Genomic DNA, 227,620 nt, shown 5'->3' with positions numbered 1-227,620 from the left:
ACCTTGTCACCACTCATCGGCAAGCGCTCACACGAATTACCTGATCAAATTTTTAAAGAGCGTCGCTGTTAAGCGAGGAGGCATATTCTATCCGGAACGCTTGAGAAGTCAAGCACTTGATGATGAGTCAATCGACTGCCTCTAAGCATCATCCAGCGGTGAGGAGCGTTGCCCGATCACCTGTTCCGTAAGGAGTGCGGCGTATTCTAGCGAATCGCCCGGGATTGTCAATCGATGATTTGGAAGCGGACTTCACAAACATCAAATAAAACAATCACCTGCAAACCTCTTTCACCGCTGGTAACGCCATGCGTCGCCGGCAGCGGATGCGTACTTTACGCATTCACCGGCCTGATTTCAAGGCCCTGTGGATAAAAGATTCATCCACATGCCCTCCAGGACGACTCCCCTTCTGACCCCGTGACAAGACTGGCCACCTTGCAGCCGCCTCGGCGCGGCTGATCTTGTCAGGCGACACGCGCTTCGCGCTCTGAGGAATGTGCCATGGCCGCAGCCATCACGAGGTCTCGCCCCGCTGCCATCTCGCATACGCTGCCCACGATGATCAGGCAGGGTGTCGGCAGCGGGCGTTCTGCCAGACGAGCCACCATGTCACCCAGGGTGCCGTGCAAGGCCTGCTGCTCGGGGAGGCTCGCATTGGCCACCAGCATCATCGGCCAGTCTGACGGCAGACCATGGCGCTGCAGCTCATCACAGATGGTGTCGAGGCGATTCAGCCCCATATAGAAGAGCAACGTTTCATCCCGGCGTGCCAGCTGCTGCCATTCGGGCTGGTCATTCCGACTGCACAGCTGGGCGGTCACGAATCGCAGCCGCTGAGCATGAGCCCTGTCGGTGAGCGGCATGCCCAGCGAAGCTGCCGCACCGGCGGCCGCGGTGATGCCAGGAACGACATGACGGGTGATGCCAGCCTCATCAAGTGCCGCCAGCTCTTCTCCCATGCGCCCGAAGATACCGGGATCCCCGCCCTTGAGCCTGACCACACGCATGCCCTCCTTGGCTAGACGCACCATCAGCGCGCCGATCTCGTCCTGGGGTACGCTGTGATTGCCGCAGGCCTTGCCGACGTAATAGCGCTCACAGTGCATCGGGAGCTGAGCCAGAATCTCGTCACCGACCAGGCGATCATAGACCACAGCATCCGCTGCATTGAGCATTCTCCAGGCCTTGAGCGTCATCAGATCCGGATCCCCCGGCCCGGCTCCGACCAACGCGACCTGTCCCGGAAGAAGCCCGTGCCAGGCAGGCGTGATGGCCCCGGCATCAGCCCGTGATCGTGCCTGTCCGCCAATGGCACGCCACTCGCGACGCGACAGCAAGCCTTCCGTCAGCCGTGCCATGGAGATACCGAGGGTTGCTGAATTGATGCTCGACGCCATCAGGTCACGCCATTTCCAACGAATCAGTCCGCTCATCGGATCGCTCCTCTTCCACAAGACGTTTGAGTTCAGGCAGGCAGGAGCCACAGCGAGTGCCGCAGGCCAATCGCGCCCCCAATGCTTCCACGCAACGGTCACCCGACTGGATGGCCTGCCGAATCGTGAGTTCGCCGACCTGATGGCAGGCGCATACCATCGTCCCGACATCCGCCTGACCAGAGAGGCGTCCGGCGAGGAGACTGCGACGCTCAAGTGCAGAAAGCTGGTCAGAGGCGAAACATTCCCCCAGCCAGGCAATGTTGGGCTGTCGGTCGGAGCGTGCCGCGCCAGCGGTGACCCTCAACCACCAGATCAGCCGTCCCTCACGAAAACCTGCGGCACTGATGCCTCCCTGTGCCACATCCTGTGCCCAGAGCCCCGCCTGAACACTCAGATGCCTTTCACACCAGAGCGCCCAATCCGGCTGCCCTTCTCCTGCCAGCTGACAGCGCACCAATGTCGCCTGCGGGATGCGCGCCCAATAGCATCCCTCGAGCTCTGTCATCGCGCCTGCAAGATCTTCATGCCCACCCCATACGCCAGGGGCGATCAGCAAGGTGGCCTGCCATTCACAGGGCAATGGCATGACATCGACCGCGCCATGCTTGGATTCCGGCTGACCGGAGAGAGGATCGACCAGGCCGGCCAGCAACGCCCCGGCGCGCCCGTGACTGGCGAAGTGATCATTCCAGTGCATGGGGATGAACACCTCACCCTGACGCTGGCCATGACTGATACGCACACGCGCACGATAGTCGCCACGCACGCTCCCCTGCTCATCACGCCCTGCAAGCTGCGCCAGAGCCCCGTCCTGCAGGCCGCGAGCCGCGGCATCCTGCGGGTGAAGCTCCACGAAGGGTTCGGCGCGATGATTCATCAGGCGCGCGCTGCGTGCAGTCCGTGTCATGGTGTGCCACTGATCACGAATGCGACCGGTATTGAGGCGCAGCGGTGTCGCATCACTCAGCGCCTGATGCGGCAATTGCGGGGTCACGGGCACCAGCCGCGCGCGACCATTGGGCGTATTGAAGGTGGCATCCTCGAACAGCCGCAATGTGCCGATGAGCTCCCCCTTCTCACCACGCCGTACCGGCCATTGAATCGGTCTGAGCGCGTCATAGCCCTCGCGATCCAGCTCGGCCAGCGGCGCGATGTTGAACAGCCGCCTGATCGAGGAAGCCGCCAGAGGCTTGCTGCCCGCCTTGTGACGTGGCGCGACGTTGCGGAAGCCGGACAACCTGGCGTGCTCACGGAAGATCGCGTGGGGCCCCGAGTAGCCAAATGCCGCCTGGTACCCCATACGCTTGCCGACCTCCGCCAGCTGCCACCAGTCGTGACGTGCCTCGCCCGGCGGTGCGAGCAACCCACGCTGACGCGAGATGCAGCGCTCGGAATTGGTGACGGTGCCATCCTTCTCGCTCCAGCTGCTGGCCGGCAACACCACATCGGCATACGCCAGGGTGTCGCTGTCCGCCATGCACTCGGAGACGATCACCAGCGGACAGGCCGCCAGCGCCGCACGTACGCGCGTACTGTCCGGCAGACTGACCGCCGGATTGGTCGCCATGATCCATAGCGCCTGTATCTCTCCACGCTCGATCGCCGCGAACAGTTCGACCGCCTTGTGCCCCGGCCCCTGAGGGATATTCGGGGCGTTCCAGAATTCACCGACCAGCTCCCGCGCGCCCGGCGTCTCGTAGTCCATGTGTGCCGCCAGCTGATTGGCCAGTCCACCGACTTCCCGGCCGCCCATCGCGTTGGGCTGTCCGGTGATCGAGAACGGTCCCGCCCCCGGCAGCCCGAGCTTGCCCCCGGCCAGATGGCAATTGATGATCGCATTGCCCTTGTCGGTACCGCTGGTCGATTGGTTCACACCCTGGGAGAACAGCGTCACCACATGCAACTGGGTCGCGAACCAGTAATAGAAAGTCTCGAGACGCTCCACATCGACATCACAGTCACGCGCGATTGCCGCCAGCGAACAGTCTTCCCGCCTTGCCGCCTTGAGCGCCGCATCGAAGCCCTGGGTGTGCGCCTTCAGATAGAGGCGATCCAGGCGTCCGCGATCTGCCATGTAGGCCAGCAGACCATTGAAGAGACGCGCATCACTGCCGGGACGCAGGCCAAGATAGAGATCGGCGATCTCGCAGCTGTCGGTCACCCGGGGGTCGATCACCACGATTCGCAGCAATGGATTGTCGATACGCGCCTGCTTGAGCCGCTGAAACAGCACCGGATGGTTCCAGGCCAGATTGCTGCCGACCAGCACGACCAGCTCGGCACGCTCGAGGTCCTCGTAACTGCAGGGCACGGCGTCCGCTCCGAAGGCACGCTTGTGAGCCACGACGGCCGAGGCCATGCACAGTCGCGAATTGGTATCCAGATGAGGAGTACCGATGAAGCCCTTGAACAGCTTGTTGGCGACGTAATAGTCCTCGGTCAGCAGCTGCCCCGAGAGATAGGCGGCGATGCTTTCTCCGCCATGCGTCCTGCTCAAATCAGCAAAGCGTGCGGCGATCAGGTCCAGCGCCGTCTCCCAGCTCACCTCTCGCAATACCCCGGCCTCATCACGCACCTGCGGCATCGTCAGACGCCCATCGGCCGACAGCGTCTCGGCAAGCGCGGAGCCCTTGACGCAGAGCCGGCCATGATTGGCCGGATGCGCGACATCACCACTCAACGACACGATGCGCACACTGTCCTGGTCCTGCTCAAGCTCGACCGCCACACCACATCCGACACCGCAATACGGGCAGGTGGTAGTGGCACGACATCTAGCAGGTTGCGGGGCGTCTGGGGGATTCCTGACTTGCATCGACATCACTCCCTGGTGCATTGAGCACAGAACGTTGACCACGAAAAAGGCGCCTGACGACCGAGCACGAAGCGTGCGGTCATCAGGCGCCTTTGCCTGTTGCTGATATCTGTTCACTGACTAGGTATCTGACCCGGTTCGGGTCATCGCGCGGACTGACTGATCAAGCCGCCATTGGCCGGATGTAATGCCCGACGTCATTGCTGACGCGAACATGGATCCCTCAGTCATGTCTGCACATGAATACGGTAAAAGAGGCAGATACCAGACCAATCATTTCTCTTTCTCTTTGATAACAGCAACTTGCACCATTCAGTCTCACCAGTCTGTCGACAGAAGCCGCAAGACCCTGCCGCTCACTCCGCCTTGTCGCACCAGCCCTGTGCATCCTTGAGACTTCCTGCACCATTCCCTCACGACAGGCGACTCCCATGGCGCCTCCAGCCACTCGAAAACACCTGACCCTCGACATCGAAATACTCACAAACCAATGAAAGTTGGTGGTTTTTCGTCAGGCGGCACCAAATTCGCTGTATTCCTGACAGGTTGGGTCAATGACGACCCCGAATCGCAGGTCTCGCCGCGCATCCATGTGGATGCACGGCAGCCAACGGTCCGTCAGACCTGCCGCAGTCCCGAGTGACAGCCGTATCGTCGCGCAGCACTGCAACTCGCTATCCAATGCTTAGCCCTCATCTTCCAGGCAAAGGCGCCTGCTTGACGTCGTGAACTTCACGGCGGCAAGCAGGCGCTTTTTTTTGCACTCGATATCCCAACGCAAGGAGGCAGCATGCATCCGTCATCTTCCACCGGCGACACGACCCCGTCCCTGATCATCATCGGTCATGGCATGGCGGCGCAGAAGCTGCTGGAGCAACTGGTCGCGCTGTCACCTGATCGCCAGCTCCCCTGGGCAGTCACGGTGATCGGTGAAGAGCCTCACCTGCCCTACAACCGCATTCAGCTCTCCCCACTATTGGCGGGCGAGACGCAAGCCGATGACCTGATCAGCCAGCAGGCCGACTGGTTCTCGCTGCATGGCATCACACGGATCAGCGGTGATCCCGCCTGTCAGACCGACCGCGCCGCCCGCTGTGTCGAGACCGCCAGCGGTCGCCGCATTCCCTATCAGCGTCTGGTGATCGCCACGGGGTCACGCCCGGCGCTGCCACTGCCGCTCCCCGCTCACCTGCCTCAGGCACTCGATGCCAACGACTGGCCACCGGGACTGATGGGCTTTCGTGACCTCAGGGATGTCGAGCAGATGCAGGCCGCCTGTCGCACCAGAGCCGGTCACGACGGCAATGCCCTGGTGATCGGCGGCGGCCTGCTGGGGCTCGAAGCCGCCGAGGGCCTGCGCAAGGGTGGCCTTGAGGTGACGCTACTACAGCGCAGCGAGCGCCTGATGAACCGTCAGCTGGATGACGTGGCCGCTGGCTTGCTGGAGCAGGAGCTGAGCGAGCGCGGTCTCGAGATCATCACCGACGCGCATCTTGAGCAATGGCTCGAGACGCCGGAGGGCCGCATCACTGGCGTGCGTCTCAAGGATGGCCGTGAACTGCACGCCGGACTGACCATCGCCGCCACTGGCATCCGCCCCGAGATCACGCTTGCGCGTGCTGCCGGCCTGGCCTGCCAGCGCGCTGTCCAGGTCGATGGCCACCTGCTCACGAGCGATCCGCACATTCACGCGCTGGGCGAATGCTGTGAGGTGGAGGGCGAGACCTTCGGCCTGATCGAGCCCATCTGGGCGCAGATCGAGGTGCTCGCACGCCATCTTCTTGAGCAAGCTACTCCGCCCTATCGCAATGCCCCCTTGGCGACCCGCCTCAAGGTCAGCGGTATCGACCTCTACAGCTGCGGCGAGCTGATGCCACATCCCACTGACGAGGTGCTGGTCTATCAGGACCACGCCCTGGGTGACTACCGCCGACTGCTGCTGCGCGATGAGCGTCTGGTCGGCGTGGTGCTCTACGGCGATGTCAGTGCCGGCAACGCGCTGTTCGAAGCCCTCAAGGCAGGCACGCCACTGACAGCGATTCGTGACGACCTGCTGCTCATGCCCGCACAAGCGCTGGCACAACTGGACGAGACACCCTCTGGCCCACCGAATGACCCCGGCGGCAGAGCGACCCACCAGAACACTGCATCTCAACATCCTGATCGCGACACCACCCCTGACACCTTCGAGGAGGCCGCATGAAACACCTGATCATCATCGGCAATGGCATGGTAGGCCATCATTGCGTCGAGCAACTGATCGCGCTGGGCGCCACCGCGCACTACCAGATTCATGTCTTCGGCGAAGAGCGCCACATCGCCTACGACCGCGTACATCTCTCGGAGTACTTCACCGGACGCGATGCCGAATCTCTCGCGCTCGGCAGCGTGGAGGATTACGCCAGCGCCGGCATCACGCTGCACCTCGACGAGTGCGTCACGGCGATCGATCGCGACGGCGGCCATGTCATCACTCCCCAAGGGCGCTATCCCTACGACAGCCTGGTGCTGGCCACCGGCTCCACGCCTTTCGTGCCGCCCATCCAGGGCCTTGGCGAGCCAGGCAGCGAGGCTGCCGCCAGCAATCGGCTGGTCTACCGCACCCTGGAAGACCTCGACCAGATACGCGCCGCTGCCGACGGCAAGACGCGTGGCGTGGTGGTCGGTGGCGGCCTGCTGGGACTTGAGGCCGCCAACGCCCTCAAGTCACTCGGCCTGGAGGCGCATGTGGTCGAATTCGCGCCGCGCCTGATGCCGGTGCAGCTGGATGAGGATGGCGGCCTGGCACTCAAGCAACACATCACTGCGCTGGGCGTGGGAGTGCACCTCAATCGCGCCACCACCGACATCGTGCCCGGCGAGGAGTACCAGTGGCGGATGAACTTCGCTGACGGTGTGCATCTGGAAGCGGATCTGATCGTGTTTTCCGCCGGCATCCGTCCTCAGGATGCACTGGCACGCAGCGCCAGCCTCGAGATCGGCGAGCGCGGCGGCATCATCATCGATGACGAATGCCGCACCTCGGACCCGGAAATCTTTGCCATCGGCGAGTGCGCCCTGTGGCAATCGCGCATCTTCGGGCTGGTCGCGCCCGGCTATCAGATGGCACGCGGCGTGGCGTCCCTGCTGGCCGCCAGCACAGGCGATGCCACAAGCGATGCGCAGGAGCGCTTCCGCTTCCAGGGCGCCGACATGTCCACCAAGCTCAAGCTGCTGGGGGTGGATGTCGGCTCCATCGGTGACGCCCACGGCAAGAGCGAAGGCGCGATCAGCTATCGTTACTGCGATGAAGCCGAAGGTGTCTATCGACGCCTTGTCGTCTCACAGGATCGCAAGCAGGTACTGGGCGCGGTGCTGATCGGTGACAACTCGCGCTACGACACCCTGCTGCAGTACGTCACCAATGGCATCGCGGCGCCCAAGGACCCGGCGGCACTCATCCTGCCGGATGCCAGTGGCGAGTCCATCACCCTGGGCGCGGATGCCCTGCCTGACAGCGCCACCCTGTGCTCCTGCCACAACGTTTCCAAGGGAGATGTGTGCAGCGCCATCGACGCCGGCAACAGCGATCTGGGCGCCATCAAGGCCTGCACCAAGGCCAGTACCGGCTGCGGGGGCTGTGCGGCGCTGCTCAAGAAGGTGGTGGATGCCGAGCTGGAAAGTCGTGGCGTCGAGGTCGATCGCTCGCTGTGCGAGCACTTCGCGCATACCCGTCAGGAGCTCTACTCGCTGGTGCGCGTCGAAGGCATCCAGACCTTCGCCGAGCTGATGGCCAGCCACGGTCGCCATCCCGATGCCCTGGGCTGCGAGGTCTGCAAGCCCGCGGTGGGCTCGATTCTGGCCTCGTGCTGGAATGCGCCGATCACCGAGGCCTCGCACATTCCGCTGCAGGACACCAATGACACCTTCATGGCCAACATGCAGAAGAACGGCACCTACTCCGTGGTGCCACGCATTCCCGGCGGCGAGATCACGCCGGACAAGCTGATCGCCATCGGCGAGATCGGCAAGCGCTACAACCTCTATACCAAGATCACCGGCGGGCAACGCATTGACCTCTTCGGCGCCCAGCTGCATGAACTGCCGGATATCTGGGGTGAATTGATCGCCGCCGGCTTCGAGACCGGCCACGCCTACGGCAAGTCCACCCGTACGGTGAAATCCTGCATCGGCAGCACCTGGTGTCGCTATGGCGTGCAGGACAGCATGGAGATGGCGCTGACGCTGGAAGACCGCTACAAGGGCCTGCGTTCACCGCACAAGCTCAAGTTCGCCGTCTCCGGCTGTACCCGCGAATGCGCCGAGGCCCAGAGCAAGGATGTCGGCGTGATCGCCACCGAGAACGGCTGGAACCTCTACGTCTGCGGCAACGGCGGCATGCGCCCGCGTCACGCGGAGCTGTTCGCGACCGATCTGGATGACGAGACACTGATCCGCACCATCGACCGCTTCCTGATGTTCTACATTCGCACCGCCGATCGCCTGCAGCGCACCTCTGTCTGGCGCGAGGGCCTCGAAGGCGGGCTCGACTATCTGAAGGAGGTGATTCTCGAGGACAGTCTGGGGCTTGGCGAGACCCTCGAGGAGCAGATGCAACAGGTGGTGGACCGCTACGAGTGCGAATGGGCCAATGCCCTCAAGAGTCCCGAGAAGCTCAAGCGCTTCCGCCACTACGTGAATGACCAGCGACCCGACCCGGCCGTGGTCAACATCATCGAGCGTGACCAGATACGCCCGGCAAGCCGCGGCGAGCTGATCACCAGTGACGGCGGCTCTCTCGATGAGGGAACGGACTCAGGCATCAGCCTGGCAACAGAACTGACGGCCAACCTGGCCACGGAGGTGCGCTCATGACATCGCCTGCACTCGCTTCCACACCGCTCTCCACAGCGTGCCACACGGCACAGGACACGGCACCTGACACCTCAACCAAGGAGGAGTCGCCACTTCGCTGGGTGACACTCTGTCAGCGCGGGGACCTGGTGCCGGGCTCCGGGGTGGCCGCCTGGCTGGAACAGGCCGGCCAGGACTTCCAGATCGCGCTGTTCACGCTACCCTCCAGCGCGGACAGCGACGCCCTCACGCTGTTCGCCATCGACCATCATGATCCGGTATCCGGCGCCAACGTGATCGCCCGCGGTCTGCTGGGCGATCATGCCGGTGAGCCACTGGTGATCTCGCCGCTCTACAAGCAGCGCTATCGACTCAAGGATGGCCAATGCCTGGATGACGAGACGCTCTCGCTTCAGGTGTGGCCGGTTCGCCTCGAGGGGGATGCCGTGCAGATACAGTGTTAGCGGACAGGCCGATGCCTGAAAAGCACATAAGCTATTGATGACGTACGGATATGCTCGAAAAATGGCACATATTTGGTGCACAACCATGCTGCAACGCACCATGATCCGCCCGGCAATGCGCACGCCTCGACTCGCCTGACCGCCAACTGGCAGGCATCTGGCGAAGAGAAAACACTCAAGCTATTGATTTTGAATGACTTGCTAGAAAGCTGGCACCAGGTATGCAATCTATAAAGCGAGATGGCAAATGGCGGCTATCTCGCATGGCGTGCTCATTGCTGAGTCGAGGATCCGGGACCGGCGTATCCCCCTCGATATACAATGGCATTTAAGTCCACCCACTTGGGTGGACTTTTTTTATGCCTGAAGTCATCGGCAAGCCATTGATTTTCTTTGCTTAAGAGCAGTACGCGCCACCCGCACCTTCTTGCTGACCATGCTTCTCATCCCTACCCTCGCCGCTCATTTTTCTTCCCGCTGCTGATGACGCGCGATCCAGCGTTGGCATTCACCGATGATGCCGCTGCGGAAGCTGAGCACGCAGACCACGAAGATGGCGCCCAGTATCACGCTGACCCAATCCCCCAGCGCGGACTGCGCCAGCTGATGCTGCAGCCCGATGACCAGCCCGGAACCCACCAGTGGCCCGAGCAGCGTGCCGACGCCGCCCAGCAGTGTCATCAGGATCACCTCCCCCGACATGTGCCAGCTGGCATCGCCCAGCGAGGCGAGCTGGAACACCAGCGTCTTGGTCGCTCCCGCAAGGCCCGCCAGCCCCGCCGACAGCACGAAGGCGACCAGCTTGTAGGCATCGGTGTGATAGCCCAGCGAGATGGCACGCGGCTCGTTCTCGCGAATCGCCTTCAGCACCTGACCGAAGGGGGAATGCACCACACGGCGGATCAGGGCAAAGGCCGCCACGAAGATCGCGAACACGACGTAATAGAGCGTGTGGTTGTCCGCCAGATCGAACACGCCGAACAGCTCACCGCGCGGCACACCATGCAAACCATCTTCCCCATGGGTGAACGGCGCCTGGATGAAGAAGAAGAACATCATCTGTGCCAGGGCCAGCGTGATCATCGCGAAGTAGATGCCCTGCCGCCGGATGGCCAGCGCGCCGAACAGCGTGCCGAGCACCACGGCCCCCAAGGTGCCGGCCACGATGCCCAGCGCGGGGCTCAGGCCCGGATACTCCGCGAGCAAGAAGCCGGTGATGTAGGCGCCCGTGGCCAGGAAGGCGGCATGCCCGAAGGACAGCAGCCCCACGAAGCCGAGCAGCAGATTGAAGGCGCTCGCGAACAGCGCGAAGCACAGAATCTTCATCAGAAAGACGGGATAGGCGACCCAGGGCGCCAGCAACCCGAGCAGGAACAGCACGAGATACAGCATGCCCAGCGGGGTGATTCTGCGCGGCGCGCTGCCTGCACGCACGGCCTGGTGGTCCTGTTGCAGTACGGCCATGTCAGGCCTCCTTTCCGAACAGCCCGGCGGGGCGAAGCATCAAGACCATCACCATCACCACGAAGATCACGGTATTGGCGGCCTCGGGATAGAACACCTTGGTCAGCCCCTCGATCAGCCCCATCGCGAGCCCGGTGAGGATGGCACCGAGAATCGAGCCCATTCCGCCGATGACCACCACCGCGAACACCACGATCAGCAAGCTCGAGCCCATGGTCGGCGAGACAGGATACAAGGGCGCGGCCAGCACGCCGGCGAAGGCGGCCAGCGCCACGCCCAGTCCGTAGGTCAGTGACACCATCAAGGGCACATTGATGCCGAAGGCCTGCACCAGCTCAGGATTCTCGGTCCCCGCGCGCAGATAGGCACCGAGACGCGTGCGCTCGATCAGGAACCAGACTCCGAAGCAGACCACCAGTGCCGCCACCAGCACCCAGGCGCGATAGGTGGGCAGGAACATGAAGCTCAGCTTGAAGCCGCCACTCAGCGCCTCGGGAATCGGGTAGCTCGACCCCGAGACACCGAACAGATTCACCAGCGTGCCCTCGAGGATCAGCGCCAGCCCGAAGGTCAGCAGCAGGCCATAGAGGTGATCAAGATGCTGGATGCGGCGCAGCAGGAAGCGCTCGACAAGAATGCCCAGCGCCCCCACCACCAGCGGCACCACGATCAGCGCCGCCCAGTAATTGAGCCCCAGATACTGCGCCCCCAGCAGCGCCGCGAAGGCCCCCAGCATGTACTGGGCACCATGCGCGAAGTTGATGATGCGCAACAGACCGAAGATCACCGCCAGCCCCAGACTCAGCAATGCATAGAAGGCACCATTGATCAGCCCCAGCATCAGCTGGCCGAACAGTACCATCAGGGGTATTCCAAGAATCATCGTCATCCGCTCAGTCCTTTTCAGCGCCCACTTGCGTCAGCCGTTCGGCGCTGCCGATCCCGTGATCAGCAGCGCCATGCCATACGTCTCAGCGACTCGACTGACGTTCGCCTTCAGCCCTTGACCAACTCGCACTGGCTGTCCGCCAGCGGTCGGTAGGCCTCAGCGCCGGGAATGGTGCGGATCACGTCATAGACATCCCACTCGCCTCGGGATTCGGAGGGCGCCTTGACCTTGACCAGGTACATGTCGTGCACCATGCGCCCATCGGCACGGATGGTGCCGTTGTTGGCGAACATGTCATTGACCGGCGTCTCGCCCATCTTCGCCCGCACGGTGGCGGTGTCATCACTGCCGGTGGCTGCCACCGCATTCAGGTAATGCAGGGTGCTTGAGTAGATGCCGGCCTGGACCATGGTCGGCATGCGCGCATTGCGCTCGTGATAGCGCTGGGACCAGGCACGCGTCTCGTCATTGAGGTCCCAGTACCAGCCGGTGGTGAGCTGCAGCCCCTGCGCGACCTCAAGCCCCAGCGCGTGCACGTCGTTGAGGAAGATCAACAGCCCCGCCAGCGACTGCCCCGACTGCACCACGCCGAACTGACTCGCCGTGGTCAACGCATTGACGGTGTCCGCCCCGGCGTTGGCCAGCCCGACGATCTTGGCGCCGGAACCCTGCGCCTGCAGGATGTAGGAGGAGAAATCACTGGTCGGGAACGGATGACGCACCTTGCCGACGATGCTCCCGCCGTTCTCGTTCACCACCTTTTCCACATCCCCTTCCAGGGCATGACCGAAGGCATAATCCGCAGTCAGCAGGAACCAGCTGTCGCCGCCTTCATCGACGATGGCCTTGGCCGTGCCATGCGCCAGCGGATAAGTGTCATACACCCAGTGGACATGATTGGGCGTGCAATGCTCATTGGTGATGCTGGAGGCCGCCGAGCCGGAGACGATTCCCAGCGTGTCCTGTTCGGCGAGAATCCGCGTCACCGCGATGCTCACCGATGAGGCCACCAGGCCTGCGACCATGTCGACATTCTGCTGATCGATCCAGCCGCGCACCGTATTGGCACCGACATCGGCGCTGTTGCGGTCATCGGCACTCAATACCTCGATCGGCATGCCGTTGACGCTGCCGCCGAAGTCCTCGACCGCCATCTTGAGCGCATCCAGGCCGCCCGGGCCTGCCAGGTCACGATAGGTACCCGACATGTCGGCCAGATAGCCGATCTTGATCACGCCGTCACTGATATCGGCCTGCGCGATTCCCGCCGACAGCAGTGACCCCATCATGAGCGCGGACAGCGGCCACAGGCGCCGGCGTGTGGCCGCCGTGATGCGGCGTGACAACGGTGATGCGACAGGGGTGGCGTTGGATGAAACGGTGGCGTGCATGACATCTCCAGACCGGTTTACCCGGCAATATTGTGATTGTTGTGGTGAGACGTACGGACTTCAGATTGGCGAATGCAACGGCGGTGCATGGCGGCAAGCGCGGTGCAGCTCACCCCGACCGGGAGTTCAGACCCCCAGTACCTTGTGCAGATATTCGTGGCGTGCCGGCAGTTCAGCGGCGGTGATCTCCTCAAGAATGGTGCCGTGCTCCATCAGGTAATGGCGGTCGGCCAGCGGTGCGGCAAAGCGGAAGTTCTGCTCGACCAGCACGATGGTCATGCCGCGCGCCTTCAGCAGCATCAGCACCTCCCCCAGCTTCTGATTGATGACCGGCGCGAGGCCCTCGGTGATCTCATCCAGCAACAGCAGGTCGGCCCCGGTTCTCAGGATGCGCGCCAGCGCCAGCATCTGCTGCTCGCCACCGGAGAGGCGAGTGCCCTGGCTGTTGCGCCGCTCATGCAGATTGGGAAACAGCGCGTAGAGCTCATCCAGCGACATGCCCTGATTCTGATTCTGACCCTGACCCTGACGCTGGCTCTGGCCATGCCCTGCGCCCTTGACCATCGGTGGCAACAGCAGGTTTTCCTCGACGCTCAGACTCGAGAAGATGCCACGCTCCTCGGGGCAGTAGCCCACACCGAGATGGGCAATGTGATGCGGTGCCAGCTTCATGGTGTCGCGACCCTTGAGAAAGATCCCGCCACTGCGCCGGCCGACCATGTTCATGATCGCGCGCAGCGTGCTGCTGCGGCCGGCACCATTGCGACCCAGCAAGGTCACCAGCTCGCCGCGCCGCACCGTCATGTTGACGCCATGCAGCACATGGGACTCGCCATACCAGGCGTTCAGCTCGCGCAGGCAGAGCTGCTCTTGCGGCGTGGCGGAGTCACTCGCAGGGGTCTGACGCTTGGCCGGGCTTTCCAGGATCTGGGTCATGAAACTTCCTCGTGCTGATCCGCTGTGACATCGGTCACCTCGCTGCCCAGATACGCCTCGCGCACCTCGGGGTCGGCCGATACGCTGGCGTAGTCGCCTTCCGCCAGCACGCGTCCGCGCGCCAGCACACTGATGCGGTCACACAGACGACTGACCACGCTCAGGTTGTGCTCGACCATCAGCACCGTGCGCCCACGTGCCGCGACGCGAATCAGCTCGACCACACGGTCTACATCCTCGGCGCCCATGCCCTGGGTCGGCTCATCCAGCAGCATCACCGTCGGCTCCAGTGCCAGCGTGGTGGCGAGCTCCAGCGCACGCTTGCGGCCATAGGGCAGACTGGCCGTCACTCGGTTGGCGTCCTCGCGCAGCCCCACCTCTTCCAGCAGATGCAGCGCCTGCTCATTGAGGCTGTCGAGGCTGCGCTCGGACTTCCAGAAGTGAAACGAGGTGCCCTGTGAGCGCTGCAGTGCCACCCGCACATTCTCGAGCACCGTCATCTGCGCGAAGACCGCGGATATCTGGAAGGAACGCACCAGCCCGAGACGCGCGATCTCATGCGAGCGCATGCGGGTGATCGACTTGCCACGATAGAGAATCTCGCCACGGGTCGCGGGCAGGAACCGGGTCAGCAGGTTGAAGACCGTGGTCTTGCCTGCGCCATTCGGTCCGATGAGCGCATGGATGTGGCCTTCCTGAATCTGCAGATCGACATCATCGACGGCGGTGAAACCACGAAAATCCTTGCTCAGGCCACGTGTCTCGAGAATGGGCGCCGTGGCAGAGGCACCTCCACTGGCGCGCGGTCCCTGAATGGGAGGTGATGGCATGTCGGGTCTCCGTCCCTGTCCGGCAAGCCGGCAGTGTCTGTGCGACAAGGCTGAGTGAAGAGGCGCTGGCGCCGCCCGACAGGGGCGTTGCACTCAGCGCAATTAACGTTAACGTAAACTAGAACACTGCCACTCACGCTGCCAGCCTCATCCCACGTCACTCGACCAATAGCCGATATATCAGTTTCTGCTTGATCATCGACAGGCGCGAAATATCGGGCATGGCGATGCCAGCGGCAGGTGATTGCCGCCAGGGCACGCGCAAGGGGACGATTCCTTGCCAGATATCAGGCGTCGGGTGGTGACGGTCGGTGAAAGAGACGCACAAAAAAGACGCCATCCCGGTCACGGAAATCCGTGCCGAGAGGCGTCAATGAGGGTTGCCGAGCACATGATCTCTGGCCGGAGACCATGCGTTAGCCTCCGAAGATGGCAAGACTTCAGAAGAGAAAAGAGAGCGTCGGAACAGGGAGCCGCATCAGCACTCGATGGCGTTGACGGCGAGCCCGCCCTTGGAGGTTTCCTTGTACTTGTCCTGCATGTCGCGGCCGGTGTCGCGCATGGTGCGGATCGCCTTGTCCAGCGAGACGAAATGATCCCCATCGCCACACATCGCCATCTGGGCGGCGTTGATCGCCTTGACCGAGGCAATCGCATTGCGCTCGATGCAGGGAATCTGCACCAGGCCGCCAATCGGGTCACAGGTCAGCCCCAGGTTGTGCTCGAGACCGATTTCCGCGGCGTTCTCGACCTGCTCCGGCGTCGCGCCCATCAGCTCGGCAAGGCCGGCCGCCGCCATCGCGCAGGCGGAGCCCACCTCGCCCTGACAGCCGACTTCCGCCCCGGAGATGGACGCGTTCTTCTTGCACAGGATGCCCACCGAGGCCGCCGTGAGCAGGAAGTCGACCACATCCTCCTCGCGCGCATCCTCCTGGAATTTCATGTAATAGCTGAGCACCGCCGGAATGATGCCCGCCGCGCCATTGGTCGGCGCGGTGACCATGCGCCCACCAGCGGCATTCTCTTCATTGACCGCCAGCGCGAACAGGTTGACCCAATCCATCGCCGAGAAGGTCGAGGTGATGATCGACTTGCTGGACTCCACATCCAGAAGGCGCGCGTGCAGCCGCTTGGCACGCCGCTTGACGTTGAGCCCGCCGGGCAGAATGCCCTCATGGCTGAGGCCGTTGTCGATGCATTCGTTCATCACCTCCCAGATGCGCCACAGACCGCGACGCACCTGAGCTTCGCTGCGCAACGAGCACTCATTGGCCATCATCAGCTCACTGATGCGCATCTTGTGCATGCGACACAGCGCCAGCAGCTCATTGGCGGTATTGAACTCATAGGGAAGGCGCAGGGTTTCGTCTTCCAGCAACGGATCACGCGCCGCTTCCACCTCATCGACCACGAAGCCGCCGCCTACCGAGTAGTAGACATTGCGGTACAGCTCCTCACGGTAGCCATGCGCCACCAGACGCATGGCATTCGGGTGATAGGGCAAGGGCTCGTCGTGCCACTGCATGTCGCGCACCCACACGAAGGGCACCGCGATGCGGTTGTCGAGCAGCAGCGTCTGGGATTCCAGCAGCTCCTCGACGCAGGGCTCGATGATGGTCGGGTCGATGGTCTCGGGCAGCTCGCCCATCAACCCGAGGATGGCAGCCTTGTCGGTGCCATGCCCGACACCGGTCGCGGACAGCGAGCCATGCAACTGCACCTCGATGCGCGCCACACGCTCGAGCAGATCCCTTGCGCGCAGCGTTTCCACGAATTGTGCGGCAGCGCGCATCGGGCCGACGGTATGCGAGCTGGACGGACCGACACCGACCTTGAAGAGATCAAATACGCTGATGGACATGACGACACCTCATCTCGAGTTCCCGCCGAGCCAGTGGCCGTGCGAGTGAATGACGCCATGATGAGGGAGGGGCACCACAGTCACAAACCATAAAAATTGCCCATGGCTTTAGTTTTACTAAACTATACGAGACAAAAACGGCGTAGACTGTGTCATAAGCGTCACCCCTGTTCAGTCAGCATCCATCTGTCGTTTCTTGCCAGCACGAGTTCCAGCATGCCCAAGCCCTCCGACTCGCCACTCGCCACGCCTCACCCCATCAGCCCACGCCATCTCAATGGCCAGACCCACGCCTGGCTTCAGGTATTCGCCTGTGCGGCGCGCCACGCTTCCTTCACGCGTGCCGCCGAGGAACTGCATGTCACCACCGGTGCAGTCAGCCAGCAGATCAAGCAGCTGGAGGAGCGGCTGGGCTTCAAGCTGTTTCTACGCCGTTCACGCGGGCTGGAACTGACGGGGGAAGGTGCGCGTCTGGCACGCGTGGTGGAGCAGTCCTACGGCGCAGTGGGGCTGGAGGTCAAGCGGCTGCGCAGCGGCCTGATGAGCGGCGTGCTGCGCTTGCGCTCGGTGCCGTCTTTCCTCTCGAAATGGCTGGCACCACGCCTGCCCCGCCTGCAGGCACGCTTCCCGGACATCGAGCTGCACGTACGTGCCGAGGACAGTGACTCACCCTTGCGCGAGGGGGATTTCGAGCTGGCGGTCGACCTCAACGATGGCCACTACCCCGGCATGCAGGTCACGGAGCTGATGGAAGAAGAGATCTTCCCCGTCTGCCACCCCGGCCTGATGCGCGGCCGCCCCCCACTGCGCAATGCTCAGGATCTCGCCTGGTACCCCCTCCTGCATGACGTCACTGCGTGGCGCGGCAGCCACGACCATGCCGAATGGGAATTCTACCTGGCGAGCATCGGCGCACCGGAGGTCAACGTTCAGCGTGGCTATACCTTCAATCGCAATCATCTCTCGATGGAAGCGGCCATCGCCGGCATGGGCGTCGCCATGGCAAGACGCACCCTGATCACCCATGAACTGAACAGCGGCATCCTGATTGCCCCGTTCGCGGAGCGCGTGCTGACCGGCAAGCGTTACGTCATCGTCCATCCCCACGGCACTCTGGACGATGGCCGTATCCAGGCCGTGCATGACTGGATCGTCGAAGAGGCCGAGCGCGACCGCCTGAGACAGGGATGAGTGATTGATGACGCGACATCGATGCTCAAATGGCACCTCACAGTTTTCTTAAGGCAATATTAACCCGCCACCTTTGCATCGTTATAATGAGCAGGCAAACGACACCCTCACCCTGACAGGCAGTCCATGGACTGTCCGGAGAGTCCCTTGTCTCGCCTGACCTCACAGACACGACACCACCATACCGTCCCGCTGCCCATCAGCGCCGAACAGCCTCTTTATGGTCGCAAGCCGACCTCGCTGTTCATGCAGGCCTGCCTGCGCCTGGCCATCTATGCCCCCGTGGTGGCAGCGATGATGTCGCTGGTAATGCATGATGCCCATCACTTCGGCGATGTCGGCTTCAGCGAAGCCAGCTGGACGGAACACATGCAGAGCACCCTGCTGGCGCTGAGTGCCGCCACCATGTGGCTGGTACATTCACGCCTGCCGGATCTGCGCACCGTCAGCCTGCTGCTGTTCGGCCTGTTCGCAGCGTCATTGATCCGTGAACAGGACGCCATGCTCGATGGCATGCTCGGTGATGGCAGCTGGCAGATCCTGGTCAGCGTGGTCGCGATTCCGGTCATCATCGGCGTATGGCGCCATCGCACCCGCTTCGTGGCCGAGTTCGAACACTTCGGTCGCAGCTTCGCCTTCGGATTGTTTGGCGCCGGCTTCCTGGCCACCTATGTCTTCTCGCGCCTCTATGGTCGCTCGGAGTTCTGGGAAACCCTGATGGGCAGCGCCTACCTGCGCTCGGTCAAGAATGCTGCCGAGGAAGTCACCGAACTGTTCGGCTACACCTTGATGGCGATCGCCGTGGCCGAAATCGTGCTGCTGGCCATTCGCATGGGTCGCCAGCGCCGTGCCCGACTGCGCGAACTCGACGCCGCACTCTGACGCACATCGCTTGAGTCCCTCTCCAGCGCCGCTGGAACCCCGAGAATCCCGCACGTTCGTGATACCGAAGAAGCCGCTGCTCACCACGAGCCGCGGCTTTTTTTCGGCCCTTGCCCGGCACCATCCCTTCGTCCGGGGATGAGAATGCCTGGACATCAAATGAGAATGATTATATTTTACCAAGCAGTGGATACCCTACAACTATCACCACTGCTCAGGAAAGACACCGACAAGACCCCGACCGTGTCATGCCCTCACCTTCAAGGAGCCTCACATGCGCTGGTTCAACAGCTACCGCCTGCACGGTCATAGTCTTGCCCCCCGCCTCCCGCAGCACAGTCTGGTCATCAGCATGCGCTGGCCTGGACACTGGCCCCTGGCACCGGGTACCACCATCGTGGTGGAACACCCGACGCTGGGACGGCTGATCAAGCATGTAGATCGCATCGATCACCACGGCCGCCTCTGGCTGTACGGAGAGCACCCCGATGGCTTGAGCAGTGAGCAGATGGGCCCGGTGTCCCGCCAGTGCGTCAAGGGACGCGTCATCTTCAGCGTGGCCGCGACCTCATCCTCGCATCAGCTGGGGCATGGAGCCTGACGGCACCACCACTCAGCGCATCGCAAGACGATCATGTCCGCCTGATATCCACGCCACTCACTCGCCGTCCAGAAACGACAACGCCCGCCTCCCATTCGCATGGGGGCGGGCGTTGTGCTGTCAGCGGGACCAGCGGCTGAACCGTGGCTCCGAACGCTTCAGATCACTCTTCCATGAAGGAACGCAGTGACTCGGAGCGTGACGGGTGACGCAGCTTGCGCAGCGCCTTGGCCTCGATCTGACGGATACGCTCACGGGTGACATCGAACTGCTTGCCGACTTCCTCGAGGGTGTGGTCGGTGTTCATGTCGATACCGAAACGCATGCGCAGCACCTTGGCTTCACGTGCGGTCAGGCCGGACAGGATGCCGCGGGTCGCTTCGATCAGACCTTCGCCGGTGGCGGAGTCGATCGGCGAGACCATGGTGCCGTCCTCGATGAAGTCACCCAGGTGCGAATCATCGTCGTCACCGATCGGCGTCTCCATGGAGATGGGCTCCTTGGCGATCTTGAGCACGCGACGCACCTTGTCTTCCGGCATCTCGAGGCGTTCACCCAGTTCTTCCGGCGTCGGCTCGCGACCCATTTCCTGCAGCATCTGACGCGAGACACGGTTCAGCTTGTTGATGGTCTCGATCATGTGCACCGGAATACGGATGGTGCGCGCCTGATCCGCGATGGAGCGCGTGATCGCCTGACGGATCCACCAGGTGGCGTAGGTCGAGAACTTGTAACCACGACGGTACTCGAACTTGTCCACGGCCTTCATCAGGCCGATGTTGCCTTCCTGGATAAGATCCAGGAACTGCAGGCCACGATTGGTGTACTTCTTGGCGATGGAGATGACCAGACGCAGGTTGGCCTCGACCATTTCCTTCTTGGCACGCCGCGCCTTGGCTTCACCGATCGACAGGCGACGATTGACTTCCTTGAGCTCGCTGACCGGCAGCTGGACCATGTCCTGCTCGAAGGCGATCTTGCGCTGGGCACGCAGCACGTCGGCACGGAACGGCTCGAGCTTGTCGGCGTACTTCTTGCTGCCGCCGATGAAGCCGTCGAACCAGTCCATGTCGGACTCGTGGCCCGGGAATGCCTTGATGAAGCTCTTGCGAGGCACCTTGCCGCGCTTGACGAAGATCTGCAGGATGACCTTTTCCTGCTCGCGCACCTGCTCGACGGACACGCGAACCTGACCGACCAGGCGCTCGAAGTGCTTGGGCACCAGCTTGATCGGCGAGAACAGCTCGGCAAGACGCTCCTGCTCGGCCTTGGCCTCAGGAGAACCTGAACCGTACTTCTCGATGGCGGCCTTGGTCAGATCATTCTGCTCGCGAATCTGTTCGAAGCGCACGCGTGCAAGCTCAGGATCCGGACCACCCTCGGAAGCGGAGTCGTCCTCGTCGTCGTCCTCGCCTTCAGACTCCTCGCCTTCCTCGACTTCCTCAACTTCCTCGACCTCGACTTCAGCGACACCCGGTACGCCTTCATCCGGATCGATGAAACCGGAGAACAGGTCGGACAGACGTCCGCCGTCCTCGCCGAGCGTGCCATCGTAGGCTTCGAGAATGGAGTCGACCGCTCCCGGCAGGAAGGCCAGAGACGACATGACCTCACGCGTGCCTTCCTCGATCCGCTTGGCGATCTTGATCTCGCCTTCACGGGTCAGGAGTTCGACGGTACCCATTTCACGCATGTACATGCGGACCGGGTCGGTCGTGCGTCCCACATCGCTTTCCACCGCGGCGAGAGCAGCGACGGCTTCTTCGGCGGCGGACTCGTCAGTGGAGGAATCAGACATCATCAAGGTATCGGCATCAGGCGCTTCTTCAGCGACCTTGATGCCCATATCGTTGATCATGCTGATGATGTCTTCCACCTGTTCTGGATCAGCGATATCCTCGGGCAGGTGATCGTTGACCTCGGCATAGGTCAGGTAACCCTGTTCCTTGCCGCGCGCGATCAACTCCTTGAGACGCGACTGCTGCTGCGCATTACCAGCCATAGAACCCCTAATCTCGACGAAGAAGAATGAAGCACCTGGACGCGACGCTGCTCAGCGAGTAAGCGCCGGTTAGGGACGAAGAGAGCATCAAGCGCACCAGTATAGCGTGCCATCGGGAGATGCTGCCAGCGGCGTATTTGCCGGACCATCCAGGTGTGTTAGCGTTATCGGTTACGTTGCGGCAGTCCGCATCGGGAACTACCCCATTAGATAGTGTGTGTGAGAGCGTCTTTCAAGGTCAGCCAACGCTTTTTCATCCGCGAGGACGGCCCATCTCCCACATGCGGTCACCGAAAGGCTCCGTGAGCTTCAGCGCCGCGTTGCCAGCTGCATCAGCAGGGCCATCAGCCGCTGCTTCTCCTCAGCCGACAGCTTCTCGCCCTGCTTTTCCTTGGCCAGCAAGGCCTGGTATTCCGCCTCGGGTGACGTGCGCGCCAGCTGATGCTGGCAATGCTCCACCAGCCCCTTCAGCTCCTCGCTGCGCACTTCACGCGGGATGAGCAGCTCACGCGCGGCCAACTGCTCGAGGCGCGGCCCCTGAGCAGTGCCCAGAAAGTGCGCCAGCAGCACCTGAGGCGAACGATACTGGCCAGCCTTGAGCAATCTCACCACCTCGACCAGCAGACGGACATCCTCACTGTCTGCCGGCTCGCCGGCGCCTTCGATCCATTCATCGCTGGCCGGCAGCTCCGCCACCAGCTGCGGCTCATGCACCAGAAGGTGCAGCAGGCGCGTCAGCATGCTGACCGAGTGACGCGGTGACGTCTTGCGAGCCGCGCCATTCGAGGCAGCAGCCGGACGAGACCGCCCACCCGAGGCACCACCAGCCTCCGGGGGTGGCGCCCAGTCCTCCGGCTGCCAGCCCTCTGCATCCTGCTCACCGAAGCCGGCATCTGCCATCGCATCCAGCGATGACCAGTCGCCACCCTGCGGTTCATTCAGACTGCCACCTTCCAGGCGATTCCCCGCCGGAGCGGCGGAGTGCGACTGGCGCAGCTGCTGATGCTGCCGGAGACGCGCCTGCTGGGCATCACGCGCCGCGGCACGCTCCACCAGCATGGCATCCAGCCGCTCACGCTCCAGGCCACTGCGGCGCTCCAGCTCCTTGAGCAGCAGTGAACGCAGCACCCCCTCGGGCACCCGGGAGATCCATTCCAGCGCCTGGGTCACGAAGCGCTCCAGCTGCTCCATGCGCTTGAGGTCGCGCCCTTCCGCCGCCTGCTCGAACAGGAATTCGGAGAGCCCCGAGGCGCAGGTCACCCGCTTCTCGAAGGCTTCCTGCCCTTCACTGCGCACCAGCGAATCCGGGTCTTCACCCTCAGGCAGGAACAGGAAACGTGCCTGGCGGCCATCGATCATGACGTCCAGCACCGTCTCCAGTGCCCGGCGCGCGGCCTGACGGCCAGCCTTGTCACCGTCGAAGCAGAACACCACTTCATCGACCAGCCGATAGAGGCGCTTGAGGTGCTCCTCACTGGTCGCGGTGCCCAGGGTGGCGCAGGCATTGCGAATGCCATACTGCGCCAGCGCCACGACGTCCATGTAGCCCTCGACGATCAGCATGCGCTCAAGCTTGCGATTCGCCTCGCGGGCCTCATACAGGCCGTAGAGCTCACGCCCCTTGTGGAAGACAGGCGTCTCGGGGGAATTCAGGTATTTGGGTTTCGCATCGCCCATCACGCGACCACCGAAGGCGATGGTGCGCCCCTTCCAGTCACGGATCGGGAACATCACGCGATCGCGGAAGCGGTCATAGCGCCGCCCACTCTCCTCGTGATGGATCAGCAGGCCGTACTCGATCTGCACCTCTTCGCTGACACCCAGCTTGCTCAGATGGTGCTTGAGATGTTCCCAGCCCTGGGGCGCAAAGCCGATACCGAAATCGCGCATCACCTCACGCGACAGCCCACGCCCCTCAAGATACTCACGGGCGGGCTGTGCGGCAGGTTCCGTCAGGCGCTGGCGATAGAAGTCAGCCGCCGCCTCAAGCAGATTGACACCCTCTTCACGGGCCTGCTCGCGGCGCTGGCGCTCACGACGTTCATGGGGGCTCTGATTGCCGCCTTCACGGGGCACCTCGAGCGCCAGACGCGAGGCGAGCTGCTCGACCGCTTCCGGAAACGGCAGACGATCGAATTCCATCAGAAACTTGAGGGCACTGCCGCTCGCCCCGCACCCGAAGCAGTGATAGAACTGCTTGTCCGGAATGACGTTGAACGAGGGAGAGTTTTCCTGATGGAAGGGGCACAGGCCGACATAGCTCTTGCCAGCCTTCTTCAACTGGACACGCTCACCTACCACCTCGACCACATCGGTACGGGCCAGCAGATCGTCTATGAAGCCTTGCGGGATGAGACCAGCCATGGTTCGCCAGAAGTCATGGAAAAACGGACTGACCCCAACGCAGTGAGTCGACATCACGCCAACGGGCGATCACATCGACGACAGCGCTCGGGTCAGGCCATCCCTCGAGAAACAGCAACGTGTGCAGTGAACTGACACACGACTCGGGAACAAACGGATCACCAGAGACAAAAACAAGCGGCCACCGTGAGGCAGCCGCTTGGTGTCCTTCCAGAGAGCAGTGGATCACTCCCCAAAAGTACGGATCAGTAGAGACGCTCGAAACGCTTGCGCTCACGCTGAACCTTCTTGGCGTGGCGCTTTACAGCGGCCGCCTGCTGACGCTTGCGAACAGCGGTCGGCTTCTCGTAGTGCTCACGACGACGCACTTCGGAAAGAACACCGGCTTTTTCGCAGGAGCGCTTGAAACGGCGCAGGGCGACGTCGAACGGCTCGTTGTCACGTACTTTAACTGAAGGCATTAAACACTCACCTACCTTGAGATCATGAGTTCGGTTTGAACGCACATCCGGTGCAGCCACTCCTCAGGAGCCACCAGCCAGCGACGGTAAACCGCCACCTGCAGGTCGATCCAGCATCAATCAGTCGCCTGCGACACCACCGGTGAGGGTAGCCGTCGCTGGCTGGAATCATGATTCGGGGAGCTTTTGCGGGGTGGTCGGATGCACGACCCAGTCTTGCAGAGTGCCATATTCTAGACACCCGTCTCCGCCTTTGCAAACGCGGAAACCGGAAATCGTCTCTCGCATAACGCCAGCTGGCGCGACACCCGTGCTCACAGCCAGTAGAATATCGCGCATTCACGGCACCCTCGCCTCTCGGGCTCGCTCAGGCAGCCTCGCTGGCCGTGCCGCCCTCTACTTCTGATATTTCCTGAGAGTCAGCCATGCGTGTGCTCGGCATCGAGACTTCCTGCGACGAGACCGGCGTCGCCATCTACGACACGGACCAGGGCCTGCTTGCAGACGCCCTCTACAGCCAGATCGCCATGCACGCCGAATTCGGCGGTGTGGTGCCGGAGCTGGCCTCTCGCGATCATACCCGCAAGTTGCTGCCGTTGATCCAGCAGGTGATGGACGAGGCGAATCTGAAAGCCGCTGACATCGATGCCATCACCTATACCGCAGGCCCGGGGCTGGTGGGCGCCTTGATGGTCGGCGCCTCGACGGCCCATGGCCTGGCCAGAGCCTGGCAGATTCCGGTGCTCGGGGTGCATCACATGGAAGGCCATCTGCTGGCCCCGATGCTGGAAGACGACGCACCGGAATTCCCCTTCGTGGCGCTGCTGGTCTCCGGTGGCCACACACAGCTGGTGGCGGTACGCGGGCTGGGCGAGTACGAGCTGCTGGGCGAGTCCGTGGATGATGCCGCAGGCGAGGCCTTCGACAAGGCCGCCAAGATGCTGGAACTGCCCTACCCCGGCGGCCCGCAGGTTGCCAAGCTGGCCGAGCAGGGCGATCCGAAGCGCTACCGCTTCCCGCGCCCGATGACGGATCGCCCCGGACTGGATTTCAGCTTCTCGGGCCTCAAGACCCACACCATGGTCACCCTCAAGAAGGCAAAGGCCAGTGGCGAGCCGGACGAACAGCATCGCGCCGACATCGCGCGCGCCTTCGAGGAAGCCGTGGTCGACACCCTGGTCATCAAGTGCCGCCGCGCGCTGGATCAGACCGGTCTCAAGCGTCTGGTCGTGGCGGGCGGCGTCAGTGCCAATACCCGCCTGCGCGAGCGCCTGAGCCATGAACTGGCCAAGCGCAACGCCCGCGCCTACTATCCGCGCGGTCGCTTCTGTACCGACAATGGCGCCATGATCGCCTACGTGGGTGCACAACGACTGAACGCCGGTGAGCAGGACACTGGCCCGATGAAGGCCGTACCACGCTGGCCTCTCGATAGCCTGTCCGCGCCGCAGGGGCATCACGACTGATCACTGCCGCTCCCGGCGCGTCTCGGCGGCCGTGAAAAGGCGTAGCTGCGATGAAACGGCTACGATGAAAACGGTTCCGATGAAAACAGCAACGCCCTGCCGGGCTACCCGGCAGGGCGTTCGTGCTTCATGTGGCGCAGGTCATGGCTCGAGCGTCATTCAGCGCCGTGATCAGACCGCGCAGAGTGCCGCCTCATCACGGCGCGACGCCGGTGCGGGAGATCCTCCGACAACGCCAGCTGAACTCCACCGGCCACAAGGGCTGCGACTCGGCATGCCCATGCTCGACGAATGACTGCCACAGGCTGGCATAGTCGACCCCACGCACCGGGTGGCGCTGCTCGGCGAAGGCTTCCGCCAGTGGCAGCAGCACGAAGGCATTGCGATCCACTTCCTCGCGCGGCAGCAGGACACCGTCGATCTCGCCGGTCAGCTCACCGACCGTCAGGATGTCGATATCCAACGTACGCGGACTGAACTTGGGGCTGCCCTCGAGGCGTCCGTTGGCGAACTCGACCTGCTTGCACCAGGCTTGCAGCTCACCGACGCTCCAGTCACTGTGGAATCCCGCCACCAGATTGTAGAAATTGCGCCCGTCGACGAACCCCACCGGCTCGCTTTCGTAGACGGAAGACAGCGTGAGCTCCCCGAAGGTCGCCTCCAGGGCATCCAGGCAGACTCGCACGTGATGATCACGCTCGATGTTGCTGCCGATGGAGACAAGCACCAGAGTCATGCGCTGACATCCACGAGCGTGCCACGCTCGATGCGCACGCCCACCGCTTGCGCCTCCGGGACCGCCCCCGGCTTGCGCACCGTCATCCTGAGCCAGGGAATCCCGAATTCTTCCCGCAGCAGCGCGGCGAGACGCTCCGCGAAGGTCTCCACCAGCTCGAACTGGCTGTCGTCTGCGTAGGTCTGGATACGAGCGCTGATGGCAGCATAATCAAGGGTATGCGTCAGATCATCCCCCACCGCGGCAGGACGGATATCCGTCGCCATCTCCAGATCGATCACCAGACGCTGGCGAATGGTACGCTCCCAGTCATAGACTCCTATCACGGTCTCAACTGCCAGAGCCTCGATCAGCACACGATCCATGGCGTTACCTCTATGCTTGTCGGATGAACCAGTAAAACGACGCCGCCAAAGGCCCCGCCATCATGCCCGAGATTCTACTGCACCCAGCCCCTGCTTGGCCAAACCGAGCCGCGCGATGCGCCTGTCCGCAAGCGACATGGCTGACGGCGCGCAGCGGGTCATGTGCGGGGGAGGCATGCTGAGCGACATCATCGGCTGGGTGGCCACGCTGGCACACTGGCAGCAGCTGAGCCTGCTGCTGGCACTGGCCTATGGGGGAGGGTCGGTTCTGGGAGCGGTGTGGATCTGCCAGCGCCTGGGCCTGACCGACCCGCGGCTGGCCGGCTCCTTCAATCCGGGCTTCTCGAATGTACTGCGACTGCACGGTGCCATGCCTGCCGCGCTGGTCCTGGCCTTCGATGCCACCAAGGGCATGCCCGCCCTGTGGCTGGGTGGCGAGATCGCCCTGCCCGCCTGGGCACTAGGACTGATCGGGCTGGCGGTGCTGATCGGCCACAGCCTGCCGCTATGGCATCGTGGACATCGAGGCGGCAAGGCTGTCGCTGCCGCCTTCGGCGTGCTGTTGATGCTGGCACCGGGCGTGGCCCTGAGCTGTGCTGCCCTGTGGATCGGACTGGCGTGGCGCCTGCGCACCGCCGCCATTGCCTCACTCGTCTCAGGGCTTGCCGCCCCGCTCTTCAGCCTGTGGCTGGCGCCGGAAATGAGCGGCGTGATACTCGTCTTCGCCAGTCTGATCGTGGTGCGTCACGCGCTCAATCTGCGCCGCCTGAGCGATGGCAGCGAACCGCGCCTGTAGACCCTCACTCCGCAGCCAGGCCCTTGCCTCTGCGTGCATCGTCCTCTCAGTGAGCGTGGCCACAACCACAGTGCGGCGCATGGACCTCTGGCGTGGCTCGCCACTCATCCAACGCCTCGGCAATCGCCTGCTGACGCTGCTCGCCCATCGCCCGCCCGATCTCGGCACCCTTGAGCCCCTGAGCGACCAGGGATTGCGGCGAGACCGCCGTCGCGGCCTGCCAGGCGGCATTGCCCAGCCGTGCCAGCCCCTTGTCTTCCACCGCCAGCAAGGCCACCAGCACCGACTGGCGCTCACCACGACGCCACGCATCGACGCCATCCAGCCAGACCTTGAGATCTTCCGCCTGCACGCCACCCTCACGATGCGACGCATCATTCAGCTCTCGGCACAGACGCGCCTGCTGAGCCGCATCGCGCACGGCACTGGGCAGACGCAGCTCCTGCGCCAGGGTATCGATCTCCTCACGCGACAGGTGCTCCACCAGCCGTGCCATGCGCCAGCAGACCATCTCCGCCTCATCGACCAGCTGTCGCGGCAGTCGATCCAGCCGCTCCAGCGCTGACTCAAGCGCACGGGCCTCCCTCGCCAGTGCCGGCATCAGCACGCTCAGGGCACCCAGCTCATCCAGCAGCTGGAAGTAGGCCTCAGGACTGGCTTCCCCCAGCGCCTTCTCGGTTTCCTTCCAGACACGCTCAGCGACCAGATGCGAGACTTCGCCGCTCTCGACCATCCCCTGCATCAACGCGCGAGTCTCCTCGGCGACCGTGAAACCCAGCCCCTGATAACGTGCCAGGAAGCGTGCCACGCGCAGCACGCGTAGCGGGTCTTCACTGAAGGCGTCGGAGACGTGGCGCAACAGTCGTGCCTCGAGATCCGCAAGTCCGCCGTAGGGGTCCACCAGTTCGCCCTCGCCGGGCGGACTGTCCAGCGGCTCGGCCATGGCATTGATGGTCAGATCACGACGCACGAGATCCTCTTCCAGGGTCACGTCGGGGCTGGCATGCACGGTGAAGCCAACGTAGCCATGTCCGGACTTGCGCTCGGTGCGTGCCAGCGCATATTCCTCCTGCGTCTGAGGGTGCAGGAAGACCGGAAAGTCGCGCCCCACCGGGCGGAAACCACGCGCCTGCATGTCCTCGACCGTCGCGCCCACCACTACGAAATCGCACTCATGCCATGGCCAGTCCAGGCGCGCATCGCGCACGGCGCCCCCTACCCGATAGACCTCGAGCCCTTGCAGCAGGCGGTCCGATGACGCATCAAGTCGATGAGGGGCACTACGAGTCATGGGGACTCCTTGGCAGAAGGGAGATGAGACAATCAGGCAAAGGTGGGATCAGCTACCGCTTTCGACATCGTCGCCATGGGTGAGCTGATACTGGGTGAAACCGCCATCGAGAGAGTAGACCTTCTCGAAGCCCTGCCCGGCAAGCCAGGCCGCAGCCTGCTGACTGGAGTGGCCGTGATAGCACACCACTACCAGCGGTGTGTCGCGAGGTGTCTCTTCCAGGATCGCCCCTGCACTGGCGTTGTCCAGATGCCGGCTGCCGGGAATGCGCCCCTGGGTGAAGCTGAGCGGATCACGGATGTCCAGCAGCACGAAGGGTTGTTCGCCGTCGCGCCATTGCGCCAGTGACGCCAGATCAAGATGTTCGAAACTCATGGGAACTCCGCTGAAGATAGGGACAGGAAAATGGACGTGCGCCGCGCAGGGGAGGCACCTTGCAGAGTCAGTCGCGCGATGTCACCGCCGGTTCGAACACGCGCTGCCCCGTCTCGAGATCGAGCGCTGTCAGCCCGCCACCCCATACACAGCCGGTATCCAGTGCCGCGACATCCTGGCGCGCCGCTGGAGTCTCGCCTTCCAGCGCCGCCCAATGGCCGAACAGCAGGCGCGGAGAGTCATCCCAGGCCCCCTCGGGACGCGGAAACTGGAACCAGGGACGATAGCCCTCGGGCGCGGAATCCAGCCCCTCCTTGGCCGCAAAGTCCATGCGACCCTCGCGGTCCACGAAACGCATGCGGGTGAAGACATTCACGATGCAACGCAGCCGCGCGATGCCGCTGAGATCCTCCCGCCAGAGATCGGGCGTGTCGCCATACATCTCGCCGAGAAACTCGCGATAGGCGTCCCCCGCCAGTGCAGCTTCCGCCTCGCGGGCCAGCGCTGCCGCCTGATTCAAGGTCCAGCCGGGCAGAACGCCGGCATGCGTCATCACCGTGCGCCGCGCATCGATGGTCTCTTCCACCATCAACGGCTGGCGACGCAGCCAGTCAAGCAGCTCGTCGCGATCCGGCGCGTCCAGAATGGGCTGAAGCGTATCGGAACGCTTGAGGCGCCCGAAGCCATGCGCGACCGCCAGCAGATGCAGATCATGGTTGCCCAGCACGATGCGCGCACTGTCCCCGAGAGCCTTGGCATGGCGCAGGCATTCAAGCGAGCCCGGCCCGCGATTGACCAGATCTCCGGCCAACCACATCACATCACGTCCGGGCGTGAACTCCAGACGCTGCAACAGGCGTTCGAACTCAACGTGACATCCCTGCAGATCGCCAATCGCCCACTGCGTCATGCTGCTCCCCCGGCCGCTTGGCGGCCTGCTACGTGAATGACTTGCTGATAATTTCGTTCAGGACGGCGACAGACCGATGGGCCATGTCCCGACCTGGCCCGAGACTCGGCAGGCATCAATGCACCTGATGCGGCCCGGCCAGACGAAATGGCGCGATGGCGACTTCGAAGGTGCGCGCATGGGTGGCATCGGAGAAGGTATAGGCCCCCTGCATCACGCCGACCGGCATGTCGAGGACGGCCCGCGAGGTATAGCGGAAGCTTTCCCCCGGGGCGATCAGCGGCTGCTTGCCGACCACCCCCTTGCCGCGGACTTCCTGCTCGTTGCCGCTTCCCTGGGTGATCTTCCAGTAACGCGCCAGCAGCTGGATCGTCTCGTCGCTGCCATTGTGCACCGTGATGGTGTAGCGGAACACGAAGCGGTTCTCGCTCGGACGACTCTCGTCGGCGCAGTACTCCGGTACGGCGTCGACATGAATGTCCGCCACGCCGCTCATGCGTCGTGATCGCTGTCAGTGGCGGCCTGCGAGGTCGTGACCTCACCGTGACCGACATTGCTGCGGGGGCGCTTGCGGGGCGCGCTGTCCGCCTGACTGGCGGTCATGCCCTGGGCGCTCAGATGGTTGGTGATCATCACCAGCTCCGCGACCGTCAGCGTCTGCGGGCGACGCGAGGGATCAATGCCCAGCGCCGTCAGCTGTTCGGCATCGATACGCCCCTTGAAGTTGTTGCGCAGGGTCTTGCGACGCTGAGAGAAGGCTTCCCGCACGATGATGGCCAGCAGCTTCTCGTCAGTCGCCGGATGCGGCAGCTCGGCATGCGGCACCAGACGCACGATGGCCGAGTCCACCTTTGGCGCCGGGAAGAAGGCACTGGGCGGCACCAGGAAGAGGTTCTCGACCGCACAGTAATACTGGGTCATCACCGACAGACGGCCCCAGTCCGTACCACCCGGCTCAGCCGCCAGACGCTCGACCACTTCCTTCTGCAGCATGAAGTGCATGTCGGCAATCGCGCCACGCGCTTCCAGCAGGTGGAAGATCAGTGGCGTGGAGATGTTGTACGGCAGGTTGCCGACCACGCGCAGTGCCGGACCATCGCCCACCAGCGCCGGAAAATCGAAGCGCAGGGCATCGCCCTCGTGGATGACGAAATCGGGATAGTTGAAGAACTGCACGCGCAGCCCGGGGATCAGGTCACGGTCCAGCTCGATGACCTCCAGCTTGCCCGCCGCTTCCAGCAACGGACCGGTCAGCGCCCCCTGCCCCGGACCGATCTCGACCAGCCGCTCCCCCTCTGCCGGACGAATGGCCCTGACGATGCGGGAGATGACGCCAAGATCCTGCAGGAAGTTCTGGCCGAAACGCTTGCGCGCACGATGCGCCGGGAAATGTTGGGACATGGGACTGACTTTCCTCCGGGGAGCCCTGTGGACTCCCGACAACAAGACGCCATCCTTCACCTGTGGAATCGATGCAGAGGCATCGAGGGACATGGAAAGGACGGCGAGACCATCCTGGATGGTCGAATGACTGGGGTAGCGGCGACGCCTGCTTGAGGTGCGCGCTCGGCGTGCCGCATGGACGGTCACGCCAGATGATGGGGGATTATCTCAGGCTCGCGCGGCGGCTGCCATCTCGATGGCCACCTGCACGGCCTGCACGAGACTTCCGACATCGGCCCGACCCGTGCCCGCGAGATCCAGCGCGGTACCGTGATCGACCGAGGTACGCACGATGGGCAGGCCCAGCGTGATGTTGGCCGCCTGACCGAATCCGGCGTACTTGAGCACCGGCAGCCCCTGATCGTGATACATCGCCAGCACGGCATCCGCGCCATCGAGATGACGTGGCGTGAACAGGGTGTCCGCCGGCAGCGGCCCCGCCAGATGCATGCCCGTGGCGCGCAGTGCCTCGAGCGTCGGTGAGATCACCTCGATCTCCTCGACGCCGAGATGCCCACCTTCGCCGGCATGGGGGTTGAGTCCGCACACCGCGATGCGCGGCGTCTCACGCCCGAAGTAGCGTTTGAGATCTTCCGCCAGGATAGTGAGCACTCGTGTCAGCCCCTGCGGCGTGATGGCGTCGGCCACCTCACGCAGCGGCAGATGGGTGGTGGCCAGCGCGACACGCAGTCCCGGGCACGCCAGCATCATGACCACGTCCTCGACACCGCAGACGTCGCGCAGATACTCGGTATGCCCCGTGAAACCGGCGTGGCCGGCCTCGATCACGGCCGCCTTGGACAGCGGCGCCGTCACCATGGCACTGGCGTGTCCGGCCTGACAGGCGGCGATGGCCACGTCGAGCATCTGCAGGACATGATCACCGTTGCGCGCATCGATCACACCCGGCTCACTGGGCACCGCCAGCGGCACCGGCCATACGGCCAGATGACCATTGCGGGCCGGTGGCAGGGGGTCGCCGGGGCTCAGCTCATGCAATTCAAGCGAAAGCCCCAGCAGGCGGGCACGACTGGCCAGCAGGTCGGGATCGGCGACCGCGACCAGCTGCGCCGGGAAGTCCTCGGCCTGAGCCGCCAGCATCACCAGCAGCTCGGGACCGATGCCCGCCGGCTCCCCGGCGGTCAGCGCGATCACCTCGGACGACATGGCGCGCTCACTGCTCATCAAGGCGGTTGTCGACATAGGCCTCGGCGCGGATCTGCTGCTGCCAGGCTTCCAGTTCGTCATTGAGCTTGCGCTGGAACAGGGTCTTGCGGACCTTGTCGCGCTGGCTGGAATTGGTGACATCCTGCTGACGACGATTCTCGACCTCGATGATGTGATAGCCGAAGCGCGTCTTGATGGGCTGGCTGACCTCACCCACCTTCAGGGCGTTCATGGCAGTCTCGAAGGACGACACCGTCTGCCCCGGGCTGACCCACCCCAGCTCGCCACCCTTGAGAGAGCTGCCCTTGTCGTCGCTGAACTCCTGGGCCAGCGCGGCGAAGTCCTCGCCTCCCAGCACGCGACGGCGGATGGACTCGGCACGCTCAAGCGCCTGCTGATCACTCATGTTCGGGTTGGGCTGGATCAGGATGTGACGCGCCTGAGTCTGGGAAATCAATGACTTGCCCGCGCCACGCTTCTCGATCAGCTTGACCAGGTGATAGCCGCTGGCACTGCGCAACGGCTGGGACACCTCACCTGCCTGCATGTCCGGCACCACATCGGCGAATACGCTCGGCAGCTCACCGCCGGCGCGCCAGCCGAGATCCCCGCCACTCAGCGCCTGGCTGCCAGCGGATTCCGCCGCTGCCACCTGGGCGAAGTCCGTCCCATCGGCGATCTGCTGACGCAGACCATCGGCACGCTCGCGCGCCGCCTTGACCTGAGCCGGTGTCGGCTCCTGCGGCAGGGCGACCAGCAGGTGCGCCAGGTGATACTGGATATCACTGCCGACGTCCTGCTGGTTGAGATACCGGTCGATCTCGCGATCGGAGATGCGCACCTTGCTGGCCACGCGACGCTGCTGGATCTGTTGCACCAGCAGTTCACGACGCACCTGATCACGCACATCGGCCAGCGACATGCCATCCTGCTCGAGCTTGTCGGCAAAGGCCTCCAGGCTCAGACCATTGTCCTTGGCGATTCCCCGCAGGGTGGCATTGAGCTGGGTGTCATCGATGCTCAGATTGGCCTGCTCCGCCATCTGCAGCTGAATCTGCTCATTGACCATGCGGTCGAGCACCTGGCGCTCCAGCACATTGCGCGGCGGCAGGTTGATACCGCGACTCTGCAGCTGTTGGCTGGCCTGGGAGACACGCCGCTCCATGTCGCTTTGCATGATGGCGTCCTTGTTGACCACGGCAACCACACGGTCGAGCAACTCGGCGGCACTCACCGGCAGGCTTGCCAGCGCGAATGCCAGCCCCAGCGGGGCAATCAGGGTCTTGCGCATCGGGTGTTCTCTCGACGTAAAAATGTTGATGGCGCCGCCTTGCAGCGGCGCCCTGTCGTCAGCGTGCGTGACGCATCCCGGGGGTCAGAAACCGGCGTTGCGATAGCCCGGCACCGCCTGCTCCAGATAGCTGTCCGCGCTCTGGCCGACGCCACCCAGTCCCTTGAACTCGAAGGTCAGGAAGATACCGTTCTTCTCTTCATCATCCGAGATGGTATTGGCGGTGTCGTTGTCATCCTGCCATTCCCGCCAGGTGACCTGGACGCCATAGCAGCAGTCGTTGTACTGGACACCCAGCACCTTCTCCAGCGAGCGGGAATTGGTGCTGTCGTACTGATAGCGGCCCAGCAGCGACCAGCTTGCGCTGACCGGCGTCGCGAACGAGAAATCCCACTCGTTGCGGGTATAGCCCAGCACGTCTTCATCGTCCTCATCATCGTAAGGCACGAACCCTTCGATCTCACGATTGAAGCCAAAGTTCAGTACCGTGCCCTGTTTGGCGCGATAACGCAGTGATGTCTGGGCGCTTTCGGTGACACCGCGATCGAAGTCCTGGAACACGGCCTGGGTCGCGGTCCACTGGTCGTTGAGGACCACATCGGCCTGGAAGACCACCGGCGAGCGGTCACGCGTCGCCCGATAGTAATCGGAGTAGCTGTCGAAGTCGGAGCGCGACGTCTTGTCCGGGTCCCCATCCATGTCGATGTTGCGGTCCGACAGGTAGCTGGACTGGCCAACGCCCAGCTTGAGGCGTTCGCGACCGCTCTCGTCACTGATGAAGCGCGAGGAGACGCCGTAGGAAATCTTGTTGGTGTCGCCCACTCGGTCGCCACCGCTGAAGCGGTAGGGAGACCACAGCTGATTCCAGCTGAAGGCATCCTCGGAGGTGTCGAAGTCCGGGAAGTCGGACTGATCGACCTCAGGGACATAGGCGTAGTACAGACGCGGCTCCAGCGTCTGCTTGTAACCTTCGCCGAACCACTCGGTATCACGGTCGAAGATCAAGCCGCTGTCCAGTGACAGCACCGGAATGGTCGCCGAGGTACTGCTGTCACGATCGGTCTCGCGATCCCCGTAGTCCAGGTCGTAGCTCAGACTGATCAGCTGGGCACGCGGCTCGATGAAGCTCCAGCTCTGATCGCTGCGCCAGCCCACGGCCGGTGCCAGACGCAGACGGGTGCCGTTGGCGGCTTCATCGTCGTCGATGTCCGTGTCGGTCTCGTCCACATCACGCCAGAAGTAGGTGGCGTTGGAATTCCATTCTTCATAGAAGCCGCCGGTCTGGCTCCAGCGCGCGTTGGCAGTCAGGCTCGGCAGGCGATAGAACGGCTTGTCCTCGTCATCCAGCGGAAAGTCCATCCGCTGATACCCCTGCGCCTTGAACTCGAGATCCCAGACGTCGCCACGGTAATTCAGTCGCGCGAGACGCTCGAGGCTGTCCGTCTCGGTCTCGCCGAAGTTGCGCCCGAAGTCATCGAAGTAATTGCCGTCGGATGCCGCGCCGTACTTGAGCTGATAGGCCGTGCGCGCGTCATAGCGACCAGAGTGCTGGTAATTGATGTACCAGCGATCCTCGCCGATGAGATCCTCTTCATCGTCATCCGGATCACTGCCGCCATCGTCATCGGCCAACCAGGCGCCTTCCAGCGTGCCTTCGTCGCCACGCGGCAGCAGGTAACGGAACTCACCTTCCAGCATCTCACCGCGCTCTGAAATGTAGCGAGGCGTGATGGTGGCATCGTAATTCGGGGCCAGGTTCAGATAGATGGGCTGGGCATAATCGAAGCCGCTGGAGCTGGTGTAGCTGAGCTGCGGCCACAGCAACCCGGTGTGGCGGCGGTCATCGACCGGGAAACGCACATAGGGCCAATAGAAGACCGGCACGCCGCCCATTTCCATGCGCGCGTGGGTCGCCTCCCCCCAACCGGACTCCCGGTCGATGGTGATATCGCTGCCGACCAGACGCCACAGGCTGTTGCCCGGCTCACAGGAGGTGAAGCTGGCATCCTTCAGGCGATATCGGCCATCTTCCAGACGCGCCAACTGCACCGCATCCCCCCGGATACGCTGCTTGTGGAAGACGTAGTGACCATTGTCGACGCTGGCCGCGTCGCTGTTGAGCGAGACGCGGGCATCATCTCCGCGCAGCAGCACGCCGGGCTGACGGTAGGTCACCGGGCCCTTGGCCGTCGCGGTGTCTCGCGCCTCGTTGACGCTGACCTCAGGCGATTCCAGCTGGGAATCACCCCGTCTGAGCACTACCTCGCCCATCAGGGTCGCGACGCCGTCATTGCCATAATTGGCCTTGTCGGCGGAGGTCGCGACCTGCTCGGGCGTGTCACCCGCATCGATCCGGTAGGCCGGTGTCACGTAGCGACCGCTGCACAGCTGCCCCTGCGGCACCTCATCATAAGGCTGCCAGTCGAGCTGGCTTGCCGACAGCGGCTCCGGCGGGGCGGCTTGCGCCATCAGCGGCGCGCCAGCGGCCAGCGGGGCCAGCGTCCACAGGAGACGCAGCACCAGCGGCTTGAGCCGCCATGTCGCCGGCTGGCTGACGGGGAGACGCGTCGCCGTCGTGGAAGACGCAAGACGACGATGCGGCCGCCCGAGGGCGGACACCGGCTTGCCCGTGTGTATTGAATGGCTGCGCTGGGCCATGGCTGCTCTGTGTCCTTGGCTGGGGGAATCGGTATTATACAGGCCCAGCAACCGGCCTTCCTGCTTGCCGGTTCCGCCTGTCCTGTGGTCACCACACCCCAGCATGCGGGGCCGCGGCACAGGCGTCAACTGACAGCCGGCCCCCGTATCCGCCGACAGGAGCCCCGCCCCATGACATCCGACGCCCGCCGTCAGGCCCTCCACGCCTGGGCTGCCGCACGCCACGACCTCACCCCCGACACCGTCCGCATGAGCGCGGTGGCCGACGACGCCAGCTTTCGTCGCTACTTCCGCCTGCATCTCGATGAGAGCGCCCCCGGCATGTCGCCCCGCATCCTGATGGATGCACCGCCGGAAAAGGAGGACAGCCATGGCTTCGTCGCCATCGCTCGCCAGTGGCGGGAAGCCGGCCTGCCCCTGCCCGAGGTCTTCGCCTTCGATGACGCCCGAGGCTTTCTGGAGCTTGAGGATCTCGGTGATACGCCACTGATGACGGCCCTGACCAGCACCGAACACGCTGACCACTACTATGGCGAGGCCATCGGCCTGCTCGAGCAGTTGCATGAACTGCCGCTGGCCGACCTGCCCGCCTATGACGATGCGCGTCTCAAGGCCGAGATGGACCTCTTCCCCGAATGGTGTCTGGGGCAGCTGCTCGACATGCCGCATGACCGCCGCTACGCCGCCTGGGAAACGCTCTGCGGACAGCTGCTGACGGCCGCGCGCGCGCAACCTCTCGTCACCGTGCACCGCGACTTCCATGCCCAGAACCTGTTCCTGCATGCCGATGCCGGCCAGTCGCGCGAGACGCTGTGGATCATCGATTTCCAGGATGCCGTCATCGGTCCCGAGAACTACGACCTGATCTCGCTGCTGCGTGACCGCCACTGGCGCTGGCCGGAGCCCGCCATGGCGCGCTGGATCGAACAGGCCCGCCTTGCCGCCCTGCCACGCTATGCCGCCGCTGGCCTGCCGGCCCCCAGCCCGCTCGCGTATCGTCAGAGCGTCGAGCGCATGGGGGTGCAGCGCAATCTCAAGATTCTCGGCATCTTCGCGCGCCTGACCCTGCGCGACGCCAAGCCACGCTATCTGACGCTGATGCCACGCTTCCTCGGCCATCTGCGTGAAGGTCTGGCCTTCTGCCCCGAACTGATCTCCTTCACCCACTGGCTGGATGAGGTGCTGACCCCGGCGCTGTCACTGCGCCTGGCCTCCGAGTGCGAGGCACGAGGCCTGCGACTGGCCAATGGCGAGACGCCGGAGATCAACCTCGACGACTACGATGAGCTGGCCGCTCTGGCCGATCGCGCGGCACGCCTGATGCGCAACGCCGAGGCACGTCAGACAGATGTCACGCAGGAGAAAGGCTGATGCGCGCGATGATTCTGGCCGCGGGCTTCGGGACTCGCATGCGTCCATTGACTGACCACACGCCCAAGCCGCTGCTGAACGTCGCAGGACGCCCGCTGCTGGAGCATCACCTGCTCAGGCTGGAAGCCGCAGGCGTGGATGACATCGTCATCAACGTCGGCCATCTTGCGCAGAAGATCCTGGAGCATTTCGCCGCTGCTCGCTCTCCCTGCGGCTTGCTGCAGGCGCGCTGGCAGGGCCGCAGGCGCGAACTGACACTGACGTTCTCCCATGAGACGACGCCACTGGAGACCGGTGGCGGCATCGCACGCGCGCTGACACTGCCCGGCGCTCTGACGGCCGATGACGCCGACGAGACGCCCTTCCTGCTGATCAATGGCGATGTCTGGTGCGATGTGGATCTCGGGGCGCTGATGGCCCAGGCACTGGCCAGCCAGACTCAGTGCCTGCCGCCAAGGCCGTTGGCGGGCCTGGTACTGGTGGACAACCCGCCACACCATCCGAGCGGCGACTTCCTGCTGATGCAGGATGGCGAAGTGTGCGACGGCCCCGTGAATGAAGCGGACGAGCGCATGGACAACGCAGACCGCCTGACCTTCTCCGGCGTGTCATGGCTGTCCCCACGCCTGATCCGGCGCGCCCTGCACGAGACGCCGGCTCTGCGAGAGGGTGATGGCGTGTTCAAGCTGGCACCGCTGCTGCGCGATGCCATGCAGCGCGGGGAGGCACGCGGACTGCATCACCGTGGCGAATGGATCGACGTCGGAACCCCGGCAAGACTGGACGAGCTGGACAGGCTGCTCAGCGATCGCCAGGCACATCCAAAGGCATGAGCTCGCAGGCATAAGCTCAGCGCCGGACGTTCCTCCGGCCGCGGGCGCGGCAATGCTATTCTGTGCGCCTTCGTGCGGTCCCGCCTGCGCACCGGTGCACCTCACTGACTCATTGATTCACCGAAGGGAGAGAATTCGTCATGGCAATGAACACCAGCATCAAGTGGACCGATGGTCGCCAGTTCCTCGCGGAATCCGGCAGCGGCCACAGCGTCGTCATGGATGGCAATCCGGAAAATGGCGGACGCAACACCGGCCCGCGCCCGATGGAGATGCTGCTGATGGGGCTGGGCGGCTGCACCAGCTTTGACGTCATCCAGATTCTCGAGAAGGCCCGCCAGCAGGTCACGGACTGCCGCGCAGACCTCACGGCCGAGCGCGCCGATGGCGTGCCCAGCGTCTTCACCAGCATTCACGTCAACTTCGTGGTCACGGGCTACAACCTCAAGGAAGCACAGGTAAAACGCGCCGTGGAGCTGTCCGCCGAAAAGTACTGCAGCGCGTCATTGATGCTCAGCGCCGGTGGCGTCGAGATCACCCACTCCTACGAAGTCATCGACAGCGCCGCCTGATCATCTCACGGCACTCCCCCTCTGCTACCCGCCGCCATGAGCGATCTGACGGCGGGTGGCAGAGGGGGGCTCACGCCAGCGAGCGACGCTCGACGGGAATTGACGCTGGCGTGTCAGCCCTGCCTGTGCATAATACGCCCCTCAAACCGGTTGTCTTCCCGGTCGCTCCTCGGCCATCGGCCACGAAACGAGCGCCGCAGGACACCTTCTTCGGCCCGATGTTCACCCCTGGATGGCAACGCCACACGGGCGTGATAGAGGCATCGGATGTCATACCACCCTCCCATCTCAAGGAGGCCTGGACGTGAGCGATCAACTCCGCCTTCACGGGTTCAACAACCTCACCAGTTCGTTGAGCTTCAATATCTACGACATCTGCTACGCGCAGACCGAAGAACAGCGTACGGCGTATATCGATTATATCGATGAACTCTACAACGCCGAGCGCCTGACCCAGATACTCAAGGATGTCACCAACATCATCGGTGCCCACGTGCTGAACATCGCACGTCAGGACTACGAGCCGCATGGTGCCAGCGTGACCATCCTGATCGCCGAGCATGAGCTGGAAGAGACGGACCCCGCCCAGACGGAGCCGGGCCCGGGCCCGCTGCCCGAGACGGTCGTCGGCCATCTGGACAAGTCACACGTCACGGTGCACACCTACCCTGAGTCCCACCCGGACAACGGCATCAGCACCTTCCGTCTGGATATCGATGTCTCGACCTGTGGCATGATCAGCCCGCTGAAGGCGCTGAACTACCTGATCCACAGTTTCGACTCCGACATCGTGACCATGGATTACCGCGTGCGCGGCTTCACCCGCGACGTGGATGGCAAGAAGCTGTTCATCGATCACGACATCACCTCGATCCAGGATTACCTGGCGGAAGACACCAAGTGTGCCTACCAGATGGTCGATGTGAACGTGTATCAGGAAAACATGTTCCACACCAAGATGCTGCTCAAGGACTTCGAGCTGGACAACTACCTCTTCGGCACCTCGCGTCGCGAGCTGACCTTCGAGGAAGCCACCAACATCGAAAGCCGCCTGCGTCGCGAAATGCTCGAGATCTTCTACTCGCGCAACTTCGACTGAGCCGGGCACGCCTCGAGGCATGCAAAAGCCCCTGACACCTTTGGGTGTCAGGGGCTTTTTTCTGGCCCGATCACGGCTCAACGCTTTCCGTCAGGCCCGGGGTCCGTCTTGCGTTGCGGCGGGGGGGTGCCGGCCTCGTCCAGACGCCGGGCCATCTCGTCATTGACCTCACGCTGGAGCGCCTCACGGCGCTGTTCGCGCTCCGCCAGCGACTCCCCCTGCATCACCGCCACTTCATCAAGCCGGGTGCGCAATTCACGCACCTCGGTCGTCAGCTCGCTGATCTGGTGGTAGAGCGCGCGGGTCATGTCGCGCTGGGCACGCGCCGCGCGCGCCTCCTGCTCACTGTCATCCTCGATGAAGATCGAACTGATGTAGGCCGCGAAGCTCCCGAACAGCCCCACGCCTCCCACCATCAACAGCACGGCCACGACCCGCCCCAGGGTGGTGATGGGATAATAGTCCCCATAGCCGACGGTGGTCACCGTCACGACGGCCCACCACAGCGCCTCCTCGGCAGTGTTGATGGGGCTGTCGGGGTTGGGAGTCTCCACCATCAGCATGGTGAGTGCGCCGAAGACCACCAGCAGCACCGTGGCAGTGGCCGCAGAGGCGAACACCCCCTCGGCGCGATTGCGGAACAGCAGCTTCCAGATCATCTCCATCGACTTGATGGCGCGCAGCACTCGCAGTATCTGCACCACGCGAAACAGCCTCGCCCCCTGGAAGAGGCCTGCCGGAATACAGGCCAGCAGGTCGATCCAGCCCCACTTCATGTACTCGCGCTTGCTCTTCGCACTGGCGAACCGCTTGCAGAAATCAACGAAGAAGAACAGGCAGACCACGTAGTCCATGTACTGCAGCAGTCGCTGGACCGGAGGCGACAGTTCGAAGATCAGATCCACGACCATCGCACCGATGACATACAGTGACAGCACCAGAATGAACAGCTGAAAGGGCGTGACGCGTTCCTGCATCCGAGGATCTCCGTAAATGGGGCTCAGGAAAGCCTACCCCATCCTCGACGCCCTGACAGTGTGAAGACACCGCTGTCGTAATTGTGATGATTCATGCGCCCGGTAGTTCATGCGACCGAAGCTTCATGCGCTCGGTGATTCATGCGCCCGGTGATTCATGCGTTAGCCTCATGTGCCCGCGCTCATGACGTCTTGTCGCGCGACTCGTCGTCACTCGGAGGCTGGAAGGTAGACTGCTCGCTGATGTCTTCCCCACTGATGCGATTCAGAAGCTTGCGCAACTTGTGACGCTGACGGCGTGATGACAGGCGATTGGAATCCCAGCGCTCCGGTACCAGCGCACATTCTCCATTGGCATCGTGCAGACGGAAGGCACGCTCGACGCCGATCGGGTGGTCTTCACTGCCATAGATGCCGATGATGCGCAGCGTCAGGCGCTGGAATTTCAGCTGCTCATTGCTGGGCCAGTGACCGTCGAGCGAGATGCCATTGCGGCGCGCCATGCGCTCGATGACTTCAGAGAACGTCCCGATATGCAGGAAGTCGCCCGAGCCCAGCGGCCCCTGACGCGTGGTATCGGAGATACGCCATTCACTGCTGCTGGAAGCCTCCTTCGCGGACTGTTCGCTGTCGCCGTCCTGCTGATTGTCACTTTGCTCGTCACCTTCCTGATAGCTGCGTTCGAACTCGGTGACATCCATCAGCAGGCTGCCATGACTGGTATCTAGCCGGGCGATGATGTGCTCGATGAAGATCGATTCGGCACTCATGTTGCTGACGATGCACAGGCTGTCGATCCCCTTGGACTTGCCGCGATTGATCAGCACGCGCGGGCGCCGCTGGCGACGGAAGTTGTGATACAGCAGCTGTGCGTAGACCAGCCAGATGAAGAACGAGCCGATACTGGCAATCGCCGAGATGGTTTTCGAGTGATTCGCGATCCACTCCATCATGCTGACCTCCCCTGTCAACGTTGTCTGGTGCTCCCTTTCTTGGGGATGGCGACAGGGGATTGCGAGCATTGATATGGCGTTTAATCACGCCGTGCGAGTCATCGGGACAGGGAATGCCTGAGCCGGACACGAAATGTCTGAGTCAAGATCACTCCCCCAGCAAGGATTGCCAGATGGTGATGACACGCTCGCGGTGCATGGCGATGAGCGGCACCTGCTCGAGATTGATGAGGCTGCCACGCTTTTCCAGCGCGAGGCGGTGGCTGGTATTGCGATAGGCCAGATAGGCCTCGCGCAGCTCACTGGCCTGTTCACCCGGCAGGCGCCCACAGGCCTCCAGCGTCTCGAGCAGTCGCATGTTGTCACTCCATCTCAGAAGCTCAGGCTCCTGATGGCTCATCGACAACACGCAGTACTGGGCCAGAAACTCGATATCGACGATGCCTCCCGCATCCTGCTTGAGGTGGAACTGGCCTGCATCCCGGTCCTTGGCGGAACTCCCCAGGTGATCCCGCATCTTGTGGCGCATGGCGACGACTTCCTTGCCCAGGGCATCGGCTTCTCGGGCCTGCCCCAGCACCTCCCGACGTGTCTGCTCAAACGCCAGCGCCAGCGCCGGATCCCCCGCCACGGCACGTGCCCGCACCAGCGCCTGATGCTCCCAGGTCCAGGCCTGGGAAAGCTGGTAATCACGGAAGGAAGCCAGGCTCGAGACCAGCAGTCCGGAGTTGCCGGAAGGCCGCAGGCGCATGTCGACTTCGTAGAGGGCACCGGCCGGAGTCACCGCGGTCAGCAGATGAATGATGCGCTGACCCAGCCGGGTGAAGAACAGCGGGTTGTCGAGGGGGCGCGGGCCATCCGTCTGGCCCTTGCTGGCGGCATCGTGCAGGAAGACCAGATCCAGATCCGAGCCATAGCCCAGCTCGATGCCCCCCAGCTTGCCGTAGCCGACGATCACGAAGCAGCCGCTCAGACTGTCCCCGGTGATCGGCTGGCCATCCCGCCCCAGCGGAAAGCCGTGCTTGCGGGTCAGGGTCTTCCAGGCCATCGCCAGCACCTGCTCGAGGATCACCTCGGCGATGAAGGTCAGATAATCGCTCACCTTCATCAGCGGGCGCGCCCCCGCGATGTCGGAGGCCGCGACGTGCAGCACCTGGGCGTGCCGGAAGACGCGCAGCGCCTCGAGCAACGCCTCTTCATCCTCTTCGGGGATGCGTGACAGCGCGATGCGCAGCTCATCGGCCAGACGCACCTTGTCGGCGGGCGAGTAGAGATTGTGCGGGTGCAGCAGCTCGTCCAGCAGCACCGGATAGCGCGCCAGCTGCTCGGCAATCCAGGGGCTCGCCGCACACAGACGCATCAACTGCGTCAGTGCATCAGGATTCTCGCGCAGCAGCGCCAGGTAGGCCGTGCGACGCAACACGGCCTCGATCAGCGGCAGCACACGCTCCAGCACGCGACTGGCATCATGCTCGCCGGGCTTTTCCGGATCGCCCGCCGCCGAGCCCAGCGCCTGCAGCAGTGAGGGCATCAAGGCATCCAGACGATCAAAACCGATGCGCTGCATCCCCTGCACTGCCCGTGAGCGACGCAGGCTGTTCAGGCGCCGCAGACTCTCGTCGGGTGCCTCGAATCCGCTTTCGGCGAGCAGCTCCCGACCCTCTTCCACCGTCAGCTCATCACGCCACAGGGCACGCCACTCATCGAGTGCCTGCTGCCCTTCGGGCGGTTCGGTTTCCTCGTCTTCCGGCGCGGCGATCACGTTGTCGAAGTGCAGCCGGATACGAGCGCGCACCTCTTCGAGTCGCTCGGTGAGCGCCTCCCAGTCCGGCAGCTGCATCGCCAGGGCGAGACGCTCGCGCCCCAGCGGGTCCAGCGGCAATGTCTGGGTCTGGCGGTCGGCCTGCGCCTGCAGGGCATGCTCAAGATCACGCAGGAAGACGTAATCCGGCACCAGCTCATCCACGACCGCCTGTGGCAGCAAGCCAAGCTCGGGCAGTCGCGCGAAGGCTGTCTTGAGTGAGGTGACCTGCAGTTCCGACTCGCGCCCACCGCGGATCAACTGGAAGGCCTGGGCGACGAATTCCACCTCGCGAATGCCACCGGACCCCAGCTTGATGTTGTCAGAGAGCCCGCGGCGCTTGACCTCGCGATTGATCATCCCCTTCATCTCGCGTAGAGATTCGATGGCACCGAAGTCCAGATACTTGCGGTAGACGAAGGGTCGCAGATGCGCGATCAGTCGCTCGCCCGCGGTGATGCTGCCGGCCACTGGACGCGCCTTGAGCATCGCGTAGCGCTCCCATTCACGCCCCTGATCCTGGTAGTAGCTGGCCAGCATCGAGAAGCTGCCCACCAGTGGGCCGCCGTCCCCCAGCGGCCGCAGGCGCATGTCGACGCGGAACACGAAGCCATCGGCGGTCATCGCATCCAGCGCCGCGATCAACTTCTGGCCCAGGCGCGTGAAATATTCCTGGTGATCCAGCGACTTGCGCCCGCCCGTCGTCTCGCCCTTGTCGGGGAAGGCGAAGATCAAGTCGATATCGGAGGACAGGTTGAGCTCTCCGGCCCCCAGCTTGCCCATGCCGAGCACCACCAACCGCTGCGGCTCTCCGAAGCGATCCGCTGCCGGGCGGCCATAGCGCGGTTCAAGAAAGGCCTCCAGCCACCCCAGCGCACCTTCAAGCGAGACCTCGGCCAGTCGCGAGACCGCGCCCGCCGTGTCCCACATGCCCGTGCCATTGAGATCACGCCAGATGATGCCCAGCATGCGCAGCTGGCGGAAACGCCGCAGCACCTGCTGCATCGCCTTTTCATCCTCGGCGGCCGACAGCCCCTCCGTCAGCCGTACGCTCAATTCCCGTGGCGGCAAGGCGCGTTCAAGCTCGCCGCTCTCGATCAGTTCGGCCAGAAGCTCAGGGCGACGGCACAGGGTATCGAGAGCGAAGTCCGACAGCGTGACCAGACGGGCGAGCTCGAGACGTTGCTGCGCCCCCAGCGCCAGAAACGTCGCCACGGGCGAGCTGGCATCGCCGCGCATCTCGCTGAGACTCCGGGCCTGCATCAGGCTCTCGTTCAGACGCTCCCGTGCGGCGCCGGCAGCCTCCTCCAGTGTCTGGCGACTGTGCTCGGATTGCTGGCCGAGCAGCGACTCCAGCGGCAGGAAGTCTGCCGGCAGCGGGAGATCCGCTGACGGGCGGGAAGAGTGGGGTGATGAGGCGGGGGCGTTGTCGGGCATGGTCGTCTCCTTCGATCCGACCTTCAGCATAACGGAGGCAGAGGGGACATGACACGGCCATGCCCCACAGGCGATATGCCCTATCCGAACAGCTTGTCGTAGAGCAGCGTGCCCCAGGTCAGGCCCGCGAAGATCAGACCGAGCATCACCGCTGCCGAGCCCATGTCCTTGGCGCGCCCGGACAGTTCATGAAACTCCGGGCCGATGCGATCGATCGCGCACTCCACCGCGGAATTGAGCAGCTCGACCATCAACACGATCAGGATGGAGCCGACCAGCAGCAGCCACTCGATGTGCGATTCCCCGATCCACCAGGCGAACGGCAAGAGTAGCGCGCACAGGATCAATTCCTGGCGGAAGGCTTCTTCATTGCGCCAGGCCGCCTTGAGCCCCTTGAGAGAGTAACGCGCGGAGTGCTTGAGGTGGGTCAGGCCGGTATGCCGTGATTTCATCTTCGGGTCTCGTGCAGACGCAGCACGGTGGCTGCAAAGGCCGATCTTTCAATCGGACGATGACGTTTACCAGAAACACGTCTCGGGGAGAGCTGCCAGCACACCGGCTGGCGACCTCGCAACGCTAGCTGCGCGATTTTCACGACCAAAGGCTACCCGAGACCTCATCACCGAGCATGCTCTAATACCGCCAGGCGCTCGATGACGGCGGCGATGATAGCAAAGCCCGCGATGTTGCGGCATTGCCGATACTGTCATCCAACAACAACAAGTCAACGCCCGGGAACTGCCCATGCCTTCCTCATCTCACGACACACGCCAGACACTCGGTCACGGACTGGCGCGCAACTTCCTCGGCCAATCGCCGCGCTGGTACAAGCAGTTGATGTGCCTGTTCCTGATCACCAATCCGCTGCTGCTGTGGTTCAGCGGCCCTCAGGGTGGGGTGATCGTCGGCTGGCTGTTGCTGGGCGAATTCATCTTCACGCTGGCCATGGCGCTCAAGTGCTACCCGCTGCAACCCGGCGGCCTGCTGGCGATCGAGGCCGTCGCCATCGGCATGGCCTCCCCGGATGCCATCATGCAGGAGATGGAGCGCAATCTGCCGGTGATTCTGCTGTTGATGTTCATGGTGGCAGGCATCTACTTCATGAAGCCGTTGCTGCTCTATACCTTCACCAAGATCATTCTCGGCGTCCGCTCCAAGACCTGGCTGTCGCTGATGTTCTGTCTGGCCAGCGCCCTGCTGTCCGCCTTCCTGGATGCCTTGACCGTGACCGCGGTGATCATCGGTATCGCGGTGGGCTTCTACTCCGTGTATCACAAGGTGGCGTCAGGCAAGAATTTCGATACCCAGCATGATCACGCCAACGACATCAGTGTCGAGGCGATCCACAGCGAAGATCTCGAGGACTTCCGCGGCTTCCTGCGCTCGCTGTTGATGCATGGTGCCGTCGGTACCGCGCTGGGGGGCGTCAGCACCATGATCGGTGAGCCGCAGAATCTGGTAATCGCCAAGGCCGCCGAGTGGGATTTCCTGTCCTTCTTCCTGCAGATGGCCCCCGTCACCCTTCCCACCTTCTTCGCCGGACTTGCGCTATGCGTGCTGCTGGAACGCGGCCGCTGGTTCGGCTATGGCCAACGCCTGCCTGCCAGCGTCCGCCGGATTCTCGAGGACTATGATCGCCATCAGGATGCACGCCGCACCCCGCGCGAGCGCGCAGCGTTGATCGTGCAGGGGGTGGTGGCCATCCTGCTGGTCCTGTCACTGGCGCTGCATCTGGCCGAGGTCGGGCTGATCGGGCTGGCGGTGATCATCCTGTTGACCGCCGGCAACGGCATCACCGATGAGCATCAGATCGGACGCGCCTTCCAGGAAGCGCTGCCCTTCACGTCACTGCTGGTGGTGTTCTTCACCATCGTCGCCGTCATCCACGAGCAGCATCTGTTCCAGCCCTTCATCCAATGGGTGCTCAGTCTGCCGATGGAGGACCAGGCGGGGGCGCTGTTCCTCGCCAACGGACTGCTGTCCGCCATCTCGGACAATGTCTTCGTGGCGACGGTATACATTACTCAGGTAAAGAACGAGTACCTGGCGGGCAACATCAGTCGTGAGCATTTCCATGCGCTGGCGGTGGCGGTCAACACCGGCACCAACCTGCCAAGCGTGGCGACCCCCAATGGTCAGGCGGCGTTCCTGTTCCTGCTCACCTCGGCCATCGCCCCGCTGGTCCGGCTGTCCTACGGGCGCATGGTATGGATGGCGCTGCCCTATACCGTGCTGATGACCCTGGTCGGCCTGGCCACCGTGCGCAGCTTCATCTGATCAGCGGCCCCGGTTGCGTCAGTCTCATCCCAATGTCGAGGTCTCGGGACTTCCCCGCGGCGTCGCTTGCAGGCACTGTGAGACCGAGCGTCTCACGCCAGACGCCCTGACACCTTCACGCAGGAAGAGCGCCAACACCAACGCCAATCACGAGGAGACTGCCATGTCCCGCGCACTGATGCTGCACGACGAGACCCCACGCGCCCGAGTCGTCGAACTCTCCGATGATCAGCTACCCGACCTGCCTGTCACGGTGGCCATCGAGCGTTCCGGCCTCAATTACAAGGATGCGCTGGCCATCACCGGCCGTGGCAAGATCGTGCGCGAGCTGCCCTTCGTGCCGGGCATCGATTTCGCGGGTCGTGTCGAGGCCTCCGATTCGCCGGACTTCCAGCCAGGCGACGAGGTCATCCTGACCGGCTGGGGCGTGGGCGAGCGTCATTGGGGCGGACTGGCCGAGCGCATGCGCGTCAAGCCCGAGTGGCTGGTCAAGCGCCCCGCGAACCTGAGCGCCGAACAGGCCATGGCCTTCGGCACGGCGGGCCTGACTGCCATGCTGTGCGTGATGCGTCTCGAAGAGGCCGGCCTGACGCCCCAGCAAGGCCCGGTGATCGTCACCGGTGCCACTGGCGGGGTCGGCAGCTGGGCAGTGCAGATGCTGGCCGAGCAGGGCTTCGAGGTCCACGCGGTCAGCGGCAAGGCCGAGCAGCGTGAGTGGCTCGAGTCACTGGGCGCGAGCGAGGTCCATCTGCGCAGCGATTTCGAGGAGAAGGGCCGTCCGCTGGAGAAGAGCCGCTGGGCCGGTGCCGTGGATACCGCCGGTGGCCAGGTACTGGCCAACCTGCTGGCGCAGATGCATTACGATGGCAAGGTGGCGGCCGTGGGACTCGCGGCGGGCGCGGACCTGCCCACCAGCGTGATGCCATTCATCCTGCGCGGCGTCTCATTGCTCGGCGTCGACAGCGTGATGATCAATGCCGAGCGTCGCCAGCAGGTGTGGCAACGCCTGGCCGAGGTCTCCAGCGAGCTGCACGCGCGGATGCAGCTGGAGACGGTGGGACTGGATGACATCGCGGCACGTGCCGAGGCCATGATCGACGGCAACATCAGTGGCCGCGTACTGCTGGATCCCGCCCGCTGACATGCCAACGCGCACCACGAATCGCAGCCGATCACGGAAAAAATGCGCCATTGCCTCGAAAATTGCGCCAAGTCATTGATTGTTGCGGTGCAATACGCTGTTTGAGGTTAGCCAAGGCGGCCTCACGACGCTATGCTCTAGGCATCTCGTTACGCCCTGTCGAGCGTCCCGAGTGCCCTCCCCTCAGCCATGCCGGGCGTGTGGAGGATCACCCCGCCTTCGGGCGGGGTTTTTTGTGCCTGTCACACAGGCCATGAAGACGAAAGCCCCCGCCAGCTGGCGGGGGCTTTCGTGTCATGCAGTCTCGGCCGATGGATCAATTGCGCTCGATCATCGCGGTCAGGTCCTCCGCGACCGGATCCAGCACCTGCGGCCAGGAAAGATACGGCACGGCGGCACGCCCGTTGACCATCACGGCAAAGGCTCCCCAGCGGCCTGTCTGGGTGCGGAAGTAGCCCGAGATGGCGCGCACCGGCACAGGATTGTTGAGCGTTCCCGTCTTGACCATCACGTGATTGCGGAAGGTCTCGCTGCCGCGCCGAATGAAGCGCATCGGACCATTGGCCGGCGCCTGAAGCCCAGCAACGAAAGTGGGGAACAGGGCCGGACGGTGGTACATGCTGTCGAGCAACGCGATCAGACCATTGACGCTGGTACGGTTCTGCGAGGTCAGACCACTGCCTGAATACAGCGTCAGCGGGCCGTGACCCGGAATCGCGCTGGCGAAGGTCTCAAGCTTGGCACCTCCCTGACGCAGCGTGGCCTGACTGCCACCGACCAGTGCCAATGTCAGCTGGTCGGCCATGAAGTTGTTGGAGTAGTTGAGCATCCGCGTCAACAGCTCCTGCATCGGCTTGCCCTCGACACTCCCCAGCTGTACCGCACTGGAAGGCGGCGCCGTGGTGGTGATGTCCACGCCGCCCGTGACCGCGATGCCGGCACGCGCCAGCATGTCGCGCATCAGCTCGCCGGTATACAGCGCCGGATTGGACACGGCACGGTAGATGCTGCGCGGCTGGCTGTCGGCGGCGATGGTGCCACTGACGACCAGCGTATCGCGCCCGTTGCTGGTGGTACGCCGCGCATTGAGGGCATTCTTTCCGCCGGCCGCGACGGTGGTGACCTGATTGTCGAAGATCTCGGTGGGCTGGGTCGTGTCACAGCTGGCAAGTCGCGCCGGCGCCTGACTGCCCGCCCCCGGCATCACCTTCACGCACCAGCTGGCATAGTTGCTGGCCGCGGACGACAGCAGCGCATCATAGGCGTTGCTCGAGCGACGCGAGGCATTGCAGCGATCGGTACTGATGCATGGCACCGGCCCGAAACGCCACTGACTGACCAGCAGGCGTCCCTCGATACGCCGGATGCCCCTGAAGCGCAGCTCTTCGGTCAGACGCCACAGTTCTTCACTGGTCAATGCCGGGTCACCACTGCCCTCGAGCACCAGATCGCCGGTCAACACGCCGTCATTGATCGAGCCCGTGCTGCGCAGACGTGTAGAGAAGCGATACTGCGGCCCGAAACGGTCCAGCGCCGCGCCGGCGATATAGAGCTTGGACAACGATGCGGGCGTCAATTGCAGGCCGGGATCGACCGAGGCCAGCGTCTCGCCGGTGTCCAGCATGCGAGCCTGGGCACTGACGATGAAGCCCTTGTCAGCCAGGCGAGTGAGGTTGTCGAACCCGGCTGCCTGCGCCGGCCCGGTCGCTACCAGGGTAGCGCCGGCGGCGATGGCCAGTCCGCGCAGCGAGCGCGTGAAGCGCAGCGGCATTCCCGACACCGCGGGGTGTGCCGCTGCCTTGAACGGGCGAAGCAGCGAAGAGAGCAACGTGGGCAGCAACGCAGGTCGCGCAGAGGTTTGTGCAGTGCGAAGTAGAGGCATGAGGCATCCAGTGACGTCGTCGGTGAGCATCCATGTCACAGCCGGATTGGCGCCGTGATGCCTCTAGCTTAATGAGGAGTGGCGCTGGAAAACAGATGCAGGACGGCAACTCCCCCCACGATCATCGCCAGACCCAGGATCGCCGGCAGGTCCGGCATCTCGCGATAGACCACCGCGCCGAACAGGGTGACCAGCACGATCCCCAGTCCAGACCACACCGCATAGGTGACGCCCAGCGGCAGGTCCCGCAGCACCAGCGTCAGAAGATAGAAGGCGATGCCGTACCCCACCACCACGATCAGGCTGGGGCCGAGTCGCGAAAAGGACTCGGAGGCCTTGAGCGCACTGGTCGCGATGACCTCTGCCAGTATTGCCAGCGCCAGAAAGACATAACTCATCGACTCACCTCATGGAATGTGGTGACGGGTGCTTCCGCTCACGGGCAGCCTTGCGTGCCAGCAGGCGGGTCATGACCGCGTCGAACAGTGGATTGAAGATCATGGCCCAGACAAGGAAGAAGGCCACGAAACCAAGGTCCAGCAACAGTGCCTGCCATAGCCCGATCTCCAGCCAGGCCGCGACGAGGAAGACCGTCACCAGCACCAGCCCCAGCTCGAAGCCGAGTGCCTGGGTGATGCGCTGAAGCATATTGCGCTGGCGAGTCGGTACCCAGCGGTCGAACATCCAGTTCCAGACCGTACTCCAGATCACGGCCAGCGTGGACATCACCACGGCCAGGCTCCCCATGCTCGCCAGATCATGCCCCGTCAACATGGCGGACAGCGGGGCCACGATCAGAATGCCGCCCAGCTCCAGCAACCCAGCCTGTGCCAATCGCTCTTTGTTGGAACGCATCACCGAGACTCCTGCTCAGACTTCGCACATGATGCCGTGCGGCTGTGCGAGGTGGATATGTCAGGCATTCTAGAGGTCATGGAGATGGATAAAAGTTAGTATCCATCTAGTATTCAGATGGATCGAGGCGAGAGGCAAGGCAATGAACTGGACACTGGAACAGCTGACGACGCTGCGTTGCGTGGCGGAAACGGGGTCTTTCTCCGCCGCGGCACGTCGTCTGGGCCGTGCGCAGTCCGCCGTCAGCACCGCCATCGCCAATCTGGAGATGGACCTGGGCTGCGAGCTGTTCGATCGCACCCCGCGTACCCCCATCCTGACACCTGTAGGCAAGGCACTGCTGCACGAAGCCAATAGCGTGCTGGTGCAATGCCAACGCCTGGAGGCCCGTGCACGCACCCTCAGCGAGGGCCTGGAAGCCAGCCTGACTTTGGCGATCGATGAAGCGCTGGTGGAGATGCCACCCGTGATGGAAGTACTGGAAAAGATGGCGGTGCAGTATCCGACACTGACACTGAATCTGCTCAATGGGGCTCAGGATGAAGTGGCGCGCTGGGTGGAGCAGCACGAGGCCAACCTCGGCATCCTGTTCTGCCAGCCGCTCTGCGCCATGGCACTGGAGCGGGAGGCTCTGGGACGACTGGAGCAGGTGCTGATCGTCGCCCGCGACCATTCCCTGGCACAGCTCGAGAGCCCGACCCACAGCGATCTGGCGGATCACCGTCAATTGATGATCGGTCAGCGTCAGCAGCTGGGCCCCGGCCAGGAAGCTCCTCGTTCACAGCGTTTCTGGCAGCTCAACAGCTTCTATGCCATGGCGGAACTGACGACACGTGGCCTGGGCTGGGCACAGGTGCCACGCCACATCGCCCATTACCCGCCCTTCCAGAAGCGGCTGGCGATACTGGACCTGAGTGCACTGGGCGCCACCGCCGATATCGATATCGAATTGATCTCGCGACGTGACAGCCCCCGCGGCCCTGCCGCCAGCTGGCTGCGCCAATCACTGCGCGACACCTTCCGTGACAGTCACGCCGCCATCGCCAACCAGAACCTGCCGCCGGCATGACACGCCTCACACCTGCAGGGGGTAACGCTCAGGCGTGTGCTCGAGCTGGCATTCAAGGCGCCACAGCGCCTGACCGGACTCATGATACTTGCGCTCGAAGTGGGTCAGATAATCGCCGTGCGGGACAAAGGCCTCTGCCGTCACCTCGACACCGGTGGCATGACCGATGGCCTGAGCGAATTCCAGTGCGTAGATCTGCCAGTTGGTGCGCAACTCGAGCCGACCGCCCAATGCCATGATGATCGGAAATACCGGATGGCCTTGCCAGCGCATCTTGAGGTGGCGCGCCTTGGGATAGGGATTGGGATACAGCAGGGTGTGATGAGCCGGCGCCCAGCCTGCCGCCAGTGCGAGACGCCAGAAATCAACGAGATCAGCACGTACCAGCAACGCGTTGTCCGGAAGCTCGCCGTGCTTGCGAGTGAGGCGGTCCTCGCTGCGATCGACCCCGATCACCGCATGATCCGGATGGGCCAGTGCCAGCAGGCGGGTCGAGCGCCCGACGCCACAGCCGCTGTCCAGCCACAAGGGCTTGTCCTGTTCCGCCAGCCAGCGTTGCGCCTGTTCAAACGCCTCACGCGTGTGCTCCGCGACTGGCTTGCGAAGCGGATGTGCCATCGCACGGCGTACGCGCCGCTCGATGTCCTCGTGGGGGCCGGTCTGGGGAGAGTCGATCTGACGGGAGTTGGCGTACATCGGAATTCCGGTGGCAGGCGAGCAGAAAATGGACGAGGGAATTCTAGCAGATTCCTCTTTCGGGAATCCGCCGCGCCCCGCTCGGTCTGGCGGCAAGCGCCGGCAGGCAATGCACAAAAAAAGGCGCATGCCTCTCGGCACGCGCCTACACCAACTCTAGCGACTCAAACAGCCCCTGAAGCATCTCATCCGTCACGCCCATAATCAAACAAACGATTGATCTTTTTTCGTGACCCAGGACCTCGGTGGAATGGCCTAGCCTGCAACGCAGGATATCGCACAGTGTTCGCAGCGAGTCCTCGCTAGCGCCGCAGCCTGAGAGCAGGGTGCATGACGCCTGTATTGAGGGGGTGTTATCATCGCGGCATCATTTGGACGAATGCCCGCAGAGGCGTCGCCCAGACCAACGACTCACAGCATTTTTCACGAGGAAAGCGGCTTGTCACACTTACCGGTGATCGTCGGCATGGGCGGAGTCAACGCCGCCGGCAGGACTTCGGGTCATCAAGCCTTCCGGCGCACGGTGCTCGAGACTCTGTCGGAGACGGACCGCCAGGAGACCCTGCTGGGCCTTGCATCGCTCATGAATCTCGCCCGCTGCGACGAGCAGGGTCAGTGGTTCGATGCCGAAGGCCAGCCCGCCGAGGCACAGGCACTCGCGGCTCGTCTGGAAGAGCAGGTACTGGCACATTCCCTGATTCGTCGCATCGAAGACGAACGCTTCAATGACGCCGGGATTCCCGCCAACCGCCAGTCACGCCTGACGTTGACCGAGGACCTGAGCTTCACCCTGCGCAGCCGCCAGCTGCCGGAGCAGCCACCCGCCGCGTGGCAGATCCGCGAGCTGGACAATCGTCGCGTCGAAGTCACGGTGCCGGCAGGCGAATTCGATGTCCTGCTGCCGGACAACCGCAGGGCACTGGTGCGCGCCGCCGGTCAGCTGCCCAGCGGCTTCGCGCCGGAGCAGCTCTACCGCAGCGTGCATCACCCTCGCGGCCTGTCGATGACCATCTTCGGCGCCAGCGATTGCCTCGGCGACAGCGGACTTGACTGGGACTCGCTGCGCGACAGCCTCGATCCCGACGACATTGCCGTCTATGCCGGCAACTCGATCGGCCAGATGGACACTGAAGGCTGGGGCGGACTGATGAAGTCCTTCGTGGCCGGCGAGCGCGCCACCTCCAAGCAGATGCCGCTGGGCTATGCCCAGATGCCGGCCGACTTCCTGAATGCCTATGTGCTTGGCAATGTCGGGGGAGCCGGTGCCGCGATGGGTGCCTGCGCCAGTTTCCTCTACAACCTGAAGCTGGGCCTGAATGACATCCGCAGCGGACGTCGTCGCGTGGTGATGGTAGGCACGGCGGATGCGCCCATCACGCCGGAAGTCATTGAAGGGTTCCGCAGCATGGGGGCGCTGGCCGATGACGAGAGCCTCAAGGCCCTCGATGCGCTGGAAGTCCTCACTGACAGCGATTACCAGAAAGCCTGCCGTCCCTTTGCGCGCAACTGCGGTTTCACCATCGCCGAAGCGACCCAGTTCGTGATTCTGATGGCGGATGAGCTGGCGCTGGAGACCGGCGCACGCATCCTGGGCAGTGTCCCGGATGTCTTCGTCAATGCGGATGGCTGGAAGCGGTCCATCTCGGCACCTGGCGTCGGCAATTACATCACGCTGAGCAAGGCGGTGGCGCTGGCGCGAGACATCGTCGGTGATGAAGGCGTACGCCAGCGCAGTTTCGTGCATGCGCACGCCACCTCCACACCGAAGAACCGCACGACCGAATCCCATGTGCTCAACGAAGTGGCGCGGGCCAACGGTATCGAAGCATGGCCTGTCGTGGCGGTGAAGACCTTCGTCGGCCACAGCCAGGGCAGCGCGGCGGGTGATCAGACGGTCTCGGCACTCGGCAGCATGACCACCGGCATTCTGCCGGGCATTCCGACGCTGGATGCCATCGCCGAAGACGTGCATCACAGCCATCTCGACATCCGACGCGAAGCTCGCGAATTCTCGGCCGATGTCGCCTTCATCAATGCCAAGGGATTCGGTGGCAACAACGCCAGCGGCGTGGTGCTGTCGGCCGATGTCACGCTGAAGCTGCTGACAGCGCGACATGGTGACGACGCCCTGGCGGCCTGGCGTGAGCGCAGCGGCCTCTGTGAGCAACGTCGGGCGGACTATCTGGACAAGGCGCAGCGCGGTGAATTCACGCCGACCTACCGCTTCGGCGAGGGTGTGCTGGAAGGGCCGGAGCTTGAGATCACTGATCGCGAGATCCGCATTCCGGGATACGCGAAAGCCGTCTCTCTCAAGGTCGACAACCCCTTCGGGTCACTCTAGCGACACCTCGTGAGCGACTGCCATGAAGAGCGCTCCCCCAGCCTGCTGGCCACAGCAAGGCTGGGGGTTCTACACTCGGACTGGCCACCAGCTTTCGCTCGTTGCCCGCAGGCGTCTTGCACCAAGACCAGAGCGCAGGCTTCTCATCCTTCGTCGTCCATTGCAGCAAGGCCGTCCGCGATGGCCCGCTGACAGAGCACGAGTTCGTCATGCCCAAGAACATTGCCGTCTACCCTGGCACCTTCGATCCGATCACCAATGGCCATACCGACCTGATCGAGCGTGGTGCTCGCCTGTTCGACAAGGTCATCGTCGCGGTCGCCTACAGCCCGAGCAAGCAACCCGCCCTTCCACTGGAACTGCGCATCGAGCTTGCCCGACAGATTCTCTCGCATCTCGACAATGTCGAGGTCATCGGTTTCAGTTGTCTGCTGACGGAGCTGCTGGAACAGCAGAATGCGCGTATCATTCTGCGCGGCCTGCGCGCGGTATCCGACTTCGAGTACGAGCTGCAGCTGGCCAACATGAACCGGGCACAGGCGCCGCACGTCGACAGCCTGTTCCTGACCCCGGAACTGCAGAACTCCTATATTTCATCGACCATCGTGCGCGAAATCTCGCGACACGGGGGTGATGTGTCGCGTCTGGTGCACCCGATAGTGGCCGAGGCTCTTGCCAGCCACTTCAATCCGCCCGGCGCCGACACCGCCACAAGCTGAGGACACCACCATGGCCCTGATCATCACTGATGAGTGCATCAACTGCGACGTCTGCGAGCCGGAATGTCCCAATGGCGCCATCTCGCCGGGTGAAGAGATCTATGTCATCGACCCGGACCTGTGCACCGAGTGCGTCGGCCACTTCGATGAGCCGCAATGCCAGCAGGTCTGCCCGGTTGACTGTATCCCGCTCGACCCGGCCAACAAGGAAAGCCAGGAAGAGTTGATGGAGAAGTACCAGATCATCACGGCAGCGCTGGGCAACTGACCTGCACCTGCCCGCCACCACGAGCGCCTGCCCCTGTCAGGCGCTCGTGGTGGCCTGGCACTCCTGCAACGCCGGTAGAAGCCATGTCCTGATTCCCTCCTTGGCAGCATTCCTCTCCCTCCTGTCCTGTCGCCTCTCCTTTCTCCTCCCGCTTGCTCGTCTCTCTTCTATTGTTTTCTCCCTTCTCCCTTCTCTCTTCTCTCTTTTCAACCTCTTCCATCCTGCGTGCTTCGCGATGTGCGATGACCGCACGAGTCTCAATGCCAGCGGTCAGTCGCTGACACCGTGCAGGACGGCTCGGCTTGCGCGACTCACCGGGAGGCAGGCGCCTCGCACTTTCATCAGCGATAAAGAATATGATGGTGGATAGCGCGACGATCGGTTAATTTCTGTTAGTACACAGTAACAGAAGTATTCTATCCTGTAGGGATACAGTCACCGATCGCCCTTCACGCGCACGGAATGCACATGTCATCACGCCAACTGCCGTCAGCCCTGAAAATGCCAGCCTTCAAAGCCCATACTCCACTTCCCGCCTCGGGATTGGTCGGTCTGGCCGGAATGCTGGTCTTGATGGTGCTGCTGATCCTGCTGCCACGCCCCGATATCTTCACGTCAGTCGCGCAATACCTCATCCCTCATTCACTGCTTGAGATCGGTGCAGTACTGGTCGCCTCGATGGCGGCCATCTCCATCTTCCAGGGCCATCGCAGCACGGTCCCCGTCAGCTTCGTGGTGATGGGCTGTGCCTTTCTGCTCTCGGCCTTCTTCGACCTGATTCATATCTTCAGCTATGACGGCATGCCGAACTTCGTCAGTGATGCGTCGGTACAGAAAGCCATCCACTTCTGGCTGGCGGGGCGGACGGCCTTCGTCGTGGCGCTGCTGGCACCCTGCCTGATCACCTCACGCCCGATGACGCGTCGCCGGCTGCCACTGGCGTTCGTCTTGACGCTTGTCATTGGCCTGCTGGTCAGCTGGGTAGGGCTCTATCATCTTGACTACCTCCCCGCGACCTTCATCCCCGGAAGCGGCCTGACGGCGTGGAAGATCGGTTACGAATGGGTACTGGCGATCGGATCCCTGATCGCCGCGATCCTGCTGCTCAGCTCCCGACGTCTGCCCGAGGGCACCAACATCAGCTGGCTGGCCGTCGCCGCGCTTGCCACTGGCCTCTCGGAGCTCTGCTTCACCCTGTATGCCACTGCCCACGACGTCTTCAATCTCCTGGGGCACCTGTACAAGGTGGCCGCCTACGGCATGCTCTACCACGCCATCTATTCCTCACGCCTGGTCTACCCCTACCAGCGACTCAAGGACATGAGCAGTGCGCTGGCAGAAGCGGAACAGCGCTGGCAGTTCGCGCTGGAAGGTTCAGGCGCCGGTGTCTGGGACTGGAAGCAGGACAGCGATCAGGTCTTCTACTCTCCGCAGTGGAAAGCGACGCTGGGCTATGAAGAAGAGGACATTGGCAGCAGCTTCGACGAATGGAAATCGCGCATACACCCTGACGACATGCAGCGGACGCTGGAAGACCTCAAGCAACACTTCGAGGGGCACAGCGTCGAGTACCGCAACGAGCATCGCATGCTGACCCGCAGCGGCGAATGGAAGTGGATTCTGGATCAGGGAAGAGTCGTCGAACGCTCACCGGACGGTCGACCATTGCGCATGATCGGCACTCACAGCGATATCGACTGGATCAAGGAACAGCAGCAACGCCTGATCACCAGTCGGGCACGGCTGCGCTCCATCTACCATTCGGCCCCCGTGGGCATCATCGTGGCAGATTGCAGCGGCACCATCGTCGATGCCAACTCCGCCATGCACAACCTGCTGGGCAGAGGTGAAGCCGAGCTCTTCCAGCAGTCCCTCTGGGGGCTGTTCTCCCTCGAGGAAGTCAGTCGCCTGAAGCGTGCCTGGGGGCAGCTCCAGCGCGAGGGCGGCAACTTCCAGGACGAATACCACATGCAGACCGCGCGCGGGCATCTGTTCTGGGCGGAAGTCACCCTTACTCCGCTTGAAGGCGAGGATCGCACCCTGGTGCTGGTCAACAACATCGAGGACCGTCGCCGCGCCATCGAATTGCTGGAGGAGAACGCGACGCTCTACCAGGAAGTCTTCAGTACCGGCAACGCCATCAAGCTGCTGATCGACCCGGAACTGGCTGAAATCATCGATGCCAACCCGGTCGCCGCCGATTTCTACGGCTACAGCATCGGTGAGATGTGTGGGATGCCCCTGGGACGCATCAACGTGCTGGCAAGCCAGACGCTCTCGAAGCGCATCCGTTCGGTGGTCAACCGTACTGACAACCACTTTGAGGCCAGCCATCAGCTGGCCAACGGCGAACTGCGTGACGTCGAGATCTTCACAGGCCCGGTTGACCTCAATGGCCGCACCCTGCTGTTTTCGATCGTGCACGACATCACGGATCGCAAACGCGCGCAACGAGACCTCCAGATCGCCAATCTCAAGCTGTCACGCCTCTCGGAAAGCCGCACCCAGATCCATCATCTTTCGGAACGTCTGCTGACCTGCTCACGACTGGACGAGATCGTGACCCAGCTCAATGTGCGCCTGCCCAGCCTGTTCGCCGGCTGCGAGGGCACGCTGCAGCTGGCAGATCCGGCGGATCACCAGCAGAAGACACATATCCAGTGGGGGACGGCTCCCACGGAAGTCTGCGTACTCAATCACTCACTGAGCGTCGGGGATACGGTGATCGGCAACTTCACGCTGCAGATCCCCTCTGACAGCGAGAGTCAGGAGCACCTCCGCCCGCTGGCAGAGGACGTCTGTCAATTGATCATGCTGGCGCTGGCTGACCTGCAACTGAAACAGGGGCTGGCCCATGAGGCACGTCGGGACACCCTCACTCGACTCTACAATCGCCGGCATCTGGATGAAGTGCTGCCACAGAAACTGGCAGAAGCCAGCATCGGCAACCCCCTTTCACTGGTAGTTCTGGATCTGGACAACTTCAAACAGGTCAACGATACCTACGGTCATGAGATGGGGGACCAGGTTCTGTCTCGCCTCGCCAGCATCATCCGCGAGTCGCTGCGCAGCTCGGATGAAGCCTGCCGTTATGGTGGGGAAGAGTTCGTCATTCTGATGCCGGGGGCCAGCGCTGCCGTGACACGCGCACGCGTCGAAGCCATCCTTGAAGCCTTCCGGGAAGAAAGTTTCGAGCATGACACCCTGGGACAGCTGACAGGGCTGAGCTTCTCCGCCGGCGTCGCCAATGCTCCCCACGACAGTCAGTCGACCGACACGTTGTTCAGCATGGCCGACAACGCGCTCTATCAGGCCAAGCGCTCGGGCCGTCAACGCGTTCTGTGCTTCAACAATCTGCCCCCCACCGAAGACCGTCGAGTCACGTCCTCTCCCAGATGAGGCCTCGTGATATTGCAGCGCTCGAGTTCAGCCTCTTTCCGCTGACCTCAAAGACGACACCGCCGGCCATGATGGCCGGCGGTGTCGTGTGCGGGGTCTTGTCACATTCCTGCATGGCTCTGGACAGGCGATGCTTCAAGTCGCCCCCAGCGGGAGTCAGTCCCAATCAACACGCGTCGTCTTGCAGCCAAGGCAGCGCGCGAAGGTTGCCTGCGCCGGTGTAGCCACCAGCACACGAGCAGTTTCATCGATATTCTGCCCCATGGCCGCGAACGGAGCCGAAACGACAAACAGCGCTGCCCCCACGACCGTCGTCGCCAACAGCAGAGGGCGCCCGACAAGCGCATCAGCCACCATCATGCCGGCACTCGGAGTATCATCCCCCTGCTCGCTGGGCAACTCGATGGCATAGGCGGGAGATGCCAGCATCAGTGTCATGCCCACAGCCGCGATTCCGTTGCGCAGCCACATGCCCGACTGAAAAATCATGGATTTCATGCTCAGGTCCCTTGCGTATGGACGCTCCAAGCGTCCCTGTTATGAGTCTATACACTGGGGCAAGCACCACCAGCGCCTGACAAGCCGTGTCATCCATCTCACGTTCTCTAGATTAGCGCTCCGAAAGCCATACGCCCAGCTCTCTACCCTCATGCTGTGGTCAACGCCAACGGACTCACGCCGCGTCACCCGCGCTGCTCCTTTTACTGATTCAGCATCACCCACTACGGCAACGATCCCCAATGACCGATTCTTCACGACAAGCCGACCCCTCTTCTCCATCGGCCGCTCGCACCGACCGCCATCTCTGGCAGCTCGCCTGGCCGATCATCCTTTCCAATATCTCGGTGCCGTTGCTCGGACTGGTGGATACCGCCGTGGTCGGGCATCTGGAAGATGCGATCTATCTGGGTGCCGTCACGCTGGGCGCGGTGCTGTTCAGCTTCCTTTACTGGGGCTTCGGCTTCCTGCGCATGGGCACGACCGGCATGACGGCCCAGGCACATGGCCGTGGCGATCACGACCGGCTGCGAACGCTGCTCGGACAGGGCATTCTGCTGGCACTGGCCATCAGCATGCTGCTGATGCTGCTCGGCTCGCCGCTCATTTCGCTGGGCCTGGGCTTGATGGAGGCCAGCGAGACCACTCGCGCACTGGCCCATGACTACGCCAGCATTCGCCTGTGGTCGGCACCCGCCGTACTGATCAATTACGTGATACTGGGCTGGTTTCTGGGCCTGGGGAATTCACGGGTGACGCTGGGTATCCTGGTGCTGACCAATGTGCTCAATATCGTGCTGGATCTCGCCTTCGTCCCAGGCCTGGGGATGACCAGTGATGGCGTGGCCCTGGCCAGTGTGATCGCGGATTACTGCGGATTGGCGGCCGGCCTGTGGCTGGTGTCACGTCAACTCTCCCGCATGCCGGGTCACAGTGATCGCGCCGCCCTGTTATCACTGTCCGCCTGGAGCGTACTGATCCGCGTCAATCAGCACCTCTTCGTGCGCACCCTGTGTCTATTGGGCGCCACGGCCTATTTCACGTCCCAGGGAGCCAGCTTCGGGGACGAGACTCTGGCGGCCAATGCCGTGCTGCTGCAATTCGTGATGATCACGTCCTACGGGCTCGATGGTTTCGCGCAGGCTGCCGAATCCGAGGTCGGTCGCGCCGTGGGACAGGGAGACTGGCAGCGCTTCACTCGCAGCGTCAGGGCGGCTACGTGCTTCTCGTTGGTCACTGCCGCCGCCGCAAGCCTGCTGCTATGGCTCCTTGGCCCGCAGATGATCGCCCTGCTGACGGACCTGCCCGAGGTACGACAACTGGCAATCACCTATCTGCCCTGGATGGTCGCCATGCCGTTGGTGGCCGTATGGAGCTACCTGCTGGACGGGATCTTCATCGGTGCCACGGCGACACGTGAAATGCGCAATACGCTGGTGGTCTCCCTGCTGGCATTCATCGGACTGTGGCCCCTGCTCGAGAGCTTCGGAAATCATGGCCTGTGGCTGGCGTTCCTGCTGTTTACCAGCGTTCGTTCTGTCGTGCTCGGCGGCTACTATCTGCATCATCGCCGTCACCACTGGCGCTGAACCCTATCGAGCAGAGCACGCCCTGGGTTGATCCAGCGATGAAGTGCTCGCCAGGCGCATCGGAGCCCTACCCCTCGACCATCGCGCGATACTCTACTGCTATCGGATAGACTAATGTGAGCATGCCAACCCAACTCCCATACCGATAAAAAGCCACAGGGAGCATCACATGCTGCAATCGCTATCCCGGCCAGCCGTCAAGCTGGTCGAGCGCTATCTACCTGACCCCTATATCTTCGTATTGCTGTTGACCGTCGTCGCGGCCGCAGCCGCCATGCTGATCGAGCAACGCTCCCCCGCCGAGGTAATGCGCTACTGGGGCGATGGCTTCTGGAATCTGCTGACCTTCTCCATGCAGATGCTGCTGGTATTGATCTCGGGGTTCATGCTCGCCAATACGCCGCCGGTGAAGAAGGGCCTGGCCAGCATCGCCTCGCTGGCCAGAACGCCTGGCAGTGCCATCATGCTGGTCACCTTCGTCTCGCTGATCGCCAGCTGGATCAACTGGGGCTTCGGACTAGTGATCGGTGCATTATTCGCCAAGCAGCTGGCCAAGATGATCAAGGTGGATTACCGGCTGCTGATCGCCAGCGCCTACTCAGGTTTCGTGATCTGGCATGCGGGCATCTCGGGCTCGATTCCGCTGACCATCGCCACCGCGGGCCACTTCACCGAGGAGAGCATCGGCATCGTGCCCACCTCGGACACCATCTTTGCCTTCTTCAATATCGCCATCGTCGCGGCGCTGCTGATCATCATGCCGCTGGTCAATCGCGCCATGATGCCCTTCGAGAAGGAAAGCGTGTACGTGGATCCGGCCCTGCTGGAGGAAAAGCCCACCGAGATCAGCGACCAGCCTCGTCCCGCCGAGCGTCTCGAGAACTCACCGATCCTCGCCTGGGTCGTGGGGCTGTTCGGCCTCGCCTGGCTGGTGGATCACTTCGTGATTCGTGGCGGTGGCCTGAATCTCAACGTGATCAACTTCAGCTTCCTGTTCCTGGCCATCGTGCTGCATGGCACACCGCGCAAGCTGCTGGACAGTCTGAACGAGGCCATCAAGGGCGGCGCCGGTATCGTCATCCAGTTCCCCTTCTATGCCGGCATCATGGCCATCATGGTGCAGTCCGGACTGGCGACTACCCTCTCCGAGGGATTCGTGTCGATCGCCAGCGCCGAGAGCCTGCCGTTCTGGTCCTTCATCAGTGCCGGTATCGTCAATCTGTTCGTACCTTCCGGTGGTGGGCAGTGGGCGGTTCAGGCACCGGTCATGATTCCTGCCGCCCAGGCATTGGGTGCCGACCTGCCACGCGTCGCGATGGCCGTCGCCTGGGGCGATGCCTGGACCAACATGCTGCAGCCTTTCTGGGCACTGCCTGTCCTGGCCATCGCGGGCCTGAAGGCCAAGGACATCATGGGGTTCTGTCTGGTGCAGCTGCTGGTGACCGGTATCATCATCTCACTGGGGCTGACCCTTCTATGAGAAGGTCGCCGTGACGAAATATCTCTGACGAGACGTTCGAATGCCACGACTCCCGGCCCCTCGCAACGTCATGCCACCTGGCCCCCGGGGAGTGATTCTTCGGGGGCCAGGTCGTTCAGAGAGTGCTGATATGCCGCTCACAGGGTGCCAAGTGACGCCGAATCCCTCAGACTGTCAGGGACAAGAATCATCCCGCTCCGATACCCGTCCCCAGGGTCACTCGAGCCTTTCTGACCCTGACTCGCTCATCAAGGATTCCTGCATGAATGACACCCAGCCTGATCAGGCCACCCTCAATGACGCCCTCCCCGGTCAGCACCAGTTGATCATGACCGAGTTGATGACACCGGACATGGCCAACTTCAGCGGCAAGGTGCACGGTGGCGCCATTCTCAAGAAGCTGGATGAAGTCGCCTACGCCTGTGCCAGCCGCTACAGCGGCAGCTACGTCGTCACTCTGTCGGTGGACCAGGTGCGCTTCAAGCAGCCGATTCACGTCGGCGAGCTGGTGACCTTCCTGGCCTCCGTCAATCATGTCGGCCGCTCCTCGATGGAAATCGGCATCAAGGTCGTCGCCGAGTCCATCCAGGGTCGCCTGATTCGTCATACCAACAGCTGCTACCTGACCATGGTCGCGGTGGATCCGGACGGCAATCCGGTTCCGGTGCCGCCACTGAACCTGGAAACCCAGGAGCAGAAACTGCGCTTCCATAAGGCCGCGATTCGCAAGAAGCTGCGCAAGCAGGCCGAGGAAGAGGAAAAGCGCCAGGAATCGATGGAATTCTGAGACACCGATCTCGAAAGCCAGTGCAAGATGCGGAGTGCGAGGTAGTCGCCACGTGGCGATACTGGGCGGAACTCCGTCACAGCGAGACGAACGATGACTCCTTCACGAGCGGCACAAGACGCCATCTGGCAACGCCTGCTGGCTCGCCAGTCGATTGCCGGTGAGTCATTGCGCTATGGCGTGATCACCACCGGCATCTTCTGCCGTATCGGCTGTCCCTCACCGCCTCCACGGCGTGACAATGTCAGGTTCTTCCCTGACACCCGCGCCGCGCATGCAGCCGGGCTGCGCGCGTGCCGTCGCTGTCACCCAGAGACGGATTCATCCTCGGACAACCGCGATATCCCCGACATGCCACACTGGCTCATCGCCGTCTGTCGGCAACTGGAAGCCGCCGTCGCCGAGAGCCGGCCGACACCGTCACTGAGCCGTCTGGCCATCCTCACGGGCCTTGGCAGCTCTCACCTTCAGCGCCGCTTCAAGGCCTGGCTCGGCCTGTCGCCCAGCGACTATGCCAGCGGACTGCGCCAGCTGCGCTTTCATGATCTGCTCGAACAAGGGCGCGGTGTCACCGACGCCATCCTCACGGCAGGCTATCGCTCCACCAGCCGTGCCCATGCACGCGCCGGCGGCATGACGCCCAGCGCTCGTTCGAAAGGAGGCAGTGGCGAGACACTATTGGCGATGCACTGGCCATGCAGTTTCGGTATGCCCGAGCATCACTGCTGGCTGAGCGCCGCGCTCAGTGAACGTGGAGTGGTGGCCATCCAGCTGACGGATAGCCGTGATGCTGGGCAGAGTGCTCTGGAAGCTCGTCTGCCAGAGGCTGACTGGCAACAGGTGACACCCGACGACGAGGCAGGGCAATCACTGCATGCAATGCTCGGTGCGCGCCTGCTGGCACTCTGCGAGACTCCACAGACGAGCCAGGCGCTCTTCATCGAGCTGCCGCTGGATGTCCGCGGTACCGCATTTCAGCTGCGTGTCTGGCAGCAACTGAATACCACCCTGAGCGGCGAGACCCTGACCTACCGGCAACTGGCTGAAGCTCTGGGGCGACCCACTGCCAGCCGCGCCGTCGCCAATGCCTGCGGTGCCAACCCCCTCGCCCTGCTGACGCCCTGCCACCGCGTGGTGCGTGGCGATGGTGGTCTCGGTGGCTATCGCTGGGGAGTGGAACTCAAGCAGGCAAGGCTGGCTCAGGAGGCCGAATCCTCCGGCAGATCATGAGGCCCGCGGCTAGAGCGTCGTGCAACGCAACGGCGGCGGGGCATGCAGCACCTCACGGACGATCTCCAGGGCCCGCGTCAGGACCTCACGACTCTCGGCGGCACTCAGGCACAGCCGCAATGCCTGTGGTGGAGGTTCATTGCCGACACAGAAAGGCTCGGCACTGGTGACATGTACCCCGCGCCGAGCCAATGACTCGACCACAGCCTGGCTACGCTGCCCTTCGGGTAGCACCAGCCACAGATCGAACGATGAAGGCCGCGAAGAGAGCGTCCACTCCCCCAGCAGAGTACGTGCCAATCGCTGGCGCGCCCGCATCTCCTCCACCTGCCAGTCCACCAGCTGTGTCGCATTGCCACTGGTCAGCCAGGCGCAGACCGTTTCCATCAACAGCGGTGCCACCATCCAGCTGTGACTGCGCAGCACCGCGCCAATCCGGGACAGCACTTCCACCGGGGCGCGCAATACGCCCAGACGCAGACCGCCAGCCAGCAGTTTGGAGGTACTGAAGACATACAGGGTGCGCTCAGGAGCCATCTGATAGAGCCGCGTGCCGCACTCCTCGTTGGGCAGATATTGCACCCCATCTTCCAGAATCCAGAAATCATGCTGGCGCGCGAGGGCAACCAGCGCCTCGCGCCGTGCGTGGGACAACTGCGACGCGCCCGGATTGTTCTGCTCGGCCATCACGTAGACCATCCTGGGCACCTGCTGGCGACACAGCCGCGCCAGAGCCTCGACATCCATGCCCTCCTCATCCAGCGGTACTCGCAGCAGCTTCAGGCCCCGCTCAGCACTCGCGGCGATCAGTCCGGGGTAGGTCAGCGCTCCCGTGACCACCGCCTCTCCGGGGGCCAGCAAGGCCGACAGCGCGAGAGTAATGCCATTCTGCCCTCCCTGCGTCAGCATCAGCTCCTCGGGCTCGACCGGCATGCCGAGCTCGCTCATCCAGCTCGCCAGCAATTGGCGATGACTGCCCACCCCGAATTCATTCTGGTATTCGACACTCCGCACCAATGCCTCGGGGGAGTGGCTGATCGCGGTCAGCGCCGCCGCCATCCCCTGCTGCCGCGCCGGATGCGGCGGTGGCAGGCTCATGGTGAGATCCATCACACCAGAGGATGCCGAAAGGGAGTCATCCGACTCCGCCGCGATCCCGAATGATGGCCTGGCATGCAAGGCATGTCCGAAGTGCCTGTCGGGCACAGGCCCCGCGCTGACCGGCGCATTGACGTAGGTTCCGCTCCCCACACGCGCCCTGACCAACCCATGTCGCTCGGCCTCGGCATAGCCGCGTGTCACGGTACCGATCGTCACACCCAGCGCATCCGCAAGTCGGCGTTGCGGCGGCAGTCGCTCATCCTCCTTGAGCAGGCCTGAGGCGATATCGAGGCGGATGGCCTCCGCCAGCGCACGGTAACGCGGCAGGGTGGGATCAAGTGCCGGAATCCACATTGTCATGGTGACAAAAAACCTGTTGACGGTAATTGTCATCAGATTATGCTCAAAACATGGCACCAACAAGCCATAAAATGCTGGAACGTGCCGACATCCATCACAATTGCACCCATACAATAATGCGGCATCACGCCAACGCCCCACACGCTGAAGGACACCCATGGAATCCCTCGCCTTTCTTGCCCCAGCCACGCTCTACATGCTGTCGATGACCCTGACACCGGGGCCCAACAACGTCATGCTGACGGCTTCCGGAGCCAATCATGGCTATTGGCGCACCCTGCCGCATATCTTCGGCATCATGATCGGCTGCCTGGTGCTGTTCATCGGCATCGCGCTGGGACTGGGACTGGTCTTCGAGCGCTACCCCATCGTGCAGACACTGCTCAAGGTGTTGGGGAGTGGCTATCTGCTCTATCTGGCCTGGAAGATTGCCATGGCCCCACCACCCGACCTGTCGAGCCGACAGGATGCACGGCCGATGAGCTTTCTGGCAGCCGCGCTGTTCCAGTTCGCCAACCCCAAGGCCTGGGTCATGGGTATCGCGCTGATGGCGGGCTTTCTCCCGGAAGACGGGCCGGTGTGGCTCAACGCGATCCTGCTGGCGAGCTTCGCGGAACTGGTGGCGCTGCCCTGCATCTCCCTGTGGGCAGGCTTCGGCACCGCCATCGGGCGTCTGCTGAATACCGAGCGCGCCTGGAGGATCTTCAACCGCGTGATGGGGGCACTGACGGCCTCCTGCGTCATCTTCATCCTGGGCTGATCGTCGCTGGCCTGCGAGGGACGGCAGTACATCACGGATATCGAACACTGTTCGCATCACCACTGTTTTCCCTCGCGATGTTCGCTAGACTGTCAGGACGCTTTTTACACGCCTGCACAGGATGCTCCTCCATGCTGACGCTCTATGGTGATCGCCGCTCCGGTAACTGCTACAAGGTCGAGCTGCTGCTGCACCTTCTCGAACGCCATCACCATTACATCGAAGTCGACATTCTGGCCGGCGATACTCGCACGCCGGAATTCCTGACCCGCAACGTCAATGGCAAGATCCCGCTGCTGGAGCTGCATCGCGGTGAGACACTGTCAGAGTCCAACGCCATCCTGAACTACCTCGCCGATGGCAGCGATTATCTGCCGAGTGACCCCTTCCTGCGTGCCAAGGTGCTGCAGTGGCAGTTCTTCGAGCAATACAGCCATGAGCCCTACATCGCCACTGCCCGCTTCATCAATCGCTACCTCGGCCTGCCCGAGGAACGCCGTGACGAGTACGCCGCCAAGCAGGAGGGCGGCAAGCGTGCCCTGCGGGTGATGGAGCATCATCTCGCCGAACATGACTGGCTGGTAGGGGATCAGTTCACGATCGCCGACATTTCCCTTTATGCTTATACGCATGTCGCTGATGAAGGCGGTTTCGCGCTGGATGATTATCCTGCCATACAGGCGTGGCTGGCACGTGTCGCGGCGCGCCCGGGCCATTTCGATATCCCGCGCGACTGATATCTTCTCCAGCTGGCAGCCCCAGCGACCACCGGCTCACCTTCCATGACAGGCTCGTCGATGCTACCCGTCACCTATCGCCCCATGACACCCGCCGACCACTCGGCCTTCATGCACATGATGGAGGCCACCCCGGGGGTGGTGATCCGCAAGGCAGATGAGTATGCCGCCGTCGAGCGCTATCTGATCCGCAACCCCGGCATGAGCCACTTGGCCTTCTCCGGCGTGCGGCTGGTGGGATGTGCCATGTCCGGGCATGATGGCAAGCGCGGCTACCTGCAACATGTGATGACGGCCCCGGACATGCGAGGCCAGGGGATCGCGAGAACATTGGTCGAGCGCTGCCTGGACGCCCTGGCACAGGAAGGCATCGACAAGGTGCACCTGGATACCCTGCATGACAATCATGAGGCCCACCGCTTCTGGGAGCGTCTGGGCTGGGCGAATCGCAATGCCGAGATCGTGCGCTTCTCGCGCCTGCTGGTGGACGACCCCAACGCCTGACCTCTCTCGCTGATTTCCCGCAACCCTCGCTGAGCAAGGAGCTCTGACGTGCAATTTCTCGAAAATGACGACCTCGGCAAGTTGATCCTGCGCCTGACTCTGGGACTGCTGTTGCTGTTCCACGGCCTCTCGAAACTGCTCGGTGATGGCGGCACGCTGAGCTGGATCGCCGGCGAGCTGGAGAAGATGGGGATTCCAGGCGTGGTGGCCTATGGGGTCTACATCGGCGAGATCATTGCGCCCATCATGCTCATCCTCGGCGTGCACGCCCGCATCGCCGGCCTGATCGTCGTCGCCAACATGCTGTTCGCCATTGCGGTGGCTCACATGGGGCAGCTGCTGAGCCTGTCATCGTCCGGTGGCTGGGCATTGGAACTGCAAGGCTTCTTCCTCGCCAGCGCACTGGCCGTCGTCTTTCTCGGCAGTGGCCGCTTCGCGGTGCAGGAGGACTGATGGCCGACGTCGTCACTGCCAGCACCTATTGCGAGAATGCTCCCCAGCACCCGATTCATGGTCCCTATCATGATCACGAATACGGCTTCCCGGTCAGCGATGACCGGGTACTGTTCGAGCGTTTCGTGCTGGAGATCAACCAGGCCGGCCTTTCCTGGCTGACGGTACTCAAGAAGCGCGAGGCCTTTCGCGAGGCCTACGAGAATTACGATATCGCGCGTATCGCCGCCTATGGAGATGAAGAGCGCGCGCGTCTGTTGAGCGATGCCGGCATCATCCGCAACCGCCTCAAGGTCAATGCCGTGATCCACAACGCGGGCGTGGTACTGCAGATGAAGGACTCGCACGGCAGCTTTCTCCAATGGCTGGATGCCCATCATCCGCAACCCTTGTCCGCCTGGGTCAAGCTGTTCAAGAAGACCTTCCGCTTCACTGGTCCCGAGATCGTCAACGAGCTGCTGATGAGCTGCGGCTATCTGCCGGGCTGTCATCGTGACGACTGTCCGGTACAGGCTCGCGTGCTGGACGCCGGCCCGCGCTGGGCCGAGCCGGGTGCCCTGGAGGCGATCCATGCGGATGCCTGACACCAGCTCGTCCTCTTCACTCCCCCTTCCCTCTCGCAGGTAGCCCGCCGATGGACTCCCTTACCCAGATCTGCCTCGGAGCCGCCGTGGGCGGTGCCGTCATGGCGCCCGCCATCCGACACTTGCCCGTCGAAAGACGCGGCGCTGCCATCCGTTATGCATTGCTCGGTGGAGCGGCACTCGGCACCCTGCCCGATCTCGACGTGATGATCGATTACGGCGACGCCGTCGCCAATTACACCCATCATCGCGGCTTCAGCCATTCCCTGCCGGTACTGGGGCTGCTGGGCATTCTGCTCGGCTGGTTGCTCGCCCATCTTCCACGCCTGGCACCATTGGGGCGTGGCCGCCTGATCGCCTACTGCCTGCTGTGCCTGATCACGCACCCGCTGCTGGATGCCTTCACCACCTATGGCACCCAGCTGCTGTGGCCATGGCCAAGCCGACCGGTGAGCCTGGCCAGCATCTTCATCATCGACCCGCTCTACACCCTGCCGCTGCTGATCACCGGCCTGTGGGTCGCCATACGCGGCCACGCAGGACGATTGCTGGCCACTGGCCTGATGCTCTCGAGCCTCTATCTTGGCTGGGGGCTGGCCGCCAAGAGCTGGGTGGAACATCGCATGGCGCCGGTATTGGCCAGTCAGGGGTTCACGGACGCCCCACGCATGGTGCAGCCCACGCCCTTCAACAGCCTGCTATGGCGGGTCAGCGTGGTCACGCCGCTGGCGGATCACGAGTGGATGGTCGGTGTCTTCGATTCCGACGAGCAATTGATGGCACTGGCGCGACGGGATTTCCCGCGCCAGCCAGCGCTGGATGCCGAGGTCGGGAAGCTTGAGGATGGACAGCGTCTGCGCTGGTTCGCCGCGCCCTACCTGCGGGCGAGCCGCGAGCGGACATCAGAGGGCGAGACGCTGCTGGCGGTGACCGATACCCGCCTGGGCTCGCCCGGCTACCACCCCTTCCGTTTCGCGCTGGCCCGCCAGACCAGCACACGTGAATGGCATTCTCTGGACGACAGCCAGCGACTGCCCAGTCAGCGTGTCGATCGCGCTGCCTTGCTGAGCCTCTGGCAAGCCATCCATGACCCGGCATCCCGCATGCAGCCAGGCCAGCGCACCGTCTCAGCCACGCCCTCCAGCCCCTCGACCGAGACAAGATAAAGCGCCGCTGATGAAGGCCCGAGAGACGACAACGCCCGCCATGGAAGCCATGGCGGGCGTTGTCGTCTCAGTACTGCGGACAGGATCAGCCGAGGTACTTGATCATCACCCCAGCGGCCACCGCCGAGCCGATCACACCGGCCACGTTCGGCCCCATCGCATGCATCAGCAGGAAGTTGTGCGGGTTGTACTCAAGCCCGACCTTGTTGGAGACACGTGCCGCCATCGGTACCGCCGAGACACCGGCCGACCCGATCAGCGGATTGATCGGCGTCTTCGAGACCTTGTTCATCAGCTTGGCCATCAAGACACCGCAGGCCGTGCCGATGCCGAAGGCGACCACGCCGAGGGCCAGAATGCCCAGCGTCTCCACCGCCAGAAACTTGTCGGCCTGCAGCTTGGAGCCCACCGACAGTCCCAGGAAGATGGTAGTGATGTTGATCAGCGCGTTCTGGGCGGTATCCGACAGACGCTCCACCACACCGCACTCGCGCATCAGGTTACCGAAGCAGAACATGCCCAGCAGCGGTGCGGCGTCCGGCAGCAGCATCGCCACCATGATCAACAGCACCAGCGGGAACAGGATCTTCTCGGTCTTGGAGACCGGACGCAGCTGCGTCATCACCAGGCTGCGTTCCTTGGCGGTGGTCAGCGCGCGCATGATCGGCGGCTGGATCATCGGCACCAGTGCCATGTAGGAGTAGGACGCCACGGCGATCGCCCCCAGCAGCTCCGGTGCCAGCAGACTGGCGACGTAGATGGAGGTCGGGCCGTCCGCACCACCGATGATGCCGATGGCCGCCGATTGCTGCAGGCTGAAGTCCATCAGCCCCATCGAGGTCAACGCCACCGCGCCCAGCAGCGTCGCGAAGATGCCGAACTGCGCCGCCGCCCCGAGGAACAGGGTCTTGGGGTTGGCCAGCAACGGGCCGAAATCCGTCATCGCCCCCACGCCCATGAAGATCACCAACGGCGCGATGCCGGAAGCGATCGCCACGCTGTAGAAGCTGTACAGCATGCCGTTGGAGAAGCCACCATCCAGCGCCATGTTGCTGGCCTGCTGCTTGAGCACTGCGGGAATCTCGCCATGCAGTGCCTGCTCCACCGCGTGACGCGCCTCATCCAGCGGCAGGCTGGCGATGTTGACGTTGAGCAGATTGGCCATCGAAGCCAGCAGCTCCGGCTTGCCGAGATGCGCCGCCTGCTCGGCAGCAGACAGCGCCAGTCCGGCTTCCGGAATGTTGGCCAGAATGCCGCCGAAGCCGATCGGCACCAGCAGCAGGGGTTCGAAGTTCTTGCGGATCGCCAGATAAAGCAGGCCAAGGCCGATGACGATCATCGCCAGCTGGCCGAAGCTCATGTTGTAGAGCCCCGAGCCGTGCCAGAGGTTGAGTATCTTGTCCATGTCGTGTCGCCTTGCAGAGGAGCATCACCGACCGGCCCGTCGTACATGCCGACGGGCCGGACACACCGGCTCAGAGGGTGATCAGAACGTCGCCGACACTGACACTGTCGCCTTCCTTGACCTTCACCGCGGAGACGGTACCGGCCTGGTGGGCACGGATCTCGGTCTCCATCTTCATGGCCTCGAGAATGATCACGACATCTCCTTCCGCCACGCTGTCACCGACGGCGACATTGACCTTGAAGATGTTGCCCGCCAACGGCGCATTCACCGGCTCACCGGAGGCGGCCTGGGCGGCAGGTGCCGCGGCTGCCGGAGCCGATGCCGCAGGCTCGCTGGCCTGCACCTGGGTGATGTCTCCGCCTTCGGCAACCTCGACGACATACTGCTTGCCGTTGACGTTCAGGGTGTAGGTCTGCGGGCCGCTCGACGCGCCTTGAGCACTGACGGCCGGAGCACTAGAGACCGGCGCTGCGGCGGCCTTGGATGCCTTGTCATCGACAGCCTGCGGGGCGGGCTCGAAGGCATCCGGGTTGCCACGGTTGCGCAGGAACTTGAGGCCGATCTGCGGGAAGAGCGCGTAGGTCAGCACGTCATCGGTCTCGCGTTCGCCGCTCTCCAGCGCGATACCTTCCTCCTTGGCCTTGCCTTTGAGCTCCTCACGCAGACGCTCCATCTCCGGCGTCAGATTGTCTGCCGGGCGGCAGGTGATCGGCTCGGCGCCTTCCAGCACGCGGGACTGAAGTTCGCTGTCGAAGGGTGCCGGCGCCGCGCCATATTCCCCCTTGAGCAACGCCTGCACTTCCTTGGAGATCGACTTGTAGCGCTCGCCCATCATCACGTTCATCACCGACTGGGTGCCGACGATCTGTGAGGTTGGGGTCACCAGCGGGATGTAGCCCAGGTCCTTGCGTACGCGCGGAATCTCGGCGAGCACGTCATCCAGCTTGTCACCGGCGCCCTGCTCCTTGAGCTGGCCTTCCATGTTGGTGAGCATGCCACCCGGCACCTGGGCGACCAGAATGCGCGAGTCGATGCCGCGCAGACTGCCCTCGAATGCCGCGTATTTCTTGCGCACTTCGCGGAAGTAGGCCGCGATATCCTCGAGCTTCTCGAGGTCCAGTCCGGTATCGCGCTCGGTGCCTGCCAGCATCGCGACGACCGATTCGGTCGGGCTGTGGCCGTAGGTCATCGACATCGAGGAAATGGAGGTGTCGACGTTGTCGATGCCCGCCTCGATGGCCTTGAGAGCCGTGGCGGTGGAAAGCCCGGTGGTGGCATGGCACTGCATGTGGATCGGGATCGACAGGCTCGCCTTGAGGCGCGAGACCAGCTCGAAGGCGGTATACGGCGTCAGCAGGCCCGCCATGTCCTTGATCGCCAGCGACTGGGCCCCCATGGACTCGATCTTCTGCGCCAGCTCCACCCACATTTCCAGCGTGTGCACGGGGCTCACGGTGTAGGAGATGGTGCCCTGGGCATGCTTGCCCTGATCCAGCACCGCCTTGAGCGGACGCTCGAGGTTGCGCGGGTCATTCATCGCGTCGAAGACACGGAAGACATCGACACCGCTGGTCGCGGCACGCTTGACGAAGGCATCCACCACGTCATCGGCATAATGACGATAGCCGAGCAGGTTCTGGGCGCGCAGCAGCATCTGCTGCTGAGTCTTGGGCATCGCTTCCTTCAAGGCACGAATGCGCGCCCAGGGGTCTTCGCCCAGGTAGCGGATGCAGGCGTCGAAGGTCGCGCCGCCCCAGCTCTCCAGCGACCAGAAGCCGATGTCGTCCAGCTTGGCGGCGATCGGCAGCATGTCATCGAGGCGCATGCGCGTGGCCAGCAATGACTGATGCGCGTCGCGCAGTACCACATCCGTGATGCCCAGCGGTTGCTTGTCCATGAGTGATCCCTTGTTCTTTATAATGTGGATATCGGGTTCTGCCGTGGCGGCAGGCTTGCCTTTCACTGCGCCTGCCACACAGAATATTGCACTCGAGAGGTGGTCTCCCCACCGGACGGCTCATGATAGAATCGCCGCTTTCTCGCTGCGGTGTCGCTCCGGCGCTCCGAGAGTACCAGCAGCACCGACGACTTCCGCGACATCTCAGTGCTTGTGATGATCCTGGCGAAAGCGGTGAATCGCCGCCGCCATGACAGCCGTCAGTTCGCTGTCATCCTCTGCTGCAGGTGCCGCCGAGACAGGCGCGCGCGTCGTGCGCGGTGCAGCCGGTAGCGGCGCGGGCGCAAAACGGTCCACCAGCTTGGCCATCGCCATCATGGCGACTACCAGCAGACTTAGAAACACGAACACGAACCCCATCCCGAACACCATCAGGTTCAAGCCTTCACCGAGCAGATCATTCTCTTGCATGCCAGTGTCCTCGAGTCATTCTCGTCATCGCGCCAATCAGGGTGCGGCATGAGCGATGATTGCCCATGCCTTCGATGATGCTCGACACGTCCAAGCGTTCACGCCGTTGCGTCGCTGGCCACTGTCGACACCCCATGCAGCGGCATTCAGTGCTTGTTGATCGCTTTAAAGTGCCTGATTCCACGGCAATTGCAATGACACCATCGTTGACCCCACAAGCCCTCGCGCGGGCTGGCCGCATCGGCATCGCGCCGATGGAAGGCGTGATTGATGACATCACGCGCGAATGTCTCACCGGCCTTGGCGGCTATGACTGGTGTGTGACGGAATTCGTGCGCGTGACGCATGTCAAGCTACCGCCTCGCGTCTTCAAGCGTATCTGCCCGGAGCTGCTGGAAGCCTCCCCGACACGGACGGCACGCACACGACACGACACACCGGTCGCATTGCAGCTGTTGGGTGCCGACCCCGAGGCGCTGGGCATCAACGCTCGCGTCGCGGCACGCCTGGGGGCACCCAGCGTCGACATCAACTTCGGCTGCCCGGCCAAGACCGTCAACCGTCACGACGGAGGCGCAGCCCTGCTGCGCTCGCCGGACCGCGTCTTTCGTGCGGTGGAGGGCGTGCGCGATGCCCTCAAGGGCACCGGGGTACCCGTCACGGCCAAGATTCGCCTCGGCTTCAACGACCGTCGCCTGGCACTGGCATGCGCTCAGGCAGCCCAGGCCGGGGGCGCCACGCAGCTGGTCGTGCATGGGCGGACCAAACAGGAAGGCTATCGTCCGCCAGCGCACTGGGAATGGATCGGCAAGATCACGTCCGAGCTCTCCATTCCGGTCGTTGCCAATGGGGACATCTGGGACATGCCCTGCTACTGGCGGGCTCGCTCACTGTCCGGCTGTCGCGATGTGATGCTGGGGCGTGCCGCCCTGGCCGACCCCTTCCTCGCGGCGCGCATCAAGCACTGGCAGATGACCGGGGAGTTGCTGCCCGAGACGGACTGGACGCAGCGTGCACAGGTGCTGCTCTCCCACGCCGAACGCTGCGCCCATCTGCCTGACAAGGTGATGGTGCCGCTGCTCAAGCAGTGGATGAACATGATGCGCCAGAGCGGCAACGAGGAAGCGGAACGTCGCTTCCAGGCCATCAAGCGCCACAAGGGGCGCGCCGAATTCTTCACCGGTCTGGTTGCAGGTACCTCGCTGGCATTGGCGCCGAGTCTGTTGACATCGGTGACCCGCATGCCGGAATCCACCGACTTGCCCGCCCTCGCCTGATCCGCCCGAAACAAAAAAAGGCGCCCCTCGCGAAAAGGGCGCCCTAGCGATCGTCCGCCCGAAGGCGTGACATCACAGTCAAGGAAAACGGGGAACTGTCAGACATGACATGAAGGCAAGGATCGAGGCCATGCCGGCTGAGATCGCAGATGCCTGACTTTTCTTCAGACGAAGAAAAACCCGCTTCAGTGAAGCGGGTTTTTCAATTGGCGCGCCCTGGAGGATTCGAACCTCCGACCGCCTGATTCGTAGTCAGGTACTCTATCCAGCTGAGCTAAGGGCGCATAAACCTTGAAATCTGTGGCCTGAGCATTTCAAATGTCTTCAGGACTTGACTTGCGAGTGTTGTGTCTTTCCAACACTGTCTTGCATTGCAGTGGCGCGCCCTGGAGGATTCGAACCTCCGACCGCCTGATTCGTAGTCAGGTACTCTATCCAGCTGAGCTAAGGGCGCATCTTACTGCATTAGTACCTAATGGCGGAGAGAGAGGGATTCGAACCCTCGATAGGGCTATAAACCCTATACTCCCTTAGCAGGGGAGCGCCTTCAGCCACTCGGCCACCTCTCCTCATCAGGTACGGCGCATATCTTACTCATTTGATTGGGCTTTGTCTAGCCCCTGTGTCGATTTTTTGGCTTCGATGCAGAACATCTCATCACCATTCGACAACAGGCTCGAGGCTGCGCGCCCCCAAGCAATCTCCCCGCATGAACCAGAACATGACGATGGCTAGCCTGTCGTCGCGTCTCGTTCGAGGGAGCGGGAATAATACCCAAGAAGAAGTCGTCTGTCTCCCCCTTTCCAGGAAAAAAGTGAATTTTTTCCTTATGGAACACTGACTTGACGCTCAGCCGCCCATTCAGCTCTGTCTGATGCCTCCGACGCATGCATCTGAGCCTGAACGGATCGAGTCACTCAGGCCGCCAGGACCGCACAGACCATATCCCAGAAACACGAACGCCAACCAGGTGGACAGCGTGGTTGGCGTTCGTGTGGTGCTCTCGAGAGTATCCGGAGCCATCTGGTGGGCATGACATGCCATCAGGCGATGGCATCACCATTGTCTTCCTTCTCGCGCTGGATACGCTGATAGATCTCTTCACGATGGACGGCGACGTCCTTGGGTGCGTTGACACCGATTCGCACCTGATTTCCCTTCACACCGAGCACGGTGACGGTGATGTCATCACCAATCATCAGCGTTTCACCTACTCTACGGGTCAGGATGAGCATGACTGATCTCCTTGTCAGTAATTCATACAGCCGGGACGGCAACAGGATTCGAAGTCAGCGACCGGCAGGGACGAGCCGGCCACCGAGGTGCATGAGGCTTGGAGATTATGCGTCATGCATGCTCCGACGGCCAACACCACCCCTTCATATCAACTGAATGACTCGTTGAATGAAAGCACCCGACACACCGGCTCTCCCCCAGAAGGTGCGATCGCCAATGTATCGGGTGCATGAGGCAGGGCCCCTGGCGCTCCTTGCCGGGCCTCACTTCCATGCAGTGCAGTCCCTGGCGGAAGGACGAGCCACCCACGGGTGGCAAGTCACTTCATCTGAGCACCATTGTGCTGATCATTCAATGCAAATCAGGCAGTCTCGTCGCTGACGGCTTCCGCATCCAGGCCGAAGGCGGTGTGCAGTGCACGCACGGCCAGCTCCATGAACTTCTCGTCGATCAGAACGGAGATCTTGATCTCGGACGTGGACACCATGCGGATGTTGATGCCCTCTTCCGCCAGCACGCGGAACATCTTGGAGGCGACACCGGCATGGGAACGCATGCCGACACCGACCAGCGAGACCTTGGCGATATTGTCATCGCCTCTGAGCTCACCGCCGCCGACGGACGGAATGACCGTCTCGTTGAGGATACGCTGGGTCGCCTTGAAGTCGCTCTTGGCCACCGTGAAGGAGAAGTCGGTCGTATTGCCGTCCGGGGAGACGTTCTGGACGATCATGTCGATCTCGATGTTGGAATCGGCGATCGGGCCCAGAATCTTGGAGGCGACACCCGGAATGTCCGGCGTGTTGAGCAGGGTCAGCTTGGCTTCGTTGACATTGAAGGCAATGCCGGAGATCAGCGGTTCTTCCATGTTGTCTTCTTCCTCAGCGACGATCAGGGTACCCGGGCCATCCTCGAAGGAAGACAGCACACGCAGGGGAACATTGTACTTGCCGGCGAATTCCACCGAACGGATCTGCAGGATCTTGGAGCCAAGGCTCGCCATTTCCAGCATTTCCTCGACGGTCACCGTTTCCAGACGACGTGCCTTGGAGCACACACGTGGATCAGTGGTGTAGACACCATCGACATCGGTATAGATCTGACACTCGTCCGCCTTGAGGGCTGCCGCCAGGGCGACGCCGGTGGTATCGGAGCCACCGCGCCCCAGTGTCGTGATATTGCCTTCATCATCGACCCCCTGGAAGCCAGCGACCACCACGACCTTGCCAGCATCGAGGTCTTCGCGCAGGTCATCGGTGTCGATGCGCTGGATACGCGCCTTGGTGTGCGCGCTATCGGTACGAATGCCTACCTGAGCGCCGGTATAGGAGGTCGCGTCGACACCGATCTTCTGCAGTGCCATGGCCAGCAGGGAGATGGTCACCTGCTCACCGGTAGAGACCAGCATGTCCATTTCGCGCGGCGTCGGGTCATCGTTGATCTCGCTGGCGAGACCGATCAGTCGGTTCGTCTCGCCACTCATGGCTGAGACGACCACGACAACCTGATGTCCTTCGTCGCGGAATCGCTTGACCTTCTCGGCGACGGCCTTGATCCGCTCCACCGAGCCGACCGAAGTGCCTCCGAACTTCTGAACGTATAGCGCCATGTGCGTTTCCGTTATCCGTGTCCGTTTGCGTTGTCCCCACATGAGACTCATGCGGGCCCAAAAAGAGGCCGGGTCTCCTCACGAGAAGCCCGGCCTTCATCTTGTCTTCTTACCCCAGCTGGGCGTCTACCCAGGCTGGCACGCCGGCCAGTGCCCCGGGAAGCGATGCGGCATCACTGCCACCGGCCTGCGCCATGTCAGCACGACCACCGCCCTTGCCACCGACCTGCTCAGCCACGTGACGCACCAGATCACCCGCCTTGATGCGCGAGGTCAGATCATCGGTGACGCCCGCAATCAGGCTGACCTTGTCACCATCCGCGACGCCAAGCACCAGAATGCCGGAACCCAGCTTGGATTTCAGGTCATCCATCAGGCCACGCAACTCCTTGCCGGAGACGCCTTCGACCTGCTTGGCCAGCACCTTGAGCCCCTGGACATCCGCGATGTCGCTCAGCATGTCACTGGCAGAAGCGGACGCCAGCTTGGCCTTCAGACGCTCAAGCTCCTTCTCGAGACCGCGGTTGCGCTCAAGCAGACTGGTGACACGCTCCTCGACCTGCTCCGGCTTGGCCTTGAGGCGCTCACCCAGACGAGTCAGGGTCGCTTCCTGCGCCAGCAGGAAATCACGTGCCGCACGGCCAGTGATGGCTTCGATGCGGCGCACGCCGGAGGCGATGCCAGTCTCGGCGATGATGTGCATCTGACCGATGTCACCACTGCGCTTGACGTGAGTCCCGCCACACAGCTCGATGGAGAAGGCATTCTGACCGATGGTCAGCACGCGAACCTGCTCACCATACTTGGCATCGAAGAGTGCCGCCGCGCCGCGCGCCTTGGCTTCATCGAGAGTCATGAACTCGATGGTGGTCTCGGCGTTGGCGAGAATCTGCGCATTGACGATGCGCTCGACCTCGGAGAGCTGTTCTGCGGTCATCGCCTCAAAGTGACTGAAGTCGAAGCGCAGGCGCTCGGCCGTCACCAGCGAGCCCTTCTGCTGGACATGCTCACCCAGCACCTGGCGCAGCGCTTCATGCAGCAGGTGCGTGGCGGAGTGGTTGCGCACGGAGGCAGCACGCAGATCTGCATCGACCTGCGGACGCACCGCGTCGCCCACCGCGAGCGAACCTTCGATCAGCACACCGTGATGCAGATGATGTCCGGCCTGCTTCTGGGTATCACTGACCTGGAAACGGCCGCCCTCCAGATGCAGATAACCGGTATCGCCCGCCTGACCACCGGACTCGCCATAGAACGGCGTGGTATCGAGTACCACGATGCCCTTGGTATCGGCCTCGAGACGCTCGAGCGCATTGCCTTCGCTGTCGAACAGCGCGGTGACGGTCGCCTCACCCTCGAGGTGATCATAGCCGGTGAATTGCGTCTCGCCTTCCAGCGTCAGGTTGGCGGAATAGTCGCCCCCGAAATTGCTGGCAGCACGTGCACGCTCACGCTGAGCTTCCAGCGCGGCCTCGAAACCGGCCTCATCGAGGATCAGTTCGCGCTCGCGGCAGATGTCGGCGGTCAGGTCGTAGGGGAAGCCGTAGGTATCGTAGAGCTTGAAGATGGTTTCGCCGTCGAGGGTATTGCCATCCAGCTCGGCGATGGCCTCCTCGAGCAGCTTCATGCCGTGCTCCAGCGTACGCGCGAACTGCTCCTCTTCCTTGAGCAGCACACGCTCGATCTGCTCACGCGCAGAGCGCAGTTCCGGATAGGCATCGCCCATCTCGGCATCCAGCGCCGCGACCAGCTTGTAGAAGAAGCTGCCGCGCGCGCCCAGCTTGTGACCGTGACGCACGGCACGGCGGATGATGCGACGCAGCACGTAGCCACGCCCTTCGTTGGACGGCAGCACGCCATCGGCGATCAGGAAGGCACACGAACGGATGTGATCCGCCACCACGCGCAGCGAGGGAGTGGTGATGTTGTCATGACCGATGATCTCGGCCGCCGCCGCCAGCAGATTCTGGAACAGGTCGATCTCGTAGTTGGAGTGCACGCCCTGCATCACGGCCGCGACGCGCTCCAGCCCCATGCCGGTATCGATGGACGGCTTGGGCAGCGGGTTCAGCGTGCCTTCGGCATCACGATCGAACTGCATGAAGACCAGGTTCCAGATCTCGATGTAGCGATCGCCATCTTCGTCCGGGCTGCCCGGCGGGCCACCGGCGACGTCTTCACCGTGATCATAGAAGATCTCGGAAGACGGGCCACAGGGGCCGGTGTCGCCCATCTGCCAGAAATTGTCCTCGTCGAGACGCGAGAAGCGGTTCTGATCGATGCCGACCTCGTTGAACCAGATGTCACGGGCTTCGTCATCGCTGACGTGCACGGTGACCCACAGCTTCTCCTTCGGCAGGCCCAGCTCTTCGGTCAGGAACTTCCAGGCGAACTGGATGGCTTCGCGCTTGAAGTAGTCACCGAAGCTGAAGTTGCCCAGCATCTCGAAGAAAGTGTGGTGACGTGCGGTGTAACCGACGTTGTCCAGGTCATTGTGCTTGCCGCCGGCGCGCACGCAGCGCTGTGCGGAGGTGGCACGGCTGTAGCCACGCGGATCACGGCCCAGGAAGACATCCTTGAAGGGCACCATGCCGGCGTTGGTGAACAGCAGGGTCGGGTCGTTGTTCGGCACCAGAGAACTGGTGGGAACGATGGTATGCCCCTGCTTCTCGAAATAGGTCAGGAAGGCGTTTCTGATTTCTGCGCTTTTCATAGAGGTTCCGTAGCGATGTGCGTAAAGACGCTCCGGGGGTCTTCTTCTGCATGACTTCCGCATGGTTTCTGCATATTCATCCATGTGGGAATGCATGGAGGTGCAATGAAAAGCATGAAAGAAGGCGCCTGCCCCGTGCCGTCGCAAGACGACCTAGTATAACGCCTGTTCGCGCAAGCTAAAGGGGGGGAAATGGCTTGAGTGACCGGTTTGCGCGTTCCGAGCCATTGCCCGGGCAATGGCTGGCCTCACGCCTCGTCTTCCGTCCAGGCGGACTCCATGGCGTAGCGCAACTGCTCGTAGTCGAAGCCGCGCTGGAGCAGGAAGCGCTCTCGGCGCGCACGCTCCTTGTGACCCTCGCCCGCTGAGGAAAAGCGCCTTGCCAACGTCTCGCGCGCCAGCTCGAAGAAGTCCACCGCATCAACATGTCCGAAGGCATCAGGCACCGGATCACAGGCAGCACGCATCACGGCACCTGACGTCTCGTTGTCGATGCCACGCTGGCGCAACTCCTGCTGGATACGCCTGGGGCCCTGCCCCCTCAGCACCCGTGTCCGCAGGAAGCTGGCGGCGAAGCGCTCATCGGATTGCAGGCCTTCCTCGACCAGACGCTCCAGCACTTCCTCGATCAGCAGCTCGACCTCATCACGACTCAAGCGCGTCTCGGCGCCCTCCTCGCTACTCGCGGACTGCTCCGCCAGCGCATCATCGCTGACGGTCTGCAGGTAGTCGCGCTCCTTGAGATAGTCGTGCAGCTCGCGACGGCTGTGCTCGCGGCGTGCCAGACGTGCGATGGCGTCATTGCGGGCACGCCGTTGCGGCGTCATCGCGCCGACATCGAGGGGCTGATAGTCCGGCCCGACGGTCTCTCTTTCCTGATCGTGCATGTTGGCGCTCCTTTCTGGAGAGGCACCCAAGATGGCGAAATCCCCGGTGCAAAACGCACAGCGCCCGCCACCGAAAACGGGGCGGGCGCTGCAGATCACTGAAAGGCGCTGAAATCAGCGCTCAATGAACACGTTCTCGAGCAGGTCTCAATCGAGATCCAGATCATCTTCATTTTCGGCGACCACTTCTTCCTTGGCCTCTTCCTTGGTTTCCGGAGAAGCCAGCAGCTGGGCGCGAATCTGGCTCTCGATCTCTTCCATGATCGCGGGGTTATCCTCCAGATACTGGGCGGAGTTGGCCTTGCCCTGACCGATCTTGCTGCCCTGGTAGCTGTACCAGGCACCTGCCTTGCCGACCAGACCACACTGCACGCCCAGATCAATGACCTCACCGGCGTGGTAGATGCCCTTGCCGTAGAGAATCTGGAACTCGGCCTGGCGGAACGGCGGCGCGACCTTGTTCTTCACGACCTTGACGCGAGTCTCGTTACCGGTGACTTCATCGCCGGACTTCACGGAGCCGGTACGACGGATGTCGAGACGGACACTCGAGTAGAACTTCAGCGCGTTACCACCGGTGGTGGTTTCCGGGCTACCGAACATCACCCCGATCTTCATGCGGATCTGGTTGATGAACACCACCATGCAGTTGGCATTCTTGATGTGACCCGTCACCTTGCGCAGCGCCTGGGACATCAGACGCGCCTGCAGGCCGACGTGGGAGTCACCCATCTCACCCTCGATCTCGGCACGCGGCGTCAGGGCTGCCACAGAATCGACGATGATGACGTCGACACCACCGGAACGCACCAGCATGTCGACGATCTCGAGTGCCTGCTCACCGGTATCCGGCTGGGAGACCAGCATCTCGTCCAGATTGACGCCCAGCTTCTCGGCGTAGGACGGATCCAGCGCGTGCTCGGCATCGATGAAGGCACACACCTTGCCCTGCTTCTGGGCCTGGGCGATGACCGAGAGCGTCAGTGTCGTCTTGCCCGAGGATTCCGGACCGTAGATCTCGACCACTCGACCGAAAGGCAGGCCACCGATGCCGAGCGCGATATCCAGGCCCAGAGACCCGGTGGATACCGACGGGATGGCCACACGCGGGGCATCGCCCATGCGCATGACGGCGCCCTTGCCGAACTGGCGCTCGATCTGGGACAGCGCCGCGTTCAGCGCCTTGGTACGATTGTCGTCCTGTGCCATGTGGCCTCCTGTCGAACGGCGGCGCCGCATGGGCAACCACCTGAAATAGGAAATTCTCAAGCTTCGGGTGATGCAGAGACTGTCAGCCTAGCGGCTGGGCTGTCATGGCAAAACCCTGTATACATGGACAGTATGATGCCGCATGTTTCATCGTTCTGCCAGTCCGGTGATGCGCTTTTTCAGGCAGCAGTCTCAACGCAGAGGGTTGCATGCGTCTCGAGCCTCACCAGTTCAGCCCTGCCAGGCTTCCACGCATTCGATCAAGCCTTGCAATGCCACCCTCACGGCGGCGTCGCGCACGGCCTGCCGGTCTCCCGGAAAGTGGAAACACCGCGCCTGCTGTCGCGCCTCACTGCCCCATGCCAGCCACACCGTCCCCACGGGCTTTTCTTCACTGCCGCCTCCCGGACCCGCCACACCACTGGTTGCCACCCCCAATTCGGCACCGCTGTCACGACACGCTCCCTTGACCATCTCGCGCACGACGGCCTCGGAGACTGCCCCGAAGTCCGCGAGCGATGCTTCGCTGACGCCGAGCAGACGCCGCTTGGCCGCATTCGAGTACGTCACATAGCCCGCCTCGAAATAGCCGGAGCTACCGGAAATCGCCGTGATCGCGGCACTCACGCCACCCCCGGTGCATGACTCTGCAGCAGTGATCTGGACTCCGCGCGCCAATGCCAGCGCCTGCAGCTGCTCGGCCAGTGCATTCGCATCCGGTGCCTCGGACGTCGTATCCGTCAATCGGGCCATGAACGAACTCCTTTCTAAGAAGTGGTCTGAGGAAAAGGGAAGCGAGCAGGAGGCATCACAGGCATTGGAGCCGGCCGCGCCAGTCCGTAGAATATCGCGCATCCCGCATGCCGTGTTCTCGCATGTGCGTCTTTTTCCCATTGCAGTGCAGTCAAGGAAGTCCATGGCCATGGCCAAGAACAGCGCGCCCCAGATGACGCCGATGATGGCGCAGTACATGAAGATCAAACGCGAGCACCCCGGTGTGCTGCTGTTCTATCGCATGGGCGACTTCTATGAGCTGTTCCATGAGGACGCCAAGCGAGCCGCGCAACTGCTCGACATCACCCTGACGGCACGTGGCAGCTCCGGCGGCTCCCCCATTCCCATGGCAGGGGTGCCTTATCACAGCGCCGAGGGTTACCTGGCACGCCTGGTGAAAATGGGCGAATCCGTGGCCATCTGCGAGCAGATCGGCGATCCCGCGACCACCAAGGGCCCCGTCGAGCGCAAGGTGGTGCGCATCGTCACACCGGGCACCCTGCATGACGAGGCGCTTCTGGATGCCAGCCGTGACAATCTGCTGGTGGCGCTGCATCGAGACGGTGAGACCTGGGGCCTGGCGGCACTGGAGCTTTCCTCAGGACGCTTCAGCGTACTGGAAGTCAATGGCGATGAAGAACTGCTGGCCGAGATCCAGCGTCTGTCACCCGCCGAGCTGATGGTCGGCGAGAGTCGTGAACTGCCAAGCAGTCTTGCCTCACGCCCGGGCCTGACCCGTCAGAGCGACTGGCATTTCGACCATGAGACCGCGTTGCGCCTGCTGTGCGATCAGTTCGGCGTTCAGGACCTCAATGGTTTCGGTTGCAGTCATCTGACCTGCGCGGTCACCGCTGCTGGTGCCCTGCTCGACTACGCGCGTGACACGCAGCGCACCGGTCTGCCCCACGTGACGGCGCTGGCCGTGGAGAGTCGCGACGATTCGGTCGTGATCGATGCCGCCAGCCGTCGCAACCTCGAGATCGACACCAATCTTGGCGGCAGCAGCGACAACACGCTGGCCAGCGTATTGGACGTGACTGCTACCGCGATGGGCTCACGCCTGCTCAAGCGCTGGCTCAACCGCCCGCTGCGCGATCAGACCCAGATCGGCCAGCGCCAGGCGGCAGTGCAGCGCTTGATGGAGGGTGACTACCCCTTCGAACTGCAAGGCCTGCTCAAGCGGATCGGCGATGTGGAGCGCATCCTGGCGCGTGTTGCACTGCGCAGCGCCCGCCCGCGGGACATGGCGCGCCTGCGTGATGGCCTCAATACACTGCCAGAGCTGCGCGCCGTGCTCGCCAGCGTCGAGAAAGGCAGTGCCATCGATGACCTGCGCGATGGCATCCGCCTGTTCCCCGCCCTCTCGGCCATGCTCAGCGAAGCGCTGATCGAGAATCCGCCGGTCGTGCTGCGCGATGGCGGGGTGATCGCCGATGGCTACGACGATGAGCTGGACGAGTATCGCGGCCTCTCCGAGAACGCCGGTCAGTATCTGGTGGCCCTCGAGACCCGTGAGCGTGAGCGCACCGGCATCAGCAACCTCAAGGTCGGCTACAACCGCGTTCATGGTTACTTCATCGAGCTGCCGCGCTCCCAGTCAGCGGAAGCTCCGCCGGAATACATCCGCCGCCAGACGCTCAAGAATGCCGAGCGCTTCATCATCCCGGAACTCAAGGAATTCGAGGACAAGGCGCTGTCGGCCAAGTCCAAGTCGCTGGCCCGCGAGAAGCTGCTGTATGAGCACCTTCTGGATGACCTGAATACCGAACTGGATGGCCTGCAGCAGACGGCACGCGCCCTGGCGTCACTGGATGTGCTCACCGCCTTCGCTGATCGCGCCGCCGCACTGGACTTCGTCCGCCCACAGCTCAGCGACACGCCGGGAATCGACATCGAAGGCGGCCGCCACCCGGTGGTGGAACATGTCAGCGACCACCCCTTCGTGCCCAACGACGTGCGCTTTGACGATGCGCGCCGCATGCTGGTGATCACCGGCCCCAACATGGGCGGTAAATCCACCTACATGCGTCAGACCGCGCTGATCGCACTGCTCGCGCATACCGGCAGCTTCGTACCCGCCGCTCGCGCCTGCATCGGCCCGCTGGATCGCATCTTCACGCGCATCGGCTCCTCGGATGACCTGGCCGGTGGCCGCTCGACCTTCATGGTCGAGATGACCGAGACTGCCAGCATCCTGCACAATGCCACCGACGAGAGTCTGGTGCTGATGGATGAGATCGGTCGCGGCACCTCGACCTTCGATGGCCTGTCATTGGCCTGGGCAAGCGCCGAGCACCTGGCCCGCACGCGCGCCTTCACGCTGTTCGCGACCCATTATTTCGAGATGACGGCACTCCCCGAGCACGTCGATGGCGTGGCCAACGTTCACCTGACCGCCGCAGAGCATGGCGATGGCATCGTCTTCATGCACCGTGTCGAGGAGGGGCCGGCAAGCCAGAGTTATGGCCTGCAGGTTGCCCAGCTGGCCGGGGTCCCGCAGAACGTCATCCTGCGTGCACGTGAGAAATTGACCAGTCTCGAGCAGCAGGAGGTCGATCGTCCGCAGGTTGCCCGTGAAGATGCACTCGGCCAGCCAGTACCGCAGCAGAATGATCTCTTCGCGGCACCGCCTCACCCGATCGTCGAAGCCTTGACCCAGCTGGACCCGGATGACCTGAGCCCCAAGCGGGCACTGGAACTCATCTATGAATGGCGCAAGATCCAGTAAGCGGCGGAGTGAGTCGACTGACAAGTCGCATGACACCATGCGCCTGCCGACACTCGACAGTGCGCGATGGGCATAGCACCATTCCAAAACGATCCGCCCACGCTGATTGCGAGGGCGGCAGAGCGCCACTAGAATAACGCCTTATAACACTCGCGCCGCTTATAACCTGAAACTCAAGATGCCGCTCAGACGGCACAGAGTGGCGCTGGACCACGACCTACGAGAGACGCCGACCCGCGTCAGGAGACCCAGATGGCATTCATCGTCACCGAGAACTGCATCCGCTGCAAATACACTGACTGCGTGGAGGTCTGCCCGGTCGATTGCTTCTATGAAGGCCCCAACTTCCTGGTCATCAACCCGGACGAGTGCATCGACTGCGCTCTGTGCGAGCCGGAGTGTCCCGCGGAAGCCATCTTCTCCGAGGACGAAGTGCCGGAGAATCAGAAGGAATTCATCGAGCTGAATGCCGATCTGGCCGAAGTGTGGCCGAACATCAGCGAGAAGAAGGACGCCATGGAAGACGCCGAGAAGTGGGATGGTGTCGAAGGCAAGCTCGAATACCTGGAGCAGTAAATGCCCTGCCCGACCTGACCGGGCAAGCACCAGGTTCTCATCAAGACGGCAGCCACTCCCTCAGGGGTGGCTGCCGTCTTCGTCTTGAGCGCTCATGGTCAGCCAGCCCGGCGGGTGGGGCCGAAAAAAAGGCACAAAAAAGGGCAACCCCGAAAGGTCGCCCGCTCCAAGCGTGTCCCTGTCGATCCGTCCTGGATCGTGTTCCTGGGTGCTGTCCCTGCCCGTCATGGCATCCTGCCATTCAGAGCGCACCGTCACGCATGGGGCATTGTGGCACTGCTTGCGCAGCTGTCCCACCACAATGCCCGTTTCTGCTTATTGCCTGCCCTGCTGTCCTGCTCATGCAACTGCATCGCAGATGCATTGCCCGGCATCCTGCCCGTGCCGCTCCTGACCTGCCTCAGCTGACAGTCTCATGATGTTCCGTGATCTGACATCCTTGCCTCGGCATCCTGCCGTCGAGATTCTGCCGCTGATTGCCTCGTCTGCCTGACACGGATGATGTCCCGTCATCCGTCACTCCTGTGAAGGCGAGCTTCCTGACTGCATATCGGGTCGAGACCCATCAACCATCCCTGTCGTGATTGCGCGTCCGCTGCCAATGACGATACCGTCACTCTGGATCTTCCTGATCCGGTACTTCCTGTACCTGGCCATTCATCCGTGGTCCCTGGCCAATTCCTGCCCGCTCCTCGGGCAAGATGCCATGCAGTGCTGCTGCTTCCGTCATCCTTGACGGTTCCTGTTCGCTGAACATCCTGTTCAGACGAGTCGGGCATCCTGCCCGACGTACTCCCTGGAAGATCATCAAGAGCATCCTGCTCAAAGGTGCGGTGTCCCGCCGCATCCCGCTTCCATGACGCTATTCTGGTCAGCAAGCCGTCATCAGGCAACTAGCCAAACCGCTCAGACGAATCGGGACAAACAAGGAAGCTTTTAGATAAAACTGTTTTAAAACAGTGATCTATAGAAAAACATACGATTGAACACGTATCCGGAGTGCAGTAGTTATCCTCTATGTCCTGCATATCTTGTAGGAAAAGGCTTACATGAACTGACTGCGGAGATGGGGAAAGTCCACGTACTTGAGACGCAACCTGCGCGGACAGCACGTGTAACGCACGACGGGGCCGTACCCGAAGGTACGACCCCGTCATGTGGAAGCGTTGTGGATGCCGACGACCAAGGCGGCATTCACAAGCCTGTCGCCTGTTTACTGGCCCTTGATCTCTTTCAGGCCATTGTAGGCGACATCGCCCAGCTGCTGCTCGATCACCAGCAGGCGGTTGTACTTGGCGACACGGTCAGAGCGGCACAGAGAGCCGGTCTTGATCTGCCCGGCACAGGTACCCACGGCGAGGTCGGCGATGGTGGTGTCTTCGGTCTCGCCACTGCGGTGGGAGATGACCGCAGTGAAGCCAGCGGCCTGCGCCATCTTGATCGCATCCAGGGTTTCGGACAGTGAACCGATCTGGTTGAACTTGATCAGAATGGAGTTGCCGATGCCTTCATCGATACCACGGCTCAGGATGCGCGTGTTGGTGACGAACAGGTCATCACCGACCAGCTGCACCTTGTCGCCGAGCTTGTCGGTCAGCAGTTTCCAGCCTTCCCAGTCAGACTCGTCCATGCCGTCTTCGATGGACACGATGGGGTATTCGTCCGCCAGCTCGGCCAGGTAGTCGACGAAACCACGTGCATCGAAGCTCTTGCCTTCACCAGACAGATTGTACTGGCCATCCTTGTAGAACTCGGAGGAGGCACAATCCAGCGCCAGAGTCACGTCAGTGCCCAGCGTGTAGCCCGCATCGCTGACCGCCTGCTTGATGACCGCCAGCGCTTCGGCATTGGAGGCAAGGTTCGGTGCGAAACCACCTTCGTCGCCCACGGAAGTGCTCAGATCGCGGCCCTGCAGGACCTTCTTGAGCGCGTGGAAGATCTCGGCGCCGGTGCGCAGCGCTTCACGGAAGGTCGGCGCGCCGACCGGCTGGACCATGAACTCCTGGATGTCGACATTGTTGTCGGCATGCTCGCCGCCATTGATGATGTTCATCATCGGCACCGGCATGGAGTACTTGCCCGGCTGACCGTAGAGCTCGGCGATGTGAGCGTAGAGCTCGATGCCCTTGGCCTGGGCAGCTGCCTTGGCTGCGGCCAGGGAGACCGCGAGGATCGCATTGGCACCCAGCGATTCCTTGTTCTCGGTGCCATCCAGCGCCAGCATGGCGTCATCCAGCGCACGCTGGTCCAGTGCATCCATGCCCACGAGACGCTCGCGGATCGGGCCATTGACGGCTTCGACTGCCTTCAGTACGCCCTTGCCCAGATAACGGCTCTTGTCGCCATCACGCAATTCCAGCGCTTCGCGCGAACCGGTGGAGGCACCGGAAGGCGCGCAGGCGCTGGCACGTTGTCCACCTTCCAGCACGACCTCGGCCTGTACGGTCGGGTTACCACGGGAATCGAGCACCTCAAGGGCGCGGATTTCGACGATATTGGCCATCTTGTGTCGTCCTCTACACGGGGGATTGAAACACCACGACGGGCATCTTGCCCATAGCGCAAAAAGGCCGCTCACAGGGTAGTGAACGGCCAGTAGTCATGTTCAGCGAATATCCAGCGGCGCAAAGCCCTTCACCAGCGAATCCAGCGATTGCAGCTGGCGCAGGAAGGGTTCGAGCTGATCCAGCGGCAATGCGCAGGGGCCGTCACACTTGGCATTGTCCGGGTCCGGATGTGCCTCGAGGAACAGGCCTGCCAGCCCCAGCGCCACGCCGGAACGAGCCAGATCGAAGACCTGCTCACGACGACCACCGGCAGAATCGGCCCGCCCACCCGGGCGTTGCAGCGAGTGGGTGACATCGAACAGCACCGGCAGCCCCGTATCCTTCATCTCGGCCATGCCGAGCATGTCGACCACCAGATTGTTGTAGCCGAAGCTGGAGCCGCGCTCGCACAGCAGAATCCGGTCATTGCCCGCTTCACCGCACTTGGCGACGATATGGCGCATTTCGTGCGGGGCCAGGAACTGCGGCTTCTTGACGTTGATGACGGCACCGGTGCGCGCCATGGCCACGACCAGATCCGTCTGGCGCGCCAGGAAGGCGGGCAGCTGGATGACATCGGCCACTTCGGCCACGGCAGCTGCCTGATGAGGCTCGTGGACGTCAGTGATGATCGGCACGCCAAAGCGCGACTTGATCTCGGCGAGGATCTCGAGACCCTTCTCCATCCCCGGCCCGCGATAGGAGTGCATGGAGCTGCGATTGGCCTTGTCGAAGCTGGCCTTGAAGACGTACGGCATGCCGAGGCGCGATGTCACCTCGACGTATTGCTCGGCGACCTCCAGTGCCAGCTCACGCGATTCCAGCACGTTCATGCCACCGAAAAGCGTCATCGGCCGATCATTGGCGACTTGCAGGCCTGCAAATTCGATCACGCGTTGTTCGTTGCTCATCACTGCACCGTCCATCAAAAACGTTGCCCACCGGCGGCTCAGCCGCGATGCCCTTGCCTGCCGGACATTCTTGATGAGCCGCCGCGGAAAAGACCCACGGGCGCCACTCTGGCGTGACGCCCGGCGATCACCCTATCACTCGCCGCGAGTCCGCGCCGCCTTGTGATTGAGCGCCGCATTCACGAAGCCGGAGAACAGCGGGTGACCATCACGCGGGGTGGAAGTGAACTCCGGGTGGAACTGACACGCCACGAACCACGGGTGGTCCGGCAGCTCGACCATCTCGACCAGCGAGTTGTCGACGCTGCGGCCCGAGAAGATCAGACCGGCCTCTTCCAGCGCCGGCACGAACTGGTCGTTGACCTCATAGCGGTGGCGGTGACGCTCGACGATCTCATCGCTGCCATAGGCCTGATGCGCCTTGGAGCCGTTGAGCAGACGACAGGCCTGGCCGCCCAGACGCATGGTGCCGCCCAGGTCGGATGCCGCGTCACGGGTCTCGATCTTGCCTTCCGGCGTCAGCCATTCAGTGATCAGACCGACCACCGGGTGCTGGGTGTCGTGAGTGAACTCGGTGGAGTTCGCATCAGTCCAGCCTGCCACGTTGCGGGCAAACTCGATGACCGCGACCTGCATGCCCAGACAGATACCCAGATACGGCACCTTGTTCTCACGTGCGAAGCGTGCGGTGGCGATCTTGCCTTCCACACCCCGCTCGCCGAAACCGCCCGGCACCAGAACCGCGTCCTTGCCGATCAGACGATCGGTACCGTTGCGCTCGATCTCTTCGGAATCGATGAAGTCGACGTTGACCTTCACACGCCCCTGGATACCGGCATGAATCAGTGCCTCGTTCAGGGACTTGTAGGCGTCCAGCAGCTCCATGTACTTGCCGACCATCGCGATGTTGATGGTCTTGAGCGGGTTGAGCTTGGCATCCAGTACCGACACCCACTCGGACATGTCGGCCTCTTTGGCCTCCAGGCGCAGCTTGTCGCAGACAATCTCATCGAGACCGGCTTCATGCAACATCAGCGGGATACGATAGATGGTGTCGGCATCCTGCAGCGACACGACAGCACGTTCCTCGACATTGGTGAACAGCGAGATCTTGCGACGCTCGCTTTCCTCGATCTCGACTTCGCTGCGGCAGATCAGGATATCCGGCTGGATACCGATGGAGCGCAGCTCCTTGACGCTGTGCTGGGTCGGCTTGGTCTTGGTCTCACCAGCCGTCTTGATGTACGGCACCAGCGTGAGGTGCATGAAGATGGCACGCTCGCTACCCAGCTGGGCGCGCAACTGACGGATCGACTCCAGGAATGGCAGGGACTCGATGTCACCGACGGTGCCACCGATCTCGACCAGCGCGACGTCATAGCCTTCACCGCCAGCGATCACGCGACGCTTGATCTCGTCGGTGATGTGCGGGATGACCTGAACCGTTCCACCCAGGTAGTCGCCGCGGCGCTCCTTGCGCAGCACGTGCTCGTAGACACGGCCGGTGGTGAAGTTGTTGCCCTGGGTCATGCGCGAGCGGATGAAACGCTCGTAGTGACCGAGGTCCAGATCGGTTTCCGCGCCATCTTCAGTGACAAAGACTTCGCCGTGCTGGAACGGGCTCATGGTGCCCGGATCGACGTTGATGTACGGATCCAGCTTGAGAATGGTGACCTTGAGGCCACGGGCCTCGAGAATAGCCGCCAGCGAAGCGGATGCGATGCCCTTGCCAAGCGAGGACACAACGCCGCCCGTCACGAAGATAAATCGTGTCATGGAAACCTGCCGAAAACGTGAGCTGTAGGAGAGATCCGGGGGAACGGATCAGGATGGGTCGCCAGTCTAGCGGAAAGGCTGCTCCGGCTCAATTTGATTGCCACTCCATCCATCCTTGGTGACGCCGCCACGGGCACCCGCCCAACGTATCAGACCCGCCGTGGCGGGCCTGATACGTGATACTGCGATCTCCTTACACTTCCAGGAAATCGAGAATCCCTTCTGCGGCCCGGCGACCTTCATCAATGGCGGTCACCACCAGATCGGAACCGCGCACCATGTCACCACCGGCGAACACCTTGGGATTGGTGGTCTGGAAGGCGAGTCGCTCGGCACTGGTCGCGATGCGCCCACGCTCATCGACCCCGATATCAAAATCGGTGAACCACGGGGCAGGACTGGCCTGGAAGCCGAAGGCGACGATGACGGCATCCGCCGGCAGGATCTCTTCGGAACCCGGCACCACTTCCGGGCGCTGGCGCCCGTTGGCGTCCGGTTCACCCATGCGGGTACGCACGACCTTGACGCCCTCGACCTTGCCCTCACCGACCACCGCCACCGGCTGGCGATTGAACAGGAAGTCGACGCCTTCCTCACGAGCATTGGTCACCTCACGACGCGAGCCCGGCATGTTGGCCTCGTCGCGACGGTAGGCACAGGTCACGGTATCGGCGCCCTGACGGATGGAGGTGCGGTTGCAGTCCATCGCGGTATCACCACCGCCGAGCACCACGACCTTCTTGCCTTCCATCGAGACGTAATCGGCCGGGTCCTTCTCGAAGCCCAGGCAGTGATTGACGTTGGCAATCAGGAAGTCGAGCGCCTTGTGAACTCCCGGAAGATCCTCGCCCGGGAAACCGCCGCTCATGGCGTTGTAGGTGCCCATTCCCAGGAAGACGGCATCGTATTCCTCGAGCAGGGCATCGAAGCCGATGTCACGACCGACCTCGACATTGAGACGGAACTCCATGCCCATCTCTTCGAAGATCTCGCGGCGGCGCGTCATCACGCCCTTCTCGAGCTTGAACTCCGGGATACCGAAGGTCAGCAGCCCACCGATCTCCGGGTGACGATCATAGATCACCGGACGCACACCGTTGCGCACCAGGATATCGGCTGCCCCCAGACCCGCCGGGCCGGCACCGATGATGGCGACGCGCTTGTCCGTCCAGCTGACCTTGGACATGTCAGGGCGCCAACCCATCGCGAAGGCGGTGTCGGTGATGTACTTCTCGACCGAACCGATGGTGACGGCACCGAAGCCATCATTCAGGGTGCAGTCGCCTTCACAGAGACGATCCTGCGGGCAGACGCGCCCACAGACTTCGGGCAGCGAGTTGGTCTGGTGCGAAAGCTCCGCAGCCTCGAGGATGTTGCCCTCGGAGACCAGCTTCAGCCAGTTGGGGATGTAGTTGTGTACCGGACACTTCCACTCGCAGTAGGGGTTGCCGCAACCCAGGCAGCGATGCGCCTGACTGGCCGCTTCCACCGGCTTGAACTCGGCGTATATCTCGTTGAACTCGCGGGCACGCACGCGAGCATCTTTCTTCTGCGGGTCCTGACGACCCACATCGATGAACTGGAAGTCGTTGGCGAGCTGATTGGCCATGATGAATCCTCTCTCAAAATCCGGGCACCGTCGCGGTGCGGGCCCTCACCCGGGGCTTGCCAGGGTGAGGGATGCGGTCACTCCGGCTGACGCCGGGACTGATCGAGCAATCCACCCAGGCTTGCCGCCTTGGGCTTGACCAACCAGAAGTGACGCACGAAGTCAGGGAAATCACGCAGGATGTTGCGACCGCGCTCGGAGCCGGTCTCGGCCACGTATTCCTCGATCACTTCGCGCAGATGGCGACGATAGGCCTCCATGGCTTCGGTATTGATACGGTGGATTTCCACCAGCTCGTGGTTGTACTTGTCGACGAAGTCTCGACTCTCGTCCAGTACATAGGCGAAGCCGCCGGTCATGCCTGCACCGAAGTTGACGCCGGTTTCGCCCAGCACGCAGACCAGCCCGCCGGTCATGTACTCACAGCAGTGATCGCCCGCCCCTTCGATGACGGCATGCGCACCGGAGTTGCGCACCGCGAAGCGCTCGCCGGCAGTTCCCGCGGCGTACAACTTGCCGCCGGTCGCCCCATACAGGCAGGTGTTGCCGATGATGGCCGTCTTGTGGCTCTCGAAGCGCGAGCCGCGCGGCGGCACGATGGTCAGCTTGCCGCCATTCATGCCCTTGCCGACGTAATCGTTGGCATCGCCTTCCAGATGCATCTCGAGGCCATGCGCATTCCAGACCCCGAAGCTCTGCCCTGCCACGCCGGTCAGGCTGACCTTGAGCGGCGAGCCCGCCAGTCCTGCCTCGCCATATCGCTTGGCGATCTCACCGGAGACGCGCGCCCCGATGGAGCGATCGCAGTTGGTGACATGGAAGCTGAACTCGCCACCGCTGCGGCTGTCGATCGCCGACTCCATCGCCGCCAGCATCTCGAGGTTCTTGGCGCCGGGGTCATGCGGCTCGTTGCGGCTGACCTGGCAGAACTGCGGCGCGTCCTCGGGCACGAAGTCATTGCCCAGCAACGGCGTGAGGTCGAGACGACGCTGCGCGTTGGTCTCGCCTTCCAGCACTTCGAGCAGATCGGTACGACCGATCAGGTCGGTGATCTGGCGCACGCCCAGCAGCGCCATCAGCTCGCGCACCTCTTCAGCGATGAAGCGGAAGTAGTGCTTGACCATCTCGACGGTGCCGCGGAAATGCTCATCACGCAGCGCCTGGTGCTGGGTCGCGACACCGGTGGCACAGTTGTTCAGGTGACAGATACGCAGGTACTTGCAGCCCAGCGCCACCATCGGTGCCGTCCCGAAGCCGAAGCTCTCGGCCCCCAGAATCGCCGCCTTGACCACATCCAGACCGGTCTTGAGACCGCCATCCGTCTGCAGACGAATCTTGTGACGCAACTGATTGATGCGCAGCGCCTGGTGCACCTCGGGCAGCCCCAGCTCCCACGGGGAACCGGCATGCTTGATCGAGGTAATCGGGCTGGCCGCGGTGCCACCGTCGTAGCCGGAGACGGTGATCAGGTCGGCATAGGCCTTGGCGACACCGGTGGCGATGGTGCCGATACCGGGCTCGGAGACCAGCTTGACCGAGACCTGCGCTGACGGATTGACCTGTTTCAGGTCAAAGATCAGCTGTGCCAGATCCTCGATGGAATAGATGTCATGGTGCGGCGGCGGCGAGATCAGTGTCACCCCCGGCACGGCGTAGCGCAGACGTGCGATCAGGTCGTTGACCTTGCCGCCCGGCAGCTGACCGCCCTCACCGGGCTTGGCGCCCTGTGCGACCTTGATCTGCAGTACCTCGGCATTGACCAGGTACGCCGGCGTGACACCGAAACGCCCGGACGCGATCTGCTTGATCTTGGAGGAGCGCACGGTGCCGTAGCGTGCCGGGTCTTCACCGCCCTCACCGGAGTTGGAGCGCCCGCCGGCCTCGTTCATGGCCTGCGCCAGCGCCTCATGTGCCTCGGGAGACAGCGCGCCGAGTGACATGCCGGCGCTGTCGAAGCGCGGCAGCAGTGATTCGACGGACTCGACTTCCTCAAGCGGCAGCGGCTCGGCCACGGGCTTGAGGCTCAATAGATCGCGAATGGTCGCGACCGGGCGCTCGTTGACCAGGCGCGCGAATTCCTTCCACTTGCCGTAGTCCCCCTGCTGCACGGCCTGCTGCAGCTTCATCACCACGTCAGGGTTGTAGGCGTGGTACTCACCACCGTGCACGTACTTGACCAAACCGCCCTGCTTGATGCGCTTGCGCGGCAGCCAGGCTTCACGCGCCAGCAGCTCCTGCTGGAACTGCAGTTCGGCGAAGCCGGCGCCTTCGATGCGCGAGGCCATGCCGGTGAAGCACATGTCCATGACTTCACTGTTGAGCCCTACGGCCTCGAACAGCTGCGAGCCACGGTAGGAGCCGATGTGCGAGATGCCCATCTTGGACAGGATCTTGTAGAGGCCCTTCTGCATGCCCTTGCGATAGTTCTCGCGGGCATCGGCCGGGTTGCCGGACAGCTCGCCGGTGCGATGCATGTCGGCCATCACCTGATAGGCAAGGTAGGGGTAGACCGCCGTGGCGCCCACCCCGAACAGCACTGCCATCTGGTGTGCATCACGCGCATAGCCGGTCTCGATGACCAGATTGACGCGCGGACGCAGTGCCAGTGCTCCGAGGTGATGGTGAATGGCACCGGTCGCCAGCGCCGCGTGAATCGGCAATTGCCCCTTGGCGAGCCCGCAGTCGCTGAGCACCAGGATCACCTTGCCATTGCGCGCCGCTTCCTCGGCCTGCTGACAGATACCCTGAAGCGCCTGCTTCAGAGAGTCCTGACTCGGGTCATAGTGCAGCTTGAGCGTCTGGGAGGTGAACGCCGGGTCCTCATGATTGACCAGCGCATTGAACTTGCGCGGTGACAGCACCGGCGTGGTCAGGATCAGACGATGCGCGTGTTCCGGCGTCGCGTCGAAGATGTTGAGCTCGGCGCCACAGCAGGTCTCCAGCGACATCACGATCGCTTCGCGCAGCGGATCGATCGGCGGATTGGTGACCTGGGCGAACTTCTGACGGAAATAGTCGGTCAGTACGCGGTTCTGGCGCGACAGCACGGCCATCGGGGTGTCATCCCCCATGGAGCCGACCGCCTCCTGACCGCTCTCGGCCAGCGGGCGCAGCAGCTGATCACGCTCTTCAAAGCTGACCTGGAACATCTTCTGATAGACGTCCAGCGTGTCCGCTTCCATCGGCTGGAAACGCGCCAGCTCGGTCAGCGCGGACTCGAGGTAATTGGCATTTTCACGCAACCAGCGCTTGTAGGGATGGGCGCCCTTGAGGCGCTCGCTGACCTGATCGGTGTGCAGCACTTCACCGGTCTCGGTATCGACACCCAGCACCTGCCCCGGCCCGACACGCCCCTTGGCGACGACATCTTCCGGCTTGTAATCGTAGGTACCGATCTCGGAGGCCAGCGTGATGAAGCCATTGCGGGTGATGACCCAACGCGCCGGACGCAGACCGTTGCGGTCCAGCATGCACACGGCGTGGCGACCGTCGGTGAGCACGATGCCCGCCGGACCATCCCAGGCTTCCATGTGCATGGAATTGTATTCGTAGAAGGCCCGCAGGTCGGAATCCATCTGCTCGACGTTCTGCCAGGCCGGCGGCACCATCATGCGGATGGCGCGATAGATATCCATGCCACCGGTCAGCAGCACTTCCAGCATGTTGTCCATGCTGGAGGAATCGGAGCCGACCGTGTTGACGATCTCGTCCAGCTCAGCGATCTCGGGCAGCTGCTCGGAGACGAAGTTCTCCTTGCGCGCGTTTGCCCAGCCACGGTTGGCCTCGATGGTGTTGATCTCGCCGTTGTGGGCGAGGAAGCGGAACGGCTGGGCCAGCGGCCAGCGCGGCGCGGTGTTGGTCGAGAAGCGCTGGTGGAAGACACAGATCGCGGTCTCGAGGCGCGGGTCGCCCAGGTCCTTGTAGAAGCGCGGAAGGTCTTCCGGCATCACCAGACCCTTGAAGGAGATGACCTTGCCGGACAGCGAGCAGACGTAGAAGTCCTCTTCGCCCTTCAGCGCCTGCTCGGCGTATCTGCGCGCCATGAACAGATCGACATTGAAGGCGATATCGGTACGTTCACTGGAAGCTGCAACGAAGACCTGACGAATGCGCGGCAGGCAGTCGCGGGCCATCGGGCCGCACACGCTGTCATCCACCGGCATGTCACGCCAGCCGAGCACCTCGAGGTTGCGTGCCGTCAGGGCGGACTCGAAGGCATCACGCGCGGCCTGTTCACGCGCGTCATCATTCGGCAGGAAGAGCGTACCGACGGCATAGCGCTCGCCCAGCTCGAGCCCGAGCGTCTCTCGGGCGATCTGGCGCATGAAGCCATCCGGCATCTTGAGCAGCAGGCCGCAGCCATCACCGGTCTTGCCGTCGGCAGCGATACCACCGCGGTGAGTCATGCACGTCAGGGATTCAATGGCAGTCTGCAGCAGCTCATGGCTTGCCTGCCCTTCCATATGGGCGATCAAGCCGAAGCCGCAGTTGTCGCGGAACTCTCCCGGTTGGTGGAGACCTTTATTCATGGGCGTGCCTCACGGAGAAATCATGTGTCCAGATGCTTTTCAACAAGCATTTTCGAGGTTATAGTTATCGGTTATCTTTATTTTTATGCCTGCCGATAGTGGCGCCATCAGTGTCGCAACACGACGCCAGATTTCCCTCGAGCATATCCCCGCGCTTCCCCACCGCGCAATTCTCCACAGGTCGCCCATCGGGCAAAAAAACCTGACAAAACCGAAGGTTAGAGACACCTCATTCCAAAAAACCCTGTAGGCTCAAGCGCTTAGCGGGTAGACATGCCTCGCGGGTTTCGCCTTGCAACTTTAGTCTTGGATGAATAAAAAACAGCGTTTTTATTCAATTCTCCCCATACCGATTACGCATACGGCATACCAATTCAGGAATCACGCCCCGCTAATGCACTTGTCCTGCACACTCACCGGCACACCCGACCCGTACTTCGGACATGCGCCCTGGGCACGTCCACCTGAAGTGCCCACTGACGCTCGACAAAAAGAAAAGCCGCCACCCTGAGGTGACGGCTTTTCTTCTGCAGCAGATTCCGTGCACCAGCCAACGGCTGGTCGAGGGATCAGTGGCTGCTGCGCGGCCAGTGCTCCAGCATGTCCGCCAGCAGGCCGGCAGGCGCCTCTTCGGTAATCACCGCACGCCCGATACGCTCGAGCAGGATCAGACGCAGACGGCCATCGACATTCTTCTTGTCCAGCTGCATGTGACGCAGGAAGTCCTCGACCCCCATGTCCTCCGGCGCTTGCAGCGGCAGACCGGCCTTGCCGATCACCTTGGCGATACGCTCGACATCGGCACTCGACAGCCACCCCATGCGCGCCGAAAGCTCAGCGGCCATCAGCATGCCGGTGCCGACGGCTTCACCGTGCAGCCAGACGCCATAGCCCTGGTCCGTCTCGATGGCATGCCCGAAGGTGTGGCCGAGGTTGAGCAGTGCGCGCACGCCCTGCTCGGTCTCATCCTGCGCCACGACATCCGCCTTGATCGCACAACTGCGGCGGATGGCCTCTCCGAGCAAGGTTTCATCCAGCGCCATCAAGGCCTGCATGTTGTCTTCCAGCCAGCTCAGGAAGCTTTCATCCCACAGCAGGCCATACTTGATGACCTCGGCCATGCCCGCCGACAGCTCACGCTGCGGCAATGTCCTGAGGCTTGAGGTATCGATCAACACCAGTCTCGGCTGCCAGAAGGCACCCAGCATGTTCTTGCCGCGCGGATGATTGACGCCGGTCTTGCCCCCCACCGAGGAATCCACCTGCGACAGCAGCGTGGTCGGTACCTGGATGAAGGCCGCCCCCCGCTGATAACAGGCGGCGGCAAAACCGGTCATGTCGCCGATGACTCCCCCACCGAGGGCGATCAAGGTGCAACGACGATTGAAGCCGGCCTCGAGCAGGGCATCCCAGATCAGACCGATACTGGCCATGTGCTTGGTCTGTTCGCCATCCTCGAGAATCACCTCTCGAATATCCAGACCATCGCCAAGTGATGCCTTGAGCGCCTCCAGATACAGTGGCGCCACCACGGTGTTGGTGACGATCATCACCTGACGACCGGCGAGATGCTCACGAATGAGGTCTCCTCGCGCCGTCAGGCCCGGGCCGATGTGAATGGGGTAACTACGCTCGCCAAGTGCGACATCGAGACGATGAGCGGGAGCCAGGGACATGGTGATTCTCCTTGCGGCGAAACGAATGACGGCGCCTGAATGTAAGCGAGTGCCAGACTCCCCAGGGGAGTCTAGCCATGCACGTGGAGCGGGTCTGACAATGCCTTGAGCCGGCGCCGGATCTCGTTGGTGACCGCACGCGGGCTGCGTCGATCGGTACGCACGATGATATCCGCGGTGTCGCGATAGAGAGGGTCTCGCAGCTCGAAGAGACGCTTGAGCACCCGCCCCGGGTCATCCTGCTGGAGCAGAGGACGATTGCGGTCACGTCCGGCACGCTTGAGCTGCTGCTCGACCGGAGCATAGAGATAGACCACCGTGCCGCGCTCTCGCAGCACACGCCGGTTGGCTTCGGCCATGATGGCACCACCACCGGTGGCCATCACGACATCGGACAGCGAGGTCAGCTCGTCAATCACGGCCTGCTCGCGCCCGCGAAAGCCTGCCTCGCCCTCGACATCGAAGATCCAGGGGATGCTGGCACCGCAGCGATCTTCGATCACGTGGTCGCTATCGCAAAATTCACGATGCAAGTCGGCCGCCAGCAGGCGGCCGATAGTGCTCTTGCCGGCCCCCATGGGGCCGACAAGGAATACGTTGGGAATCACATGCATCAGCGCACCGCCAGGCCGTCCTCGATGATCTTCGGGGTAATGAATACCAGCAATTCTACCTTCTCGTTGGACTCTTCGGTATAGCGGAAGAGATTCCCGATCACCGGCAGATCCCCCAGGAAAGGTGTCTTGAAGACGCTGCGTATCTGTTCAGAGGTCAGAATACCGCCCAGCACCACCGTCTCGCCATCATTGACCAGCACCTGAGTCTCGATTTCATTGGTATCGATGGCCGGCTCGCCATTGAAGCTGTCATCGGACACGTCGTCATTGTTGATCAACAGATCCATGATGATGCGGTTGTCCGGGGTGATCTGCGGCGTGACCTCCAGCGCCAGCACCGCCTCCTTGAACTCGATGTTGGTCGCGCCGCTGGAGGTCGCCTCCTCGTAGGGAATTTCTTGACCCTGCTTGATGACGGCCTTCTTCTGGTTCGCCGTGATGATCTTGGGCTGGGAGATGGTCTGGCTCTTGCCTTCGCTTTCCAGCGCCGAAAGCTCCAGGTCCAGCAGGATGTCGCCGGACAGATAACCGAAGCTGAAGGTGCTGCCCGGATCACTGTCGTCACCCAGATTGACGCTCAGGCCACCATCACTGGTCGTGCCGGTCGAGGCGCCTTCCAGACCGAACTTGCCGTTGCTGCTATTGGAAAGCCCCCAGTTGACACCGATTTCACTCGACACGCTGCTGCGCGCGATCACGATGCGCGCCTCGATCTGGACCTGACGCACCGGAATGTCGAGATACTCGAGGGTACCGCGAATGGACTCCAGAGTGTCGCGCGTGTCCTGAATCAACATGGTGTTGGTACGCTCATCCACCATGACACGACCGCGCTCGGAGAGCAGGCCGATACCGCCTTCCCCGCGCAGCAATGCCGCCAGGTCCGCCGCCTTGGCATAACGCACCTGAATGTACTCCGTCGTCAGGGGCGCCAGCTCCTTGACCTGCTGATTGGCTTCCAGCTCCTTGCGCTCAAGTGCCGCCAGCTCTTCCGCCGGCGCGACCATCAGCACGTTGCCCATGCGGCGACTGGCCAGGCCATTCGACTTGAGCACCAGGTCCAGCGCCTGATCCCAGGGCACTTCCTTGAGGTTCAGGGTCACGTTGCCGGTGACGTTGTCACTGGCCACCAGATTGAGCCCAGTGAAGTCCGCGATGATCTGCAGCACCGAGCGCACTTCGATATTCTGGAAGTTCAGCGAGATCTTCTTGCCGGTGTACGGGAACTTGTCCTTGATCCGCTCCGCCTGCTCTTCCCGTGTCAGCGGCTTGACCTCAAGCACCAGCTCGTTGCCGGCCTGGGTGGCCAACTGGGTGTAGTAGCCATTGGCATCCACCACCAGGCGCACACCATCACGAGTACGCTGCGGGTCGATCCTCGAGACCGGAGTCGCGAAATCACCGACATCCAGCACCTGATTCAGCTCTGGCGGCAGGGCGACACCCTTGAGATCGATATAGATCTTGCGGCCACGCTCGGTCACGCGAGACTCGACATTGGCGCGATTGAAGTTGACCACGACACGCCCTTCCCCCTCGCTGCCCCGACGGAAATCGATACCACTGACGGAAGGCTCCGCCGCGACTTCCAGTCCGCCACCCTGCTGCTGCGGCTGCGCGGACTGGCCTGACGCGGCGGCGGCCACCGGACCGCCCTGCTCACCGACGATGACATAGAGGCTATTGCCTTCGGTACGGGTCACATAGGGACGGGTCTGGCTGAGCTTCATGACCAGGCGCGTACGCGAGCCGGCCTCCAGCGCCACCAGCTCCTCGACCCCATTGAGGCCGAGCTCGAAGCGGCGCTTGTCCAGCTGACTGCTGGTATCCATGAGATCGATGGTGATACGCGGCGGTGTCTCGATCCGGTATCCCTTGACCTCAGGCACCCCGCCGGCGAAATCGAGCTTGAGCTCCATCCGATCGCCACCCAGCGAAGTGAATTCCAGATCCTGCAGCGTGGAGGCCGCCTGCGCCACACTCGCCATCAGGCTGCCGAAAGCCGCCAACCCCAGCAGACTCATTCGTTGCAATCGCGTCATGTTCCCTTGTCCCCTGTCTCGCTGCGGCTCCGCCCAGCCATTGAGGCTGATCGCGCCTTATTCTTGTCGAAGCATTATGGTGTCGGTCATCGACCGCTCATCTTCCGTGACGATTCTGCAGACAGCGCCGCCAGCACGCGCTAACCGCTGGCATCTGCCGGTTGAGTCAATGCCATGGCGCGGGTTCGTTCGATCCAACCGCCCTGACCGTTGGGCACGATTTCCACCAGGTCCAGCTGAGTATCACCGATGCGAATGATGCGGCCGAAATTGCTCCCCATGTGCCCGCCGACACTCACACGCTGCACCTCCTGCTCCGGCGTCAAGATCAACGCCGAGCGACTGCCGTCCACATCCAGGGTCCCCACCATGCTGAGCTGCTCCATCGGCCAGGCCTCAAGAGGCTCGCGGGGGCGATCCAGATCCGGCCGCACGCCATTGTCCACCATGGCGAGCTCCTCCTCCGGCTCCGGCAGTCGCGACTGGAAAGGACTACGAGCATCTGCCATGTCGTACGTCACGGGATGATACTCGGGCTGAGGCGGCAGGTCCTTGACCTGCCCCGTCGGCCGCCCTCTGAGCGACTCGAGCTCGCTCTCCAGCGCAGGCAGCTGCGGGTCACCACAACCGGCCAGCAGTGTCAGCAACACCGCACCACCCAGCACGGCATGCTTGCGACGTGTCGTCAGACTCATCATTTACCTCCCGATGGCAACGGTGCGCCTTGGCGGTAGTTGTAAGTCTTGGCCAGCAGCGACAATTCCAGGTCTTCGCCCTGCGAGACCGGTGTCAGCACGAAGTCATGCAACGTCACGATACGCGAAAGCCCGGCGACCCCTGACACGAAGGCGGCAATGCGGTGGTAATCGCCGCGCACCTTGATATCGAAGGGCTGTTCGACGTAGAAATCGCGATTCTGGGCCGGCTTGAGGCGAATGTATTCCACCTCCAGCTGGTTGTTGATGGCCGTCTCGCTGATGTCATCGAGCAGAGCCGGCACTTCGGCATCGGTCGGGAGCATCTCGAGCAGCTGTTCCATGCGCGTCTCCAGCTCGGCCATCTGCTCACGCATCACGGGCAGATTGGCCGCCTTGAAGGCCTTGGTCTCGAACTGGCTCAGCAGCTGACGTTCCTTGGCTTGCAGGCGCTCAAGATCCTCGGCCTTGGGCGCCGCAAGGAACCAGTGGGACGCCCAGAACAGGGCACCAAAGACGATCAGCACCAACACCACCTGCAAGGTGACGGGCCAGATACCCGCCTCCTTGAGGTCGAGATCCTGGAAGTCCGTCGACTTGAGACGACGCACTTCGGCATTGAGGAAACTCATTTCCGACCTCCCTGCCTGGCGGCCTTCGTATCGGCAGCACTGGAAGCGACAGCCGTCGGTGTCTCGGGAATCATGATATTGAAGCTGCGACGATCATCGTCGCTGCTCTGTACGTCGGACAGTGTCGGCGTACCGAAGACATCCGATGCCGCAAGCGTGCGCATCAGACCGGACACCTGACGCGTATTCTCCGCGATGCCGTTGGCCTTGATCTGACGTCCGCTGCGACTGATGCTCTGGTACCAGGCACCCTCGACCAGCGTCGCAACGAGCTGATTGAAGACACGTACCGTTTCCGGGCGCGAGAACTGCAGACTGCGAATCAGCTCGATCTGCGCCAGCATCTGGTCACGCCGACTCTCGATATCCTCGACTTCCTTGATATCGCGATTCAGTCGCGCCATTTCCTTCTCGATGAAGGCATGCCGCTGCTTCTGCGCCTCGAGCTGGCTCTGGTAATACTCGCTCATGCCAAACCCGGCTCCCACCCCCACCACGGCGGCCAGCGCCAGAATGCCGAAGAAGCGCTTGCTGCGCTTCTCGCGACGCTCCTCACGCCACGACAGCAGATTGATCTCGATGGTCATGAGCGCTTCCTCATCGCAAGCCCGCAAGCCGTCAACATCGCAGGGGCATCACCGGCCAGCGCCTGGATGTCGACTCGAGGGTTGACGCTCATGTGCGTAAAGGGATTGGCCATGATCACTTCCAGTCCGGTGTGCCCTGCCAGCGACTCACGTAATCCGGGAATGGCGGCTGTCCCTCCTCCCAGCAGAATGCGCTGGACCTCACGACGCTTGCCGGCGGTGTAATAGAGCTGCAGGGAGCGCGCGATCTGCTGCACGAGCGTGTCACGGAACGGATCCAGCACTTCACTGTCATAGGTGTCCGGCAGACCACCGCGCTTCTTGGCCAGACCCGCTTCGTCATTGGAAAGATCGAAACGGTTCATGATCTCGTCGGTCAGCTGACGCCCCCCGAACACGGCATCCCGGCTGTAGACGATGCGACCATTCTGGATGACATGAAAAGCCGTCATGGTGGCACCGATATCGACGACCGCGACGCACTCTTCATTGTCGTAGGTAGGGGGGAGCTGGTGGCGCAATTCACCGAAGGCACGCTCCAGCGAAAAGGTCTCGACATCGACCGCTGACGGCTCAAGGCCGGCCTGCTCGAGCGCGGAGGTGAGCTGATCAACATCCAGGCTGCGACAGGCCACCAGCAGCAGATCCTGCTGATCAGGGTTGCGGGCATTGACCCCCAGATGCTGGAAGTCGAACGCCACATCATTGAGCGGGAAGGGAAAATGCTTCTCGGATTCGAGCGCGATGCGCTGCTCGATCTCGTCATCGGCCAGATTGGTCGGAAAGCTCAATGTCTTGGTGATGGCGGCACTGGCCGGCACCGCCACGACGGCTCGTCGCGAGCGCGGCTGGGCCTGCTCGACCGCGCGCTTGATCGCCAGCACGACTTCATCCATGTCGCGGATGCGCCGCTCGACGACTGCGCCTTCCTTCAAGGGGCGCACCGCGTAGCTATCGATCTGGTATCGATTTCCGTGTCTGGACAGCTCCAGGAGCTTGACGGTCGCCGATGTGATATCGACGCCAATCAGTCCCTTGCCGGCGGATTTGAGTCCCAGCAATTGGCATTCCCCTGCTCTGATGACGACCCCGTCTGACTGGCGGGCCGCCGCTTCCCGTGCGGCACCGCCGCGGCACCCTCTTCTGCTGAGAGGTTACATTATGTTTCGCAGAATAACACAACAGACGCGCAAGACAGGGTTCAACGCTGGCCGCATCTGGACCCGCTACTTATAATGCCCCAGCAATGGAATTGCCAATCCCCCCGCAGCCACCCGCCTTTCATTACCCACGGACCCTGTCTTGCCCATGAAGCTATTGAGACGACTACTTTCGCCAGTGTTCTGGCTGCTGCTGTCACTGTGTGCTGCGGGATTGCTGGCCATCGTCGGCGCCTCCCTGTATTTCGCACCTGGCCTGCCCGATGTTCATCAATTGCAGGATACCAAGCTGCAGACGCCGCTGCGTATCTACACCCGTGACGGCAAGCTGATCGGCGAATACGGTGACCAGCGCCGCATCCCGGTCACCTTCGACGAGATCCCCGAGACGTTTGTGGATGCCCTGCTCGCGGCCGAGGACAGCAATTTCTTCTCGCACCCGGGCATCGACCCCAAGGGCCTCGCGCGTGCCGCCGTCCAGCTGGCTTCCAGCGGCAGCATCCAATCGGGCGGCAGCACCATCACCATGCAGGTCGCGCGCAACTACCTGCTGACGCTGGATCAGACGTTCACGCGCAAGATTCGCGAAATCCTGCTGTCACTGCAGATGGAGCAGATCCTCTCCAAGCAGGAGATCCTCGAGCTCTACGTCAACAAGATCTTTCTGGGCCATCGCGCCTACGGGATCGCGGCTGCGGCACGCACCTACTATGACAAGTCTCTCGATGAACTGACCCTGGCGGAGCAGGCCATGCTGGCAGGCCTGCCCAAGGCCCCCTCCAGCTTCAACCCGCTCACCAACCCTCAGCGCGCCCTGATCCGTCGCAACTGGATCCTGCTGCGCATGAAGGAACTGGGCTACATCGAGCCTCAGGCCTATGACAAGGCCGTCAAGGCACCGATCACCGCGGCACGCCATTACACGCGGCCGGAAGTCGAGGCGCCCTATGTCGCAGAGATGGCCAGAAGCTTCGCGGTCGATCGTTTCGGTGACAAGGCATATACCGACAATGTGCGCATCACCACGACGCTGGACAGCAAGCTGCAGCCGCAGGCTCGCGATGCCTTGATCAAGGGCCTGATCGACTATGACACCCGCCATGGCTGGCGTGGCGTGGAGGAATCCGGTATCGCGGCGTCACTGGCGGAAGCTCAGGACCAGACCGATCAGGCCGGCCTCGAAGAAGAGATCTCTCGCTCTCCCGAAGTGCTGGAAACGGCCAGACAGGCCGCCCAGAAGAGCGAGAAGCGCATCGAGGGCATCGACCGCGATGTCTCCAACTGGCTGAAAGTGCTGGATCGCACGCCGGACTATGGCCCGCTCGAAGCCGCCATCGTGGTGGAAAATGATGGCAAGCAGATGAAGGTCCTGCTGGCAGACGCCAGCCTGGCCACGATTGGCTGGGACGGCCTGAAATGGGCTCGCGAGTACAAGAGCTCCCGCTGGCGCGGTGGTGTACCCGGCTCTGCCGCCGAGATCGCCAAGGTCGGCGATCTGGTACGCGTCATCAAGGAAGATGATGGCTATCGCCTGGGTCAGCTGCCGGATGCCCAGTCGGCCATCGTTTCACTGGACCCGGAAAGTGGCGCTATCCTCGCACTCCAGGGCGGCTTCAGCTATTCCGCCAGCAAGTTCAATCGAGCGATTCAGGCACGTCGTCAGGCCGGCTCCATCTTCAAGCCGTTCATCTACCTCTCGGGGCTCGAGCAGGGCGGCATGTCACCGGCGACCATCATCAACAATGCTCCGGTGGTCATGCAGGATGGCAACAAGGTATGGCGCCCGGAGAACGCCGGCGGCAAGTTCACTGGTCCGACCCGGATCCGCGTTGGTCTCTATCGCTCCCTGAACCTGGTGTCCGTGCGACTGCTGCAGACCGTCGGTCTCGAGAAGACGCTCGACTTCCTCGTCAAGGTGGGCTTCAAGCGCGAAGAGCTGCCCAACGGCCTGTCACTGGCACTGGGCAGCGCCTCGCTGACACCGCTGGAAATGGCCCGTGCCTACGCCGTACTCTCGAACGGCGGCTTCCGTGTCGAACCCTGGTACATCGACACCGTCACGCGCGGTGACGACGAGACCGACTACGAAGCTCATCCGGCCGTCGCCTGCGCCAACTGCACGCCGGGCATGGTGACCGTCAATCGTGATGGCCGTCAGTATCCGCTGGCCGAGCGCATCGCCTCGCCGGAATCCATGTACCTGATCCGTGACATGATGGAAGACGTCATCAAGCGCGGCACCGGCCGTGGGGCCCTGACGCTTGGTCGCGATGACCTGGCCGGCAAGACAGGGACCACCAATGACCAGCGTGACGCCTGGTTCTCCGGCTTCAACAGCAAGCTGGTCGCGACCGTCTGGGTCGGCAAGGACTCCAATGACACCCTCGCCGAGTACGGTGCCCAGGCCGCGCTGCCCATCTGGGTCGACTACATGCGTGGCGCCCTCAAGGGCATGCCATCCGCCAGGATGGAGCGCCCCGATGACATCGTGAGCGCGACCATCGACCCGGAGTCCGGCAAGCGCCTGCACAGTGGTCAATCCGGCGGCGTCAGCGAGCTGTTCCGCAAGGACAATCTGCCGCCCTACAAGGAACGCACCATCCGCAAGGAGCTGGAGCAACAGAGCGGCTCAGAAGGTACTGGAACTTTCGAGGCCATCTTCTGATCTGAAGCAGGTCACCTGCGCCCGTCCACACCGCGCGCAGTGAGGTGAAAGAAGAGCGGCCCATGGTCGCTCTTCTTTCATCCATCTGGCCTCGCTGTCCTTCAATGCCCCCTTTCACCATGCCCGGAGTCTGCATGCTTCACCCATTGCCCACACTGCGCATGACCCTGCTGCTGTGTCTGGCCCTGAGCCCGCTTCGCGAGGCCAGTGCCGATGATGACCTCTTCTACGCTCCCCCCGCCGCCAGCGAGGATTCCGAGCCATTCAGCGGTCAGGCCGAGCTGGGCTTTACCAAGCTCTCCGGCAACTCGAACAGCGAAACCTTGCTGGGCAAGGCCCGCCTGTCCTGGCACCTCAAGCCCTGGACCCACACCTTCCGCATGGAAGCCAAGCATGTGTCCAGCAGCGGCGAGACCACCACCGAGCAGTACCTGATCGGTCAGCGTGAGCGCTATGACCTGGGGCGTGATCGATATGCCTTCGGGCTGCTGCGCTGGGAGAAGGAGCGCTTCTCCGGCTATGACGATCAAGTCACCTCCATCGGGGGGTACGGGATTCGCCTGCTGTCAGGCCCTGAGCACAATCTCTCTGTCGAGGCGGGTCCGGGCTATCGCTACGACAATATCACCGAGGGGGATCACGAGAACTATCTCCTCGGTTACACGGCCATGGATTATCGTTGGCAGCTGTCTGATACCTCGAATTTCGAGCAGCAGTTCTCGGTGGAAGGTACCCGGGACAACATCATCAGCCGTAGCTATACCGCACTGACCGTCTCCATCAACTCCAGCCTGGCCTTGAAGCTCTCCCACGAGATCAAGAACAACACCAGCCCGCCGGATGACACGGACGCCAAGACCGACACCACCACCGCCGCCTCGATTCTCTACAACTTCTAGTGCGCCACTGAAAGTTGTTGGACAGGCAGCAAAAAGCCCTCGCCGGACATCTCCGACGAGGGCTTTTTTTTCAGCACCCCGCAAGCGGGGCCCGATGACGCTTAGCCGTAGACCTGATCCGCATTGGTCAGCGGGTAATGCGCCGGATAGGGCTTGCGCGCGACACCGGAATCGATGGCGGCTTGCGCCACGGCAGCCGGCAGACGCTCGAGCAGACGCGCATCCATCGGCGTCGGGATGATGTACCCCGGACCGAATTCGAGGCTGTCGATCTCGTAGGCATCCAGCACGTCCTGGCTGACCGGCTCGCGAGCAAGATCCTTCAGCGCGTGAACGGCCGCCAGCTTCATCTCTTCATTGATGCGTGTGGCTCGCACGTCCAGCGCACCGCGGAAGATGAACGGGAAGCCCAGCACGTTGTTGACCTGGTTCGGGTAATCGGAGCGACCTGTCGCCATGATGACGTCCGGACGCGCTTCGCGAGCGGTATCCGGATGGATTTCCGGATCCGGGTTGGAGCACGCGAACACGATCGGCGTGTCAGCCATCTTCTTGAGCTGCTCGGCCTTCAAGAGATTGGGGCCGGACAGGCCGACGAAGACATCCGCACCTTCGATGACATCATCCAGCGTACGCAGCTCGGTCTCGGTGGCGAACATCGCCTTGTACTGGTTCAGGTCATCACGGCCGCTGTGGATCACGCCCTTGCGATCGAGCATGAAGATGTTCTCGACCTTGGCACCACTGGAGACCAGCAGCTTCATGCAGGCAATCGCGGCAGCACCAGCGCCCAGGCAGACGATACGCGCGTCTTCCAGGGACTTGCCGGCGATCTCGAGTGCGTTGAGCATGCCGGCAGCGGTGACGATGGCCGTGCCGTGCTGGTCATCATGGAAGACCGGGATGTTGCACTGTTCGATCAACGCCTGCTCGACTTCGAAGCACTCCGGTGCCTTGATGTCTTCCAGGTTGATGCCACCGTAGGTGGTGTGGATGCGACGCACGGTATCGATGAAGGCCTGCGGGCTTTCCGCATCGATCTCGACGTCGACGGAGTTGATGCCAGCGAAGCGCTTGAACAGCACGCCCTTGCCTTCCATGACCGGCTTGGAAGCCAGCGGCCCGAGATTGCCCAGCCCCAGGATGGCGGTGCCATCGGAGATGACGGCGACCAGGTTGCCCTTGCCGGTATACAGGTAGGCATTTTCCGGATCGGCAGCAATCTCGCGGCACGGCTCGGCTACACCCGGGCTGTAGGCCAGCGCGAGGTCCTTGGCAGTTTCTGTCGGCTTGGTCAGCTCGATGGACAGCTTTCCGGGAATCGGTTCGGCGTGATATTGCAGTGCTGCTTTCTTCATGGCATCAGACATGCGTGTCATCCGGTATTTTAGCGGGGGTTGGCTGTGACCAGAATATAGAAAAACCCCCTCGCGAACAACCAACGCAACTTGTTGTTATAAAAGGAATTAATACGGATGTTTAAAAACTGTTTTAGCCATTCGTCTAACGTTATGGATGCCCCACTCAGTCATAAACCTTTCCTTATCACTGACGGGTCGGCGTGGCGTTTCGCCCCGCGTATCTCATGAAAATCCGCGCAATGCCTGCGCGCATCCGGCGCCGGAAATGGAAATGCCTCCTGCGCAGAGGGGTGATGCGTTGGTGGCGCTGGAATAGTGCCAGCTCGGCACCAATCCCCTCACCTGCATCGAATGACAGACACAAAAAAACCCGCTCGCAAGCGGGTTTTTTCGTTGATGGCGCTGCGCGAGGCACAGCGCCATGCAAGCGACAAGCAGCTGAAGGTATCAGCGCTTGATGGCAGCACCGAAACGCTTGTTGAAGCGCTCGACGCGGCCACCGGTGGTAGCCTGCTTCTGCTTGCCGGTGTAGAACGGGTGGCACTCGGAGCACACGTCCAGCGCGAAGGTCTGCTTGGAAGTGGAACCGATTTCGTGCTGCGCGCCGCAGGAGCAGGTTGCGGTCTGGCGCTGGTAGTCCGGATGGATACCCTGTTTCATGGTGTGTAACCTCAGGTCGCTGTGCACCGCCACCTGATCGATTGCCAGGCACCGTACACGGGTTTTGGATGTAACCGGTCATTCCGCCGACTCCGACGGAAGGCGACGCATTTTACCAGCCATCTGCGACAAGACCAAACTTTGTGGCGTTTATTGCCGGCAACACTCTGTAGACTGCGTGGCGTTTTCCTCTCGTCATCTCATTCTCTCTTCCTCGGATGCCTTGCGTGCCTGACACCAGCGACAAGACTGCGACTCACCTGCCCGGACGTGTACTGGGCATCGCGATTCCCGGCCCCCTGCGCGACCTGTTTGACTATCTGCCAGCACGCCAGCCACCTCGCCATGGCTGGCAGGTCGGTCTGCGCGTGCGCGTCGAGTTCGGCCGTCGCCAGCTGGTCGGGGTGATCGCGGAGCTGCGCAGCGACTCAGCCTTTCCCATCGAGAAGCTCAAGCCCGTCAGCGAGGTGATCGACGAAGCGCCATTGCCGGCCGACTGGCTGTGGATATGTCAGTTCACCGCACGCTATTACCAGCACTCGCTCGGCGACACCTTCGCGCAGGCGATGCCATCGCTGCTGCGCCAGGGACGTGCCCTCGAGGCACGCACCCGTGAGCGCTGGTCACTCACCGACAAGGGGCGTATCACGGAGCCGGCCAGCCTCGGCCGCGCGACCCGCCAGATCGCACTGCTCGAGCTGCTCGCTCAGCACCGTCATGGCCTGGTACACAGCGCGATCACCGCCCAGGGCTTCACCCGCCAGCAGCTGGAAACCCTGCGCAGTCGTGGCTTCATCGAATCACGTGAAGAGCCTGTCACCGGCGCCACCCCGGAGCAGGCCAGCAAGGGCGTGTTGGCCGAGCCCAGCCTGGCACTCAATGACGAGCAGGGCCGCGCGCTCTCGCGCCTGCATGAAGGCCTGAGTCGCTTCTCCCCCACGCTGCTGGAGGGCGTGACCGGCTCCGGCAAGACCGAGGTCTACCTGCAACTGATCGAGGCGGTGCTGGATCGCGGCGGCCAGGCACTGGTGCTGGTGCCCGAGATCGGCCTGACGCCCCAGACGCTGGAGCGCTTCCGCAGACGTTTCCGCGTCCCTCAGGTGATGCTGCATTCCGGCGTCAGCGATGGCGAGCGCCTCGATGGCTTCGAGGCGGCACGCAGCGGCCGCGCGCGCATCGTGATCGGCACCCGCTCCGCCATCTTCACGCCGATGGCAAAGCTCGGGGTGCTCATCGTCGACGAGGAGCACGATGGCTCCTTCAAGCAGCAGGATGGCCTGCGCTATCACGCCCGGGATCTGGCGCTGGTACGTGGCAAGCAGGAAGGCATCCCGGTGGTGCTCGGCAGCGCCACGCCGTCTCTGGAAAGCCTGCGCCATGCCCGCGAAGGGCGCTTCACTCACCTGCATCTGCATCAGCGTGCCGGGCGCAGCCAACCGGCACGCCTGCACCCGATCGACCTGCGCGGCCGCATGACGCTGGGCGGACTCTCCACCCAGAGTCTGGACGCCATCGAGAAGCGCCTCGCCCAGGGCGATCAGGTGCTGGTATTCATCAATCGGCGCGGCTTCGCCCCGACGCTGACCTGCCATGCCTGCGGCTGGATTGCCGAATGTGACAACTGCGACGCACGCATGACCCTGCATCGCCATCCCCCGCAGCTGACCTGCCATCACTGCGAACGCACCCGCCCGCTGCCGGATGCCTGCCCGGCCTGCGGCAGCGGCGATGTTCGTCCGCAAGGTGCGGGCACCGAGCGCACCGAAGAGCTGCTCGGCGAGAAATTCCCCGACGTGCCGGTGCTGCGCATCGACCGCGACAGCACCCAGCGCAAGGACGCCATGAGTGAAGCGCTGGCAGTGATCCGCCGTGGCGAACCCTGCCTGCTGGTCGGCACCCAGATGCTGGCCAAGGGCCACCACTTCCCCCACGTCACGCTGGTGGTGGTGGTCAATGCCGATAGCGGACTCTACGCCGCCGACTTCCGTGCGCTGGAGCAATCCGCCCAGCTGCTGGTGCAGGTCGCGGGGCGTGCCGGACGCGCCGAGCGCCCCGGTGAGGTGCTGATCCAGACCCGCCACCCGGAAGACCCCAATCTGCTGACACTGATCCAGGCCGGCTACCCACAGCTGGCCGGCGAGCTGCTGGAGGAGCGCCGCATCGCGCAGTTGCCGCCGTTCAGCCATCTGGCCTTGCTGCGCGCCGAAGCCACCGATCAGCAGCAGGTCGAGCAGTGGCTGTTGAAGGTAGGAAGCGCCCTGCGTCAGCACATCGACAGCGCCGACCTCAAGGTGGACTGCCTCGGCCCGGTACCGGCGCCGATGGAGCGCCGCCAGAATCGCTATCACGCCCAATTGCTGTTGCGCGCGGCGAAACGCGGCCCGCTACATGAAGCCGCCGCCTGGCTGGTGACGCTCTGCGAGCAGGATCGTGACGCGCGCCGCCTGCGCTGGTCACTGGATGTCGATCCCATCGGCATGGCCTGAGTCTGGCAGGGGGACTCAGGCAGGTGTCGCCAGCCCCGATACTGAACTGACCACTATCCCGCCAGGACACGGATTGCGCCGTGATTGATCACGACGGTTTATGCAAGCCGCAGGATCGGTGATAATGCCCGCCATCGTGCAGCGACATCCGCACTCCCCCATTGCCCGCAGGCCTGATGCCTGCAACCGCCTGCTCCAGAGCACGCGGTGCGACCTGAGCCGTGAAGAGACCGATATTCCATGAAAGAGACGATCATCGAACTGCTGGGCCAGGCCCTGGATTCCCTCAAGGCCGACGGCACTCTGCCCGCCGACGCCAGCCCGCAGATCAAGGTCGACCCGACCAAGGACAAGACCCACGGCGACTACGCCAGCAACCTGGCGATGATGACGTCCAAGGCTGCCGGCATGAAGCCGCGTGAGCTGGCCGAGAAGCTGGTCGCCGCCCTGCCGGCCTCCGACGCGGTCTCCAAGGTCGAGATCGCCGGCCCCGGCTTCCTGAACTTCTTCGCCGAGACCGGGGCGGTGGCCGACATCGTGCGCCGCGTCTTCAGCGAAGGTGACCGCTTCGGGCACAGCGACGTGGGCGCCGGTGAGAAGGTCCAGGTCGAGTTCGTCTCCGCCAATCCGACCGGGCCGCTGCATGTCGGTCACGGGCGTGGCGCCGCGGTCGGCGACGTGCTGTGCCGCCTGCTGGCCGCCACCGGCCACGACGTCACGCGCGAGTTCTACTACAACGACGCCGGCGCCCAGATCAACAATCTGGCGCTCTCCGTTCAGGCACGCGCCAAGGGCCTGGGCCCGGATGACGCCAGCTGGCCGGCTGATGGCTATCGCGGTGACTACATCCGCGAACTGGCCGCCTCCTACATGGCCGGCGATACCGTCGAAGCCGATGGCAAGCAGGTCACGGGCGCCGCGCAACCTGACGATCTCGACGCCATCCGCGTCTTCGCCGTCGCCTACCTGCGCCATGAACAGGATCTGGACCTCAAGGCCTTCGGCGTCGAGTTCGACGTCTACTTCCTCGAATCCTCGCTCTACCGTGACGGCAAGGTCGAAGACACCGTCAAGCGCCTGATCGACAACGGCTATACCTACGAAGACGATGGCGCCATGTGGCTGCGCACCACCGACTTCGGGGATGACAAGGACCGCGTGATGCGCAAGCGTGACGGCGGTTACACCTACTTCCTGCCGGACGTCGCCTACCACCTGGACAAGTGGCAGCGCGGTTTCACCCAGGTCATCAATGAACAGGGTGCCGACCACCACTCCACCGTGACTCGCGTGCGTGCGGGCCTGCAGGCCCTCAAGGCCGGCATCCCGGAAGGCTGGCCGGACTACGTGCTGCACCAGATGGTCACCGTGATGCGCTCCGGTGAGGAAGTGAAGCTCTCCAAGCGTGCCGGCAGCTACGTGACCCTGCGCGACCTGATCGAGGAAGTCGGCCGCGACGCGACCCGCTACTTCCTGGCGGCGCGGCGCGCCGACTCCCAGCTGACCTTCGACATCGACCTGGCCCGCTCCCAGTCCAACGACAACCCGGTCTACTACATCCAGTATGCCCACGCCCGCGTGCACAGCGTGCTGCGCAAGGCCAGCCGTGAAGACAAGGCCTTCGATGAATCTCTGGCCATGGCGCAACTGTCCTTGCTGACCAGCGATCAGGAAAAGGCCGTGATGAATCGCATGGCCCAGTTCCCGGACGTCGTCACCCACGCCGCCAAGGTGCGGGAACCGCAGCAGGTCGCTCAGTATCTGCAGGATCTCTCCTCTGACTTCCACACCTGCTACAACGCGGTGAAGGTGATGGTCGAGGACGACGCGACCCGCAACGCGCGCCTGGCGCTGGGTCTGGCGACCGCTCAGGTCATCCGCAACGGCCTGGCCCTGCTGGGTGTCAGCGCTCCCGAGGAGATGTAAGCCATGGCTGCTCGCCGCCCCGCCAGCAAGAAGCCCGCTTCCCGTCAGGGAGCCAGCCCCCGCCGGCAGCCCGCCGCCAGTCAGAGCCGCGGCTTCCCGGGGTGGCTGTGGGGGATCGTCGGTCTGGTCGCCGGCTTCGTGCTGGCTCAGTATTTCCAGCAACAGGCGCCGCGTCTGCCGGTGGCTGCCATCGTGCCCAAGGCCAACACTCAGCAGAATGGTCAGCAGGCCGCACAACAGGGTAGCCAGCAGGACAAGGCATCGCAGAAGGACACTCCCGAAGAGAGCGGCGGCAGCATGCCGACCTTCGAGTTCTACACTCTGTTGCCGGAAACCGAGGTGATCGCCCCCAAGGTGGATGAGTACAAGTCTACTCCGCGTCCGGGCAGCGCCGAGAGCACCAAGAAGTCCGAGGCTTCGCTGACCAACTACATGCTGCAGGCGGCCTCCTTCCGCGAGATGTCCGATGCCAGGAAACTGGCCGGCAAGCTCAAGGATCTCGGCCTGCTGGCCAAGGTCAGTGACGTCAATGCTTCTGGCGGTACCGTCTGGCACCGGGTGCAGGTCGGCCCGTACAAGGACACCCGCGAGCTCAACCGCGCACAGGATCTGATGAACACCCAGGGCATCGAGCCTCTGCTGATCAAGCTGCAATGACCTCGGCATGACGCCACAGGCCAACGGGCCCGCTCACATGTTGAGCGGGCCCGTTGCGTAAAGGGTGCCAGCCCTCTGCACAACGGGCGTCAACGCTGAGTCGCCGATGACTTGAAACCCGTATCAGCGCCCCCATTTACAGCATTCCGGTGAGATATCAGACCGCGATCCGCCACGGTGGCGGTGACACGTCGCGGCAAGCAGTGGCAATTGCCAGACTGACGACCACCACCCGTTTTACGCGACGAGGCCCTGGCCTCGTCTGCCCCGAAATGCCATGCCCGGCCCCGTTCACCTTATTCCAATCGCCGGCATGCTCTCTCAGGAGTTATCCATGACCACGATCGTCTCCGTGCGTCGCAACGGCCAGGTCGCCCTGGCTGGTGACGGCCAGGTATCCCTTGGCAACACTGTCATGAAAGGCAATGCCGCCAAGGTGCGTCGCCTGTATCGCAATCAGGTACTGGCCGGCTTCGCTGGCGGTACCGCCGATGCCTTCACGCTGTTCGAACGCTTCGAAGCGCAGCTCGAGAAGTATCAGGGCCAGCTGGTGAAATCCGCCGTGGAACTGGCCAAGGAGTGGCGCTCCGACCGCGCCCTGCGCAAGCTGGAAGCCATGCTGGTGGTGGCCGACAAGCATGCCTCGCTGATCATCACCGGCAACGGTGACGTGGTCGAGCCCGAACACGGCGTGCTGGCCATCGGCTCCGGCGGCAACTTCGCCGAAGCTGCCGCCCGCGCCCTGATCGAGAACACCGAGCTGTCCGCCCGCGAGATCACCGAGAAGTCCATCTCCATCGCGGCCGACATCTGCGTCTTCACCAACCACAATGCCATCATCGAGGAGCTGTCCTGAGATGTCCCAGATGACCCCGAAGGAAATCGTCAACGCCCTCGATCAGCACATCGTCGGTCAGCCGGAAGCCAAGCGTGCCGTGGCCGTGGCCATGCGCAATCGCTGGCGTCGCATGCAGCTCAACGATGATCTGCGCCCGGAAGTCACCCCGAAGAACATCCTGATGATCGGCCCGACCGGTGTCGGCAAGACCGAGATCGCCCGTCGTCTGGCCAAGCTGGCCGGCGCGCCCTTCCTGAAGATCGAGGCGACCAAGTTCACCGAGGTCGGCTACGTCGGACGTGACGTGGAATCGATCATCCGTGACCTGGTCGAGGTCGCCATGAAGCTGGTGCGTGAAGAGGCCATGAAGGAAGTGCGCGACAAGGCCGAGGATGCCGCCGAGGATCGCATCCTCGATGCGCTGCTGCCGCGCGCCCGTGGCGAGGAATATGATGCGGCGGCCAACAACAGCAGCACGCGTCAGATGTTCCGCAAGAAGCTGCGCGAAGGTCAGCTGGATGACAAGGAAATCGACATCGAGCTGAGCCCGGCCAGCCAGAGCCTGGATTTCGCCACCCCGCCGGGGATGGAAGAGATGACCAGTCAGCTGCAGTCCATGTTCTCCAGCATGGGCAAGCAGCAGAAGGAAAGCCGTCGCATCAGCGTCAAGGAAGCCCTCAAGCTGGTTCACGAGGAAGAAGCGGCCAGAATGGTCAGCGATGAAGACCTCAAGAGCCGTGCCATCGAGGCCGTCGAACAGAACGGTATCGTCTTCCTCGACGAGATCGACAAGGTCGCCAAGCGTGGCGAGTCCGGCAGTGGTGGCGACGTGTCCCGTGAAGGCGTGCAGCGCGATCTGCTGCCGCTGATCGAGGGCTCCACCGTGTCCACCAAGCACGGCATGGTCAAGACGGACCACATCCTGTTCATCGCTTCCGGCGCCTTCCACCTGTCCAAGCCTTCGGACATGATTCCGGAGCTGCAGGGCCGTCTGCCGATCCGCGTCGAGCTCAATGCCCTGACCCCGGACGACTTCAAGCGCATCCTGACCGAGCCGTCCGCGGCGTTGATCCGTCAGTACAAGGCGCTGCTGGCCACCGAAGGCGTCGAGCTGAGCTTCGCGGATGACGCCATCGAGCGTATCGCCCAGATCGCCTATCAGGTCAACGAAGGCACCGAGAACATCGGCGCGCGTCGTCTGCATACCGTGATGGAACGCCTGCTGGAAGAGATTTCCTACGAAGGTGCCGATCAGGCGGGTGAGCTCAAGGTCGATGCCGCCTATGTCGATGCTCGCCTGGGTGACCTGGCGTGTGACGAAGACCTGTCGCGCTACATTCTCTGACGTCTGGCGTCAGCGCCTGACCCGCGAGAAGCCCTCATGGCGGCAATCGCCACCCTGAGAGATGCTACTGACGCCCGATCCGGCTTGGCCCGGTTCGGGCGTCAGTGCATCATGCGACATAGATACGTCGACGCGCCCGAGATGTCGCTCGACGCTCCTGTTTCTTCGGTCGCCTTACAGCATGGTGTCATGCTGGACGGCGGGCTGACACGAGGATGCCCTGATGAGCCACGACACACCTGAAGACCACGCTGCCGAGCAGGACGAACCTCGCAGCCAGCAGCGCGACTACCGCCTCAATGAGCGCCATGCCCGTGACGCCGACGAGGCCCCGGTACCGACGCGCGTGCACTACCACAAGTCGGAGCGTGAACTGGAACTGGGCTATGCGGATGGCCAGACTTTCCGCCTCAGCACCGAATTCCTGCGCGTGATGTCCCCCTCCGCGGAAGTGCGCGGACACGGTGTCGGCCAGGAAACGCTGCAGGTCGGCATGCGCCACGTCGGTCTGGCCAACATCACCCAGAGCGGTCGCTATGCGCTGAAGCTGCATTTCGATGATGGCCACGACAGCGGCCTCTACACCTGGGAATACCTGTGGGAACTGGCCAACCGCCGCGATGCCATGTGGGCCTACTACCTGCGCCAGCTGGAAGAGGCCGGTGCCTCGCGTGAGCCGCTGGGCATTCCGCTCAATCAGCTGTAAGCCACTGATGCCAATGGGGCGCGGCAAGATGTCCGACTCGACGTCTTGTCAAAAGACAGCCCGCTGGCCAGCGGTTACAATCGAGCCACTGCGAAAGCTCACCATATTGCGCTGACGTCCCCCATGGGTGGCGTCACAACAGGGGAAGTCATGGACAAGCGTACGACTCACTTCGGTTATCAGGAAGTTGCCGTGGACGAGAAGGCAGGCCGCGTCGCGGATGTCTTCCACAGTGTCGCCGCCAAGTACGACGTGATGAATGACCTGATGTCCTTCGGCATCCACCGTCTGTGGAAGCGCATTACCCTGGAGCGTGCCGGTGCCCGTCCGGGCCAGACGGTGTTGGACATTGCCGGTGGCACCGGGGATCTGACGCTGAAGTTCTCGCGCCTGGTCGGCCCGAAGGGTCGCGTGGTGCTCGCCGACATCAACGCCTCGATGCTCAACGTCGGGCGTGACAAGCTGCTCGACCGCGGTGTGGGTGGCAATGTCGAGTATGTGCAGGCCAATGCCGAGGCGCTGCCCTTCCCTGACAACACCTTCGACATCATCACCATCGCCTTCGGGCTGCGCAACGTCACCGATCAGGCCAAGGCCCTGCGCTCCATGCAGCGCATCCTCAAGCCCGGAGGCCGCCTGCTGGTGCTGGAGTTCTCCAAGCCGGTCAATCCGCTGCTCTCCACCGCCTACGATCAGTACAGCTTCCGCCTGCTGCCGAAGATGGGCGAGATGGTCGCCGGCGACGCCGATTCCTACCGCTATCTGGCCGAATCCATCCGCATGCATCCCGACCAGAAGACCCTGGCCGGCATGATGGAAGAGGCAGGTCTCGAGCGTGTCGAGTTCACCAATCTCACCGGTGGCATCGTCGCGCTGCACCGTGGTATCAAGCTTTGAGGCTGTCATGGCATTGCTGACCCCCCTGCTGGTGGCGACGGCGGAACGCACGCTCAACCGCCTGCTCGCCCGTGACCCCGCCTCCGCCATGCGCCTGAATGCGCTTGCCGGCAGACGCCTGCTGCTGCGCCTGGAGCGCCCCGCCTTCGACCTGCTGGTGCACTTCGACCTGCAGGGGCTGCATCTGCTGCGCCTGCCCGAGGCCAACGAGAGCGACGGCGACGTGGTGGTGGAGCTGGACATGGAAACTGCCGCGGCACTGCTGTCCGGTGAGCCCATCGAGCGCTTGATGTTCGAGGGCCGCCTGGCCGTGCGTGGCCGTCTGCACCTGCTGGAAAGCGCACGGGATCTGGTGATGGATCTCGATCTCGACTGGGAAGGGGCCTTGAGCGAATGGTTCGGCGAGACTCCCGGTCATAGTCTGGCCACCGGCCTGCGCAGCCTCGGTCGCTTCGGGCTGACCAGCCGCCGTGAGCTGGAGCTGGATCTGCGCGAGTATCTGACCGAGGAAGCACGCTGGCTGCCCGGCCATGCCCAGCTGCAGGTCGCGCGGGACGAGCTGACCGAGCTGACCCAGTGCCTGGATCGCACCGAGGCACGCCTGGCGCGCCTGCGACGCCATCTGGAGGCCGTCACCACGCCACGGTCCGCTGATCGGGAGTGCCAGCCGTCGTGAGACTCTATCGCCTGCTGAGCATCCTGTGGGTCATCGCCCGCTATCGACTGGATGATCTGATCCCGCTGTCTCGCGTACCTGCGCTGCTGCGGCCGCTGGTCAAGCTCTCACCGCTGCGCCTGCTGCCTGTCGGCAAGCGCTCGCGTGGTGAGCGCCTGCGGCTGGCACTCGAAGCGCTGGGCCCGATCTTCATCAAGTTCGGCCAGATGCTCTCGACTCGTCGTGACCTGCTGCCACCGGACGTCGCCGATGAGCTCAAGCGCCTGCAGGACCAGGTGCCGCCCTTCGAGAACGAGGTGGCGCGCGAACTGGTCGAGCAGGAGCTGGGCATGCCGGTCGAGGAAGCCTTCGCCGAATTCGAGGCGCAACCGCTGGCCTCGGCTTCCATCGCCCAGGTCCATGCGGCACGCCTGCACGATGGTGCCGACGTGGTGGTCAAGGTGATCCGCCCGCGCATCGAAGAGGTGATGCGCAAGGATATCGGCCTGCTGTATCTGCTCGCGCGTCTGCTGATGAAGCTCTCGCCGGAAGCACGGCGTCTGCGCCCCGTGGAAGTGGTCTCCGACTACGAGGCCACGCTGTTCGATGAGCTGGACATGCACAAGGAGGCCGCCAACACCTCCCAGCTCAAGCGCAACTTCCTCGATTCGCCCCTGCTCTACGTGCCGACCATCCACTGGCCGCTGACGCGGCGCCGGGTAATGGTGCAGGAGCGCATCCGCGGCATCCCGGTCGCCGACATCGACGAGCTGGAAGCCCAGGGCACCGACTTGAAGAAGCTGGCCGAGCGCGGCGTGGAGATCTTCTTCACCCAGGTGTTCCGCGACAACTTCTTCCACGCCGACATGCACCCCGGCAACATCTTCGTCTCGCGAGAGAACGCTCATGACCCGCAGTTCATCGCCATCGACTGCGGTATCGTCGGCAGCCTGACCCGCGAGGACCAGGACTATCTGGCGCGCAATCTGCTGGCCTTCTTCCGTCAGGATTACTACGAGGTCGCGGCGCTGCACATCGAGTCCGGCTGGGTCGGGGAAGGCACGCGCGCCAACGAGTTCGCCGCGGCCATCCGGGCCGTCTGCGAGCCGATTCTCGAGAAGCCGCTCAAGGACATCAGCTTCGGCCAGGTGCTGCTGGGCCTGTTCCAGACCGCGCGCCGCTTCAACATGGAAGTCCAGCCGCAGCTGGTCCTGCTGCAGAAGACGCTGCTCAACATCGAGGGCCTCGGCCGTCAGCTGTATCCGGATCTCGACCTGTGGGCCACCGCCCGCCCCTATCTGGAGCGTTGGATGAAGGAGCGCGCCGGCCCCAAGGCGTTCTGGGCCGAGATGGTCAAGCAGGCTCCGGAGCTGTCACATCAGCTGCCGCAGCTGCCGGTGATGGCCTTCCAGGCCATGCAGCGCATCGATGATGAACACCGCGCTCGACAGCGTCAGACCGAGGCACTCGCCACGCTGCGCGATCGTGTCAATCATGCGTCCAGCACCGGCTGGCGCTTGCGCGCAGGTGGACTGCTGATCGCCGTGGCCTTCGGCTGGCAACCGCTGATCGCCTGGGCCGAGACGCAACCGATGATGGTGCTGGTCGGCGCGGGGCTGGGCATCGTGCTGTTGCTGTGGCGCTAGCCGCGCCCCTGCTTCGCTCGCGGCGCTGACCGAAACTTGCCGCCCCTCGGGGCGCAGTGCAATATGATTGTCATGTAACCCTTGCATCCTGAGTCGCCGGGCCTTGCCTCGCGGCAGTGCTCGATGAGGCAGGAGCCTCGGGCTGGACTCGCTGCCTTCGCTCGGGCCCGGTTGTCCGGCTGGCCGCGACGCTCCTGCAACGGTTCTCATGCAACGGCTCTCATGCAACGGTTCTCATGCAAGATACGGTTTTCATGCCAGACCCCATGCTTTCAGGAATGATGATTCATGAGTGATATTCTCAACCGCCTGTCAGACGTACTGGCAGAGCGGCGCGACGCTGATCCGACGTCCTCCTATGTCGCGAGCCTGCATCACAAGGGCCTCAACAAGGTATTGGAGAAGATTGGCGAAGAGGCCACGGAAACGGTACTGGCCGCCAAGGATTTCACTCAGGACGACGTGGACTCCCACCGTGCAGTGATCGGTGAGACCGCCGACCTGTGGTTCCACTCGCTGGTGATGCTTTCTCACCTCGGGCTGGACCATCAGGACGTGCTGGATGAGCTGGCGCGACGCTTCGGCGTCTCCGGCCATGATGAAAAGGCCGCTCGCGGTCAGTGATGATCAAGCAGACGACTTGCAGCGCAAGCCGATTTCCCTGGCAGTGGTGCTCTCACCCTGCAAGACTCAAGGCCTCGTGACCTAGTCCCATCGGCCAAAATGGAGAACTTCCCATGTTAGGTGGCATCAGTATCTGGCAGCTCCTCATCGTGCTCGGCATCATCATCCTGATCTTCGGCACCAAGAAGCTCCGCAACGTCGGATCAGACCTCGGTGGCGCGGTCAAAGGCTTCAAGGGCGCCATGAAGGAAGAGGAAAAGGCCCCCGAAGACACGGCTCCTCAGCAGAAGGTCTCCCACGGTGAATCCCGCGGCGATACCATCGATGTCGAGGCCGAGCGCCGCGATACCGCTGACAAGCGCTCGTAAGCCGCATGTTCGACATCGGCTTTTTTGAACTGGCACTGATCTCGCTGCTGGCATTGATCGTGCTCGGCCCGGAGCGTCTGCCCCGGGCGGCGCGTACGGCGGGATTGTGGCTGGGGCGCATCAAGCGCAGCGTCTCGGGGATCCAGCAGGAAATCAGCGCCCAGCTGGAAGCCGAAGAACTGCGTCAGACGCTCAATGAGCAGAAGAAGCAGCTCGACGAGACCCTGGCACATGCCCGCAATGAGGCGCGTGAGGTGGAAACCACCATCACGCGTTCCTCGCCCGCGTCACAGGAGGATGCCAACGCCTCGCCTGCCGCCGACAGTGCTCGCTCGACCACGGAGACGACCTCAGGCGAGCAAGAGACCTCCGCCACCCCCACCAGTGAGTCACGGGAGCCGCGTTCCTGATGAGTGATCCGCATGACCCGCAGCCCTCCGCCTCCGGCGAGGCTGCCCACGCCCCGCTCATCGAGCATCTGATCGAACTGCGCTCCCGCCTACTGCGTGCGACTGTCGTGGTCCTCGTGGTATTCGCGGCGCTGTATGGCTTCTCCAATCAGATCTATCTGTATGTGGCCGAGCCGCTGATGGCCCTGCTGCCTCCCGGTTCTCAGATGATCGCCACCGAGGTGGCCTCGCCCTTCCTGGCCCCCTTCAAGCTGACACTGGTGGTGGCACTGTTCCTGGCGATTCCGGCGGTGCTCTATCAGGCTTGGGCCTTCATCGCGCCGGGACTCTACGAGAACGAGAAGGCGTTGGCGTTGCCGCTGCTGGCCTCCAGCATCCTGCTGTTCTATGCGGGTGCGGCGTTTGCCTACTATGTCGTCTTCCCGCTGCTGTTCCAGTTCTTCACCACCACGGGCCCCGAGAACGTGGCGATCATGACGGACATCAATCAGTACCTGAATTTTGTCCTCAAGCTGTTCTTCGCCTTCGGTGTGGCCTTCGAGATTCCCATCGCCACCTTCCTGCTGATCTGGACGGGGGCCACGTCCGTGGAGGTGCTGAGCAAGAAACGCCCCTACATCGTGATCGCCTGCTTCGTGGTCGGCATGCTGCTGACACCGCCTGACGTCATCTCGCAGTCATTGCTGGCGATTCCGATGTGGCTGCTGTTCGAGGTCGGGATTCTCGCCGCACGCGCCTTCAAGCGCCGCCGTCCGGCGAGCGATGATGAGGCCTCGCAGCAGGCCCCCTGACGCGAAGACTCGAGCAGACAGCGCCTGGACGATGACGCGCAAGAATCATGACGCAGGAAACGACGAAGCCCCCGCCAATGGCGGGGGCTTCGTCGTTTCCTGCTGGGTACCGTGCGACCGTGTCAATCCTGTTGGCTGGCCTTGGCCTGGTCTTCCTCGATCCAGCCGTTCAGGCGTTCCACCAGTTTGAAGATGCCTTCGGCAGCCTCGGAGATGCGCTCTGCCTGCATGTAGGCTGGCGTCGTGATCACGCGATTGGCGGCATCAATCACGATATCCGTCACCTCACAGCTCTTGTGCAGACCGCCCTGGGCACTGATGGCGCCGGAGACTTCAGGGTCCGTGCCGATGGTGACCGAGATCCCCTCGCCCAGCAGCTTCGGCACCATCACCGGCGCGATGCACATCACGCCGATCGGCTTGCCGGCCGCATGGAAGGGCTGCACTACCTCGCGCAGACCATCCACCAGCGTCAGATCCGCGCCCTTGACGGCAAAGTTGCTGAGATTCTTGGCGGCACCGAAGCCACCGGGCAGAATCAGCGCGTCGAAGTCCTCGGCGGACAGCTCCGGCAACGGACGCACCTTGCCACGCGCCAGACGAGCCGACTCGGTCAGCACATTGCGTGTCTCGTCCATTTCCTCGCCGGTGGCGTGGTTGAGCACATGATGCTGGTCGATGTCCGGAGCGAAGCACTCGTAGCGGATGCCCAGCTGATCAAGCCGAAGCATGGTCAGGGTCGTTTCGTAGATCTCGGAGCCATCATAGACACCGCAACCGGATAGGATCAGGGCTACCTGCTTGGTCATGTGTTACTCCATTGACGGTGAACTGCTCGGCGGCTGCCGACAGGTCAGAAGTGACAGATTCGTACAGGAATCCGCTACAGGCAAGCACCATGTGAAGAGGTACCGGCTGGAAAGGACAGATGATGCCGGCGGCCTGCAGCACCTGAGTATTCGTCACTCCGATGCCCCAAGACTATGGGCGGCATGGCCACATCTCAAGGGCGCCCCTCGCGGTTCGGCGGGCAGGATGACAGTGCACACGACGCGACACCCTGCCCCATGCCGCGCCCCTGTTCCGACCTGCATGCACTGATATACTCGAAGGCATCGTGCCGACAGCTTGCTCGGCCAATCCCATCTCCTTCGGTCGTATGGGCGCCGTCTGACCTGTAATATCATTGAAATATTATAGACCTAGACTTCCAGCGTCCCTCACGGAACCGGAGCCTTAGATCCGGAGAGCTTCTCTTGAGCCAACGTACCCCACGCCAGTTTCCTGCGATTCGCATGCGCCGCATGCGCAAGGATGATTTCTCTCGCCGCCTGATGCGCGAGAACCAGCTGACGGCCGATGATCTGATCCTGCCGGTCTTCGTGCTGGAAGGTTCGCAGCGTCGTGAAGCCGTGACCAGCATGCCCGGGGTCGAGCGCCTGTCCATCGACCTGCTGGTCGAGGAATGCCGTGAGGTCCATGCGCTGGGCGTGCCGGCCATCGCGCTGTTCCCGGTGATCGATGCCGAGGCCAAGAGCCTGCTGGCCGAGGAGTCCTACAACGCCAATGGCCTGGTGCAGCGCGCGGTGCGTGCCCTCAAGGAAGCCATCCCGACGCTGGGCGTGATCACCGATGTGGCGCTGGATCCCTACACCGTGCATGGCCAGGACGGCATCCTCGATGATGACGGCTACGTGCTCAACGACCGCACCGTGGACACCCTGATCAAGCAGGCACTGTCACACGCGGAAGCGGGCGCCGATGTCGTGGCCCCTTCTGACATGATGGACGGCCGCATCGGCTCCATCCGTGCCATGCTGGAACAGGAAGGCCTGATCAATACCCGCATCATGGCCTATTCGGCCAAGTACGCCTCCAACTACTACGGCCCGTTCCGTGATGCGGTGGGCTCGAGCGGCAATCTGGGCAAGGCCGACAAGCAGACCTACCAGATGGATCCGGCCAACAGCGACGAAGCGCTGCATGAAGTGGCCATGGATCTCGCCGAGGGCGCCGACATGGTGATGGTCAAGCCGGGCATGCCCTACCTGGATGTGGTGTCCCGCGTGAAGCGTGAACTGGAAGTGCCGACCTTCGCCTACCAGGTCAGCGGCGAGTACGCCATGCACATGGCCGCCTTCCAGAACGGCTGGCTGGATGCCGACAAGGTCATTCTCGAATCATTGATGTGCTTCAAGCGTGCGGGTGCCGACGGCATTCTCACCTATTTTGCCCGCCGGGCCGCGGAACTGCTGGCGGAGAAGAATCGCCTTTGACTACCCCGGCGACCGTGTCTGACCGGGGTCATGGAGTTGATGATGGAACAGACCCACAAGAACGCCATAGATGACGCGTCAGACACCTCGCTGGACACCGCTCCCCAACCGCATCAGGACGCTGCCGCCCCGGCGGCGTCCCGGGGGAAAGAGGGCGACATGGAGCTGGTCACCGACGAGCCGCCAGCCCTTGAACCTCCGCCCCTGCGCGTCAATCGCACGCGCAAGGGCATTCACGCCAAGGTCACGCCCTCCCCCGAAGCCGACCTGGCCGACCCCGCCCTGTATTTCAACCGTGAGCTGTCGAATCTGCAGTTCAACATCCGGGTACTAGAGCAGGCGCAGGACACTTCGCATCCGCTGCTCAACCGGCTGATGTTCCTGCTGATCTTCACGTCCAACATGGACGAGTTCTTCGAGATCCGCGTGGCGGGTCTCAAGCATCAGATCGCCTTCGACCGCACCGAGCCCGGCCCGGATGGCATGCTGCCCGGCAAGGTGCTCGACGAGATCTCGCGCATCACCCACGAGCAGGTGGAGCGCCAGTACCGCATCCTCAACGAAGAACTGATTCCGGCGCTTGAAGAGCAACACATCCGCTTCCGTCGCCGCAATCAGTGGAACGACGCCCAGAAAGCCTGGGTTCGCGAATACTTCGAGGAAGAGATTCAGCCGGTCATCAGCCCGATCGGGCTTGATCCATCACATCCCTTCCCGCGCCTGGTCAACAAGAGCCTCAACTTCATCGTCGAGCTGGAAGGCAAGGACGCCTTCGGGCGCGAGGGCGGCCTGGCCATTCTTCCGGCTCCGCGCTCGCTGCCGCGCTTGATTCGCGTGCCGGAAGCGCTCGCAGAGAGCGGCTATACCGAGTACGTCTTCCTGTCCTCGATGATTCATGCCCATGCCCAGGAACTGTTCCCGGGGATGAAGATCAAGGGCTGCTACCAGTTCCGGCTGACGCGCAACGCCGACCTCTCGGTGGATGCCGAGGATGTCTCGGATCTGGCCTCGGCGCTGCGCGGCGAGCTGCTGGCGCGGCGTTACGGCGATGGCGTGCGCCTGGAAGTGGCGGACAACTGTCCGGAGGCGCTCTACACCTTCCTGCTCAAGCAGTTCGAGCTGGAGAAGCGAGACCTGTATCAGGTGAAGGGACCGGTCAATCTCAATCGCCTGATGGAAGTCATCGGCGACGTGGGCCGCGAGGACCTGCTCTACGCACCGTTCACTCCCGGCACGCCCAAGGCACTCAAGAGTGACAACAGCCTGTTCGATGCCATTCGCCGCGAGGACATCCTGCTGCATCACCCCTTCCAGTCGTTCTCGCCAGTCGAGAGTCTGCTGGCCGAGGCAGCGCGCGACCCGAACGTGCTGGCCATCAAGCAGACGCTCTATCGCACCGGAGCCGATTCCAACATCGTCTCCTCGCTGGTGGAAGCTGCACGCCAGGGCAAGGAGATCACCGTGGTGATCGAGCTGCGTGCCCGCTTCGATGAAGCCGACAACCTGCAGCTGGCCTCCCGCCTTCAGGAGGCAGGCGCCATCGTCATCTACGGGGTGATGGCCTACAAGACCCACGCCAAGATGCTGCACATCGTGCGGCGAGAAAATGGCGAACTGCGCCACTATGCGCACCTCGGCACCGGCAACTACCACGCCAAGACGGCGCGCCTGTACACCGATTACAGCCTGCTGACGTCCAACGAGACCTTGTGCGAGGACGTGCACAAGGTCTTCCAGCAGCTGACCGGCATGGGCAAGCAACGCAATATCGAGAAGTTGCTGCATGCCCCCTTCACACTGCATGAGCGACTGGTGGAGATGATCGACCGGGAAGCGCGCAACGCCGAGAAGGGCAAGCGCGCCCACATCATCATCAAGTGCAACTCACTGACCGAACCCAAGCTGATCCGCGCGCTGTATCGCGCCTCACGCGCGGGCGTGCAGTGCGATCTGATCATCCGCGGGGTCTGCTGTCTGCGTCCGGGCGTTCCGGGCATCTCCGACAATATCCGCGTCCGCTCGGTGATCGGTCGCTTCCTGGAACATACTCGCACCTTCCACTTCCACAATGCCGGCCAGCCGGAGACCTGGTGTTCCAGCGCGGACTTCATGGAGCGCAACATGTTCCATCGCGTCGAGACCTGCTTCCCGTTGCTCGACAAGAAGCTGGCCCAGCGCATCCGCAAGGACCTGGACACCTATCTGGTCGACAACTGCCAGAGCTGGCGCCTGGAAAGCGATGGTCACTACACCCAGCTGGATGCCGGCGATGCAGAGCCGATCAGCGTGCAGGAAACCCTGCTGTTCGCCTACGCTGCCAAGGCCTGATCGCGCCCCGCTCGGGCCCGCCTCATCCGGCGCAGTCCATTCACCTGACTCTCGGCCCTCACGCTTGCGTGGGGGCCGTCTTCGTTGAGCAGACAAGCCTTGTCCCAGCCCTCCTGTCCCGATCCTTCTGCCCCCACCAGACAATGAAAAGGCCCCCGCATCCTGGATGCGGGGGCCTGGCAGCTGACGATCGGATCAAGCGCTCAACGGATCAGACACCGATCTGACCACCATCTTCACGCTGGATGACGACGGTCGCGGCGCGCGGGCGCACACTGCCGTCAGTTTCGGCAGTCGCATCCACACTCTGCGGCCAGTTGCCGGGATGCTGGATATTGACGAACAACGCCGTCCTGTCAGGTGTCGCGAAGATGCCGGTCACTTCACAGCCGTTCGGGCCAACCGCGAAGCGCTTGAGCTGTGCCTGGTTATCGGCACCGATCACAGCAGCATCCCCTTCGGCCTGCTGAAGCGCGGCCGGCACGACCGCCAGCACCTGGTCATTGGTGGCGTCCGCCACACCGGCGTAGCCGTTGTCCGTCTGGATCCACAGGATACCCTGCTCGTCTTCACGTTCGTCGAAGTAGAGGCCATCCGGACTGGCGAATTCATTCATCTCGGTCAGGCCGGACAGGTTGTCGGCGTCACTGGCCGCCGCGCCGAACACGAAGATCTCCCAATCGAAGGCGGTGTGATCCCCCGCCTCACGCCAGCGGATGATCTGCCCAGCCTCGTTGTCACCGCGCGGGTTGGCGGCATTGGTCGGCGCCGTCTTGTAACCGACTCCCGGCTCCTCGATGGCCTTGCCGTCATTGGTGAAGGCCGCCGCAGTCCCCTCTTCGGTGCGCTTGGAGTTGTTGGTCAGTGTCATGTAGACCTCACCGGAAGCCGGGTCGACGGCACCCCACTCCGGGCGGTCCATCGGCGTGGCGCCCATCAGATCCGCCGCGTCCGCGGTATGGATGATGACGCCGGCCAGATCATCGGCCGCCAGGCCCAGTGCAGCGGCCAGCGTCCGGCCATCCCTGGTCACGGCGTCCGGCGTCAGCTTCAGCCACTTGCCAGTACCGTCGGCGGAGAACTGGGCAACATACAACGTGCCCTTGTCCAGATACTTGTCACCGATCGCCAGGCGATTCTTGTCGGCTCCCGGCACGTGCGCATCGGCGGCCTCCCATCTGGCATCGGAGACGAACTTGTAGATGTATTCGTTGCGCGAGTCATGGCCTGAATAGAACACCACCGGCTCGCCTTCGACCAGCTTGCCCGGCCAGCAACCTTCATGGCGGAAACGTCCCAGCGCGGTGCGCTTGACGGCCTTCTCACCGGTGTAGGGGTCGATCTCGACGATGTAGCCGAAAGTACGCGGCTCGTTGCGATAATCCTTGTCGGCACTGTCCGCCGTCGGCGTATTGTCGAAGCGCGCGAATTCGCCATCGACTTCGCTGGCATCTCCCGCGGCGGTTTCCCAGCCGTAGCGGCCACGCTCGGTCTCGATGCCGATGCGATCATCATCGCTCTGACGATCACTGCGCTTGACGAAGTACCCCGGCCAGTTCTCCTCACAGGTCAGGTAGGTGCCCCAGGGGGTATAGCCGTTGGCGCAGTTGTTGTTGGTACCACGCGTGCGCGTGCCATCCGGAGAGAAGGCAGTCTTGACGTAATCACTGCCTGCCACCGGGCCACTCAACACCATCTCGCTGGCGCTGGTATAGCGACGGTTGTAGCCGGAGTTGCTCACCACATCCCACTTGCCGCCGGCATCCTTCTTGACTTCGACGACGGTCACGCCGTGGGCATTGATCTCGGTACGCACTTCATCGGCCGGGCGCTTGCCGGACTCCGCATTGGTCGCGCCGCCCTTGGGCGCCCACAGGGCATCCTGATCGATGTACTCATTGTTCATCACCAGCAGGAAATTGCTGGAGGCGGTGTCTTCGCTCAGCGCGAAGTTGTGCATGCCGTCGTGATGCATGCCGATGCTGTTGAGCTGGGCCTCCGGCGTCATCGCCAGCGATTCACTCCACTGCGGTGCCTTGTCGTTGAGCGGGGTGCCCCACGGTGCCAGGACATGGGCGGTATACCCTGCAGGTACCACGAAGGCATCCGTGCGAGAGCCCTTGATGGACTCGAAGGCCAGCGCCAGCGGTGTCTTCGCCGGGGTCCCTGTGCTCTTGCCGCTGTCGGCATTGGCCGTACCGCTCAGGCCCGCCAGCCCGAAGCCGCCCAGCATGCTGGCAGCCGCCATGCCCAGACCACCCTGCAACACGCGACGACGGGAAAGGTGCTTGTCGATGATGGAAGAGAATGTCTCGTTGTGACTGGCATTCAGTAGGCGATGATCTTCAATTTCCTTGCTCATGCTGCTTCCCCGTAGTCAGGTTGCGGGTTGTTCTTTTCAGGCCTGGCCCCTGTGGGGCCGCCAAGGGCAACAAGAGTGATACGCGAACCAAATGACAGTCGTATGACGCGAACGATACGCCTCATGCAAACGACAGCGCCCGACGGTCGCATGACCATCGGGCGCGGGGAATTCACAAGCGCGAGACCTGCTCCGTCAGCCGTGAGGAAAGAGGGCTTCACCAGCAGGGTGGTGTCTGGGTCAGGCGTCTCGCAGACGCTCTGCCGCCAGACTCAGCAGATGCTCCGTCGTCTCCCACCCGAGACAGGCATCGGTCACGGAAACGCCATGGCGCAGCTGCGAGAGCTTGTCCGCTGCCGGCAATGCCTGCTTGCCCTCGTTGAGATGGCTTTCCAGCATCACGCCGATCAAGGCGTCATCACCGGCCAGACGCTGGGAGAGCACATCCAGCATCACTTCGCTCTGACGACGGTGGTCCTTGCGCGAGTTGGCATGACTGCAGTCGACCATCAGTCGCGGTGTCAGACCGGCCCCTTCCAGCTCTCGCCGGCAGGCGGCCACCGAGTCTGCATCGTAGTTGGGCTGACCATGGCCGCCCCGCAGCACCACGTGGGTGTGGGGATTGCCCGCGGTCTCGATCAGCGCCGGGCGCCCGCTGTCATCCATGCCGAAGTGGCGATGCCCGTGAGCTGCCGCACCGATCGCCTGCACGGCGACCTCGACCCCACCATCGGTTCCATTCTTGAAGCCTACGGCGCAGCCAAGGCCGGAGGCCATCTCGCGGTGGATCTGTGACTCGGTGGTGCGTGCCCCGATGGCCGCCCAGCCGAGCAGGTCTTCCAGGTAGGCGGCGGTCAGGGGCTGCAGCAGCTCCGTCGCCACCGGCAGGCCCAGCTGATTGATCTCGCGCATCAGTTCACGCGCCTGACGCAGGCCGCTGGCCATGTCATCACTGCCATCCAGATGCGGATCATAGGCCAGCCCCTTCCAGCCCACCGTCGTGCGCGGCTTCTCGACATAGACACGCATCACCAGCTTGAGGCGATCACGGACCTGCGGTTCGATCACCGCAAGGCGCTGGGCGTATTCACGCGCGGCCTTGAGATCATGGATGGAACACGGGCCGACCACCACCAGCAGACGATCATCCTCCCCGGCAAGAATCGCGTTGATCTCAGCGCGGTGCTGGCGAATCTGGCCGGCCAGGTCAGCATCCACCGGCAGCTGCGCGCGCAATTCGCTGGCGCTGGGCAGGGCTTCACGGCTGATGCGTCCGGGAGTGGTCGGTGTCTGGGCGGCATCGAAGCGGGTCACGGGGGTAGTCTCGGCGGTCATGGTGCCGACAGTGGTATCGGCTGTGTGCGGGTCATTCGTCAACACGCGTTCAAGGCTGGCGTTCATGGTCTTCTCTCCTGTGACGAAGCTTCGGCTTCATCACGCAATATTCACTCTGACAGACAGGGACTTCGCGAATCGTCACCCCGATGTTGCTCGCCCTGCCCCGCGGTGACAGCGGAAAGAGGCAGGACGCCGCTAAATCGCCAGCGCCAATAACCATGCACGACCCGAGCGGAAGCGAAAGAGAAGCGGGTAGTCGGGATCGTGGTACGCATGGTCATTCCTCCAGTCATTCATGCTGCAATCATCGTTGGCACGTTAGGGTGGCACGCCTCTCTCGTCATGAGAGATTGCCGGGCCCAAACGCAAGAACCCCCGGTCGTGGCTGCGACCGGGGGTTCTTCAAGGTGGTGGCAGCCCGTACGAGACAGGCACGCCGTAACCTCAGGCGCGCCCCTGTGTAAACCAATACCAATAGCCAGCCACACACGCAGCCGACGCCAGCTGACCCGAAGGGCAGGCAGCGGCAGTGCGAAGGCGGGAGCTTGAGGATTGATTCATGGGTCGGGCCGGTGTCCAGTGATGACGATGAAGCGTCGATGACTCTATCCTTGCACTACGAAACGTCGCACGCAAGCGTGATCGGGCAACAAACCGTTGCCTGCACGTATAAAGAAGGACTATCAGCCCGGAGTGGCATCAGTATAACCTTTGGTTGTCGAACGACATGATCGGCAACGCGCATTCGTCCAGCGGTGCCTGACACCGCGCCCACAGCTTGGAATGCATGCATGCAGGATTCCCGAAATGATGCACTGATAGAATATCTGTCGGGATGTGCCCGGCAGGATGCCAAGGCACTGGATCGACTTTATCGCGCAACCAGTGCGCATCTATACGCTCAGTTGCTGCGTATCTTGAGACATGAGGCATCCGCGCAGGATTGTCTTCAGCAGGTCTACATCCGGGTATGGGCCGCCGCCGGCCAGTATGACGCCGGCCGCGCCCGCCCGATGACCTGGCTCGGCACCATGACCCGCAACATCGCCATCGACTGGATACGTCGACAGCGACCCAGCGAGCACGACAGCGACGAATTGATCGCTGCCATGCCCGGTCGAAGTGATATCGAGGCAGATGTCGACCTGGCCCAGCACAGTGGTGAACTCCATCAGTGTCTGGCCGAGCTGAATGACGATCAACGCCGCGCCCTGGAACTGGCCTACTTCGAAGGCCTCACCCACCAGGATCTGGCCAACCAACTGGACCAGCCCTTGGGCACCGTCAAGAGCTGGGTCCGACGTGGACTCGAGAGGTTAAAGACATGCATGAGTCATTTGATCTGAGCGATCCCGAACTGCGTGAAACCGCAGCGGGCGAGTACGCGCTCGGAACCCTGACACGCAGTGAGCGCGCCGCTTTCGAATCGCTGCTCTCCGTGAGTCACGACCTGCAGCGCGATGTGGAGCGCTGGCGCGAACACCTGAACGTGTTCAATGAACAGCTTCCCCCTGTCGCACCGCCCGCCGATGTCTGGCAAGGCATCGCCGAGGCGACGGGCACCGCCCGGCAGCCGTGGTGGCGTCGCCTGGGCCTGTGGCAAGGCATGACGGCCACGGCGTTCAGCCTCGCACTCGCCGTCAGCCTGACCTTCAGTCTGGGTCAGAACGAGAGCATGGAGAGCGACTACGTGTTCGTGGTCAGCAACCCTGACAGCAGCCCCGGCTGGATCGTCAATGCCTCCCACTCGGGTGAGATGATGGTCCAGGCCGTCAGCCCCAACGCCCCGGCCCCCGGCAAGGTCTGCGAGCTGTGGCTGATGGCCAAGGATGGCAAGGAGCCGATGTCACTGGGCATCCTGCCGCACTCCGGCACCATGAAGGTGGAGGTGCCGAAGGAATATCTGGCCGCCTTCCCCGACAGCGATCTGGTGATCACGCTGGAAAATCCGGGCGGCGCTCCCTCCGGTCAGAACATGGGCCCAACGCTCAAGAAAGGCCAGTTCACCGCCGTCGAAGGCCGCCACATTCTGTAGGCACTGCCTGCAAGCACTGACGGCAAACGCTGCGTCACCACACGACGTCGCATCAACGAAAAGCCCCCGCTTCTCAGCGGGGGCTTTTTTCATGCTGCTCTGCCGGGCCTCGATCCCTGGAGGCTACCCGGACACCGGCAGGAAGCACCCGTCACGTGAGATGACGTCCGCCATCCACCGGCAGTGTCGTGCCCGTGACATAGGGACTGTCCAGCAGATAACGCAGCGCCTGCCAGATCACCCCTGGGCCCGGCACACTCTGCATCGCAGACTTGGCCCGCGCTCGCTCGGCGTAGTCATCATCGTCGTCCGGGCGGAGCATGATCAGTGCCGGCGCGATGGTGTTGACCTGGATGCGTGGCGCGAACAGCGCCGCGAATGACAAGGTCAGATTCTCGAGCCCCGCCTTGCTGGCCGCGTAGGCCGCATGCTTGCGCGAGCCTTTCTGGACCACGAAATCACTCATGTGGACGATGTCGGCCTGAGTCTCGATACCTGCCTCCAGCAGATCACGCAGCGCCAGATTGATCAGATACGGCGCCTGCATGTGGACGCGAAACAGATGCTCGAACATCTCGCCGCGCTCCTCCGCCCCACCATCCGGCGCCCAGTCGCTGGCATTGTGCACGATGGCCCTCAACGTCGGCGTCATCTCACGAATCGTCGCGATGAAGGCCTGGATGCCCGCCTCACTGGAGAAATCCGCCTGGACGGTGCGGATACCCAACGCCCGCAGGGCATCGAGCTCTTCGCGCTCACGTCGGTAACTGATGATGACGGGATGGCCATCATCCACCAGACGTTCGGCGCAGTAGCGCCCCAGTCGCTGGGCGCCACCGGTGATCAGAATGGGGGACTGACTCATTCACTCGACTCCTTCAGGCAACGTCAGGCAGCTTCAGCCGGATACCAGCGCCGGATCCAGCAGCGGCTCGCGTGGTGCATAACTGAAGACATCGGAGCTCAGCGCGCTGGCCTCGACCCCCAACGGCGTCAGCGCATCGACACAGGCATAGACCATGCCGGGCGAGCCCGACAAATAGACGCGCTTGCCTGCCATGCTCTCCGCATGCGCTCGCAGCGCATCATCGATACGACCGATATGGCCATTGAAGCTTGCCTCGACCCCAGCCGCTTCCAGTGCCTGATGGTGAGCATCACCCGCCTCAGGCGCTTCTTCCAGTACCGGCACGTAGCGGAAATTGGGCTGACTGGCGGCCCAGTGGAGCGCGGCGCTTTCCAGATACAGATCCCGACGCTCACGCGCGGCCCACCACAGTTCGATGGGCTGATTGAGGCCGTGTGCAAACGCTGCCTGCAACATGGCATGCATCTGCGAGAATCCGGTACCGGCACAGATCAGCACGATGGGACTGGGGTCGTCGAGATCGAGCACGCATTCGCCATTCGGCAGGCGCAACTCCAGCTGATTGGCCGCGACCAGCAGGCTGCGCAGACGCGCCGAGTTGCTGCGCTCCGGCCAGTGCTGGATATGCAGCTCAAGCACGCCATCTCCCTTGGCAGCGTTGGCGATGGAGAACGGTACCCAGGTGGTGTCGTCGAGCTTCATCTCGAGATACTGGCCCGGCGCATGCGCCAGGGCCTCGGGACGTGCGGCAAAGCGCACACGAAACACGTCCGGGGTCAGGTCTTCCACACTCTCGACATGACAGGTCAGGGTCCGCGCCGTCATCGTATCCTCTTGTTGTCTGAAGCCTGCCGCGACGCCTGGCGCCGAGGCAGGGTAAATGCATGAGTGGTGATGGTCAGGTGAGACTCAATCCAGAATGCCCAGACTGTCCCAGCGCTCATCGACCCGCGAGACGATCTCGTCGCTCATCACGATGGGCTCGCCCCATTCGCGGTCGGTCTCGCCGGGCCACTTGTTGGTGGCATCCATGCCCATCTTGGAGCCGAGCCCCGCCGTTGGCGAGGCGAAATCGAGATAGTCGATCGGCGTATTGTCGACCAGAACGGTATCACGGCTCGGGTCCATCCGCGTGGTGATGGCCCAGATGACATCTTCCCACTTGCGGGCATCGACATCATCATCCAGCACGATCACGAACTTGGTATACATGAACTGGCGCAGGAAGCTCCAGACTCCCATCATCACGCGCTTGGCGTGGCCGGGGTACTGCTTCTTCATCGTCACCACCGCCATGCGGTAGGAGCATCCCTCCGGCGGCAGATAGAAGTCGACGATCTCCGGGAACTGCTTGCGCAGAATCGGCACGAAGACCTCATTGAGGGCCAGGCCGAGAATCGCCGGCTCATCCGGTGGACGCCCGGTATAGGTCGAGTGATAGATCGGATCGCGACGATGGGTGATGCGCTCGATGGTGAAGACGGGGAAGCTCTCGACCTCGTTGTAATAGCCGGTGTGATCGCCGTAGGGGCCTTCCGGCGCCATGTCATCCGGATACAGGTAGCCTTCGAGGATGATCTCGGCGCTGGCCGGCACCTCGAGCTCCGACAGGCCGCATTTGACCAGCTCGGTGCGCGAGCCGCGCAGCAGCCCCGCGAAGGCATACTCGGACAGCGTATCCGGCACCGGAGTGACAGCGCCCAGAATCGTCGCCGGGTCAGCCCCCAGCGCCACGGCGACCGGGAAGGGCTCACCCGGATGGGCCTTCTGCCACTCACGGAAATCCAGAGCCCCGCCACGGTGCGCCAGCCAGCGCATGATCAGCCGATTCTTGCCAAGCTTCTGCTGACGGTAGATGCCGAGGTTCTGACGCTCCTTGTGCGGCCCGCGGGTAATCACCAGCGGCCAGGTCACCAGCGGCGCGGCGTCTCCGGGCCAGCAGTGCTGGATCGGAATCATGTCGAGATCGACATCATCCCCTTCCAGCACGACTTCCTGACAGGGCGCACGCTTGACCCGCTTGGGGCCCATGCTCATCACCTGCTTGAAGATCGGCAGCTTGTCCCAGGCATCACGGAAGCCTCTGGGCGGCTCCGGCTCCTTGAGGAAGGCGAGCAGCTCGCCGACTTCGCGCAGCGCCTCGACCGATTCCTGCCCCATGCCCAGCGCCACACGACGCGGTGTGCCGAACAGATTGCCCAGCACCGGCATGCTGTGGCCCTTGACGTTCTCGAACAGCAACGCCGGACCACCCGCCTTCAGGGTGCGATCGCAGATCTCGGTCATCTCCAGGTAAGGGTCCACCTCGGCACGAATGCGCTTGAGTTCGCCCTTCTCTTCCAGCGCCGCGATGAAATCGCGCAAGTCTCGATACTGCATGGGAGTTTCCGGTCGGCTTGATCAGGTTCCGAGCATACCATTGCCAGCCGATAGTCGGCAGGCCGACAACGCAAGACGCCCATCTCCTGATCAGGAGATGGGCGTCTCGGGAAGTGCGGATTCCCCCACGTGATTCCGTCATTGAACGGAATCACGTGGGGGAATCCATGGCATTGCCTCGTCAACTCAGGACATCGGTTCAGCGGCGCTTCATGGCCTCGAAGAACTCGAGGTTGGTCTTGGTATCTTTCAGGCGGTCGATCAGGAATTCGGTCGCGGCCACGTCTTCCATCGGATTGAGCAGCTTGCGCAGGATCCACATGCGCTGCATTTCATCTTCAGACGCGATCAGGTCTTCACGACGCGTACCGGAACGACGGATGTTGAGTGCCGGGAAGACACGACGCTCGGCCAGCTTGCGGTCGAGGTGCGCTTCCATGTTACCGGTGCCCTTGAACTCCTCGAAGATGACTTCGTCCATCTTGGAACCGGTGTCGACCAGTGCCGTGGCGAGGATGGTCAGACTGCCGCCTTCCTCGATGTTGCGCGCGGCACCGAAGAAGCGCTTCGGCTTCTCGAGGGCATGCGCATCGACACCACCGGTCAACACCTTGCCGGAGGACGGCACCACGGTGTTGTAGGCACGTGCCAGACGCGTGATGGAATCGAGCAGGATGACGACATCCTTCTTGTGCTCGACCAGACGCTTGGCCTTCTCGATCACCATCTCGGCGACCTGGACGTGACGGGCCGGCGGCTCATCGAAGGTGGAGGCCACGACTTCGCCGCGCACGGTGCGCGACATTTCGGTGACTTCCTCAGGACGCTCATCGATCAGCAGCACGATGAGGTGACATTCGGGGTTGTTGCGAGTGATGGAGGCGGCGATATTCTGCAGCATCATCGTCTTGCCCGCCTTGGGCGGTGACACGATCAGACCACGCTGTCCCTTGCCGATCGGGGCCGTGAGATCCAGGATGCGCGAGGTGATGTCCTCGGTGGAACCGTTGCCGATTTCCATCAGCAGACGCGATTGCGGGAACAGCGGCGTCAGGTTCTCGAACAGGATCTTGTGCTTGGCGTTCTCGGGACGGTCAAAGTTGATCTGATTGACCTTGAGTAGCGCGAAGTAACGTTCCCCTTCCTTCGGCGGACGAATCTTGCCGGAAATGGTATCGCCCTTGCGCAGATTGAAGCGGCGAATCTGGGACGGGGAAACGTAGATGTCGTCGGGGCCAGCAAGGTAGGAAGAATCCGCACTGCGCAGGAAGCCGAAGCCGTCCTGCAGGATTTCCAGCACACCATCACCATAGATATCCTCGCCGCTTTTCGCGTGCTTCTTGAGGATGGCGAAGATGATGTCCTGCTTGCGCGAACGTGCCAGGTTGTCGATCCCCATGGTCTGGGCGAGTTCCAGCAGTTCCGGGACGGTATTTTGCTTGAGTTGGGTAAGATTCATCGGCTTGTTTGAACGTAGCTCGTGTCAGCAGGGCTGAAGATAAGAAGGGAATCGAGAAGACGAGCAGGAGGCAGAGACTGACACTGTACTGTGTGAGTGCAGGCTGATCTCGACAGCATTCCCGGGGGCAAGCGCCTGAGTGGAAAGAATACAGGTGCCAAAGGTTCAGGAAAGATCACTCACCACGGCCGTACAACGGATTCGGCAACGGAGTGTCGAGCGACTGCAGCCCGTCCGCAAGGACATGGGGCGTCGTGCTTCCTGACGTAAAAGTCTTCTCGATATGGAATCTAGCGGTATGAATCGCCTGGTGGCTGACCTGTGAATAGAAGGACAGAATTACCAGAGGGCTGGCTGACAACTGGGGGACCGTGGGACGGTCGACATGACGCAATCAGAGAGCGTGTAATCAGGCGAACGCCTCGATGGTAGTCAAGCTTCACCTCGAACGCAAGTCCCGTGCTCAGAGGCCATGCCAGCGCAGCCCGGGGGACGGGGCCGCCGCTCAACTGACGGCGTCATCCCCCGTCACAGGTTGGCATCCAGGAAGGCGGCCAATTGCGCACGAGGCATCGCCCCGACCTTGCTGGCCTCGACATTTCCGGACAGGAACAGCATCAGGGTCGGCACGCCACGAACGCCGAAACGGGACGCCAGTTCAGGGGCCTCATCGACATCGACCTTGACGATCTTCAACCGCCCTTCATATTCCTCCGCCAGCGACTCGAGTGTCGGGGCCACCGTCTTGCACGGCCCACACCAGGAGGCCCAGAAATCCACCAGTACCGGCTGCTCGCTCTCCAACACCACGGATTCAAAGTCTCTTTCTGAAATCGGTGCCACACGTTCGCTCATCGCGACGTTATCTCCCAGGCCACATCGGCCTTGCTGATCTTCCTGCAGGTAAATGATGATGCTTCAGCGTGACGACGATGACGGCAAGCCCCGGGACGAGCGGTGTCACGCGAGCGCCTTGCACGAGAGGCATCGCTCTCTGGCGCTTCGCACGACTGTCATGTCGCACCAGTAGACTACCACGCCCTGTCTCTGACATGCCCCACTCTCGACCGATCCTGCCGACGACATGCCATGAGGTTTGACACCTCACACAAGTCGCCGCAACCTTGATCCAGACTGACATTGCATTCTTTACCGTGATACTCCGCAGCGTGGACGGCTTGGCACATGGCGCCCTGCCCTCGAGGACAGCGCATGTAGCAGCGCCCGTTCGCGCAAGGCCTGCCAGCAGGACCTGCCACAAGGACCATGCATTTGAGTGATTCAGCCTCCTCCCTACCTGACAGCTCCCCCGCTGCCACGGACACCAGTGACGATGCACCACTGTTGAAGCTGGCCGCCATCGATCTCGGCTCCAACAGTTTCCATCTGCTGCTGGCGAATCATCAGGCCGGACAATTGCAGGTCGTGGCCAAGCAGGGCGAGAAGATCCAGCTGGCAGCTGGCCTGGATGAAGACGGCATGCTCAGTGAAGATGCCATGGAGCGTGCGCTCAACTGCCTCGCACAGTTCGCGCCCTTCCTGGATGGCATCGAGGCGGAGCATCTGCGCATCGTCGGCACCAACGCGCTGCGTGCCGCGCACAACAGCCAGACATTGATCGATCGCGCCGAGGAATTGCTGGGGCATCCCATCGAGATCATCGCCGGCCGTGAAGAAGCGCGCCTGATCTATCTGGGGGCCGCCCATGCCCTGGCCGATGTGCATGGCAAGCGCCTGATCATCGACATCGGCGGCGGCTCGACGGAATTCATCATCGGTGAACAGTTCGAGCCGCTGTTGCTGGAAAGTCTGCACATGGGCTGCGTGGCCTATACCAAGACATTCTTCTCTGACGGCGAGATCAGCGAGAAACGCATGCGCCGTGCCGAACTGGCCGCTCGCTCGGAGCTGGCCAGCATACAGCGCAGCTATCGCGAGCTGGGCTGGGACGACCCCGTCGGCTCCTCCGGCACCATCAAGGCAGCCGCCAGCGTGATGGAAGCCCATGGCTGGGCAGCACACGGCCTGGTGACTCGCGAGGGACTCCATCGTCTGCGCACCGCTCTCTTGGGATTCAAGCGTCTCGACAAGGTCAGCCTGCCAGGCCTGAAAAGCGACCGCGCCAGCGTCTTCCCGGCCGGGGTCGCGATCCTGTGCGGTATCTTCGAAGCCCTGGAACTCGAGCAGATCCGCTACTCCGATGGCGCGTTGCGCGAAGGCGTGCTGTTTGATCTGATCGGTCGCAATACGGCGGAAGACTCGCGCATCGCGGCCATCGATCTGCTGCGTCGTCGCTATGGTATCGACACCCGTCATGCGGCCAACGTGCGCGATACCGCGCTGGCGCTGTTCGACCAGGTCGCGGATGCGTGGTCACTGGGGGCAACCTCCCGCCAGATGCTGGCCTGGGGGGCCGAACTGCATGAAGTCGGGCTGGCCATCTCGCATAGCCAGTTCCATCGTCATGGCGCCTACCTGATCGAGCATTCCGACCTGCAGGGGTTCTCGCGACCGGAGCAGAAGGCGCTCGCCTTCCTGGTACGCGCCCATCGTCGCAAGTTCGCCAGCCGGGAGCTTGCCAATCTGCCGCTGACGCTCCAGCCACGCCTCGCCCGTCTGGCGCGCCTGCTGCGCATCGCCGTGATGCTCAATCATTCACGCCCTGAACAGCCTGTCCTCGGCACGCAATTGAGCGCCAAGGGCGACGAATTGCGACTGAGCCTGGCAGAAGAATATCGGGATCACAGTCTGATCTGTGATGACCTGACCCAGGAAAGCAGTCTGCAGAAGGCCGCCGACATGACGCTCACCCTCGAAGACGTCGACTGAGAACGGACGCCGCCCTGGCCTCGTGCTGTCCCGCCACTACGCCCAGGGCCCCGTGAGACTCTCTGTCGAGACTGACTCCCGGGGCCGACTTCTAAGGCCCACAGTCAGCCACTCGGCTTTGCTCGCAACCACCACCCGCACGCGGGATGCCATAGCGCCACGATGGCTTGATCGCGGGCACGTCGCGCTACCCGCAGCTGGTGGCGCTGCCAGGGTGGGATGTCGGCTTCCTGCAGCAGGCGCTTGAGGTCCCGCCGGCCCCTGTCAGCCAGACGCATGACATCACCCGGCTGACGCTGACCGATCACGACTTCGTCCTCCTGCGCGGCCAATGCCTGCCAGCTCTGTCTCGCCCGATCATCCAGTTCACGCCGTTGGCAGTCACTGACCCCATCACCAAGACCATGCCTTGTAACGGTATCACTCACCTGCCACCACAGCTGACCGCGCCAGAGGCGCACCACCAGACTTGAGACCGGACTGTGCCAGCGCACCTCCGCCACCGAGTCCGGCGGCGTGGCGATCCACTGCTGCAGACTGGCCAGGCGCCCGCGCGGCGGCACCGGCCAGCCGCGTGATTGGCACAGGTGGCGCAGGACCAGACGCTGGCGTGGCTCACTCAACTCGCCCAGACGTGCCAGCGACAGCTGCACCTCTTGCTCTTGCTCTTGCTCCTGCCCTTGCTCCATCTCCTGCCCCGGCGTGACGCGCTCCGCGCCTGACAGCCGTACCTTCGCCAGCAGCTCGGCCGCCAGCTCATCCAGCAATGACTGCTCTTCCCGGAGCTGCTGCGCCGAGCGCGCAAGGCTGCCCGCAGCCTGTGGCCAACGCCCTTCGAGTGCCGGCAGCACCGTGTGACGCAGATAATTGCGATCGAAACGCTGACTGAGATTGCTGGGGTCCTCGCACCAGTCTCGTGAGACACACAGCCCTTGCTGACTCGCCAGAGTCTCGAGATCACGGCGAGAGACATCCAGCAGCGGGCGTACCAGTCGTGCACGCGCATGGGGGGGCAGATCTCGCCCAGTGGACAAGTTGCCCACGGTCAGCGCCCGCTCAGGCGGCATGGCCGCCAGCCCGCGCCCGCCACTGCCGCGCAGCGCGTTGAGCAATAGTGTCTCGGCCTGATCATCCTGATGCTGCGCCAGCCACAGGCTATCGCCCGCCGCCAGACAGGCCGTCAGTGCCGCCAGCCGCGCCTCACGTGCGGCAGCCTCCACGCCTCGCGACTTGAATGCGGCCTCATCCAGCGCCAGATGGCGCACACTCAACGGCAGCCCCAACCGCGAGGCCAGCCTGCGCGCCAGACGCTCGAAATCATCATTGGCCGCCTGCAGGCCATGGTGCACATGCACCAGCCGCAGTCGCCGTGGGCACTCCTGCGCCGCTCGCGCCGCCAGCCTCGCCAGCATCACCGAATCCAGTCCGCCCGAGAGTGCGATCCATACCGTGTGCCGTGAATCCGTCGCTGCCAACGCCGCACGGACGGCAACGAGTGCGCGCGATTCCGCCATCTCGCCAAGAGACTGCGGAGACGAGGACATCGAGTCCAGTGAAGAAGACAGAGACATGCCGGGCTCCCGTCGCGAAAGCAGATGGATGGAGTGAGCGGAGAAAAAGCGGCCCTGAACGCAAGGACGCCCCCGGAAGATTCCGGAGGCGTCCTGGTCACTCAGGCGTGAACTGCATGCGCATCAAGCGTGATGTGCAGAGATCATGCCGGTGCGCCGTAGCTCATCAGGCGCTGGTAACGACGCTCCAGCAGGGCGTCGGTATCCAGCGCGCCAAGACGCTCCAGGCCTTCACCCAGCGCGGCCTTGATGCTGTCGGCAGCAGCTTGCGGGTTGCGGTGCGCGCCACCCAGCGGCTCCTTGATCAGGTTGTCGACGAAGCCCAGCTCCTTGAGGCGCGAGGCCGTGATGCCCATGGCATCAGCGGCATCGGCGGCACGCTCTGCGCTCTTCCACAGGATGGAGGCACACCCTTCCGGCGAGATCACCGAGTAGGTGGAGTACTGCAGCATGTTGAGCTCGTCACACACGCCGATGGCCAGTGCACCACCGGAACCGCCCTCACCGATGACGGTGGAGATGATCGGGGTCTTGAGACGCGACATCACTGCCAGATTGTAGGCGATGGCCTCGGACTGACCGCGCTCCTCGGCACCGATGCCCGGATAGGCACCCGGGGTGTCGATGAAGGTCAGGATCGGCATCTTGAAGCGCTCGGCCATCTCCATCAGACGGCAGGCCTTGCGGTAGCCTTCCGGACGCGGCATGCCGAAGTTGCGACGCACCTTTTCCTTCACGTCACGGCCTTTCTGGTGACCGATCACCATCACCGGCTTGTCGTCGAGACGCGCGATGCCACCGACCAGGGCTTCATCGTCCGCGTAGTGACGGTCGCCGTGCAGCTCATCGAAATCCGTGAACAGGTTCTCGAGGTAGTCGAGGGTATACGGACGCTGCGGATGACGCGCCAGCTGAGATACCTGCCAGGCACCGAGGTCCTTGAAGATGGACTCGGTGAGCTTGGTGCTCTTGTCCTGCAGACGAGCGATCTCGTCAGACAGGTTGACCTGGGAGTCGTTACCGACCAGACGGAGTTCCTCGATCTTGGCCTGCAGCTCGGCGATCGGCTGTTCAAAGTCCAGATAATTGGGATTCATAAGGCGTTTCGTTCGTCGTCTCGGGCAGCCAGGAAAGCGAGTCGGCCGGGTCACTCCCCCTGAGCAAGCGCTCAGGCGATCTGTGGCTCACGGCGGTCACAGTCGGCATGGAATTGGGTACGGAAAAGATAGGGGGGCATTATCGCACCCTGTTCGACAGGTGCAAACCTTGCCCGCCCGTTCGGCGCGGGATTGCCTCTCCCCCACGCCCTTCACCACCTCGTTTCACTTGCATCATCAAGGGGAAGGGATGGCGTCCCTCCCCCTTGATCAACAATCACTCACGGTACTTGAGTCGCACGCCGCGCTGGCCTTCCACCTCACCCAGCTGGATCAGCAGTTCATCGCTGGGGGCGACGCGCCATTGCTCACCAAGCTCCAGCCAGGCCTCCGCGGCGGCATTGCGATAGCGTAGCCGCATCGGCAGGCCTTCGCTGGCCAGGTGCGGCGTCAACAGCGTGGATAGCTGCTGGGTGAAGCGTCCGCCGATATCCTCGGCGGCGATGCTCATCTCGACGGCCTCACCGAAGCGCGCCCGCGCATCGATGATCGGCGTGACATCCTTGCCACGCAGGCGCAGGCCGCCGGAATAATCATCCTGACTGACCTCCCCCTCGACGATCACCACGCTGTCAGGTACCAGCTTGTTGCGTACCTGATCGTAGAGTTCGCCGAACATCGAGGCCTCGATGCGTCCGGTGCGATCATCCAGGGTCACGAAGGCCATGGTATCGCCACGCTTGGACTTCATGGTGCGCATGGCGATCACCAGCCCGGCGATGCGCTGCGGCTCCCGCGACGGCTTCAGGTCGCTGATGCGCGCATTGATGAAGCGCTTGAGCTCACCTTCGTATTCATCGATGGGATGGCCGGTCAGATAGAGCCCCAGGGTGTCCTTCTCGCCGGTGAGGCGCTCCTTGTCGGTCCACTCACGCGCCTTGCGATAGCCGGCGTAGACATCCGTTTCCGGCTCGCTGAAGGCATCGCCGAACATGTCGGTGATGCCGACATCGTTGTTGGCATGATTCTGGGAGGCGGCCTTGAGCGCATCCTCCACCGCCAGCATCAGCACCGCACGGGACGGGCCGATGTTGTCCAGCGCCCCGGAGCGGATCAACGCCTCCAGGGTGCGCTTGTTGATCTTCTTGGCATCGATGCGCTTGCAGAAGTCGAAGATGTCGCTGAACGGCCCACCCTCGGCACGTGCGCTGACGATCGCCTCGATCGGGCCCTCGCCCACGCCACGGATCGCGCCCAGCCCGTAGACGACGCGCCCTTCGAGGTCGACGGTGAACTTGTAGCCACCGATGTTGACGTCCGGTGGCGTGACCGTCAGGCCGATATGGCGGCATTCCTCGATCAGCGGTACCACCTTCTCGATGGTCTGCATCTCGGTCGAGATCACCGCGGCCATGAACGGCCCCGGATAGTGCGCCTTCAGCCAGCCCGTCTGGTAGGAGACGAGGCCATAGGCCGCCGAGTGGGACTTGTTGAAGCCGTAACCGGCGAACTTTTCCACCAGGTCGAAGATGTTGCCCGCCAGGTCCTTGTCGATGCCCTTCTCGGCACACCCTTCCATGAAGCCGGCACGCTGCTTGGCCATCTCTTCCGGCTTCTTCTTGCCCATCGCGCGGCGCAGCATGTCGGCCTGGCCCAGCGTGTAGCCGGCCAGCACCTGCGCGATCTGCATGACCTGCTCCTGGTACAGGATGATGCCGTAGGTCGGCTCCAGTACCGGCTTGAGCAGCTCGTGCTGATAATCCGGGTGTGGATAAGACACTTCGGAGCGACCGTGCTTGCGGTTGATGAAGTCATCCACCATGCCGGACTGCAGCGGGCCCGGACGGAACAGGGCCACCAGGGCGATCATGTCTTCCAGGCAGTCAGGCTTGAGCTTCTTGATCAGCTCCTTCATGCCGCGGGATTCCAGCTGGAAGACCGCCGTCGTCTCCGCCTTCTGCAGCATGTCGAAGGTCTTGGCGTCGTCCAGCGGAATGTCATCGATCTCCAGCGGCGGCAGCCCTTCACGCTCACGGACCTTGTCGACCATCTCGGTCGCCCAGTCGATGATGGTCAGGGTACGCAGCCCCAGGAAGTCGAACTTGACCAGCCCGGCTTCCTCGACATCGTTCTTGTCGAACTGCACCACCAGACCGCTGCCATCCTCTTCACACAGCAGCGGCGAGAAATCGGTCAGCTTGGTGGGAGCGATCACCACGCCCCCGGCGTGCTTGCCGGTACCGCGGGTGGTGCCCTCGAGCTTGAGCGCCATCTCCCAGATTTCCTGGGCCTCTTCATCGTTCTCGATGAATTCCTTGAGCTGAGGCTCCTGCTCGATGGCCTTCTCCAGCGTCATGCCGACTTCAAAGGGAATCAGCTTGGAGAGCTTGTCGCCCAGCGAGTAGGGACGCCCCTGGGCACGCGCCACGTCACGCACCACCGCCTTGGCGGCCATGGTGCCGAAGGTGACGATCTGCGAGACCGCATTGCGCCCGTAGCGCTCGGCCACGTAATCGATGACGCGATCGCGCTTCTCCATGCAGAAGTCGACGTCGAAGTCGGGCATGGAGACACGTTCCGGGTTCAGGAAGCGCTCGAACAGCAGGTCGTATTCCAGCGGATCCAGATCGGTGATCTTCTGGGCATAGGCCACCAGTGAGCCGGCACCGGAACCACGCCCCGGGCCGACCGGCACGCCGTTGTCCTTGCCCCACTGGATGAAGTCCATGACGATCAGGAAGTACCCGGGGAAGCCCATCTGCAGGATGATGTCGAGCTCGAAGTCCAGGCGGGAACGATAGCGCTGTTCGGTGTCAGCCCAGGCTTCGCTGTCGCGGGGATGCCTGTCGCGCGGATAGAGCTTCTCGAGGCGTTCCGTCAGGCCATCATGGGAAACCTTGCGGAAGAACTCATCCATCGTCATGCCTTCCGGCACCGGGAACTCGGGCAGGAAGTAGGTCCCCAGCTGAACCGTCACGGAACAGCGCGCCGCGATCAGCACGCTGTTCTCGAGCGCTTCGGGAATGTCGGCGAACAGCTCGTGCATTTCCTCGGCGGTCTTCAGGTACTGCTCATCGCTGTAGCGGGTCTCGCGGCGCGGGTCATCCAGCGCCTTGCCTTCCCCGATGGCCACGCGTGTCTCGTGGGCCCAGTAGTCCTCACGCTTGAGGAAGCGCACGTCATTGGTAGCGACCACCGGAGTATCGGTCGCCTCCGCCAACGCCACCGACAGGTGCAGGCACTCTTCCTCGTACTGGCGCTGGGTACGGGTCAGCTCCAGATAGAAGCGATCCCCGAAGACCGCCTTCCATTCGCTCAGCAGGGTCCGTGCGGTGTCTTCGTGATCCGAGAGCAGATGACGCCCGATCTCGCCCTCGCGCCCCCCGGACAGCACGATCAGCCCCTCGGCCTGCTCGAAGATCCACTGCTTCTCGAGATAGGCACGCCCCTGCTTCTGGCCGTCGGTCCAACCACGCGAGATCAGCTCGGTCAGATGGCGATAGCCGATGTCATTCATCGCCAGCAGCGTGATGCGGTAGGGACGCGTAACGTCCTGCGGATTGGTCATCCACAGATCGGAACCGATGATCGGCTTGATCCCGGCCCCTCGGGCATTGGAGTAGAACTTGACCAGCCCGAACAGGTTGGCCTCGTCGGTGACCGCGACAGCCGGCTGGCCTGCCGTGGCGGTCGCCTTGATCAGCGGCTTGACGCCGGGCAGACCATCGACGAGAGAGAACTCGGTGTGAACGCGCAGGTGAACAAAGGGCGTGGTCATGGAATCGGCTCGTGAAGTCTGCGTGACGGTAAAGGATTCAGTCGCGGCGGGTGACGATGGCCGCGCTGACGCTGCCGGCGCCTCGGACGCTGAAGGCGGGGACTCCGCTGCCAAGGATAGCGCGTCGGGGGCAGCGTCTGAAGGCGCCTCGCCTGTCAGGACGACCTCGACTGACGGGGATGCCGTGGTCTCACTGGCATCAGTCAGACCACGGCTGGCGGCTTTTTTGCAGCGGGAGACTGGCTCGGCTCACTCGTCGCCAGGGCCGCTTCCTGCTCTGACGGCCCCGACGATCGCTCTGACGGCCCCGACGATTGCCCTGATGACTCGACAGCCTTGTCCGGCTCAGCGGCTGGCTCAACCGGAGCCGGCAGCGCGATCAATGCATCTTCCGGCACGGCCTGCGGCACATGCCCGGCCATGTAAAGCCGCTTGACCGGCCCGAAGCTCTTGCGATGCAGGGTAAGGATGCCATGCGTCTCGATGGCGGCCTGATGCTCGCGGGTCGGGTAGCCCTTGTGACGCGCGAAACCGTAGGCGGGGAAGCAGGCATCCAGCGCTGCCATCTGGGCATCGCGGTATACCTTGGCCAGTATGGAAGCCGCGCCGATGGCGGCGTGGCGCAGGTCGCCCTTCACCACTGCCATGCCGAGAATCTCGTGCCCCGGCAAGCGGTTGCCATCCACCAGCAGATATTCCGGGCGCACACCCAGGGCATCGATGGCGCGCCGCATCGCCAGGTGCGTAGCCTGATAGATGTTCAGCTCATCGATCTCTTCACTGGTGGCCTCGGCGATCGCCCAGGCCCAGGCACGCGCACGAATCTGCTCGTACAGTGCCAGGCGCTTCTTCTCGCTGAGTTTCTTGGAGTCGGTGATGCCCTCGATGGGGTCATTCGGGTCAAGAATCACCGCTGCCGCCACCACGGGCCCGACCAGCGGTCCACGCCCGACCTCATCGATACCTGCCAGCAGCTCCCCGTGATAGGGGATCACCAGCGCAGGGAAATCATCGGCAGGTTTGCGCTTGCGACTGGCGGGCAGAGCGGCGGGTCGATCGGCAGAATCGGTCATGGTATCTCGGGGCGTCAGACAACCGACAGACCACTGTTGCGGCCTGCCGATCAGGGGGTATCAGTCAGTAAAGGCATCACGGGCGATCGTGATCAGCGCCCCGCCAGCTCACCGATGGCAATGGCGGCCGCGGCGCTGGCATCACAGGTCAACTCACGATGCATGGCGACGAAGCGCTCACGCAGCTCACGCTGGCGACAGACATCGCCGGCGGCACGCGACAGCAAGGGAGCGAGGCTTTCCTCGATGGACTCCGGCGTGGCTGCGTCCTGGATCAGCTCCGGCACCAATGTCTCGCGGGCAATCAGGTTGGGAAGCGAAATCCAATCGGTCTTGACCATGTGCCGTGCGATGCGGTGGGTCATCGGCGCCATGCGATAGGCCACCACCATCGGACGATGACACAGCAGACATTCGAGCGCTGCCGTACCGGAGGCCAGCAGCACGGCATCGGCGGCAGTCATCGCTTCACGCGACTGGCCATCGATGAGGTGAATGCGACTGCGATCCAGCGCCTCGCGCCCCTGCATCAGTGACTCAAGCTCGCTACGCCGCAGCGGCGTGGCGGCCGGAATCACCACTTCAAGCGCAGGGTAACGCTGGCAAAGGCGCTCAATGGAGGCCAGGAAGGTCTCGCCGAGGAAACGGATCTCGTTGCCACGGGATCCCGGCAACACCGCCAGCAACTGCACGTCGGGGGCAATCCCCAGCTGCAGGCGAGCAGCATCGCGATCATCCTCGAGCGGCAACTCATCCGCCAGCGGATGGCCGACGAAGGTCACCGGCACCTGATGTTCGCGATAGAAGGCCGCCTCGAAGGGCAGGAAGGTCAGCATGCGATCGACGGCACGGCGGATGGTCTTCACCCTGCCCTGACGCCAGGCCCAGACGGAGGGACTGACATAGTGCGCCGTGGTGATGCCCCGCTTGCGCAGGCGCAGCTCGAGCCCCAGATTGAAGTCGGGAGCATCGATACCGATCATCACGTCAGGCTGCCACTCAAGCGCGTCGCGCAACAGATGGCGACGCACCTTGATCAACTCCGGCAGATGCTTGAGCACCTCGACCAGCCCCATGATGGAGAGAGTTTCCAGCGGATAGAGGCTGTCGAAGTCTTCGGCCTGCATGCGCGGCCCCCCGATGCCACGAAACTCGACATCGGGATGACGCGCCTTGAGCGCGCGCATCAAGCTGGCACCGAGGATGTCACCGGAGAGCTCTCCGGCTACCAGGTAGATGCGCATGCTCAGCGTGTCAGGCCACGAGTGGACGCCTTGAGCGAGGCGATGAAGACATCGCGCTCGGCGAGAGGCGGCTCACCTTCCAGCTTCTCGAGTGCCTGCGCCAGTGTCAGCCCCTGACGGAAGACCGTCTTGTAGGCCGCGTTCAGGGCGGAGATGGTCTCGCGACTGAAACCACGGCGCTTGAGGCCGACGCTGTTGAGGCCATGCGCCTCGGCAGGGTGCCCATTGACCATCACGAAGGCCGCGATGTCCTTGGTGATGATGGAGCCACCGCCCGCCATGGCGTGCTCGCCGACATGACAGAACTGGTGCACCGCCGACAGTCCGCCAAGAATGACGTGATTGCCCAGATGGACATGCCCCCCCAGCGTCGCCTGATTGGCCATGATGCAGTCATCCCCGATGATGCAATCATGGCCCACGTGCGAGTAGGCCATGAACAGGTTGCGACTGCCGATGCGTGTCAGGCTGGCATCCTGGACGGTACCCCGGTGCAGGGTCACACCCTCGCGAATGACGTTGTCATCCCCGATCTCCAGGCGTGTCGGCTCACCGGCGTACTTCTTGTCCTGGCAATCCTCACCGACCGAGGCGAACTGGAAGATGCGGTTACGCTCACCGATGACCGTCGTACCCTTGATGACGACGTGCGGCCCCACCACCGTGCCAGCGCCGATCTCGACGTCGGCACCGATCACGCAAAACGGACCGACCTCGACATCGTCGGCCAGGCGGGCGCCGGGATCGACAATGGCAGTAGGATGTATCAAGCGACCTTCCTCTCGGCACAGATGATTTCGGCTTCACAGACCACGTCACCGTCGACCTTGGCCTGACAGGCGAACTTCCAGATACCACGCTTCTCGCGCAGCACGCGGGCGCTGATCTCGAGCTGGTCGCCCGGCATGACCGGACGCTTGAAGCGCACGTTGTCACTGCCCACGAGGTAATAGATGTAACCATCGGCAGGACGCTTGTCGACCGTCTTGAAACCCAGAATACCTGCCGCCTGAGCCATGGCCTCAACGATCAGCACACCCGGCATGATCGGGTGTCCCGGGAAGTGGCCATTGAAGAACGGCTCATTGATGCTCACATTCTTGCGCGCGACGATGAACTCGCCAAGGGACAGTTCCATGACCCGATCGATCAGCAGGAAAGGATAGCGGTGCGGGAGATACTCACGGATCTCGTTGACGTCCATAACCATTGGCTTGCAACCTCTGAAATAACGAAATGCCTGCCGCACTCGGGCAGGCATGTAATGACGGTCCGGACCGCCGTTCTGGCAATGGCGCGCATTATAGCGTCCTTGCGCGCGACTGGCAGCCGCTCATTGCCCAGAGTCGCCGGGCTGACGAGATGACCTGCCTGGACAGGCGCTCGGCACAAGGCACAAAACCAGCGACCACTGCCTCATGGACAACGCCTGCTGGCACCTGCCGCGGTGCCAGAGCAGCGCTACCTGTCCTTCAAGTCCTTCTCGACCTGGTTCAGACGTCGTGCGAGCTGATCCAGTTGCTTGAAACGCACGGCATTGCGGCGCCACAGGCCATTGTCCATCGCCCCGGTACCCGACGAGTACACGCCCGGCTTGGTGATGGAATTGGTCACCAGACTCATGCCGGTGACCTGCACGCCATCACAGATTTCCAGATGCCCGGCAAGCCCCACGCCACCGCCCATCAGACAGTAGCGACCCACCTTGGTGGAACCGGCGATGCCGACACAGCCGGCCAGCGCCGAGTGATCTCCGATCTGCACGTTGTGCGCGATCTGGACCTGGGAGTCGATCTTGACGTCATTGCCGATGATGGTGTCGCCGAGTGCTCCTCGGTCAATGCTGGTGCAGCTGCCGACCTCGACATCATCACCGATCATCACGCCACCCAGCTGGGCGATCTTGTGCCAGCCCTTGCCGTCGTGGGCGAAACCGAAGCCGTCGGCACCGATCACGCAGCCACTGTGCAGGACTGCCCGCGCCCCGATGACCACCCCGTGATAGAGCGTGACATTGGGATGCAGCAGACACCCTTCGCCCAGCACGCTGTCAGCGCCGATGACGCACCCGGCCTGGAGACGGGAGCCATCCCCGATACTGACACCGGGGCCGACCACCACCTGCGGGCCGATCTCGACATTCGCGCCCAGCGTGGCCGTCTCATCGACGACCGCACTGGGATGCACGCTGGCCTGCGGTGCCTGTGCCATGGGATCGAACAACCGTGACAGCTCGGCATAGGCCAGGTAAGGATTGTCCAGCACCAGCGCATGGCTCTTGCACTCGTCGAGATGACTCTCGTGCAGCAGCACCGCCGTGGCCTGAGAGTCCGCGAGATACTTGAGGTAGGCGCGATTGGCGAGGAAGGCGATATCGCCTGGCGCCGCGTCCACCAGCGTCGACAGACCAGAGACCCGAACGTTCGGGTCGCCAACGAGTCGAGCACCCAGCCGCTGAGCCAGATCCTCGAGAGTGTAGGAGAATTGTTGCTTTTTCATGCTGTCTCTAGGCGTCGGGCGCCGCTGGCTCGCATTCGCGTAGGCATGCTCAATGCTGGCATCGCGCGCCGTGACGCGCGACGACATCAGTTGAGCGAGTTGAAGACCTGGGTGACCTCATCGGTCAGGTCGAGACCATCCTTGCTGTAGACCGTGGCACTGCGGTCCACCAGCAGCTCGACACCGTGCTTGTCGACGACCTGCTGAATGGCCTTGTCCAGCTTGGGCTTGGATTGCTTGAGGAATGCCTGCTCGGCCTGCTGCTGCTGCTGCTGGACCTGGCCGCGCAGCTGCTGGAACTGCCCGCCCTTCTGGCGCAGTTGCTGCTGCAGTGACTGGCGCTCGGAATCCGACATCACCGCACCATCCTTCTGCAGCTTGTTCTGCATGGTCTCAAGCTCCTTGGCCAGCGCCTTGGCCTGATCCTGCTTGCCAGCCAGCTGATTCTTGAGCTGATTCATGGAGCGCTGGGCAGCATCGGAGCTCAACAGCGCCTGGCGCCAGTCCATGACCGCCACTTCCGTGGCCTGGGCCATCATCGGGGTCGCAAAGGCTGCGAGGCCGCCTGCCAGACACAGTGCGCGGGTCAATTTACGCATCATAAAACTCCTTGTAGGCCTGTTGTTCGGTGACCGACGCCAGAACAGGAACGGCGGCGCCGGCAGCGGGGACATGACGCCACATCGGTTGCCCACCGGTGTGGCGTCATGTCCGCCTTAGAAGGTCTGGCCCAGTGAGAACTGGAAGATCTCGGTGTCGTCGTCGTCATCGTCACCGATGGGCTGCGCGACACTGAAGGTCAGCGGGCCAACCGGCGTGATCCATGACAGGCCGATACCGGCGCTGTAATTCAGATCGCCGAGGTCCACGCCACTCTCGCAGGAACTGGAATAGCTGGAGCCGACATCGTAGCAGGACGTCAGATAGGTATTCCCCGCATCCACGAAGAACGACGGCTGGACGCTGCGCTTGTCCTTGACGAAGGGCATCGGGAAGATCAGGTCGATCCCGCCCTCGACCAGAATGTTGCCGCCCAGGGTATCGTCATCACCGTCATCGACCTCGGTGGATGCCTGACCCAGGGTGTTGGAGCTGTAACCACGCACGCTGCCCAGACCACCCGCATAGAAGTTCTTGAAGAACGGGTAGGTATCGCCGGAGAACGAATTGGCATAGCCAAGTTCGGTCCGGAACTTGAGCGACCAGTCATCATGCAGTTCGAACAGCTTCTGCCCCTTGTAGCGGAACTTGTAATAATCCGCATCGGAGCCGGGCACTGCCACTTCCAGTGACAGCAGCTGCGAGCTGCCCGCCGTGGGCAGGATGCCGCGGTTGAGATTGTTGCGCGACCAGCTGGCGGTCAGCTTGTAGAGGTTGAAATCCTCGCCCTCATCACTGATGTACTGCGTGACCTCGGCGGGGCTGTCATCGAAGTCCTTGACGCGCACGAACTCGTAACCGGCACCGAAATTCAGGCGCGACAGTTCGTTGATCGGGTAACCGAAGTTGATGCCACCGCCGAAGCTGTCGGTCGCGTAGCTGGCGACATCGTCATCATCGTCGTAATCCACCTTGCGGTAGAACAGGTTGTAGCCACGCGAGATGCCATCCAGTGTCCAGTACGGGTCGGTATAGCCGAAGCTGACATTGGTGTAGTCATCGGACTTCTGGGCATTGATGTTGACTTCGTTGCCGGTGCCCAGGAAGTTCTTCTGCGACAGCCCCACCCCGTAGATGACCCCGTCACCCTGAGAGAAGCCGACCGACGCCGAGATCGAGCCCGACGGCTGTTCCTCGACGTTGTAGTTGACGTCCAGCTGATCCGGCTCGCCGGCGACCGGACGCGTGTCCACATCGACCTGCTTGAAGAAGCCGAGACGCTCGAGCTTCTGCTTGGATTGCTTGATCTTGTCCGTCGAGGCAGGCGCACCCTCGAGCTGGGTCATCTCACGACGCAGCACCTCGTCCGCCGTCGTGGTATTGCCCTTGAAGTTGATGCGACGCACGTAGGCGCGCTTGCCGGGGTCGACCGCAAAGGTCAGATCCACCGTCTCGCTCTCTTCATTGACCTCAGGCACGGCGTTGACCTTGGCGAAGGCGAAGCCGTCGGCTCCCAATGCCTGACGCAGGGCCTCGCTGGAAGCCGTCACATCACGCTGGGAATAGAGGGCATCCGGAGCGAGCTTGACCAGATCACGCGCCCGCTCTTCCTTCATCTTGATGTCGCCGGCGAAACCGATCTCACCGATCTTGTACGGCTTGCCTTCGTCGACATTGATGGTGACGAAGATCTCGGACTTGTCCGGCGAGATGGACACCTGGGTCGAGCGCACCTGGAAGTTCACGTAACCACGATCCAGATACCAGGACTTGAGCGTCTCGATGTCCCCGGTCAGCTTCTCGCGTGAGTATTCGTCGTCGGAGAACCAGCCGAAGAACCAGCTCGGGCGGTCTTCCAGCTCGAGCTGTTCACGCAGGGTCTCGTCATCGAAGGCGGAGTTGCCGACGATGTTGATCTGGTGGATCTTGGCGACCGCACCTTCCTTGACGTCGATATTGACCTGAACACGGTTGCGCTCGAGGGTTTCCACCGAGGTCTCGATGCGAGCGCTGTAGCGGCCCTGCGCCTGGTAGACGCGTTCCAGCTCGCGCTGCATCTCTTCCAGGGTGGAGCGCTGCAACACCTGACCTTCGGCCAGCCCGGCTTCCTTGAGACCCTTGCGCAGGTCCTCGTCGGGAATCTGCGAGTTGCCATCGATCTCGATCTTGGAAATCGTCGGGCGCTCGACCACGTCGATGATCAACACATCGCCATCACGCTTGAGGCGAATATCATCAAACAGGCCAGTGTCGAACAGCTGGCGCGCCGCGGAGGACAGATCATCATCCTCGACGGTCTGATCAGCGGAGACGGGGAAGGCGTTGAACACGGTGCCCGCAGACACGCGCTGAAGGCCTTCTACCCGGATGTCGGATACTTTGAAAGACGCGGCCAAGGCGCCTTGACTGGCCCCGAGCAGCGCAGCTGCCAATCCAATGGTCTTGAGTTTCATGCAGTCGCTTCGCTTCTCTGGATTCCGCCCGCTTGGATAAACAGGCACCTTATACACAACCCCTGGCTACTGACAAGACAGCACCCCTGGGGGTCGGCAATCGGGGCCGAAGTCGTGTGGGCATGATGACGGGAGTTGGCCATGTTGGCCAGCCCGTGCAATGAATTGACCCTCATGAGGGGCGACAGTTCAGCTCTGGTTCATCTTGCAGGAAACGCGAGGCAATCCTGAGGCACCCCGTCTTCGCCATCCTGGTGGTTACCACAGACGCATGAGGTCGAAATAGATCGCCATGAACATCAACGACCCGACCAGCGCCATGCCGATCCTGAGCCCGGCATTCTGCACCTTCTCGGACAGTGGCTTGCCGCGCACCGCCTCGACCAGATAGAACAGCAGATGCCCGCCATCCAGCACCGGAATCGGCAGCAGATTCAATACCCCGAGACTGATGGACAGATACGCCATGAAGCCCAGGAAGGCTTCAAGCCCGGAGCGAGCCGTATCACCGGCGATCCGCGCGATGGTGATCGGTCCGGACAGATTGGAGGGCGCGATCAGGCCCACCAGCATCTTGCGGATGGAGTCCAGCGTCAGCACCGTCATCTCGCCGGTCTTGCTCACCGCCTGCCCCACGGCAGCCAGGGGCCCATAGCTGAGCTCACGCTGATACTCTTCCGGCCAGCTGACATTCTCGACACCGGCGCCGACCTGCCCCACGACACGCCCGTCATCGAGCGCATTGCTCGCGGGCGTCAGTGACAGCGTCTCTTCCTTGCCATCACGCGCCACCAGCACGGACAGCGTCTCGCCCGGCGCACCGCGCACACGCTCGACGAAGTCGATCCAGTCCACCACCAGCACGCCATCAATGCTGACGATACGGTCTCCCGCCTTCAAGCCGGCAGCCTGCGCCGCACCGTCCTCCAGCACTCGCCCCAGCACCGCCGGCAGCTGGGGCCGCCAGGCGGTGATGCCCAGCGTGACCAGCGGACGCGGCGGATCCTGATCCACCAGGAAGCGCTCGACATCCAGTGTCTGTTCACGCGAGGCACTGGCGCCCGGAGCACGGGTGGTGATCGTCAGCTGGTCGTCCCCTATCGCGCCGATGAGGCGCAGATTGATCGCCTCCCAGCTTGGTGTCGGCTGATCATTGATGGCGACGATTTCCGCATCGGGCGTCAGCCCGGCACGCCCTGCAGGAGAGTCCGGCACCACCGCTCCGACCATCGGTACCACGGTCGTGGTACCGGCGACGAACAGCGCCCAGTACGCCAGAATCGCCAGCAGAAAATTGGCCAGTGGCCCTGCCGAGACGACGGCGATGCGCTTCCAGACGGACTTGGTATTGAAGGCCAGATGGCGCTCCGACGGGTCGACTGGCCCCTCGCGCTCATCCAGCATCTTGACGTAGCCGCCCAATGGAATGGCCGCGACACCGTATTCCGTGCCGTGGCGGTCCGTCCACGACCAGAACGGCTTGCCGAAACCGATGGAGAAGCGCAGCACCTTGATGCCGCAACGACGCGCGACCCAGAAATGACCGTACTCATGGATGGTGATCAACACCCCCAGCACGACGATCACGGCAAGAATATTCTGGATCACACCCATCACGCGCTCCTGGAAATTGGTGCCCGAGATGGGCAGCCTGCCCTGTCACGCCCACAAGGAAAGTGACAAGACAGTGCAAGATAGGATTTCAGGGCCCGACGAGGGCCAGTTGGGCGGCTGCCAACTCACGTGCCGCGGCATCTTCGGACAGGATCACCTCGAGACCATCCACCGCCAGGGGCGGGCGAGCCTGCATGACGGCTTCCACCACCACCGGGATACGATCGAAGGCCAGGCGGCCCTCGAGAAAGGCTGCCACTGCCACCTCATTGGCGGCATTCATCACTGCAGGCCAGGTACCGCCTGCCGCGATGGCTTCACGCGCCAGACGCAGACACGGGAAGCGCGTCTCATCAGCGGCACGGAAGTCGAGTCGCGCCACCTGGAAAAGATCCAGCGGCTCGACGCCGGCATCGATGCGCTCCGGCCAGGCCAGCGCGTAGGCGATGGGCGTGCGCATGTCGGGATTGCCCATCTGGGCCAGCACCGAACCATCACTGTAAGCCGCCATCGAGTGAATGACACTCTGGGGATGCACGACGACCTGGATGTCGTTGGGCCCACAGGCGAACAGCCAACAGGCCTCGATCAGTTCCAGCCCCTTGTTCATCAGGGTGGCACTGTCGACGGAGATCTTGCGCCCCATCGACCAGTTGGGATGCGCGCAGGCCTCGTCCGGCGTCACCGTCGCCAGGCGCTCGGCAGGCCACTCGGCCTCGTCACGGAACGGGCCACCCGAGGCAGTCAACAGCAGCTTCTCGACCCCGATGGGGGCCAGCCCATCGCGATGCTCGGGCGGCAGGCACTGGAAGATGGCGTTGTGCTCGGAATCGATGGGCAGCAGCGTCGCACCATGCTGCTTCACCGCATCCATGAACAACTGACCGGCACACACCAGCGCCTCCTTGTTGGCCAGCAGGACGCGCTTTCCCGCACGCACCGCGGCCAGAGTCGGCAGCAGCCCGGCAGCACCCACGATGGCCGCCATCACGCTGTCGACCTCGGGGGCCTCGCTGATGTCCACCAGCGCCTGCTCACCGTGACGCACCTCGATGGGCGTGCCCTGGTAGCTCTCGACGCCCTCGAGCGCCTCACCGAGCCACAGCGCCGCCTCGGCGGAGGCGATCACCGCCACCTGAGGTCGATGGACCAGGCACAGCTCCAGCAACGCCTCATGGCGCGTGGCGGCACTCAATGCATGCACCACATAGCGCTCCGGATGGCGCAAGATCACATCCAGCGTGCTGGAGCCGATGGAGCCGGTGGCCCCCAGAATCGTGATGCGCTGCACCGGCGCATTGGAGGACATGTCAACCGCCATCACGCACCACCTCCCAGCACCCAGGGCAACAGTAGCGCAAACAACGGCACGGCCGCCGTCAGACTATCGATGCGGTCCATGATGCCGCCGTGCCCCGGCAACAGCTGACTGGAGTCCTTCATCTCACGCTCGCGCTTGAACATGCTTTCCAGCAGGTCTCCCAGCACCGAGACGCCAGTGACGCCCAGCGTGACCAGCAGCAGCGGCAGCCAGTCGGCCTGCCCTGCCAGCGCATAGCCGGTGGCCAGCAATCCGGTGGCGACCAGCCCGCCGTAGACACCTTCCCAGGACTTGCCCGGACTGACACGTGGCGCCAGCTTGCGCTTGCCGAATCGCTTGCCGGAGAAATAGGCACCGATATCCGCCGCCCACACCATCAGCAGCACGTACAGCAGCCACTCGCCACCGCTGGTCTTGAGCTGGAGAAAGCCGAACCAGGTCGGCAACAGCGCCAGGACCCCGACACCCAGTCGCATGCCGGTGGCATGCCATTCCTGACGCTTTTCGGGGTAATGCATCACCCAGCGCAGATTGACGGCCCATGCCAGCGCCGCCAGATAGAGCGGCCAGCGAGCCTGGGAGGCATCCGCCCACCACACCAGCAGCATCGCCAGCGCCATGCAGGCAGGAAACAGCAGACGCGCCGCGCCGGCACGCACGCCGGCAAGATTGGCCCATTCCCAGGCGGCCAGTGCCACCACGCCCCCGGTCATGACCGCAAAGGCGGCACCGTCGAGGCCAAACAGCCCCCACAGCGCCAGCGGGGCGAGAATGAGCGCGGTGATGATTCGTTGTTTGAGCACTAGAGCCCCTCGGCGTCGAGTTGTTCGCTGGTCATGCCGTAGCGCCGTTGACGCTGGGCATAGGCATCGAGCGCCTCATCGAAGGCCGCCGAGTCGAAATCAGGCCACAGCACCGGCGAGAAGTAGAACTCGGCGTAGGCCAGCTGCCAGAGCAGGAAGTTGGAGATACGCTGCTCGCCACTGGTGCGAATGCACAGATCCACTTCCGGGAGCGAACTCAGACAGACCTCGGCCCCGAGGCGGGACTCGTCGATATCCGCGGCCTTGAGCTCGCCTCGCTCGACCTGCGTCGCCAGACGTCGGGCAGCCTCGGCAATGTCCCAGCGGCCACCGTAGTTGGCGCAGATGACCACATGCATGCCGCGATTGTCGCGCGTCATCTCTTCGGCACTGCGGATATGTTTCTGGATGGAGCTTGAGAAGCGGCTGCGCTCCCCGATCACGGAGAGGCGTATGTCGTGTCGATGAAGCTTCTTGACCTCACGCTTGAGCGCCATGAGGAACAGCTCCATCAGCGCACTGACCTCATTGGCCGGACGCTTCCAGTTCTCGCTGGAGAAAGCAAACAGGGTCAGTACCTCGACGCCCTGCTCGGCAGCGCGACGGATGGTACTGCGGACGGTCTCGGCACCGGCACGATGGCCACGGATACCAGCCCAGCCGCGGGATTTCGCCCAGCGGTTGTTGCCGTCCATGATGATCGCCACATGGCGTGGCGTGGAGAGGGAATTCGGTGACGTCATGGGGTCTCGCTACGAGCACCGGATGCCGCCGACAGGGTGCCGGCGGCAGACCCGATCAGACCTGCATCAGGTCAGTTTCCTTGTGCTCCAGAGCACTGTCGACTTCCGCCACATACTTGTCGGTCAGCTTCTGGATCTCGTCTTCTCCGCGACGTGCATCGTCTTCGGAGATGTCCTTGTCCTTGAGCAGGCTCTTGATGTCGCCATTGGCGTCACGACGCACATTGCGAAGCGCCACGCGGGCGTTTTCCGCTTCTGCACGCGCCTGCTTGGTGTAACCACGACGCGTCTCTTCCGTCAGCATCGGCATCGGCACGCGAATCACGTCACCGGCGGTGGACGGGTTGAGACCCAGGTCAGAAGTCATGATGGCCTTCTCGACCTTCGGCACCATGGGCTTTTCCCACGGCACGACAGTCAGGGTGCGCGCATCTTCGGTGGTGATGTTGGCCACCTGATTCAGCGGCACCTGGCTACCGTAGTAGTCGACCGTCACGGCATCGAGAATGCTCGGATGCGCACGACCGGTACGAATCTTGCTGAAGGCGGCACCGAGGGACTCGATGGTCTTCTTCATGCGTGCTTCGACGTCTTTCTTGATATCGTTGATCACAATCTTACCCTCTATCAATCAGCGTGCCTTCCTTGCCACCCACCACCAGGTTGAGCAGCGCGCCTACCTTGTTCATGTTGAACACCCGTACCGGCATGTCATGGTCACGCACCAGGCAGATGGCGGTCAAATCCATCACGCCGAGCTTCTGCTCCAGCGCGTCGTCATAACTGAGGCTCTCGTACTTCACGGCATCCGGGAACTTGACCGGGTCCTTGTCGTAGACACCATCCACCTTGGTCGCCTTGATGACGGCATCGGCATCGATCTCGATGCCACGCAGACAGGCGGCGGAATCCGTGGTGAAGAACGGGTTGCCGGTGCCGGCGGAGAAGATGACGACGTCACCCGAGGTCAGATAACGGATCGCGGTACGGCGGTCGTAATGTTCTACCACGCCACTCATCGGGATGGCAGACATGACGCGAGAGCGGATGTTGGAACGCTCCAGTGCATCACGCAGCGCCAGACCGTTCATGACGGTGGCCAGCATGCCCATGTGGTCGCCGGTCACGCGTTCCATGCCGGCTTCCTGCAGGGCCGCGCCACGGAACAGGTTACCGCCGCCGATCACGATGCCGACCTGGACACCGATGCCCACCAGCTGACCGATTTCCAGCGCCATGCGATCCAGCACCTTGGGGTCGATGCCGAACTCGCCATCGCCCATCAGGGCCTCACCGGAAAGCTTGAGCAGTATGCGCTTGTACTTGGCATTGCGTTCAGCGGAAATGGTGGCCATGCGAATTTCTCCTGATACTGACATACGGGGACGGGGCGGCCCGAAGGCGGGGGCCAGATACACGATGGCGTGCGACTAAGCGCACGCCATCGTGAGAAGCGAAAACAGTCAGCCCTTACGCGCGGCTGGCCTGCTCACGGACTTCAGCTGCGAAGTCCACTTCTTCCTTCTCGATACCTTCACCGACTTCCATGCGCACGAAGGATACCACTTCACCGCCGGCAGCCTTGACGAACTCGGCGACGGTCTGGTTCGGGTCCTTGACGAACGGCTGTTCGGTCAGGCTGTTTTCAGCCAGGTACTTCTTCAGACGGCCCTGGGACATCTTCTCGGCGATTTCCGCCGGCTTGCCAGCCATGTCCGGCTGAGCAAGGATGATGGCCTTCTCGGCGTCCATCTGTTCCTGCGGCATGTCTGCCGGACGTGCACAGACCGGGTTCACGGCTGCGACGTGCATGGAGACGTCCTTGGCCGCGTCAGCGGTGCCGCCCTGCAGCAGGGTCAGAGCCGCGATGCGACCGCCGTGGACGTAACCACCGACGACACCACCGGCCGGCGCTTCGACCAGCTCGGCGCGACGCACGGAGATGTTCTCACCGATCTTCTGAACCAGCTGACCACGAGTGTCTTCCAGCTCGCCTTCCATCAGGGAAGCGATATCGGTGTTCTTGGTCTCGAACACGCGGTCGGCGATCAGCTTGGTGAAGGCCTGGAAGTTGTCATCGCGAGCGACGAAGTCGGTCTCGGAGTTGACTTCGACCATCACGCCATAGCTGGCATCGTCGGCGACCTTGATGACGATGGCGCCTTCAGCGGCCACACGGCCAGCTTTCTTGGCGGCCTTCAGGCCGGAGTTCTTGCGCAGGTTCTCGATCGCGAGCTCGATGTCGCCACCGGCTTCGGTAAGAGCCTTCTTGCATTCCATCATGCCGAGCGCAGTACGCTCACGCAGTTCCTTGACCATAGATGCGCTGATAGCTGCCATGGGATGAAACCTCTGTCGTGTCGACGTCTTTGAATACGGGAATTCGGTCACGACCGCTTGAGCGGTCGCAAATGAGGGGGCCGTGGCCCCCTCATTGCCTGACCTGACTGCCGCTTGGCTAGGCCATGCCGCACTTAGTGTAGCGCAGCGTGTGTGACAGTCAGATCAAGCCGCCAGGATCACTCTGCTGCGTCTTCTTCAGCCGCAGTTTCGACGAACTCACCGGCCAGCTCTTCTTCCTTGTTCTTGCCACAGGCGCCTGCAATTGCCTGGACATAGATCTGGATGGCACGGATGGAGTCATCGTTACCCGGGATGACGTAGTCCACGCCGTCCGGGTTGGAGTTGGTATCGACGACGCCGATGACCGGGATGCCCAGCTTGTTGGCTTCGTTGATCGCGATGCGCTCGTGGTCAACGTCGATCACGAACATGGCGTCCGGCAGGCCGCCCATTTCCTTGATACCGCCGATGGAACGCTCGAGCTTGTCCTGCTCACGAGTGGCCATCAGGACTTCTTTCTTGGTCAGCTTCGCGAAGGTACCGTCTTCATGCATCTGCTCGATTTCGCGCAGGCGCTTGATGGACTGACGGATGGTCTTGAAGTTGGTCAGCATGCCGCCCAACCAGCGATGGTTGACGTACGGCTGGCCAGCCTTGCGAGCTTCTTCCTTGATGATCTTGCCGGCAGCGCGCTTGGTGCCCACGAACATGATCTTGTTGCCATTGGCAGCCATCTTCTCGACCACTGACACGGCTTCGTTCAGCGCCGGCAGGGTGTGCTCGAGGTTGATGATGTGGATCTTGTTGCGAGCGCCGAAGATGAACTTGGACATCTTCGGGTTCCAGTACTTGGTCTGGTGACCGAAGTGTGCGCCTGCCTTGAGCAGATCGCGCATGTTGACTTGCGCCATGTGAATATCTCCTGGATATCGGGTTGGGCCTCCACGTCCCCCATGGATCCGACCGCTTGCGCGGCACCCGGGACCATGTGACGGAACGTGTGTGGATTGGGGTTATGTACGTCAGTCCTTTCAATGTCGCCTCGGCCAGATGCCCGGAGGTGGCCGATCGAGGAGAATTTGCAGGAAAGCGCGCGGCTTTATACCATAGCTCGACCACGATATGAAGTCGCGACTGCCCGACACGGCACGCGATGCGTCGCGCCATTCCCCCGCCACGCGCGGCCTGGCGGCGTTTCATCCCTCTTATCTCCTGCCTCGAGTCCTCATGAACATTCCCATCAAGACAGCTGAAGAAATCGACAAGATGCGCGTCGCCGGCCGTCTGGCGGCTGAAGTGCTGGAGCTGCTCGACGAGCACGTCCGTCCCGGTGTCACCACGGGCGAGCTCAATCGCATCGCTCACCATCACATCACCGAGGTTCAGGGCTGCATTCCGGCACCGCTCAACTACCACGGCTTCCCGAAATCGATCTGCACCTCGATCAATCACGTGGTCTGTCACGGCATCCCCGATGACAACAAGAAGCTCAAGAAGGGTGACATCCTCAACATCGACATCACCGTGATCAAGGACGGCTATCACGGCGACACCTCGAAGATGTACATCGTCGGGGAACCGACCATCCAGGCGGAGCGCCTGTGCCGCATCACCCAGGAATGTCTCTACAAGGGCATCGAGCTGGTACGCCCGGGCGTGCGTCTTTCCGAGATCGGTCGCGCCATCCAGAAGCATGCCGAAGCGGCAGGTTACAGCGTCGTGCGTGACTTCTGCGGCCACGGTATCGGTGCCGGCTTCCATGAGGACCCGCAGGTGCTGCACTATGACGGCTACGAAGCCCGTGCCGACGCCGAGCTCCTGGAAGGCATGTGCCTGACCATCGAGCCGATGGTCAATGTCGGTGGTTACAAGGTGAAGGTACTCAAGGACGACTGGACAGCCGTGACCAAGGACAAGAGCCTGTCCGCGCAGTGGGAGCACACCCTGCTGGTCACCGCCACCGGCGTCGAGGTGCTGACACGTCGCACGGAAGAGGACCTCTCCTTCCTCGAGGGTTGATCACGATGCTCCTGCACCACTACCACTTCGTCGAGCGTGAAGCGCTCTACGATGCCGTCACCTTCGACGGCGAGCTGGCCACGACGAAGACGCCCATCCCGCTGTTCAAGCGGGCTCTGGCACAGGTACAGGAGCGTCTCGAGGCCCGCTTCAAGGCGGGTGCCGACATCCGCGACCTCATCCATGGCCGAGCCCGCGCCATCGATCGCCTGCTGGCCATCGCCTGGCAACGCCAGGCCTGGCCGGATGATGGCATCGCCCTGCTCGCCGTGGGCGGCTATGGCCGCGGTGAGCTGCACCCGCACTCCGACATCGACCTGCTGCTGTTGCTGGAGCAGGACGATGACATGCCCTACCGTGAGGCGCTGTCCGCCTTCATCACCTTCCTGTGGGACATCGGGCTCGAGATCGGCCAGTCGGTGCGCTCGCTGAGTGACTGCGAACGTGAGGCCCGTGCCGACGTCACCGTGATCACCAACCTGCTGGAATCCCGTGTCATCGCCGGCCCGCAGCGGCTGCGCGAGGCCATGCGCGAGCGCCTGGGTACCGACCATCTGTGGCCGGCCGAGGCCTTCTTCGAGGCCAAGTGGCAGGAGCAGATCGCTCGCCACCACAAGTTCGCCAATACCGAATATCACCTCGAGCCCAACATCAAGTCATCCCCCGGTGGCCTGCGCGATATCCAGATGATCGGCTGGGTCGCCAAGCGTCACTTCGGGGTCGAGCGCTACGACAACCTCGTCGAGCTGGGCTTCATGAATGACGCCGAGCTGCGCATCCTCAGCCAGGGCCAGGCCTTCCTGTGGCAGGTGCGCTTCGCGCTGCACATGCTGGCCGGGCGCGCCGAGGACCGGCTGCTGTTCGACCACCAGCGCACCATCGCCGAGCTGTTCGGCTTCCAGGACACGCCCGAGCACCTGGCGGTCGAGCAGTTCATGAAGCGCTACTATCGTCACGTCACCGCCCTGGCGGGCCTCAACGACATGCTGCTGCAGCACTTCGATGAGGCCATCCTGCGCCATGACGAGCCGGTCAACATCGTGCCGCTCAATCCGCGCTTCGAGATTCGCAGCGGCTACATCAGCCTGCGTGAGGAAGGCGTGTTCCGCCGTCGCCCCGCCGCGCTGCTGGAGCTGTTCCTGCTCATGGCCCAGCACCCCGAGATCGAGGGCGTGCGCGCCGACACCATCCGCGCACTGCGTGATCATCGTCACCAGATCGATGACGCCTTCCGTGACGACGTCCGTCACCAGAGCCTGTTCATGGAGCTGATGCGCTCCGGCGGCAACGTGCCACGCGTCCTCAAGCGCATGGCGCGCTACGGCATCCTCGGCAAGTACCTGCCGGCCTTCGGTCGTGCCGTCGGCCTGATGCAGCATGACCTGTTCCACGTCTACACCGTCGATGCCCACACCCTGCGTCTGCTCAAGGTCGCCCAGGAATTCCGCGCCCCTGACGCGGAAGAGGAATTCCCCGTCGCCGCCGCCTTGATCCGTGAACTGCCCAAGCTGGAATTGCTGTGGATCGCGGGGCTCTATCATGACATCGGCAAGGGACGCGGCGGCGATCACTCCGAGATCGGCGCACTGGAAATCGAGGACTTCGCCCGCCGTCATGATCTCAGCCAGCGCGACACTCGCACCCTGAGCTGGCTGGTGCGCCACCATCTGCTGATGTCGATGACCGCACAGAAGCAGGACATCGCCGACCCCGAGATCATCACGCGCTTCGCCGAGATCGTCGGCGACGAGACGCATCTCGACTACCTCTACGTGCTGACGGTGGCCGACATCAATGCCACCAACCCCTCGCTGTGGAATGGCTGGCGAGCGGCGCTGCTGCGTCAGCTGCACATGGAGACGCGCCGGGCGCTGCGACGGGGCCTGGAGCATCCGCCGGAACGCCACGAATGGATCGCCGAGACCCGCGAGGAAGCCCTGTCACTGCTGGCCGGCATGGGCACCTCACGCAGCGACGCCGAAGCGCTGTGGGCCAGCCTCGGTGACGACTACTTCGTACGCTACGCGCCCAGCGAGGTGGCCTGGCACACCCAGGGCATCCTGGCACGTCAGGCATCGCCCCAGCTGGACGAGCATGGCGAACCTCTGCCGCTGGTGCTGACCAGTGCACCCACCGAAGAGATGACCGAAGGCGGCACCAAGGTCTTCATCCATACCCGCTCGGTGGACAACCTGTTTGCCGCCACGGCGGCGGCACTGGAGCAGCTGGGGCTCTCGATCCACGATGCACGCATCGCCACCTCGAGCCACAACTGGACGCTCAACACCTTCATCCTGCTCGACGATGACGGTGAGCCGATCCGCGATGCCGCACGTCTCGCCGACATCCGCACCCATCTGGTCGAAGAGCTGGATGATCCGGATGACTACTCGGTGATCGTCAACCGTCACACGCCGCGTCAGCTCAAGCATTTCCGCATCGCGCCACGCATCACGCTCAGCCAGGACTACACCAATGGCCGCAGCGTGCTGGAAGTGATCGCCTCTGACCGCCCGGGTCTGCTGGCGCGCATCGGCCGCGTGTTCATGGAGCACGAGATCGCCATCGATGCCGCCAAGATCGTCACCCTGGGCGAGCGCGTCGAGGATATCTTCTTCATCACTGACCGCGCCGGTGAGCCGATCACCGACCCAGAGCGCCAGACGCGCCTGCGTGATGCCCTGACCGAAGTGCTCCAGGTCGGCGAGCGCGGCTGACGCGTCAGGCAGGCATGAACAGCGAGAGGCCGCCGGCACCCCGCGATTGAGGGGACCGGCCGCCTTCCCTATAATCGCGAGTCGACCTGCATGGCAGTCCGGCGGACTCGCGGACGCCTTCCTTCCTGCTCGGCCGGCAGCCTGACTGCCACGGCCATCACCCATGGAACGTGCATGAACCCGGATCTCGACCAGCTCAAGCCCTACCCGTTTGAAACCCTGGCCAAGCTGCGCGAGGGCGTCGTCCCCAACCCCGCTCTGGACCCGATTGCGCTGACCATCGGCGAGCCGCGTCACGCGCCGCCCGAGTTCGTGCTCGACACCCTGCGCGAGCACATCATGGGCGTGGCCAAGTACCCCGCCACCGGCGGCCTGCCGGAATTGCGCTCCGCGATCGCCAGCTGGCTGGAGAAACGCTTCTCGCTCAACGCCACCCCGGATATCGACCAGCAGGTCCTGCCGGTCACCGGCACCCGCGAGGCACTGTTCGCCTTCATCCAGGCCTCGCTGGACAGCACGCGTCCGGCGCGCGTACTGGTGCCGAACCCCTTCTATCAGATCTACGAAGGCGCGACGCTGCTGGCCGGCGGCGAGGTCACCTACCTGCCCTGCCCCGCCGAGAACGGCTTCCGCCCCGACTACGCCGCGGTGCCGGCCGAGGTATGGCGTGACACCCAGATCGTCTTCGTCTGCTCGCCGGGCAACCCCACCGGCGCGGTGACGCCGCTGGCCGACTTCCAGCAGCTGATTCGCCTCGCTGACGAGCACGACTTCCTGATCGCCTCCGACGAGTGCTATTCGGAGCTTTACCTCGACGAAGCCACACCGCCGCCGGGCCTGCTGCAAGCCTGTGCCGCCATGGGTCGTGATGACTACGCGCGCTGCGTGGTCTTCCACTCGCTGTCCAAGCGCTCCAACCTGCCGGGCCTGCGCTCCGGCTTCGTGGCCGGCGATGGCGAGGTGATCCGTCGCTTCCGTCACTACCGCACCTATCACGGCTGCGCGATGCCGCTGCACCACCAGCACGCCTCCATCGCCGCCTGGAATGATGAAGCCCACGTGCTGGCCAATCGCGACGCCTACCGCGAGAAGTTTGCCGCCGTGACCGAGATCCTCGCGCCGGTGATGGACTTCCCGACCCCGGAAGCCAGCTTCTATCTCTACCCGGCCGTGCCGGGCGGGGATGACGCCGCCTTCACCCGCGAGCTGCTGCGTGAAGAGGCCGTCGGCGTGCTGCCGGCAAGCTACATGGCGCGTGAGGTGGACGGCGTGAATCCGGGCGCCGGACGCATTCGTCTGGCGCTGGTGGCCGAACTGGAACAGACCGTCGAAGCCGCCCAGCGCCTGCGTCGCTTCGTCGAACGCCTGCGCTGAGCGCCAGACCCGCACGGGCTGACAACAGCCCAATACTGGATGACAGCCCCGCACGGCGGGGTGGACTGGCTAAAGGAGACCGCCATGCACGTGCTCTACGGCATCAAGACCTGCGATACCTGCCGCAAGGCGCGCCGCGCCCTCGATGGCCGGGGCGTGCCCTACCGCTGGCATGACCTGCGTGAGGATGGCCTCTCCGCCAGCCTGCTGGAATCCTGGCTGGAGCAGACCGCCTGGAGCAACCTGCTCAACAAGCGCAGCACCAGCTGGCGCAACCTGAGCGATGAACAACGTGACAGCCTCGATGCCAACTCGGCACGCGCACTGATGCTGGAGCACCCGACCCTGATCAAGCGCCCTATCCTCGAACGCCATCCGGCCGAGGACGAGGTGGATCTGGTGATCGGCTATGACAAGGCGGTCTACGAACCGCAGGACTGAGTTACCTCTTACACCACTGGACACCCCGGAGATTGACACGATGTTGAGCCTTGCCCTCGGAATCGGCACCCAGAACACCACCGGCGACTGGCTGGAAGTCTACTATCCTGCCCCGCTGTTCAAGCCGACCGCTGCCGTTGCTGACGCCGCTCGCAAGGCACTGGACGCACCGGCCGGCACCACTGCCACCAGCTTCCTGCCGGAGCACTGTGCCGCCCTGGCCAGCGCCCTGCGCGACGCCGGCGACAGCGCCCAGGCCGAACTGGCCGAAAGCCTGGCCAGCTCCCAGCGCCCGCTGGTCGCGATGTTCCTCGAGGAAGATGCCGCGCCGCAGAGCGTGCCGGAGGTCTACCTCAAGCTGCACCTGCTGTCCCACCGCATGGTGCGTCCGCATGGCATCGACCTGACCGGCATGTTCGGTCTGCTCAAGAATGTCGCCTGGACCAGCGAAGGCGCCATCGACATCGAGGAGCTGCCGGCGCGTCGTCTCAAGGCCCGCCTGGAAGGTCGCACGCTGTCCGTGGACTGCGTCGACAAGTTCCCGAAGATGACCGACTACGTGGTACCGACCGGCATCCGTGTCGCCGATACCTCACGTGTGCGTCTGGGTGCCTACCTGGGCGAAGGCACCACCGTGATGCACGAAGGCTTCTGCAACTTCAATGCCGGCACCGAAGGCCCGGGCATGGTCGAAGGCCGTATCGCTGCGGGCGTCTTCGTCGGCAAGGGCTCTGACCTGGGCGGTGGCTGCTCCACCATGGGCACCCTGTCCGGTGGCGGCAACATCATCATCAAGGTCGGCGAAGGCTGCCTGATCGGCGCCAATGCCGGCATCGGCATCCCGCTGGGCGATCGTTGCACCGTGGAAGCTGGCCTCTACATCACCGCCGGCACCAAGGTCATGGTCTTCGACAATGCAGGCAAGGAAGTCGAGACCGTCGCGGCACGTGAGCTGGCGAACCAGGATGACCTGCTGCTGCGTCGCAACTCCATCACCGGTCGCGTGGAATGCCTCACCAACAAGAGCGCCATCGCGCTCAATGATGCCCTGCACGCCCACAACTGAGGCGCGTGACGGCTGCCTGTCAGGCAAGTGAGCCAGACAGGTAGCCGCGGCATCTTCCGGCTCGGGCAGCGATGCTCGAGCCGGCACGAAGACATTTCGTCTCCCCCGAATTTCGCGTTGCCGCCCCTCGCGGCGACGCCTGCAGCGATGGCCCATGATGACTGATTCACACGCACCGCTTCCGTCACGCCCCAGCAATCTCTCGCCGACGCTGGAACTGGCCTTCGACCTGATCGAACGCCCTTCCGTCACACCGGATGATCTGGACTGCCAGGCCCTGATGATCGACCGTCTCGAGGCGCTTGGCTTCACGATCACCCGCCTGCCCTTCGGTGATGTCGAGAATTTCTGGGCAGTACGCGGTCATCATGGTCCGGTACTGGCCTTCGCCGGCCACACCGATGTCGTGCCCACCGGCCCGGAAGCCAACTGGCAATATCCGCCGTTCTCACCGTGCATCGATGACGCCGGCTTCCTGTGTGGCCGTGGTGCCGCCGACATGAAGGGCTCGCTGGCCGCGATGCTGACCGCCACCGAGCGCTTCGTGACCGCCAACCCGGACCACGAAGGCCGCATCGCCTTCCTGATCACCTCCGATGAGGAAGGCCCGGCGGTTCACGGCACCCGCGCGGTGGTCGAGTATCTGCGCGAGCACCACGAACGCCTGGATTACTGCATCGTCGGCGAGCCGTCCTCCACCGACTACGCCGGTGACGTGATCAAGAATGGCCGTCGCGGCTCGCTCGGCGCCGTCATGCACGTGAAGGGCGTGCAGGGCCACGTGGCCTATCCGCACCTGGCACGCAACCCGATCCACGAGGCCGCCCCGGCACTGGCCGCCATGGCCGCTGAACACTGGGACGACGGCAACGACTTCTTCCCGGCGACCAGCTTCCAGATTTCCAACATCCGTGGCGGTACCGGCGCGACCAACGTCATCCCCGGCGAGCTGGAAGTGGTGTTCAACTTCCGCTATTCCACCGAGCTGACCGCCGATGACCTCAAGCGTCGCACCTACGAGATCCTCGAGAAGCACGGGCTGGACGTCGAGATCGAGTGGAACCTGAGCGGCGAGCCCTTCCTGACACCGGAAGGCGCGCTGGTCGATGCCGCCGTGCACGGCGTGGAACGCGCGCTGGGCCGCAAGCCGGTACTGTCCACCTCCGGCGGCACCTCGGACGGGCGCTTCATCGCCACGCTCGGCACCCAGGTGGTAGAACTGGGGCCGGTCAACGCGACCATCCACAAGATCGATGAACGCGTCATGGCCAGCGACCTGGACCAGCTCTCCAGCGCCTATGAACACATCCTGGAATATCTGTTTGTCCCCGCGACCCGAGAGACCACGGCATGAGCGACACCCCGCACACTGACTCCGATGAGCAATACCCGGACATCGAGATCTACCTCAAGCCCTTGAGCCTGGAAGCGCTCGGTGCCTGGCTGGGCGAGCAGTTCGGGCAGGTCGTCGTCTTCCAGCCGGCCGGCAAGCTGCAGCACCGGACCCGCCTCACGCGTGACGGCGCCGAGATCGCGGTACTGGTCGTGGAGAAGGTCGCTGACGGGTTCGCCAGCCTGTGGTTCGACAGCGCCAGCACTCCCTGGGTACGTGATGTCGACTGTGCTCGCGCCGCCGCCCGAGGGCTGCAGGTCGAGGCGCGCTGCTCGCTGGGCAGCTGGCAGCCAGGCGATGAGCCGGACCGCTTCTTCCGCGTCATGGCCGATGGCAGCGAAGAGGCCTTCACCTGGCCAGACCAGGGCTGAGTGACGCGACGCTCGTCACCCCAATGTGCAGGCCATGAACGACAACGCCCCGCAGGCTAGCCTGCGGGGCGTTGTCGTCTTTCACTGAGCGAGTCAGCGATCAGGTGATGACCGTCACGTCATCCGCCTGCAGGCCACGCTCATTGCTGATGACGTGGTAACGCACCTTCTGACCTTCGGCCAGCGTGCGATGGCCCTTGCCACGGATGGCACGGAAGTGCACGAAGACATCTTCACCGCTCTCGCGGGTCACGAAGCCATAGCCCTTGTTGACGTTGAACCACTTGACCTCGCCGATCTCACGATCGTCGTCCTCGACTTCGGCCAGCGCCGCGGAACGCGGTGTCAGCACCGGAATGGCCAGGGTGGCGACCAGCAGCAGAATGAAGACGGCGACGGCAGCAGCGGCGTAGGCCAGTTCAAAGCCCTCGACGCTGAGTGCCGTGGACAGCGTGTCGGCCAGCTCGCCGCCGGTCAGGGTGATGAAGACGGCAATCAGCAACGGTGCCGGCAATGCCAGCAACAGACTGATGATGAAACAACGGAAGAACGATTTGGAACTCATCAAGATAAACTCTCTAAGCAATGGATTAAGGTGGAACGCGACAAGGCAGAAGGGGGTACTTCAGATGATCCATATCAGAATGTTCTGCCAGACGCCGCAGCAAGGGCAGAATCCGGGAGGATGACGACACGCGATGCGACCGTCAGTCGTCGGACCTCTGCCTGAACGCAACGCCTCACGGCGATGCCCGTGGCTGTGACTGACACTCGGTGTCAGCCTGGCCACGTCGTGGCTCATGATGCGAGTCTCCCCACATCAGTCGATGGAACCGGCAGCCATGTCAGTGCCAGAGGCGAAACTGGCAGGTGCCGTCAACAGGTGCACTGCGCGAAAAGAAGGCAGAACACACCGATATCAGTCTAACACGCCTCACCAGAATGCGTCTGATGCCACCACGTGCCTCCCCTCAACCCTTGTCGGTCCGCTTGTGGCTGGTGGTATCCTCACGCCACTGACTCGCCCACCGGGACTGACACCTCTCTTCAGGAGTTCATAGCGCATGTCGACCCCGACCGATCTCCCCGGCGATGCTCGGCTGGAAGCACGCCTGGAAGCGCTCGAAAGCCGCCTGGCCCACCAGGATGACTGGCTGGAGACGCTGGATCGCACCGTGATTGCCCAGCAACGCCAGATAGAGACGCTCGAGCGCCTCACCGCGCTGATGAGCGCGCAGCTGCGCCAATTGCGCGAATCTGGCAGTGAACGGACACAGACCGACTCACTGTCGCCTGCCGATGAGCTTCCTCCTCACTACTGAAGCGAGCACTGGCACCTGTGATCAAAACGCAGAACGGCCCCGCAGCGCATGCCACGGGGCCGTTCTTGTGCGTGCCTCCCTGACGGCCTGTCAGGAGACGCGAGCGCGGAGGGTCAGGCCATTCAGGCAGTCAGACCATCCAGATAGCGCTCGGCGTCCAGCGCCGCCATGCAGCCAGTACCGGCAGAGGTGATCGCCTGGCGATAGACGTGATCCATCACGTCACCACAGGCATAGACACCGGGGATGCTGGTCTGGGTGGCATTGCCTTCCAGGCCGGACTGGACCTTGAGATAACCGCCCTGCATCTCCAGCTGGCCTTCGAACAGGCTGGTATTCGGACGATGGCCGATGGCGATGAACACCCCCATCGAGCTCAGCTCCTTGGTGGCGCCACTCTCGACATGACGCAGACGCACGCCGGTGACGCCGGAGTTGTCACCCAGCACCTCATCCAGCGTGTGGTGCCATTCCACCGCCATGTTGCCGTTCTCGACCTTGTCGAACAGCTTGTCCTGCAGAATCTTCTCGGCGCGCAGGCTGTCGCGACGGTGCACCAGGGTGACCTTGGAGGCGATGTTGGACAGGTACAGCGCTTCCTCGACCGCGGTGTTGCCGCCACCGACCACCACGACTTCCTGATTGCGATAGAAGAAGCCATCACAGGTCGCGCAGGCCGAGACGCCCTGGCCCATGAACTGCTGCTCGCTCGGCAGGCCCAGATACTGTGCACTGGCACCGGTGGCGATGATCAGCGCATCACAGCTGTAGCTGCCGTTGTCACCCTTGAGCAGGAACGGACGCTCGCCGAGAGTCACTTCGTTGATGTGATCGAACAGGACTTCGGTCTCGAAGCGCTCGGCGTGACGGCGCATGCGCTCCATCAACTCCGGTCCCTGCACGCCGGCATCATCGCCCGGCCAGTTGTCGACATCGGTGGTGGTGGTCAGCTGGCCACCCATCTGCATGCCGGTGATCAGCAGCGGCTTGAGGTTGGCACGCGCGGCATAGACGGCAGCGGTGTAACCCGCCGGGCCGGAGCCGAGGATGATCAGACGTTCGTGACGGACATTGCTCATGGATGACCTCAGGACAGATGAAGGCGGAAAATTCACCAGACGCCGGGTGACGACTGATGATCTATGTACTGAGCGATGCGGACAGCGTCTGCGATCGGCATGGCTCAGGACACGGAGTGGATGGTGAACAGGGACTGCGCAGATTAGCGCAGACGCGCCGAGCTTTCAGCACTGCGCTCAGACCGGCATCGCAGAAGCTTATGACGCTAGCCTCAGATACACGGAAGCCGCCGCCAGGGGCGACGGCTTCCGGTTCGCCTGCCAGTCGAGCCACTCATGGGAGGGTGTCGAAAGGCGGACGCTCGATCAGTCAGCGATGACGCGGCTGATCGCTACCAGGCAGCGACTTACAGGCTGCTGGAGTGACCTGCCAGGTACTTGGCGACACCTTCCGCGGTGTCCTTCATGCCTTCCTGACCTTCTTCCCAGCCTGCCGGGCAGACTTCGCCGTTGGTCTGGTGGAACTGCAGGGCCTTGACCATGCGGACCATCTCGTCGACGTTGCGGCCCAGCGGCAGGTTGTTGACGACCTGGTGCTGAACGACACCGTCTTCGTCGATCAGGAAGGACGCGCGCAGTGCGACGCCAGCTTCCGGGTGCTCGACACCGAAGGCCTGCACGATTTCGTGCTTGACGTCAGCCACGATCGGGAAGCCGACTTCACCGATGCCGCCAGCGTCCGGAGAGGTCTTGCGCCATGCGTGGTGAGTGAACTGGGAATCGATGGAAACACCGATGACTTCAACGCCGAGTTCCTTGAACTTCGCCAGACGGTTGTCGTGGGCGATGATTTCAGACGGGCAAACGAAGGTGAAGTCCAGCGGCCAGAAGAACAGCACACGCAGCTTGCCGTTGGAATCAGACAGCTTGTAGTTGTCGACGATGGTACCGTCGCCCAGCACAGCTGCGGCTTCGAAATCCGGGGCCTGACGTCCGACCAATACGCTCATGGTGATCTCCTGAGAAATGATGATGGAAGGCGCAAAGCCGCCTTCGTGATGAATCGCCACACAGACTAATCGCCTCAGGTGGCAGATGCCAAATGTTTGGCGCAATCACCATCATAGAGTTTGCCTATGAAAGCTCGATGACGATGCCTGCTGCGCCGGAATCATAAGTGACCTCTGAAACAGAATACAGTATCTCCTGTGCGCTGCTCGGGATTCTCGCTCTTGCGGCGCGATTCGGGGCAGATGCGCTGAATCAGGGCACCTGAGATCGCGTCTGAGATCGCCCCCGAGGTCAGAGCACGTCATCGTCCTGGCCGATATCCAGGCCGTCCAGCTCACCACTGACGGGGTCCACCTGCTGGCGCACCTGAATCGGCTGACAGCAGCGCTCGCAGTCGATGATGTTGGTCAGACTGCCCTCGTCCAGATCCAGGAACACCGTGAAGGGCGTGTCACAGTAGGGGCAGTTGATTTCCGCCTCGTGCAGCGCCTCACTGGTCACGCCCTCATGCTTGTCCTCGAGCAGCTCATGCCCCGGCCACTCATCGGACTGCCCCGAGGAATGCTCCGCCAGCCACTGCTCGACGGCAGCATCCAGTACCTCGTCATCTTCCGGCAACTCACCCGGCTCACGCCCTTGATCACTCATGCCAACCTCCGTCATGTCATGTGAGAGATGCGATTGATCGCGGCGAAAGCCTTGCCAGCGGCTGACAGTCCACGAGCCATGAGCGCCATGCTCACCTCCCTCACGATGTCTCTCATCCGTCTCTATGGCAGCGAACGCGACGCGGGGTTCCTCACTGCGCACTATCCTCAAGCAAGCAGGCGCTTGAATTCCGGTCAGATGATGACCATAGCCTTATATAGGCAGTATCCCGCGATTTGGCAGTCGCTCTCAGGCGACGCGTCGCAGCCGGCCAAGGCACCTGACGCACCTGTTGGATGACACATCAGCAGTCTGGCCGGTGAAGACAACGACAAGGAGGAGAATCATGGGTTCCCAGCGCTCTCAGTCACTGGATTCGCTCAATACCCTCTCCGAACTGCAGGTCGGAGACAGGCAATATCACTACTACTCGCTCAAGAAGGCCGCCGAGTCGCTTGGCGACCTGACGCGACTGCCCTTCACGCTCAAGGTGTTGCTGGAGAACCAGCTGCGCTTCGAGGATGGTGACACTGCCACCAAGGACGACATCAAGGCGCTGGCCGACTGGCAGAAGACCGCCTCCAGCACTCATGAGATCGGTTATCGCCCGGCCCGGGTGCTGATGCAGGATTTCACCGGTGTGCCCGGGGTCGTCGACCTGGCCTCCATGCGTGACGCCGTCAAGACACTGGGCGCGAACCCCGAGAAGGTCAATCCGCTGACCCCGGTGGATCTGGTCATCGACCACTCGGTGATGGTGGATCACTACGGCGACCCGAGCGCCTTCAAGGACAACGTGCGCATCGAGATGGAGCGCAACCGCGAGCGTTACGAGTTTCTGCGCTGGGGCCAGCAGGCCTTCGACAACTTCTCCGTCGTCCCGCCGGGTACCGGCATCTGCCACCAGGTAAATCTGGAATATCTCGGTCGCGCCGTCTTCACCCGCGAGGAAGATGGCAAGACGCTCGCCTACCCTGACACCCTGGTCGGCACCGACTCCCACACCACCATGATCAATGGCCTGGGCGTGCTGGGCTGGGGTGTCGGCGGGATCGAGGCGGAAGCCGCGATGCTCGGCCAGCCGGTCTCGATGCTGATTCCGGAAGTGGTCGGCTTCAAGCTGACCGGCAAGCTCAACGAAGGCATCACCGCGACGGACCTGGTGCTGACCGTCACCCAGATGCTGAGAAGCCGTGGCGTGGTCGGCAAGTTCGTCGAGTTCTATGGTGATGGCCTGGACGACCTGCCACTGGCGGACCGCGCGACCATCGCCAACATGGCGCCGGAATATGGTGCCACCTGCGGCTTCTTCCCGCTGGATGACGAGACGCTCAACTACATGCGTCTGTCCGGCCGCTCCGATGAACAGGTCGCGCTGGTCGAAGCCTATGCCAAGGAGCAGGGTCTGTGGCGTGAGCCGGGCCATGAGCCGATCTTCTCCGACACCCTGGAGCTGGACATGGGTGAGGTCGTCGCCTCTCTGGCCGGCCCCAAGCGTCCGCAGGATCGCGTCGCGCTCACCGACATCAAGCAGACCTTCGAGAAGATCCTCGATGACCAGCTGGGTCAGATTCCCGCGGTCGAGGACGGCAAGTGGCTGTCCGAGGGTGGCCAGACCGCCGTCGATGTCGAGCAGAGCTACGAGAAGGATACCGACTACAGCGAGCTGGACGGCGAGACCTTCCGTCTCGATCACGGGGACGTGGTCATCGCCGCCATCACGTCCTGCACCAACACCTCCAACCCCAGCGTGATGCTGGCGGCAGGCCTGGTGGCCCGCAAGGCGCGCGAGAAAGGCCTGCGCACCAAGCCATGGGTCAAGACCTCTCTGGCACCGGGTTCCAAGGTCGTCACCGACTATCTCGCCTCGGCGGGGGTTCAGGATGACCTCAACGAGCTGGGCTTCAATCTGGTCGGCTATGGCTGCACGACCTGCATCGGCAACTCCGGCCCGCTGCCGGACCCTGTCGAAGCCGCCATCAACGAGCGTGACCTGACGGTCGCCTCGGTGCTGTCGGGCAACCGCAACTTCGAGGGTCGCGTGCATCCCAACGTCCGCACAAACTGGCTGGCGTCACCGCCCCTGGTGGTGGCCTACGCCCTCGCCGGCACCGTGCGCACCGACCTCTCCAAGGAGCCGCTGGGCAAGGACAACGACGGCAACGATGTCTTCCTCAAGGACATCTGGCCCACCCAGGCGGAAATCGCCACGGCCGTCGAACAGGTACGCACCGAGATGTACCGCAAGGAGTACGCTGAAGTCTTCGACGGCGACGAGACCTGGCAGGCCATCGAGGTACCGGAAGCCGAGGTGTATGAGTGGAAGGATTCCACCTACATCCAGCATCCGCCGTTCTTCGAAGGCATGGAGCGCGAGCCAAAGGCCGTGCAGGACGTCGAGAACGCTCGCGTGCTGGCCATGCTCGGCGACTCGGTGACCACTGACCACATCTCACCGGCCGGTGCCATCAAGCCGGACAGCCCGGCGGGTCGCTACCTCAAGGAGAACGGCGTCGAGGTCAAGGACTTCAACTCCTATGGCTCACGTCGCGGCAACCATGAGGTGATGATGCGCGGCACCTTCGCCAACGTGCGCATCCGCAACGAGATGCTCGATGGCGTCGAGGGCGGCGAGACACGCCACGTGCCCTCCGGCGAGCAGATGGCCATCTACGATGCCGCCATGAAGTATGCCGAGGAAGGCACGCCACTGGTGGTGGTCGCGGGCAAGGAGTACGGCACCGGCTCCTCACGTGACTGGGCCGCCAAGGGCACCCTGCTGCTGGGCGTACGTGCGGTGATTGCCGAGTCCTATGAGCGTATCCACCGCTCCAACCTGATCGGCATGGGCGTGGTGCCGCTGCAGTTCCCCGAAGGTGAGAGTCGCCAGTCTCTCGGCCTGACCGGTGATGAGGAAATCAGCATCAGCGGTCTGAATGACCTGACGGCCGGCGGCAAGGTCCAGGTCACCTTCAAGAGCGACAAGGGTGAGCAGAAGATCGAGGCGCTGTGCCGCATCGATACTGACAACGAGCTGGAGTACTACCGCCACGGCGGCATCCTCCACTACGTGCTGCGCGGCATGCTGTAACCCGCCAGCCGCTGACCGCAGCGCTGACAGCAATACAAAAGCCCCCGCAGGCATGGCCTGCGGGGGCTTCTTCATTTGCACACTCTGTTTCAGGCAACCTGTTTCAGGCAATCTGCTTCATGCGCTCACTGACGGGTCAGACGCAGGCGCGATCAGAACGCCTTGCGACGGTAGGCGCGGTAACGCGGCTGCCAGAAGTTCTTCTCGATGTTGGCCTGGATGATCTCATCGCTGGAGGTCAGCGCCACGCCATCGGCCTGGGCCTGACGTGCCACGTCGAAGGCGATCTGACGGCTGATGTCCTGGATGTCGCCCAGTGACGGCAGCAGCGCGCCCTCGCCCTTCAGGACGATGGGAGCGTTGTTGGCCAGCGCATTGGCCGCGGCCATCAGCATGTTGTCGGTGATGCGTGAGGCGCTGGATGCCAGCACACCCAGACCGATGCCCGGGAAGATGTAGGCATTGTTGCATTGGGCGATCGCGTGGGTGTGGCCGTTGTGCTCGACCGGCGCGAACGGGCTGCCGGTGGCGACCAGTGCCTTGCCGTCGGTCCACTCGATGACTTCCGCCGGTGTCGCTTCGACGCGTGAGGTCGGGTTGGACAGCGGCATCACCAGCGGGCTCTCGCAACCGGCCTGCACGGCACGAATCACGTCTTCGCTGAACAGGCCACGCTGGCCGGAGACACCGATCAGCACGCTCGGCCTGGCGGCCTTGACCACATCCAGCAGGCCGCGGTCACCGAAGTCGGCCACGCTCTCGACGTCGTGAGCCAGACGGCTCTGGAAGTCGTAGAGGCCTTCCATGTCGCTGGTCAGCAGGCCGAAGCGATCGACCATGAAGACACGCTTGCGGGCCTCGGCCTCGTCCATGCCTTCCTTGACCATCGCCACCACGATCATCTCGGCGATGCCACAACCGGCACTGCCGGCACCCAGGAAGGTGACGCGCTGATCGGAGAGCTTCTCGCCCTTGGCCTTGCAGGCCGCCATCAGGGTCGCGACCACGACGGAGGCGGTGCCCTGGATGTCGTCATTGAAGCAGCAGACTTCATCGCGGTAACGCTCGAGCAGCGGCATGGCATTGGCCTGCGCGAAATCCTCGAACTGGATCATGGCCTTCGGCCAGCGACGCTTCACGGCTGTGATGAACTCGGCCACGAAGGCGTTGTAGTCATCACCGGTGACGCGCTCGTGACGCCAGCCCATGTAGCGCGGGTCGTCGAGCAGCTTCTGGTTGTTGGTGCCCAGATCCAGCGAGATCGGCAGGGTATAGGCCGGGCTGATGCCGCCACAGGCGGTGTACAGCGACAGCTTGCCGATGGGGATGCCCATGCCGCCGATGCCCTGATCGCCCAGGCCCAGGATACGCTCGCCATCGGTGACGACGATGACCTTGACGTTGTCCTTGGTCGCGGAGCGCAGGATGTCATCCATGTGCTCGCGGTCCGGGTAGGAGATGAACAGGCCGCGGTGGTTGCGGTAGATGTTGGAGAACTCCTCGCACGCCTGACCGACGGTCGGGGTGTAGATGATCGGCATCATCTCCTCGAGGTGCTCCTCGATCACGCGGAAGAACAGGGTCTCGTTGTCGTCCTGCACCGAGCGCAACAGGATGTGCTTGTCGAGGTCGGTGGCGCACTGCTGATACTGGCTGTAGACGCGCGCGACCTGCTCTTCGATGCTCTCGACATTCTGCGGCAGCAGGCCCATCAGATTGAAGCTGACACGCTCCTCGAGGCTGAAGGCGCTGCCCTTGTTGAGCAGCGGCATCTCGAGCAGGCTCGGGCCGGCGTAGGGAACGTACAGGGCGCGCTTGGAAGTATCCGTCATGGCGAGACTCTTGAATCAGTGGGGACGACCTCACGCTCGGCAAGCTTTTCGGCATGCCGGCAGACACGCGCAGCATGCCCGCTGAAGCACCGCAGAAGACCTGCTGGCAACCGGGCGTCCGAGGGACCTTTCGACGTGCAGTTTCCACGTGCGAACAAGGCATGATGATAGCACGCGCAGTGCTATCTCCGGCAGCCTGTGCAGGGTCGGCGTGCGTTGCGCAGACAAGGGTGCTGCATGACGAGAAACGCCCCGCTCATCCCCCTGACGGGGAAGGAGCGAGGCGTTCGCGATCACGTGCGGGGAATGGCTCAGGCCAGATCGGCACGCGATGCCGGCTTGCGCGGCGCAAGCGCGAAGAACGGGCGCAGCTTCACGCCCAGCATGTTGCCGGCGAAGGCCATCACCAGCCACAGCCAGCCATGCAGGCTGCCGGAGGAGATGCCACCGAAGTAGGCACCGATGTTGCAGCCGAAGGCCAGGCGCGCACCATAGCCCAGCAGCAGACCACCCAGCACGGCAGCCACCACCGAGCGCAGCGGAATGTTCCACTTCGGCGCGAACTTGCCGGCCAGCAGCGCCGCCGCCAGCGCCCCCACCACGATACCGATGTTCATCACCGTAGTGATGTCTTGATAGAGCGGTGCGGCCAGTGCCTTGGCATTGCCCGCCGCCTGCCAGTAGCCCCAGTCACTGACATCGAAGCCCAGCGCGGTATAGGCCTTGGTGCCCCACAGCGCGAAGGCCGAGGTGATGCCCCAGGGACGACCAGCCAGCGCCAGCGTCACGAAGTTGAGCAGCGCCAGCGCCACGGCACCCGCCAGCAGCGGCCAGGGGCCCCGCAGAAAGCGTGACAGACCACGCGGCTGACTGTCGGTCACGGCGGCCTTCTCGAGCTCACCGTGACGGCGCTTCTCCAGCGTGCGTGTCACCACCACGATGATGGCGAACAGCACCAGGCTGACGATGATGCCACCCAGCGCGCCGAAGCTGTCCACCAGCGAGACGGCGGGCAGCGACGGCAGGCTCTGCCACCAGCTGAAGTGCGCGGTGCCGATCACCGAGCCGACGCAGAAGAAGATCAGGGTGATCACCATGCGCGCATTGCCGCCACCGACGGTGAACAGCGTGCCCGAGGCGCAGCCGCCGCCCAGCTGCATGCCGAGCCCGAACAGGAAGGCACCGACCACCACCGAGATACCCAGCGGCGAGACGAAGCCGGAGACCTCCTGCCCCCACAGGCTGCCCGAGGCCAGCACCGGGAAGAACAGCACCACGGCGATCGCCAGCATCAGCATCTGGGCACGCAGGCCGCGTCCTCGGCGCTCGGTGATGAAGACTCGCCAGGCGGAGGTAAAGCCGAAGGCCGCGTGGTAGAGCACCACGCCCAGCGCGCCCCCCACCAGCAGCAGCAAGCCTTGGCGCCAGCCGGACACCATCCCCAGCAGGATGGCAGCCACCACCAGCAAGCCTCCGGCCAGAATGGCCTTCGGGTTGATGGCGGTCGTCGGCAGGCCGGACTGGCTGGCCTTGCCGGGTATCGCATCGTGACTCATGTCTTGCTCCTTGAACGAAGTCGTCATGTCGCGTTCATCAATGCGGCAAGCCTAACGCGTTGCCTTATAGCTGTGAACGAATTTTCAGCACGCCATCCATTCCGCCATGGAATATAAGTCACCCCCGTCAGCTCACCTCCCAGACGACGACGCCCGCCATCGAAAGCGATGGCGGGCGTCTGGTGCCGGGCTGTGCGGGGTGTCCTCGAGATTACACGAAGTTGCCCAGACCGACGGCACGACGCAGGCGCTCCATCATCGGCGCGGCCTCATCGCGCGCACGCTCGGCACCACGCTTGAGGATGGCTTCGACATGTGCCGGATCTTCCATCAGCTCGACGTAACGCTCACGCGGCGCCTTGAGATGGTCGTTCAGGTATTCGAACAGCTGATTCTTGGCATCGCCCCAGCCAATGCCGGCGGCGTACTGCTCACGCATGGCGGCGACTTCCGCCTCGGTGGCGAAGGCGGAATAGATCTGGAACAGCGAACAGGTATCCGGGTCCTTCGGCTCCCCCGGCTCCAGCGAATTGGTCTTGATCTTGCGCACGCTCTTGAGCAGCTGCTTCTCGGTGCCGAACAGCGGAATGGTGTTGTTGTAGCTCTTGGACATCTTGCGGCCATCGAGGCCCAGCAGCAGCTGGGATTTCTCGTCGGTCACCGCCTCGGGCATGGTGAAGTAGTTGCCCTTGAAGAGGTGGTTGAAGCGCCCGGCCATGTCACGCGCCATCTCGATATGCTGGATCTGGTCACGCCCCACCGGCACCTTGTGGGCATTGAACATCAGGATGTCCGCCGCCATCAGCACCGGATAGCTGAACAGCCCCATGCTGATGCCACGATCCACGTCCTCGATGCCCGCTTCCTCGTTCTCGGCCACGGCGCCCTTGTAGGCATGCGCACGATTCATCAGGCCCTTGGCGCAGACACAGTTGAGCAACCACATCAGCTCCGGAATCTCCGGCACATCCGACTGGCGATAGAAGATGGCGTTGTCGGTGTCCAGCCCCAGCGCCAGCCAGGTGGCGGCGATCTCACGGCGGGATTCCTGCACGCGCTTCGGGTCCTGACACTTGATCAGAGCATGGAAATCGGCGAGGAAATAGAAGGACTGGACCGTCGGGTCCTGGCTGGCCTCGATGGCGGGCTTGATGGCGCCGACATAGTTGCCGAGGTGAGGGGTGCCGGTGGTCGTGATGCCGGTAAGAACGCGGGTCTTGGTCATGGATGCACTTCTTGGGCGTCTGAGTCGGGGAGCGTGCCACTTGGCGGGACCTGCTCACAATGAATCACGACAGGGCACGACGGCGCGCATCACGATGCGATGAACCCGCCATGTCCTGCCGCTGCATTGCGCTCATCTTACCCTGAGGGGCATGGCCTTCGTAAGGGCCGGACAGACGACCAGCGCCCCATGCACCCCATGTACCCGCCGGCAGGTGTCAGCCCTTTGCCAGGGCATCTTCCAGCGAGATCACCGGCATGCCGAAGGCAGCGCCGACTTCCGCAATCGTCAGCTGGCCGGCATGCACGTTGAGGCCTGCCGCGAAGTGACGATCTTCCCGCAATACCTTGCGATAGCCGCCATTGGCGAGCTTCACCACATAAGGCAGCGTCGCGCTGGTGAGTGCCTGGGTCGAGGTACGCGCCACGGCCCCCGGCATGTTGGCCACGCAATAATGCACGACACCATCGACGAGATAGGTCGGTTCCGCATGGGTCGTGGCGCGACTGGTCTCGAAACATCCGCCCTGATCGATCGCGACATCCACCAGTACCGCACCGGGCATCATGTTGCGCAGATGCTCGCGACGGATCAGCTTGGGGGCCGCGGCACCGGGCACGAGCACGGCCCCGATGATCAATGCCGAATGGCGTACCGCTTCATCCAGCGCCTCGGACGTCGAATAGACCGTACGAATCTGTCCCTGATAGCGGTGATCCAGCGTCTCGAGGCGGTTCAATGACGTATCGAGAATCACCACCTCGGCACCCAGCCCCAGCGCCATGCGCGCCGCGTTCTCCCCGACCACACCGCCGCCGATCACCGTGACCCGCGCCGGTGGCACGCCAGGCACACCGGGCAACAGCACCCCCATCCCGCCTTGCGCCTTCTCCAGCGCATGCGCGCCGGCCTGGATCGCCATGCGCCCGGCAACGCGACTCATGGGTGCCAGCAGCGGCAGACCACCGGCGGTGTCGGTGATGGTCTCGTAGGCAATCGCGGTCACCCCGCTATCCAGCAGGCTTTCGGTCAGCTCACGGGCGGCGGCCAGATGCAGGTAGGTGAACAATGTCTGGCCGCTGGTGAGACGCGCCACCTCGGCCGGCTGAGGCTCCTTGACCTTGAGTATCAGCTCGGCCTCACGAAAGACCTGCTCGACATCCGATTCAAGACGAGCCCCGACCCCCTGGTACTCGGCGTCACTGAACCCACTGCCCTCACCCGCACCACGCTCGACGATGACGTCATGGCCATGGGCAATCAGCTCTCGCACCCCGGCGGGCGTCAGAGCGACACGGTATTCGTGGTTCTTGATTTCCTTCGGCACGGCGATCTGCATGACGAGCTCCTTTCACTGCTGGCGGAATACGGCGATGTCATCTCGACACCTCCTACAAGCACAGCAGACTCGTCAGCGTCGCGCCAATCAGATGCCAGCAAGATTCACCAAAACACGACAGCAATGCAGTGGAATGCAGGGAATCATCGTTGGCTGGCAGCATCCTCGCTCACCAGCGCCGCCGAATAGCATTCACGGTAAGCCTCGGGCATGCGTCTGGCTCGCCCACTCGAGAGTTCGATGCAGACGAAGCGCGTGCGCGCCTCCAACAGCGTCAGGCCATCCGAGCAACGACGCAGCTGAAAGCGGCGCGTCAGGCTCAGGCGGCCATCGCACGCCACCAGCCAGGTGGCCAGCATCAGCGAATCGCCAAGCCGTGCGCTGGCCAGATAGTCGATCTCGTGACGATGCACCGCCATGCCACGATCCTGGGCACGATAGTGTTCAAGGCCCAGCCCCAACGCTTCGGAATGCGCCCAGCAGATTCTCTCCAGCCAGCGCACGTATTCGGCATTGTTGACATGGCCATAGCCATCCAGCGCCTCGACACTTACCGCGATCGGCAGCAGGAAGGGAGACGGCAGCGCCCACCCTTCACAGGTTTCCCGCAAGGGGGCCGTGTTGCCGATGACGGTCTCCGATGCCTGTACGTCCGTCATGCCACGAACTCCGTGTCGTCATCCTGCTCGCGGGGCCCTGCATCATCACGCATGGGCGCACTGGCACCGCAGGACCAGCATTCACTGAAGCTGCCTTCGAGGCGCTCCCCGCAGGCGCACTGCCAATCCGGCTGCGCAGGCGCGGCCTCGATATGCGCCAGCAGCTGGCGAGCGCGGACGAGATTGTGCTCGGCAACCCACAATTGCGGCTCGCAATCGTTGACGGGCAACTCCCCGGCTGCCGAACCCAGCAGACGGTTGCGCAGCTCGCACGGGATACCTTCGCTTTCCAGAAGGTTGCGCCAGTGATCCAGCAGCACGAGATTGTGATGGGATGTCAGTCGTCGATACATGCCGTCAGACTATCAGAGTCCGGGCGCTACGGAAGCCATCAACGACAACGCCGCCCCGAAGGGCGGCGTTGTCGTTCGTGTCAAAGGACACGTTCATCGCTCGCGATACCGATCGCGCTCCTGGTCGCGACCCGAGACTCGATCTCAGTCGCGATAGACCCGCACACCGAGCGCCTTGAGGTAGGAGGTCTCGGGGATGGACGGGTGCACCGGGTGGTCGCTGGCCTGATGGCCCTGGAAGATGACCTGACCGTGGCGGTCCTGGTGACGCACGGCGCCGCGCACCACATCCATCAGGCGCTCCGGCGCGAGATGCATGGAGCAGGAGCCGGACATCAGCAGACCGTCGCGGCCCAGCAGACGCATGGCTTCACGGTTGAGGCGTGCATAGGCGCGCTCACCGTTGGTGATGTCCTTGCGCTTGCGGATGAAGGCGGGCGGATCCGCGATGATGACGTCGAACTGCTCGCCTTCCGCGCGCAGGGCCGTCAGTGCCTCGAAGACATCCGACTCCGCGATGGAGACGCGATCTTCGACACCGTTGAGCACGGCGTTGCCCGAGACACGCTCAAGTGCCGCACCGGAGGCGTCGACACACAGCACTTCGCTGGCGCCATGCGCCGCCGCCTGCACACCCCAGCCACCGACGTAGCTGAACAGGTCCAGCACGCGCTTGCCTGCCACCTGACGATTCAGCCAGGCACGGTTGTCGCGGTGATCATAGAACCAGCCGGTCTTCTGGCCATCCAGTACCGGCGCGCTGAACTGGACCCCATTCTCTTCCAGCAGCACGCTTTCCGGCAGCTCGCCATAGACGACTTCGACGTTGCGCTCGAGCTGCTCCTGACGGCGACCGCTGGAATCGTTCTTGAACACGATGGCGGTCGGCTTGACGACCTTCAAGAGCGCATCGACGATCACTTCCGCCAGTCGCTCCATGCCGAAGGTGTTGAGCTGGCAGACCAGCACGTCGCCGAAGCGATCGACGATCAGACCCGGCAGCAGGTCGCCCTCGCCGTGGACCAGACGGTAGAACGGCTTGTCATAGAGGCTCTCGCGCAGTGACAGCGCCTGGTTGAAGCGATGCACCAGCAGCGAGCGGTCCAGACGCTGTTCCGGGTTGCGCGAGACGATACGCGCGCAGATCAGCGAGTTCGGGTTGACGTAGGCAACGCCCATCGCGCGGCCGTTGCTGGCCTCGATGATCGCCTGGGCACCCGGCTCGAAATTCTTGAGCGGCGTCGCGACGGTATCGACTTCATTGGAGTACAGCCACAGATGGCCAGCCTTGAGGCGGCGATCAGCATTCTTCTTCAGGCGCAGACGTTCAGTCACGGGAATCATCCATAAGACAGGGAAAGGGACAGGACGACGACAGGGCGCGCCCGAATGGGGCCATTCTAGTCGTCATGGCGGCCCCGGTCACGGAGCCTCCGGTCAAGTGATCATCAAGGGCCAGCGAGACATGTCTGACCCGTGCCGGCACGAACGGCACTAGCTCTGGCAATGAGGGCAGAAGCAGCTGGCACGCTGCCCGAGCACCAGGCTCATGATCTCATGGCCACACTCACGGCAGGGCTCGCCCCCTCGCCCATAGACGTTGAGGCGCTGGGCGAAGTAGCCGGGCTTGCCATCACCACCGACGAAATCACGCAAGGTGGTACCGCCTTGCTCGATGGCAGCCGCCAGCACGCTGCGCGAGGCCTCGGCGAGGCGCTCATATTCCTCCAGAGAGGTCTCCCCCGCCGGACGACGCGGGTCGATGCCGGCCATGAAGAGCGCCTCACTGGCGTAGATGTTGCCCACGCCGACCACATTGGCGTTGTCCATCAGGAAAGGCTTGATCGCCACGCGTCGCTTGCGCGAGCGCGCGAAGAGAAGCTCACCGGTGAAGGCGTCCGACAAGGGCTCCGGCCCGAGCCTCGCCAGACGTGTGTCAGCGTGCGGGTCACCGCGCACGAAGTCGACGAAACCGAAGCGACGCGGGTCGTGATAGCGCAACACCTGGCCATTGCCCAGCACTACATCGACATGGTCATGCGTACGGGGCGGCGTGCCGATGGGTACCAGCCTCAGACTGCCGGACATGCCCAGATGCCAGAGCAGGTGGCCATCGGCGATCGGCAACAGCAGGTACTTGGCACGGCGCGAGAGCTCACCGAAACGCTGCCCCACCAGCCACTCCGCCAGCTCACTCGGTACTGGCGTGCGCAGCCGTGGCTGACGCACGATCACCTCGGTGACCTCCTGGCCCTCGACCAATGGCGCGATACCACGGCGAGTCGTCTCGACTTCCGGTAATTCGGGCATGCTTCCTCCTCGACTGACCGCCAGACGCACAACAGGGTGACGACAGAAGCCGCCACCCTGTTGCAGGATGCCGGAACTCCGACATCCAGATACTCGAAAACCCGGTCAGGACCGGGTTTTCGAGGGTTCCGACAGCACGCTGGCGGGAGACAAGATCACTTGATCTTGGCTTCCTTGTACATCACGTGCTTGCGAACGACCGGATCGTACTTCTTGAATTCAAGCTTGTCCGGAGTGTTACGCTTGTTCTTGTCGGTGGTGTAGAAGTGGCCAGTACCGGCACTTGACACCAACTTGATCTTGTCACGCATTTTCAGTTTCCTTCCACAGTCGCATTCACCGAACGATTGAGAGCGTTGCCCTCGGCTCGGTTGCCATTGCTACAGGGGCTGTCTTCTAGTGTTTAGAAGCGCTCGCCACGTGCAGTGAGGTCCTTGAGGACTTCGTCAATACCCTTCTTGTCAATGATGCGCATGCCCTTGGTAGAGACGCGCAGCTTGACGAAGCGCTGCTGGGATTCAACCCAGAAACGGTGGGTGTGCAGGTTCGGCAGGAACCGGCGACGAGTCTTGCGCTGGGAGTGAGAAACGTTGTTACCAGTCACCGGGCGCTTGCCGGTAACCTGACATACTTTGGACATTGGAGCCTCCAACCGCTGCGTTGGCTAAGTTGTTCAAAACCTGTCGGGCAAACCGGAAGTGGCAGGCGCCGCCTCATGCCCTGATTTCAAAGTGTGTTACGTCCATTCCGGAAGACAAGCTTCAGGGTACTGGAACGTGCAGGCGCAGCATTTTACCCGAAGAGGAACGCGAAAGCACGCCCAAGACGGATTTTTTTCGCCAACACGCTTCGCCCGAGCTGTCACATCGGTACAGACGCTTGCTTAGCCAGACGCTTCACTCAGCCAATGTCGGCCAGAGTGGTCGCGAATTCTGTGGTGGGTGGTACGGGAGGCGCAACATTACCACAATCGACGCCCTGTTTTGCAATCCCTGTCACCCGGCAGGCCCGACAATTGACCAGACCGGACATCCGCAGGGCGCCTCCTTCCCATCCGCTCCTTCTTCTTCCTTCTCTTCCCCCCTGCTCTCGTCCCAGCGCCTTGTCGAAAGAGGTCGCACAAGACCGAGGCGATGCCTGGCTCACAACCAGCCACGCTCGGCGAAGGAGATCACCTCGCCGTCCCCCACCACGAAGTGATCCAGCACCCGGATATCGAAAAGCCCCAACGCCTCTTCCAGGCGCTGGGTGATACGACGATCGGCATCACTGGGCTCCGCCACTCCGGAGGGATGGTTGTGGGCGAGTATCAAGGCGCCCGCGTTGAGCGCCAGCGCCCGCTTGACCACTTCGCGCGGGTAGACGGCAGCAGCATCCAGCGTGCCGGTGAAGAGTGTCTCGAAGCGAATGACGCGATGCTGACTATCCAGGAAGAGTGCGGCGAAGACCTCATGTGGCAGATCACGCAGATGAGAGGAGAGGTAGCGCCGTACCAGCAGCGGTGAGGTCAATGCCGCCCCGCGCATCAACAGGCTTTCCAGGTGTCGACGGGACAGCTCCAGCGACGCCTGCAACTGAACATACTTGGCATCTCCCAGGCCTCGCGCGGCACAGAAGTCCTGCTGACTGGCCTCCAGCAGTGGGCGCAGCCCGCCGAAGGTGGTTAACAGGTCGCGCGCCAGGTCCACCGCCGAACGCCCCTTGATCCCCACTCGCAGGAAGATTGCCAGCAACTCGGCATCTGACAGCGCAGCAGCCCCCGATGACAGAAGCTTCTCACGGGGCCGCTCCCCGATTGGCCACTCCCTGATGCCCATGCACACTCTCCTCTCGTGACAGTGATGCTGACATCCGGCGCGCCACGAGAGTGGCCATGCCTGCCTCAGGGCAGGCCCACCGACACGCCAAGGAGCATGACGCGACATCAGCATTTGGACTGAGAAGCGTGGTCTTCGCCCGTCACTGCCGCCAGCGTCACTCTCAACGCTTGCATGCCTGGCGCGCGCTCTGGCTGGCTGAGCCTTTCTGGTTCGCGGCTCATCGTGCCGCGACAGGTCAGTGTCCGCACCCGCGACAGACGGCGTGCCCGGCCAGCGACGCTACGCAAGGTTGCATCACGGTGATATGGTAGAGGCGAACGCGAGAGCTTTGACATTGACGGATCAGGGATGCAGGACACCATGCACTCACTCGCCGGACGGCGCATTCTGCTGGGCATCAGCGGCGGTATCGCAGCGTACAAGGCGGCGCTCATCACTCGTCTGCTGAAAAAGGCCGGGTGCGAGGTACGCGTCGCCATGACCGAAGGTGCCCAGGCCTTCATCACGCCGTTGACCCTGCAGGCGCTGTCGGGCAATCCCGTGCATACCTCGCTGCTCGATCCTGAGGCAGAGGCCGGCATGGGACATATCGAGCTGGCGCGCTGGGCGGAGGTCATTCTCATCGCCCCCGCCACTGCCGACCTCATGGCCCGCCTGGCCCATGGCCGTGCCGATGATCTGATCACTACCCTGTGCCTGGCCAACAACGCACGCTGGGTCGTGGCCCCGGCGATGAATCAGGCGATGTGGGCGCACCCTGCCACCCAGCGCAACGCCCGGCAGCTCAGTGCCGATGGCTGGACGCTGCTCGGCCCGGCCAGCGGCGAACAGGCGTGTGGCGACGTGGGAGCCGGGCGCATGCTCGAGCCAGAAGAGATCGTCGCCGGTCTGAGCGAGCTGCTCGATGAGGGCGAGCCGGCACCATTGCCGGCAGCGGGCCTGACCATCACCATCACCGCCGGTCCGACCCGGGAAGCGCTGGATCCGGTGCGCTATCTGAGCAATCACAGCTCCGGAAAGATGGGGTATGCCCTGGCCAGCGAAGCCGCGGCTCTGGGCGCAAGAGTTCGCCTGATCAGTGGGCCTGTCGCCCTACCCACACCGCCTGGCGTCGAGCGCATCGATGTCGAGTCAGCCTTGCAGATGCAAGGCGCTGCCGAAGCGGCGCTGCAGGATAGCCAGGTCTTCATCGGCTGCGCCGCCGTCGCCGACTTCCGACCTGCCGCTGTCGCCGAGCACAAGCTCAAGAAGCAGGTCGGCGAAGAACAGATGCAGGTCCATCTGATCCGCAACCCCGATATCATTGCCGGCATTGCCGAGCAGAGTCAGGCGCGGCGCGCCAACGGACAGCCCGCTCCGCTGGTGGTCGGCTTCGCCGCCGAGACTCGCGATGTCCTTCGCTATGCCCGCGACAAGCTGACACGCAAGCGTCTCGACATGATCGTGGCCAATGACGTCAGCACCCCGGGACTGGGGTTCGGCAGTGACAGCAATGCCGCCACCCTGGTGTGGCGACACCCCGGCCAGGCAAATGACAGACTGCATGAACAGGCCATCGCAGCCTGCCCCAAGATTGCGCTGGCGCGTGCGATTCTCGAGCGCGCACTGGCACTGCATCAAGACGGCGCCCTCCATGGCGCCGCCAATTTGAACATGGCGACCTCCGCCATCGATGACCAGGAAACACCTTAGATGACCCGCCCCCGGCTCGAACTCAAGATCCTCGACGAGCGCGTTCGCGATTACCCGCTACCCCACCATGCGACTCCCGGCAGTGCCGGCATGGACCTGCGCGCACTGCTGGATGCCCCGCTGACACTGGCCCCGGGCGCCTGTGAGCTGGTGCGTACCGGCCTGGCGATCCATATCGCCGACCCCGCGCTGGCCGGCATGATCCTGCCGCGCTCCGGCCTGGGGCATAAACACGGCATCGTGCTGGGCAATCTGGTCGGTCTGATCGATTCCGACTACCAGGGCGAACTGATGATCTCGGTCTGGAACCGCGGCGACAGCGAGTTCGTGCTGGAACCCGGTGAGCGACTGGCACAGTACGTGCTAGTCCCGGTAGTACAAGCCGAACTGGTCGAGGTCACGGAATTCGAGACCAGCCAGCGCGGTGAAGGCGGCTTTGGCCATTCTGGTCGTCATTGACGGGTCGTCACTGACAGCGCATTGCAGACGACTCGCCACCGAAACCCGACAGCGCTCCGTGACAGACGGAACCGCTTGCTAGCTGCACCCGTCGGCATGCTGCGATAGTGTTCGCACGGCATGCCGGCCATGACTTCTCACGATTGATTCAACCGACAGGGATGCACCATGAGTCAGGTACCCGCTTCAATTTTTCGCGCCTACGACATCCGTGGCATCGTGGATGAGACCCTCACCGAAGACGGCGTGCGCGCCATCGGCCAATCCATCGGTAGCGAAGCCGCGGCACGCGGTGAGTCCACCGTCGTGGTCGCCCGCGATGGTCGCCTCTCCGGCCCGCGCCTGTCCAAGGCGCTGATTGCCGGCCTGCGCGATGCCGGCCGTGATGTCATCGACATCGGCATGGTGCCGACCCCGGTGCTCTACTACGCCACCAATATCCTGGAAGGCACCCGCTCCGGCGTAATGCTGACCGGCAGCCACAACCCGGCCAACTACAACGGTCTGAAGATCGTGCTGGCGGGTGAGACCCTGTCCGGCGACACCATCACCGACCTTTATCGCCGCCTGCAGGAAGGCGATCTGGCGCAAGGCGAAGGTAGCCTGCGTGAAGAAGACGTGCGCGAACGCTACCTGGATCAGATTACCGGCGACGTGGTCGTCAAGCGTCCGCTCAAGGCAGTGGTCGATTGCGGCAATGGCGTGGCCGGTGAGCTGGGCCCGGAGCTGATCCGTCGCCTCGGTGTCGAGACCATCCCGCTGTTCGAGGAGATCGATGGCAACTTCCCGAACCATCACCCGGACCCGGGCAAGCCGGAAAACCTGCAGGACCTGATCAGAACCATGCAGGAAACCGGCGCGGACATCGGTCTGGCCTTCGATGGCGACGGCGATCGCCTCGGCGTCGTCACGCCCAAGGGCGAGATCCTGTATCCCGACCGTCTGATGATGGCACTGTCGGAAGACCTCATCGAACGTGTACCGGGCGCGCGCATCATCTTCGACGTCAAGTGCACCGGCAACCTGGCCACCGTGATCGAGAAGGCGGGGGGCACACCGGAAATGTGGCGCACCGGCCACTCCCTGATCAAGGCGCGCATGAAGGAAACCGGCGCGGCCCTGGCCGGCGAGATGAGCGGCCATATCTTCTTCAAGGAGCGCTGGTTCGGCTTCGACGACGGCCTCTACGGCGCGGCGCGCCTGCTGGAAATCCTCGCCAAGCAGGATGTCGATGCCGACACCTTCTTCGCACGCTATCCGCAGGATCTGGGCACCCCCGAGATCAACGTGGAAGTGACCGATGAGACCAAGTTCGCTATCGTCGAGCGACTGGCCAGCGAAGGTGACTTCGGTGACGACGGCGTGAAGACCACGCTGGATGGCATTCGCGTCGACTACGCCGACGGCTGGGGCCTGTGCCGCGCCTCCAACACCACACCGGTGCTGGTACTGCGCTTCGAAGGCAAGTCAGAGGCGGCGCTGGAGCGCATCAAGGACAGCTTCCGCGCCGCACTGAAGCAGGCCGAGCCAAGCATCACCGCCCCGTTCTGATCGAGGCGTTCTGATCGGCCCGGGCAGGCGATCAACGACCGGCGCGGCAGCAGGATGACCGCCGTGCCGGTCCGCTGACTCCCCAGCCCGGGTGACTCTTTCCCATGGCAGCGCCGGTTGCCATCACCTCTTTCCATGACGTGGTGCGCGCAGGCGTAACGCAAGTGATAGTCTCGAGTGACAGCGTCCGAACTCTCCTTTCGGACCCAATTTCTGTGGAGTGATACGTTGATGAGCCACGCCAACCGCGACCCGCACCAGGTGGTCGAGGTCCTGTCCGAAGCCCTGCCCTATATCCAGCAGTTCTCGGGCAAGACCGTGGTGGTCAAATACGGCGGCAACGCCATGACCGAAGATACCTTGATCGACTCCTTTGCCCGCGACATGGTGCTGATGAAGGAAGTCGGCATCAACCCGGTGGTCGTGCACGGTGGCGGCCCTCAGATCGGCGCCCTGCTCAAGAAGCTGAACATCGAATCACGCTTCGTCGACGGCATGCGCGTGACCGACTCAGAGACCATGGATGTGGTCGAGATGGTACTGGGCGGCCTGGTCAACAAGGGCATCGTCAATCTGATCAACCAGTGCGGCGGCAAGGCCATCGGCGTCACCGGCAAGGACAGCGGCCAGATTCGTGCGCGCCAGCTCAAGGTCACCCGCCACATGCCGGGCATGAATGCCTCGGAAATCATCGATATCGGTCACGTCGGTGAAGTCGAGCATGTCTCGACGGATCTGATCGAGCTGCTGACCCGCAATGACTTCATTCCGGTGATCGCGCCGATCGGCGTCGACGATGAGGGACGCAGCTACAATATCAATGCCGACCTGGTCGCCGGCAAGGTCGCAGAAGCGCTGGGGGCGGAGAAGCTGATGCTGCTGACCAACGTCGCCGGCCTTCTGAACGCCGAGGGCGAAGTCATGACGGGGCTGACCACCGAAGCGGTGGATGGACTCATCGAGGACGGCACCATCTATGGCGGCATGCTGCCCAAGATCAGCTGCGCGCTGGATGCCGTCAAGCAGGGCGTGCGCAGTGCACACATCATCGATGGTCGCGTACCGCATGCCACCCTGCTGGAAATCTTCACCAATGCCGGTGTCGGCACCTTGATCAGCAATGCTGATCCGGACACCTCCAAGGCATGAAGAGCATAAAGCCGGGGCCAGACTTCCGGTGATTCGCGCGAGGCCAGCGACACGCCTCAGGACACGGACCCGCCCGCAGCACATCGCTGCAGGCCGCGAGAAATGACAAGATTCCATGACGCAGGCGAATCCAAAACAATCACGTCGCGAACAGATCCTCCAGGCACTTGCCTTGATGCTGGAAGAGGACAGCGGCAAACGTATCACCACCGCGGCATTGGCACGTCAGGTCGGCGTCTCCGAGGCTGCACTCTATCGTCACTTCCCCAGCAAGGCGCGCATGTTCGAAGGGCTGATCGAGTTCATCGAGAGCACCCTGTTCGAGCGCATCGCGCTGATTCTGCAGGACAACGATACGGCTCATGCCAGGGTGCACCATATCCTGAGCCTGCTGCTTGGCTTTGCCGAGAAGAATCCCGGACTGTGCCGCCTGCTCAACGGCGATGCCCTGACCGGGGAGACGGCTCGTCTGCGCGTGCGCATGGCGCAGCTGTTCGAACGTCTCGAGACCCAGCTCAAGCAGGTGCTGCGCGAGGCCGAGCCTCGTGAAGGCCTGCGGCCTGCCATTACCGTGACAGCCGCAGCCAATCTCCTGCTGGCCAGTGCCGAAGGCCGCATCGGACAGTATGTTCGCAGCGACTATCGCAAGCGACCCACCGAGCACTGGGAAGAACAGTGGAGACTGTTGAGTCGCGACCTGCTGCTGAGCAGCCAGGAGCGGATTGCCGTCTGACGGCCCTCCGCTTGAGCAAAAGAAAAGCCCCCGCCTCGAAGAGACGGGGGCTTTTTCATGCCACCTTCACGTGCAGACTCAGTTGCCAGGCCCATAGCGCTCGACGATGGCCGTCGCCGTCATCGGGCGTGCCAGCAGGTAGCCCTGATAACTGTCGCAGCGCAATCGCTTGAGCCCCTCGAACTGCGCCTGTGTCTCGACACCTTCCGCCACGATCTCATGCCCCATCGAATGCCCCAGACTGATGATGGCACCTACCAGCTGGATGGCCTGCTCATTGGCTCCCTGCTCGCTGGCCACCTGACCGCCGCGCCCTTGCTCGGACGCATCTTCCGCCAGGGCGTCCATCTTCATCACGAAGCTGCGGTCGACCTTGAGCACATCCAGCGGCAGGGAAGACAGATAGGACAGTGACGAGTATCCCTGCCCGAAGTCATCCAGCGCCACACGCACACCAAGCTCCCGCAGCGCTCTAAGCACGCTGAGCCCACCCTCCATGTCCTGGATCAACAGGGTCTCCGTGACCTCGACCTCCAGGCGCGTCGGCGCGAGATTCTGACTCTCGAGCACGCTGATCACTTCATGCTCATAGCCCGAGGTCAGCTGGCGCGCCGAGAGGTTGACGGCCATGCGCGGCATGTAAAGGCCGCTTTCCTGCCAGCGCACCATCTGGGCGCAGGCCTCTTCCAGCACGAAACGCCCCAGCCGGAAGATGAGTCCCGTCTCTTCCGCGAGCGGAATGAACTGGGCCGGAGAGATCATGCCCAGCTCAGGATGCTGCCAGCGCAGCAACGCCTCGACCCCCAGCAGCTCTCCCGCCGCGTTCAGCTGCGGCTGGTAGTGAAGAAAGAGCTGCTGGCGCTCGATGGCCTGACGCAGGTCCTGCTCCAGCGTCATGCGCGAGGCGACATGCTTGTCCAGCGAGGACTCCCAGCGCAGGGCATGATCGCCACGCGACTTGGCATGATAGAGCGCCACGTCCGCATTGAGCATCAACGCCTGGGCATCACCATCTGCCTCGGCCAGGGAGTAACCGGCCGTCAGGCTGATGATCAAGGGACGCCCGAGAATCGTGAAGGGGCGCTCCAGCTTCTGCTGGACATCGGCCACGATCTGCTCGGCTTGCTCGCCGACCTGAGGGAAGTAGAGGCCGAACTCATCCGCCCCGAGACGCGCGACCAGGCCACCGGGCGGCAGGATGCGCCGCAGGCGCTCACCGATCGAGACCAGCAGCTGATCCCCCGCCTCATGCCCCAGGCCATCATTCACCGTCGAGAAGCGATCGATGTCGGCATAGATCATCACGCCTCCGATCGCGACCCGCTCATCCGCCGCCGCCATGAAGGCCTTGCGGTTGTAGAGCCCCGTCAAGGCATCGTGGCGCGCCAGGTAGTCGAGCTGACGCTCCGACTCCTTGTGGGCGCTGATGTCCAGCAGCAGGCCTTCCCAGTAACGTACGCCCTCCTCTCCCTCGATCATCACGCTGCGGTCCAGCACCCAGCGCTCGTGATCCGCGACGATTCTGAACACCTGTTCATGACGCATCTGAGCGCACATCGCCCAGTGACGCGCCGACGCGACGGACGGGCGATCCTCGGGATGGATCAGCTCATTGAGGGTGATGCCGGCCCCGACCAGAGACTCGGCTGAACGGCCGAACAATTCCGCGGCGCCACTGCTGATGAAGGTCAGCGTGCCGGTGTTGACCTCGATGCGATACACCACGCCGGGCAGGTTATCCATCAAGGTCACCAGAGTACGCGAGCGCGCCGCCATCGATTCGAGCTCGCCCTCCAGCTCATCGTGGCGCTCACTGCGTTGCCGCTCGGCACGCGCGATCATCACGCCAAGCACCACCAGGAAGATGCCTCCCAGCAGCAGACCGAACCAGATACGCTGCCACCAGACCCACCACAGGCTCGAGACAGGCTGACTGACGACGCTGAACAGCTTGAGTGGTGCGATAAAACTGCCCGCCGCCATGCGCGGACGGCCATCAAAGCCGTCCACGTGATAACGCCGCACGCCACGCTCGGAGATGTACTTGCCCATGTTGGCCAGCGTCGGCAACGGCAACTTTCCCGTCACCCCCAGCGCGTGCTCCTGGGGGCTGGAAAACAGCAGCAGTCCGTTGGTCGAGAACAGGCGCAGGCGCTGCCCGTCATCCGCCCCCGGATTGGCCAGCAGACTTCTGGACTCCGAGAAATCCAGGCACCCGATCAGCAGCCACGCCTTGTCCTCGAGCTGCATATGGCGATAGAAAGGCAAGCCGGGCTGTCCGGACCCGAGAGGCAATGCCGAACCGAACAACAGATTGCTTCTGCCGGGCAGGGATTGCGCCTCGGCCTGCGAGAGCTGCCACTTGCAGCTGCGCCCGACACCGATCTGATTGAGGCTGCTGCCACGATAATCGGCGAACGGCACCATCATCAGGGAGACCAGCGCCGGATGACGCCCCAGCGCACTCTCGAGCGAGCCTCTCCACTGCCTTGGTGTCTCCTCGTGCAACACACGCTCGAGCACCATCATCTCGCGGGCGACATCCGCCACGAGCTGTTCAGTCGAGATGTGCAGTTGCGTATCGAGCGCTTCGAGGCGTTGCATCTCCTGTTCGCGGACATCAAACCATTGTCCCGCCAGAAACAGCCCGCCCAACACCACCAGCAAAGCGACATTGATGCCAAGGATGCGCCACAGTGAATGTGTGCCTGGTTGACGCGAGGTAATCGGGTCCACATAGCCACCAATGAGGAAGGGAAATGACCGCTTAGCGTAGTGCAACAGAATGAAACATTCTGTTGCACGATACAACTGTCTACTGCCATAGCCGGTCGTTTCACTGTCCCTCAACGACAGAAGCCCCGCCGGAACACCGGCGGGGCTTCATCTACTGCGGGAAGTCAGCGAGGGAGTATCAGGCAGCGAACCCTTCGCTCATGTCACCCATCGATTCACGCAGCTTCTTCATGGCGTTCTTTTCCAGCTGACGGATACGTTCTGCCGAGACACTGTAGATGTCTGCCAGCTCGTGCAACGTCGCCTTGTTGTCGCTCAACCAGCGCTGCTGGAGGATATCGCGCGAACGCTCATCCAATGCTGCCAGTGCCTTGAGCAGACGCCCGTGGGAGTCATCTTCCAGATCCTGCTGCTCGACCTGAGCCGCCGGATCGAGACTGTGGTCCTCGAGATAATTGACCGGCGCCTGGTAAGCGGAGCTCTCGTCATCACTGGGACCCGCATCGAAGCCGGCATCGTGTGCCGAGAGACGACTTTCCATCTCGCGTACCACCGATGGCTTGACGTCCAGGTCGCCTGCGATGGCGTCCACTTCTTCATTGTTCAGCCATGCCAGACGCTTCTTGGCACCGCGAAGGTTGAAGAACAGCTTGCGCTGGGCCTTGGTGGTCGCGACTTTCACGATGCGCCAGTTGCGCAGCACGAACTCGTGAATCTCGGCCTTGATCCAATGCACGGCAAAGGACACGAGGCGAACGCCCTGATGGGGATCAAAGCGCTTGACCGCTTTCATCAGGCCGACATTGCCTTCCTGGATCAGGTCCGCCTGCTGCAAGCCATAGCCGCTGTAGCTGCGCGCGATATGTACCACGAAACGCAGGTGCGACATGACGAGTCGACGGGCCGACTCCAGATGATTCTCTTCATGCAACCGCAGGGCAAGCTCATGCTCTTCTTCAGCAGTAAGCACAGCGATACGGTTCACCGACTGGATATAGCCGTTTAGATCTTGACCCGGTGACAGGTGGCCAAGTGGCTGAAGACTGGTGCTCATAATGCAGATGTCTCCATGGTTGCCTAACACGCATGCAAGTAGTGAGACTGTGAAGGTTGCGACAGGTTCCCGTCAATAGCTGTACATGACGTGTACAATTGTCATGACGAGTAGCGCTTCGTAACACCAGCGGGTGTGCGGTACGTTTAACCACCCACCAGCCCCTTCACTGACGCCCGGCGCAATTGTTTCCGGAGCGTAACTGATGACCTTTCTGGAGGGGAACACTGGCGGAAAACCGCGAAAAAAGATCGGCATCAGCGCGGAGAAATACTCGCCAGATGACGTCCGACCGCGATCCAGGCCCCCAACCAACCCAGTATTGTACTCGAAAACAGCAGCGTGGTACCCCCTGTGATGCCCAGTGCGGGCAACACATAGTTGCCGCCATAACTTTGTACAAGAGCCGTCACGGGTGCCGCCAACCAGTTACCGCCAAGCGCCAGAATGCCACACGCCAGCAACCCGCCGCCCAGGCCATACCAGGCACCGCTATAAAGGAAGGGACGCCGCACGAAGGCGTGGGTCGCACCGATCAGGGTCACGACCTCGATCTCCTGCCGGCGGCTCTCCACCGACAGCCGGATGGTATTGCCTACCACCAGCAGCACCCCCAGTCCGAAGAGTAGCGCAAGTCCCAGCGTCACTTTCTGACCCAGCTCACTCAATTGACGCAGACGCTCCAGCCACGCCAGATCCAGCCGTGCACTCTCGACGCCCGGCTCGCCCTCGAGGCGTGCGGCGAGATCGCGGACGGATTCCGGCGAGGTATCCAGCGGCGTGATGACGATGCTGGCCGGCAAGGGGTTGTCGTCCAGCAGGCTCAGTGAGCGCTTGAGATCGAGTGCCTGGGCGAATTCCTGCATGCCCTCGGCGGCAGTGATCAGACGTACGCCTCCGACGCCCGGGGCGCCGCGCAGCGAGTCCGACAGCGTCAGTGCCTGGCTCTCGTCGACCGACGTCTCGAGATAGAGGGTGAGCTGAGCGCTGTCATTGAGCTCATTGTCCAGCAGGCGCGCGCTGTCCAGCGCCAGCCACAGCGCGGCAGGCAGTGTCAGCGCGATGGCGATCGCCAGCATGGTCAGCAGGCTGGCGACCGGAGTGACCAGCAGACGGCGTGCGCTGTCACGCGCCATGGCGCCATGATGACGCAGCCAGCTGCGATAGCGACTCTCGACGGAAATCCGGCTGGAGCGCGCGCCCTTGCGCGCCTGACGCTCGACAGACTCCGTGGATTCGACAGCGTCCGAGGCGGCCTTGCCGGCACGACCTCTTCCCGCCTGGCGCTTGTCGGACGAGGACTCGTGGTGAGTGCGGGGAGGGCTCATCGGGCCTCCTTGTCGGCAATCAGGCGACCGTCGGAAAGCTCCAGCGTGCGATGGTGCAGACGCGCGATCAGCGCCAGATCATGACTGGCGATCATCACCGTGGTACCGATGCGATTGAAGTCCTCGAACAGACGCATGATATCGGTCGAGAGTTTCGGGTCCAGGTTGCCGGTCGGCTCATCCGCCAGCAGCAAGGCTGGCTTGTTGACCACCGCACGCGCGATGCCCACGCGCTGCTGCTCCCCCCCGGAGAGTTCGATGGGCAGCGCCTTCTCGCGATGCAGCAGGCCCACCTTGTCGAGAGCGGCACGCACGCGACGCGCCTGCTCGCGCGGCGTGACCCCCTGGATCATCAGGGGCAGCGCCACGTTGTGGAAGATGTTGCGATCGCTCAGCAGCTGATGGTCCTGAAAGACCACACCGATCTGGCGGCGGTAGTAAGGCACCTGCGAGGCATGCAGGCGTCCGATATCGTGCCCGGCCACCAGGATACGGCCACGCGAGGGACGCTCGAGGAGCATGATCAGCTTGAGCAATGAGCTCTTCCCTGCCCCGGAATGCCCGGTCAGGAACGCCATCTCGCCACGCTCGATGCGAAAATCGAGCCCGGCGAGTGCATCGAAGCGCCCTCCATAGCGCTTGCCCACATGCTCGAAGGCAATCATGCCTCGCGTGTCTCCGCGCCATCCGCCGGACGTGCATCCTCTTCCTCTCCGGCACGCGCGAATAGGGCGTTGACGAAATCGTCCGCCGCGAAGGGCCGCAGATCATCCACTCCCTCCCCGACACCGATGTAGCGAATCGGCAGATTGAGCTGCTTGGCCAGCGCGAAGATGATGCCACCCTTGGCGGTACCATCCAGCTTGGTCAGCGTCAGGCCGGTGATGTTGACCGCTTCATGGAAGGTGGAGGCCTGTGACAGCGCGTTCTGGCCGGTACCGGCATCCAGCACCAGCATCACTTCGTGGGGCGCGGCGACGTCCAGCTTGGCCATCACGCGCTGCACCTTCTTGAGCTCTTCCATCAGATGGCTCTTGTTGTGCAGACGGCCCGCGGTATCGGCGATCAGGATATCGACGTTACGCGCCTTGGCGGCTTCCAGAGCGTCATAGATGACCGAGGCGCTGTCAGCACCGGTGTGCTGCGCGATGACCGGCACCTTGTTGCGCTCGCCCCAGACCTTGAGCTGTTCCACCGCTGCGGCACGGAAGGTATCGCCCGCCGCCAGCATCACGCTGCGGCCCTGGCTCTGGTAGCGCTTGGCCAGCTTGCCGATGGTGGTGGTCTTGCCGACCCCGTTGACCCCGATCATCAGGATCACGAAGGGGCCATCGCCCTTGGCCGGCAGCTCGAGATCCTTCGCGACCGGCGCCAGCATCACGCGCAGCTCTTCCTGCAGCGCTTCGTAGAGCGCCTGCGGCTCCTTCAATTCCTTGCGCGAGATGCGCGCGGTCAGATTGTCGATGATCTCGGTGGTGGCCTCGATGCCCACATCTGCCATCAGCAGCTGGGTCTCGAGGTCTTCCATCAGCTCATCGTCGATCTGCTTCTTGCCGAGGAACAGACTGGCGACACCCTCGGTCAGGTTGGCGCGCGTCTTGCCTAGACCTGCCTTGATGCGCGCGAAGAAGCCACGACGCGGCTTCTCACGTCCATCGCGCGCCGTATCGCGGGCATCCTCATCGTCCACCGTGGCATCAGCCTCCACCACGGCGACTTCGGCAGCACGGGCCTCTTCTTCCAGGCGAGCCTGCTCCAGCGCGGCCTGTTCTTCGGCCTCGATGGCGGCCAGCTGCGCGGCAGCCAGGCGCTCTTCTTCTTCGCGGGCGGCGAGGCGCTCAGCTTCAGCCTTCTCAGCTTCAACTCGGGCGGCTTCCTCGGCGGCGAGGCGCTCGGCTTCGGCCTTCTCAGCTGCCGCCTTCTCAGCCTCGACACGGGCGGCTTCCTCGGCGGCGAGACGCTCGGCTTCGGCTTTCTCAGCTGCCGCCTTCTCAGCCTCGACACGGGCGGCTTCCTCGGCGGCGAGACGCTCGGCTTCGGCTTTCTCAGCTGCCGCCTTTTCAGCCTCGACACGGGCAGCTTCCTCGGCGGCCAGGCGCTCGGCTTCCGCTTTTTCGGCCTCTAGCCGGGCTGCCTGCTCGGCAGTGTCCTGCTTGCCGGAGCCCTGCTCGTGGGGCGTGGCATCTTGTGTCTGTTCAAGAGCCTGTTGCTCGAGGGCCTGCTGCTCGGAGGCTTGCTGCTCCTGAGCCTTGTGTTTCTTGCGCTTGAAAAAACCGAACATGGCGAGACAGTCCTGAACTCGTGAAAGTGGCGTCATCCTACCATCCCTTCAGGCCTTAAGGTACGCACCACGCGGCATCCGGCGTCGCACATGCTAGACTCGCGGCATGAAAAAACGCGCACCTCACAAAGGCCCCGCACGGGGCAAATCCTCAGCCCCCTCGCGCTCTGGCAAGGCAGGGCCAGCGGGGCGTCTGCGAATCATCGGCGGACGTTTCAAGCGCCGCCTGCTGACCGTGATCGAGGCGCCCGGCCTGCGGCCGACGCCAGACCGCGTTCGCGAGACACTCTACAACTGGCTCGGCTTTCATGTCGGTGGCGCCAGAGTACTGGATCTGTTCGCCGGCAGCGGCGCACTGGGACTCGAGGCGCTGTCACGGGAGGCAGCCCAGGTCACCTTCGTGGAACGCGAGAGCCGTGTCGCTCGGGCGCTGGCCGACAACATCACGACCCTGAGCAATGAAGGCCCGCTGCCGGCGACGGTCATCACCGCCGACGTGATCCACTGGCTACAGAGCGGCACCCCGCCCGAGGAGGGCGTGGATCTGGTCCTGCTCGACCCGCCCTTCCGGCTCGGACTCGCCGCCGAGAGCTGCGAGCTGCTCGAGTCGCGGGGCTGGTTGAAGGATGGCGCCATGATCTATCTGGAAGTCGAGGCGGAGCTGACGCCTCAGGTCCCCGCCAACTGGCAGCTGCATCGCGAGAGCCGCGCCGGCGACAGTCACGGACGCCTCTATCGACGCCAGCAACCGGCCTAAGCACCTTTCGCGCTTGTGTCGATAAAGGCAGCATCGTAGTCTGCCTGCAGGCGGGTATCGCTGCGCCGTTCCGGCAGGGACTGCCGGGGTGGCCGATCTTCATCGCACCAGCATTCACCGCATACTTTTACCGCCCTCAACGAACACCCTCGAGCCCTTGGGGCCCGACAAGGAGATAGCATGAGCACTGAACTCTTTACCCAGCTTGAGCAGAAAGTCGGCCAGGCGATCGACTCCATCGAGATGCTGAAGATGGAAGTCGATGAGCTGAAGGAAGAAAACCAGCGTCTGAGCGACGCCAAGCAAGGCCAGGGCGAGGAACTGGAGCAGCTGCGTCAGGCCAATGCGCGCCTGCAGGAAGAGCGCGACCAGTGGGCGAGCCGTCTGGAAGGCTTGATCGCCCGCTTCAGCGAGAACGAGAGCGAGACCCAGAGCGCCTGATCACTCTGGCCTTGCACGACAACGCCGCCGACAGTCTCCTGTCGGCGGCGTTGTCGTCTCTGTCAGCAGTCGCTTGCGATGTGCCCCAGAAGGCCAGCCTCTGAAGAGACGTCCTGCCGGCACCTCACTCCAGTGACAGCGACATCAGCAGCGCATCTTCGCGAGTTCCCGAGGGCGCAGGAGGCAAGGCCGGGTAGTAGCCGCGCCGCACGCCATCCACATGGAATCCGGCATGCGCATAGAGCGCACGCGCCGCGTCATTGCCTGCGCGCACCTCCAGCAACAGGCGCTCCAGCCCCGTGGCATGATGCCATTGTCTGGCGCGCTCGATCGCCGCCTGCAACAGGGCCCGCCCGATGCCCTGACCGCGCAGGTCAGCATGCACGGTGATCGCCTCGATCTCGGCCTCGAAAGGGCCGCGCGCCAGTACCACGAATCCCGCCAGCCGCTCAGGCGTGGCTGGCGCATGCCAGCCAAGAATGCAGCGTGAGGCATCGCTGAGCACATCCGCCAGCTGGCATCTGGAGAGCCCATGCGCCTGGGTACTCTCGATGGCCTGCAATGCCGCCAGCGTCGCATCGTCCAGCACCAGCTTGCGCACCGCGCCCGTCTCGCCGTCGGCCCCGCTCATGACGACATGCCTTCCGTCATCCCGCGGGACCACGCCTTTCCCCAGCGAATCAGCAGCGGCCACAGCTGGCGCTTGGCATCACTGGAGCGCGCCAGCGTGGCAAGCTCGGGCCCCTGCCAGACGGGAATGTCCAGCAGGCTTGAGGTTTCGGCGTCTCCCGAGGAGGAGGTGATGCCCAGCACCTCACGCAGGGTCGCGCAGTCTTCGCGATTGCCGAAGATCAGGACCCGCTCGGGCTGCCAATCACGACGTGCGGGGCCATTCAGGAAGGCCCGCAATCCCTCCCGAGCCTCATCCAGCGGTGCACTGGCCTTGAGGTTCGCGAGCAATGGCCAGCGGAAGTGACTGAACGTCAGGTCTGTCGTCGGCGTGATGCCTGCCGCCCGCCACAATGCCTTCAGCAACGCCTCGCCTTCCAGATGCGGCGCCTCATCACCGGGCAACATGACCAACCAGCGTCCGTCGAGTGCTGCCAGCTGTACGCTGAATCGCAGCGGCGGCTGGTCGGCCGGAGGCGTGACCTGCGCCTCGACCACTGTCTCCGTCGTCGCCTGAGTAGGTGGCGTCCCCCAGGAGGCCGTGCTGCTTGACTCGTCCCCCGTCGCCTCGCGGGTCTGCACGGCCGTGGCCACGGAGGCCTCGGCCGGCGCCATGCCCAGAAGGGCGCGCGCACTGGCGGCAGGCGATGGTCCCGGTGCTCGCGCAGGAGCCGGCTCCGCCTGCGGCGAGCTCACCGTCGGTTGCGGCGCCTCTTCAATCAGCGCATGCAGACGTGCCTGAGGTGCCACCGGCTCAGCCACCACCGGCTCTGGCCATTCACAGGCCTCGGTGGGCAGCGCATTGGGCAGCTGATAGCGACCGACCCAGGCGGTCAGGCCCATGGCGTCCAGGTATTGCAGGCGTTGCGGTTCAGAGGTCATGGTCAGTGCTTGCCACCGCCCAGGCAGTTGGGGGATTCGGGAATCTCACCGCCGCGCGCCGTCCATTGCTGCGGGGTATACAGATGCAACGCCAGCGCGTGGACAGGGCCGGCGAGCTCTTCATCCAGCAGGGCGTACAACAGCTGGTGACGCTTGACCGGCATCAGGCCGTCAAAGCGCTCGCTGACCAGCGTGACCTTGAAGTGCGTCTCGGAATTGGCCGGCACGCTATGCATGTGGCTCTCGTTGACGACCTCGACCATCAGCGGGTCGAGCGTCGCTAGCTTGCTTTCTATCCGGGCCTGGACGCTCATGCGCGATCTCCTTGAATGGGGCAGCCGCCGAGCGGATGGACGGCAGGTGAAATGAAACGACATGTCGGGAAAAGGGCGCTCCACGTGACAGGTACCGCGTGGCAGATACCGGGTGACAGACACCAAGGGGAAAGCCGCCACGGGGAAAGCCGCCACAGAACGCAAATGGCCCCGAGCACATTGCCCGAGGCCATTGTAACGCCTGTCGCGCTGACTGACAGCGCCGTCACGTCAACAGACGGCGCGCGACGGACTCAATCGAGATCCGCCAGCAGCTCGTCGTCCACTTCGCAGACTTCCAGCGGCGCCTCGTCATCCAGGTCAACGGCCAGGTAGCTGTGCTCGACGGTCAGGAAGCGCTCGAACAGCGCCTTGTCCATCGGCTCCGGCCAATGGCGGGTGTCTTCCTCCCAGGCGCGCAGCTCGCTTTCCAGCACGTCCAGCCAGCGCTCGGACACGAAGCCATCCAGCGCTTCGCGAGTGTCCATCTCGGGAATCAGGTAGACGGTACTCTCCTGATTGACATCCTCCAGCGCCAGATCCTCACCTCCCTCACCTTCGGATTCCAGCGAGTTGATCCAGTCGACAAACGCCTGGGTCGGCTTGACGCTCAGGGCGGAACGGTTAAGCAGCTTCATTCTGCACTCTCCAGGACATTCAGGGGACAATTCCCAAGGCAGGACACCGCCATCGTGGGTGGCTCGACACAGCCGGCACACGCTCTCGCACGGTAGACCTCGACGATACTGTCATCAGCTTCAGCACCATGAAACGGCTGACTGACAGGACGCCGACCATTATGGCCGCTCGCAGGCAACAAAGCCAAGCACCGCCTCGCCTCATCCGTGACGATTGCGCCTCGGCCACCGCTCGTCGTCAGCCAATGTCGCCCTGCAGAGACCACGACGCCCCCGATCGAGGATCGGAGGCGTCGCAAGTGCCATCAGCGTAGTTCGTCACGATGACTCACCACGGGAGGCGAGCAGCGCGATCAGCCCTGTTGCGGACGCATCGCCGGGAACAGCAGCACATCGCGGATGGAGGCGCTGTCGGTCAGCAGCATCACCAGACGGTCGATGCCGATGCCTTCACCCGCCGTCGGCGGCATGCCGTATTCCAGCGCGCGCACGTAGTCGGCGTCGTAGAACATGGCTTCGTCATCCCCGGCATCCTTCTCGGCCACCTGAGCCTGGAAGCGCTCGGCCTGATCTTCGGCGTCATTGAGCTCCGAGAAGCCATTGGCGATCTCGCGGCCACCGACGAAGAACTCGAAGCGATCGGTCACGTGCGGGTTGGCATCGTTGCGACGCGCCAGCGGGCTGACTTCGGCCGGGTACTCGGTGATGAAGGTCGGCTGGTCGAGACGGTGCTCGGCGACGGCTTCGAAGATCTCGGTCTCGAGCTTGCCCAGCCCCCAGATCGGCTTGACCTGGATACCGAGACGCTCCGCCGTGGCACGCGCGGCGTCGTAATCGGCCAGGTCGGCTTCGGTGATGCCGTCGCCATACTTGATGATCGACTCACGCATGGTCATCTGGATGAACGGCTGGCTCAGGTCGTACTCGCTGCCCTGACAGGTGATCTGCGTAGTGCCGAGCACTTCCTGGGCTGCGGTGCGGATCATGTCTTCGGTCAGCGCGATCAGGTCACGGTAGTCCGCATAGGCCCAGTAGAACTCGAGCATGGTGAACTCGGGATTGTGACGCGTCGACAGCCCTTCGTTGCGGAAGTTGCGGTTGATCTCGAACACGCGCTCGAAGCCACCCACCACCAGACGCTTCAGGTACAGCTCCGGGGCGATGCGCAGGTACATTTCCATGTCCAGCGCATTGTGGTGCGTGATGAACGGACGCGCGGTCGCGCCGCCCGGAATCTGCTGCAGCATCGGCGTCTCGACTTCCATGAAGCCGCGGTCACTGAGGAAACGGCGGATGGAGGCGACGATGCCGGCACGCAGCGCGAAGGTGCGGCGTGACTGCTCGTTCATGATCAGGTCGACATAGCGCTGGCGATAGCGCATTTCCTGGTCGGACAGACCATGGAACTTGTCCGGCAGCGGACGCAGGTTCTTGGTCATCAGCTGGGCGCTTTCGATCATGACGTACAGATCGCCCTTGCCGGACTTGTGCACTGGGCCACTGGCACCGACGATGTCGCCGATGTCCCAGCCCTTGATGTCCTCGAGCAGCGCTTCCGGCAGGCCCTTCTTGTCGACATAGAGCTGAATCTGGCCGGAGACTTCCTGCAACACGATGAAGGGGCCACGCTTGCGCATGATGCGCCCGGCGACGGCGGCCTTGCGGTCCAGCGTCTCCAGCTCGGCCTTGTCCTTCTCGCCCAGCTCCGCCTGCAGGTCAGCGGCGAGGCTGTCACGACGGAAGTCATTCGGGAAGGCGCTCTTGCCTTCGGCGGCGGCCTGCTCACGGCGGGCACTCAGCTTGGCGCGACGTTCGGCGATCAGGCGATTCTCTTCCTGAGCCTGTTCGGCGGCCTGCTGCTCATCAATGGCGGGGGTCTGCTCTGTCGACATGGAGGGGCCTGTCTCGTATCAAAGGGTCATGGCCAAAGCCACGACAGATCAAGATCAGCCTGGGGATAGCGCATCAGGACTGATCGCGATTCGGGAATTCGTGGCCTCCGCCGGCGATACCGGCGGAGGCGAATGGGCGCTGGTTCGCGAGTCTCCTCGCGATCAGAGCCCCATCTTGAGGCTGGCGACGATGAAGTCATCGAGATCGCCGTCGAGCACCTTGTCACAGTTGCTCGACTGGACACCGGTCCGCAGGTCCTTGATGCGCTGGTCATCGAGGACGTAGGAGCGGATCTGGCTGCCCCAACCGATGTCGGACTTGGAGTCCTCGAGTTCCTGCTTGGCGGCGTTGCGCTTCTGCATCTCGGCTTCGTAGATACGCGCCTTCAGCATCTTCATGGCGCGGTCACGGTTGGAGTGCTGGCTGCGCTCGGTCTGGCAGGCCGCCACGATCCCTGTCGGGATGTGTGTGATACGTACCGCGGAGTCGGTGGTGTTGACGTGCTGACCACCGGCACCGGAGGAGCGATAGGTATCGGTGCGCAGATCGGCCGGATTGATGTCGATCTCGATGTTGTCATCGATTTCCGGCGACACGAACACGGACGCGAACGAGGTGTGACGACGGCCGCCGGAGTCGAAGGGACTCTTGCGCACCAGACGGTGCACACCCAGCTCGGTGCGCAGCCAACCGAAGGCATAGTCGCCCTCGATGTGAATGGTGGCGGACTTGATGCCAGCGACTTCACCGGCACTCGCCTCGACGATCTCGGTCTTGAAGCCGTGATGCTCGGCCCAGCGCAGGTACATGCGCAGCAGCATGTTGCCCCAGTCCTGAGCTTCGGTACCACCGGAGCCGGCCTGGATATCGAGGTAGGCGTTGTTGGCATCCATGTCACCGGAGAACATCCGGCGGAACTCGAGCTTCTCGAGACTGGCCTTGAGCTGATCCAGCTCGCGGACGACTTCGTCCACGGTGCCTTCATCCTCTTCCTCGACCGCCATCTCCAGCAGGTCAGCGCAGTCGGACAGGCCGTTGCTCATGTCGTCGAGGGTCTTGACGACCAGCTCCAGCGACGCACGCTCCTTGCCGAGTTTCTGCGCGTATTCCGGGTCATTCCAGACATCCGGATTCTCGAGTTCGCGAGTGACTTCCTCTAGCCGATCCTGCTTTTCGGCATAGTCAAAGATACCCCCTCAGGACTTCTGCCCTTTCGGACAGGTCCTTGATGAGGTTGGTGATCGGATTGATCTCTTGCATGGTCGTCCTGTCTTGAGGCGATGATGCGTGAATGGGGCGCGACAGCCCTGTCGAAGGGGACAGCCTGCGAGACGTTGTCCACTGGACACCTGCGCAGATCGACAGCGCGCGAAGCCCGATATTGTAGCCATTTCCCGGCGTGGCGACCATGCCCGCCCCATCATCCGTGGCCAGGTGGCCGAAGGACGCTCTCGGGTATCCGTCACGCTGCCCGCCAGCCGGCAGCTGCCTGCCTTCCATGCGACTGCGACCAAAGTCATTCAAACGGCTGTCAGCCCCGGAACGCCCGATTTTCCGTGCCTTGCATGGCGATCATCGAATGCATGCATGAGCTATCCATTTTTTAACATGGACAGCAGACAGGAAAAGACTCGATGGTAGAAGGCATCACTCGTATTCCCCCTAACAACAATAGCGAGCCTCCCTACCATGGCACTACTGCACTCCTCGTCTCATGCGCCGGCCCTCCCCAAGCGCTTCGCGCTCAAGCGACTGGCAAGCTCCCTGCTGCTGGCCGGGAGCATCGCCGCTTCCCCGGGCCTCATGGCCGATACGCTCAAGCTGGCGATCATAGGAGAGCCGGCCTCGCTGGACCCGCAGCAGATCTCCGGCACCTGGGAAAATGACGTGGTGGGCGATCTCTTCGAGGGGCTGGTCACCGAAGCCGCCGATGGCGAGCGCATCCCCGGCGCGGCCGAGTCATGGCAGATTTCCGATGACGGCAAGACCTATACCTTCACGCTGCGCCAGGACGGCAAGTGGTCTGACGGTGAGCCGGTGACCGCCGAGGACTTCGTGTACGCGCTCAAGCGCATCATGACACCCGAGAACGCCTCGGATTACGCCTACATCCTGTATCCGATCAAGAATGCCAAGGCCATCAACAGCGGCGAGGCCGAGCCGGATACCCTCGGCGTGCGAGCCGTGGATGACCACACTCTCGAGATCACCCTCGAGCGCCCGACGCCCTACTTCCTGGACCAGCTCTCGCATTACACCGCCTACCCGCTGCCGAAACATGTGGTGGAGAAGTACGGCAAGGACTGGACCGACCCCGGCAAGATGGTCTCCAACGGCGCCTTCGAGCTGAGCGAGTGGCAGCCGCAGACCCGCATCGTCGCGCTCAAGAATCCTGAATTCCACGATGCCAAGGAGGTCGCGCTGGATGAGGTGATCTACTACCCCATCGAGGAGCGCAACAGCGCCCTGAAGCGCTTCCGTGCCGGCGAGATCGACATCGCACGCGAATTCCCCACCCAGCAATACGGCTGGCTGAAGGACAATCTGTCGGACGCCACCCACGTCGCGCCCTACCTAGGTATCTACTACTACGTGCTCAATTCACGCGACGGCCATGCCACGGCAGACCCGCGGGTGCGCGAGGCGCTCAACCTCTCCATCCGCCGCAACATCATCACCGACAAGATTCTCGGCACCGGCGAAGTGCCGGCCTACAGCTTCGTGCCCACCGGCGTGAACCACTACGACATCCAGGAGATGCCCTTCAAGGACATGTCGATGGATGAACGCATGCAGAAGGCCAGGTCTCTGATGGAGGACGCCGGCTACGGCCCGGACAACCCGCTGGAGCTGACCCTGCGCTACAACACCAGCGAAGACCACAAGAAGGTGGCCATTGCCGCCGCCGCGATGTGGAAGCCGCTGGGCGTGAAGGTCAATCTGCTGAATGCCGAGGTCGCGGTGCACTACGAGGACATGCGCCAGGGCAAGTTCGATGTCGGTCGCGCCGGCTGGATCGGCGATTACAACGACGCCCAGAACTTCCTCAACCTGCTGGAAACCGGCGTGCCCAACAATTACGGCGCCTATTCCAACAAGGCGCTGGATGACGACATGCAAAAGGCCGCCGATACCCTCGACATGGATGACCGAGAGGCCCTGATGCAGGACGCCGAGCGCAAGGCGCTGGATGACTACGCCGTGTTGCCGATCTACTACTACGTGTCACGCAACCTGGTGAATCCCAAGCTCAGCGGCTGGCAGGGCAACATCGAGGATATCCACCGCTCGCGCTGGGTCTCGTTCTCCGAGTGAGGCGAGCCAGCTGAGCCTCTGACCAGGCTCGCCGCTCTCTCGAATGTCATGGGTTCACGCGGCTGTCCACCAGGGCAGCCGCGTGGCATCTGCCAAGGATGGCACCAGAAGATGCCGTCGCGCCCCACCGGCGTGACAAGGAGTCGACGCATGTCCCCCACTTCCTCGATGCAATGCGCGGCAAGCCTCGGCGCAGGCCTGCTGCTGTCCGTTCTCTCCGTGTCCATGAGCGCTTCCAGCAGCGCCATGGCCGCACAATCCACCAGCTCCACAAGCCCCGCAAGCCAGGACGAACAGATCCTGCGCATCGCCAACGGCGCCGAACCCGGCTCGCTGGACCCGCAACAGACCAGCGGCACCTGGGAGACACGCATCGTGCGTGATCTGTTCGAGCCGCTGATCGCCTACTCCGCCGACGGCGAGCTGATTCCCGGGCTGGCAGAGCGCTGGGAGTCGTCCGCCGATGGACGGATCTGGACCTTCCATCTGCGCGCGGGGCTTGAGTGGTCAGACGGCACGCCGTTGACCGCCGTGGATGCGGTCTTTGCGCTGCGCCGCCTGCTGACACCGGCTACCGCGGCCCACAACGCGACCCTCTACTACCCGATCGTCAATGCCCGCGCGGTGAATACCGGCGCGCTGCCCCCGGATCAGCTCGGCGTGGCCGCGCCCGATGCGCAGACGCTCACCATCACGCTCAATCATCCGTCGACAACACTGGCGCAGACGCTGGCGATGAGCGAAGCCGCCCCGCTGCCACGCCATGTCATCGTGGCCAATGGCGCTGACTGGACGCGGCCGGCCAACATGGTCACCTCGGGCGCCTTCGTGCTCAAGGAATGGGCGCCGCAGTCGCATATCACGCTGACACCCAACGCGCGCTATCACGGCGCACAGAACGTCACTCTCGACGAGGTGGTCTACCTGCCCATCGAGGAGAGCCATGCCGCGCTCAATCGCTTCCGTGCGGGTGAAGTCGAGATCGCCTACGGCGTACCCGCCAGCCACTACGCCTGGATTCAGGACAATCTGGCCGAGGCCCTGCACACCTACCCGATCCTCGGCGAGTACTTCTATGTCTTCAATCTGCGCGAGGGCTCGCCCGTGGCGGACCGGCGCATTCGTCGTGCGCTGAACCTGGCCACGCGTCGTGAGGTGATCACCGAGCGCATTCTCGGCATGGGCCAGATCCCCTCCTGGCATTTCGTGCCCGAGGCGTTGAGTGAACATCAGGGCGCGCGCTTCGACTTCGCTGACTGGTCGATGGACCGGCGCATGGCGAAGGCCCGCGAGCTGATGGCAGACGCGGGCTACGGGCCAGACCACCCGCTTGAGCTGACCCTGCGCTACAACACCCTGGAAGACCACAAGAAGATCGCCGTGGCCCTGGGGGCGATGTGGAAGCCGCTGGGCGTGCACGTGACGCTGACCAATACCGAGGCCGCGGTGCATTACCGGGATCTGGCGCTGGGCGATTTCGAGGTCGGCCGTTACGGCATGATCGCCACCATCGCCGATGCCTACGACTTCCTGAACGCCTTCAGCAGCGACAATACCTCCAACGCACCCGGGCTCAGCTCACCGGCCTACGATGCGCTGATCGAGGCGGCGGCCCGCGAGGGCGATGACGATGCTCGCCGGCAACAACTGCACGATGCCGAGCAGTATCTGCTCGACCACGATGTGGTGCTGCCGCTCTACGACTACGTCACCTCCAGCCTCGTGACCCCCGCCATCAGCGGCTGGGCCCCCAACGCGCTGGACGTTCACCCGAGTCGCTATCTGCATATCGACTCCTCGCACTGACCGATGACAACCACCCATAACAACGACACACCCGGGCAGCGGCCCGAACGGAGCACTGGATGCTGAGCTACACCCTCAAACGGTTGCTGCAGGCGATTCCCACCCTGCTGATCGTGATCACCCTGTCGTTCTTCCTGATGCGGGTCGCCCCGGGCGGCCCCTTCGATGGCGAACGCCGCCTGCCGCCGGAAATCGAGCAGAACCTGCGCGCGGCCTATCACCTGGATGAACCGCTGCCGATGCAGTACATCCGCTATCTGGGTGATCTGGTACAGGGCGATCTCGGCCCGTCCTTCAAGTACAAGGACTTCGACGTCAGCGAGCTGATCAGCCAGGGCTTCCCGGCCAGCCTGGAGCTGGGCATGTGGGCGATCCTGGCCGCGCTGCTGATCGGGGTGCCGCTGGGGGTGATCGCGGCCATCCGGCGCAACTCGACGGCGGATTACGTGGTGATGAGTACTGCGCTGGCGGGGATCGCGGTGCCCAATTTCGTGATCGCCCCGCTGCTGGCGCTGGTGTTCGGCGTGCTGCTCGGCTGGTTGCCGGCCGGCGGCTGGAACGGTGGCGCCTGGCAGAACCTGCTGCTGCCGGTGGTGGCGCTCTCCATCCAGCAGATCGCCTACATCGCCCGCATGATGCGCGCCAGCATGATCGAGGTGCTCGGCAGTCACTACATCCGCACCGCCCGCGCCAAGGGCCTGAGCGAGTGGAAGGTGATTCTGCGCCATGCATTGCGACCGGCGATGCTGCCGGTGGTCTCCTACCTCGGCCCGGCCATCGCCGGCATCATCACCGGCTCGGTGGTGATCGAGCAGATCTTCGGCATTCCCGGCATCGGCCGCTATTTCGTGCAGGGTGCGCTCAATCGTGACTACACCCTGGTGATGGGCACGGTGGTCTTCTATGGCGCCTTGATCCTGCTGCTCAACCTGATCGTCGATCTGCTCTACAGCATGCTCGACCCGCAGATCCGCTACGACGACTGACCCGAGGCCCTGACATGTCACAGACAACTCCCGCCCCCCACGGCACCGGCGCTGCCAGTGCCTTCGACGGCCAGCCCCCTGCGGCACCGGCAGGCGACAGCCTGACCCGCGATGCCTGGCGTCGTCTCAAGCAGAACCGCGCCGCTATGTGCAGTCTGGTGGTGATGACCCTCGTCGTGCTGGCCTGCCTGATCGGCCCATGGCTGACGCCCTTCGAACTCGACGAGGTCGACTGGAACGCCATCGGCACCGGCCCGGACCTGGCCTCCGGCCACATCTTCGGCACCGACGTCAACGGCCGTGACCTGCTGACCCGTACCCTGCATGGCGGTCAGATCTCGCTGTCGGTGGCGCTGGTCGCCACCTTCGTCAGTCTGGTGATCGGCGTGCTCTACGGCGCCGTCTCCGGCTATTTCGGCGGGCGCACCGACAACCTGATGATGCGCTTCGTCGACATCATGTATTCGCTGCCGTTCATGTTCCTGGTGATCCTGCTGATGGTGGTGTTCGGTCGCAACATCTTCCTGATCTACGCCGCCATCGGTGCGGTGGAGTGGCTGGACATGTCGCGCATCGTGCGCGGCCAGGTGCTGGCACTCAAGAAGCGCGAATTCGTCGAGGCGGCGCATGCACTCGGCGTGCGTGATCTGCAGGTCGTGACGCGTCACCTGATTCCGAACGCGCTGGGCCCGGTGATCGTCTACGTCACGCTGACGGTGCCCAAGGTCATCCTGCTGGAGAGCTTCCTGTCATTCCTCGGGCTTGGCGTGCAGGAACCGCTGACCTCCTGGGGCGTGTTGATCTCCGAAGGCAAGGACATGATGGAGACCGCGCCCTGGATGCTGCTGGTGCCCTCGGCCTTCCTCGCCGCGACCCTGTTCTGCCTCAACTTCCTCGGCGATGGCCTGCGTGACGCCCTCGACCCCAAGACTCGCTGAACCGGAGCGCTGATCATGACCTCTTCACCTTCACCCTCCGGCACCGCCTCCAGCCTGCCGCCAGCGCGCAACGCCGCCGACCAGGCTCGCGCCGACACCCTGACTCGCCTGGGACTGGCGGCCGAGGCGCCGGGCACGCCGCCGCTGATGGAAGTCGATGACCTCAAGGTCGACTTCCAGCTGCCGGACGGCGCGGTACCCGCCGTCAAGGGCGTCAGTTTCACCCTCAACAAGGGCGAGACGCTGGCGCTGGTCGGCGAGTCCGGTTCTGGCAAGTCGGTCACGTCCACCGCCATCCTGCGTCTGCTGCCGGAACTCGCCGAGATCAAGGGCGCCATCCGCCTGCGCGGCGAAGACCTGCTGAGTGCCTCGACGCGGCGCATGCGCGAGCTGCGCGGCAACCGCATCGCCACCGTCTTCCAGGAGCCGATGACCTCGCTCAACCCGCTGCATCGCATCGGGCGCCAGATCATCGAGGTACTGGCACTGCATCGTGACCTCAAGGGCCGCGCGGCCCGTCACAAGGCGCTGGAGCTGCTGGAGCAGGTCGGCATCCCGGAACCGGCGCGACGTATCGACAGCTATCCCCATGAGCTGTCCGGTGGTCAGCGTCAGCGCGTGATGATCGCCATCGCGCTGGCCTGCGAGCCGGACCTGCTGATCGCCGATGAGCCGACCACCGCGCTGGATGTCACGGTGCAGGCGCAGATCCTGCGGCTGCTCAAGTCGCTGCAGCAACGCTACGGCATGGCGATCCTGTTCATCACCCACGACCTGAGCATCGTGCGCCACTTCGCGGACCGCGTCTGCGTGATGCGCCACGGCGAGCTGCTGGAGACCGGCACCACCCACGAGGTCTTCGACAACCCGCAGCACGCCTACACCCGCATGCTGATCGATGCCGAACCGGCCGGCGAGAAGGCCGCGGTGGCGGCGGATGCGCCGGTGCTGCTCTCGGCACGCGATGTGCGCGTCAGCTTCACCATCAAGCGGCCGCTGTTCGGCCCCAAGGTCGCCTTCGAGGCGGTTCGCGGCATCGATCTCGAGGTCCGTCGTGGCCAGACCATCGGCATCGTCGGCGAGTCCGGTTCCGGCAAGTCCACGCTGGGTCGTGCCCTGCTGCGCCTGCTCAAGAGCCAGGGCAACATCGACTTCGATGGCGTGGACATCGCCGCGCTGGACAAGTCCGGCATGCGACCGCTGCGCTCACGCATGCAGGTCGTCTTCCAGGACCCCTTCGGCTCCCTGTCGCCGCGCCTGACCGTGGGCGAGATCATCAGCGAAGGCCTGCGCGTGCATCATCCGGAGCTCAATCGCGCCCAACGCGACGCACAGGTCTGTGAGGCACTCTGTGAGGTCAGCCTCGACCCCGGCATGCGCAATCGCTATCCGCATGAATTCTCCGGCGGCCAGCGCCAGCGTATCGCCATCGCTCGCGCCCTGGTGCTCAAGCCGGAATTCCTGTTGCTGGATGAGCCGACCTCAGCGCTGGATCGCTCGGTACAGGTCACGGTGATCGACCTGCTGCGCGACCTGCAGGCGCGTCATGGCCTGACATACCTGTTCATCAGCCATGACCTGGCGGTCGTGCGTGCACTGTCAGACCACCTCATCGTGATGAAGGAAGGCGAGGTGGTGGAAAGCGGCAGTACCCACGCCATCTTCGAGGCGCCCCGTGAGCATTACACCCGTGAATTGATGCAGGCTGCCTTCGCCCCGGATCTGGGCCAGGCGCACCACTGACACCCTGAACACGACGACATGCCTGATGGGCGCTTCGGCGCCCATCAAGACCCCGCTTTGCCTGAGAAAAGGCTCAGGCAAGGGCAGCCGAGTCGGTCACGCGAATCGACATTGGCTGCCAACCGGGTGCGTGCACCCGACCGAGGCCGGAGCAGGATGCTCCGGCATTCCCCACACCGATGGAAAGACATGCACAGGATGACGATGCAACCTACAACAACAGCCAGCATCCCCCTTCTCACTCACCCTCGTCTGCGTCACGCGATTGGCGCAGCCCTGCTCGGCACGGGACTGCTGAGCATGAGCCCCATGGCTCAGGCCATCGAGGTCTACAAGACGGATACCGACCGCGTCGAGTTCAGTGGCCGCCTGGCGGCGTTTGCCGTGATCCAGGATGGCGCACACGATGAGATCTACAACGGTGGCTCGCGGATTCGCCTGATCCACGAGCATCAGTTCCAGCAAGGCTGGAGCTCGATCATCCGGGCCGAATGGGGTTTCGACCCCTGGTTCAAGGATGGCACCGATGCTCACTACAAGCGCATGCTCTACGCTGGGGCGGCACACGAGAAATGGGGCAGCTTCACGGTCGGCAAGCAGTATGGTCCCTGGTACGACATGGTGGCCGTCAACACCGACTGGTTCTGGATCAATGGTGGCGAGGCGTCCGGTACCTTCGAAGGCCGCAGCGGAGATGGTGGTCTGCATGGCACGGGACGCCCGGACAACTCGCTGTACTGGAAGAAGGGTTTCGGAGAGTTCACCGTCGGCCTGCTCTACCAGCTCAGTCATGATGGCCAGCACAGCAACGAGACCTCGCTCTTCGAGGACGGCGTCTTCACCACCGAGACCGAGTACTCAGGCTATGAGCGCGACTACAGCTATGAAGCCGCGCTCAACTGGCATCCGAACGAGGACGTCACGGTGGGCGGGGTCTTCCACCATACGGAGCTGAGCGACTACGAGAGCGGCAACAGCGAGAACGGCGATGTCGATGCCTGGTTGCTCGGCGGTCACTGGTCGCCGGGCAACTGGTACATCGCGCTCGTCGGCGGGGAATATCGCAACCACATCGCCGGCAGCACCCTGGACTCCTCGGAAGCCTTCGTCGACAAGGCGCGCGGCGCGGAATTCGTGGTCAACTACAAGTTCAAGGAGGTCATATGGGACGATGACAGCGTCGAGCTCTACGGCGGCCTGAACCACCTGGAAGACACCGACAGCGAAGCCCGCTACGCCTATCAGATCCTGGGCGCGGCCTGGCGGGTCAAGGACCTGACGCTGGCCACCGAGTATCGCTTCGACAACAGCCGCCAGTCAGACGGCAGCGAGTACAGTGCTGACCGGGACCAGCTGATGTTCCTGGCACGCTACGACTTCTGATCGTCATGTCAGACGCTGGTGACGGACCGCCGATGCTCGCGCTGAGGCGATGGTCCCGCCCCTGCCGGATGGCCTCCGGCAGGGGCAACAAAAAACGCCCGGTCATGTGACCGGGCGTTTCTGTATTGGTTGTCCTGAGATCCGCTCAGCGTTTCAGCTGCTTACGTACTCAGAAGCGATAGGTCGCGCCGAGACCGAAGCCATGCGCTTCATTCTCGTAATCGGCTTCATAGGTCCCACGGTTGGGCTCGCTCAGGCTGACGGTGGCCGTCTCTTCCCACAGGTAGGTGTAGGCCATGTCGATGGTCAGCTCCGGCATCGGCGTCCAGCCGGCCCCCAGCGAGAAGATGGTGCGATCCCCGGACGGGATACGCGCGCTGCGATGCTCATCCACGGTCGGGCTGTCATCGAAGGCCATGCCGGTACGCAGCACCCACTGCGGATTGAGCTGATAGCTCAGACCGACCGCATACTGCCAGCTGTCCTCGTAGCCCTGCTCCTCGACGATGTCGTTCATGTTGTCGACTTCCACCGCGATCTCGTCGAAGCGGCTCCAGTGCACCCAGGTCACGCCCGCCATCAGCGTCCAGCGGTCATCCAGCTTGTGCGTCACGGAGAAGTCGATGCTTTCCGGCAAGGTCACGTCCAGCGACGCATCCTGCTCGGTATTCGCGAAGCCCGTGCCAGTGAAGACATTGTTGTACTTGGCCTCGCCTTCCAGGCTGTAGTCGACCTTGGAGCGATAGGACAGACCGAGACGGGTACTTTCCACCGGCTGGAAGATGACCCCGACGTTGTAGCCCCAGGCGGCATCGTCGCCCTTGATCTTGACCTTGCCATCCCCTGCGCCGACATCGACAGTATTCGACGTCAGCTCACCCTTGATGCTGTTGTAGGTCACACCGGCGCCGATGGCCCACTTGTCATTGATGCGGTAGGAGATGGTCGGCTGGGCGGTGACCACCTCGACTTCACTGTAATTGGCGAAATAACGGCCACGGAAATCAGAGCCATAATCGGTGATCACACCAAAGGGCGCATAGACCCCGAAGCCCAGCGCGACCTGATCGTTCATCGGTTGCACGTAATAGAAGGAAGGCACTGCCGCCCCCGGCACCATGTCGCCGTCATCTCCGCCAGAGACTGGCCGACCGAGTGCATCATTCGCGCTGGCGACATCAATATCGGTATTGACGTCCAGATAGGTCACCCCACCGGTGATCTGGGCGCGATCCAGGAAGGACATCCCAGCCGGGTTGCCGAAGACGGTGGAAGCATCGTTGGCATTCGAGGCGCGCCCGGCGAAGGACGTCCCCTGAGTGCTGACGCTCTGCTCGTTGAGCTGGAAGGCCCCCGCGTGAACGCCACCGGCATAAGCCGTGGCAGCCGCTGCCAGCGCGACCCCGAGGGTGAGTTTGTTCATCTTGTTTTTCATTATGGATGGCGTCCCATTGCAGGTGGCTTGGAGAGCTGCATGTTGTTGTTATCGTTCGTTGATGCATAGCCCTGACACCTACGTTTTGGGCGAGTCGCCCGTTCAAGTCAAGGGCGAACGTTTGTTTGAATAGGGAGATTTCTAGTATTTGGGGAACTTTCATTCATGTCTGCACTGTCATCGTGTTGCTAACCCCATGTCCTGGCGATCATTTAGCGTCTGTTCGCCAGCGTTTAAAACATGGCGGGGCTCTCGCCTTCCTCTCTAGCCTATTGGTCGAACATCAGGTTTTTCGTATGTAGTGGGTCGCTTGACCTATGTCCTGCACATAGGTCTTACACTGAGGATCATTCACGGAACATTGGCTGCCGACAGACCTTCAGAGCAGCCGAATGCTCTCTCCGCCACTCTTGATCACCAGGAGATGATGCAATGAAAGTCGCTGAACTGGCCCGCGAGGGAAACGTCACCGCCGAAACCGTTCGCCATTACACCCGCCAGGGCCTGATCACGGCTCGGCGCGATCCCGTCAACAACTACCAGCGCTTCGATGAGCAGGCGCTGGTACGTCTCAAGTTCATCAGCCAGGCACGCCAGTTGGGCTTCAGCCTTGCCGATATCAAGCAGATTCTGCAGCAGGCTGACCAGCATGACTCCCCCTGCCCCATGGTGAGAGACCTGCTCAAGGAACATCTGCCCCGAGTGCGTGAGCGCATCCGCGAGCTGGAAGCCCTGGCAGAGCGCATGGAGCATGCCATGGAGAGCTGGCAGGACATGCCGGACGGCGTGCCGGATGGCAACAGCGTGTGCTGCCTGATCGAGGGGCAATCGTTCCCGCCCCCCTCAGAAGAGAACGGAACGTACACCCCTGACACCGGGAGGACCTCATGAGCCACGACCCCATTGCCACGATCAGCGTGATGAACACTGACGGCATCAGCTGCCAGGGGTGTGTCACCAGGATTCGCAAGGCCTTGCTGGCACAGGATGATCAGGCCGAACTGGTCGGCGCTCCCCAGGCCCAGCTGCTGCTGGTACACACGAGGCTGGGTGAGGAAGGAGTGGCGAAGGTGGCGCAGGACAGCGGCTATCCGCTCACCCCGGCAGCACCGGCCACCCCTGCGAACCTCGAGATCAACGTCTACGGCATGCACTGCCAGAAATGCGTCGCCAAGCTGCGCAATGCCATTCAGCACTGGGATTCGGCAGCGACCGTCAGCGGTACGCCGGCAGACAACGTCCTGCAGGTCTCCAGCTGGCTGCCGGAAGCCTTGCTTGAGCGTCTTGTCGTCGAGGCGGGCTATGCATTGGAACCTCCTGCCGAGGGCGACACATCAGGGGATCTCACTGAGTCCGACGACACCACGGAGGATCACGCAACGGCGGCTCCAACGGCAGCAGAACCCTCTCCGGCCAGCCCGACGGATAGCGAAAGTCTTGAGCTCTCGCTGTCCGGCATTACCTGCGCCAGCTGTGTCGCCACTATCCAGAAGACACTGGATGGGCTGGATGGCGTGGAACATGCCGAGGTCAACTTCGCTTCGCGCACGGCACAGGTCAAAAGCCAGCTTGCGACCACCGAGATCATCGCGGCCATCGAAGACGTGGGATATGGGGCCAGCGTGGTGAAAGACCCGGGCGCCAATGACGCGCAACAGCAGGAAGAGGCTGACCAGGAATATCGCTCTCGCATCCGTGACAGCGTGCTGTCACTGGGCATCGGTATCCCGCTGATGATCAGCATGTTCTTCCATCATCCCGGCTTCGAAGGTCTCGAACGTGGAGTGTGGCTGGCCATCGGGGTCGCGGTGCTGGGTGTGCTCGCCACCGCAGGACGCAACTTCTTCACCAGCGCCTGGAAGGCCTTCACCCATCATCAGGCCAACATGGACACGCTGGTGGCACTCGGTACCGGGGCGGCATGGCTCTATTCCATGGGCGTGCTGATCTTCCCCGAGACGGTGCCCCAGGCGGCGCGAGGCCTCTACTTCGAAGCCTCGACCATGATCATCGGCCTGATCAGTCTTGGTCAGGCACTGGAGGTCAGAGCCCGCGGGCGTACACAGAAAGCACTGCGCGCGCTGCTGGATCTGCAGACCCGTACCGCTCGGGTCATTCGCGAGGGCGAAGAGCGCGAGATCGATGTCAACGACGTACGCAGCGGTGACCACGTGCGCATTCGCCCCGGTGAGCGCATCCCGGTGGATGGCAAGGTGATCGAAGGACAGAGCCACATCGATGAATCGATGTTGAGCGGTGAGCCGCTGGCTGTCTCACGTGGTGTCGGCGATGACGTGGCTGCCGGCACGCTCAACACGCGTGGCAGTCTGGTCTTCGAGGTCGAGCGCATCGGCAGCGAGACACGCCTGGGCCGCATCATCAGTCAGGTGCGTCAGGCGCAGAACTCGCGCCCCCCGATCGGACGGCTGGCCGATACCATCTCCGGCGTATTCGTGCCCAGCGTGATGATCATCGCCATTGTCGCGGCGCTTCTCTGGTTCAACGTCGGGCCCGCCCCGACTGGCGTGCATATGCTGGTGGTCGCGACGGCGGTTCTCGTCATCGCCTGCCCCTGTGCACTGGGTCTGGCGACGCCCATCTCGACCATGATCGGGGTCGGCAAGGCAGCGGAACATGGCGTGCTGGTGCGCAGCGGTGAGGCCCTGCAGACCGCCAGTCGCTTGACCGCACTCGTGGTCGACAAGACCGGTACCCTGACGCGCGGCAAGCCGGAAGTCACTGAAACGCATCGGGTCTCGGGGGAAAGCGAGCAGGAGGTGCTGGATGCCGCCCATGCCCTGGAGCGGGGCTCCGAGCACCCCCTGGCCACCGCGCTGCTGGCACATATCGAAGCACAGCGTCCCGAGGCCTCGCGCAGCAAGGCCTTCAATGACTACCAGACCATCAGCGGGCGCGGCATTCAGGCTCAGGACGATGCAGGCCGCACCTGGCGCATGGGCAATGCCGCCATGCTGGAGGATGCAGGTATCAGCCTTGCACCGCTGAGTGAGCAGATCACGTCGCTGGAAGACAATGCCCGCACCGTGATCCTGATGGCACGTGACGAGGCATTGATCGCCGTCTTCGGGCTGGCCGACCCGCTGCGTGACGATAGCCGCGACGCCATCGCTCGCCTGCATGCCGTTGGCCTCAAGGTGATCATGCTGACCGGTGACAATCAGCACACGGCCGCTGCCGTGGCCCGTGAGACCGGGATCGATGACTATCGTGCCGGCGTCTCACCGGATGACAAGCACGATGAGATCGCCCGCCTCCAACAGGAAGGCCATGTGGTGGGAATGGTCGGCGACGGCATCAATGATGCGCCGGCGCTGGCGCTGGCCGATGTCGGCTTCGCGATGGGTGAAGGTACTGATGTCGCCATCGAGACGGCCGGCATCACGCTGATGCAGCCCTCCCTGGCAGGGGTCGCGGACGCGATCGCGATCAGCCAGGCCACGCTGCGCAACATCAAGCAGAACCTGGTGGGTGCCTTCGGCTACAACCTGATCGGCATTCCGATTGCGGCAGGCATTCTCTATCCCTTCACCGGCATGCTGTTGTCGCCGGTGATCGCCGGGCTGGCCATGTCACTGTCTTCCGTGACGGTCGTGACGAACGCCAACCGCCTGCGGGGATTCACTCCCCCGGGGGCAGCTCGGTCACGTACGGACAGCACAGGAAATTCTTCCACCATGCCACAAGGAGAGTCAGCATGATCTGCATACTCGTCAATCTGATAGGGCTTGGCCTGATCGCTGCCATCGTCTGGTGGTTCTGGCTGGCCAGGTCATGAACCACGGCTCTGCCACTGATCCGTAGCACCTTCATTTGATCAGTGAAGGCAGCTCAAGACGCCCTGCCACGCACTGTGTGGCAGGGCGTCTTCGCGTCAGCCTCTAGCGGGTCCGATGTCCGCCAAGACCCTGCCGCTCTTCCGGGACAGCGCCATGTAACAGCGACAGTTGCCTCGTAAGACGGGACGCTCTCGCGCCGCCAGAGGGTGTGGACAACTTGTCTTCCTGGTTGGAGTCCACCTGTCCACACCCGCTCTCCCGGCGGTTCTGCATATCAGTGCGTCACTACCTTGACGAAGCGCCTCCCGCTTTACCGTACTCTGCCCACCTCGATGCCCCAACGCAGACCGCCCCTGCAGCAAGGCTGCAGGGGCGGTTCAGTATAAGTGCCTGACGAGCCTTGCATGACGGTCGTGGGGCGGCCACCCGCGATTCTTACAGGGAGAAACACCGTCCAGGCAGAGCTATCTCCTATCTCGCCCTTCTCACTCGCCCTTCTCACGCAGCGCGTGTACCTCTCCGAGCACGACTTTTTCTCACGCACAAAGAGAACCGCCCCTGCAGCTGGGCTACAGGGGCGGTTCGGTATAAGTGCCTGACGATGACCTACTCTCACATGGAGAAACTCCACACTACCATCGGCGCTAAGCGGTTTCACTTCCGAGTTCGGCATGGGATCGGGTGGTTCACGCTCGCTATGGT

182 protein-coding genes, 3 tRNA genes, 1 rRNA gene and 1 pseudogene are annotated in these 227,620 nt (G+C 63.0%); 76 read left to right on the top strand and 111 right to left on the bottom strand.

Features of this window, described 5'->3' with window-relative positions:
* Positions 1-467: 467 nt before the first annotated feature.
* On the bottom strand, positions 468-1,436 hold the full coding sequence (gene cobA, locus HXS65_RS14905; RefSeq protein ID WP_255304529.1) for a uroporphyrinogen-III C-methyltransferase: 969 nt from the start codon (positions 1,434-1,436) through the stop codon (positions 468-470).
* Positions 1,405-4,254 (bottom strand): nitrate reductase, encoded by a 2,850-nt coding sequence (locus HXS65_RS14900; RefSeq protein WP_084207874.1) that lies wholly within the window; start codon positions 4,252-4,254, stop codon positions 1,405-1,407. Before HXS65_RS14900 ends, cobA begins: the two co-directional genes overlap by 32 nt.
* 790 nt (positions 4,255-5,044) lie before the next feature.
* On the opposite strand from HXS65_RS14900, the gene HXS65_RS14895 reads away from it, so the two are divergent.
* From HXS65_RS14895 to nirD, 3 genes are read left to right on the top strand one after another with little or no spacing between them, the layout of a single operon-like run.
* Positions 5,045-6,457: an NAD(P)/FAD-dependent oxidoreductase gene (locus HXS65_RS14895; protein ID WP_176494282.1), complete on the top strand. Its 1,413-nt coding sequence runs from the start codon at positions 5,045-5,047 to the stop codon at positions 6,455-6,457.
* The gene (gene nirB, locus HXS65_RS14890; protein WP_176494281.1) at positions 6,454-9,108 is read left to right on the top strand and encodes a nitrite reductase large subunit NirB; all 2,655 of its coding nucleotides are present in this window, start codon (positions 6,454-6,456) and stop codon (positions 9,106-9,108) included. The genes HXS65_RS14895 and nirB overlap by 4 nt, the downstream gene beginning before the upstream one ends.
* The gene (gene nirD / locus HXS65_RS14885) at positions 9,105-9,551 is read left to right on the top strand and encodes a nitrite reductase small subunit NirD (protein WP_077378144.1); all 447 of its coding nucleotides are present in this window, start codon (positions 9,105-9,107) and stop codon (positions 9,549-9,551) included. The genes nirB and nirD overlap by 4 nt, the downstream gene beginning before the upstream one ends.
* A 462-nt stretch (positions 9,552-10,013) precedes the next feature.
* On the opposite strand, the gene HXS65_RS14880 is transcribed toward nirD, so the two are convergent.
* The 6 genes from HXS65_RS14880 to HXS65_RS14855 form a co-directional block, all read right to left on the bottom strand.
* The gene (locus HXS65_RS14880; RefSeq protein WP_218015100.1) at positions 10,014-10,943 is read right to left on the bottom strand and encodes a branched-chain amino acid ABC transporter permease; all 930 of its coding nucleotides are present in this window, start codon (positions 10,941-10,943) and stop codon (positions 10,014-10,016) included.
* Positions 10,944-11,016: 73 nt separating this feature from the next.
* A complete protein-coding gene (locus tag HXS65_RS14875) occupies positions 11,017-11,904 on the bottom strand; it encodes a branched-chain amino acid ABC transporter permease (protein WP_176494279.1) in 888 nt (295 codons plus the stop codon).
* Between the two features lie 107 nt (positions 11,905-12,011).
* Positions 12,012-13,193: an ABC transporter substrate-binding protein gene (locus HXS65_RS14870; protein ID WP_176494290.1), complete on the bottom strand. Its 1,182-nt coding sequence runs from the start codon at positions 13,191-13,193 to the stop codon at positions 12,012-12,014.
* A gap of 228 nt (positions 13,194-13,421) precedes the next feature.
* A complete protein-coding gene (locus HXS65_RS14865; RefSeq protein WP_176494278.1) occupies positions 13,422-14,231 on the bottom strand; it encodes an ABC transporter ATP-binding protein in 810 nt (269 codons plus the stop codon).
* Complete coding sequence (locus HXS65_RS14860; RefSeq protein WP_176494277.1) at positions 14,228-15,061, bottom strand: ABC transporter ATP-binding protein; 834 nt, start codon at positions 15,059-15,061, stop codon at positions 14,228-14,230. Before HXS65_RS14860 ends, HXS65_RS14865 begins: the two co-directional genes overlap by 4 nt.
* A 478-nt stretch (positions 15,062-15,539) precedes the next feature.
* Positions 15,540-16,922 (bottom strand): L-serine ammonia-lyase, encoded by a 1,383-nt coding sequence (locus HXS65_RS14855; protein WP_077378125.1) that lies wholly within the window; start codon positions 16,920-16,922, stop codon positions 15,540-15,542.
* Between the two features lie 216 nt (positions 16,923-17,138).
* Between HXS65_RS14855 and HXS65_RS14850 the strand changes: the two genes are divergently transcribed.
* The 3 genes from HXS65_RS14850 to HXS65_RS14840 all read left to right on the top strand — a co-directional run bounded on the left by HXS65_RS14850 (position 17,139) and on the right by HXS65_RS14840 (position 19,596).
* A complete protein-coding gene (locus tag HXS65_RS14850) occupies positions 17,139-18,113 on the top strand; it encodes a LysR substrate-binding domain-containing protein (RefSeq protein WP_077378122.1) in 975 nt (324 codons plus the stop codon).
* Between the two features lie 147 nt (positions 18,114-18,260).
* On the top strand, positions 18,261-18,995 hold the full coding sequence (locus HXS65_RS14845; RefSeq protein WP_103751455.1) for a hypothetical protein: 735 nt from the start codon (positions 18,261-18,263) through the stop codon (positions 18,993-18,995).
* A gap of 274 nt (positions 18,996-19,269) precedes the next feature.
* Positions 19,270-19,596, top strand: a complete 327-nt coding sequence (locus HXS65_RS14840) for a S24/S26 family peptidase (RefSeq protein ID WP_077378119.1) — start codon at positions 19,270-19,272, stop codon at positions 19,594-19,596.
* A gap of 163 nt (positions 19,597-19,759) precedes the next feature.
* Here HXS65_RS14840 and rpoD read toward each other — a convergent pair whose 3' ends face one another.
* The 3 genes from rpoD to rpsU all read right to left on the bottom strand — a co-directional run bounded on the left by rpoD (position 19,760) and on the right by rpsU (position 24,423).
* Positions 19,760-21,598 carry an RNA polymerase sigma factor RpoD gene (rpoD, locus tag HXS65_RS14835; protein WP_084207866.1) on the bottom strand — a complete coding sequence of 613 codons (1,839 nt, stop codon included), beginning with the start codon at positions 21,596-21,598 and terminating at the stop codon, positions 19,760-19,762.
* Positions 21,599-21,907: 309 nt separating this feature from the next.
* Positions 21,908-23,962, bottom strand: coding sequence for a DNA primase (gene dnaG / locus HXS65_RS14830; protein WP_176494276.1), 2,055 nt, complete (start codon positions 23,960-23,962; stop codon positions 21,908-21,910).
* A gap of 245 nt (positions 23,963-24,207) precedes the next feature.
* On the bottom strand, positions 24,208-24,423 hold the full coding sequence (gene rpsU, locus HXS65_RS14825; protein WP_024951433.1) for a 30S ribosomal protein S21: 216 nt from the start codon (positions 24,421-24,423) through the stop codon (positions 24,208-24,210).
* 425 nt (positions 24,424-24,848) lie between these two features.
* Here rpsU and tsaD point away from each other — a divergent pair, with 425 nt between their 5' ends.
* A complete protein-coding gene (gene tsaD, locus HXS65_RS14820) occupies positions 24,849-25,889 on the top strand; it encodes a tRNA (adenosine(37)-N6)-threonylcarbamoyltransferase complex transferase subunit TsaD (protein WP_077378110.1) in 1,041 nt (346 codons plus the stop codon).
* Between the two features lie 196 nt (positions 25,890-26,085).
* Here the strand turns inward: tsaD and folK are convergent, their stop codons facing one another.
* Positions 26,086-26,625, bottom strand: coding sequence for a 2-amino-4-hydroxy-6-hydroxymethyldihydropteridine diphosphokinase (gene folK / locus HXS65_RS14815; RefSeq protein WP_077378107.1), 540 nt, complete (start codon positions 26,623-26,625; stop codon positions 26,086-26,088).
* Positions 26,622-26,990 carry a dihydroneopterin aldolase gene (folB, locus tag HXS65_RS14810; protein ID WP_176494275.1) on the bottom strand — a complete coding sequence of 123 codons (369 nt, stop codon included), beginning with the start codon at positions 26,988-26,990 and terminating at the stop codon, positions 26,622-26,624. The genes folK and folB overlap by 4 nt, the downstream gene beginning before the upstream one ends.
* Before the next feature lie 115 nt (positions 26,991-27,105).
* Between folB and HXS65_RS14805 the strand changes: the two genes are divergently transcribed.
* Entirely contained in the window at positions 27,106-27,786 is a 681-nt protein-coding gene (locus tag HXS65_RS14805) for a glycerol-3-phosphate acyltransferase (RefSeq protein ID WP_240499643.1), read from the top strand.
* Positions 27,787-27,832: 46 nt separating this feature from the next.
* On the opposite strand, the gene HXS65_RS14800 is transcribed toward HXS65_RS14805, so the two are convergent.
* The 8 genes from HXS65_RS14800 to HXS65_RS14765 form a co-directional block, all read right to left on the bottom strand.
* Positions 27,833-29,077: a polynucleotide adenylyltransferase gene (locus HXS65_RS14800; protein ID WP_176494274.1), complete on the bottom strand. Its 1,245-nt coding sequence runs from the start codon at positions 29,075-29,077 to the stop codon at positions 27,833-27,835.
* A gap of 48 nt (positions 29,078-29,125) precedes the next feature.
* Positions 29,126-29,452, bottom strand: coding sequence for a thiosulfate sulfurtransferase GlpE (glpE, locus tag HXS65_RS14795; RefSeq protein ID WP_077378098.1), 327 nt, complete (start codon positions 29,450-29,452; stop codon positions 29,126-29,128).
* A gap of 67 nt (positions 29,453-29,519) precedes the next feature.
* Entirely contained in the window at positions 29,520-30,362 is an 843-nt protein-coding gene (locus HXS65_RS14790) for a symmetrical bis(5'-nucleosyl)-tetraphosphatase (protein WP_141392525.1), read from the bottom strand.
* 115 nt (positions 30,363-30,477) lie between these two features.
* Positions 30,478-30,858, bottom strand: coding sequence for a Co2+/Mg2+ efflux protein ApaG (apaG, locus tag HXS65_RS14785; protein ID WP_077378092.1), 381 nt, complete (start codon positions 30,856-30,858; stop codon positions 30,478-30,480).
* Positions 30,855-31,763, bottom strand: a complete 909-nt coding sequence (gene rsmA / locus HXS65_RS14780; RefSeq protein ID WP_077378089.1) for a 16S rRNA (adenine(1518)-N(6)/adenine(1519)-N(6))-dimethyltransferase RsmA — start codon at positions 31,761-31,763, stop codon at positions 30,855-30,857. The genes apaG and rsmA overlap by 4 nt, the downstream gene beginning before the upstream one ends.
* Before the next feature lie 210 nt (positions 31,764-31,973).
* Positions 31,974-32,972, bottom strand: a complete 999-nt coding sequence (pdxA, locus tag HXS65_RS14775; protein ID WP_218015097.1) for a 4-hydroxythreonine-4-phosphate dehydrogenase PdxA — start codon at positions 32,970-32,972, stop codon at positions 31,974-31,976.
* Positions 32,973-32,979: 7 nt separating this feature from the next.
* The gene (locus HXS65_RS14770; protein ID WP_077378083.1) at positions 32,980-34,263 is read right to left on the bottom strand and encodes a peptidylprolyl isomerase; all 1,284 of its coding nucleotides are present in this window, start codon (positions 34,261-34,263) and stop codon (positions 32,980-32,982) included.
* A gap of 84 nt (positions 34,264-34,347) precedes the next feature.
* Complete coding sequence (locus tag HXS65_RS14765) at positions 34,348-36,732, bottom strand: LPS-assembly protein LptD (protein ID WP_176494289.1); 2,385 nt, start codon at positions 36,730-36,732, stop codon at positions 34,348-34,350.
* A gap of 360 nt (positions 36,733-37,092) precedes the next feature.
* On the opposite strand from HXS65_RS14765, the gene HXS65_RS14760 reads away from it, so the two are divergent.
* The 4 genes from HXS65_RS14760 to speD all read left to right on the top strand — a co-directional run bounded on the left by HXS65_RS14760 (position 37,093) and on the right by speD (position 40,796).
* The gene (locus HXS65_RS14760) at positions 37,093-38,292 is read left to right on the top strand and encodes an aminoglycoside phosphotransferase family protein (RefSeq protein ID WP_176494272.1); all 1,200 of its coding nucleotides are present in this window, start codon (positions 37,093-37,095) and stop codon (positions 38,290-38,292) included.
* Positions 38,292-39,125, top strand: coding sequence for a nucleotidyltransferase family protein (locus HXS65_RS14755; RefSeq protein WP_176494271.1), 834 nt, complete (start codon positions 38,292-38,294; stop codon positions 39,123-39,125). The genes HXS65_RS14760 and HXS65_RS14755 overlap by 1 nt, the downstream gene beginning before the upstream one ends.
* A 146-nt stretch (positions 39,126-39,271) precedes the next feature.
* A complete protein-coding gene (locus tag HXS65_RS14750) occupies positions 39,272-39,697 on the top strand; it encodes an OsmC family protein (protein ID WP_077378074.1) in 426 nt (141 codons plus the stop codon).
* 304 nt (positions 39,698-40,001) lie between these two features.
* Positions 40,002-40,796 (top strand): adenosylmethionine decarboxylase, encoded by a 795-nt coding sequence (gene speD, locus HXS65_RS14745; protein WP_077378071.1) that lies wholly within the window; start codon positions 40,002-40,004, stop codon positions 40,794-40,796.
* A 77-nt stretch (positions 40,797-40,873) separates the two neighbouring features.
* Here the strand turns inward: speD and HXS65_RS14740 are convergent, their stop codons facing one another.
* The 4 genes from HXS65_RS14740 to HXS65_RS14725 all read right to left on the bottom strand — a co-directional run bounded on the left by HXS65_RS14740 (position 40,874) and on the right by HXS65_RS14725 (position 46,416).
* Entirely contained in the window at positions 40,874-41,773 is a 900-nt protein-coding gene (locus HXS65_RS14740) for an ion transporter (RefSeq protein ID WP_176494270.1), read from the bottom strand.
* A 182-nt stretch (positions 41,774-41,955) separates the two neighbouring features.
* Positions 41,956-42,726 (bottom strand): hypothetical protein, encoded by a 771-nt coding sequence (locus HXS65_RS14735; protein ID WP_176494269.1) that lies wholly within the window; start codon positions 42,724-42,726, stop codon positions 41,956-41,958.
* A gap of 148 nt (positions 42,727-42,874) precedes the next feature.
* Complete coding sequence (gene glnE, locus HXS65_RS14730) at positions 42,875-45,964, bottom strand: bifunctional [glutamate--ammonia ligase]-adenylyl-L-tyrosine phosphorylase/[glutamate--ammonia-ligase] adenylyltransferase (protein WP_176494268.1); 3,090 nt, start codon at positions 45,962-45,964, stop codon at positions 42,875-42,877.
* Between the two features lie 80 nt (positions 45,965-46,044).
* A complete protein-coding gene (locus HXS65_RS14725) occupies positions 46,045-46,416 on the bottom strand; it encodes a diacylglycerol kinase (RefSeq protein WP_077378057.1) in 372 nt (123 codons plus the stop codon).
* A 292-nt stretch (positions 46,417-46,708) separates the two neighbouring features.
* Between HXS65_RS14725 and nhaB the strand changes: the two genes are divergently transcribed.
* Positions 46,709-48,241: a sodium/proton antiporter NhaB gene (gene nhaB, locus HXS65_RS14720; RefSeq protein ID WP_077378054.1), complete on the top strand. Its 1,533-nt coding sequence runs from the start codon at positions 46,709-46,711 to the stop codon at positions 48,239-48,241.
* 163 nt (positions 48,242-48,404) lie between these two features.
* A complete protein-coding gene (locus tag HXS65_RS14715; RefSeq protein WP_077378051.1) occupies positions 48,405-49,382 on the top strand; it encodes an MDR family oxidoreductase in 978 nt (325 codons plus the stop codon).
* Between the two features lie 316 nt (positions 49,383-49,698).
* Here HXS65_RS14715 and dacB read toward each other — a convergent pair whose 3' ends face one another.
* The 3 genes from dacB to HXS65_RS14700 form a co-directional block, all read right to left on the bottom strand.
* Positions 49,699-51,153, bottom strand: a complete 1,455-nt coding sequence (gene dacB / locus HXS65_RS14710) for a D-alanyl-D-alanine carboxypeptidase/D-alanyl-D-alanine-endopeptidase (protein WP_176494267.1) — start codon at positions 51,151-51,153, stop codon at positions 49,699-49,701.
* A 179-nt stretch (positions 51,154-51,332) separates the two neighbouring features.
* Positions 51,333-51,662, bottom strand: coding sequence for a multidrug efflux SMR transporter (locus HXS65_RS14705; protein ID WP_077378046.1), 330 nt, complete (start codon positions 51,660-51,662; stop codon positions 51,333-51,335).
* 4 nt (positions 51,663-51,666) lie between these two features.
* Complete coding sequence (locus HXS65_RS14700; RefSeq protein WP_077378043.1) at positions 51,667-52,119, bottom strand: PACE efflux transporter; 453 nt, start codon at positions 52,117-52,119, stop codon at positions 51,667-51,669.
* Between the two features lie 142 nt (positions 52,120-52,261).
* On the opposite strand from HXS65_RS14700, the gene HXS65_RS14695 reads away from it, so the two are divergent.
* Entirely contained in the window at positions 52,262-53,188 is a 927-nt protein-coding gene (locus tag HXS65_RS14695) for a LysR family transcriptional regulator (protein ID WP_176494266.1), read from the top strand.
* 6 nt (positions 53,189-53,194) lie between these two features.
* On the opposite strand, the gene HXS65_RS14690 is transcribed toward HXS65_RS14695, so the two are convergent.
* Positions 53,195-53,884 (bottom strand): tRNA (guanosine(46)-N(7))-methyltransferase TrmB, encoded by a 690-nt coding sequence (locus HXS65_RS14690; RefSeq protein ID WP_176494265.1) that lies wholly within the window; start codon positions 53,882-53,884, stop codon positions 53,195-53,197.
* 466 nt (positions 53,885-54,350) lie between these two features.
* Between HXS65_RS14690 and HXS65_RS14685 the strand changes: the two genes are divergently transcribed.
* From HXS65_RS14685 to HXS65_RS14670, 4 genes are all read left to right on the top strand, one after another.
* On the top strand, positions 54,351-56,225 hold the full coding sequence (locus HXS65_RS14685) for a beta-ketoacyl synthase (RefSeq protein WP_176494288.1): 1,875 nt from the start codon (positions 54,351-54,353) through the stop codon (positions 56,223-56,225).
* Between the two features lie 209 nt (positions 56,226-56,434).
* A complete protein-coding gene (gene coaD, locus HXS65_RS14680; protein ID WP_077378212.1) occupies positions 56,435-56,944 on the top strand; it encodes a pantetheine-phosphate adenylyltransferase in 510 nt (169 codons plus the stop codon).
* A gap of 10 nt (positions 56,945-56,954) precedes the next feature.
* Positions 56,955-57,212 (top strand): YfhL family 4Fe-4S dicluster ferredoxin, encoded by a 258-nt coding sequence (locus HXS65_RS14675; RefSeq protein ID WP_077378030.1) that lies wholly within the window; start codon positions 56,955-56,957, stop codon positions 57,210-57,212.
* Between the two features lie 468 nt (positions 57,213-57,680).
* A complete protein-coding gene (locus HXS65_RS14670) occupies positions 57,681-60,611 on the top strand; it encodes an MASE3 domain-containing protein (protein ID WP_176494264.1) in 2,931 nt (976 codons plus the stop codon).
* 156 nt (positions 60,612-60,767) lie between these two features.
* On the opposite strand, the gene HXS65_RS14665 is transcribed toward HXS65_RS14670, so the two are convergent.
* Positions 60,768-61,109 carry a hypothetical protein gene (locus tag HXS65_RS14665; RefSeq protein ID WP_218015096.1) on the bottom strand — a complete coding sequence of 114 codons (342 nt, stop codon included), beginning with the start codon at positions 61,107-61,109 and terminating at the stop codon, positions 60,768-60,770.
* 242 nt (positions 61,110-61,351) lie between these two features.
* Here HXS65_RS14665 and HXS65_RS14660 point away from each other — a divergent pair, with 242 nt between their 5' ends.
* The 4 genes from HXS65_RS14660 to HXS65_RS14645 all read left to right on the top strand — a co-directional run bounded on the left by HXS65_RS14660 (position 61,352) and on the right by HXS65_RS14645 (position 66,195).
* Complete coding sequence (locus tag HXS65_RS14660; protein ID WP_176494263.1) at positions 61,352-62,698, top strand: MATE family efflux transporter; 1,347 nt, start codon at positions 61,352-61,354, stop codon at positions 62,696-62,698.
* 169 nt (positions 62,699-62,867) lie between these two features.
* Entirely contained in the window at positions 62,868-64,178 is a 1,311-nt protein-coding gene (locus HXS65_RS14655) for a short-chain fatty acid transporter (protein ID WP_077378019.1), read from the top strand.
* Positions 64,179-64,440: 262 nt separating this feature from the next.
* Positions 64,441-64,965: an acyl-CoA thioesterase gene (locus tag HXS65_RS14650; RefSeq protein WP_077378016.1), complete on the top strand. Its 525-nt coding sequence runs from the start codon at positions 64,441-64,443 to the stop codon at positions 64,963-64,965.
* Between the two features lie 93 nt (positions 64,966-65,058).
* A complete protein-coding gene (locus HXS65_RS14645) occupies positions 65,059-66,195 on the top strand; it encodes a bifunctional transcriptional activator/DNA repair enzyme AdaA (protein ID WP_084207850.1) in 1,137 nt (378 codons plus the stop codon).
* 9 nt (positions 66,196-66,204) lie between these two features.
* Here the strand turns inward: HXS65_RS14645 and HXS65_RS14640 are convergent, their stop codons facing one another.
* Positions 66,205-67,656, bottom strand: a complete 1,452-nt coding sequence (locus tag HXS65_RS14640) for a PLP-dependent aminotransferase family protein (RefSeq protein WP_176494262.1) — start codon at positions 67,654-67,656, stop codon at positions 66,205-66,207.
* Positions 67,657-67,813: 157 nt separating this feature from the next.
* Here HXS65_RS14640 and HXS65_RS14635 point away from each other — a divergent pair, with 157 nt between their 5' ends.
* The 6 genes from HXS65_RS14635 (at position 67,814) to HXS65_RS14610 (ending at position 71,860) form a co-directional block, all read left to right on the top strand.
* Positions 67,814-68,416, top strand: a complete 603-nt coding sequence (locus tag HXS65_RS14635) for a LysE family translocator (protein WP_141391943.1) — start codon at positions 67,814-67,816, stop codon at positions 68,414-68,416.
* A gap of 131 nt (positions 68,417-68,547) precedes the next feature.
* Positions 68,548-69,153 (top strand): glutathione S-transferase family protein, encoded by a 606-nt coding sequence (locus HXS65_RS14630; protein ID WP_077378004.1) that lies wholly within the window; start codon positions 68,548-68,550, stop codon positions 69,151-69,153.
* Between the two features lie 60 nt (positions 69,154-69,213).
* A complete protein-coding gene (locus HXS65_RS14625) occupies positions 69,214-69,657 on the top strand; it encodes a GNAT family N-acetyltransferase (RefSeq protein WP_205632723.1) in 444 nt (147 codons plus the stop codon).
* A gap of 48 nt (positions 69,658-69,705) precedes the next feature.
* A complete protein-coding gene (locus HXS65_RS14620) occupies positions 69,706-70,110 on the top strand; it encodes a DoxX family protein (RefSeq protein ID WP_077378001.1) in 405 nt (134 codons plus the stop codon).
* Positions 70,110-70,694: a DNA-3-methyladenine glycosylase I gene (locus HXS65_RS14615; RefSeq protein WP_084207848.1), complete on the top strand. Its 585-nt coding sequence runs from the start codon at positions 70,110-70,112 to the stop codon at positions 70,692-70,694. Before HXS65_RS14620 ends, HXS65_RS14615 begins: the two co-directional genes overlap by 1 nt.
* 50 nt (positions 70,695-70,744) lie before the next feature.
* A complete protein-coding gene (locus HXS65_RS14610; RefSeq protein ID WP_176494261.1) occupies positions 70,745-71,860 on the top strand; it encodes a metal-dependent hydrolase in 1,116 nt (371 codons plus the stop codon).
* An 85-nt stretch (positions 71,861-71,945) separates the two neighbouring features.
* On the opposite strand, the gene HXS65_RS14605 is transcribed toward HXS65_RS14610, so the two are convergent.
* The 3 genes from HXS65_RS14605 to HXS65_RS14595 form a co-directional block, all read right to left on the bottom strand.
* A complete protein-coding gene (locus HXS65_RS14605) occupies positions 71,946-73,265 on the bottom strand; it encodes a sodium ion-translocating decarboxylase subunit beta (RefSeq protein WP_077377992.1) in 1,320 nt (439 codons plus the stop codon).
* Between the two features lie 70 nt (positions 73,266-73,335).
* A complete protein-coding gene (gene oadA / locus HXS65_RS14600) occupies positions 73,336-75,165 on the bottom strand; it encodes a sodium-extruding oxaloacetate decarboxylase subunit alpha (protein WP_176494260.1) in 1,830 nt (609 codons plus the stop codon).
* Positions 75,166-75,369: 204 nt separating this feature from the next.
* Positions 75,370-75,636, bottom strand: a complete 267-nt coding sequence (locus HXS65_RS14595) for an OadG family protein (RefSeq protein ID WP_084207845.1) — start codon at positions 75,634-75,636, stop codon at positions 75,370-75,372.
* Positions 75,637-75,890: 254 nt separating this feature from the next.
* Here HXS65_RS14595 and HXS65_RS14590 point away from each other — a divergent pair, with 254 nt between their 5' ends.
* Positions 75,891-76,913: a tRNA-dihydrouridine synthase gene (locus HXS65_RS14590; RefSeq protein ID WP_176494286.1), complete on the top strand. Its 1,023-nt coding sequence runs from the start codon at positions 75,891-75,893 to the stop codon at positions 76,911-76,913.
* Between the two features lie 207 nt (positions 76,914-77,120).
* Here HXS65_RS14590 and HXS65_RS14585 read toward each other — a convergent pair.
* From HXS65_RS14585 to HXS65_RS14545, 9 genes are all read right to left on the bottom strand, one after another.
* Positions 77,121-77,197: transfer RNA gene (locus HXS65_RS14585), tRNA-Arg, on the bottom strand.
* Between the two features lie 93 nt (positions 77,198-77,290).
* Positions 77,291-77,367, bottom strand: a tRNA-Arg gene (locus HXS65_RS14580).
* Between the two features lie 22 nt (positions 77,368-77,389).
* Positions 77,390-77,482, bottom strand: a tRNA-Ser gene (locus HXS65_RS14575).
* A 474-nt stretch (positions 77,483-77,956) separates the two neighbouring features.
* On the bottom strand, positions 77,957-78,148 hold the full coding sequence (gene csrA, locus HXS65_RS14570; RefSeq protein WP_043332937.1) for a carbon storage regulator CsrA: 192 nt from the start codon (positions 78,146-78,148) through the stop codon (positions 77,957-77,959).
* 362 nt (positions 78,149-78,510) lie between these two features.
* Positions 78,511-79,758, bottom strand: a complete 1,248-nt coding sequence (locus tag HXS65_RS14565; protein WP_077377982.1) for an aspartate kinase — start codon at positions 79,756-79,758, stop codon at positions 78,511-78,513.
* Positions 79,759-79,867: 109 nt separating this feature from the next.
* The gene (alaS, locus tag HXS65_RS14560) at positions 79,868-82,471 is read right to left on the bottom strand and encodes an alanine--tRNA ligase (protein ID WP_176494259.1); all 2,604 of its coding nucleotides are present in this window, start codon (positions 82,469-82,471) and stop codon (positions 79,868-79,870) included.
* A 248-nt stretch (positions 82,472-82,719) separates the two neighbouring features.
* A complete protein-coding gene (locus HXS65_RS14555; protein WP_375782217.1) occupies positions 82,720-83,358 on the bottom strand; it encodes a regulatory protein RecX in 639 nt (212 codons plus the stop codon).
* Positions 83,359-83,505: 147 nt separating this feature from the next.
* The gene (gene recA / locus HXS65_RS14550) at positions 83,506-84,567 is read right to left on the bottom strand and encodes a recombinase RecA (RefSeq protein WP_077377977.1); all 1,062 of its coding nucleotides are present in this window, start codon (positions 84,565-84,567) and stop codon (positions 83,506-83,508) included.
* 231 nt (positions 84,568-84,798) lie between these two features.
* On the bottom strand, positions 84,799-85,320 hold the full coding sequence (locus tag HXS65_RS14545; protein WP_176494258.1) for a CinA family protein: 522 nt from the start codon (positions 85,318-85,320) through the stop codon (positions 84,799-84,801).
* Positions 85,321-85,489: 169 nt separating this feature from the next.
* On the opposite strand from HXS65_RS14545, the gene mutS reads away from it, so the two are divergent.
* Both mutS and fdxA read left to right on the top strand, forming a co-directional pair.
* Complete coding sequence (gene mutS, locus HXS65_RS14540) at positions 85,490-88,069, top strand: DNA mismatch repair protein MutS (protein WP_077378198.1); 2,580 nt, start codon at positions 85,490-85,492, stop codon at positions 88,067-88,069.
* A 252-nt stretch (positions 88,070-88,321) separates the two neighbouring features.
* Positions 88,322-88,645 carry a ferredoxin FdxA gene (gene fdxA / locus HXS65_RS14535; RefSeq protein WP_077377971.1) on the top strand — a complete coding sequence of 108 codons (324 nt, stop codon included), beginning with the start codon at positions 88,322-88,324 and terminating at the stop codon, positions 88,643-88,645.
* Positions 88,646-89,858: 1,213 nt separating this feature from the next.
* Here the strand turns inward: fdxA and eno are convergent.
* The 12 genes from eno to pilM all read right to left on the bottom strand — a co-directional run bounded on the left by eno (position 89,859) and on the right by pilM (position 107,326).
* Complete coding sequence (eno, locus tag HXS65_RS14530; protein ID WP_077377968.1) at positions 89,859-91,148, bottom strand: phosphopyruvate hydratase; 1,290 nt, start codon at positions 91,146-91,148, stop codon at positions 89,859-89,861.
* A gap of 102 nt (positions 91,149-91,250) precedes the next feature.
* The gene (gene kdsA, locus HXS65_RS14525; RefSeq protein WP_077377966.1) at positions 91,251-92,102 is read right to left on the bottom strand and encodes a 3-deoxy-8-phosphooctulonate synthase; all 852 of its coding nucleotides are present in this window, start codon (positions 92,100-92,102) and stop codon (positions 91,251-91,253) included.
* 135 nt (positions 92,103-92,237) lie between these two features.
* Positions 92,238-93,878 carry a CTP synthase gene (locus tag HXS65_RS14520; RefSeq protein ID WP_077377963.1) on the bottom strand — a complete coding sequence of 547 codons (1,641 nt, stop codon included), beginning with the start codon at positions 93,876-93,878 and terminating at the stop codon, positions 92,238-92,240.
* A gap of 193 nt (positions 93,879-94,071) precedes the next feature.
* Complete coding sequence (locus HXS65_RS14515) at positions 94,072-95,487, bottom strand: FAD-dependent oxidoreductase (protein ID WP_084207840.1); 1,416 nt, start codon at positions 95,485-95,487, stop codon at positions 94,072-94,074.
* 77 nt (positions 95,488-95,564) lie between these two features.
* Positions 95,565-100,016 (bottom strand): glutamate synthase large subunit, encoded by a 4,452-nt coding sequence (gene gltB / locus HXS65_RS14510; RefSeq protein ID WP_176494257.1) that lies wholly within the window; start codon positions 100,014-100,016, stop codon positions 95,565-95,567.
* 569 nt (positions 100,017-100,585) lie between these two features.
* The gene (gene aroB / locus HXS65_RS14505; RefSeq protein WP_084207838.1) at positions 100,586-101,692 is read right to left on the bottom strand and encodes a 3-dehydroquinate synthase; all 1,107 of its coding nucleotides are present in this window, start codon (positions 101,690-101,692) and stop codon (positions 100,586-100,588) included.
* A 71-nt stretch (positions 101,693-101,763) separates the two neighbouring features.
* Positions 101,764-102,306 carry a shikimate kinase AroK gene (gene aroK / locus HXS65_RS14500; protein ID WP_077377951.1) on the bottom strand — a complete coding sequence of 181 codons (543 nt, stop codon included), beginning with the start codon at positions 102,304-102,306 and terminating at the stop codon, positions 101,764-101,766.
* Positions 102,306-104,351 carry a type IV pilus secretin PilQ gene (locus HXS65_RS14495; RefSeq protein WP_077377948.1) on the bottom strand — a complete coding sequence of 682 codons (2,046 nt, stop codon included), beginning with the start codon at positions 104,349-104,351 and terminating at the stop codon, positions 102,306-102,308. Before HXS65_RS14495 ends, aroK begins: the two co-directional genes overlap by 1 nt.
* Positions 104,352-104,491: 140 nt before the next feature.
* A complete protein-coding gene (locus HXS65_RS14490) occupies positions 104,492-105,046 on the bottom strand; it encodes a pilus assembly protein PilP (protein ID WP_176494256.1) in 555 nt (184 codons plus the stop codon).
* Positions 105,046-105,678, bottom strand: coding sequence for a type 4a pilus biogenesis protein PilO (locus tag HXS65_RS14485; protein WP_077377942.1), 633 nt, complete (start codon positions 105,676-105,678; stop codon positions 105,046-105,048). The genes HXS65_RS14490 and HXS65_RS14485 overlap by 1 nt, the downstream gene beginning before the upstream one ends.
* Positions 105,675-106,265: a PilN domain-containing protein gene (locus HXS65_RS14480; RefSeq protein ID WP_077377939.1), complete on the bottom strand. Its 591-nt coding sequence runs from the start codon at positions 106,263-106,265 to the stop codon at positions 105,675-105,677. The genes HXS65_RS14485 and HXS65_RS14480 overlap by 4 nt, the downstream gene beginning before the upstream one ends.
* Complete coding sequence (gene pilM, locus HXS65_RS14475; RefSeq protein ID WP_103751454.1) at positions 106,262-107,326, bottom strand: type IV pilus assembly protein PilM; 1,065 nt, start codon at positions 107,324-107,326, stop codon at positions 106,262-106,264. The genes HXS65_RS14480 and pilM overlap by 4 nt, the downstream gene beginning before the upstream one ends.
* Before the next feature lie 247 nt (positions 107,327-107,573).
* On the opposite strand from pilM, the gene HXS65_RS14470 reads away from it, so the two are divergent.
* Positions 107,574-110,090, top strand: a complete 2,517-nt coding sequence (locus HXS65_RS14470) for a penicillin-binding protein 1A (protein WP_176494255.1) — start codon at positions 107,574-107,576, stop codon at positions 110,088-110,090.
* Between the two features lie 134 nt (positions 110,091-110,224).
* Positions 110,225-110,989, top strand: a complete 765-nt coding sequence (locus HXS65_RS14465) for a YdiY family protein (RefSeq protein ID WP_176494254.1) — start codon at positions 110,225-110,227, stop codon at positions 110,987-110,989.
* A gap of 101 nt (positions 110,990-111,090) precedes the next feature.
* On the opposite strand, the gene HXS65_RS14460 is transcribed toward HXS65_RS14465, so the two are convergent.
* Positions 111,091-112,359 (bottom strand): malic enzyme-like NAD(P)-binding protein, encoded by a 1,269-nt coding sequence (locus tag HXS65_RS14460; RefSeq protein ID WP_176494253.1) that lies wholly within the window; start codon positions 112,357-112,359, stop codon positions 111,091-111,093.
* A 438-nt stretch (positions 112,360-112,797) separates the two neighbouring features.
* Entirely contained in the window at positions 112,798-113,010 is a 213-nt protein-coding gene (rpmE, locus tag HXS65_RS14455; RefSeq protein ID WP_077377930.1) for a 50S ribosomal protein L31, read from the bottom strand.
* Between the two features lie 218 nt (positions 113,011-113,228).
* On the opposite strand from rpmE, the gene HXS65_RS14450 reads away from it, so the two are divergent.
* The 13 genes from HXS65_RS14450 to tatC all read left to right on the top strand — a co-directional run bounded on the left by HXS65_RS14450 (position 113,229) and on the right by tatC (position 126,359).
* The gene (locus HXS65_RS14450; RefSeq protein ID WP_176494252.1) at positions 113,229-115,496 is read left to right on the top strand and encodes a primosomal protein N'; all 2,268 of its coding nucleotides are present in this window, start codon (positions 113,229-113,231) and stop codon (positions 115,494-115,496) included.
* Positions 115,497-115,736: 240 nt separating this feature from the next.
* Positions 115,737-117,422: an arginine--tRNA ligase gene (argS, locus tag HXS65_RS14445; RefSeq protein ID WP_176494251.1), complete on the top strand. Its 1,686-nt coding sequence runs from the start codon at positions 115,737-115,739 to the stop codon at positions 117,420-117,422.
* A 3-nt stretch (positions 117,423-117,425) separates the two neighbouring features.
* The gene (locus HXS65_RS14440; protein WP_077377921.1) at positions 117,426-118,079 is read left to right on the top strand and encodes an SPOR domain-containing protein; all 654 of its coding nucleotides are present in this window, start codon (positions 117,426-117,428) and stop codon (positions 118,077-118,079) included.
* 334 nt (positions 118,080-118,413) lie between these two features.
* Entirely contained in the window at positions 118,414-118,935 is a 522-nt protein-coding gene (hslV, locus tag HXS65_RS14435) for an ATP-dependent protease subunit HslV (protein WP_077377918.1), read from the top strand.
* Between the two features lies 1 nt (position 118,936).
* Positions 118,937-120,262, top strand: coding sequence for an ATP-dependent protease ATPase subunit HslU (hslU, locus tag HXS65_RS14430; protein ID WP_077377915.1), 1,326 nt, complete (start codon positions 118,937-118,939; stop codon positions 120,260-120,262).
* A 346-nt stretch (positions 120,263-120,608) separates the two neighbouring features.
* Positions 120,609-120,968, top strand: coding sequence for a gamma-butyrobetaine hydroxylase-like domain-containing protein (locus HXS65_RS14425; protein ID WP_240499733.1), 360 nt, complete (start codon positions 120,609-120,611; stop codon positions 120,966-120,968).
* A gap of 150 nt (positions 120,969-121,118) precedes the next feature.
* Complete coding sequence (gene ubiE, locus HXS65_RS14420) at positions 121,119-121,865, top strand: bifunctional demethylmenaquinone methyltransferase/2-methoxy-6-polyprenyl-1,4-benzoquinol methylase UbiE (RefSeq protein WP_077377909.1); 747 nt, start codon at positions 121,119-121,121, stop codon at positions 121,863-121,865.
* 7 nt (positions 121,866-121,872) lie between these two features.
* Entirely contained in the window at positions 121,873-122,541 is a 669-nt protein-coding gene (locus HXS65_RS14415) for an SCP2 domain-containing protein (protein ID WP_084207833.1), read from the top strand.
* Entirely contained in the window at positions 122,538-124,166 is a 1,629-nt protein-coding gene (ubiB, locus tag HXS65_RS14410; RefSeq protein ID WP_084207832.1) for a ubiquinone biosynthesis regulatory protein kinase UbiB, read from the top strand. Before HXS65_RS14415 ends, ubiB begins: the two co-directional genes overlap by 4 nt.
* Positions 124,167-124,454: 288 nt before the next feature.
* Positions 124,455-124,790, top strand: a complete 336-nt coding sequence (locus HXS65_RS14405; protein ID WP_077377900.1) for a phosphoribosyl-ATP diphosphatase — start codon at positions 124,455-124,457, stop codon at positions 124,788-124,790.
* A 113-nt stretch (positions 124,791-124,903) separates the two neighbouring features.
* Positions 124,904-125,158 (top strand): Sec-independent protein translocase subunit TatA, encoded by a 255-nt coding sequence (tatA, locus tag HXS65_RS14400; RefSeq protein ID WP_084207831.1) that lies wholly within the window; start codon positions 124,904-124,906, stop codon positions 125,156-125,158.
* 5 nt (positions 125,159-125,163) lie between these two features.
* Entirely contained in the window at positions 125,164-125,568 is a 405-nt protein-coding gene (tatB, locus tag HXS65_RS14395) for a Sec-independent protein translocase protein TatB (protein WP_077377894.1), read from the top strand.
* Positions 125,568-126,359, top strand: a complete 792-nt coding sequence (gene tatC, locus HXS65_RS14390) for a twin-arginine translocase subunit TatC (RefSeq protein ID WP_077377891.1) — start codon at positions 125,568-125,570, stop codon at positions 126,357-126,359. The genes tatB and tatC overlap by 1 nt, the downstream gene beginning before the upstream one ends.
* Before the next feature lie 122 nt (positions 126,360-126,481).
* On the opposite strand, the gene elbB is transcribed toward tatC, so the two are convergent.
* Complete coding sequence (gene elbB, locus HXS65_RS14385) at positions 126,482-127,168, bottom strand: isoprenoid biosynthesis glyoxalase ElbB (protein ID WP_077377888.1); 687 nt, start codon at positions 127,166-127,168, stop codon at positions 126,482-126,484.
* 447 nt (positions 127,169-127,615) lie between these two features.
* Here elbB and hemB point away from each other — a divergent pair, with 447 nt between their 5' ends.
* Entirely contained in the window at positions 127,616-128,635 is a 1,020-nt protein-coding gene (gene hemB / locus HXS65_RS14380; RefSeq protein WP_136939602.1) for a porphobilinogen synthase, read from the top strand.
* A 159-nt stretch (positions 128,636-128,794) separates the two neighbouring features.
* Positions 128,795-130,963, top strand: a complete 2,169-nt coding sequence (gene ppk1, locus HXS65_RS14375; RefSeq protein WP_077377882.1) for a polyphosphate kinase 1 — start codon at positions 128,795-128,797, stop codon at positions 130,961-130,963.
* Between the two features lie 211 nt (positions 130,964-131,174).
* Here ppk1 and HXS65_RS14370 read toward each other — a convergent pair whose 3' ends face one another.
* Both HXS65_RS14370 and HXS65_RS14365 read right to left on the bottom strand, forming a co-directional pair.
* Entirely contained in the window at positions 131,175-133,325 is a 2,151-nt protein-coding gene (locus HXS65_RS14370) for a PhoX family phosphatase (RefSeq protein ID WP_176494250.1), read from the bottom strand.
* Positions 133,326-133,565: 240 nt separating this feature from the next.
* Positions 133,566-134,660, bottom strand: coding sequence for a 3-deoxy-7-phosphoheptulonate synthase (locus tag HXS65_RS14365; protein ID WP_077378189.1), 1,095 nt, complete (start codon positions 134,658-134,660; stop codon positions 133,566-133,568).
* Positions 134,661-135,454: 794 nt separating this feature from the next.
* Between HXS65_RS14365 and HXS65_RS14360 the strand changes: the two genes are divergently transcribed.
* Together HXS65_RS14360 and HXS65_RS14355 are read left to right on the top strand one after the other, a co-directional pair.
* Positions 135,455-136,009, top strand: coding sequence for a sigma-70 family RNA polymerase sigma factor (locus tag HXS65_RS14360; protein ID WP_084207827.1), 555 nt, complete (start codon positions 135,455-135,457; stop codon positions 136,007-136,009).
* Positions 135,988-136,698, top strand: coding sequence for an anti-sigma factor domain-containing protein (locus tag HXS65_RS14355; protein ID WP_077377873.1), 711 nt, complete (start codon positions 135,988-135,990; stop codon positions 136,696-136,698). The genes HXS65_RS14360 and HXS65_RS14355 overlap by 22 nt, the downstream gene beginning before the upstream one ends.
* A gap of 151 nt (positions 136,699-136,849) precedes the next feature.
* On the opposite strand, the gene folM is transcribed toward HXS65_RS14355, so the two are convergent.
* From folM to trxA, 5 genes are all read right to left on the bottom strand, one after another.
* Positions 136,850-137,563, bottom strand: a complete 714-nt coding sequence (gene folM / locus HXS65_RS14350; protein WP_136939604.1) for a dihydromonapterin reductase — start codon at positions 137,561-137,563, stop codon at positions 136,850-136,852.
* A 33-nt stretch (positions 137,564-137,596) separates the two neighbouring features.
* Positions 137,597-138,391 (bottom strand): FAD-binding oxidoreductase, encoded by a 795-nt coding sequence (locus HXS65_RS14345; protein WP_176494248.1) that lies wholly within the window; start codon positions 138,389-138,391, stop codon positions 137,597-137,599.
* An 84-nt stretch (positions 138,392-138,475) separates the two neighbouring features.
* Complete coding sequence (gene ubiD / locus HXS65_RS14340; protein WP_077377865.1) at positions 138,476-139,945, bottom strand: 4-hydroxy-3-polyprenylbenzoate decarboxylase; 1,470 nt, start codon at positions 139,943-139,945, stop codon at positions 138,476-138,478.
* 199 nt (positions 139,946-140,144) lie between these two features.
* Entirely contained in the window at positions 140,145-141,404 is a 1,260-nt protein-coding gene (rho, locus tag HXS65_RS14335) for a transcription termination factor Rho (protein ID WP_077377862.1), read from the bottom strand.
* Positions 141,405-141,932: 528 nt separating this feature from the next.
* Positions 141,933-142,259 carry a thioredoxin gene (gene trxA / locus HXS65_RS14330; protein WP_077377859.1) on the bottom strand — a complete coding sequence of 109 codons (327 nt, stop codon included), beginning with the start codon at positions 142,257-142,259 and terminating at the stop codon, positions 141,933-141,935.
* Positions 142,260-142,670: 411 nt separating this feature from the next.
* Here trxA and ppx point away from each other — a divergent pair, with 411 nt between their 5' ends.
* On the top strand, positions 142,671-144,233 hold the full coding sequence (ppx, locus tag HXS65_RS14325; protein ID WP_176494247.1) for an exopolyphosphatase: 1,563 nt from the start codon (positions 142,671-142,673) through the stop codon (positions 144,231-144,233).
* A gap of 104 nt (positions 144,234-144,337) precedes the next feature.
* Here ppx and tilS read toward each other — a convergent pair whose 3' ends face one another.
* The 18 genes and pseudogenes from tilS to rpsB form a co-directional block, all read right to left on the bottom strand.
* On the bottom strand, positions 144,338-145,804 hold the full coding sequence (gene tilS, locus HXS65_RS14320; RefSeq protein WP_176494246.1) for a tRNA lysidine(34) synthetase TilS: 1,467 nt from the start codon (positions 145,802-145,804) through the stop codon (positions 144,338-144,340).
* Positions 145,805-145,947: 143 nt separating this feature from the next.
* Positions 145,948-146,901 carry an acetyl-CoA carboxylase carboxyl transferase subunit alpha gene (gene accA / locus HXS65_RS14315; RefSeq protein WP_084207821.1) on the bottom strand — a complete coding sequence of 318 codons (954 nt, stop codon included), beginning with the start codon at positions 146,899-146,901 and terminating at the stop codon, positions 145,948-145,950.
* Between the two features lie 277 nt (positions 146,902-147,178).
* Positions 147,179-150,679: a DNA polymerase III subunit alpha gene (dnaE, locus tag HXS65_RS14310; RefSeq protein ID WP_077377851.1), complete on the bottom strand. Its 3,501-nt coding sequence runs from the start codon at positions 150,677-150,679 to the stop codon at positions 147,179-147,181.
* Positions 150,680-151,107: 428 nt separating this feature from the next.
* A pseudogene (gene rnhB / locus HXS65_RS14305) lies at positions 151,108-151,752 on the bottom strand (ribonuclease HII); the annotation flags it as partial.
* A 92-nt stretch (positions 151,753-151,844) separates the two neighbouring features.
* Positions 151,845-152,996 (bottom strand): lipid-A-disaccharide synthase, encoded by a 1,152-nt coding sequence (gene lpxB / locus HXS65_RS14300; RefSeq protein WP_176494244.1) that lies wholly within the window; start codon positions 152,994-152,996, stop codon positions 151,845-151,847.
* Positions 152,997-152,998: 2 nt separating this feature from the next.
* Positions 152,999-153,766, bottom strand: coding sequence for an acyl-ACP--UDP-N-acetylglucosamine O-acyltransferase (gene lpxA / locus HXS65_RS14295; RefSeq protein ID WP_077377842.1), 768 nt, complete (start codon positions 153,764-153,766; stop codon positions 152,999-153,001).
* Complete coding sequence (gene fabZ / locus HXS65_RS14290) at positions 153,763-154,206, bottom strand: 3-hydroxyacyl-ACP dehydratase FabZ (RefSeq protein ID WP_077377839.1); 444 nt, start codon at positions 154,204-154,206, stop codon at positions 153,763-153,765. Before fabZ ends, lpxA begins: the two co-directional genes overlap by 4 nt.
* 251 nt (positions 154,207-154,457) lie before the next feature.
* The gene (gene lpxD / locus HXS65_RS14285; protein ID WP_077378183.1) at positions 154,458-155,495 is read right to left on the bottom strand and encodes a UDP-3-O-(3-hydroxymyristoyl)glucosamine N-acyltransferase; all 1,038 of its coding nucleotides are present in this window, start codon (positions 155,493-155,495) and stop codon (positions 154,458-154,460) included.
* 86 nt (positions 155,496-155,581) lie between these two features.
* On the bottom strand, positions 155,582-156,094 hold the full coding sequence (locus HXS65_RS14280) for an OmpH family outer membrane protein (RefSeq protein ID WP_077377836.1): 513 nt from the start codon (positions 156,092-156,094) through the stop codon (positions 155,582-155,584).
* A 117-nt stretch (positions 156,095-156,211) separates the two neighbouring features.
* Entirely contained in the window at positions 156,212-158,548 is a 2,337-nt protein-coding gene (gene bamA / locus HXS65_RS14275) for an outer membrane protein assembly factor BamA (protein WP_170877460.1), read from the bottom strand.
* Between the two features lie 258 nt (positions 158,549-158,806).
* Positions 158,807-160,162 (bottom strand): sigma E protease regulator RseP, encoded by a 1,356-nt coding sequence (gene rseP / locus HXS65_RS14270; RefSeq protein ID WP_136939610.1) that lies wholly within the window; start codon positions 160,160-160,162, stop codon positions 158,807-158,809.
* Positions 160,163-160,250: 88 nt separating this feature from the next.
* Positions 160,251-161,471: a 1-deoxy-D-xylulose-5-phosphate reductoisomerase gene (gene ispC, locus HXS65_RS14265; protein WP_176494243.1), complete on the bottom strand. Its 1,221-nt coding sequence runs from the start codon at positions 161,469-161,471 to the stop codon at positions 160,251-160,253.
* Between the two features lie 11 nt (positions 161,472-161,482).
* Positions 161,483-162,286 carry a phosphatidate cytidylyltransferase gene (locus tag HXS65_RS14260; RefSeq protein WP_084207817.1) on the bottom strand — a complete coding sequence of 268 codons (804 nt, stop codon included), beginning with the start codon at positions 162,284-162,286 and terminating at the stop codon, positions 161,483-161,485.
* Complete coding sequence (gene uppS, locus HXS65_RS14255) at positions 162,286-163,029, bottom strand: polyprenyl diphosphate synthase (protein WP_084207816.1); 744 nt, start codon at positions 163,027-163,029, stop codon at positions 162,286-162,288. The genes HXS65_RS14260 and uppS overlap by 1 nt, the downstream gene beginning before the upstream one ends.
* 55 nt (positions 163,030-163,084) lie before the next feature.
* Positions 163,085-163,642, bottom strand: coding sequence for a ribosome recycling factor (frr, locus tag HXS65_RS14250; protein WP_077377825.1), 558 nt, complete (start codon positions 163,640-163,642; stop codon positions 163,085-163,087).
* A 4-nt stretch (positions 163,643-163,646) separates the two neighbouring features.
* Positions 163,647-164,384 (bottom strand): UMP kinase, encoded by a 738-nt coding sequence (gene pyrH / locus HXS65_RS14245; RefSeq protein WP_240499639.1) that lies wholly within the window; start codon positions 164,382-164,384, stop codon positions 163,647-163,649.
* Positions 164,385-164,499: 115 nt separating this feature from the next.
* Positions 164,500-165,369, bottom strand: coding sequence for a translation elongation factor Ts (tsf, locus tag HXS65_RS14240; RefSeq protein WP_065392492.1), 870 nt, complete (start codon positions 165,367-165,369; stop codon positions 164,500-164,502).
* A 179-nt stretch (positions 165,370-165,548) separates the two neighbouring features.
* The gene (rpsB, locus tag HXS65_RS14235; RefSeq protein WP_065392491.1) at positions 165,549-166,283 is read right to left on the bottom strand and encodes a 30S ribosomal protein S2; all 735 of its coding nucleotides are present in this window, start codon (positions 166,281-166,283) and stop codon (positions 165,549-165,551) included.
* A gap of 316 nt (positions 166,284-166,599) precedes the next feature.
* Between rpsB and map the strand changes: the two genes are divergently transcribed.
* The 7 genes from map (at position 166,600) to HXS65_RS14200 (ending at position 174,753) form a co-directional block, all read left to right on the top strand.
* Positions 166,600-167,391, top strand: coding sequence for a type I methionyl aminopeptidase (map, locus tag HXS65_RS14230; RefSeq protein ID WP_077378170.1), 792 nt, complete (start codon positions 166,600-166,602; stop codon positions 167,389-167,391).
* A 5-nt stretch (positions 167,392-167,396) separates the two neighbouring features.
* On the top strand, positions 167,397-170,108 hold the full coding sequence (locus HXS65_RS14225) for a [protein-PII] uridylyltransferase (RefSeq protein ID WP_136939612.1): 2,712 nt from the start codon (positions 167,397-167,399) through the stop codon (positions 170,106-170,108).
* Between the two features lie 174 nt (positions 170,109-170,282).
* Positions 170,283-171,482, top strand: a complete 1,200-nt coding sequence (gene dapC, locus HXS65_RS14220) for a succinyldiaminopimelate transaminase (RefSeq protein ID WP_176494242.1) — start codon at positions 170,283-170,285, stop codon at positions 171,480-171,482.
* 84 nt (positions 171,483-171,566) lie between these two features.
* Positions 171,567-171,923, top strand: coding sequence for an arsenate reductase (locus HXS65_RS14215; RefSeq protein WP_176494241.1), 357 nt, complete (start codon positions 171,567-171,569; stop codon positions 171,921-171,923).
* 40 nt (positions 171,924-171,963) lie between these two features.
* A complete protein-coding gene (gene dapD, locus HXS65_RS14210) occupies positions 171,964-172,989 on the top strand; it encodes a 2,3,4,5-tetrahydropyridine-2,6-dicarboxylate N-succinyltransferase (RefSeq protein WP_176494240.1) in 1,026 nt (341 codons plus the stop codon).
* 157 nt (positions 172,990-173,146) lie between these two features.
* Positions 173,147-174,343, top strand: a complete 1,197-nt coding sequence (gene dapE, locus HXS65_RS14205) for a succinyl-diaminopimelate desuccinylase (RefSeq protein ID WP_084209577.1) — start codon at positions 173,147-173,149, stop codon at positions 174,341-174,343.
* Entirely contained in the window at positions 174,340-174,753 is a 414-nt protein-coding gene (locus tag HXS65_RS14200) for a hypothetical protein (RefSeq protein ID WP_176494239.1), read from the top strand. Before dapE ends, HXS65_RS14200 begins: the two co-directional genes overlap by 4 nt.
* A 100-nt stretch (positions 174,754-174,853) precedes the next feature.
* Here the strand turns inward: HXS65_RS14200 and HXS65_RS17645 are convergent, their stop codons facing one another.
* Positions 174,854-175,318, bottom strand: a complete 465-nt coding sequence (locus HXS65_RS17645; RefSeq protein ID WP_077377808.1) for a cold-shock protein — start codon at positions 175,316-175,318, stop codon at positions 174,854-174,856.
* Between the two features lie 499 nt (positions 175,319-175,817).
* On the opposite strand from HXS65_RS17645, the gene HXS65_RS14190 reads away from it, so the two are divergent.
* Entirely contained in the window at positions 175,818-176,075 is a 258-nt protein-coding gene (locus tag HXS65_RS14190; protein WP_077377805.1) for a SlyX family protein, read from the top strand.
* 122 nt (positions 176,076-176,197) lie between these two features.
* Here the strand turns inward: HXS65_RS14190 and trxB are convergent, their stop codons facing one another.
* The 3 genes from trxB to HXS65_RS14175 form a co-directional block, all read right to left on the bottom strand.
* Entirely contained in the window at positions 176,198-177,154 is a 957-nt protein-coding gene (gene trxB, locus HXS65_RS14185) for a thioredoxin-disulfide reductase (protein ID WP_077377802.1), read from the bottom strand.
* 347 nt (positions 177,155-177,501) lie between these two features.
* Positions 177,502-178,104: a peroxiredoxin gene (locus tag HXS65_RS14180; RefSeq protein ID WP_065392448.1), complete on the bottom strand. Its 603-nt coding sequence runs from the start codon at positions 178,102-178,104 to the stop codon at positions 177,502-177,504.
* A gap of 292 nt (positions 178,105-178,396) precedes the next feature.
* Positions 178,397-178,753 (bottom strand): CPXCG motif-containing cysteine-rich protein, encoded by a 357-nt coding sequence (locus HXS65_RS14175; protein WP_084207812.1) that lies wholly within the window; start codon positions 178,751-178,753, stop codon positions 178,397-178,399.
* A 346-nt stretch (positions 178,754-179,099) separates the two neighbouring features.
* Between HXS65_RS14175 and acnA the strand changes: the two genes are divergently transcribed.
* The gene (gene acnA / locus HXS65_RS14170) at positions 179,100-181,844 is read left to right on the top strand and encodes an aconitate hydratase AcnA (protein WP_077377793.1); all 2,745 of its coding nucleotides are present in this window, start codon (positions 179,100-179,102) and stop codon (positions 181,842-181,844) included.
* A gap of 152 nt (positions 181,845-181,996) precedes the next feature.
* Here the strand turns inward: acnA and HXS65_RS14165 are convergent, their stop codons facing one another.
* From HXS65_RS14165 to radC, 11 genes are all read right to left on the bottom strand, one after another.
* A complete protein-coding gene (locus tag HXS65_RS14165) occupies positions 181,997-183,676 on the bottom strand; it encodes an NAD-dependent malic enzyme (protein WP_077377790.1) in 1,680 nt (559 codons plus the stop codon).
* Between the two features lie 311 nt (positions 183,677-183,987).
* On the bottom strand, positions 183,988-185,232 hold the full coding sequence (locus HXS65_RS14160) for a YeeE/YedE family protein (protein ID WP_176494238.1): 1,245 nt from the start codon (positions 185,230-185,232) through the stop codon (positions 183,988-183,990).
* Positions 185,233-185,443: 211 nt separating this feature from the next.
* Entirely contained in the window at positions 185,444-186,457 is a 1,014-nt protein-coding gene (locus HXS65_RS14155) for a tryptophan--tRNA ligase (RefSeq protein WP_084207810.1), read from the bottom strand.
* Between the two features lie 217 nt (positions 186,458-186,674).
* The gene (gene ald / locus HXS65_RS14150; protein ID WP_077377781.1) at positions 186,675-187,796 is read right to left on the bottom strand and encodes an alanine dehydrogenase; all 1,122 of its coding nucleotides are present in this window, start codon (positions 187,794-187,796) and stop codon (positions 186,675-186,677) included.
* A 143-nt stretch (positions 187,797-187,939) separates the two neighbouring features.
* Positions 187,940-188,455, bottom strand: a complete 516-nt coding sequence (locus HXS65_RS14145) for a thioesterase family protein (protein ID WP_176494237.1) — start codon at positions 188,453-188,455, stop codon at positions 187,940-187,942.
* Positions 188,452-188,808, bottom strand: a complete 357-nt coding sequence (locus HXS65_RS14140; RefSeq protein WP_176494236.1) for a DUF2007 domain-containing protein — start codon at positions 188,806-188,808, stop codon at positions 188,452-188,454. Before HXS65_RS14140 ends, HXS65_RS14145 begins: the two co-directional genes overlap by 4 nt.
* 144 nt (positions 188,809-188,952) lie before the next feature.
* Positions 188,953-190,152: a class I SAM-dependent rRNA methyltransferase gene (locus HXS65_RS14135; RefSeq protein WP_205700541.1), complete on the bottom strand. Its 1,200-nt coding sequence runs from the start codon at positions 190,150-190,152 to the stop codon at positions 188,953-188,955.
* Positions 190,153-190,302: 150 nt separating this feature from the next.
* Positions 190,303-191,118 (bottom strand): bifunctional DNA-formamidopyrimidine glycosylase/DNA-(apurinic or apyrimidinic site) lyase, encoded by an 816-nt coding sequence (gene mutM, locus HXS65_RS14130; RefSeq protein ID WP_054556537.1) that lies wholly within the window; start codon positions 191,116-191,118, stop codon positions 190,303-190,305.
* Between the two features lie 155 nt (positions 191,119-191,273).
* The gene (rpmG, locus tag HXS65_RS14125; RefSeq protein WP_016417370.1) at positions 191,274-191,429 is read right to left on the bottom strand and encodes a 50S ribosomal protein L33; all 156 of its coding nucleotides are present in this window, start codon (positions 191,427-191,429) and stop codon (positions 191,274-191,276) included.
* Between the two features lie 92 nt (positions 191,430-191,521).
* A complete protein-coding gene (gene rpmB, locus HXS65_RS14120; RefSeq protein ID WP_043336270.1) occupies positions 191,522-191,758 on the bottom strand; it encodes a 50S ribosomal protein L28 in 237 nt (78 codons plus the stop codon).
* Between the two features lie 502 nt (positions 191,759-192,260).
* On the bottom strand, positions 192,261-192,935 hold the full coding sequence (gene radC / locus HXS65_RS14115) for a DNA repair protein RadC (protein ID WP_077377769.1): 675 nt from the start codon (positions 192,933-192,935) through the stop codon (positions 192,261-192,263).
* A gap of 363 nt (positions 192,936-193,298) precedes the next feature.
* Between radC and coaBC the strand changes: the two genes are divergently transcribed.
* The 5 genes from coaBC to slmA all read left to right on the top strand — a co-directional run bounded on the left by coaBC (position 193,299) and on the right by slmA (position 198,522).
* Complete coding sequence (coaBC, locus tag HXS65_RS14110) at positions 193,299-194,630, top strand: bifunctional phosphopantothenoylcysteine decarboxylase/phosphopantothenate--cysteine ligase CoaBC (protein ID WP_176494235.1); 1,332 nt, start codon at positions 193,299-193,301, stop codon at positions 194,628-194,630.
* Positions 194,631-195,089 carry a dUTP diphosphatase gene (gene dut, locus HXS65_RS14105; RefSeq protein WP_136939620.1) on the top strand — a complete coding sequence of 153 codons (459 nt, stop codon included), beginning with the start codon at positions 194,631-194,633 and terminating at the stop codon, positions 195,087-195,089.
* A gap of 168 nt (positions 195,090-195,257) precedes the next feature.
* The gene (locus tag HXS65_RS14100; protein ID WP_084207806.1) at positions 195,258-196,640 is read left to right on the top strand and encodes a phosphomannomutase/phosphoglucomutase; all 1,383 of its coding nucleotides are present in this window, start codon (positions 195,258-195,260) and stop codon (positions 196,638-196,640) included.
* Between the two features lie 231 nt (positions 196,641-196,871).
* Positions 196,872-197,789, top strand: coding sequence for an acetylglutamate kinase (gene argB, locus HXS65_RS14095; protein WP_084207805.1), 918 nt, complete (start codon positions 196,872-196,874; stop codon positions 197,787-197,789).
* A gap of 115 nt (positions 197,790-197,904) precedes the next feature.
* Entirely contained in the window at positions 197,905-198,522 is a 618-nt protein-coding gene (gene slmA, locus HXS65_RS14090) for a nucleoid occlusion factor SlmA (RefSeq protein ID WP_077377757.1), read from the top strand.
* Between the two features lie 78 nt (positions 198,523-198,600).
* Here the strand turns inward: slmA and HXS65_RS14085 are convergent, their stop codons facing one another.
* The 5 genes from HXS65_RS14085 to ftsY form a co-directional block, all read right to left on the bottom strand.
* The gene (locus tag HXS65_RS14085) at positions 198,601-201,258 is read right to left on the bottom strand and encodes a bifunctional diguanylate cyclase/phosphodiesterase (protein WP_139345486.1); all 2,658 of its coding nucleotides are present in this window, start codon (positions 201,256-201,258) and stop codon (positions 198,601-198,603) included.
* Positions 201,259-201,436: 178 nt separating this feature from the next.
* Positions 201,437-202,312, bottom strand: coding sequence for an RNA polymerase sigma factor RpoH (rpoH, locus tag HXS65_RS14080; protein WP_084207803.1), 876 nt, complete (start codon positions 202,310-202,312; stop codon positions 201,437-201,439).
* Between the two features lie 257 nt (positions 202,313-202,569).
* Positions 202,570-203,640 (bottom strand): permease-like cell division protein FtsX, encoded by a 1,071-nt coding sequence (ftsX, locus tag HXS65_RS14075; protein ID WP_136939623.1) that lies wholly within the window; start codon positions 203,638-203,640, stop codon positions 202,570-202,572.
* Positions 203,637-204,305 carry a cell division ATP-binding protein FtsE gene (gene ftsE, locus HXS65_RS14070; RefSeq protein ID WP_077377747.1) on the bottom strand — a complete coding sequence of 223 codons (669 nt, stop codon included), beginning with the start codon at positions 204,303-204,305 and terminating at the stop codon, positions 203,637-203,639. The genes ftsX and ftsE overlap by 4 nt, the downstream gene beginning before the upstream one ends.
* Positions 204,302-205,921: a signal recognition particle-docking protein FtsY gene (gene ftsY / locus HXS65_RS14065; RefSeq protein ID WP_176494234.1), complete on the bottom strand. Its 1,620-nt coding sequence runs from the start codon at positions 205,919-205,921 to the stop codon at positions 204,302-204,304. The genes ftsE and ftsY overlap by 4 nt, the downstream gene beginning before the upstream one ends.
* A gap of 106 nt (positions 205,922-206,027) precedes the next feature.
* On the opposite strand from ftsY, the gene rsmD reads away from it, so the two are divergent.
* Positions 206,028-206,678, top strand: a complete 651-nt coding sequence (gene rsmD, locus HXS65_RS14060; protein WP_136939625.1) for a 16S rRNA (guanine(966)-N(2))-methyltransferase RsmD — start codon at positions 206,028-206,030, stop codon at positions 206,676-206,678.
* Positions 206,679-206,858: 180 nt separating this feature from the next.
* The gene (zapB, locus tag HXS65_RS14055; RefSeq protein ID WP_077377738.1) at positions 206,859-207,119 is read left to right on the top strand and encodes a cell division protein ZapB; all 261 of its coding nucleotides are present in this window, start codon (positions 206,859-206,861) and stop codon (positions 207,117-207,119) included.
* 124 nt (positions 207,120-207,243) lie between these two features.
* Here zapB and HXS65_RS14050 read toward each other — a convergent pair whose 3' ends face one another.
* The 6 genes from HXS65_RS14050 to prfB form a co-directional block, all read right to left on the bottom strand.
* The gene (locus tag HXS65_RS14050; protein ID WP_084207799.1) at positions 207,244-207,750 is read right to left on the bottom strand and encodes a GNAT family N-acetyltransferase; all 507 of its coding nucleotides are present in this window, start codon (positions 207,748-207,750) and stop codon (positions 207,244-207,246) included.
* Positions 207,747-208,670: a hypothetical protein gene (locus HXS65_RS14045; RefSeq protein WP_176494233.1), complete on the bottom strand. Its 924-nt coding sequence runs from the start codon at positions 208,668-208,670 to the stop codon at positions 207,747-207,749. The genes HXS65_RS14050 and HXS65_RS14045 overlap by 4 nt, the downstream gene beginning before the upstream one ends.
* A 2-nt stretch (positions 208,671-208,672) precedes the next feature.
* The gene (locus HXS65_RS14040) at positions 208,673-208,984 is read right to left on the bottom strand and encodes a BolA family transcriptional regulator (protein ID WP_077377728.1); all 312 of its coding nucleotides are present in this window, start codon (positions 208,982-208,984) and stop codon (positions 208,673-208,675) included.
* A gap of 254 nt (positions 208,985-209,238) precedes the next feature.
* On the bottom strand, positions 209,239-209,622 hold the full coding sequence (locus HXS65_RS14035; RefSeq protein WP_084207797.1) for a hypothetical protein: 384 nt from the start codon (positions 209,620-209,622) through the stop codon (positions 209,239-209,241).
* A gap of 353 nt (positions 209,623-209,975) precedes the next feature.
* Complete coding sequence (gene lysS / locus HXS65_RS14030) at positions 209,976-211,514, bottom strand: lysine--tRNA ligase (protein WP_176494232.1); 1,539 nt, start codon at positions 211,512-211,514, stop codon at positions 209,976-209,978.
* 162 nt (positions 211,515-211,676) lie between these two features.
* A protein-coding gene (prfB, locus tag HXS65_RS14025; RefSeq protein ID WP_103751451.1) for a peptide chain release factor 2 occupies positions 211,677-212,775 on the bottom strand; the annotation gives its coding sequence in 2 pieces (ribosomal slippage) (positions 211,677-212,699 and positions 212,701-212,775; 1,098 coding nt in all).
* Between the two features lie 429 nt (positions 212,776-213,204).
* On the opposite strand from prfB, the gene HXS65_RS14020 reads away from it, so the two are divergent.
* The 6 genes from HXS65_RS14020 (at position 213,205) to HXS65_RS13995 (ending at position 221,686) form a co-directional block, all read left to right on the top strand.
* Positions 213,205-214,830, top strand: coding sequence for a peptide ABC transporter substrate-binding protein (locus tag HXS65_RS14020; protein ID WP_176494231.1), 1,626 nt, complete (start codon positions 213,205-213,207; stop codon positions 214,828-214,830).
* A gap of 150 nt (positions 214,831-214,980) precedes the next feature.
* Entirely contained in the window at positions 214,981-216,636 is a 1,656-nt protein-coding gene (locus HXS65_RS14015) for a peptide ABC transporter substrate-binding protein (protein ID WP_255304526.1), read from the top strand.
* Between the two features lie 59 nt (positions 216,637-216,695).
* Complete coding sequence (gene oppB, locus HXS65_RS14010) at positions 216,696-217,622, top strand: oligopeptide ABC transporter permease OppB (protein WP_077377715.1); 927 nt, start codon at positions 216,696-216,698, stop codon at positions 217,620-217,622.
* A 14-nt stretch (positions 217,623-217,636) separates the two neighbouring features.
* Positions 217,637-218,560 (top strand): ABC transporter permease, encoded by a 924-nt coding sequence (locus tag HXS65_RS14005; RefSeq protein ID WP_084207794.1) that lies wholly within the window; start codon positions 217,637-217,639, stop codon positions 218,558-218,560.
* Positions 218,561-218,707: 147 nt separating this feature from the next.
* Positions 218,708-220,303 (top strand): ABC transporter ATP-binding protein, encoded by a 1,596-nt coding sequence (locus HXS65_RS14000; RefSeq protein WP_218015099.1) that lies wholly within the window; start codon positions 218,708-218,710, stop codon positions 220,301-220,303.
* A gap of 300 nt (positions 220,304-220,603) precedes the next feature.
* The gene (locus tag HXS65_RS13995) at positions 220,604-221,686 is read left to right on the top strand and encodes a porin (RefSeq protein WP_176494229.1); all 1,083 of its coding nucleotides are present in this window, start codon (positions 220,604-220,606) and stop codon (positions 221,684-221,686) included.
* A gap of 169 nt (positions 221,687-221,855) precedes the next feature.
* On the opposite strand, the gene HXS65_RS13990 is transcribed toward HXS65_RS13995, so the two are convergent.
* Positions 221,856-223,109, bottom strand: a complete 1,254-nt coding sequence (locus HXS65_RS13990; RefSeq protein WP_240499638.1) for an OmpP1/FadL family transporter — start codon at positions 223,107-223,109, stop codon at positions 221,856-221,858.
* A gap of 444 nt (positions 223,110-223,553) precedes the next feature.
* On the opposite strand from HXS65_RS13990, the gene HXS65_RS13985 reads away from it, so the two are divergent.
* Both HXS65_RS13985 and HXS65_RS13980 read left to right on the top strand, forming a co-directional pair.
* Positions 223,554-224,012 (top strand): MerR family DNA-binding protein, encoded by a 459-nt coding sequence (locus tag HXS65_RS13985; RefSeq protein ID WP_077377703.1) that lies wholly within the window; start codon positions 223,554-223,556, stop codon positions 224,010-224,012.
* Positions 224,009-226,840: a heavy metal translocating P-type ATPase gene (locus HXS65_RS13980; protein WP_308483188.1), complete on the top strand. Its 2,832-nt coding sequence runs from the start codon at positions 224,009-224,011 to the stop codon at positions 226,838-226,840. Before HXS65_RS13985 ends, HXS65_RS13980 begins: the two co-directional genes overlap by 4 nt.
* Positions 226,841-227,511: 671 nt before the next feature.
* Here HXS65_RS13980 and rrf read toward each other — a convergent pair.
* Positions 227,512-227,620, bottom strand: a 5S ribosomal RNA gene (gene rrf, locus HXS65_RS13975); the annotation flags it as partial.

The organism is Cobetia sp. 5-25-4-2 (genome assembly GCF_013374075.1).
Lineage (GTDB): Bacteria > Pseudomonadota > Gammaproteobacteria > Pseudomonadales > Halomonadaceae > Cobetia > Cobetia marina.
This window is presented reverse-complemented; position numbering and strand designations above follow the sequence as displayed.

Coding starts and splice junctions, on each gene's coding strand:
- cobA (WP_255304529.1), bottom strand. CDS start 1,436: ATGAGCGGACTGATTCGTTGGAAATGGCGTGACCTGATGGCGTCGAGC.
- HXS65_RS14900 (WP_084207874.1), bottom strand. CDS start 4,254: ATGCAAGTCAGGAATCCCCCAGACGCCCCGCAACCTGCTAGATGTCGT.
- HXS65_RS14895 (WP_176494282.1), top strand. CDS start 5,045: ATGCATCCGTCATCTTCCACCGGCGACACGACCCCGTCCCTGATCATC.
- nirB (WP_176494281.1), top strand. CDS start 6,454: ATGAAACACCTGATCATCATCGGCAATGGCATGGTAGGCCATCATTGC.
- nirD (WP_077378144.1), top strand. CDS start 9,105: ATGACATCGCCTGCACTCGCTTCCACACCGCTCTCCACAGCGTGCCAC.
- HXS65_RS14880 (WP_218015100.1), bottom strand. CDS start 10,943: ATGCTGTATCTCGTGCTGTTCCTGCTCGGGTTGCTGGCGCCCTGGGTC.
- HXS65_RS14875 (WP_176494279.1), bottom strand. CDS start 11,904: ATGACGATGATTCTTGGAATACCCCTGATGGTACTGTTCGGCCAGCTG.
- HXS65_RS14870 (WP_176494290.1), bottom strand. CDS start 13,193: ATGATGGGGTCACTGCTGTCGGCGGGAATCGCGCAGGCCGATATCAGT.
- HXS65_RS14865 (WP_176494278.1), bottom strand. CDS start 14,231: ATGACCCAGATCCTGGAAAGCCCGGCCAAGCGTCAGACCCCTGCGAGT.
- HXS65_RS14860 (WP_176494277.1), bottom strand. CDS start 15,061: ATGCCATCACCTCCCATTCAGGGACCGCGCGCCAGTGGAGGTGCCTCT.
- HXS65_RS14855 (WP_077378125.1), bottom strand. CDS start 16,922: ATGTCCATCAGCGTATTTGATCTCTTCAAGGTCGGTGTCGGTCCGTCC.
- HXS65_RS14850 (WP_077378122.1), top strand. CDS start 17,139: ATGCCCAAGCCCTCCGACTCGCCACTCGCCACGCCTCACCCCATCAGC.
- HXS65_RS14840 (WP_077378119.1), top strand. CDS start 19,270: ATGCGCTGGTTCAACAGCTACCGCCTGCACGGTCATAGTCTTGCCCCC.
- rpoD (WP_084207866.1), bottom strand. CDS start 21,598: ATGGCTGGTAATGCGCAGCAGCAGTCGCGTCTCAAGGAGTTGATCGCG.
- dnaG (WP_176494276.1), bottom strand. CDS start 23,962: ATGGCTGGTCTCATCCCGCAAGGCTTCATAGACGATCTGCTGGCCCGT.
- rpsU (WP_024951433.1), bottom strand. CDS start 24,423: ATGCCTTCAGTTAAAGTACGTGACAACGAGCCGTTCGACGTCGCCCTG.
- tsaD (WP_077378110.1), top strand. CDS start 24,849: ATGCGTGTGCTCGGCATCGAGACTTCCTGCGACGAGACCGGCGTCGCC.
- folK (WP_077378107.1), bottom strand. CDS start 26,625: ATGACTCTGGTGCTTGTCTCCATCGGCAGCAACATCGAGCGTGATCAT.
- folB (WP_176494275.1), bottom strand. CDS start 26,990: ATGGATCGTGTGCTGATCGAGGCTCTGGCAGTTGAGACCGTGATAGGA.
- HXS65_RS14805 (WP_240499643.1), top strand. CDS start 27,106: ATGCGCCTGTCCGCAAGCGACATGGCTGACGGCGCGCAGCGGGTCATG.
- HXS65_RS14800 (WP_176494274.1), bottom strand. CDS start 29,077: ATGACTCGTAGTGCCCCTCATCGACTTGATGCGTCATCGGACCGCCTG.
- glpE (WP_077378098.1), bottom strand. CDS start 29,452: ATGAGTTTCGAACATCTTGATCTGGCGTCACTGGCGCAATGGCGCGAC.
- HXS65_RS14790 (WP_141392525.1), bottom strand. CDS start 30,362: ATGACGCAGTGGGCGATTGGCGATCTGCAGGGATGTCACGTTGAGTTC.
- apaG (WP_077378092.1), bottom strand. CDS start 30,858: ATGAGCGGCGTGGCGGACATTCATGTCGACGCCGTACCGGAGTACTGC.
- rsmA (WP_077378089.1), bottom strand. CDS start 31,763: ATGTCCCAACATTTCCCGGCGCATCGTGCGCGCAAGCGTTTCGGCCAG.
- pdxA (WP_218015097.1), bottom strand. CDS start 32,972: ATGTCGTCCGAGGTGATCGCGCTGACCGCCGGGGAGCCGGCGGGCATC.
- HXS65_RS14770 (WP_077378083.1), bottom strand. CDS start 34,263: ATGCGCAAGACCCTGATTGCCCCGCTGGGGCTGGCATTCGCGCTGGCA.
- HXS65_RS14765 (WP_176494289.1), bottom strand. CDS start 36,732: ATGGCGCAAGCCGCCCCGCCGGAGCCGCTGTCGGCAAGCCAGCTCGAC.
- HXS65_RS14760 (WP_176494272.1), top strand. CDS start 37,093: ATGACATCCGACGCCCGCCGTCAGGCCCTCCACGCCTGGGCTGCCGCA.
- HXS65_RS14755 (WP_176494271.1), top strand. CDS start 38,292: ATGCGCGCGATGATTCTGGCCGCGGGCTTCGGGACTCGCATGCGTCCA.
- HXS65_RS14750 (WP_077378074.1), top strand. CDS start 39,272: ATGAACACCAGCATCAAGTGGACCGATGGTCGCCAGTTCCTCGCGGAA.
- HXS65_RS14740 (WP_176494270.1), bottom strand. CDS start 41,773: ATGCAGGAACGCGTCACGCCCTTTCAGCTGTTCATTCTGGTGCTGTCA.
- HXS65_RS14735 (WP_176494269.1), bottom strand. CDS start 42,726: ATGATGGAGTGGATCGCGAATCACTCGAAAACCATCTCGGCGATTGCC.
- glnE (WP_176494268.1), bottom strand. CDS start 45,964: ATGCCCGACAACGCCCCCGCCTCATCACCCCACTCTTCCCGCCCGTCA.
- HXS65_RS14725 (WP_077378057.1), bottom strand. CDS start 46,416: ATGAAATCACGGCATACCGGCCTGACCCACCTCAAGCACTCCGCGCGT.
- nhaB (WP_077378054.1), top strand. CDS start 46,709: ATGCCTTCCTCATCTCACGACACACGCCAGACACTCGGTCACGGACTG.
- HXS65_RS14715 (WP_077378051.1), top strand. CDS start 48,405: ATGTCCCGCGCACTGATGCTGCACGACGAGACCCCACGCGCCCGAGTC.
- dacB (WP_176494267.1), bottom strand. CDS start 51,153: ATGCCGCTGCGCTTCACGCGCTCGCTGCGCGGACTGGCCATCGCCGCC.
- HXS65_RS14705 (WP_077378046.1), bottom strand. CDS start 51,662: ATGAGTTATGTCTTTCTGGCGCTGGCAATACTGGCAGAGGTCATCGCG.
- HXS65_RS14700 (WP_077378043.1), bottom strand. CDS start 52,119: ATGCGTTCCAACAAAGAGCGATTGGCACAGGCTGGGTTGCTGGAGCTG.
- HXS65_RS14695 (WP_176494266.1), top strand. CDS start 52,262: ATGAACTGGACACTGGAACAGCTGACGACGCTGCGTTGCGTGGCGGAA.
- HXS65_RS14690 (WP_176494265.1), bottom strand. CDS start 53,884: ATGTACGCCAACTCCCGTCAGATCGACTCTCCCCAGACCGGCCCCCAC.
- HXS65_RS14685 (WP_176494288.1), top strand. CDS start 54,351: ATGGGCGGAGTCAACGCCGCCGGCAGGACTTCGGGTCATCAAGCCTTC.
- coaD (WP_077378212.1), top strand. CDS start 56,435: ATGCCCAAGAACATTGCCGTCTACCCTGGCACCTTCGATCCGATCACC.
- HXS65_RS14675 (WP_077378030.1), top strand. CDS start 56,955: ATGGCCCTGATCATCACTGATGAGTGCATCAACTGCGACGTCTGCGAG.
- HXS65_RS14670 (WP_176494264.1), top strand. CDS start 57,681: ATGTCATCACGCCAACTGCCGTCAGCCCTGAAAATGCCAGCCTTCAAA.
- HXS65_RS14665 (WP_218015096.1), bottom strand. CDS start 61,109: ATGAAATCCATGATTTTTCAGTCGGGCATGTGGCTGCGCAACGGAATC.
- HXS65_RS14660 (WP_176494263.1), top strand. CDS start 61,352: ATGACCGATTCTTCACGACAAGCCGACCCCTCTTCTCCATCGGCCGCT.
- HXS65_RS14655 (WP_077378019.1), top strand. CDS start 62,868: ATGCTGCAATCGCTATCCCGGCCAGCCGTCAAGCTGGTCGAGCGCTAT.
- HXS65_RS14650 (WP_077378016.1), top strand. CDS start 64,441: ATGAATGACACCCAGCCTGATCAGGCCACCCTCAATGACGCCCTCCCC.
- HXS65_RS14645 (WP_084207850.1), top strand. CDS start 65,059: ATGACTCCTTCACGAGCGGCACAAGACGCCATCTGGCAACGCCTGCTG.
- HXS65_RS14640 (WP_176494262.1), bottom strand. CDS start 67,656: ATGACAATGTGGATTCCGGCACTTGATCCCACCCTGCCGCGTTACCGT.
- HXS65_RS14635 (WP_141391943.1), top strand. CDS start 67,814: ATGGAATCCCTCGCCTTTCTTGCCCCAGCCACGCTCTACATGCTGTCG.
- HXS65_RS14630 (WP_077378004.1), top strand. CDS start 68,548: ATGCTGACGCTCTATGGTGATCGCCGCTCCGGTAACTGCTACAAGGTC.
- HXS65_RS14625 (WP_205632723.1), top strand. CDS start 69,214: ATGCTACCCGTCACCTATCGCCCCATGACACCCGCCGACCACTCGGCC.
- HXS65_RS14615 (WP_084207848.1), top strand. CDS start 70,110: ATGGCCGACGTCGTCACTGCCAGCACCTATTGCGAGAATGCTCCCCAG.
- HXS65_RS14610 (WP_176494261.1), top strand. CDS start 70,745: ATGGACTCCCTTACCCAGATCTGCCTCGGAGCCGCCGTGGGCGGTGCC.
- HXS65_RS14605 (WP_077377992.1), bottom strand. CDS start 73,265: ATGGACAAGATACTCAACCTCTGGCACGGCTCGGGGCTCTACAACATG.
- oadA (WP_176494260.1), bottom strand. CDS start 75,165: ATGGACAAGCAACCGCTGGGCATCACGGATGTGGTACTGCGCGACGCG.
- HXS65_RS14595 (WP_084207845.1), bottom strand. CDS start 75,636: ATGCAAGAGAATGATCTGCTCGGTGAAGGCTTGAACCTGATGGTGTTC.
- HXS65_RS14590 (WP_176494286.1), top strand. CDS start 75,891: ATGGAAGGCGTGATTGATGACATCACGCGCGAATGTCTCACCGGCCTT.
- csrA (WP_043332937.1), bottom strand. CDS start 78,148: ATGCTCATCCTGACCCGTAGAGTAGGTGAAACGCTGATGATTGGTGAT.
- HXS65_RS14565 (WP_077377982.1), bottom strand. CDS start 79,758: ATGGCGCTATACGTTCAGAAGTTCGGAGGCACTTCGGTCGGCTCGGTG.
- alaS (WP_176494259.1), bottom strand. CDS start 82,471: ATGAAAAGCGCAGAAATCAGAAACGCCTTCCTGACCTATTTCGAGAAG.
- HXS65_RS14555 (WP_375782217.1), bottom strand. CDS start 83,358: ATGCACGATCAGGAAAGAGAGACCGTCGGGCCGGACTATCAGCCCCTC.
- recA (WP_077377977.1), bottom strand. CDS start 84,567: ATGGCACAGGACGACAATCGTACCAAGGCGCTGAACGCGGCGCTGTCC.
- HXS65_RS14545 (WP_176494258.1), bottom strand. CDS start 85,320: ATGGCCCGATTGACGGATACGACGTCCGAGGCACCGGATGCGAATGCA.
- mutS (WP_077378198.1), top strand. CDS start 85,490: ATGGCCAAGAACAGCGCGCCCCAGATGACGCCGATGATGGCGCAGTAC.
- fdxA (WP_077377971.1), top strand. CDS start 88,322: ATGGCATTCATCGTCACCGAGAACTGCATCCGCTGCAAATACACTGAC.
- eno (WP_077377968.1), bottom strand. CDS start 91,148: ATGGCCAATATCGTCGAAATCCGCGCCCTTGAGGTGCTCGATTCCCGT.
- kdsA (WP_077377966.1), bottom strand. CDS start 92,102: ATGAGCAACGAACAACGCGTGATCGAATTTGCAGGCCTGCAAGTCGCC.
- HXS65_RS14520 (WP_077377963.1), bottom strand. CDS start 93,878: ATGACACGATTTATCTTCGTGACGGGCGGCGTTGTGTCCTCGCTTGGC.
- HXS65_RS14515 (WP_084207840.1), bottom strand. CDS start 95,487: ATGGCCAATCAGCTCGCCAACGACTTCCAGTTCATCGATGTGGGTCGT.
- gltB (WP_176494257.1), bottom strand. CDS start 100,016: ATGAATAAAGGTCTCCACCAACCGGGAGAGTTCCGCGACAACTGCGGC.
- aroB (WP_084207838.1), bottom strand. CDS start 101,692: ATGTCCCTGGCTCCCGCTCATCGTCTCGATGTCGCACTTGGCGAGCGT.
- aroK (WP_077377951.1), bottom strand. CDS start 102,306: ATGCATGTGATTCCCAACGTATTCCTTGTCGGCCCCATGGGGGCCGGC.
- HXS65_RS14495 (WP_077377948.1), bottom strand. CDS start 104,351: ATGACGCGATTGCAACGAATGAGTCTGCTGGGGTTGGCGGCTTTCGGC.
- HXS65_RS14490 (WP_176494256.1), bottom strand. CDS start 105,046: ATGAGTCTGACGACACGTCGCAAGCATGCCGTGCTGGGTGGTGCGGTG.
- HXS65_RS14485 (WP_077377942.1), bottom strand. CDS start 105,678: ATGAGTTTCCTCAATGCCGAAGTGCGTCGTCTCAAGTCGACGGACTTC.
- HXS65_RS14480 (WP_077377939.1), bottom strand. CDS start 106,265: ATGACCATCGAGATCAATCTGCTGTCGTGGCGTGAGGAGCGTCGCGAG.
- HXS65_RS14470 (WP_176494255.1), top strand. CDS start 107,574: ATGAAGCTATTGAGACGACTACTTTCGCCAGTGTTCTGGCTGCTGCTG.
- HXS65_RS14465 (WP_176494254.1), top strand. CDS start 110,225: ATGCTTCACCCATTGCCCACACTGCGCATGACCCTGCTGCTGTGTCTG.
- HXS65_RS14460 (WP_176494253.1), bottom strand. CDS start 112,359: ATGTCTGATGCCATGAAGAAAGCAGCACTGCAATATCACGCCGAACCG.
- rpmE (WP_077377930.1), bottom strand. CDS start 113,010: ATGAAACAGGGTATCCATCCGGACTACCAGCGCCAGACCGCAACCTGC.
- HXS65_RS14450 (WP_176494252.1), top strand. CDS start 113,229: ATGCCTTGCGTGCCTGACACCAGCGACAAGACTGCGACTCACCTGCCC.
- argS (WP_176494251.1), top strand. CDS start 115,737: ATGAAAGAGACGATCATCGAACTGCTGGGCCAGGCCCTGGATTCCCTC.
- HXS65_RS14440 (WP_077377921.1), top strand. CDS start 117,426: ATGGCTGCTCGCCGCCCCGCCAGCAAGAAGCCCGCTTCCCGTCAGGGA.
- hslV (WP_077377918.1), top strand. CDS start 118,414: ATGACCACGATCGTCTCCGTGCGTCGCAACGGCCAGGTCGCCCTGGCT.
- hslU (WP_077377915.1), top strand. CDS start 118,937: ATGTCCCAGATGACCCCGAAGGAAATCGTCAACGCCCTCGATCAGCAC.
- ubiE (WP_077377909.1), top strand. CDS start 121,119: ATGGACAAGCGTACGACTCACTTCGGTTATCAGGAAGTTGCCGTGGAC.
- HXS65_RS14415 (WP_084207833.1), top strand. CDS start 121,873: ATGGCATTGCTGACCCCCCTGCTGGTGGCGACGGCGGAACGCACGCTC.
- HXS65_RS14405 (WP_077377900.1), top strand. CDS start 124,455: ATGAGTGATATTCTCAACCGCCTGTCAGACGTACTGGCAGAGCGGCGC.
- tatA (WP_084207831.1), top strand. CDS start 124,904: ATGTTAGGTGGCATCAGTATCTGGCAGCTCCTCATCGTGCTCGGCATC.
- tatB (WP_077377894.1), top strand. CDS start 125,164: ATGTTCGACATCGGCTTTTTTGAACTGGCACTGATCTCGCTGCTGGCA.
- tatC (WP_077377891.1), top strand. CDS start 125,568: ATGAGTGATCCGCATGACCCGCAGCCCTCCGCCTCCGGCGAGGCTGCC.
- elbB (WP_077377888.1), bottom strand. CDS start 127,168: ATGACCAAGCAGGTAGCCCTGATCCTATCCGGTTGCGGTGTCTATGAT.
- ppk1 (WP_077377882.1), top strand. CDS start 128,795: ATGGAGCTGGTCACCGACGAGCCGCCAGCCCTTGAACCTCCGCCCCTG.
- HXS65_RS14370 (WP_176494250.1), bottom strand. CDS start 133,325: ATGAGCAAGGAAATTGAAGATCATCGCCTACTGAATGCCAGTCACAAC.
- HXS65_RS14365 (WP_077378189.1), bottom strand. CDS start 134,660: ATGACCGCCGAGACTACCCCCGTGACCCGCTTCGATGCCGCCCAGACA.
- HXS65_RS14360 (WP_084207827.1), top strand. CDS start 135,455: ATGCAGGATTCCCGAAATGATGCACTGATAGAATATCTGTCGGGATGT.
- HXS65_RS14355 (WP_077377873.1), top strand. CDS start 135,988: ATGCATGAGTCATTTGATCTGAGCGATCCCGAACTGCGTGAAACCGCA.
- folM (WP_136939604.1), bottom strand. CDS start 137,563: ATGAGTCAGTCCCCCATTCTGATCACCGGTGGCGCCCAGCGACTGGGG.
- HXS65_RS14345 (WP_176494248.1), bottom strand. CDS start 138,391: ATGACGGCGCGGACCCTGACCTGTCATGTCGAGAGTGTGGAAGACCTG.
- ubiD (WP_077377865.1), bottom strand. CDS start 139,945: ATGCAGTATCGAGACTTGCGCGATTTCATCGCGGCGCTGGAAGAGAAG.
- rho (WP_077377862.1), bottom strand. CDS start 141,404: ATGAATCTTACCCAACTCAAGCAAAATACCGTCCCGGAACTGCTGGAA.
- trxA (WP_077377859.1), bottom strand. CDS start 142,259: ATGAGCGAACGTGTGGCACCGATTTCAGAAAGAGACTTTGAATCCGTG.
- ppx (WP_176494247.1), top strand. CDS start 142,671: ATGCATTTGAGTGATTCAGCCTCCTCCCTACCTGACAGCTCCCCCGCT.
- tilS (WP_176494246.1), bottom strand. CDS start 145,804: ATGTCTCTGTCTTCTTCACTGGACTCGATGTCCTCGTCTCCGCAGTCT.
- accA (WP_084207821.1), bottom strand. CDS start 146,901: ATGAATCCCAATTATCTGGACTTTGAACAGCCGATCGCCGAGCTGCAG.
- dnaE (WP_077377851.1), bottom strand. CDS start 150,679: ATGACCACGCCCTTTGTTCACCTGCGCGTTCACACCGAGTTCTCTCTC.
- lpxB (WP_176494244.1), bottom strand. CDS start 152,996: ATGCGCATCTACCTGGTAGCCGGAGAGCTCTCCGGTGACATCCTCGGT.
- fabZ (WP_077377839.1), bottom strand. CDS start 154,206: ATGGTTATGGACGTCAACGAGATCCGTGAGTATCTCCCGCACCGCTAT.
- lpxD (WP_077378183.1), bottom strand. CDS start 155,495: ATGAAAAAGCAACAATTCTCCTACACTCTCGAGGATCTGGCTCAGCGG.
- HXS65_RS14280 (WP_077377836.1), bottom strand. CDS start 156,094: ATGCGTAAATTGACCCGCGCACTGTGTCTGGCAGGCGGCCTCGCAGCC.
- bamA (WP_170877460.1), bottom strand. CDS start 158,548: ATGAAACTCAAGACCATTGGATTGGCAGCTGCGCTGCTCGGGGCCAGT.
- rseP (WP_136939610.1), bottom strand. CDS start 160,162: ATGGGTGTGATCCAGAATATTCTTGCCGTGATCGTCGTGCTGGGGGTG.
- ispC (WP_176494243.1), bottom strand. CDS start 161,471: ATGTCCTCCAATGCGCCGGTGCAGCGCATCACGATTCTGGGGGCCACC.
- uppS (WP_084207816.1), bottom strand. CDS start 163,029: ATGACGTCACCGAATTCCCTCTCCACGCCACGCCATGTGGCGATCATC.
- pyrH (WP_240499639.1), bottom strand. CDS start 164,384: ATGGCCACCATTTCCGCTGAACGCAATGCCAAGTACAAGCGCATACTG.
- tsf (WP_065392492.1), bottom strand. CDS start 165,369: ATGGCAGCTATCAGCGCATCTATGGTCAAGGAACTGCGTGAGCGTACT.
- rpsB (WP_065392491.1), bottom strand. CDS start 166,283: ATGGCGCAAGTCAACATGCGCGATCTGCTCAAGGCAGGCGCACACTTC.
- map (WP_077378170.1), top strand. CDS start 166,600: ATGAACATTCCCATCAAGACAGCTGAAGAAATCGACAAGATGCGCGTC.
- HXS65_RS14225 (WP_136939612.1), top strand. CDS start 167,397: ATGCTCCTGCACCACTACCACTTCGTCGAGCGTGAAGCGCTCTACGAT.
- dapC (WP_176494242.1), top strand. CDS start 170,283: ATGAACCCGGATCTCGACCAGCTCAAGCCCTACCCGTTTGAAACCCTG.
- HXS65_RS14215 (WP_176494241.1), top strand. CDS start 171,567: ATGCACGTGCTCTACGGCATCAAGACCTGCGATACCTGCCGCAAGGCG.
- dapD (WP_176494240.1), top strand. CDS start 171,964: ATGTTGAGCCTTGCCCTCGGAATCGGCACCCAGAACACCACCGGCGAC.
- dapE (WP_084209577.1), top strand. CDS start 173,147: ATGACTGATTCACACGCACCGCTTCCGTCACGCCCCAGCAATCTCTCG.
- HXS65_RS14200 (WP_176494239.1), top strand. CDS start 174,340: ATGAGCGACACCCCGCACACTGACTCCGATGAGCAATACCCGGACATC.
- HXS65_RS17645 (WP_077377808.1), bottom strand. CDS start 175,318: ATGAGTTCCAAATCGTTCTTCCGTTGTTTCATCATCAGTCTGTTGCTG.
- HXS65_RS14190 (WP_077377805.1), top strand. CDS start 175,818: ATGTCGACCCCGACCGATCTCCCCGGCGATGCTCGGCTGGAAGCACGC.
- trxB (WP_077377802.1), bottom strand. CDS start 177,154: ATGAGCAATGTCCGTCACGAACGTCTGATCATCCTCGGCTCCGGCCCG.
- HXS65_RS14180 (WP_065392448.1), bottom strand. CDS start 178,104: ATGAGCGTATTGGTCGGACGTCAGGCCCCGGATTTCGAAGCCGCAGCT.
- HXS65_RS14175 (WP_084207812.1), bottom strand. CDS start 178,753: ATGAGTGATCAAGGGCGTGAGCCGGGTGAGTTGCCGGAAGATGACGAG.
- acnA (WP_077377793.1), top strand. CDS start 179,100: ATGGGTTCCCAGCGCTCTCAGTCACTGGATTCGCTCAATACCCTCTCC.
- HXS65_RS14165 (WP_077377790.1), bottom strand. CDS start 183,676: ATGACGGATACTTCCAAGCGCGCCCTGTACGTTCCCTACGCCGGCCCG.
- HXS65_RS14160 (WP_176494238.1), bottom strand. CDS start 185,232: ATGAGTCACGATGCGATACCCGGCAAGGCCAGCCAGTCCGGCCTGCCG.
- HXS65_RS14155 (WP_084207810.1), bottom strand. CDS start 186,457: ATGACCAAGACCCGCGTTCTTACCGGCATCACGACCACCGGCACCCCT.
- ald (WP_077377781.1), bottom strand. CDS start 187,796: ATGCAGATCGCCGTGCCGAAGGAAATCAAGAACCACGAATACCGTGTC.
- HXS65_RS14145 (WP_176494237.1), bottom strand. CDS start 188,455: ATGACGGACGTACAGGCATCGGAGACCGTCATCGGCAACACGGCCCCC.
- HXS65_RS14140 (WP_176494236.1), bottom strand. CDS start 188,808: ATGTATCGACGACTGACATCCCATCACAATCTCGTGCTGCTGGATCAC.
- HXS65_RS14135 (WP_205700541.1), bottom strand. CDS start 190,152: ATGATTCCCGTGACTGAACGTCTGCGCCTGAAGAAGAATGCTGATCGC.
- mutM (WP_054556537.1), bottom strand. CDS start 191,118: ATGCCCGAATTACCGGAAGTCGAGACGACTCGCCGTGGTATCGCGCCA.
- rpmG (WP_016417370.1), bottom strand. CDS start 191,429: ATGCGTGACAAGATCAAGTTGGTGTCAAGTGCCGGTACTGGCCACTTC.
- rpmB (WP_043336270.1), bottom strand. CDS start 191,758: ATGTCCAAAGTATGTCAGGTTACCGGCAAGCGCCCGGTGACTGGTAAC.
- radC (WP_077377769.1), bottom strand. CDS start 192,935: ATGGGCATCAGGGAGTGGCCAATCGGGGAGCGGCCCCGTGAGAAGCTT.
- coaBC (WP_176494235.1), top strand. CDS start 193,299: ATGCACTCACTCGCCGGACGGCGCATTCTGCTGGGCATCAGCGGCGGT.
- dut (WP_136939620.1), top strand. CDS start 194,631: ATGACCCGCCCCCGGCTCGAACTCAAGATCCTCGACGAGCGCGTTCGC.
- HXS65_RS14100 (WP_084207806.1), top strand. CDS start 195,258: ATGAGTCAGGTACCCGCTTCAATTTTTCGCGCCTACGACATCCGTGGC.
- argB (WP_084207805.1), top strand. CDS start 196,872: ATGAGCCACGCCAACCGCGACCCGCACCAGGTGGTCGAGGTCCTGTCC.
- slmA (WP_077377757.1), top strand. CDS start 197,905: ATGACGCAGGCGAATCCAAAACAATCACGTCGCGAACAGATCCTCCAG.
- rpoH (WP_084207803.1), bottom strand. CDS start 202,312: ATGAGCACCAGTCTTCAGCCACTTGGCCACCTGTCACCGGGTCAAGAT.
- ftsX (WP_136939623.1), bottom strand. CDS start 203,640: ATGAGCCCTCCCCGCACTCACCACGAGTCCTCGTCCGACAAGCGCCAG.
- ftsE (WP_077377747.1), bottom strand. CDS start 204,305: ATGATTGCCTTCGAGCATGTGGGCAAGCGCTATGGAGGGCGCTTCGAT.
- ftsY (WP_176494234.1), bottom strand. CDS start 205,921: ATGTTCGGTTTTTTCAAGCGCAAGAAACACAAGGCTCAGGAGCAGCAA.
- rsmD (WP_136939625.1), top strand. CDS start 206,028: ATGAAAAAACGCGCACCTCACAAAGGCCCCGCACGGGGCAAATCCTCA.
- zapB (WP_077377738.1), top strand. CDS start 206,859: ATGAGCACTGAACTCTTTACCCAGCTTGAGCAGAAAGTCGGCCAGGCG.
- HXS65_RS14050 (WP_084207799.1), bottom strand. CDS start 207,750: ATGAGCGGGGCCGACGGCGAGACGGGCGCGGTGCGCAAGCTGGTGCTG.
- HXS65_RS14045 (WP_176494233.1), bottom strand. CDS start 208,670: ATGACCTCTGAACCGCAACGCCTGCAATACCTGGACGCCATGGGCCTG.
- HXS65_RS14040 (WP_077377728.1), bottom strand. CDS start 208,984: ATGAGCGTCCAGGCCCGGATAGAAAGCAAGCTAGCGACGCTCGACCCG.
- HXS65_RS14035 (WP_084207797.1), bottom strand. CDS start 209,622: ATGAAGCTGCTTAACCGTTCCGCCCTGAGCGTCAAGCCGACCCAGGCG.
- lysS (WP_176494232.1), bottom strand. CDS start 211,514: ATGTCGACAGAGCAGACCCCCGCCATTGATGAGCAGCAGGCCGCCGAA.
- HXS65_RS14020 (WP_176494231.1), top strand. CDS start 213,205: ATGGCACTACTGCACTCCTCGTCTCATGCGCCGGCCCTCCCCAAGCGC.
- HXS65_RS14015 (WP_255304526.1), top strand. CDS start 214,981: ATGTCCCCCACTTCCTCGATGCAATGCGCGGCAAGCCTCGGCGCAGGC.
- oppB (WP_077377715.1), top strand. CDS start 216,696: ATGCTGAGCTACACCCTCAAACGGTTGCTGCAGGCGATTCCCACCCTG.
- HXS65_RS14005 (WP_084207794.1), top strand. CDS start 217,637: ATGTCACAGACAACTCCCGCCCCCCACGGCACCGGCGCTGCCAGTGCC.
- HXS65_RS14000 (WP_218015099.1), top strand. CDS start 218,708: ATGGAAGTCGATGACCTCAAGGTCGACTTCCAGCTGCCGGACGGCGCG.
- HXS65_RS13995 (WP_176494229.1), top strand. CDS start 220,604: ATGAGCCCCATGGCTCAGGCCATCGAGGTCTACAAGACGGATACCGAC.
- HXS65_RS13990 (WP_240499638.1), bottom strand. CDS start 223,109: ATGAACAAACTCACCCTCGGGGTCGCGCTGGCAGCGGCTGCCACGGCT.
- HXS65_RS13985 (WP_077377703.1), top strand. CDS start 223,554: ATGAAAGTCGCTGAACTGGCCCGCGAGGGAAACGTCACCGCCGAAACC.
- HXS65_RS13980 (WP_308483188.1), top strand. CDS start 224,009: ATGAGCCACGACCCCATTGCCACGATCAGCGTGATGAACACTGACGGC.